This is a genomic window from Pseudomonadales bacterium (assembly GCA_024234615.1).
GTDB lineage: Bacteria > Pseudomonadota > Gammaproteobacteria > Pseudomonadales > IMCC2047 > JAJFKB01.
The window spans coordinates 576,715-746,748 of sequence record JACKNY010000002.1 but is presented as its reverse complement, the minus strand read 5'-3'; the positions used below and the strand labels follow the sequence as shown (position 1 = coordinate 746,748).

At 48.0% G+C, this 170,034-nt stretch carries 148 protein-coding genes, 1 tRNA gene and 2 pseudogenes (1 of these 151 only partly in view); 112 read left to right on the top strand and 39 right to left on the bottom strand.

Annotation, left to right across the window (positions count from 1 at the left end; all coding sequences use genetic code 11):
- Nucleotides 1-290 precede the first annotated feature (290 nt).
- Nucleotides 291-377 (bottom strand) — tRNA-Leu (locus tag H6995_12620).
- Between the two features lie 338 nt (nt 378-715).
- On the opposite strand from H6995_12620, the gene phaR reads away from it, so the two are divergent.
- The 8 genes from phaR to trmJ all read left to right on the top strand — a co-directional run bounded on the left by phaR (nt 716) and on the right by trmJ (nt 8,193).
- A complete protein-coding gene (gene phaR / locus H6995_12615) occupies nt 716-1,159 on the top strand; it encodes a polyhydroxyalkanoate synthesis repressor PhaR (protein ID MCP5215841.1) in 444 nt (147 codons plus the stop codon).
- A 141-nt stretch (nt 1,160-1,300) separates the two neighbouring features.
- Nucleotides 1,301-1,867, top strand: a complete 567-nt coding sequence (locus H6995_12610; protein ID MCP5215840.1) for a phasin family protein — start codon at nt 1,301-1,303, stop codon at nt 1,865-1,867.
- Nucleotides 1,868-2,020: 153 nt separating this feature from the next.
- Entirely contained in the window at nt 2,021-3,061 is a 1,041-nt protein-coding gene (gene queA / locus H6995_12605; GenBank protein ID MCP5215839.1) for a tRNA preQ1(34) S-adenosylmethionine ribosyltransferase-isomerase QueA, read from the top strand.
- A gap of 35 nt (nt 3,062-3,096) precedes the next feature.
- Nucleotides 3,097-4,206: a tRNA guanosine(34) transglycosylase Tgt gene (tgt, locus tag H6995_12600; GenBank protein MCP5215838.1), complete on the top strand. Its 1,110-nt coding sequence runs from the start codon at nt 3,097-3,099 to the stop codon at nt 4,204-4,206.
- Nucleotides 4,207-4,224: 18 nt separating this feature from the next.
- On the top strand, nt 4,225-4,554 hold the full coding sequence (gene yajC / locus H6995_12595) for a preprotein translocase subunit YajC (protein MCP5215837.1): 330 nt from the start codon (nt 4,225-4,227) through the stop codon (nt 4,552-4,554).
- Between the two features lie 31 nt (nt 4,555-4,585).
- Nucleotides 4,586-6,442, top strand: a complete 1,857-nt coding sequence (gene secD / locus H6995_12590; protein ID MCP5215836.1) for a protein translocase subunit SecD — start codon at nt 4,586-4,588, stop codon at nt 6,440-6,442.
- Nucleotides 6,443-6,459: 17 nt separating this feature from the next.
- A complete protein-coding gene (secF, locus tag H6995_12585) occupies nt 6,460-7,377 on the top strand; it encodes a protein translocase subunit SecF (protein MCP5215835.1) in 918 nt (305 codons plus the stop codon).
- A gap of 75 nt (nt 7,378-7,452) precedes the next feature.
- Nucleotides 7,453-8,193 carry a tRNA (cytosine(32)/uridine(32)-2'-O)-methyltransferase TrmJ gene (trmJ, locus tag H6995_12580; GenBank protein ID MCP5215834.1) on the top strand — a complete coding sequence of 247 codons (741 nt, stop codon included), beginning with the start codon at nt 7,453-7,455 and terminating at the stop codon, nt 8,191-8,193.
- Between the two features lie 94 nt (nt 8,194-8,287).
- Here trmJ and H6995_12575 read toward each other — a convergent pair whose 3' ends face one another.
- Entirely contained in the window at nt 8,288-8,503 is a 216-nt protein-coding gene (locus H6995_12575; protein MCP5215833.1) for a hypothetical protein, read from the bottom strand.
- A 256-nt stretch (nt 8,504-8,759) separates the two neighbouring features.
- Between H6995_12575 and cysE the strand changes: the two genes are divergently transcribed.
- The 10 genes and pseudogenes from cysE to H6995_12525 all read left to right on the top strand — a co-directional run bounded on the left by cysE (nt 8,760) and on the right by H6995_12525 (nt 20,141).
- The gene (cysE, locus tag H6995_12570; protein MCP5215832.1) at nt 8,760-9,536 is read left to right on the top strand and encodes a serine O-acetyltransferase; all 777 of its coding nucleotides are present in this window, start codon (nt 8,760-8,762) and stop codon (nt 9,534-9,536) included.
- Nucleotides 9,537-9,831: 295 nt separating this feature from the next.
- Nucleotides 9,832-10,758 carry an MBL fold metallo-hydrolase gene (locus H6995_12565; GenBank protein ID MCP5215831.1) on the top strand — a complete coding sequence of 309 codons (927 nt, stop codon included), beginning with the start codon at nt 9,832-9,834 and terminating at the stop codon, nt 10,756-10,758.
- Nucleotides 10,759-10,772: 14 nt separating this feature from the next.
- Entirely contained in the window at nt 10,773-11,690 is a 918-nt protein-coding gene (locus H6995_12560) for an MBL fold metallo-hydrolase (protein MCP5215830.1), read from the top strand.
- Between the two features lie 60 nt (nt 11,691-11,750).
- Nucleotides 11,751-11,885, top strand: a pseudogene (locus H6995_12555) (IS91 family transposase).
- Between the two features lie 292 nt (nt 11,886-12,177).
- Nucleotides 12,178-12,300: pseudogene (locus H6995_12550) on the top strand (zinc-binding dehydrogenase).
- A 227-nt stretch (nt 12,301-12,527) separates the two neighbouring features.
- Entirely contained in the window at nt 12,528-13,169 is a 642-nt protein-coding gene (locus H6995_12545; GenBank protein ID MCP5215829.1) for a class I SAM-dependent methyltransferase, read from the top strand.
- Nucleotides 13,170-13,653: 484 nt separating this feature from the next.
- Nucleotides 13,654-14,661 carry a glycosyl hydrolase gene (locus H6995_12540; protein ID MCP5215828.1) on the top strand — a complete coding sequence of 336 codons (1,008 nt, stop codon included), beginning with the start codon at nt 13,654-13,656 and terminating at the stop codon, nt 14,659-14,661.
- Complete coding sequence (locus H6995_12535) at nt 14,658-16,985, top strand: MMPL family transporter (GenBank protein ID MCP5215827.1); 2,328 nt, start codon at nt 14,658-14,660, stop codon at nt 16,983-16,985. Before H6995_12540 ends, H6995_12535 begins: the two co-directional genes overlap by 4 nt.
- Nucleotides 16,986-17,201: 216 nt before the next feature.
- Nucleotides 17,202-18,749 carry a LysR family transcriptional regulator gene (locus H6995_12530; GenBank protein MCP5215826.1) on the top strand — a complete coding sequence of 516 codons (1,548 nt, stop codon included), beginning with the start codon at nt 17,202-17,204 and terminating at the stop codon, nt 18,747-18,749.
- A gap of 18 nt (nt 18,750-18,767) precedes the next feature.
- Complete coding sequence (locus H6995_12525) at nt 18,768-20,141, top strand: DUF1329 domain-containing protein (GenBank protein ID MCP5215825.1); 1,374 nt, start codon at nt 18,768-18,770, stop codon at nt 20,139-20,141.
- A 301-nt stretch (nt 20,142-20,442) separates the two neighbouring features.
- Here the strand turns inward: H6995_12525 and H6995_12520 are convergent, their stop codons facing one another.
- The gene (locus H6995_12520; GenBank protein ID MCP5215824.1) at nt 20,443-20,940 is read right to left on the bottom strand and encodes a transposase; all 498 of its coding nucleotides are present in this window, start codon (nt 20,938-20,940) and stop codon (nt 20,443-20,445) included.
- A gap of 52 nt (nt 20,941-20,992) precedes the next feature.
- On the opposite strand from H6995_12520, the gene H6995_12515 reads away from it, so the two are divergent.
- The gene (locus H6995_12515; GenBank protein MCP5215823.1) at nt 20,993-22,099 is read left to right on the top strand and encodes a TonB-dependent receptor; all 1,107 of its coding nucleotides are present in this window, start codon (nt 20,993-20,995) and stop codon (nt 22,097-22,099) included.
- 211 nt (nt 22,100-22,310) lie between these two features.
- Nucleotides 22,311-22,883: a hypothetical protein gene (locus H6995_12510; protein ID MCP5215822.1), complete on the top strand. Its 573-nt coding sequence runs from the start codon at nt 22,311-22,313 to the stop codon at nt 22,881-22,883.
- Between the two features lie 72 nt (nt 22,884-22,955).
- On the opposite strand, the gene H6995_12505 is transcribed toward H6995_12510, so the two are convergent.
- From H6995_12505 to H6995_12490, 4 genes are all read right to left on the bottom strand, one after another.
- Nucleotides 22,956-23,975, bottom strand: a complete 1,020-nt coding sequence (locus tag H6995_12505) for a phosphotransferase (protein MCP5215821.1) — start codon at nt 23,973-23,975, stop codon at nt 22,956-22,958.
- Nucleotides 23,976-23,991: 16 nt separating this feature from the next.
- On the bottom strand, nt 23,992-25,272 hold the full coding sequence (locus H6995_12500; GenBank protein MCP5215820.1) for an aminotransferase class III-fold pyridoxal phosphate-dependent enzyme: 1,281 nt from the start codon (nt 25,270-25,272) through the stop codon (nt 23,992-23,994).
- On the bottom strand, nt 25,269-26,072 hold the full coding sequence (locus tag H6995_12495; GenBank protein ID MCP5215819.1) for an SDR family oxidoreductase: 804 nt from the start codon (nt 26,070-26,072) through the stop codon (nt 25,269-25,271). The genes H6995_12500 and H6995_12495 overlap by 4 nt, the downstream gene beginning before the upstream one ends.
- A gap of 113 nt (nt 26,073-26,185) precedes the next feature.
- On the bottom strand, nt 26,186-26,899 hold the full coding sequence (locus H6995_12490; protein ID MCP5215818.1) for a response regulator transcription factor: 714 nt from the start codon (nt 26,897-26,899) through the stop codon (nt 26,186-26,188).
- A 302-nt stretch (nt 26,900-27,201) separates the two neighbouring features.
- On the opposite strand from H6995_12490, the gene H6995_12485 reads away from it, so the two are divergent.
- On the top strand, nt 27,202-28,380 hold the full coding sequence (locus H6995_12485; GenBank protein MCP5215817.1) for an MFS transporter: 1,179 nt from the start codon (nt 27,202-27,204) through the stop codon (nt 28,378-28,380).
- 42 nt (nt 28,381-28,422) lie between these two features.
- Here the strand turns inward: H6995_12485 and H6995_12480 are convergent, their stop codons facing one another.
- From H6995_12480 to H6995_12455, 6 genes are all read right to left on the bottom strand, one after another.
- Entirely contained in the window at nt 28,423-28,908 is a 486-nt protein-coding gene (locus tag H6995_12480; GenBank protein ID MCP5215816.1) for a TlpA family protein disulfide reductase, read from the bottom strand.
- Nucleotides 28,909-28,913: 5 nt separating this feature from the next.
- Nucleotides 28,914-30,188 carry an exo-alpha-sialidase gene (locus tag H6995_12475; GenBank protein MCP5215815.1) on the bottom strand — a complete coding sequence of 425 codons (1,275 nt, stop codon included), beginning with the start codon at nt 30,186-30,188 and terminating at the stop codon, nt 28,914-28,916.
- A 43-nt stretch (nt 30,189-30,231) separates the two neighbouring features.
- A complete protein-coding gene (locus H6995_12470) occupies nt 30,232-32,508 on the bottom strand; it encodes a TonB-dependent receptor (protein MCP5215814.1) in 2,277 nt (758 codons plus the stop codon).
- Nucleotides 32,509-32,819: 311 nt separating this feature from the next.
- Nucleotides 32,820-33,983: an aminopeptidase P family protein gene (locus H6995_12465; protein MCP5215813.1), complete on the bottom strand. Its 1,164-nt coding sequence runs from the start codon at nt 33,981-33,983 to the stop codon at nt 32,820-32,822.
- Between the two features lie 79 nt (nt 33,984-34,062).
- Nucleotides 34,063-34,977 carry a 2-dehydropantoate 2-reductase gene (locus tag H6995_12460; GenBank protein MCP5215812.1) on the bottom strand — a complete coding sequence of 305 codons (915 nt, stop codon included), beginning with the start codon at nt 34,975-34,977 and terminating at the stop codon, nt 34,063-34,065.
- A 44-nt stretch (nt 34,978-35,021) separates the two neighbouring features.
- Nucleotides 35,022-35,990: a 2-dehydropantoate 2-reductase gene (locus H6995_12455; protein MCP5215811.1), complete on the bottom strand. Its 969-nt coding sequence runs from the start codon at nt 35,988-35,990 to the stop codon at nt 35,022-35,024.
- A 697-nt stretch (nt 35,991-36,687) separates the two neighbouring features.
- Here H6995_12455 and H6995_12450 point away from each other — a divergent pair.
- The 24 genes from H6995_12450 to H6995_12335 all read left to right on the top strand — a co-directional run bounded on the left by H6995_12450 (nt 36,688) and on the right by H6995_12335 (nt 66,184).
- A complete protein-coding gene (locus H6995_12450) occupies nt 36,688-37,764 on the top strand; it encodes an LLM class flavin-dependent oxidoreductase (GenBank protein ID MCP5215810.1) in 1,077 nt (358 codons plus the stop codon).
- A 73-nt stretch (nt 37,765-37,837) separates the two neighbouring features.
- Nucleotides 37,838-38,764: a fumarylacetoacetate hydrolase family protein gene (locus tag H6995_12445; protein MCP5215809.1), complete on the top strand. Its 927-nt coding sequence runs from the start codon at nt 37,838-37,840 to the stop codon at nt 38,762-38,764.
- 76 nt (nt 38,765-38,840) lie between these two features.
- Entirely contained in the window at nt 38,841-40,112 is a 1,272-nt protein-coding gene (locus tag H6995_12440) for a M20/M25/M40 family metallo-hydrolase (GenBank protein MCP5215808.1), read from the top strand.
- A 132-nt stretch (nt 40,113-40,244) separates the two neighbouring features.
- A complete protein-coding gene (gene cofH, locus H6995_12435) occupies nt 40,245-42,665 on the top strand; it encodes a 5-amino-6-(D-ribitylamino)uracil--L-tyrosine 4-hydroxyphenyl transferase CofH (GenBank protein MCP5215807.1) in 2,421 nt (806 codons plus the stop codon).
- 60 nt (nt 42,666-42,725) lie between these two features.
- Nucleotides 42,726-43,604, top strand: coding sequence for a polysaccharide deacetylase family protein (locus H6995_12430; GenBank protein ID MCP5215806.1), 879 nt, complete (start codon nt 42,726-42,728; stop codon nt 43,602-43,604).
- Between the two features lie 208 nt (nt 43,605-43,812).
- The gene (locus tag H6995_12425; GenBank protein ID MCP5215805.1) at nt 43,813-45,006 is read left to right on the top strand and encodes a homoaconitate hydratase; all 1,194 of its coding nucleotides are present in this window, start codon (nt 43,813-43,815) and stop codon (nt 45,004-45,006) included.
- 63 nt (nt 45,007-45,069) lie between these two features.
- A complete protein-coding gene (locus H6995_12420; protein ID MCP5215804.1) occupies nt 45,070-46,146 on the top strand; it encodes an LLM class flavin-dependent oxidoreductase in 1,077 nt (358 codons plus the stop codon).
- A 157-nt stretch (nt 46,147-46,303) separates the two neighbouring features.
- Complete coding sequence (gene npdG, locus H6995_12415; protein MCP5215803.1) at nt 46,304-46,978, top strand: NADPH-dependent F420 reductase; 675 nt, start codon at nt 46,304-46,306, stop codon at nt 46,976-46,978.
- A 115-nt stretch (nt 46,979-47,093) separates the two neighbouring features.
- A complete protein-coding gene (locus H6995_12410; protein MCP5215802.1) occupies nt 47,094-47,480 on the top strand; it encodes a DUF971 domain-containing protein in 387 nt (128 codons plus the stop codon).
- A gap of 44 nt (nt 47,481-47,524) precedes the next feature.
- Entirely contained in the window at nt 47,525-48,472 is a 948-nt protein-coding gene (locus H6995_12405; GenBank protein ID MCP5215801.1) for a DMT family transporter, read from the top strand.
- A gap of 139 nt (nt 48,473-48,611) precedes the next feature.
- Nucleotides 48,612-49,715, top strand: coding sequence for a hypothetical protein (locus tag H6995_12400; protein MCP5215800.1), 1,104 nt, complete (start codon nt 48,612-48,614; stop codon nt 49,713-49,715).
- Nucleotides 49,712-50,212, top strand: a complete 501-nt coding sequence (locus tag H6995_12395; protein MCP5215799.1) for a hypothetical protein — start codon at nt 49,712-49,714, stop codon at nt 50,210-50,212. The genes H6995_12400 and H6995_12395 overlap by 4 nt, the downstream gene beginning before the upstream one ends.
- Nucleotides 50,213-50,583: 371 nt before the next feature.
- The gene (locus H6995_12390) at nt 50,584-51,621 is read left to right on the top strand and encodes a glycosyl hydrolase (protein MCP5215798.1); all 1,038 of its coding nucleotides are present in this window, start codon (nt 50,584-50,586) and stop codon (nt 51,619-51,621) included.
- Nucleotides 51,618-53,969, top strand: coding sequence for an MMPL family transporter (locus tag H6995_12385; GenBank protein ID MCP5215797.1), 2,352 nt, complete (start codon nt 51,618-51,620; stop codon nt 53,967-53,969). Before H6995_12390 ends, H6995_12385 begins: the two co-directional genes overlap by 4 nt.
- Nucleotides 53,970-54,151: 182 nt before the next feature.
- Nucleotides 54,152-56,155, top strand: coding sequence for a DUF1302 domain-containing protein (locus H6995_12380; protein MCP5215796.1), 2,004 nt, complete (start codon nt 54,152-54,154; stop codon nt 56,153-56,155).
- Nucleotides 56,156-56,216: 61 nt separating this feature from the next.
- The gene (locus H6995_12375; protein MCP5215795.1) at nt 56,217-57,494 is read left to right on the top strand and encodes a DUF1329 domain-containing protein; all 1,278 of its coding nucleotides are present in this window, start codon (nt 56,217-56,219) and stop codon (nt 57,492-57,494) included.
- A 437-nt stretch (nt 57,495-57,931) separates the two neighbouring features.
- Nucleotides 57,932-58,801 (top strand): FAD binding domain-containing protein, encoded by an 870-nt coding sequence (locus H6995_12370; GenBank protein MCP5215794.1) that lies wholly within the window; start codon nt 57,932-57,934, stop codon nt 58,799-58,801.
- A 20-nt stretch (nt 58,802-58,821) separates the two neighbouring features.
- The gene (locus H6995_12365) at nt 58,822-59,316 is read left to right on the top strand and encodes a (2Fe-2S)-binding protein (GenBank protein ID MCP5215793.1); all 495 of its coding nucleotides are present in this window, start codon (nt 58,822-58,824) and stop codon (nt 59,314-59,316) included.
- A 13-nt stretch (nt 59,317-59,329) separates the two neighbouring features.
- The gene (locus tag H6995_12360; GenBank protein MCP5215792.1) at nt 59,330-61,690 is read left to right on the top strand and encodes a molybdopterin-dependent oxidoreductase; all 2,361 of its coding nucleotides are present in this window, start codon (nt 59,330-59,332) and stop codon (nt 61,688-61,690) included.
- 180 nt (nt 61,691-61,870) lie between these two features.
- Nucleotides 61,871-62,221, top strand: coding sequence for an XdhC family protein (locus tag H6995_12355; protein MCP5215791.1), 351 nt, complete (start codon nt 61,871-61,873; stop codon nt 62,219-62,221).
- Nucleotides 62,218-62,916, top strand: a complete 699-nt coding sequence (locus tag H6995_12350; GenBank protein MCP5215790.1) for an XdhC family protein — start codon at nt 62,218-62,220, stop codon at nt 62,914-62,916. Before H6995_12355 ends, H6995_12350 begins: the two co-directional genes overlap by 4 nt.
- Entirely contained in the window at nt 62,916-64,538 is a 1,623-nt protein-coding gene (locus tag H6995_12345) for an NTP transferase domain-containing protein (GenBank protein ID MCP5215789.1), read from the top strand. The genes H6995_12350 and H6995_12345 overlap by 1 nt, the downstream gene beginning before the upstream one ends.
- Nucleotides 64,539-64,556: 18 nt before the next feature.
- Nucleotides 64,557-65,768 carry a SufS family cysteine desulfurase gene (gene sufS, locus H6995_12340; protein MCP5215788.1) on the top strand — a complete coding sequence of 404 codons (1,212 nt, stop codon included), beginning with the start codon at nt 64,557-64,559 and terminating at the stop codon, nt 65,766-65,768.
- Nucleotides 65,765-66,184 (top strand): iron-sulfur cluster assembly scaffold protein, encoded by a 420-nt coding sequence (locus H6995_12335; protein ID MCP5215787.1) that lies wholly within the window; start codon nt 65,765-65,767, stop codon nt 66,182-66,184. The genes sufS and H6995_12335 overlap by 4 nt, the downstream gene beginning before the upstream one ends.
- On the opposite strand, the gene H6995_12330 is transcribed toward H6995_12335, so the two are convergent.
- Nucleotides 66,181-66,726 carry a winged helix DNA-binding protein gene (locus H6995_12330; protein MCP5215786.1) on the bottom strand — a complete coding sequence of 182 codons (546 nt, stop codon included), beginning with the start codon at nt 66,724-66,726 and terminating at the stop codon, nt 66,181-66,183. The two genes, H6995_12335 and H6995_12330, sit on opposite strands and share 4 nt — an antisense overlap.
- A gap of 610 nt (nt 66,727-67,336) precedes the next feature.
- On the opposite strand from H6995_12330, the gene H6995_12325 reads away from it, so the two are divergent.
- The 5 genes from H6995_12325 to H6995_12305 all read left to right on the top strand — a co-directional run bounded on the left by H6995_12325 (nt 67,337) and on the right by H6995_12305 (nt 73,639).
- Nucleotides 67,337-69,964 carry a molybdopterin-dependent oxidoreductase gene (locus H6995_12325; GenBank protein MCP5215785.1) on the top strand — a complete coding sequence of 876 codons (2,628 nt, stop codon included), beginning with the start codon at nt 67,337-67,339 and terminating at the stop codon, nt 69,962-69,964.
- Between the two features lie 11 nt (nt 69,965-69,975).
- A complete protein-coding gene (locus H6995_12320) occupies nt 69,976-70,575 on the top strand; it encodes a 4Fe-4S dicluster domain-containing protein (protein ID MCP5215784.1) in 600 nt (199 codons plus the stop codon).
- 54 nt (nt 70,576-70,629) lie between these two features.
- The gene (nrfD, locus tag H6995_12315) at nt 70,630-71,553 is read left to right on the top strand and encodes a polysulfide reductase NrfD (GenBank protein ID MCP5215783.1); all 924 of its coding nucleotides are present in this window, start codon (nt 70,630-70,632) and stop codon (nt 71,551-71,553) included.
- Between the two features lie 76 nt (nt 71,554-71,629).
- Entirely contained in the window at nt 71,630-72,559 is a 930-nt protein-coding gene (gene fdhD, locus H6995_12310; GenBank protein ID MCP5215782.1) for a formate dehydrogenase accessory sulfurtransferase FdhD, read from the top strand.
- A 192-nt stretch (nt 72,560-72,751) separates the two neighbouring features.
- Nucleotides 72,752-73,639, top strand: coding sequence for a helix-turn-helix transcriptional regulator (locus H6995_12305; protein MCP5215781.1), 888 nt, complete (start codon nt 72,752-72,754; stop codon nt 73,637-73,639).
- Nucleotides 73,640-73,712: 73 nt separating this feature from the next.
- On the opposite strand, the gene H6995_12300 is transcribed toward H6995_12305, so the two are convergent.
- Entirely contained in the window at nt 73,713-74,201 is a 489-nt protein-coding gene (locus H6995_12300) for a MarR family transcriptional regulator (protein ID MCP5215780.1), read from the bottom strand.
- A gap of 262 nt (nt 74,202-74,463) precedes the next feature.
- Between H6995_12300 and H6995_12295 the strand changes: the two genes are divergently transcribed.
- The 10 genes from H6995_12295 (at nt 74,464) to H6995_12250 (ending at nt 87,008) form a co-directional block, all read left to right on the top strand.
- Nucleotides 74,464-75,459 (top strand): LLM class flavin-dependent oxidoreductase, encoded by a 996-nt coding sequence (locus H6995_12295; protein ID MCP5215779.1) that lies wholly within the window; start codon nt 74,464-74,466, stop codon nt 75,457-75,459.
- Nucleotides 75,460-75,495: 36 nt separating this feature from the next.
- A complete protein-coding gene (locus tag H6995_12290; GenBank protein ID MCP5215778.1) occupies nt 75,496-76,365 on the top strand; it encodes an ABC transporter substrate-binding protein in 870 nt (289 codons plus the stop codon).
- Nucleotides 76,366-76,403: 38 nt separating this feature from the next.
- A complete protein-coding gene (locus H6995_12285; GenBank protein MCP5215777.1) occupies nt 76,404-77,600 on the top strand; it encodes an OsmC family protein in 1,197 nt (398 codons plus the stop codon).
- Between the two features lie 231 nt (nt 77,601-77,831).
- Nucleotides 77,832-78,851 (top strand): AraC family transcriptional regulator, encoded by a 1,020-nt coding sequence (locus tag H6995_12280; protein ID MCP5215776.1) that lies wholly within the window; start codon nt 77,832-77,834, stop codon nt 78,849-78,851.
- A 232-nt stretch (nt 78,852-79,083) separates the two neighbouring features.
- Entirely contained in the window at nt 79,084-79,977 is an 894-nt protein-coding gene (locus tag H6995_12275) for a xanthine dehydrogenase family protein subunit M (GenBank protein ID MCP5215775.1), read from the top strand.
- Nucleotides 79,970-80,458 carry a (2Fe-2S)-binding protein gene (locus H6995_12270; GenBank protein MCP5215774.1) on the top strand — a complete coding sequence of 163 codons (489 nt, stop codon included), beginning with the start codon at nt 79,970-79,972 and terminating at the stop codon, nt 80,456-80,458. The genes H6995_12275 and H6995_12270 overlap by 8 nt, the downstream gene beginning before the upstream one ends.
- A gap of 3 nt (nt 80,459-80,461) precedes the next feature.
- Nucleotides 80,462-83,578 carry a molybdopterin-dependent oxidoreductase gene (locus H6995_12265; protein MCP5215773.1) on the top strand — a complete coding sequence of 1,039 codons (3,117 nt, stop codon included), beginning with the start codon at nt 80,462-80,464 and terminating at the stop codon, nt 83,576-83,578.
- A gap of 277 nt (nt 83,579-83,855) precedes the next feature.
- Complete coding sequence (locus H6995_12260; protein ID MCP5215772.1) at nt 83,856-84,806, top strand: MoxR family ATPase; 951 nt, start codon at nt 83,856-83,858, stop codon at nt 84,804-84,806.
- A gap of 26 nt (nt 84,807-84,832) precedes the next feature.
- Nucleotides 84,833-86,017 carry a VWA domain-containing protein gene (locus tag H6995_12255; protein MCP5215771.1) on the top strand — a complete coding sequence of 395 codons (1,185 nt, stop codon included), beginning with the start codon at nt 84,833-84,835 and terminating at the stop codon, nt 86,015-86,017.
- 28 nt (nt 86,018-86,045) lie between these two features.
- On the top strand, nt 86,046-87,008 hold the full coding sequence (locus H6995_12250) for a helix-turn-helix domain-containing protein (protein MCP5215770.1): 963 nt from the start codon (nt 86,046-86,048) through the stop codon (nt 87,006-87,008).
- A gap of 176 nt (nt 87,009-87,184) precedes the next feature.
- Here H6995_12250 and H6995_12245 read toward each other — a convergent pair whose 3' ends face one another.
- The 7 genes from H6995_12245 to miaB all read right to left on the bottom strand — a co-directional run bounded on the left by H6995_12245 (nt 87,185) and on the right by miaB (nt 94,507).
- The gene (locus H6995_12245; GenBank protein MCP5215769.1) at nt 87,185-88,438 is read right to left on the bottom strand and encodes a DUF3179 domain-containing protein; all 1,254 of its coding nucleotides are present in this window, start codon (nt 88,436-88,438) and stop codon (nt 87,185-87,187) included.
- Nucleotides 88,439-88,705: 267 nt separating this feature from the next.
- The gene (locus H6995_12240; GenBank protein ID MCP5215768.1) at nt 88,706-89,059 is read right to left on the bottom strand and encodes a hypothetical protein; all 354 of its coding nucleotides are present in this window, start codon (nt 89,057-89,059) and stop codon (nt 88,706-88,708) included.
- 83 nt (nt 89,060-89,142) lie between these two features.
- Entirely contained in the window at nt 89,143-90,672 is a 1,530-nt protein-coding gene (lnt, locus tag H6995_12235) for an apolipoprotein N-acyltransferase (GenBank protein ID MCP5215767.1), read from the bottom strand.
- A 1-nt stretch (nt 90,673) separates the two neighbouring features.
- The gene (locus H6995_12230) at nt 90,674-91,537 is read right to left on the bottom strand and encodes a CBS domain-containing protein (protein MCP5215766.1); all 864 of its coding nucleotides are present in this window, start codon (nt 91,535-91,537) and stop codon (nt 90,674-90,676) included.
- Nucleotides 91,538-91,540: 3 nt separating this feature from the next.
- Nucleotides 91,541-92,047, bottom strand: coding sequence for an rRNA maturation RNase YbeY (gene ybeY / locus H6995_12225; GenBank protein MCP5215765.1), 507 nt, complete (start codon nt 92,045-92,047; stop codon nt 91,541-91,543).
- A 2-nt stretch (nt 92,048-92,049) separates the two neighbouring features.
- Nucleotides 92,050-93,039, bottom strand: coding sequence for a PhoH family protein (locus H6995_12220; protein ID MCP5215764.1), 990 nt, complete (start codon nt 93,037-93,039; stop codon nt 92,050-92,052).
- A 124-nt stretch (nt 93,040-93,163) separates the two neighbouring features.
- Entirely contained in the window at nt 93,164-94,507 is a 1,344-nt protein-coding gene (gene miaB / locus H6995_12215) for a tRNA (N6-isopentenyl adenosine(37)-C2)-methylthiotransferase MiaB (GenBank protein MCP5215763.1), read from the bottom strand.
- Nucleotides 94,508-94,725: 218 nt separating this feature from the next.
- On the opposite strand from miaB, the gene H6995_12210 reads away from it, so the two are divergent.
- Nucleotides 94,726-95,736, top strand: coding sequence for a GGDEF domain-containing protein (locus H6995_12210; GenBank protein MCP5215762.1), 1,011 nt, complete (start codon nt 94,726-94,728; stop codon nt 95,734-95,736).
- Nucleotides 95,737-95,938: 202 nt separating this feature from the next.
- Here the strand turns inward: H6995_12210 and H6995_12205 are convergent, their stop codons facing one another.
- Both H6995_12205 and H6995_12200 read right to left on the bottom strand, forming a co-directional pair.
- Nucleotides 95,939-96,805, bottom strand: coding sequence for an ATP phosphoribosyltransferase (locus H6995_12205; GenBank protein ID MCP5215761.1), 867 nt, complete (start codon nt 96,803-96,805; stop codon nt 95,939-95,941).
- A gap of 56 nt (nt 96,806-96,861) precedes the next feature.
- Entirely contained in the window at nt 96,862-97,770 is a 909-nt protein-coding gene (locus H6995_12200) for a LysR family transcriptional regulator (GenBank protein ID MCP5215760.1), read from the bottom strand.
- Between the two features lie 149 nt (nt 97,771-97,919).
- Between H6995_12200 and H6995_12195 the strand changes: the two genes are divergently transcribed.
- From H6995_12195 to H6995_12095, 21 genes are all read left to right on the top strand, one after another.
- Nucleotides 97,920-99,107 carry an acyl-CoA dehydrogenase gene (locus tag H6995_12195; GenBank protein MCP5215759.1) on the top strand — a complete coding sequence of 396 codons (1,188 nt, stop codon included), beginning with the start codon at nt 97,920-97,922 and terminating at the stop codon, nt 99,105-99,107.
- A gap of 96 nt (nt 99,108-99,203) precedes the next feature.
- Nucleotides 99,204-100,427, top strand: coding sequence for a CoA transferase (locus tag H6995_12190; GenBank protein ID MCP5215758.1), 1,224 nt, complete (start codon nt 99,204-99,206; stop codon nt 100,425-100,427).
- Between the two features lie 170 nt (nt 100,428-100,597).
- Nucleotides 100,598-100,924: a DUF1820 family protein gene (locus tag H6995_12185; GenBank protein ID MCP5215757.1), complete on the top strand. Its 327-nt coding sequence runs from the start codon at nt 100,598-100,600 to the stop codon at nt 100,922-100,924.
- A 251-nt stretch (nt 100,925-101,175) separates the two neighbouring features.
- Nucleotides 101,176-101,535: an NADH-quinone oxidoreductase subunit A gene (gene ndhC, locus H6995_12180; GenBank protein MCP5215756.1), complete on the top strand. Its 360-nt coding sequence runs from the start codon at nt 101,176-101,178 to the stop codon at nt 101,533-101,535.
- Nucleotides 101,536-101,560: 25 nt separating this feature from the next.
- Nucleotides 101,561-102,199: an NADH-quinone oxidoreductase subunit B gene (locus H6995_12175; GenBank protein ID MCP5215755.1), complete on the top strand. Its 639-nt coding sequence runs from the start codon at nt 101,561-101,563 to the stop codon at nt 102,197-102,199.
- 32 nt (nt 102,200-102,231) lie between these two features.
- The gene (gene nuoC, locus H6995_12170; GenBank protein MCP5215754.1) at nt 102,232-103,998 is read left to right on the top strand and encodes an NADH-quinone oxidoreductase subunit C/D; all 1,767 of its coding nucleotides are present in this window, start codon (nt 102,232-102,234) and stop codon (nt 103,996-103,998) included.
- Between the two features lie 39 nt (nt 103,999-104,037).
- Entirely contained in the window at nt 104,038-104,517 is a 480-nt protein-coding gene (nuoE, locus tag H6995_12165) for an NADH-quinone oxidoreductase subunit NuoE (GenBank protein MCP5215753.1), read from the top strand.
- Nucleotides 104,517-105,815, top strand: coding sequence for an NADH-quinone oxidoreductase subunit NuoF (nuoF, locus tag H6995_12160; protein MCP5215752.1), 1,299 nt, complete (start codon nt 104,517-104,519; stop codon nt 105,813-105,815). The genes nuoE and nuoF overlap by 1 nt, the downstream gene beginning before the upstream one ends.
- 63 nt (nt 105,816-105,878) lie before the next feature.
- On the top strand, nt 105,879-108,695 hold the full coding sequence (gene nuoG / locus H6995_12155; GenBank protein MCP5215751.1) for an NADH-quinone oxidoreductase subunit NuoG: 2,817 nt from the start codon (nt 105,879-105,881) through the stop codon (nt 108,693-108,695).
- Complete coding sequence (gene nuoH / locus H6995_12150; protein ID MCP5215750.1) at nt 108,692-109,651, top strand: NADH-quinone oxidoreductase subunit NuoH; 960 nt, start codon at nt 108,692-108,694, stop codon at nt 109,649-109,651. Before nuoG ends, nuoH begins: the two co-directional genes overlap by 4 nt.
- Nucleotides 109,652-109,691: 40 nt before the next feature.
- Nucleotides 109,692-110,216 carry an NADH-quinone oxidoreductase subunit NuoI gene (gene nuoI / locus H6995_12145; protein MCP5215749.1) on the top strand — a complete coding sequence of 175 codons (525 nt, stop codon included), beginning with the start codon at nt 109,692-109,694 and terminating at the stop codon, nt 110,214-110,216.
- The gene (gene nuoJ / locus H6995_12140) at nt 110,213-110,737 is read left to right on the top strand and encodes an NADH-quinone oxidoreductase subunit J (protein ID MCP5215748.1); all 525 of its coding nucleotides are present in this window, start codon (nt 110,213-110,215) and stop codon (nt 110,735-110,737) included. The genes nuoI and nuoJ overlap by 4 nt, the downstream gene beginning before the upstream one ends.
- Nucleotides 110,734-111,042: an NADH-quinone oxidoreductase subunit NuoK gene (nuoK, locus tag H6995_12135; GenBank protein ID MCP5215747.1), complete on the top strand. Its 309-nt coding sequence runs from the start codon at nt 110,734-110,736 to the stop codon at nt 111,040-111,042. The genes nuoJ and nuoK overlap by 4 nt, the downstream gene beginning before the upstream one ends.
- A gap of 70 nt (nt 111,043-111,112) precedes the next feature.
- Complete coding sequence (gene nuoL / locus H6995_12130) at nt 111,113-112,963, top strand: NADH-quinone oxidoreductase subunit L (GenBank protein MCP5215746.1); 1,851 nt, start codon at nt 111,113-111,115, stop codon at nt 112,961-112,963.
- Nucleotides 112,954-114,420, top strand: a complete 1,467-nt coding sequence (gene nuoM / locus H6995_12125) for an NADH-quinone oxidoreductase subunit M (protein ID MCP5215745.1) — start codon at nt 112,954-112,956, stop codon at nt 114,418-114,420. The genes nuoL and nuoM overlap by 10 nt, the downstream gene beginning before the upstream one ends.
- A gap of 39 nt (nt 114,421-114,459) precedes the next feature.
- Nucleotides 114,460-115,947 carry an NADH-quinone oxidoreductase subunit N gene (locus H6995_12120; protein ID MCP5215744.1) on the top strand — a complete coding sequence of 496 codons (1,488 nt, stop codon included), beginning with the start codon at nt 114,460-114,462 and terminating at the stop codon, nt 115,945-115,947.
- Nucleotides 115,948-115,970: 23 nt separating this feature from the next.
- Nucleotides 115,971-120,047 (top strand): hypothetical protein, encoded by a 4,077-nt coding sequence (locus H6995_12115; GenBank protein MCP5215743.1) that lies wholly within the window; start codon nt 115,971-115,973, stop codon nt 120,045-120,047.
- 353 nt (nt 120,048-120,400) lie between these two features.
- Nucleotides 120,401-120,814 carry a GFA family protein gene (locus H6995_12110; protein MCP5215742.1) on the top strand — a complete coding sequence of 138 codons (414 nt, stop codon included), beginning with the start codon at nt 120,401-120,403 and terminating at the stop codon, nt 120,812-120,814.
- A 118-nt stretch (nt 120,815-120,932) separates the two neighbouring features.
- Nucleotides 120,933-121,265, top strand: coding sequence for a cytochrome c (locus H6995_12105; GenBank protein ID MCP5215741.1), 333 nt, complete (start codon nt 120,933-120,935; stop codon nt 121,263-121,265).
- The gene (locus tag H6995_12100) at nt 121,262-121,951 is read left to right on the top strand and encodes a hypothetical protein (protein ID MCP5215740.1); all 690 of its coding nucleotides are present in this window, start codon (nt 121,262-121,264) and stop codon (nt 121,949-121,951) included. The genes H6995_12105 and H6995_12100 overlap by 4 nt, the downstream gene beginning before the upstream one ends.
- Before the next feature lie 39 nt (nt 121,952-121,990).
- Nucleotides 121,991-123,541 (top strand): FAD-binding oxidoreductase, encoded by a 1,551-nt coding sequence (locus H6995_12095; protein MCP5215739.1) that lies wholly within the window; start codon nt 121,991-121,993, stop codon nt 123,539-123,541.
- 15 nt (nt 123,542-123,556) lie between these two features.
- On the opposite strand, the gene H6995_12090 is transcribed toward H6995_12095, so the two are convergent.
- From H6995_12090 to H6995_12075, 4 genes are read right to left on the bottom strand one after another with little or no spacing between them, the layout of a single operon-like run.
- On the bottom strand, nt 123,557-124,753 hold the full coding sequence (locus H6995_12090; protein ID MCP5215738.1) for an ABC transporter permease: 1,197 nt from the start codon (nt 124,751-124,753) through the stop codon (nt 123,557-123,559).
- Nucleotides 124,753-125,961, bottom strand: coding sequence for an ABC transporter permease (locus H6995_12085; protein MCP5215737.1), 1,209 nt, complete (start codon nt 125,959-125,961; stop codon nt 124,753-124,755). Before H6995_12085 ends, H6995_12090 begins: the two co-directional genes overlap by 1 nt.
- A gap of 9 nt (nt 125,962-125,970) precedes the next feature.
- Nucleotides 125,971-126,645 (bottom strand): ABC transporter ATP-binding protein, encoded by a 675-nt coding sequence (locus H6995_12080; GenBank protein ID MCP5215736.1) that lies wholly within the window; start codon nt 126,643-126,645, stop codon nt 125,971-125,973.
- Nucleotides 126,638-127,774 carry an efflux RND transporter periplasmic adaptor subunit gene (locus H6995_12075; GenBank protein ID MCP5215735.1) on the bottom strand — a complete coding sequence of 379 codons (1,137 nt, stop codon included), beginning with the start codon at nt 127,772-127,774 and terminating at the stop codon, nt 126,638-126,640. Before H6995_12075 ends, H6995_12080 begins: the two co-directional genes overlap by 8 nt.
- Before the next feature lie 184 nt (nt 127,775-127,958).
- Between H6995_12075 and H6995_12070 the strand changes: the two genes are divergently transcribed.
- A complete protein-coding gene (locus tag H6995_12070; protein MCP5215734.1) occupies nt 127,959-128,408 on the top strand; it encodes a DUF4124 domain-containing protein in 450 nt (149 codons plus the stop codon).
- Between the two features lie 302 nt (nt 128,409-128,710).
- Here H6995_12070 and H6995_12065 read toward each other — a convergent pair whose 3' ends face one another.
- From H6995_12065 to H6995_12030, 8 genes are all read right to left on the bottom strand, one after another.
- On the bottom strand, nt 128,711-129,907 hold the full coding sequence (locus H6995_12065; GenBank protein ID MCP5215733.1) for a fatty acid desaturase: 1,197 nt from the start codon (nt 129,905-129,907) through the stop codon (nt 128,711-128,713).
- A 76-nt stretch (nt 129,908-129,983) separates the two neighbouring features.
- A complete protein-coding gene (locus H6995_12060; protein MCP5215732.1) occupies nt 129,984-131,189 on the bottom strand; it encodes an NnrS family protein in 1,206 nt (401 codons plus the stop codon).
- Nucleotides 131,190-131,372: 183 nt separating this feature from the next.
- Nucleotides 131,373-132,068 (bottom strand): SDR family oxidoreductase, encoded by a 696-nt coding sequence (locus H6995_12055; protein ID MCP5215731.1) that lies wholly within the window; start codon nt 132,066-132,068, stop codon nt 131,373-131,375.
- Between the two features lie 78 nt (nt 132,069-132,146).
- Nucleotides 132,147-133,463, bottom strand: a complete 1,317-nt coding sequence (locus H6995_12050; GenBank protein ID MCP5215730.1) for a DUF1329 domain-containing protein — start codon at nt 133,461-133,463, stop codon at nt 132,147-132,149.
- Nucleotides 133,464-133,512: 49 nt separating this feature from the next.
- Nucleotides 133,513-135,498 carry a DUF1302 domain-containing protein gene (locus H6995_12045; GenBank protein ID MCP5215729.1) on the bottom strand — a complete coding sequence of 662 codons (1,986 nt, stop codon included), beginning with the start codon at nt 135,496-135,498 and terminating at the stop codon, nt 133,513-133,515.
- 38 nt (nt 135,499-135,536) lie between these two features.
- Nucleotides 135,537-138,059, bottom strand: a complete 2,523-nt coding sequence (locus H6995_12040) for an MMPL family transporter (GenBank protein ID MCP5215728.1) — start codon at nt 138,057-138,059, stop codon at nt 135,537-135,539.
- Nucleotides 138,060-138,078: 19 nt separating this feature from the next.
- Nucleotides 138,079-139,050 carry a glycosyl hydrolase gene (locus H6995_12035; GenBank protein MCP5215727.1) on the bottom strand — a complete coding sequence of 324 codons (972 nt, stop codon included), beginning with the start codon at nt 139,048-139,050 and terminating at the stop codon, nt 138,079-138,081.
- Nucleotides 139,051-139,798: 748 nt separating this feature from the next.
- Nucleotides 139,799-141,499, bottom strand: coding sequence for a sigma-54-dependent Fis family transcriptional regulator (locus H6995_12030; GenBank protein ID MCP5215726.1), 1,701 nt, complete (start codon nt 141,497-141,499; stop codon nt 139,799-139,801).
- A gap of 453 nt (nt 141,500-141,952) precedes the next feature.
- Between H6995_12030 and H6995_12025 the strand changes: the two genes are divergently transcribed.
- The 26 genes from H6995_12025 (at nt 141,953) to H6995_11900 (ending at nt 164,265) form a co-directional block, all read left to right on the top strand.
- Nucleotides 141,953-142,207 carry a phenol hydroxylase gene (locus tag H6995_12025; protein ID MCP5215725.1) on the top strand — a complete coding sequence of 85 codons (255 nt, stop codon included), beginning with the start codon at nt 141,953-141,955 and terminating at the stop codon, nt 142,205-142,207.
- A gap of 92 nt (nt 142,208-142,299) precedes the next feature.
- A complete protein-coding gene (locus tag H6995_12020) occupies nt 142,300-143,286 on the top strand; it encodes a phenol hydroxylase (GenBank protein ID MCP5215724.1) in 987 nt (328 codons plus the stop codon).
- A gap of 12 nt (nt 143,287-143,298) precedes the next feature.
- Nucleotides 143,299-143,568, top strand: a complete 270-nt coding sequence (locus H6995_12015; GenBank protein ID MCP5215723.1) for an MmoB/DmpM family protein — start codon at nt 143,299-143,301, stop codon at nt 143,566-143,568.
- An 11-nt stretch (nt 143,569-143,579) separates the two neighbouring features.
- Nucleotides 143,580-145,079, top strand: a complete 1,500-nt coding sequence (locus H6995_12010) for a YHS domain-containing protein (GenBank protein MCP5215722.1) — start codon at nt 143,580-143,582, stop codon at nt 145,077-145,079.
- 55 nt (nt 145,080-145,134) lie between these two features.
- Nucleotides 145,135-145,497, top strand: coding sequence for a phenol hydroxylase subunit P4 (locus H6995_12005; protein MCP5215721.1), 363 nt, complete (start codon nt 145,135-145,137; stop codon nt 145,495-145,497).
- Nucleotides 145,498-145,533: 36 nt separating this feature from the next.
- On the top strand, nt 145,534-146,595 hold the full coding sequence (locus H6995_12000) for a 2Fe-2S iron-sulfur cluster binding domain-containing protein (GenBank protein MCP5215720.1): 1,062 nt from the start codon (nt 145,534-145,536) through the stop codon (nt 146,593-146,595).
- 26 nt (nt 146,596-146,621) lie between these two features.
- Complete coding sequence (locus tag H6995_11995) at nt 146,622-146,927, top strand: 2Fe-2S iron-sulfur cluster binding domain-containing protein (GenBank protein ID MCP5215719.1); 306 nt, start codon at nt 146,622-146,624, stop codon at nt 146,925-146,927.
- Between the two features lie 93 nt (nt 146,928-147,020).
- On the top strand, nt 147,021-147,941 hold the full coding sequence (locus H6995_11990) for a catechol 2,3-dioxygenase (protein MCP5215718.1): 921 nt from the start codon (nt 147,021-147,023) through the stop codon (nt 147,939-147,941).
- Nucleotides 147,942-147,949: 8 nt separating this feature from the next.
- Nucleotides 147,950-148,387, top strand: coding sequence for a heme-binding protein (locus H6995_11985; protein MCP5215717.1), 438 nt, complete (start codon nt 147,950-147,952; stop codon nt 148,385-148,387).
- Nucleotides 148,388-149,854, top strand: a complete 1,467-nt coding sequence (locus tag H6995_11980; protein MCP5215716.1) for a 2-hydroxymuconic semialdehyde dehydrogenase — start codon at nt 148,388-148,390, stop codon at nt 149,852-149,854.
- Nucleotides 149,855-149,869: 15 nt separating this feature from the next.
- Nucleotides 149,870-150,691: an alpha/beta fold hydrolase gene (locus tag H6995_11975; protein ID MCP5215715.1), complete on the top strand. Its 822-nt coding sequence runs from the start codon at nt 149,870-149,872 to the stop codon at nt 150,689-150,691.
- Between the two features lie 15 nt (nt 150,692-150,706).
- Complete coding sequence (gene dmpE / locus H6995_11970) at nt 150,707-151,489, top strand: 2-oxopent-4-enoate hydratase (protein ID MCP5215714.1); 783 nt, start codon at nt 150,707-150,709, stop codon at nt 151,487-151,489.
- A gap of 36 nt (nt 151,490-151,525) precedes the next feature.
- Nucleotides 151,526-152,317, top strand: coding sequence for a 2-oxo-3-hexenedioate decarboxylase (dmpH, locus tag H6995_11965; protein MCP5215713.1), 792 nt, complete (start codon nt 151,526-151,528; stop codon nt 152,315-152,317).
- A 73-nt stretch (nt 152,318-152,390) separates the two neighbouring features.
- Entirely contained in the window at nt 152,391-153,299 is a 909-nt protein-coding gene (locus tag H6995_11960; protein ID MCP5215712.1) for an acetaldehyde dehydrogenase (acetylating), read from the top strand.
- 13 nt (nt 153,300-153,312) lie between these two features.
- Nucleotides 153,313-154,338 (top strand): 4-hydroxy-2-oxovalerate aldolase, encoded by a 1,026-nt coding sequence (gene dmpG / locus H6995_11955; protein MCP5215711.1) that lies wholly within the window; start codon nt 153,313-153,315, stop codon nt 154,336-154,338.
- 210 nt (nt 154,339-154,548) lie between these two features.
- Complete coding sequence (locus H6995_11950; protein ID MCP5215710.1) at nt 154,549-155,142, top strand: DsbA family protein; 594 nt, start codon at nt 154,549-154,551, stop codon at nt 155,140-155,142.
- A gap of 13 nt (nt 155,143-155,155) precedes the next feature.
- On the top strand, nt 155,156-155,779 hold the full coding sequence (locus H6995_11945; protein MCP5215709.1) for a glutathione S-transferase family protein: 624 nt from the start codon (nt 155,156-155,158) through the stop codon (nt 155,777-155,779).
- 193 nt (nt 155,780-155,972) lie between these two features.
- Nucleotides 155,973-156,479, top strand: coding sequence for a DUF3859 domain-containing protein (locus tag H6995_11940; protein ID MCP5215708.1), 507 nt, complete (start codon nt 155,973-155,975; stop codon nt 156,477-156,479).
- 22 nt (nt 156,480-156,501) lie between these two features.
- Entirely contained in the window at nt 156,502-157,503 is a 1,002-nt protein-coding gene (trpD, locus tag H6995_11935; protein ID MCP5215707.1) for an anthranilate phosphoribosyltransferase, read from the top strand.
- A gap of 6 nt (nt 157,504-157,509) precedes the next feature.
- Complete coding sequence (gene trpC, locus H6995_11930) at nt 157,510-158,289, top strand: indole-3-glycerol phosphate synthase TrpC (protein MCP5215706.1); 780 nt, start codon at nt 157,510-157,512, stop codon at nt 158,287-158,289.
- A complete protein-coding gene (locus H6995_11925; protein MCP5215705.1) occupies nt 158,282-158,899 on the top strand; it encodes a phosphoribosylanthranilate isomerase in 618 nt (205 codons plus the stop codon). Before trpC ends, H6995_11925 begins: the two co-directional genes overlap by 8 nt.
- 15 nt (nt 158,900-158,914) lie before the next feature.
- The gene (locus H6995_11920) at nt 158,915-159,448 is read left to right on the top strand and encodes a phosphatidylserine/phosphatidylglycerophosphate/cardiolipin synthase family protein (protein ID MCP5215704.1); all 534 of its coding nucleotides are present in this window, start codon (nt 158,915-158,917) and stop codon (nt 159,446-159,448) included.
- A gap of 98 nt (nt 159,449-159,546) precedes the next feature.
- Nucleotides 159,547-160,383, top strand: coding sequence for a methyltransferase domain-containing protein (locus tag H6995_11915; protein ID MCP5215703.1), 837 nt, complete (start codon nt 159,547-159,549; stop codon nt 160,381-160,383).
- A 499-nt stretch (nt 160,384-160,882) separates the two neighbouring features.
- Nucleotides 160,883-163,168, top strand: coding sequence for a TonB-dependent receptor (locus tag H6995_11910; protein ID MCP5215702.1), 2,286 nt, complete (start codon nt 160,883-160,885; stop codon nt 163,166-163,168).
- 252 nt (nt 163,169-163,420) lie between these two features.
- On the top strand, nt 163,421-163,801 hold the full coding sequence (locus tag H6995_11905; GenBank protein MCP5215701.1) for a VOC family protein: 381 nt from the start codon (nt 163,421-163,423) through the stop codon (nt 163,799-163,801).
- A 113-nt stretch (nt 163,802-163,914) separates the two neighbouring features.
- Nucleotides 163,915-164,265, top strand: a complete 351-nt coding sequence (locus H6995_11900; GenBank protein MCP5215700.1) for a hypothetical protein — start codon at nt 163,915-163,917, stop codon at nt 164,263-164,265.
- A gap of 161 nt (nt 164,266-164,426) precedes the next feature.
- Here the strand turns inward: H6995_11900 and H6995_11895 are convergent, their stop codons facing one another.
- The 3 genes from H6995_11895 to H6995_11885 all read right to left on the bottom strand — a co-directional run bounded on the left by H6995_11895 (nt 164,427) and on the right by H6995_11885 (nt 167,917).
- Nucleotides 164,427-166,763: an RNA-binding transcriptional accessory protein gene (locus tag H6995_11895; GenBank protein ID MCP5215699.1), complete on the bottom strand. Its 2,337-nt coding sequence runs from the start codon at nt 166,761-166,763 to the stop codon at nt 164,427-164,429.
- 181 nt (nt 166,764-166,944) lie between these two features.
- Nucleotides 166,945-167,241, bottom strand: coding sequence for a hypothetical protein (locus tag H6995_11890; GenBank protein ID MCP5215698.1), 297 nt, complete (start codon nt 167,239-167,241; stop codon nt 166,945-166,947).
- A gap of 316 nt (nt 167,242-167,557) precedes the next feature.
- Entirely contained in the window at nt 167,558-167,917 is a 360-nt protein-coding gene (locus H6995_11885; protein ID MCP5215697.1) for a translation initiation factor Sui1, read from the bottom strand.
- A 129-nt stretch (nt 167,918-168,046) separates the two neighbouring features.
- On the opposite strand from H6995_11885, the gene H6995_11880 reads away from it, so the two are divergent.
- The 3 genes from H6995_11880 to H6995_11870 form a co-directional block, all read left to right on the top strand.
- Complete coding sequence (locus H6995_11880) at nt 168,047-168,424, top strand: SirB2 family protein (GenBank protein MCP5215696.1); 378 nt, start codon at nt 168,047-168,049, stop codon at nt 168,422-168,424.
- Nucleotides 168,425-168,429: 5 nt separating this feature from the next.
- Nucleotides 168,430-169,452, top strand: coding sequence for a peptidase C45 (locus tag H6995_11875; protein ID MCP5215695.1), 1,023 nt, complete (start codon nt 168,430-168,432; stop codon nt 169,450-169,452).
- A 466-nt stretch (nt 169,453-169,918) separates the two neighbouring features.
- Nucleotides 169,919-170,034: the beginning of a carboxylesterase gene (locus H6995_11870; protein MCP5215694.1), read on the top strand. Its footprint extends 565 nt past the window's final position; the window shows 116 of its 681 coding nt (coding positions 1-116); the start codon lies at nt 169,919-169,921; its stop codon lies off the right edge, out of view.

Genomic DNA, 170,034 nt, shown 5'->3' with positions numbered 1-170,034 from the left:
ATTTTTCATAATGGTGCCCAGGAGAGGACTTGAACTTTCACTGCAGTAAGGCTACTAGAACCTAAAGAACCCGGTCAGTTGTTTGTCAGCTCATACGGAGATATTTCAAGAGTTTGTAAAATCGTGGGCTTTAGCTCTGATAAGAGAGTGGTTTAGCTCGGAATGTGTTTTTTAAGGCGTACTATATGTTTCTTCAGATTACTCCCATTTGTATCCCAGGTGCATCCCAAGGCTTCTATCTAGGGTGTGAAGTGGAAAATAATCCGTTGGGTTTAAAAAGGGAAGGAGGATGGTACCAGAGGCCGGACTCGAACCGGCACACCATTGCTGGCGGGAGATTTTGAATCTCCTGTGTCTACCAATTTCACCACTCTGGCACTGCTTAGATTTTACTATTTTCCCTTGGGATACAAAATCGCTTGAGAATTTTGAATCCACTGTGTCTACCAATTTCACCACTCTGGCATTGTTGCGTTGCAGGTAAAACGAAAGCAAAAGAACCTGATCCGCGAAGGCTGCTCATTATAACTAATCGCTTTAACAGGTCAATTAAATTGGCTGGATAAATACAAACAGTATTAATTGCTGGTTTATTGCCATATGCTCCTAATATTGAGGTATAAAAATATACAGTAATCGTTAGACTATTCGTTATAATGAGACGGCGAATGCGGTAGGTTTGCCATTGTTCCAGTAGGTTTAGGAGTTAGTATTCTTGCGTCTATTAAAAAAATATCCAAACCGTCGGCTTTATGACACAACTGATAGTCAGTTTGTGACGCTAGAAGATGTAAAGCAGTTGGTGTTGAAGCATGATGAGTTCCGCGTGGAGGACTCTAAAACAGGGAAAGATTTAACCAGTGCGGTTTTGCTGCAGATAATCAGCGAAATGGAAGATAGCGGTAAAGAAGCGCTATTGACCAATAAGCTGCTGCAACAATTGATACGCTTTTATGGTAGCGGTATGCAGGGGCTGCTGAGTCAATATTTGGAGCACAGCTTGGCGGCTTTTCTTGACCAGCAGGATGGCTTACAACGCCAGATGCGGCAGCTGCTTGATGCCAGTCCTATGAATATGCTAAAGAAGATTTCCGAACAGAACATCAATTTCATGACGGCTTTCACTGCGGCTGGAAATCAGAAAAAAGAATCAGATTGAAGCCTTTCAAATAATCTTCACATAACGCTGAAACAATTATTTTGCAGTGCAAAAAATAATTGTTGACAGAATCTAAAGCTCCGTATATATTTGCTATTAACAGATTTTGCAGTGCATAATATTATTTATGGAGATTAAAAAATGATGAACTTTCAAGATAGTTTTAAAAATTTATTTGATGCTGAAGCTTTCCAAGCAAACTTCAACAAGGCTTATGACTTTAACGCCATTCAAGAATCAGTTAAAAAATTCTATGATGTTGAAGCCATCCAAGAGAACTTCAAAAGCTTTTATAACTTTGATCAGTTCCAAGGCAATTTAGATAAACTGGTTGATGCTGATACACTGAAGGCTGCTAAAGAGTACATGGAGTCTTTTGCAAATCCTGAATTGGCTCAGAAGAACGCTAAATTGGCAGCTAACTTGGTTGCAACTAATGTAAACGCTTTGACTGACGCAGTTATTCTGCAATCAGTGCAAGTGCGTGAAACAGTTGAAGATGCGTTGGCCCAGGCAGATACATTGTTAAACAGCAAAGATTTGGAAGCAGCTTTTGAAGCGCAGAAGAAATTTGCTGAAGAGCAGCAAGAAATTGTTGCTGAAAACTTCTGGAACAAAGCAGGCTTGTTTGCCGGTTTGGTTGAAAGCAACATGAACTTTGTTAAAGATGCTTTTGTAAAGGCACAGCCTGTTAAGAAAGCGGCATAAGTCTAAAAAAATTTTTAGACATTAGCTACGAATGGGCGGAAGGCGTTTAAGCCTCCGCCCATTTTTTTAACTGGAATTTCCAAAGCTTACGCCTGAGACTGTTCATAGCCCGAAATTTTCGCTAACCTTAGCGCCCTCAAAATCGGGTGTAAAATGCAGCTCAGCGAATTTCATTACCAACTCCCACAAGAACTGATAGCGCTTTATCCGCAAGCGCAGCGTAGTGCAAGTCGACTTCTGTCCCTAGATGGCGCCACCGGTCAGCTTGAGCATTTTACCTTCTCGGATATTTCTTCGTTACTAAGTTCGAACGACCTACTGGTTTTTAATAATACCAAGGTGTTGCCCGCTCGGTTGTTTGGGCAGAAAGAAACCGGTGGTAAAGTAGAGCTACTGATTGAAAGAATGATCAGTCCGCAGGAGGCCATCACTCAAATTCGGGCCAGTAAGCCTCCAAAAACGGGTGCCAAAATTACTATTGGCAATGACGCTTGGATTGAGGTGATTGGCCGCGATGATGAATTTTACCGAATTGGTTCAGCCACTAACCTATATGACATGCTGTCTGCTCACGGACATATGCCGTTACCACCCTATATGCAAAGGGATGATGAGTTATTTGATCGTGAACGTTACCAGACCGTCTATGCGAAAGAACCTGGAGCGGTCGCAGCACCAACAGCGGGACTACATTTTGATGAGCCATTGCTAAAAAAAATTCAAGCACTTGGTGTTGAAACCGCATACGTAACTTTGCATGTGGGTGCGGGCACTTTTCAGCCAGTGCGGGTGGCGAGAATCGAAGAGCATCGCATGCATTCGGAGTGGTTAGAAGTTAGTGCGACGGTGTGTGAAAAGATTGAGGCAACGAGAGCTGAAGGTGGGCGCATTATTGCGGTTGGCACCACCAGTGTTCGTTGTCTGGAAACTGCGGCCCTAAAGGCTGAAGAGTTAGGTCAAAGGATTGCACCCTATGCGGGAGACACTAATATTTTTATTTATCCGGGTTACCAGTTTCGCTGTGTCGATGCCATGGTGACAAATTTCCATTTACCGGAATCGACGCTATTAATGCTGGTATCCGCTTTTGCCGGGCGAGAGCACGTACTACATGCCTATCGTGAAGCTATTAAAAACCGCTATCGTTTCTTTAGTTATGGCGACGCTATGTTTGTCACGCCAGCAAGATCATGATGCTAATCTAAAGGAGAAATCACTGAGTGGCCTATATGACATTTGATCTACTAAAGTCGGAGGGTGCTGCACGCAGAGGACGATTAAGCTTTGCGCGGGGAAGTATTGAAACACCTGCTTTTATGCCGGTGGGTACCTATGGTAGCGTCAAGGCAATGTTACCGCGCGATATCGAGGCGATTGGCGCTGAGATAATATTGGGTAACACCTTTCATCTCATGCTGCGCCCTGGTGCCAACGTGGTGAAAACGCTGGGTGGATTGCACGGCTTTATTGGCTGGCAGCGCCCAATATTGACGGATTCCGGTGGTTTTCAGGTATTTAGTTTGGGAGAGCTACGCAAAATCAGTGAGCAAGGCGTGACCTTTAAGTCACCGATAGACGGGAGTTCTGTTGCTTTGTCGCCGGAAAGTGCGATGCAGGTGCAGGCCGACCTGGGGTCGGATATTGTGATGATTTTTGATGAGTGCACTCCCTATCCGGCTAGCTATGAGCAGGCTGAGGAATCGATGCGGCTGTCGTTACGCTGGGCTCAACGCAGCAAAGACGCGCATACCCGTGCTCAGGGAGATAACCCAGCCTCATTGTTTGGTATTATTCAAGGCGGCATGTTTGACGCTTTACGGACAGAATCGCTCGCCGGTTTAATGCAGATAGGTTTTGATGGCTATGCCATCGGCGGGCTTTCAGTCGGTGAGCCTAAAGCTGAAATGATGGCCACGCTGGAAGGAATTACACCACATATGCCCACGGATAAGCCGCGGTATTTAATGGGTGTTGGTAAGCCGGAAGATATTGTTGAAGCGGTTTGGCGAGGCGTTGATATGTTTGACTGCGTGATACCAACACGAAATGCGCGTAACGGCCATCTTTTCGTTAGCAGTGGTGTTATTAAAATCAGAAATTCACAGTATAAAACTGATGCGCAGCCGCTGGACGAGGAATGTGATTGCTACACCTGTAGCACAGTGAGTCGTGCTTACTTGCATCACCTGGATAAGTGCAGGGAAATGCTCTTTTCCCAGCTCGCGACAATCCATAATCTACGCTATTACCAAAATCTAATGAAGGGTTTGCGTAGCGCCATCGAACAGGGTACATTGAGCGCTTTTGTCGCGGCGTTCTACCAGAAACGTATAGTGTAAATAGAGGGGAGAAACAGAATGAGCTTTTTTATTGCTGAGGCCTTGGCCGCAGATGCAGCGCCAGCAACAGGTAGCGGTTTTGAGCCGTTAATCATGCTCGCGATTTTTGGTTTGATATTTTATTTTATGATCTGGCGTCCGCAGAGTAAGCGCGCCAAAGAACATAAGAATTTATTGGCTGATTTGGCCAAGGGCGATGAGGTGATTAACAGTGGTGGTATTGCGGGTAAAGTCACTAAGGTCACAGATAACTTCGTGGTGATGGAAATTGCCGATGGTGTCGAGGTGAAGGTGCAAAAAGCGGCCATCGCGAGCGTCTTGCCTAAAGGAACCTTGAAGGCAGTATAAAATCATCAGGATGCAGAAAAAAGGTAATTGAATGCTTAATCGATTTTCCCCATGGAAGTACTTGTTCATACTGTTTCTGATAGCGATGGGAGGCATTTACGCATTACCCAATCTCTATCCCGATGATCCGGCGATTCAAATCTCAGGCACCAGCAGCGCTACTATCACCGATCAGGTTTTATTGAGTAGAGTCACTCAGGCGCTGGATGAGGCAGACATTACCTATATAAAAACTGAGCTTACTGATAAAAATGCGTTAATACGTTTCGCTGATGGTGACGCGCAGTTAAGAGCAAAAACGTTAATACAGCATGCGGTGGGTGATGATTATCTGGTGGCGCTTAATCTCGCACCCACTACGCCCGAATGGCTGGTTAGCTTAGGCGCTTCACCGATGAAGCTGGGGCTTGATTTACGTGGCGGTGTTCATTTCTTAATGGAAGTGGATATGGCGAAAGCACTCGAACAACGCTTGGAAATTTATGTTAGCGAAGTAAAAAATCTATTGCGTGAAAAGAAGCTGCGTTATCGATTAGTAGAGCTGCAGGATGGTGGCGTTGTTATAAAATTCGAATTGGAGTCGGTGCGTGATCAGGCAGTTAGAGCGTTAAAAGCGGAATATAATGAGTTTCAATTTACCGAGGACGCAAGTAAAGAAGGCTTCTTTGTAAAGCTATCTTTACTGGAGTCTAAATTACGTGAAATTGAAGACTATGCCATTAAACAAAATTTAACCACTTTACGTAATCGGGTAAACGAACTGGGTGTGGCGGAGCCTTTAGTACAGCGCCAAGGTAGCAATCGTATTGTGGTAGAGCTGCCGGGCATTCAGGACACCGCGTTAGCCAAACGAATTATTGGCGCAACGGCAAACCTGGAGTTTCGGCTTGAAGCCAAACCCGATGAGCTGAGCAGCAAAACTGAAGAGTTTGAGTTCCGCGATAAAAGTCGAGGTGTCAGAACGGCCACGGTCGAAAAGGGAATTATTATTACCGGAAGTAGTGTCGCCAATGCAGGTGCCAGCTTTGATGAGAACGGCCAGCCGCAGGTTAACATTACCTTGGATGCGAAGGGTGGCAAACTGATGAACCGTGTCACCAGTAATGCGGTTAAACGCAGTATGGCGGTGCTCTTTATCGAACATAAAACCCGGAGCCGGTTTAAAAAAGTCGATGGTGAACTGGTGCAAGAGCGAGAAAAATATGTTGAAAAAAGCATCATCAGCTTAGCGACGATTCAAACTGCTTTAGGTAATCGGTTTCGCATTACCGGGCTGGATAATCCTCAGGAATCCTCAGAATTAGCTCTGTTATTACGAGCTGGTTCGCTGGCGGCGCCGATATACTTTGTTGAAGAACGAACCGTCGGGCCTAGCTTAGGGCAGGAAAATATCGATCTCGGTGTGAAGTCGGTTCTAATAGGTTTGGCGACGGTTATTGTCTTTATGCTGCTCTATTACCGGGTTTTTGGACTCTTTGCAAATATTGCGTTAGGGGTCAACCTGGTGTTATTGATATCCGTCATATCAATTCTATCGGCAACGCTTACGCTGCCTGGTATTGCCGGGATTGTTTTAACTGTGGGCATGGCGGTGGATGCAAACGTACTGATTTTTGAGCGAATCAAGGAAGAGATGAAGAATGGTCTGCCAATACAATCGGCCATTCATGCTGGATATGAACGTGCGTTTGAGACAATTTTTGATGCCAACATTACCACGCTATTGGTGGCGGTTATTCTTTTTGCAGTTGGTACCGGGCCAGTCAAGGGGTTTGCGGTTACGCTTTCGATCGGAATTCTCACTTCCATGTATACGGCGATTGTTTTAACGCGCGCGATGGTCAACTTGACCTTTGGTCGACGTAGTGTCAAAAAACTTTGGATATAGGGGCGAGTGCTGTGTCGATGAATGAATTAAAGATTGATTTTATGGGTAAGCGCAAGCTAGTTGGCGCACTCTCAATTATTCTCGTACTAGCTTCTATTGCTTCTTTGGCAGTTAAACAGCTTTCTTTCGGTTTGGATTTTACCGGCGGTACTTTAATCGAACTCAGTTATCCAGAGACTGCTGACCTGAACTTGGTCCGCAAACTTCTTGAAGATGCGGGCTACAGCAACCCGGTAGCTCAGTATTTTGGTGCAGAAACAGAGGTACTAGTGCGTTTGTCACAAGGCTATAGTCCGGAGGTGGGTGAGCAGGTCATTCATGCCCTGAGTGATTCCGGTAAATATGCGGTAGAGTTACAGCGTTCCGAGTTCGTCGGTTCACAGGTGGGTGAGGAACTGCGCGAGCAGGGTGGTTTGGGGATGGTGCTGGCTCTGGCAGGGGTGTTGTTGTACATCGCCTTTCGGTTTCAATTTAAGTTTGCTGTGGGCGCGGTAGTCGGCCTCATTCATGACGTCATCATCGTGCTGGGGATTTTTTCCTGGTTTCAGTGGAATTTCGACTTAACGGTGTTGGCGGCAATATTGGCAGTGATTGGGTATTCGCTCAACGACACTATTGTAGTTTACGACCGCATTCGAGAAAATTTCCGGAAAGTACGTAAAGGTACTTCATTGGAAATCATTAATAGCTCGTTGAACCAAACGCTTTCGCGAACTCTGTTTACTTCTTTAACGACTTTAATGGTGCTTTTGGCACTTTATGTGTTTGGCGGTGAGCTGATTCGCGGGTTTTCCATTGCACTTATTATCGGAATTGTCGTGGGTACTTCCTCCTCTATTTATGTGGCGGCTAATATCCTGTTGGCGATGAATATCAGCAGAGAAGATCTGTTGCTGCCAGTGAAAGAGGGTGTTGAGCAGGACGGCATGCCTTAATAAGGCTAGATAAATTAGCAAGGTTGAGTCAGTTTGATTCGGCCTTCTCCATTCTGGTAGATCAAAAATCACCACATGTTAAATCGTATTAGAGTTGTCCTTGTTAATACTTCTCACCCTGGTAATATTGGCGCCGCCGCGCGGGCGATAAAAAATATGGGGTTATCTCGACTCTATTTAGTCGCTCCAAAACAGTTCCCTGATGAAAAAGCAACATGGCGCGCCGCATCAGCATTGGATATCTTAGATCAGGCTGTGATCTGTGAAACGTTGGATGAGGCAATTTCCGGATGCCATTTGGTGGTCGGTGCGAGCGCGCGTGATCGCAGCATTCCCTGGCCTGTGATGGAAGCGCGGCAGGCGGCAGAAACCATTATTAACGAGCCAGAAAGTCATGAGGTTGCCGTACTCTTTGGTCGAGAAGACCGGGGTTTAACCAATGATGAATTACAACGCTGTCATTTTCACCTACAGATTCCCAGCAATCCCGATTACAGCTCGTTGAACCTGGGAGCGGCGGTACAGGTGGTAAGCTACGAGCTGCGGGTAGCGGCGATTGCTGAGTCGGGATTAAAGCAGGCCTGGGATTGGGGTATTGAATGGGACATTGAGGCCGCCAGCACAGAAGAAATTCAACGGTTTTTTGAACATCTCGAAGAGACGTTAATAGGCTTAAAGGTGATCAACCCTAAGAATCCGCGTCAATTAATGACTCGCCTCAAGCGCCTTTATATACGTAGCCGGCCGGATCAGGTTGAAGTGAATTTGTTACGAGGAATCTTAACGGCAACGCAAAAATTGTTACCAAAGCTTTGATGAGTTTAATTTTCCGGTTCCCAATGAAGCTGCCCACAGGAAGGTTTAAAGCCAAGCGTGGTGTTGTCTAACAACATGTTTTTAAAAACATTGTCTAAAAAGGGGCCTTATTCACTTGTTGGAATACTTGGTTTAAGTTTTCCTGCGTGGCCATATAACTTTTCAGTGCATTTTCCGCTTCTTCTCGTCGCGCAAAAGGACCTTTCGCAATCCCGCCCCGAATAAGAAAGTACCAGCCGTTGTTGGCGCGATAAAATCTTTCTGTACGGAAAGGGTAGTGTTTTGATTCCCCAGATCGAAGTAGTTTCAATGTATCCTCCTGAATATGTACAAAAGTCCGTTATCGACTATTAAAACGTTTAAAATGGAATACGCCGACCTGCCATTTTAATTGATATCTAAAGGATTTGAAAAATATTTTTCAGGAAAACGCAATGTATCTAGCTATACAGCCCATGAAAATCAAAATAGAATGCCTTTTGCCTACCTGAGATATACGCTTGGACTTTTATTGATCAACTGGGAATATGTTAGCTAGAGCCTGCTAACAGTAACCATGGATATTTATGTTTGAAAGGGTTAAAGAAGATATAAACTGTGTTTTTGAACGCGACCCGGCAGCCAGAACAGCTTTCGAAGTTTTAACGAACTATCCTGGGCTGCATGCAATTTTATTGCACCGAGCTAGCCATTGTCTGTGGATAAAGGGGTGGAAGTGGTTAGCGCGTACACTTTCGACCTTTAACCGATGGTTGACGGGTATTGAAATTCATCCGGGTGCGACGATTGGTCGTCGGTTTTTTATTGATCATGGCATGGGTGTTGTAGTAGGAGAGACCGCCGAAGTAGGGGATGATGTGACCATCTACCACGGCGTAACACTGGGTGGAACGAGCTGGGACAAGGGTAAACGGCATCCGACTTTAGGCAATGGCGTCGTGGTTGGGGCTGGCGCAAAGGTATTGGGTCCTATTGTTATAGCGCAAGGAGCCCGCATTGGCTCTAATGCGGTAGTGACGAAGGACGTGCCCGCAGGTGCTACCGTTGTTGGCATACCTGGTAGAATCATTGCCAAGGGTGATAAAGACACGGCCCGACGTAAAGCGATGGCGGATAAAATTGGTTTCGATGCTTACGGGGTCACTCAAGATATGCCGGATCCGATTAGTAAATCAATTTTTGCAATATTAGATCATATGCATGCCGTTGATACCAAAATAGAAGGCATGTGTGGTGCGTTGAAAAAAATGGGTAGTGACTATTGCGATCAAGAATTGCCAGAGCTCAAGTGTGAGGACTTGGAGTTGGATGAGCAGGCGGATGCAAGGCCCAAAGAAAGATAACAACCAATTGCGCAGTATTTATGCTCAGCAACTTATCTACTTGATTATCTGAAGGGTTGTAAAAAAGAGTTTGGTGTCAAAAATGGGCAAAATGCTGCGCTCGCAGTCAAGTATTTGGGCGTTTATATACAAGACAGTCGCGATAGCGAAGATTATGATCCTTCGTCAGTCTTGGCGATATCGATATTGTATGAAATTTGATCCTAACAATCATGCGTAAGCCATGCCGCGAGTTTGGACAGGTTTCCTCGATGCGTTTATCTTTTTAGCGGATACAGGTGATAGGAGACGTTTCTTGACGACAGCATCCCCAGCACAAGATCGACCTTGCGAACACTGTGGTATTTTCACGATTGGTAATCTAGCGGCGCAGGGCGCATGGCGGGATATTACCTATTCCCCTGTCAGGGACAATATTTGGACCGCTAGCGAAGGCATTTACCGTACGATTTTTCTTGAGGGCGAAAAGGGCTGTATCGCCTTTGATACCTTAACAACTCCGGGTACTGCGAGAGCCTATGGCGCCGCAGTTGGTCGAGTCTTTCCGAAAAAGCCTATTCATACCATTGTTTATTCCCATGAGCATTTGGATCATTGCGGCTATGCCGCTGATTTAGCACCCACAGCCGATATTATTGCGCACAGTTATGCTAACCGAGTGATTGTGGCGCGCGAGTCTGACGGCCAGTTGCCCGCGACCGAAGTGTGGGAGGGGGAGCGCAAGTCCTATCATATGGATGGCTGTTATTTTGAGCTGATTTACCCTGGCCCAACTCACGGTGATGGCAATGTTGCCGCTTATTTCCCACAGAGTAAGGTGCTGTTTATGGTGGATACGGTGGCAGCAGGAGTGGGTTATACCTATTTGATGGACTGGCATTTAACTCACTATATACCGGTGATGAAGCGCTTCCTCAGCTTAGATTGGGATATTTTCGTACCCGGTCATTTTTGGGTGCTTAACCGACTGCAATTTATTGAGATACTGGACTTTTGGGAGCATCTTTTCGAATTTGGGCAGCAGGCAATTATTGACGGCCTTGACCCTCACGATTGGAAGGGGCTGAATCGTTATACTGATGAAAAGTTAGGTCCCCATTATCGTAATCAGTTTCGCTACTACGAATACGCGGCAATGAACTTATCGCGGTATATGCAAGAGTACCTAAGTGGCGGTTGGGGCATTGAAGGAAATCTCAAACCCGTCACGACAGCGTTATAGATGGGTGACATAAAATGAGCAATGAAAATCGAGGTTTGTTTACACTTGACGCAGCGCAAAGCTACTTAGCCGCTGAGCCGACCCTGGACGTCACGCAATTGTCGAATCGGCTGTGGAGCGTCAGTGATGGTCAATGTCGTACGATTTTTGTTGAGGGCGAAACCAGCGTGATCGCTTTTGACACCCTCGGTACACCGGGTAAGGCACGAGCCTACAAAAGAGCGATAGAAAATACCCTGCCGGGCAAATCGATTAGCACCATTATCTATAGTCACGATCATCTCGACCACGCAGGTTTCGCCGCCGATCTTGCGCCGGACGCAAAAATTATCGCTGACGAAATTTGTGCCAAAGTCATCAAGGTAAGAGGAGCGGAAGGCCAGTTGACTCCGAATACAGTGCTTACTGGGCATGAAAACCAGCTCAGTATTGATGGCGTGGATTTGACCTTATTGAATCCAGGGCCGACGCATGGTTCGGGTAATCTGACGGCGTATTTTCCCGAGGAGAAGCTGCTGTTCTCCTCAGACACGATTCTGGGTAACGCCAAATACGGGTTTATGCCGGATTACCACATTGCGAACTTTGTGCAATATATGCGTGGATTTTTAGTCCTGGACTGGCAGGTTTTCGTTCCAGGACGTTATCAAATAACTGATCGCGCTGGCTTTGAACAAGGTTGTGATTTTATCGAAGCGGTGCAAATAGAATGTCAAAACGCTTTCCAAGAATTTGTACCGATTTGGGCGTTTCAACCGATGGAAGGCTACGTTGGCGGAAAGCTTCGTCAACGATTTGGAAATATGGAGGGTTTTGAAGACCATATTGGTATGATTGCCCTGCGTATAGTCCACCACTACCTGATGGGTGGTTATGGGCTTGAAGATACGCCAAACCCTGGCGTATTGCTTGCCGATGAAGTAACGCTTTAAGGCCAAACTGGCTGAGTGGCGGAAGCTTTGGAGAAGCCCCCTGAAGAGCGGCATCGGGTAATGACGTGGATGCAGAGACTGAAACGAGTTTTCAATATCGACATCGAAACCTGTGAGCGTTGCGGTGGAAAGGTCAAGGTAATTGCCAGTATTGAAGATCCGGATGTGATTGCACATATTTTAAAACATTTGAAATAGAAGGAAGCCTTGAAAACCGGTATTCAGCCATACGAACTACCGCTAGAACGCACGTCATTAGTGATGAGGCTGTTCGATTATATACTGCGAGCTTGGTGGAACCCCGTTTGTGAGTCCGCCGTCTATGCTGTCTTGTTCAAGTCAAAGTCGGTGAAAATTAGCTCGAACTTTACCCGGAGTAACTACAAAAAGACAAGAAAGGGACCGAAAGCCAGATTAGTGTTTGTTTGTGAATGGCCAACAGAGCGTTTATTCTCTTTGTACTCACTGCGGATAAACAGTTAAACGGTTAAATGCAGATCGTTTCAAACCGCTTGTTGGTACCAGCATCCCATTTGAAGAGCTGGCCGAAGCACATCGCTTGATGGAAGCCAGAGAAATCATGGGCAAGGTGGTAGTCACGGCAAATTAGTAACAAGGCGCTCCACGTAGTGTTAGTAATCGAAAATAATCAGCGTTAATAAATAATACCCCTGTTTGGATAATTATTAAGCAAACACAAATTGCAATAACCTTGATTAGCGCTCAACTTGCAAGGCATAAGTGTTAGTAATACGTTGCCAGGTAGTTTCATTGAACACAAATAGATAATGTGCACATTATTGCAACTACTTACCGAGAAAAATAATCGGAGAAAAAATGACAAGCTCAATTCCGAAACCTAATCCGCTACGTGGCCGCTTTAATGCCTGGATGATGGCAAAGTTTGAGGACGATTTCCATAGGGAAGTTGGTGCTAGAAAGGAAGCTGAACTCAGTGAGTTTTGCGGCACAGTGGTGGAAATCGGCGCGGGCAACGGCAATAATTTTCGCTATTACCCTCCGGGTATCAAACTGGTGGTGTATGAACCTAATCCCTATATGCACCCGCGCCTGCTGGAAGCAGTACAGGCTCACGCTCTCGATTATGAGTTACGTGCGCGTAGTGCCGAGGATCTGGAGTTTGAAGATAATTCGGTCGATGCTGTGGTTTGTACGTTAGTGCTCTGTACGGTACCGGATCCCGCGCGGGTGATCTCAGAAGTGCACCGGGTGCTTAAACCAGGTGGCCGTTTCTTTTTTATTGAACATGTTGGGGCAGCGCGCGGTACTACGCTGCGCAAGTGGCAGGATCTGTTAGATCGGCCCTGGCGGTGGTTATTTGAAGGCTGTCATACTAATCGTGAAACTGGCTCATTCCTTAAAGCAGCGGGGTTTAGCCAGATTGAGGTCGAGAGCTTTACATCGAAAAAAATGCCGCCGCTGATTGTACCGCAGATTGCCGGGATGGCAATTAAATAGTCGTTATATTATATGTGAAAGATGATCTTAAAATTGCCCAGTTGCTGCGGTTTCATCCCAGTACAGGGGTGTAGAAAAATTATGTATGCTGTGGATGATGATTGCACGATTTCTTTGTCTCTAGGTTTGATGCACACAAATTAATCCGCCAGAGCAGGGTGGCTGGTAAAATTCTGATTGATGTTGATAGATAGATTTTGTTATCAATTTCTGTTAAAAAATCAGTCAGTTTTTAAGTGTGTAAACGGGTCAAGTTAGTGTCTGATCGAGTCTGAAAGGATTGCTTTATGAACGGTTATGGAATAACATATCGTGAATTGATTTAAGGTGACGATTCGATGAAAGTAATTGAACTTGTTGGCCTTATCTCCTGTAGTCAGGTTTAAGCAGTACGAGCAAATCGTAGCTGAGGCTAGCAAAACATTTCCGGTTGAATTTTAATGTTAATGATGATTTTCAGGGTCACTTATATGATGGTAATTCGATGAAGCGGCGCATTATTTACAGTCTTGAGATACTGGTATCTGTACTCGTTGTAGGCGGCCTGCTTTGGGTAGCATTTTACGTTAAACCGCAAACAGATGTAGCGAGTGTTGAGCCAGCTTTATTCGGTTATCGCAATAATTTCTACAGCGTCGTGGTTCCCAAAGATGACCGACAAGTCGTCTGGGCCGTTGGTACGGGAGGACGTATCATCCGTTCCGAAGATGCCGGTAAAGTCTGGGTTATTCAGAAGTCGCCGAGCCAAAAGAACCTGCAGGATATTGCCGCCCTTAATAAGACTACAGCACTGGTTGTTGGCGATCAGGGTACAGTACTGGTTACCGACGATGCGGGGCAGACATGGACTGAAGTAGGTGTGCCGACCCGCGAGTTCGGTGACCAGTTGTTACAGGCATATGTGGAATCGGATACCAATCGCTGGTGGATTACAGGCACTTTCGGGACCGTACTGCGGAGCCTGGATAATGGACAAACATGGACGATGGTGCACCCTCAGGTCGATGTAGCCTGGAATGATCTAACCGTGGCGCCGGATGGCACGGTATGGATTGTCGGTGAGTTCGGCCAGATTCGGCGCTCGCAAGATGGTGGTGAAACCTGGGAAGATGTGCAGATTGACACGGAAATTAGCCTGATGTCTATGGCGTTTGCCGACAAGTACCGTGCCGTTGTGGTGGGTTTATCTGGAACTGTCGCGCATAGCAATGATGCGGGTGTATCCTGGCAGATGGTATCAACCGGGCACGAGGAGCACCTGTTCGATGTAGACTGGACGGGTCAGGATTACGCCGTCGTAGGAAACGCAGGTATGGTTGGACGGGCTGGTTACGATGGTACTGACTGGGACTTTTTCCAGCTAGCTAAAAACAACTTCAGCTGGTACACGAAGTTAGCCGTTTCGGAACCGGAAACACTTTATATTAGCGGGGCTAATCTGGGAGTGCTGAAAAAGCGCGACTGGCATCTATTTCAGCAGGATCAACCATGAATTTACCTAACTTTGCCCAGTTTCTTTTAAACTGGCGTACACCTGTATTAGCTATAATTGTTTTATTGACACTGGTATTTGGCTGGTTTGCGGCCCAAATTAATGTCAAGACAATATTTACTGACCTGCAACCGGCCAATCACCCGTATATACAGATAAATGAAGAGTATAAGGAGAATTTTGGCGGCGCTAACCTCGTTACTATTATGGTCAAGGTTGATGAGGGCACCATATTTAGCAAACCTGTGCTAAAGGTTGTTGGCAACTTGCAAAAAGGTCTCCAGTACATTGATGGCGTCAATCAATTTCAAATTATCTCGCTGGCATCGAAAAAACTTAAATATGTTGACGCTTCTACCGAGGGCTTTGTTGCCGAGCCGCTGATGTGGCCGGACCTGCCGGAAACACAACAAGAGATCGATCAGCTGCGTCAACACGTAATTGCCAACCCGGTGGTTTATGGCAATTATGTTTCACGGGACCTAAGTGCCGCGCTGGTGACAGTGGACTTTATTGATCGCTTGGTGGACTACAATAAAGTTGCTCCGCAAATACAGAACCTTTTGAATGAAGTGAATATCCCGGGTGTGGAGTTGAAGGTCGTTGGTCAGCCGATACTGGTCGGAGAGGTTATTAACAAGCTCCCTGAAACCTTGCAAATTGTGTATATCATAACAGCGGTGATTGCCCTGATCTTGTTGGCCGCCAAGGGGACGGTACGCGGCACGTTATTGCCTTTGGCTTCGGCGGCCATCTCTGGTGTTTGGGCTCTGGGTATCGTTCATTTGTTCGGCATCAACCTTGACCCGTTGGGTATAGTTATTACTTTTTTGATCTCGGCTCGAGCGATTTCACACTCGGTGCAACTCAACCTCGCTTTTGATAAAGAGCGGGAAACAGGAACACATAATTCGCGGCAGGCGGCAAGCTCGACCTTGGCCAAGCTGTTTCGACCAGGCTTGCTGGGACTTGCTACGGATGCCGGTGCCATGGCCGTAGTTGCGCTAACACCAATACCGCTGTTACAGAAGGCTGCGATGATTGGTACTTTATGGCTGGGTGGTATGGTCATCTGCACCATTATTATGATTCCCGTCATTCTGTCATGGTCTAAATCACACCATGAACACCGGTTGGTTAATATCGGTGCGGACACTGGTATGAACTGGCTGTTGGCCCGGTGTACCGCAGTGGCTACTCACCGGTATCAGGCTGTCGGAGTTTTGTTGCTGGCTGTCGTGGTACTGGTTATTTCCGGTTTTTTTGCTACCGGAATTCATATTGGTGATTCGAAGCCGGGATCGCCTATCCTGTGGCCAGAGTCTGATTATAATCGTGACAATGCGTCTATCAACGAGCATTTCCCCGGTACCGACCGGATGTTTCTGGTGGTGGAGGGACAGGAGAATGATATCCTCAAACAGCCCCGCGTGCTGGAGAATATCTCACGGTTTCAGCAGTATATCGAAGCGCAGCCGGAAGTTGGGGGTACGGAGTCGGTTGCGGATGTCATTCGACCGGTAAATATGTTGCTTCACGAGGGCAATCCCCGTTATTTTCGAACGGGCTATGACCAGACTGCTAATGCAGAATTTCTGTATATCGCCATGGCGGGTTCGGACCCAGGTGATATCGACCGGTTTGTAGATCGCAAATATCGCAACGGTGCGGTACAGATGGTATTCCGCGACCACAAGGGCGATACCATACGCACGGCATTTCAGGCGATTCGCGACTATCAGAAAGAAAACCCCATTGAAGGCACCGAGTTTCGATTGGCGGGTGGACTAATTGGTTTGCTAGCAGCCGTGAATGAGGTGATTTTCTCCAGCCAGTTACAGTCCATCGCATTGGCGCTGTTAATACTCTTTGTGATGTGTGCGTTCGCCTATCGCTCCACACAGGCGGGTCTGTTTTTTTTGCCAACGGTTGTGTTGTCAAATACTATCACATTCAGTTATATGAGCCTCAATGACATCGGCCTGAATGTAAATACCTTACCCGTAGCGGCACTGGGTATTGGTCTTGGTGTCGATTACGGTTTCTATATAGTCGACCGTATCAAGGAGCAGTTTGCGCGTACCTCTGATCTGGCCGACAGTATCAGGTTTGCGATGGCAAGTGCCGGACGGGGGGTGATCGTGACTGCACTGACTATGATTGCCGCTGTAGTACTTTGGTATTTTTTCTCCTCACTCAGGTTCCAGGCGGAGATGGGGCTGCTAATCGCGCTCTGGATGACAGTTTCGGCAATATCGGCATTATTTGTTATACCTTCTATGATTTATGTGTTTCGACCACGGTTCATAATGGGTAAAGAGTAAGATCAGAATTGATCTGAGCAATTCACTATCTAAATTACTGTGTTGTCGGGATACTAGTGAAGGGTCATCCCTTAAAATGGGTTGGCATCGTGCTAGGGGCGCTATATTATGCTTGTGTTAGGGGCAAGGTAATGAGCACCAGAATAAAAAAGTAGCAATAATCATAACAAGGGTATGGGCATTTTGCAGTTCTGGAATAAAACAGAGGGAGTAATTATGAAAATCAAGAGTATGAGACCCACAATTTGCACACTGACCGCCTCATTGGTGATCGGTCTGGCGGCACAGCCGGCACTTGCTGCTATTGAACTGGGCAATGGTTGGCGGCTGCAAGGTTGGGCGCGCCAGTATCTGAGTTTTAACCTTGAGGATATCAGCGAGACACAAGAGGATGACAAGTACGATCTATCGATGAATCGCCAGTCACTTTTTTTCGATATCACTGGACCCACCGGTCCGCTGCGCTGGACGGGTCGTTTTCGCTTTAGCCACGAATTTATTACGGACTATGAGGATCGACTTGAAGATTTGACCGCCACAATTCCTGGCAATCATGCAGATTTCAAAGACGAATATAACGAGACTGACATTCGTGAACTGTTTTTCGATTGGCAGGTTAGTAATCGCCTCGCATTGAGAATTGGCCGTCAGCAAGTGGTATGGGGCGAGACTGATTTCTTTCACGCCACCGATGTAATCCATGGTTTTGATCTACGTTGGCGCAAATTCTTGGTGCCGGAGAATGAGGATGTGCGCAAACCGTTGATCCTGCTGAATGGTACCTTTAATGTTCCCGAGTGGGATGGTCAGCTTCAGGTCGTAGTGCGTCCAGGTCTGGACAAAGAAGAGTGGATTGGTAACTCCATTCCGGCATTCGGCGGCCGTTGGTCTAACTCGTCGAGCAAGGGTTTTAACTTTGTCAGTGAAGAACAGGGTGGCGTTGCCACTTATAACTACGGTCATTCCGAGGGGGACACTGATGACGCTCACTATGGCTTTCGCTGGTCCGGCATCGCTGTGATCGGTAATGAGGAAATTAACTACGCCTTTAATTACTATCATGGTCAGGGCGGTTTCTATACAGACCCGACGGTAACACTCGACTTTACGGAAACAGCTAACGGTAATCCGCTGCAATTTATTTTCCCGGAAACGGACACCGTTGGCGGTAGCTTATCTGGCTATATACCCGCCATTGATGCTGTTTATCGTTTAGAGGTAGCCTATACACCGGATCGGCCTATGTCTACAACTAACCTGATGCCGGTTGCTGCACTGGGTGGCGCGCTCCAGCCTTTCCAACTCGTGGAGAAGGACACTTGGAATCTAGTAGTGGGTCTTGATACGAATTTGCGTATTCAGAATCTAATTGGCACATCAAATGCCAGTTTGCTGTCGTTGCAGCTGTTCGACTGGTATATCCCCGGCGTGGACGAAAGCGATGGTCTGGTCCGCTTTGATGGCAGCGGTGTGTTCGATAAGCACAATACGATTGCCACTATGATCCTAAGCAACCCATTCATGAGTGACAAGCTAAACTTCACCGTTGTGTTTCTTGCCGATTTGACTGAGGGTGGCGGTATGTTTATTCCGTCGTTGCAATATGATTACGGTGCGCATTGGCGTTTCAAGGTCGAAGCTGATCTGGCCTTCGGCGGGGACAAAACTGATATCAACGTAGGTTTTCCACCAGACACAGGAAGCGTATTCGGTGCCTTGCGTGATGACGACCAGTTTCTATTTCGAATCACTTACCAGTTTTAACGAACAAGGGAGCTAACCATGCTATTTAAATCCATGAGAAAATCTGCATTTTATGTGGGGTTCGGTGTTTGTCTAGCATCGCTGACGTTTGGCGCTCAGGCAAAGGAATTGCCGGAGGGCACGGTAATCAGCAAAGCGAATTTGGACAATATTTACGAGGATACCTTTGAAGGACACAAGATCAAGGATCTGCTGACGGAACGGACCGAGATGTGGGTGCGAGACTATGGCCTGACCCTAGAACTTGAGCACAGTAACGAATTGGAGTTTGACCCAAAACTGGCTGAAGCTACCCAGGCGAATGTTGGCAAGACAAGCTTGAGTGCCGACAATAAACTGGAGGGCTATGTTGCAGGCGTACCATTCCCGAATCAGGATGTCAGTGTTGAAGATCAGAGCTGTGGATGGAAGCTCGCCTATAACAACTATATGGCTAACCCTGTTCGCGGCGATGACTGGATTGCTACAGGCGAAGTATTCATTCAGGACAAGGAACGCGGGAATATCGACAGATTCCTGGCGCATAATGGTGTAATGCGTTGGGAAGGCCGTGTTCGCGGTGAGCAGAGATTGCCGGGACGCGATAATGAGCATTTGCGCTTTCTGTTGGTGCTGACCGAGCCCTACGATATCGCCGGTATCGGGGTATTTACACGTCAATACAATGATGCCTCGGCGGATGATGGCTATGTCTATGTTCGCTCGTTGCGTCGCGTACGGCGTACGGCGGGAGGCAAGTCCTGGGTTGATCCGCAGCCCAAGATGGACCTGCTCAACGATGACAGCGGTGGTGTAACAGGTTACCCTGGTTTCTACAAGGCGTGGAAGTGTGTAGAGAAGCGCCATATTCTAGCGGTGGTCAATGCGCCAGATGGAAATTATCTGAAAAAGGGTAAGATTGACAACATTGTTAATGTCGATGAGGCACCACACTGGAATCCGATCGCTACCAAGTGGCAACCACGCGAAGTGTTTGTGATTGAGGGAACGCCTCCGGATTATCACCCCTATAGCAAGAAGGTGTTGTACATGGATGCCGATTACCCCTTTTACTACCAGGGTGAATTCTATGATAAAAAGGGTGATTTTTGGAAAATATGGCAAACGCGTTTCTATCCCTATTGGCGAGGCGACTGCAACAGCGCACCGGGTCTCGGTGAGATGAATAGTCTGGCGATTGACTTTCAGGTGGAGCGTGCGACATATATTCATCAGTACTTCAATGGGCACAACTGTCTGTCCCCGCAGTTTATGGAGCCGTCAATTCTACAGAAGGCCGCCAGTGGTGCGATGCAGGCAGAGCTGGACGATATGACGGCAGCTTATAAGAAACGATCACTCCTGCCTCAACATAAGGCGCGGGCAGAAGCCTGGTTGAACGCTAACCGTTAGTTACTTTTACGGGTGAGTCAGTATGACGCAATTGCTTTGAGATAAATTACAATGATTATTTCTCGTAGCCAGGTTGGATGTTATTACTGGTGGCGATAGTTTTGACCAACTATCGCCACTCATTAAAAAATTCATAGGCGTTCTTTTACTGGCTCCGTTTAATTCGTAAACTGAGACCTTTGCGATAAACGAAAAATACCCGCTTTTTCCATGAAAGCATCAAATTTCGAGCCATTTTGTACAGGAACACTCTCAGTGCCGTTGAATATCCGAATTCCGGACGGATTTCACCTGCAAAACCTCAGCCATAACACACCTTATTACTGGCCTTGAGTAAGTTCAGGCACATCGCTTTCAGATAACTTTGCCCCAACACTTTTTCCCGCCCAAAATAGTTGGCTTTGCAGAACCGGAAGCGCCGCTTTAAGGTGCCAAAGCTTTGTTCAATCACCCAGCGTTTTGCTTTAATCGCTCGATTCGCTTGTTGTTGCGCCGTCGTGAGCGGCTTGCCTCTCACCGCCTTATGCATAATCCCATCACCTAATCCTCGATCAGCCAACTCATCCCGCTTCGCCGCACTGGCATACCCCTTGTCAGCCAATACCTGTGTGCCTGGTGTTGCCTCATCCAGTAACGGTGCCAGGTGCCGACTCTCATGCGCATTGGCTGCCGTCACATGCACCGTCTCTATATACCCTTCCTCATCACTGCTGGCGTGGAGTTTATAGCCTAGATAAAAACGACCCGCCTTCTTAACCCACCGAGCATCGCCATCTTTGCTCAAGGGGACCGGTTGCACCGCATCATCTTGATCAACTTCCAGAGCTAGGTGCGTAGTTGGTTTTTTCTACCTGAATATCGATAACGAATCGGACAACGGCTTAAAAGGGCCAGCAAATAGCCTACCCGCATTGTTTGGAGGTTTTCCTATAAGTGGTGTTGATATCGGTACAATCGCCGAAATGGAAACCGACTCCTATTCAATTTTTGGTCAGATTGAATATGACCTGAATGAAGAACTGACGTTGATTACCGGTTTGCGTCTAATGCGTGAAGATAAAGATTATGAAATGAATCAGTTGTTTTTCGCGTCTCTGGGAACAGATCAGGTAAATAACGGACCGGTCTTATTTCCGGCGCGACCCGCACCCTTCAAGGATGATTCCAGCGATGATTTATGGGCGGGAAAGATTCAATTAGACTGGCGGCCGACCGATGATTTACTGATTTATGCCGGCATCAACCGTGGAGTGAAAGCAGGCAGTTTTAATGCTCCGATAGCAGGTGGTTTACCTTTTCCGGATAGCACTCTACCGTACGAAGAAGAGATTTTGACCTCCTTTGAAGTTGGCTTTAAAGCAACTATTTTTGATGGACTTGCACGCTTTAACGGCACGGCATTCTACTATGATTACAAAGACTACCAAGCCTTTTTGTTTACAGGCGTGAGTGGCGTGGTGGTAAATGCTGATGCTGAGAATAAAGGGGTTGAACTGGAACTTCAGATGTCACCGGGTGAAGGCTGGGATATTCTTCTCAGTGCTGCATGGTTAGATGCAACGGTAGAAGATGTTCCCTTGCGTATCGGAACGCCGATACCACCCAAAGATCGTAATCCCACCTATGCACCTGAAGTTCAGGCTACGGCGTTGGTTCGTTATCAGTGGAGTGCTTTGGGTGGCACAATGGCTATTCAGGGTGATGTAACATACTCTGATGAGTTCTTCTACAACCTACGTAATTTCGACGCTGATAAATTTGACAGCTATACTATTTCGAATGCGCGTCTTAGCTGGATGGATGGCGAAGAAAACTGGGAAGTGGCACTTATAGCTAGAAACTTAACGGATGAACGCGCCGGTAATATCGGCTTCGATCTAGCAACTTTGTGTGGTTGCAATGAAGTCACTTATCGCGACCCTCGCTATTATGGCCTGAATGTGAAGTACAGCTTCTAATAGAAACGTAGCTAAGAAATGAAAGGCCAGCCTTGTGCTGGCCTTTTTTTGCCAGAATTTTACTTCTGAAGCTAAATCATCGGTGGTTTTGGGTTTCGTGAGCCATTTGTTGAGGGGAGGCGTAGGCTTGTTCGTTTAATAGATAACCTTAGGGCGAAAGCTTTTAGTCATCTACTTTTACAATAAATAGAAATCTTGGCGGGGAGAAACAATGCATCAATTCAACGTTGTTATGCTGGCATTAACCAGTATCTATCTGGTTTGTGGTATTTTTATCGGTTTATCTATCAAAATGCTGCCGCCGAAAATTGGGGGGTTACTGTTATTGCTTGTCGGCGCATTACCGCATGCCATCTGTCTGGTTCTGGCGATTCAGGCAGGACATTCCACCGCCGCCTGTGTATTGGCGATCTTCACGTTTTTCTGGCTCTACCTTGGTATTGCCTACACATTTATAACGCCTGACCCGAACGATACCGGTTTGCTGTCAGGAATTGATAAAGGGCTGTTATTTTTAGAGCCGCCCATGGCGGTCATGATTTTTGTTTATCAGCAGGATTATTGGGCAAAAGATGTGGTGCTGGCGTGGCTATTGAATGGCCTTGGTGCGACGGTAGTTTATCTCTGGTTAACGAAGTTTGTGGCGGCCCTGCATACCTCTAGTGCTTATACCAAGGCTAACCCCCCGGCGATTGTTGCGACATTAAACAAATTTGTTCCGATCGTGGTATTTCTCTTAAGTTTAAACGTTATTTATGCGATCAATGATCAGCTAATGAAGTAACTCGGTGTGTGGCTAAACAAATTCACACCGTTTGAAAATGCCAATGTTTTAAAGGGTCACAAAAAGACCCTTTTATTTTGCCAGATACTCGCGCGCCAAACGGCAGGCTGAGTCGATGAACCGAGGCCCCATTTGCTGTGCGGTTTCAGTTTCATTGCGGGTATGCGCCCAGCCTAGATAGGTAAACCCTCGGGCCAATAGAAACAGTGGTAAATGGTTAAGCTGCTCGTCTGATATCGGGTGGAACTTTCTATAACCTTCAATCAGTGCAATTTTCGCCGTTTCATAAAAGTCTTCATCGAGAATAAAATAAAGCGCAGTCGCCAGCTCGAATAAATGCCAGCCAAATCCGGCATCATCAAAATCAATCAGCTTTATCCGATCGCCCTGTACCATTAGGTTTTCCACCACAAAATCGGCATGAATCAGGCTGTAGTTTTGTTTTGATTTTCCGTAGTTTGTTAAATCATGATAGACCCGATCACGCGCTCGTAACAGCAATTGGCGTTGTTCGTCGTTCAACATCTCAAATTCCCAGAATGGCCCCCAGAAGGGGCTGGCTCCCGCTAAGCCATCAGCATCCCAGGAGTGCCGGGTAAAGCTATCGGGTAACGACCAGCTTGTCGCCTGATTATGAAGACGCGCTGCGATTTGACCGATGGTGTGGTAGATATGTCGGATTCTTGCGGGGTCGTTATCCTGTCCGTTTTCGACCGAGCCCATCGGTTCGCCATCAATCCACTCAAACAGATCTATTTGTCTCGGTTCCGGTATCGTATCCGTTTTGACGAGAACAAAAGATTTACCGTCCAGGGTGGGCACAATGGCGGGAACTTCAATACCGTATTCATTGAGCGTCTGCATCCATTCTAGCTCAGAATATAATTCGGCATCGGTATGATAGCCTGCCCGATGAATTCTCAGGGCATAGCGTTCGCCTGTTGCGGTAACCAATTTAAAAACCGCATTTTCACGGTATTTAATAAATGACAGCTCGCTGTGTTCCAAGCCCCAGTGCGCCAGCGCCTGGGATGCTAGTCCGTGCAGTCGGACTTTTTGTTCGGTGTTATCGAGAGTATAAAAATCGGTCATCGAAAGTTTCCCGGGATTAAAGTGACGCAAGAGCATCGTCAAGTGTGGCGAGCAGAAAATCGCCATGTTCACGGTTAAATACCAGCGGTGGGCGGATTTTCAAAATATTGTCGAAACGGCCAATTTTGCTGATTAGGACACCGCGGTCGCGCATAGCGTTGACCAGCCGTTTGGCTTCAGTACCTGCCGGTTCCTTAGTCTGGCGATCTGTAACGAGTTCCAAACCAAAAAACAAGCCGCGATCCCGTACTTCCCCGATCAACTCATATTTCTCCTGGAGTTTGCGGAGGCCGCTGGCGACGTAAGAGCCCACTTGCGTTACCTGTTCCAACAGATTGTTGTGCTCAATTTCATTCAGAACCGCCAAGCCCACAGCGCAGGAAACCGGGTTGCCGCCGAAGGTGTTGAAATACATGGCGGTGCGACCAAACTCATTGATCAACTCGGCTCGTGCAATGACGCCTGAGATGGGGTGGCCATTCCCCATGGGTTTACCCAGGGTAACGATATCTGGTGTCACCTGATCCCACTGATGGCTCCACATATGAGTGCCGGTGCGTGCAAAACCACCCTGCACTTCGTCTGCGATATACAGGCCCCCAGCACGACGTACCCGCTCAACCGCCATTTCCATAAAGCCGGGTGGAACATTCAATAAACCTTCGTTGGCAAACTCGGGGCAGACCAGTATTCCGGCTAACTGAATACCTGCAGCAGCAAAAGAATCGATGGCCTGCTGTACTTCATCGGCATAGGCTTGGGCAAGTGCAGTGCCTTGAAGGCCGTGTAGACCTCGATAAGAGTCAGGAATGGGAATGGCGCGAACATTTTTGGCGTTGCTGGCTTCGGGCATAAACCCAGTACCCAGCTCGGCTATCGCAGTGGTATTGCCATGATAGGCAAAGTCGGTAACGATAATGCCCATACCGCCGGTACAGTGTCGGGCCATACGCAATGCTATCTCGTTGGCTTCGCTGCCGGTGCAGGCAAACATAGCCATGCTGAGGGTGTCGTCAAAAGTGGCGGTGAGGCGCTCGGCGTAATTCACAATATTGTCGTGCAGGTAACGCGTGTGGATATTAAGTGTGGACGCTTGTCGGGTTAGTGCTTCCAGCACCTGCGGGTTACAGTGGCCCACCACGGGAACGTTATTGTAGGCATCCAGGTAGCGTTTGCCGTTGGCGTCGAATAACCATACGCCTTTCCCTCGCACCAAATGTAATGGTTTGTCATAAAACAGGGGGGAGTGTTTTCCCAATAGCCGGTAACGGCGCGCCAATAAATCTTCATGGTTCATTGCCTTTCTCCTTGATGATAGAACTGACGCATCATCACCGGGCTTTCGGGCAGGGTGGAGCCGCCGTCTACCACGATGGTTTGGCCAGTAATATAAGCCGATTCGTCGGAGGCGAGGAAGAGCATGGTGTTGGCAATATCCTCTGGTTTACCCAATTCGCCCTTGGGTATCATTGATGCCATTTCCTGCAGTTCATCGGCACCTGCCAGCAACGACATGGCCTGGGTCAGGATATAACCGGGCTCAACACCGTTTACCGTAATATTCTCACGTGCCAGTTCAATGGCGGCGGTTTTGATAAACCCGTTCATACCTGCCTTGGAGGCGGCATAATGGGCCGTGAGTGGCATTGCTACAGTTGGGCCAGTTACCGATGAAGTAAAGAGCAAACGGCCGCCGCCCTGTCGCCGTAAATGGGGAATGGCTGCCTGCGTCAGCCAGAAAGCAGCTTTGAGGTTGATGGCCAGCGTATCGTCCAGGACTTGCGCCGGTAAATCTGCCACGCTGTGCATAGGGAAAATAGCCGCATTATGAATGGCGATATCCAGGCGGCCATAGTGCTCGACGGTTTGCTTCACCATAAGATTAATTTGTGTCTGCTGACCCACATCGGTTTGAATCAGTAGGGCATCGCCACCCGCCTCAATGATGTCGTCAACCGTTTGTTGCCCGTTTCCTTGCGAGCGCGTAGCCACAACTATTTTGGCCCCGGCGCCAGCAAATATTTTAGCAATGCTTTCTCCAATACCCTGCCCGGCACCAGTAACTATGGCTACTTTATTTGTTAATTTACCCAGCATAGTGCTCCCCTACCCGGAAGATAGCTATTTGAGATGAATCTGTTGCTAAGGATTTTAGCCGGACTGGGTTGCACAACGCTATCCGCCAAAGGGTTTAGACGTGGTAACGAAGTTTAGCTAGTCAGTGACTTAAAGACTTTGGCCAACAGTTCGGTGCGTGATGCGGATTCTGTCTTTTGGAAGATGTGCGAAAGATGAGTTTTTACTGTTGCCAGTCCTAAGGAAAGTTCGTTGGCGATGGCTTTATTGCTGGCGCCTGCAATGACTAGCTCCAGAATATCCAGTTCCCGGTCAGTAAGCGAGTAATGTGCTTGAATAGACTGTCGTTCGGCAACCCGCTTCGGTAGGTAAACCGCGTTCAGGGTATATTCGAGAAAAGGTTGAAGGTGGCTTAGTAAAGTCAGCTCTGCTTTCGTAAAGGGTCCCATCGATTCGTGGCGCAGCATGCTGAGTACGGCAATAATTTCACCCGCATAACGAAAAAACATATCCGCTACATAACGATGATCATGGGGCTTCATAAACTCCTGATAGTAGGTGGACTGCTTCAGCATTGCCGGGGAAATCTGAGAATCGATAGTAACGACGGTTTCCGTGGTACTAGAAAATTTACGCGGATTGAGCGGGTCAAGATGGCTGAACTTTTGTTGGTATTCCTTTTCGACATCCGGCTCAAGATTATACAAGGCAACGCCGCGGTGGCGCATGTCGGGGTCGATCAAATAAAAGGCGGATGAGGTGAGAGGAACAATGTGACGAACTAATTGCAAACTCTGTTTTTGAAACTGATTTGGGAAGTTAGAGTTAAGACCGGTTGGCAGGGACATAGCTCGGCTGCATTTAGTAAAGTTTCATACCATTGTTGCTGGGTTGAAGTTGCTGGGTTGAAGCTTGCGTGAAGGGCTTAGGAATGTCAATCTGAGCTTGAGACATTGCTAAAATCTATCTTTTTTCGCGATGGCTGCGTTAGCTCCATGCAGTCGTCCGTGTTGGATTTTCTTGCCCTCACAAAAAATCCAGGTTTTTAGAGATGCTCTTAAGTCTAAACCATATGGCTGATAGCCTTGTGCTAGAGCGATGCATAAAATAATCGTTCATATAGAGACCCTGAGCGATAGAGGAAAAATTAATGATAAAAGCCCTCGCTGGGAACCTGCAGCGCCCCATTGACCTCAATAGCACCAAAACGCTGATCGCCGCCATATACATCAGTATTATTGGACCGGCGGTGTTTATCGTACAGCCTGGATTTGTGCAAGGACTGGTGGAGTATTATTACTTTACTGAGCAGCAAGCGGGTTATATTGCCTCAGCGGAGATGTGGGGTATTGCCATTACCACCTTGATAATGATTCTTCTGACAGGTCGGGTAAACTGGCGTTATATCATGATTTGGTCGGTATTGCTGGTGGTCGTTGGTAATCTACTTTCCACCACGACCAAGTCATTTGTCCCCTTTGCGGCATTGCGCTGTATTACCGGCATTGGTTCCGGTGTTTTGATTTCGCTGACCTTTACCATTATCGGCCTATCGGCCAATCCGGACCGCAATTTTGGTTACATGATCATGTGGATTCTACTCTATGGCGCATTAGGGTTTTTGGTGATGCCGACGGCCTATGCTTTGGTGGGAATGGATGGGGTATTAATATTTTTTGCGCTTTTTACCCTGAGTGCCCTGCCATTTATTCGCTATTTGCCGAACTCTGGTGAAGGTCATGGGGTGGTGGATGCGGATGCGGTTAAGTTAGCGCGTGGATATCGGGTGATGGCGGTAGTCACAATGCTGGTCTACTTTCTGGCTCAGGGAGCCGTTTGGGCTTATTTGTTTTTAATTGGCGTCAGTGGCGGTGGTTCAGAGCAGGAAGTTTCCAATGGATTAACGCTGTCTCAGTTTGGGGGCGTGGCGGGTGCCTTCACTGCGGCTACTTTGGGTATTCGATGGGGTCGAATAATTCCGTTGATAGCTGGGGTCACGGGTAGCATTGTTTCATTGGCTCTTTTATTCGCAGAGATGAATGTGCTCCTATACGCTATTGCGGTGTGCGTTTTTAATTATGCCTGGAATCTGGCGCACCCTTTCCTGTTAGCCGCGATGGCCAGTTTTGATGGTAGCGGCAAACTTGTCGTGTACGGTGTTGCTGGCCAGATGTTGGGGCTGGCTATTGGTCCGGCATTGGCCGCCTCAGTCATTATGAAGGACAACTATAGTAGTGTAATCTGGCTGGGTATGGTGTTATTTGCGCTGAGCCTGTTGTTGATTTTGCCGCCCTTGGTACAGCAAAAAAAGAAGATGAGAGCAGGCTAAAGTAAAGGGGGTTGATATTTTTTACCAAAATAACCCCTTTTTTCAGGTGCCTTTGTCGGTTAACCATGCTTTGATATTTTGGTGCGTTAATTTACCGCTCACCGCGATACGGTGATGGAATCGGTCATAAAAATAACTGCGTGGCATTTCGCCGAACCATTCAGGGTCAAGATGGTAGCGAAGTTTTTCGACATTGTCGCTGGCAAAGATCCAACTATCCACAGCCTCCAACCCAAATTCTGTAAGTGTCGCATTAAGGGTATCTTGTTGGCTAAGATTGTCCGTTGAGATTAAGACCAGGTTGAATTTTTCGCCAGTACGTTTTAATTGACTGAATAATGCCAACTCCTCTCTGCAGGGAGGACACTCTATCGACCACATGACTAATAGGAAAGGTTCATTTGCATAGTGGTTTTCGATCACAGCGATACTGTCTTCAGAAAACGCTTGTTGCTCAGCCGCAGCGGGAACCGCCAACATTAGTGAGAGTGTTAATAGTCCAGTGTATAAGAAAGGTTTTTTAATCATCCGTTCTATCCTTCCTGCTGAATGGAAAGGGGTATTAACCGGAATCCTTCATTTTTGGTATGCCAGCTAAGATAGGCCTGACTCCCTTTCTGGACTAACAAAGGATGGTCTGAGGCCTCCTCAGTTTTGGCAACAACCTGAGGGGGGTGCCAGTTAATACCGTTATCTTCAGAGGCCGCCAACAGGATAAGGGTTTTTTGTCCATCAAAAACTTTCCAGGCGGCTAATAACAATCCTTGGTGTGGCCGTAATAGTTGAGGGTGGCTTGCGCCAGGTGAATGGCTGAGAGATGTCTGATGCGTCATTATGCCGGTCTCGGCATCGTAGCTGCCAAAATAGATACCTTTACGCTGAGGGCTATTGGTAAACCAAGCCATAGCATAATGACCATTGTCAGCATCGGTCATTGCTGGCCCGTGGTGCGGGCAGGCATCAATTTGCCAGTTATCCACTGTCGCTCTTTGGGGCGCTTGAGTGACGGCCTTTGGCCCAAGGATAACAAAAGCATGATCACGGGTATTGGTTGCAAAGATATGCCGCCAAAGGATAGCTGCGCCAGAGCCCTCCGGTCGGCTGATCGCAATACGGCAGCATTCACAGGAATGATCTGCCACTTTTTGATTTGGTGAGAAACTGACGCCTTTATCTGTGGAGACAGCATAGTAGAGCGCCGCACCCGTATAGGTGCTATTTTGGGCTAGTGCTGCCTGCCGGTCGCGCTTATCCAGCCAGGCTAAATAGACATCGCCGCGATGATCAGTGAGCAGGGCGTCAAAGCGGTGGCTGGTGACTAGTCCGTCATCATTAATGGTTTGTGCCGGACTGAAGCTTTTTCCTTGGTCAATGGAGCGGCTGAACCGGATATCGCCACTAAACCTTTCCGGCGAGCGTTTAGTCCAGGACACATAGATTTCATGGTCAGTCCCGATAGCCAACTTGGGGCGGTTTTCGCCGTCGGTATAGATAGGCTCAGGCGTGGAATTGACTTTGATAGGGGTGGAAAATTTAACGCCTTGATTATCGGAATAGCTCAGGTACAGATATTCTTGCTGGACAAAGACAACCCAGTAGCGGCCATCCTCATCAAAGGCGCCGCTGGGAGCAGCGCCGCAATGCACTGAAACGAGAGAGGAACATTCCTCAGCCTGTGTTTGTTTTATTTCGGCGGAAACAGCGCCGGCAGAAAGCGTTGCCTCCGCGTCCGAATAGAGGGCAAGGCTCCAGCCAAGAACCCCAAAGAGCACAGTGCGTCCAAAGTTAAATCGATTTGATCGTGTCATAACCCATCGTCTTTACAAGTGCCAGGCAGTGCATTTTTGAAAACTAAAAATCAACCGTTCCTTCAAGGAAAAAAGTTCTTCCCGGCCAAGGGTGGGCAACAAAGGCAATCTCATCGGTGAGGTTGTCTACGCCAAGACTCAGACGGTAGTTATCATTGAAACGATAGCTGGTCTTCAGGTTGATAAAGGTATAACTGTCTTGAGCGCCAAAGACATTATCCGCTTTATCCCTGTTTTCCAGGTCGTCATAACTATCACTGGCATAGCGCACTCCACCGCCAATATCCCAGCGGTCATTGACATGATAGGTCAATAACAGGTTGCCTCTCCACGCTGGTATTCTGGGAAAAGTTTTTCCCTCCAGACTCAGATTGGCGCTGTTTTTGGTAATCTCTGATTCCGTAAAAGTAATATTAAACCGGACGTCGAGGTGGCCGTTCATCAAATTGAACTGGTTATATGCTAACTCGACTCCTTGTGTTTTCACGGTGTCAATGGGAATGAAAGTATTGAGAGAGTGGTTATCCACGATGATGGATTGCGCAAAAATAACGTCATCAATGTTTTCATGGAACAAATTCAAACGGACATAGCCACTCTCAATGCGGCGTTCAATGGATAGGTTTTGATGTAACCCATCTTCTGGTTCGAGGTTGGCATTCGCTAATGATGTACCATTGGTGGTGTGTTCATTCTGAAATAATTCTTCTACGATGGGAAAGCGATAAGCCTTGGCTAGAGAGTAGCGAAATTTCCAAAGTTCGTTTGGGTTAAAACCTAACGAAAACTTGGGGGAGGTGCGGCTTTCCGAGCGGTCAATATGATCAACACTGCCGTAAAAGCCATTGTCGCTTTCCCAGTGTTCATAACGTACACCGAATGCGGTATCCCAATAATCTGTTATTTGCCAGCCCAGTTGTGTAAAGAGGGCCGAAATCATCGTTTCTCCGCCGCTGCTATTGGTCAGGCTGGTTTTCGCACCAGACTGGAAATCGTCGGAAAGGTAATTATTGATTTCAAGGCTGTAATGTTCGTGACGTAGTCCTGCCAGCAGGCTCAATGAGTCATTGCTAAAGAAGCGATCATTTTGAAACCTGAGCTCAGCAGTCTCCCAGCCAGTATCCTCATAATCAGTGACCTGTCCGGCAGCTGTATAGGAAGGGTCCTCAGGGTGAGCGTTGGAGCTACGGGTTTCATCCTCGAGTATTTCAAAATAACTCAGACTTAGCTCCATCCACCAATCTTCGGTCAGGCTCCCCTGTACGCGGCCACCTAATAAAAGGCTTTGCCGGTCATCATCGCTGATGGTGAAATTGCGACTGCTGACATCAAAAACATTACCATCCTGTACTACGTTGCCGTTCCATACCGGGGCGCCAACATTATTTTTTAAATAATTACCCGGCGAATCAGTGGCTGATTTGCGTTTTTCATAAGCAATATTGATTAAGGTGAACCAGTCTTCCAGTTCATAACCGAGTTTGAGTTTAAGGTGGTCTGTGGTGGTATTAACAGAACCGCTATCAGCAAAATAGAGTGCGGAGTTACCATAACGGTCCTCATCCAGAATTGCACCAGATACTTGGGTTTCTCCACCCTGTACTGATTCGCTAATTTGGCTATACCGGAAAGTCTGAGGTTGGCTGTCGTTTTCCAGATGGTTATAGGAGGCATAGAGACTGAAATCACCAAATTTATCGCCGTAGGACATGAAACCTTTAAACCCGTTTAAATCTTTGTCAAAACCAAGTTCATCATAGCGTTGACTAAATAGAGAGCCCTCAGCATGGAAGCGACGTTTGGCAGGGATGGATGTCTCAATATTCACCACGCCACCCATTGCATTGCCGCTGTGCTCTGCTGAATAGGGACCGTAGACTACTTGGATCTGAGCAATTTCGTCGGCGGAAACCAGTGACCATCGAGGAGCACCGGACCAGCGTGTTTGTAGAAAATAATGGAGAGGGACGCCATCGGCGAATACCATAGATCGGCTTGTTTGAAACATATTTGAGCCGCGAATTCCCATCGTGCCATTGGCGTCACCGATAAAACGCCTGCGAATGACCAAACTGGGTTCATAGTTAACCAGGTCTTCAGTCGTTGCGGCATTAATACTAACGAAATCCTCTTGGGTTAATAGACTGGATGGACTGTTAAAATTAGTTTGTCTAACCGGTGTGCCTTGGCCCCACACCTGGACTTCTTCGATCTTGGTTGGTCTGGTTTGTTCTGCCAAAATGGGCAGTGATAGTGTATTGAGTAATGTGCACGCACACAGAAATGTTATTTTTGGAAAGTGAAAACCCAACCTTCTCATAGCCTCTCTCGTTAGTCATTTTTATGGCTGGATTATCAATCAGAAAAATTCATTCGGGAATGCGGCAAATTGTCGCAGGGAACTGGAAAGTAATTTGAAACTTTAAGTCCAATCGTATTGGGCTGTGCCTGAATTTGCTACTTTTGCAAGGAAAACCTTTTTTGATATCAGGATATTGGCGGGGGAGAGAGTGCGAGTGAGAAATTATCAGGAAAAAATTTGCTGCCGGACAAACGGACCGTTAAAAGCAAAGGGTCGGAGCCGCTACAGCGACTCCGACCCTTGATATAGCTGAGTATTTCACTTCAATATTAAAGGGCTTCCAGCTCAGTTTCCGTACCATCATAGGCTTTAATTTTGGTGCCTGATAAAGGCTCGCCGCCTGTTGCTGTAACCCGGTAGGTTTCCTGGAAATAAAGCGAATGGGTTTTCTCTTTGTTCATAATGTGCGGATGCATCGAGCAAACCATATTTTCCGGCAGAACAAAGTCGAAACCTTCGCCGATACGCGGCATTTCAATCATGGTCATACCGATAGAATGACCACAGACGTGACCGGAGACATAGCCGCGATCTTCTATTGGCTTCATGCAAATTTTATGGACTTCTTCAGCCGTGCGGCCTGCTTTCATGTTTTCACGTACCAGTTCATGGAACTCGATGTGTGCATCCATCATGTCCTTGGTGATGGCGTCCATACCATTAGGGAACAGTGGGCGTGAATATTCAACCCAGTGACCACCTTCGCCGGATATTTCAAGGCCATACATGAGTCCGTCAGAGGCTTGAACCGGACGGCGTGAGGGGAACACCATTTGTGGTTCTAACGAACCGTTAACGCCGATTTGTACCATGTCCATGGTGTTACGGCGACAACCGGCGGCGCTAAATACATTCTCGGCAACGCCCATCAATTCCGCTTCAGTTTTGCCAGGCTCGTACGCTTTCATTACCGCCAAAACACCAGCTTTGTTTATGGCCATCGAGTCACGCACCGATAAAATTTCCTCTTCGGATTTCTGTGCACGGGCGTAATCAAAGGGTATTTCAAAATCAACGATATCAAAACCGGCTTTTGCCAGCGCGCTGTAATCACGTACGTTAATAATATATTCCAGACCGTAGATACCTACTTTTTTAGCGCCCTGATCTTTCAGAAAATCAGCCATCCACTCACCGCAATGTGGTGGATAAGCTCTTTCCTGCAAAAAGGATTCATTGTGGTCACCAACCCAAAAGGCTTCGCGAGGACACACCATGACTGGATCCGCATTAGGTGTTATCACCACATAGGCATAGCGGTGAAGGATATGAAAGCCCGCCATATAACGGACTGCGCCTTCAAAGCCGCTGTACTCACTGCTGCTGACAACCAGTGCGTCCAGGCCGTGTTCTTCCATTGCTTTTCGCACGTTAGTGTAGCGGCGATCTATTTCAGCCTGGCTCGGGCGAAAACGATTTACGTAATCAGTCATGTGATAAACCTCTTTTGTCTCAATAGTCAGAATTGCTTAATATGCGTTTAGTGCTATAACGCCAGTTTGTTGCGCGGTATTAATCTTCCAGTGTCCAGGAAAACTCCACGCCTTTTACCATATCTGCCACCGCTTTATTTAAGGGGCAGTGAACGCCGACTTTTTCACCCATTGCGGCAACGCCGCCGTTCAGCGAATCAATTTCGGTAGGTCGCTTGGCTTCAATATCTTGCAGCATACTAGGTTTGTGGCGATAGGCGACTTCACGGCCATAGTCGATCATTTCTTCGGGATCCTTTTCCAGCGTGATACCCAGCGCTTTAGCAACTGCGATACCTTCTTGGGCTACAGCACTCATGACTTCACGTACCTGCTCGCAAGCGATACCGTGCGGTAGACGGGTTAATGCGCCGATACCGTTCGAAGCACAGTTAAAAATAACTTTGGTCCACATTGGGCCGCGTGGGTCTTCAACTGCTACTGTGTGCTGGCCACCTCGGGTCAACGCTTCGGCCAATTTTTGGCATTCTTCGAAGGAAGCGGGTTTGTCCAGGAATGGGCCAATCGTGGTAAGGCCTTTGGTGTCATGGTTGCAGATCCCTGGGCCGGTAATATGCCCAGCGGGGAAAGTGGTACCCATGATTACGCGGGGCACATATTCAGCAATGATCTCTTCGCTACCGACACCATTTTGTACCGAACAGACTGCGCCATCTTTAAAGATGTGGGCTGTGGCTTCCATGGCGGAACGGGTGTGCAGAGTTTTCGCAGCAATGATGCCAAAATCGCAGGGCGGAATTTCCTGAGCATTAGAGCGGGCATTAATTTTTGCCACGAAATCACTTTGCCCGGTTAGGCGTAAGCCATTTTGGTTGATGGCGTCGACATGCGCCTGAAAGGGGTCGTAGGCCCAGACTTCAACATCGTCGAGCTTGCCGAGATGCGCTGCAAACAGGCTGCCGATGGCGCCGCAGCCGATAATACATACTTTCATGTTAGTTTCCTCTATCGTTTAAATGATGATCAATATGGTTGTTTTTAATGGCTGGATTCTTTTTGTGACCAGCTCAATTCTACACCTTTAACTAGACGGTATAGTGTTTCATGGTAAGGCGCTGGAACACCGACTTTTTTGGCCGCCCTCACTATTGATCCGGTAATCCAGTCTACCTCGGTTAAGCTCTTGCTGCGAACATCGTTAAGCATGGAAGTGATATGGGCGTACTCTTCGCCGCCACTGGTGCCTTGGCTAACCGCTTTGCAGTTCATTTCCCAGGGGTTGCCGCTTAGTTTGATGCCCTGTGCTTCTGCGATACGGATACCTTCCATCATCATATCATGTACCAGATTGCCCAGGTCTTCGATATTATCGCGTTTTGCGTAAGCGGGTACGTGTGGCAGGTTGGTCACCGCAGAAATCGCATTGACGGCGGAGTTAAATATTAGCTTGGACCATAGGTGTGGGCGCAGGTCTTCATAGGCTTCTGCGATCAGACCGGATTTGTTAATCAATGCTTCCGCCTGCTGTACGAAATCAAAATCGGGGCCGCCGCCTTCCCAGGGACCCATCCAAGTAGCGGTATCCAGTTCATATTCCACATGGGTATCTGAATGACGTACACCGCTCATGAAGGTGACCCCGGAAATAATTGGCCAGTCGCCGTAGCGACGCACGACTTCTTCACAGCCCAGACCGTTTTGTACCATCAGAATCGAAGCATTCGGGAAGTGGCCTTGTAGGCTTTTGGCGCTGGCTTCTACAGCATTGGTTTTGGTTGCGATAATGACCAAATCAACATCACCAAGATCCGCCGCGTTAGTTGAGGCAGTAACTTTGGCATGCAGGTTTGATTTGCCGCTGACTTTTAAGCCGTTTTTATTCAAATCCTGGGCGTGATTTTCACGACGGGTCAGTACGCAGGTCTCGATGATGCTGCCTAAATGCCCAACAAACAGGCTGCCAATCGCACCCGCGCCAACGATACAAACTTTTTTAATTTCTCTCATGTCGACATACCAACTTGGTTTTTAAGGTTAAAAGACTAATAGTTAAAAGGTTAAATCATGTAAATCAGTAAGTTGCGCTCGACACACTTACTTGGCAAACAGCCATCCTACGCAACCCTTGCAAGACAGCGGTAGAGAGACAGGGTGCTGGTGAGAAAAGCGATATCACCAATCTATGAGGCGGCAATGCCGAGCCGAAGCAGTTTTTTAGAAGCGTAGCTGAGCATTATAATTTGTCGGCCTATGGTTCGGAGCAAATTTATGCTCGCGCGACACTCATTATCCATCTCGGCATAATAGTAATAGGTCGGCTCGCTGTCTTGCCTGGGAATGCATAACTGGTTGACTGTTAGCGCAGGACGCTTGAAAGGTGGAGCAATCAGGAGTTTAATGCGTTTAACAGATGAGCATAGGTTGATGGAAGAGAGGGGTGCCGACAGGGTTGTCAAGCAAACTAGGTGAAGTTTAAAGCCCCTCAATAAAAATGAAAAGATTTAAAAATCGGTGGTTTAATTCTGCCAATGTTAGCGGTGATCAGTAAGGTGCGCTGAAAGTCAACTAGTTGCACGTTGCTAGGCAAGACAAGTATCGGCCTGCCAATTAACATTCTCAGCCTCGATTATTTTATAATTTGTCGTCAGAGTTAAGTCTACAATGGCCGCTGATGACCCTAAAAATTCATATACAGGAGATCAACATGAGTGATGTAAAAGTAGGTGTAATTTTTAAATCCTATGAGCCGATGTCGGCGATTAAGAAGTATGCGGCATTGACTGAAGAGATGGGTTATCAAGGTGGTTTCTGGATAGCGGAAGCCTATCACTGGTTCCGTCAGTATGGTTTGGAAGCGCGAGGTTGTTTCGGTACGTTGGCGGCCGCGATTAGCGCCACCAAGAACATTCCGATCGGCTTAGGTATTACCTCGCCGTATATTCGTCACCCCACCGTATTAGCCGCTGAAGCGGTCGGTATGGACGAGCTTTCTGATGGTCGTTTCATCATGGGTATCGGTGTGGGTAAAGTGGGTATCGAATACCTGGAATACGATATTGCAGAAATGCCCCCGGTTCGAATTCACCAGGAATCCATGGACATCATGCGTAAAGTATTCAGTGGTGAAAAGTACGCCTACAAAGGTGACTTCTTTGAATCCACCATGCCTGCCTATGACCGAGTTGCGGATGGTCTGCGAACCGATATTCCTATCTACGTTGGTGCCACGGGACCTTTCATGCAAAAACTGGCGGGACGCTCCAGTGACGGTATGCTGTTAGCAGGACTGACCTCACCGGCTTTTGTTAAGTACGCGATCGACAACATGAAAGCGGGTGCTGAGAAGAAAGGACGTAGCCTGGACGCAGACTTCCCGGTTGGTGGTGTGATACTGGCGGCCTGTAGTAAAGACGGCAAGCGAGCAAAAGACGCGACACGTCGTTCTACGGGTACCTATGTGGTGAACAAGCTACGCAACATTAAGAATGACGTAATTCTAGCGGGTTCTGGTTTGCCCGACGAAGCTTGGGATCCGTTCCGCAAAGCGATTAAAGAAGGTACAGACGATAACGTCACACACTTGGTCACCGATGAAATGCAGCGTAAGTTTACCGTGATTTCAGGTACGCCGGATGAGTGTGCGGAAATCACCCAGGAGCTGATTGATGCGGGCCTCAACCTGCCGTTGTTGGAAGTGGTTGGTGCGAGCGAAGCGGACAATCTGGAAAGCGTGCGTTTGTTTGGCGAAGCGGTCATGCCACAGCTGAAACCAGCTTCTTAAGGCCTTCGAGTCAACCAAGTTTAAAACCCCGGTTAGTACCGGGGTTGTTGAATAGTGAAAGGAACATAAAGTAATGAAATTAGTAACCTTTAAAATTAAAGCAACAGGTGCGCAAACTATCGGTGCTTATACCGAGAATGGTTATGTGGATCTGGTGGCGATTACTGGCGGTGAATTGCCTAACAATATGATTGATTTCCTCAATGGTGGCGAAGCGACAATGGCTCGTGCGCGTCAAGCATTGGCGGAAAAAGATGTCGTCAGTTGCAAGGGTAATTGTCTATATTCTGAAGATGAAGTGGTACAAATGGCGCCCGTGCCGCGTCCTGGCAAAATTATTCACACTTCCTGTAACTTCGATGCGCACCTGAAAGAATTAACGGGCTGGCAAGCGCCTGAATGGCAGGATCATGGTTGGGGTGACTTCCACTTTGAGCACCCGACAGGCTTCCTTGAAGCACCTTCCTGTGTGGTGGCAAATGGTCAGGGAATTCAAATTCCACGTTTTACCAAGCAGCTCGATTTTGAAATTGAAGTGGGCATCGTGATCGGTAAAAGAGCTAAATGTGTGACGCCAGAAGAAGCATTGGATTACGTCGCTGGTTTAACCATTTTTAATGACGTATCGGCTCGTGATATTCAAGCTCGTGAACACGCCAATAAAGTGATTTTGATGGGTAAGAGCTTTGACGGTTCATGCCCCTTCGGCCCTTGGCTGGTGACCAAAGATGAAATCGGTGACGTCAACAATTTAGAAATGAAGCTACGTTTAAATGGTGAGGTGCGTCAGGATTCCAATATGGCGCAGACCCATTACAACGTCCAGCAGCTGGTTTCCTGGTGGTCTGAAATGACCTTGGAGCCGGGCGATATCATTACTACAGGCTCACCTCCGGGGGTCATTTCAGGTATGGAAAACCCGGTTTGGTTGAAGCCGGGCGACCTGGTGGAATGTACCGTTGAAAAGCTGGGTACACTGGCAACGCCAATCATCGATTAAACCCTTTCGTAAGCGGTACCGTCTGCAATCTGTGGGCGGTACCTACGCAATTTCAAATTTCACAGAGGACAGAGTTATGGCTACAGTGGACAAAAATCTTGTCGCCAAGGCTGTTGAGCAGATTGACCGTGACCGTTTGATAAAAATGGTGATGGATCTGGTCGATATTCCAAGCCCTACCGGATACGAGGGCGATTGCGCCCGCGCCGTTCATCAGATGCTGGGCGAAGCCAATTATGATGCAGTATTACAACCAATCGGTGACGAGCGTTACAACGCCGTTGGTCGCTGGCAGGGTCAGGGCGGCGGTAAATCCTTGATGTTTAACGGCCACCTGGATACGTCTTTCGGCCCTGAGCAGGCGCACCGTGGTCTCGGTTACCAGTGTAAAGGTACTCTGGTTGATAATGAGTGGATTTACGGTATGGGCTCTTTCAACATGAAGAGCGCGATGGCTACTTACATCATGGCCTCCGAATGTATCCAAAAGGCCGGTATCAAGCTGGGTGGTGATGTCGTGATTGCTGGTGTTGCCGGCGAAATCGAAAAAGCGCCGGTGAATGATCATGAAGGCCCAATGTATCAAGGTTATGGTGTGGGTACTAAATTTGCCATCACCCATGGTGCGATTGCCGATTTTTGTATTTTGGGCGAACCCACTAACCTGATGTTGATCGCGCAGCATTGCGGTAGCTGTTGGGTTAAGATTACTGTGCCGGGACACCTGATTCACACGGCATGGTCGGATGTGGATAAAAACGCTATTAACAAATCGCGTAAAGTATTGGACGCTATTCACGAATGGATCCCCGATTATCTTGATCGTAATACCTTGGCTGACGGCTTTCAGCCCAAGGTAAACGTTTCCGCTATTGAGGGCGGTTGGTCATGGCGTGGTGCGCGAACTCCGGATAACTGTGTTATCTATATGGATGTACGTACTCTGCCGGATAAATTCCCGCTGGAAGCCTACAATGAAGTGCGCCGTCTGGTTGAAGGGCTGGTAGCAAAAAACCCCGAGTTGCAGGGCACCAAAGTGGAAACATTTATGACCACTCCCGGCACTTCAATTCCTGAAGGGCATGAATTGATACAGAACATTGTGCAAGCGCATACGGATCAATTGGGTGAGGCGCCTAAGCGTGCAACCGAAGTCTGGATGTCTGATGCTGCGCATATGAACCGTTACGGTATTCCAACCGTGAACTATGGTTCTGCTGGGCGTATTCGTACCGGAGGTGGCGGTTTCTCTACGCACCAGGGTGAAGCAGTGCATATCGACGATATGCTGGATATTATTAAGGTTTACATCCAGTGTATGATGCAAATCTGTGGTGTTGTTGAATAAACAAATCCAGCAACGAAATAAGCTGCCAGACAGTCTTGTCTGGTAGCTTAGTCTTTTCATTTCATGTGGTTGTCTAGGCGGTGGGAGCGTGCGTATCCGTTGACAGGCACATACAAAAAGTAGGTGGTCGTGATGTTGAACCCCGAGCAGGTCATTGATAAGGCAACGCAAGGACTGCCTATTAATCAAGAAGAAGCCCTTTCATTAGCCAATTTTGATCAATTGGATGAGCTGCTGGCAGCGGCAACACAGATTAGAGATAGCGGCCATGGCGCTGTTATTACCTACTCTCCGAAAGTTTTTATTCCCCTAACCCATCTTTGTCGTGATGTCTGTCACTATTGTACTTTTGCCAATCCGCCGCGACTTGGTGAGAGCGCGTACCTGAGTGCCGAAGAGATTTTGACGATTGCCCGTGCCGGGGTTGAAGCGGGTTGTCATGAAGCGCTGTTTACGCTGGGTGACAAGCCAGAGCTGCGTTACAAAACAGCGCGACAAGCTTTGCGGGAGCTGAGGCATGAAACGACCATTTCTTATCTGGCGGAAATGGCGCAACTAGTGCTCGATGAAACCGGGTTATTACCGCATTTGAACCCCGGTGTTTTAAATCGTAATGAGTTAGCACAACTACGCACAGTTTCTATCTCTCAGGGCATGATGCTGGAAAGTGGTTCTGAACGGCTTGCTGAAAAGGGTATGCCGCATTACGGTTCGCCAGATAAACATCCCTACGTTCGATTGGGATCGTTAGCCGCCGCTGGTGCTGTCAATGTGCCGATGACCTCTGGGATTTTGATCGGTATCGGCGAAACTCGGCAAGAACGTATTGAATCACTGCTTTCACTGCGTGAATTGAATGATAGCTATGGGCATTTGCAGGAATTGATCATTCAAAATTTCAAGCGTAAAGCGGATACCAAAATGCGCAATGCGCCAGAGCCTTCACGTGAAGATTTGCTCTGGACAATTGCGGTAGCGCGCATCATTTTTGGTGGCAACGTAAACATTCAAGCACCACCGAACTTATCCCCGGAGGCGCTACCCGAAATTATCCGAGCCGGAATTAATGACTGGGGTGGCATTTCGCCGGTAACCCCGGATCATGTCAATCCGGAAGCGCCTTGGCCGCATTTGGGTATTCTTTCCAGAGCGTGCGAGACGGAAGGTAAAACCTTAATTCCGCGGTTACCGCTGTATCCAGAATATACGCAAAACCTCGATAAATGGGTTGATCCTAAGTTGCATAAATACGTTCTGGATCAAATGGATGCCGAAGGCTTTGCCCGTACCGGAAATTGGTCACCGGGCGTTAGCTCTGACATTGTAGCGGCGAAACCGATACGGTTGATCGGTGCCGAAGTTATTGCTGGTGCGCCAGCTGTTAAAACCAAGGTCAGTCGGTTGGTGGATAAAGCGACGAGCGGGGCACGTCTCGACGAACAGGAGATCAGCACTCTGTTCAGTGCGCGTGGCCGCGACTATGAAAATCTCTGTGTCGCTGCCGATGAGCTGCGCAAGGCGGTGAATGGCGATACTGTGACTTACATCGTCAACCGTAATATCAATTACACCAATGTTTGTTATTTTCGCTGCCAGTTTTGTGCCTTTTCTAAGGGACGGTCGAACGATAGTCTGCGCGGCAAAGGCTATGATTTACCGCTGGAAGAAATACAGCAACGAGTTACCGATGGCTGGGATCGAGGTGCTATCGAGGTTTGTCTGCAAGGTGGTATTCACCCCAGCTATACCGGGCAGACTTATATTGATATTGTCAAGGCGGTTAAACAGGCACAACCAAATATGCATGTCCATGCGTTTTCAGCGCTGGAAATTACCCAGGGTGCCCAAACTTTGGGGATTCCCGTGCTGGATTTTTTGAAACAACTGAAAGCGGTTGGTTTGGGTACTTTGCCAGGCACGGCGGCGGAGATTCTGGACGATGAAATTCGCAACATTATTTGCCATGACAAATTGAATACCCAGGAATGGCTGGATGTTATTAGGGCGGCCCATTCGATTGGCTTGCCGACCACTTCCACTATTATGTACGGCCATGTAGAGCGGCCGGTGCATTGGGCGCGACATTTGTTGCACCTGCGTGATTTGCAGGAAGAGACTGGTGGTTTTACTGAGTTTGTGCCGTTACCGTACGTGCATATGGAGGCGCCGCTGTATCGCAAAGGCAAATCGCGCCGCGGGCCCACTTTCAGAGAAGCGGTACTAATGCACGCTGTGGCTCGGTTGACACTCTACCCACATATAAATAACATCCAGGCCTCCTGGGTGAAAATGGGTCAGGAAGGTGTCAAAGCCTGCTTGCGGGCGGGCGTTAATGATCTCGGTGGTACCCTGATGGATGAAAGTATTAGTCGTGCTGCCGGTGCGGCCCATGGCCAGGAGATGAACCCGGCACAAATGACAGCGCTTATCGAATCCGTTGGTAGGCGAGCACAACAGCGCGATACCAGATATCATCTTCTTGGCGGCCCGGGCGTCGGAACACTGGCTCGCCCAGCGGGTGTTGAGAACATCGCGGCAAGATTATCAGTCTGATAGGAGTTGGCCTTTGCCGACTTGGTCCAAAATTAAAAGCGAATAGCATGAGGTTTTAACATGAAGCGCCCTGAACAACGTTTTGATTATTCTGCGTTACCCCAACGTGATCGCTGGGAACTTCCTAATGGGGCCAAAGTGGCCGTCTATACGGTCGTCAATATCGAAGAATGGAATATTGAAAAACCTATCGCGCGTGAATACGTCACTTCTCCTGCGGGAGTGGTGACTGTGCCTAATGTGCCAAACTGGGCATGGCATGAGTATGGTATGCGAGTTGGTATTTGGCGCATCATGGAGGCGATGGCGAAACGTAACTTGAAAGCCACTGCCGCTATTAATGCCTGTGTTTGCAAAGGCGCGGGTGAGCCGGTTGCCAAGGCAATGTTAGAGGCAGGTTGGGAGTTTATGGGCCATGGCTATCACCAAGCGGCGTTGCATACGGTGGAAGATCAGCGCGACAATATCCGTAAATCTTTCGCGTTACTGGCAGCCTACACCGGCAAAGACCCTAAAGGCTGGTTAGGGCCAGGCCTGCATGAAACGCTGGAAACCTTGGACTACCTCGCTGAAGCCGGCTTCAAATACACCTGCGATTGGCCAATGGATGAGCAGCCATTGGAAATGCGCACCAGCTCGAAGCCGATAGTATCAATGCCGTACAGCTTCGAGTTAAGTGATTTGCCGATGATGGTTGTGCATCATCATCAATCTCAGGTTTGGTTGGATCGCGTGACAGGACAGTTTGACCGGCTCTATGCAGAAGGTGCAAACCAACCGCGGGTCATGTCTATGAGCGTACACCCTTACATTATGGGGGTGCCACACCGCATAGGTTACTTTGAAGCGGCGCTGGATCATATTATCAAGCATGAGGATGTGTGGTTCGCTACGGCCGAAGAAATCTATGACTGGTACGCACAGGGCAGTCGAGCTTAAGCTACTTGGCCCTCGGTTTCATTCCCAGTCAATTCATTAGGCGCTCGCAGACAAGACAGAAAAGCGTGGCTGGCATAGTATGTTAGCCTAATGCTGAGGATGTTAGAGCGTACTTACTGCGGCGCTATTTAACCCTAATAGGCAATGGCTGCCAATGCGAAGCGGCGCCATTGTTTCTCACGATCAATAGCTACTGGAAATTATTGTTATGACCACTATTTCAAAAGATAAAATTTGGACCAGCGAACTGAATAACCGCGAAGAAGTCCAGTCCGGATTCGATCGCACCAAAACGATCAGGTTTTACGATACCACTTTACGTGACGGCGAGCAGTCCGTAGGTGTTTGTTTTACGCCGGAAGAGAAAGTTGCTATCGGCAATAAAATTAACGAACTGGGCGTTGGCCGAATCGAATCAGGTTTTCCACGGGTGTCGCCGGAAGACACTAAAGCGGTTGAAGGATTGCTGGCGTCTAGTTATCGTTCCAAAATCTGGGGTTTCGCACGCTGTGTGCAGGCCGATATCGATGCGCATATTGAGCTGGGCACTGAAGCGATTCTGATCGAAATCTCTACCAGTGAAAGTAAGATGAAGGCCTACGGCTTTACTCGCGAAAAAGTATTAGAGAAGGTGGCCGGTTCGGTTAAGCATGCTAAAGCCAATGGCATTAAGCAGGTCAATTTCTTTGCGGTCGACAGTACCCGCAGTGATTTGGATTTCCTGAAAAAAGTCTATCTCACCGCCATTGAAGCGGGCGCTGATGAAATTTCGGTGGTAGATACTATTGGTGCTTGCGCGCCAGAAGCGGTTGAATACCTGATTCGCGAAGTGAAAAGCTGGGTCGGTGATGTGCCGGTGCACTGGCATGGACACAACGATTTCGGTATGGCGACAGCAGCAGCGGTCGCAGCGGTGCGCGGTGGTGCCGACTGGATTCAAGGTACGATTAACGGTATGGGTGAACGCGCTGGAAATGCCGATATTTGTGAAGTTGCTTTGGCGTTGCAGTTGCTTTACAACGTGCCGGTGGAAATGGATTTATCGAAAGCGCGCGAAGTGTCAAAACTGGTTCAGCAGGCTGGTGGTTATACAGTTGATGGCTGGAAGCCTGTGGTCGGCGAATATCTCTATACCCGTGAAAGCGGCGCAGTAGCCAGTCAGTTCCATACACCAGAAGCGATTGAGCCATATTCTGCTGAAATCGTTGCGGCTGAACGTCGTATTGTTCTAGGTAAGAAAAGCGGTTTGGACAGTATTCGGATCAAGTCAGATGATTTGGGCCTGAACGTACCAGCAGAAAAGTATGCAGAGATTCTAAGCGTCGTGAAAACAACCGCGACAGCGGCACAGCGTTTGCTGACGGATGATGAATTCAAGACGATTGTTGCGGCTGCGCTGTAATGTCGGATGGTGGTATTAAGTAAATTTTTGAGCAATAACATAAATTAATTGGGAGCGTAAAACATGAGTGATGTAAAAGTAGGTGTAATTTTTAAATCCTATGAGCCGATGTCGGCGATTAAGAAGTATGCGGCATTGACTGAAGAGATGGGTTATCAAGGTGGTTTCTGGATAGCGGAAGCCTATCACTGGTTCCGTCAGTATGGTTTGGAAGCGCGAGGTTGTTTCGGTACGTTGGCGGCCGCGATTAGCGCCACCAAGAACATTCCGATCGGCTTAGGTATTACCTCGCCGTATATTCGTCACCCCACCGTATTAGCCGCTGAAGCGGTCGGTATGGACGAGCTTTCTGATGGTCGTTTCATCATGGGTATCGGTGTGGGTAAAGTGGGTATCGAATACCTGGAATACGATATTGCAGAAATGCCCCCGGTTCGAATTCACCAGGAATCCATGGACATCATGCGTAAAGTATTCAGTGGTGAAAAGTACGCCTACAAAGGTGACTTCTTTGAATCCACCATGCCTGCCTATGACCGAGTTGCGGATGGTCTGCGAACCGATATTCCTATCTACGTTGGTGCCACGGGACCTTTCATGCAAAAACTGGCGGGACGCTCCAGTGACGGTATGCTGTTAGCAGGACTGACCTCACCGGCTTTTGTTAAGTACGCGATCGACAACATGAAAGCGGGTGCTGAGAAGAAAGGACGTAGCCTGGACGCAGACTTCCCGGTTGGTGGTGTGATACTGGCGGCCTGTAGTAAAGACGGCAAGCGAGCAAAAGACGCGACACGTCGTTCTACGGGTACCTATGTGGTGAACAAGCTACGCAACATTAAGAATGACGTAATTCTAGCGGGTTCTGGTTTGCCCGACGAAGCTTGGGATCCGTTCCGCAAAGCGATTAAAGAAGGTACAGACGATAACGTCACACACTTGGTCACCGATGAAATGCAGCGTAAGTTTACCGTGATTTCAGGTACGCCGGATGAGTGTGCGGAAATCACCCAGGAGCTGATTGATGCGGGCCTCAACCTGCCGTTGTTGGAAGTGGTTGGTGCGAGCGAAGCGGACAATCTGGAAAGCGTGCGTTTGTTTGGCGAAGCGGTCATGCCACAGCTGAAACCAGCTTCTTAAGTCTGTTTTTAGTTAGATGCAGCGGCCAGTATTCAGAGTGAAAGATGCTGCCGCTGTAGCAGCAGGTGGAAGAAAACATTAAAAATATAAATTCGGCCGTCGTAACCAGATTAATGGGCAGACGGCCGAATAATAAAACGAATTTAGAAGGTTAAATATGACTGATTCAAAACCAACGATTGCCGTTCTCGGCGGCACTGGCGACCTTGGTGGCGGCCTTGCTTGGCAGCTCGTAAAAGCGGGTTACTCCGTCATTGTCGGCTCACGTACCACGGAAAAAGGTGAAACGGCGGCAAAGGCTTTGAGCGAGCGAGCAGGTGGCGTTGCCGTGCAAGGTGCGGATAATCCAGCTGCTGCTGCATTGGCGGATATTGTGGTGATGACGGTGCCATTTGCCAACCAAATGCCAACCCTGGAAACCATACGTGAAGCGGTGCAGGGTAAAGTTTTTGTCGATGCGACAGTGCCCTTGGTGCCACCTAAGGTGATGCGAGTCCAACTGCCGGCTGGTGGCAGTGCAGGCATGATTGCGCAAGAGTATCTGGGTGAAAATGTGCGTGTGGTCTCGGCGTTTCAAAATGTTGCCGCTGCACATTTACAGGCGGATGAAGGTCATTTTGATGATTGCGATGTGCTGGTGACTGGCAATGATGCGGATGCGCGCGAACAGGTGGTGCAGTTTGCCCAGGCAATCGGTATGAAAGCTTGGCACGCCGGATCCATTAATAATTCGGTCGTTGCTGAAGCGCTGACATCGGTGCTGATATTTATGAATAAGAAATACAAGATTGCCGGTGCTGGTATAAAAATTACCGGTGAACCGCAGGTATAATCGCGCAGTTTTGGTGTAATATAGATGGCTCCTATTCGGGGCCATTGCTTAGTGTGTAAACTTAGCGTGTAGACATAATGTGATGGCTCTATTTCAGTCAGTTAAGGTTTGAAAGATGAGTAATGATTCACCCATACCCGTAGATATTAAACTGCACCAAAATTCTAAAAAGTTGGAATTAGTTTATTCGGACGATGAAAGCTATCAATTAAGCTGTGAATTTCTACGGGTAATGTCGCCATCGGCGGAAGTAAGGGGGCATGGTGCTGGTCAGGAAAAACTGCAAAGTGGCAAGATTAACGTCAGTATTAAGAATATCGTTTCTGTCGGCAACTACGCTATTCAGTTAGTTTTTAGTGATGGCCATGATTCCGGTATTTATTCCTGGGAATATCTCTACGATCTTTGTCAGCATCAGCAAGTCTATTGGGAAGATTATTTAGTGCAGCTGCGTAAAGCGGGCGCACATCGAGACCCAGATATACAGGTTGTTAGCCTCTAGCCCTAGCCAGGACTATAACACCAAGCGCTTGATCAGGGAATTTGATGCAACCACGCATAGCTCAGCGCAAAGCGACATTTAAACTTTCGGCCGATACAGTTCTCGGCGCTTATCTTATGTTGGCGTTGACGGCATTTTTTTTGGCCAGCAATCATGTTATTGGTCGCAGTGTACATGGTGTTATCCCGCCCATAGGCTTATCTTTTTGGCGCTGGGCTGCAGGTGCACTTATGTTGGCCCCTTTCATCTTGCCGAGGATTAAAACCACAGCACCAATTTTTTTCGCTTACCTTAAGGTCTACGCATTATTGGGATTTCTGATGGTGGGAAGCACCACCTTAATCCTGGTGTCCTTAAACTTCACTACCGCAATTAATGTCTCTTTGGTAAACGCGGTGCAGCCAACGCTAACGCTGTTATTAGCGATTTTGTTTCTAAAGGATCGGGTCAGCAAGATAGGTCTGCTAGGAATCTGCTCGGCTCTACTCGGTGTGGTCATCATGGTGTCAAAAGCCAGCTGGTCGGTCATTACGGGGCTGGAATTTAGTTTTGGTGACCTTGTCGCCTTGGTTGCTATGATTGGTTTTTCCAGTTACGCGCTTAATCTTAAAAAACTACCCGGTGAATTGTCCGTCACAGAATCACTGTTTGGTATCACCATCGCGGGGAGTCTGATGTTGCTGCCCTTTTATGTGTTGGAATCGGTGTATTACGCGCCCGTTCCGGTGTCAGCGTCAACGTTATGGGTGGTGATTGAGTTGGCCCTATTAGTGACGGTATTTGGAAACCTCATGTGGAACCAAGGCAATCGTATCGTTGGCCCTAACCGAGCGGCTATTTTTATTAACTTGATTCCTGTTTTTGGCGCTTTGCTGGCGGTTACTTTTCTTGGCGAGAAGGTGTACGGTTATCATTTTGTTGGCGCTGTTCTGGTGTGCCTGGGAATTTGGCTGGTGGTGGGCAACCTGATCGGTCGTCGTAAGGCGGATTAGATTGTCGTGGTTTTGTCTTGAATATTAGAGTGCAGTGATTGCTGTGAAGAATAAATTTTGGCTTTGAAGGGATAGTTGCAACCTTAGATTTATAGGTCTAAATTCTCAAGCCTCGGTAAAATAATTATAAGGAGTTGGCATGACTCAGATGACCGAATCAGCAAATTGTTTGCATGCGCCTTTTAAGGTCGGGCCACAGCGGGTGCTTGTTATCGGCGGGCTGTTACTGATTGTGGCAGGTATGATATTTGGTGATATTTTTGCCGTCTTTATTTTACACCCCAATAATACGCATATCGGCCAGGAGCTATTTGCTGCAACTCAGGCTGTTGCGACACAGGATGCCGCGACTATAATAACTCATTTTCAAAATATAGGTGGCTTCCTGGAGAATCGTGGCACCAAGGTTGATGCCCATAGTCATATTATCAACTTCGGATATCTCGCACTTTTGCTTGCGTTAGCGCAACCTTACGTAGCGCTCGGACGCCGCGTTAAGCTTCGCATGGCACAGCTATTTTTATTCGGAGCTGTTATGTTGCCGCCTTCAGTGTTTACGATCCACTATATTGGATTGGCTTTTAGTCCGTTGAAATCAATTGGCTGGGCAAGTGTTTTTGCTGATCTAGGGGGACTGTTTATTATCATAGCCTGCGTCGTACAGTTAGTGGGGTTATACCGCTATACGCGAGGGTGTTATCCGGCTGATACGCAGGATGTGCAGTTGAACTGTAGTGGTACCATAAGCCGCCTGCTATTAGCTGGAGGCGCAATTTTGTTGCTATCTGGTTTTCTGTTTGGCGTTTATTATGCCGCCACTAGTTTTGAGCAGTTGGCGGTCAGAGAGTTGGAAATATTAAAAGCCTTGGTGGGTGAGGCGGCACTCAATAACATGACGGAAGTGGCTGTGCAGTTAGGAAGCTATGGCGCTGTGATGGCGGAGCGGGGAATAAAGATTGCCGCACATGCGCATGTTAATGAGCTGGGGATACTGCTGCTTCTACTTGCCTTTGTGCAACCGTTTATCTTCCTCTCGCAAAGTTGGAAACGACGATGGGCTATTGTGATGTTGGTCGGTGCGATTGGATTGCCAGTGGCAGTGTTTTCGGAGCTAAAATTTGGGTTGCTAGCTGGAGGTGTCGCTGATACCTGTGGGCTATTAATGATTATTGCCGTTATTGCGATGATGTTCGGGGTGTTGCGCAATAGTGGCCGTACCGATGCGGCTGGAGGTGAGAAATGAGTCAGTCACGCAAACTTCTGGTGATTGCGGGATTATTGCTGGCCGTTATTGGTATGATTTATGGGTTGTGGTATGCGGTGTTTGATGAGCATCAAACGCTGGAAAGTATGGGAAGCGCGTTGGCTGATGGGTTCGTCCAGGCAGCGGATAGGAATTTGCCGAGTGCTTATGCGGCGCTGGAACAATTCAGCGCCATCAATGCTGAGTATGTACGTGAGGTGCATGCTCATTCCCATTGGATTACTCTGGGGTTGGTTCTCTTGGCGCTCGGAATGGCATTTGAGCGCGTGAGTTATACTGAGTCCATTCGCTTGGTGTTGGCCTTGGTGTTAGTCATCGGGTCGGCAGTTTTTCCTTTAGGGGTTTTGCTGCAGGCTATGTCCTTTGGCTTGCTTGCCAAGTTGATGTCCGTATTAGGCTCTATGGCAATCATTGTCAGTTTTGCGGCAATAACATTGGGGTTGCTGTTGCCTGACAAACAGGTCATAAAAGATTAACCATACAGATCCTAAGGTATTTATTTGTTATAGTAATAAAGAAATGTTGGTTTTAAGCATATTGTAATAACAGATTACCAACTTAGTAATTGTTTTAGCTGGCACTCTCTATTTACTATGTGGCTATATTTTTACCATTAAAATAAATTACAGAGATTGATGGATCTATAGGGGTTGCGGACTGAGTAGTACTCATTCTGTACAAAATAACAAGGATTCTACATCATTTGTAAATTGGGATAATAAAAGGTCGGTACTGACGTCCATTGATTTAACCGGGATTAGTTTCTTGGTCAGAGTAAGTGCGTGCAGGCAGGATCTAACTTTACCAATAAGCCGGGTACTGAAAAAGTGCTTGGAGGGAGAAAAACTTGAATCAGTTAATCAGCTCTTCGTTGAGGAAGAGGCTGTCTGCACTAGCTGTGTTGGCGGCGCTAATCCTAACCGGCTGCGAAGCCCCTTTGGTTTTAGATGGCGTAGAACAGGCTAAGCGCAACGCTGTACGTCGTTCAGATAACCTTCAATCAATGGCTTATAATGGCTCCACACTTATTGTTGTTGGTAGCAGAGGTACCGTTGCTGCGTCTTCTGATGCCGGTCTGAGTTGGACTCGCACCGAATTACCCGGCGCTCCATTCTTGATGGCAGCGGATACCTGTCCTGATAAATCCTTTGTCGCAATCGACTATCAGCATAACCTTTGGATGGCGAATGCTGAAGGTGCTGATTGGCGTGCGAAACCTATTGATACGACGGAAACACCTCAGACGGTGAGCTGTGATGCGCAAGGTCGGATTTGGGTTGTCGGCGGTTTTAGCAGCATTCTGCGGAGCGACGATCAAGGCGACAGTTGGACGGAAAATTCCTTAGGTGATGACCTTCATTTTACCTTTGTGCAGTTTGTCGATGCGGATAACGGCCTTGTGGCTGGTGAATTTGGGGTCGTTGCACGAACCAATGATGGTGGTGAAAACTGGGAAATGCTTGAGCCGATCCCCGAAGAGTTTTATCCACAAGACGCTTGGTTTCAAACCATCGATAGAGGCTGGGTTGTTGGTTTAAACGGTACCGTATATTACACGGAGGATGGCGGTAATAATTGGCAAGATCAGGATACTGGAACCAGCGAGCCCATCTATAGTATTGTCGCCATTGGCGATTCGCTTTATGCGGTAGGAGGAAATGGCCTGGTACTTACCTGTAACGCTTGTATTAGTGACCAGTCAGGTGCTTCAGGTTGGAAGCGTTTTAACCACGGATTGCCTATCCGCTTTTATTTGAGAGGTATCGCTGCGGCAGGCGATAAACTTTGGATAGCGGGTGATGCTGGCGCATTACATAGCATTACGCTGGTAGATTTAAAAAATAACAATAGCGGTCATGCGTTGGCTTTCCAGGAGGCAGAGTGAATAAGTTTACCGAAGGATTACATCGGCTTGACAAGTTTATCTTTGCTGCGCCGAAGACTACTTTATGTTTAGTGCTTGCGGCGACGATCTTTTTTGCATTTCAAATTCCTGCTGTACGTATGGTGTCGGATTTTGCGGACCTGCTGCCGCAGGAGCACCCTTATATCAAGTTGCACAATGGTATTCGCGATACCTTTGGTGGCGCCAACAATATTATTCTTTCAGTGGAAGTGGATGAAGGGACGATATTTACCAACGATACACTGGATAGGCTTCATCGCCTTACCCAGGCAGTGGACTCCATATCAAATATTAACCACAATCTGGTGTCCAGTTTAACGCACCGTAATACGCGTAAAGTTTGGTTAAACGAAGAGGGCACGGTAAAGTCGACCCCTCATTATAATCCCGGCAAAGGTGGCTATTCGGATGTCGAGTTAGACGAGATGAAGGCCGATGTCATAGCCAATCCGCGTGTTTTTGGCTTGATGGTTTCTCCGGATTTACGTTCTGCGTTGATCCGCGGAACGCTTAATGAGGGCGAGCTGGATTACGAAAAAGTATTTGATGAGTTGCAGGCGATTCGTCAAGCCGAAGCGGCACCTGGTGTCACTATCCATGCGACGGGCAACCCGGTATTGGTTGGTTGGGTTTCCAGTTATGTTGATCAGATCGTCATCATTTTCTTGTACACCATTCTTATCATGCTGGTATTGCTGATAGCTTATTTCCGTAAGGCATACGGAATTCTGTTGCCGATTATGGGCATTGTGTTGACCAGTATTTGGGGCTTAGGGATGTTGTCCTTGTTGGGCTACAATCTTGATCCTTTGATGATGGTGGTGCCCTTCCTGATCTCAGCACGGGCTATGTCGCACGGTATTCAGCTGGTAGAACGTTTTTATTATGAACTGGCCGAGTTAAAAGATAGCAGCCTGGCAGCGCGCAAGGCGTTTGAAAGTATATTCCGTCCGGGTTCGTTAGGTGTGATTTCCGATGCCATCGGGTTATTGTTGATTTCTTTGGGATCAGTCCCGATTAACGATAAATTAGCGGTTTATGCGTCGCTGTGGGCATTATCAGTCATTATCACTGTATTAATCACGGTACCGGTTTTGCTGGAGCTACTGCCACCGCCGCGTAACACTGAAATACGTCATGGTCTGTTGCGTAAAATTTTGCCACGCTTAGCGGCCAAAGTAACCAGCGGTAGAGGTGTCAGTACTATTCTGGCAGCAACTGTTGTGCTTTATATCGGTGGTGGATATTTGTCTTCTTGGGTGCAGATTGGTGAGGCGGAACCCGGCTCTCCCTTATTGTATCTGGACCATGATTACAACGTTTCGTCGAAAGCTATTAACGATGCCTTCCCTGGTTCAGAAGAGCTGTATGTTATCGGCTATACAGAAGAGAAGGCCGGGTTAAAACGACCGGATGTGCTTAAAGCGTTAGCGGATTTTCAAGCCTATATGTTAACCGACCCCGAGTTGGGCGGTGCTAAAGGTGTGCCAAATTTGGTCACGGCAGTGAACCGCATGACGCACTATGATGATCCCCGCTGGATGACTATTCCTGATGATCCCAGAGTTGCCGGTGGGTTGATGTTTATGTACATGATGTCGAGCCCGATTCCAGGTGCATTATTAGAATACCTCGACCCAGACGAGCAGAATGCAAACATGGTGTTCTATTATAAGGATCATAAGGGTGAAACCATTCGCCGTGCTATTCACATGGTTAAAGAATGGAAAAAAACCGCCGCCGCGCAGGTGGAAGGTTTTACGCTTAAGCTAGCGGGTGGGCCTATCGGTGTCACCGCAGCGATCGATGAGGCTGCTTACGAAACCAATATTGTGGTTATTCCTCTGGTGTTGGCGTTGATTTTCGGGTCTGTTACTTTTTTCTATTGGTCGCTGCACGCGGGCTGGATCATGATGTTGGCGATGTCGTTTGCGACAACGCTTTCTTATGCCTACATGGGAATTACCGGCATTGGCATTAATGTGAATACCGTGCCTATTATTGCCGTGGGTATTGGTGTGGGTATCGATTACTCCATTTACATTATGGATCGTATTCGCTCCGAAATGGAGGAGAGTGGCAATTTGGTGGATGCGGTAACTCAGGCTATTAGCACGACAGGCGTGGCGATTGGGTTTACTGCGATGACCTTGATTGGCGGCGTGATTATGTGGGTATTTTTATCTGATTTACGTTTCCAGGCGGATGCGGCGTTATTATTGATTGTAATGCTGCTGCTCAATGCTGTAGCGGCGATGATGCTGGTGCCAGCGTGGGTGTTGAAGTTCAAACCTAACTTTATTACTTCAGCTTATGTTAAGGCGTAGCTGGAAAATTCCACTGAGGAATTGCAAAGGAATATAGGAAGTTGTGGGGCTGTGTCAGTTCACGTTTTTCTATTAGGTAGTAAGTTAAAAAAAGTAGTAAGGGGCTCGATAATCACCAGTTGTAAATGCTGCTGGGAATTGTCTTAAGAGTTAAATTACAAGTACAACAGGAGGGTAACCCTATGAGAAATAGGAGAGTTTTACGCCGAAGCCTATTGGCTGGCGCCGTCGCAATGCTAGGCTTTAGCGGCGCTCAAGTATCGGCCGCTGAATCCGTCGAAACGCGGGGATTTGTGGAACATTCATCTCATGTCCGTGATGGCATCGGGTTGACACGCTTTCGTAATCGGGTGCAGTTTGAGTTTAATATGGATGCTGGAGATCGTGGTATTTTCTCTAATGTCAGCATCAACGGCACCATTCGCGCCACCTATGATGGCGTTTACGATTTAAATGATGATGAGTTTGGGGATGATTCGGGTGACTCTTTAATGTTTCCCGCGCCAGGTAATCCAGCTTTTTTTGATTATTTGAACGGAGGTGTTTCACCATTTGCGCCGCCGACCAATATCTCCTATTCGGGTACCTTTGGCCCAGGCGCCCTTGGTCTTGATGGTGCGATTCCTTTGCCAGGTCTGCCTGGTGGTACGCTAATGAATAACCCCAATGAGGGATTAAAGTTTTTAGGCGCTGATGTGCATAACAACCCCTATGGTGGCGGTGTGCTGGCTTATCCTTCCCGGCCTTGTGATGACGATTCTCGTGGCTGCCTAAACGATTATATGGATGCAGATCTAGATGAGCTACGGATGCCGGATTTTAACGATAATCTCGACTTTTTGCGTGAGCTGTATATCGACGCGACGATTCCCTTTAGCAATGGACATGAGTTAGGCGTTAGTATCGGTCGCAAGCAGGTAGTTTGGGGGCGCACGGATTTGTTCCGCGTACTGGATATCGTCAACCCGGTAGATTTTTCAGCTAATAATATTTTTGAAGAGTTGGAAGATGCTCGTATCCCAATGCTGATGCTCACCACTGAATACCGTATGGGCAGCGTTGGTGCATTTGATGACTTAAACTTCCAATTGGTATGGAAACTGGAAAAACCGCGCCCGCATAATCTTGGTCAAGGTGGTCAGCCCTACGCTATTTTGGGTGCTGGCAATCTGTTCCGTGCATTATCAAATTGCTGGGATAATGGCTGTACTTTTTGGAACTTCCCAGGCACAGGGTTAGCCGTAGATTTTCCAACCAATGTGATTGGTATCCGGGATGTTAATCGTCCTAGCGATGCCTTCAAAGAAGTTGGTTTCCGTGTTGAAGGTGTGTTAAAAGGTGTTGGCTTCTCCTTGAACGCAATGACCTATTTTTCTCAGCTACCTTCATTACGTGGTGGTGTGTTAGCGGATAATCCCTTTACGCCGTCTCCAGAAGCACAGTTCTACCCCTACAATTTCGGTTTCGATATTGAGTTCCCGCGTATTGATCTAGTTGGTGGTTCGGCTGATTTCTACGTTGAGTCCATCAAATCAGCGTTCCGAATTGAGTTGGCTTACACTTCCGGTGAAGAGTTTGCTAATACGATGGAAGAACGTCTGTTCTCAGAATCCGATGTGGTACGATGGGTCGTAGGTATAGACCGACCGACTTTTATTCCTTTCCTGAATAAAAATCGCTCAATTTTGGTTTCTGCACAGTTATTCGGTCAGCATTTGCTGGATCATGAAGAGGCCTCAGTCAACTCGGCTGGGATTCCGACCGGGCGTAAAATCGGCATGCCCGACTGGGAAAACAACTACATCTTTACGCTGTTGCTGCAAGCTAACTACATGAATGACCGTGTCACGCCGCAGATTATTACCGCTTGGGACTTCGGTGCGCGTAGCGGTGCGGTTGCGCCTACAGTCACCTGGAAACCGGATAACAATTGGGTGGTGACTGCTGGCTTCAATATTAAGTGGGGTGAAGGTGGTCGTGAATATGACGACAACTTGTCGGCCAATATTTTTGCGCCATTTACCTGTCCGCCTCCCATGTTGTTGGGTGGGGCGCCAGAATGCTTTTCGTCATTTAGTAGCTTAGGTAAAAAAGCGATTGAGCCTTTAGGCCGTTTCCGCGCTGGTCCTATCGGCAACGCTATCAACGAAGACGAATTCCAATTAACCGTTCGTTATCAGTTTTAAGTAATTAGGAGGACGTAAAGTGAAAAATTTAACGCAAGTAGTCGCGCTAAGCGGCACGCTGATGTTGGCGGGAGGGTTAAGCGCAGAGTCGTTTACCGACGCCGATATTGAAGGGTCATTTTATCCTTATAAAAATGGCACTCCCACTTATCAGGGTTATACGCCCGGTATTGAGGTAAATCAGGATAATGCTGATCAATATAAAGCGATCATGGATGAAGCCTTATACCGGTTTGTGAAAGATGGCTGGGTGACGGTAAAAACAGCGCCAACCACGGATTTTCCCTTAACAGATGACTATGTTAATGCCACACGTCAATACGCTGGTAATGTGACGGTGAATGAGAAAGGCACGTTGGATAACTATGTGGCAGGTCGTGCGTTCCCGAAAGAGCCTGACGCTAATGATCCGAAAGCGGGTTTAAAGCTGGTGTGGAACTACCAGTACGGCTTTAACTCGGGTGACTCTGAAACCATCTATCCATTTTGGTGGACCTTCAGAAACATGAACACCGGTAAAGTTGAGCGAGTGTTGAAGTTTGATTGGCATTTTATGAACTTCTCACACCGGGTGACTTTTGATCCGAAGCCAAAGTTCGACAATAACCCATCTGAAATCTATCGCGGCATCTATTCCTTCGTGAAAGAACCTTACGATTTGGCTAACACGCAATTATTGATTCACCGCTATGAAGATGACACTAAGCGCGATAACGCTTGGTTGTACCTCGGCTTTCAGCGCCGTGTGCGTCGCTTGGCTACCGGTCAAATCACTGACGCCTTCCTGGGTACTGATCTTATGATCGAGGACTTCGAGGGCTATAATGGCCGAGTCTCTGATTATAACTGGGAATATGGCGGTACTCGTGACTTGTTATTGCCGTTTTACTACCACAACCAGTTAGAGCAGGTTTCCGATGAACCGGCTGATGACCCTGATGGCTTCCGTTTCGTGGCTGCGCATGGCAAAGGTGATTGTTTCCCTAACGTGACTTATCAGTTGCGCAAGACGTTCACGTTGATCGGCACGCCTAAGGACCCTAATCACCCGCTAAGCAAGCGAGTGATTAACCTGGATGCGCAAACCATGACCATGGCTACTTTGGTGGTTTATGACCGTAAAGGCGATATGTGGCGCTGGTTCCCCATTGGTAAGTCACATTCCGATTATCACCTAGCCGCTAACAAAGGCAAAGGTGTGGCGTTGGATGACTTTGCGGTACTGCTGGATGTGCAGGCAAAACACTGTACTACTCTGCAATTCAAGAGTTTGATTACGGATGAGCAAAACCAACCAAGTTTGTTTTCAGTACAGAACTTGAGAAAAGCCGGACGCTAATAGCTTAAGATGTTATACAAGGGCAGCCCGCCTCCTCCTGGTGCTTCATCACCTATCAGGGCTGCCCTTTTTTATCCCCGTCATGCAACCAAAGATAGTAACCAAATTTGTAACAGAAGCGCTGAAGGCATCCCGATAAAGAAAGAGTAGGTAGATAGTTTTGTGACGAAGTCTAGGCTGCTTATGGTGTTTTCTAATAAAGAGTGCAATTTTACAAAAGTATTGTAATAACAGATTACTAACTTGGTAATTGTTAACCTGTCAATTCGTATTTAGGATAGAATCCTAATGGGCAAACGAATTCCCGGGTTATCCCATTCCCTGAAAAAATTGGGCGATTCTTATTTCGATTAAGCGCATACTGATTGTCATATTGGCTGGTATGAATCGATTCTTGCCTGACAACCGCAAAACGATAATGTGATCGGAGGATATAAATGAGCACCCGTATATTAAGCGATTTCAATTTGCTTATCCCGTCGACGGTAGATGAAGCGTTGGATATTCTTGACCGTTTGCGCGATAAAGTCACTGTTATCTCTGGTGGCACCGACGTGCTAGTGGCAATGAAGTTTAATTTTGAAAATGAAAATGCAATGAGTTTAGCCAAACTCTCAGGTTTGGATGGGTTGTCATTTGATGCGCAGAAAGGGTTGCGTGTCGGTTCTAAAACAACTATCGCTCAATTATTGGATTCCCCCGATGTTAAAAAATATTATCCAGCGATTTGGGAGGCAGCGGTAACATTTGCTACACCTCAAATTCGTAATACGGCTACCTTGGTGGGAAATTTATTGAGAGGTTCACCCGCTGGAGATGGCAGTTGTGCCGTTTATGCTTTAGGCGGCTCTCTGGTATTTACTAGCAAAGAAGGTGAACGCGAAGTTGATATCGATGATCTATGGGTTGGCTACGCTACCACTGCACGTAAACCAAATGAGTTGGCGCTTGAGCTTAGAATTCCGGCACCGAGTGCCGGTAACATCAATGCTTTTAAACGCTTGACGCGAGTGAATGAGGATTTGGCGAAGTTGAATGTGGCCGTCAGCATGACCATGAAGGGTAATGTTTGCGAAGATGCGCGAGTGGCTATGGGCTGCGTTGCGGCGACGCTAGTTCGTTTAAAGCAGGCAGAAGCCCTGCTCAAAGGTGCTGAAATTAATGATGAGTCGTTGGCGAAAGTGATGAGCGCGGTAGAGGCAGAAATTACCCCGATCGACGATCAGCGCTCAACTGCCGAATATCGAAAAATGGTGTCAGGTGTTATTGTTAAGCGCACCATTGAACAAGCACGTCAACGCGCGTAACTAGAGTTGAGGATTAAGCGATGAATAAATTAGCAGTTAACTTAAAGGTTAATGGTCGAGATTACGACCTGAGCGTGGCGTCAAATAAAACGCTATTAGAAGTTTTACGGGATCAGCTAGATTTGCCAGATACCAAGTACGGGTGTGGTACTGGCGAGTGTGGTGCCTGCACGGTTTTGATTGATGGCAAAGTTATTAATTCCTGTTTAACTTTGGCAGCGGCAGCGGATGGCAAAGCGATCACCACCGCAATAGGTCTAGAAAAAGATGGCCAGTTGCATCCAGTACAAAAAGCTTTTGTTGAGGAAACAGCGGTTCAGTGTGGCTACTGTATTCCTGGCATGGTGATTAAGACAGTTGGGTTGCTTGAACAATCCCCGGACCCAAGTGAGGCGGAAATACGTCACTGGTTAGAGGGTAATATCTGTCGTTGTACTGGCTATGAAAAAATCGTTGCTGCTGTGAAATCAGCGAGCAAAAAAATGACCAATGCCGGTGTTAAGGCAGTCGGTTAACGGAGGATTAGAGATGGGTGAATTTAAATCAGTTGGTAAGAATGTAACGCGAGTTGATATTCGCGCGAAGGTAACCGGTCGTGCAAAATATGCCGGAGATATCGATATGCCTGGCATGGTTTACGGCAAAATCATTCGCTGTCTGGAGTATGCTCATGCGAAAGTGAAGAGCATTGATTTTTCCGAAGCTAAGAAGATGCCTGGCGTCATTAAAACGCTGGGCCCAGAGGATGTCACAGCTAAAACCTATAACCAATCGGTTATCGATCTGATGGCTTCCGAGCAGGAAGCTAAGTGGATGGGTGATATCGAAGAGCAAAATATCTTCACCAAGCACGTAAAATTCTATGGTGATGGCATTGGCGCGATTATTGCCGAAACTGAAGAACAGGCGGAACGTGCAGCGGCGAAAGTTAAGGTTGAGTATGAAGCACTACCGGTTTATTTGACCCCAGAGCAGTCATCAGCACCCGATGCAATCCAGTTTGTAGAGGGCAAGCCGGGTAATCGAGCTTTTCAGTTGCCAGCAGAAATGTTTCCAAACAACTGTTTAGGCTGGGGTGATGTCGATGAAGCTTTTAAAGAGGCGGATGTGGTTGTCGAAGATCGATTCTACACGCCGAAGCAAAAGCAGTGTCAAATGGAGCCCAATAACTATATTGCGCTTTATGATGACGAAGGCCGACTCAATTGCTGGTCCTCCTGTCAAATGCCGAAACTGGCGCACGTCAAGTTAGCACGTTTATTTGAAATGCCCATGTCACGAGTTAAGTTCAATCAAACCGTTGTCGGTGGTGGTTTTGGCGCGCGCTTGGGTTTGGTCATGGAGCCCGAAGTGTGTGCGTTAGCAATTGCAGTACCCGGGCGCCCGGTAAAACTGTTGCAGCCTCGTGAAGAAGATTGGCTGAGCTCACCAAGTCGTCATCCATCAGATTATTGGATGAAAATGGGTTTTAAGAAAGATGGTACACCCGTAGCGATAGACGCCATCAGCAAGAACTTTAAAGGTGGATACTATCTCGACGGTTCTGCGCTGGCGAGTACGACGGGCTTCTGGTTGCAGGGCATGTACAAGGTCGAAAACCTACGTTATCGTGGTGAATCCTATTTTACCAACCAGCCGGTGTGCGGTGCCTATCGTGGTTACGGTAACCCGCAAACTAACTTTGTGCTAGAGCAGCTGGTTGATCGCGCCTGTAATGAATTGAATGTTGATCCGCTCGAGTGGCGTAAAAAGTGGCACAAAACAGTTGGTGATAACAGCTGGATTGGCTTTACCCAATATAGTAGCTGTGCGTTGGATGAATGTTTGGATAAAGGTGCAGAAGCGATCGGCTGGAAAGAAAAGCGCGCCAAGTATGCGAATCAAACTGGCGTCAAGCGTCGTGGTATTGGTCTGTCGGTAGGACAGCATACCAGTGGCGCGGCACCGATGATATTGGAGCATACGACCTGTACCGTACGTTTAAATGAAGATGCGTCGGCAGAATTACTGCTGGCCTGTTCTGATTTGGGGCAAGGGTCGCACACTACTTTACGTCAAATCGCCGCTGAATCTTTGGGTTTCCCGATTGATGACGTACACCTTGATGTTGGTGATTCTGACGCCAATGGTTTTGATATTGGTGCGCACGCGAGTCGAACGCTCTATGTTGGTGGTAACGCCGTCAAGCAGGCATGTGAAGACGCACGACGTCAGTTGTTTGAGCGTGCCGCGAAAAAGCTGGAAGCGAATGTCGATGATTTAGATATTAACGATGAGAAGGAAATTTTCGTTAAAGGTTCGCCGAGCAAATCTATTTCTGCCAAAGAAATATGCGAAACCGGCGTTTATAATTTCGTCGACCATTTAACTGGCGAACGTAATGGGGAAATCGGCCAAATTCAAAGTTATGTCAGCTATATGCCGGATCATAACTCGCCGCCATTCTTCTGTACCTTTGTTGAGGTTGAGGTAGATATGGAAACCGGCGAAGTGAAGGTGTTGGAGCTGGTCAGTGCTCATGATATCGGTCGTGCCATTCACCCGGCGATCTGTGAGGGTCAAATGGAGGGCGGTGCACAGCAAGGTTTGGGCATGGCGTTGACGGAGGAAATTTATTTCGACGTCGATGGTAAGGTAAAAAATAACAGCTTTACGGATTACAAGATGTTAGGTTCTTCGGATATGCCGAAAATGACCAATATTCTGGTTGAAAATCCCGATCCTTATGGGCCTTTTGGGGCTAAGAGTGTGGGGGAGGCTGGCTTGGTTACTCCAGTTGGTGCGGTCGCTAATGCGATTTACCAAGCGACTGGCATCCAGTTTACCCAAGGACCTATTACACCAGAGAAAATCCTTAAGGCTATCAGAGAAAAGGCAGCTACTGCCTAGCTTAAATAGGGCTTAGCGGCTCGAACCGGAAAAACTCCCCGTACGGTTGCGGGGAGTTTTCCATCCTTTCCCCAGTTCTGTTGTCCAATCTGATACCCGTTCCTTTGTTTTAAACATAGCTGGCATTTCGCCGTAACGCTGGTAATAATAACCTCAGATTTTTTCATTGAGTGAATGACGATGGATGATACCCTTACTAAATATGATAGTGGCGCAGGCTTACCAGATGAGTTGGTCACGCTTAAGCAATGGCTTGAAGAAGGTCGTCAGGTAGCATTGGCTACAGTGGTGCAAACCTGGGGATCTTCGCCTCGCTCTACTGGTAGTCATTTGGTGATTGATACACAGTCAAATTTTGTCGGATCAGTTTCAGGTGGTTGTATAGAGGGCGCCGTTGTTGCTGAAGCGCTTGAGGTTATTGCCGAAGGCAAGCCTAAACTGCTTGAATTCGGCGTGAGTAACGAAGAAGCTTGGGAGGTAGGTCTAACCTGCGGCGGGGCAATCCAGATTTATGTGGAGCCATTGCAATGAATACAGCAATTTTCGCACGGCTTTTTCAAGATCGAGAAAATAAACATCCGGTTGCTTTGGTGACGAGACTGCGAGATGGCTTGCAGACGCTTCTTTATCAAAACCGTGAACCCTTTGGACATTTAGTTTTAACTGCCGAACAAAGTCAGCAGGCAAAAGACATGCTGCACAGCGGGCGTAGTGGAAAAATAGCTGGTCCTGAGGACGAACTCTTTGTGCGGAGCTACGTACCTGATTACCGACTACTCATTGTGGGCGCAGTTCATATAGCACAAAAACTTGCGATATTAGCCATGGAGGTCGGTTATCAAGTTAGTGTGATCGATCCTCGCCGCGCCTTTGCCACTACTGAAAGATTCCCTGGTGTCGATTTACTTTGCGAATGGCCGGATGAAGCCTTTGAGCGGTTGCAGCCGGATAGTCAAACGGCGGTAGTGACACTCACGCATGATCCAAAAATTGATGACCCGGCCATTATCGAGGCGCTGAACAGCGATGCCTTTTATATTGGTTGCTTGGGCAGCACGCGAACCCATGCCAAGCGTGTTGAACGATTAACTGAACTCGGTTTGGCAGAGCAATTGGATCGTATTTGTGCTCCGGTAGGCATTAACTTAGGAGGACGTTCCCCCGCAGAAGTCGCGGTTGCTACTTTGGCACAGATTATCCAGGCGCGCTACGCGAGGAAGGGCTAGTGATTTTTGCACAGTATAAACGTGTAGAGGCGCTGGGTGTTATTCTTGCACATACCTTGCGTTTAGACGCTGTCACACTTAAAAAAGGTACTGAACTAAACGCTGAACATCTGTTGCTGCTTGAGCAGGCCAAGGTTGAATTTGTGACCGGAGTGCGTTTGGAGCCCGGTGATGTGGACGAAGATACTGCGGCTGAGCAGATTGCAAAACAATTAGCGGGGCTCCATTTAAATATAGGTAAGCCGATTGCCGGGCGCTGTAATCTGTACGCGAAACAGCATGGCTTAACGCAAATAGATAGTGCAAAAATCAACGCGATTAACCTGTCTGATGGTGCGATTGCAATCGCAACTTTGCCCAATAGTGCCGAGGCGCATGCCGATCAGGCGGTGGCTTCAATCAAAATTATTCCCTTTGCGGTTTCAGAGCGTCTGCTTGAACATTGCCTAAATATTTTGGCAGATGAGAAACCGGCAATCGAAGTGATGCCATTTCAGCCTCACCATGGCGCTCTTATTTTAACTAAATCGGCTGCCCTGAAAGAGTCTGTGCTTGATTCGACCTTTGAGGTCACGCAAGGGCGTATGCGCGCTTATGACAGTCAGGTGGTTTTTCATCAGCGTTGCGAGCATAAAATTGATGAAATTAGTGCAGCGCTTAAGCAGGCACTCACTCAAGGTTGTAACCCGATTATGGTTTGCGGTGCTGGAATTACGGTTGATATTGGCGATGTGATCCCAACCGCTATCAAAGAGTGTGGCGGCGAGATTGTCCAGTTTGGAATGCCAGTTGAGCCGGGTAATATGCTGCTTCTCGCGAAACTCGGCAAGACGAATATTATTAATCTCCCGGGCTGTAGTCGTTCACCTAAGCTCAATGGCTTGGACTGGGTATTACAGCGTATTCTTGCGGGTATTGAGGTTAAACCAGAGCATATTATGGCGATGGGTGTCGGTGGTCTCATTAAAGATGTTGCCCACTCGGAGCGACGGCATCGTCGGGCAGTTCAGCCTAAACATCAGAGCAAGCCCCGAATTGCGGCGATTATACTTGCCGCTGGTAGTTCCCGGCGCATGGGCGAACAAAATAAATTGCTGTCTCAGGTCAAAGGTGTGCCGATGGTAGTCAGTGTTGCTAATGCGGCACTAGCGTCCAATGTTGAATCCATCACCTTAGTGACGGGGCATGAATCCGAAGCGCTGGAAACTTTGTTGGCTGGGCGTAATTTGAAATTCGTGCATAATCCTGATTATAACTCAGGTATTGCTAGCTCAGTAAAAATAGGTATTGCAAGTCTGTCTGATGAGGTTGATGGCGCGATAGTGCTACTTGGTGATATGCCTTTCGTCACCAAATCACAAATTAATGAACTTATTGCAGAATTTGATCCGGTATTGGAGCGTGATATCGTGATGCCGGTTAAGGATGGTCGTCGCGGCAATCCAGTGCTCTGGTCGCGACGTTATTTTCCTGCGATGCAGAAATTGACTGGTGACACTGGCGCCAAAACGATTTTAAAAGAATACGCTGCCAACGTCTGGGAAGTGCCCATCAGTGATGAGTCCATCTTCGCCGATATTGATACACAGGAAGAGCTGGATCTTGTTAATGCAGCAGGATAAGAAAGAATGAAGTTTAATATTTTCGATATCCGCCGCCAGTTCCCTATTCTCGGTCGAGAAGTAAATGGCTACCCCCTGTGTTACCTTGACAATGCGGCGACTACTTTTTCGCCCACTGTGGTGCTGGATAAGGTGCGTGAATTTGAAACCGGTTACCGTGCAAACGTGGCGCGCGGGGTACATCGTTTGGCATCTGAAGCCACTGATGCTTACGAGTCGGCTCGGGCTAGTGTGGCCAAATATATTAACGCAAAAGATGTCAATGAAGTTGTTTTTACCTCGGGCACGACAGGCTCGATTAATCAACTTGCCTTTGGCCTGGAGGGCAGCATCAATCCGGGTGATGAAATCTTAGTCTCTACGCTGGAGCATCACAGTAATTTTGTGCCCTGGCAAATGCTCTGTCAAAGAACTGGTGCAACACTCAGGCTTATCCCGGTCAGCTCAGAGGGTATATTGGATTTATCTGCAATAGGTGAGTTGGTTGGAGAGCGATGTCGTATTATTGCGGTCACACAAGTATCCAATGTCACAGGAGATATTTCGGAGCTACGAACAATTTCGGCGGCTGCCAAACGCGTTGGTGCCAAATTGGTGGTGGATGGTGCGCAGGCGGTGCCGCATGGGCCGGTAGATGTACAGGCGCTGGATATCGACTTTTACGCTTTTTCCGGACATAAATGCTATGGACCTACCGGAGTAGGGGTATTATGGGGGAAATCTGAATGGCTGGAGCAGCTACCGGAGTTTATGGTGGGTGGTGGAATGGTGGAACGGGTAACGGTTTCTGGTACCACCTTTTTGACGTCAAATCAGCGTTTAGAGGCGGGCACGCCACCTATTGCTCAAGCCATCGGGTTAGGTGCTGCTGTGGAGTGGCTAGAACAATTGCCCTGGGGCGAAATCCGAGAGCATGAAGCTAGGCTGATGAACCAATTATTTCGGGATCTAAATACCATTTCTGGGTTACGTACGATAGGCTCTGATTTGAATCAGCCAAGAATGCCTATAATTTCCTTTGATATTGAAGGTTGCCACCCTCATGATATTTGCCATATTGCTGATCAATATGGAGTTGCGTTGCGTGGTGGACACCATTGCGCGCAGCCATTGATGGATGCAGTCGGTGTGATGGCGACCACTCGTGCCAGCATGGCGGTTTTTACCAGTCAAGAGGATATTGAGACCTTAGTTGTGGCGCTACATAAGGTAGTTGAGGTGCTGAGATGAGTGGCAATATTTACCATGAAGACATCAAGGCGCTTGCTAATATTCCGGTAGCTGAACAAAAGCTAGAGCAGCCGGATTGTAAAGTTACCTTAGATAATCCGCTATGCGGTGATCGCGTCACTGTTGCTTTGAACCTGAAGGATGGGTGTGTTATTGCGCTAACGCACCAGGTAAAAGGCTGTTTGCTTTGTCGGGCATCTGCGAACGCGATTGCCCAAGCGGTTGTTGGAGCCTCCGCCACCGACCTAGAGATGGTTGTCGATGGTTTACAACATATGCTCAAAGGCGAGCAGGTTGAAAACTGGCCAGTTCCCGGTTGGGAATCGTTGGCTTTATTTCAGCCAGTGGCGGCTTACAAAAGCCGCCATGACTGCGTTTTATTGCCCTTTAAAGCGATAATGCAAGCTCTTTCCTAAGCCCGTGGGTGCGCAGATGCGATGCTTGAGGCGTGGTCATACAAGCCGGCGATGATATTTAGTATTTTTGAGGCGACGACTACATCTGTATCGAAATCCTTAATTGAATCTGTCAGGTTCAGCAGTAAATCCCGACGGAATTCCGCGAATTGATCACTGATCTGCTTGCCTTTTCCGGTAATAGTGTAGGTCGCTGAGCGCTTACTGTCACGCTTGTCGGAGCGTTTAATCAGTTGCGCGGTATTGAGTTTACGCAATGAATATTGCAAATTTGAGATATCATCACGATTCATCAAGCGTGCGATATCGGAAATACTTTTAGGGCGATTATGCATACGAATGATATGTAGTACCGCGTTTTCCATAGCGGACAGCCCCCCTTCGAGGCAGCAGGCTAAGCAATCTTTTTGCCAGCGATCAAATGCGGCAGCGGCGCGAATAATGGCAAACTCGAAGTCGGTGAATTTGATTTCGCGGTCATTAGTAGCTAGGTGCCATTCTTTCTGCAAATGCGCCCCGGTTGTTTTTGTTTTGGTTGTCAAAGTAGTTTTCTCCGATTGATGGGACGTTTTTGTCCAGACTTTGCGTAGTGTTTGAGCACTTTCAAGTAGACCTATTTTAGATATAAAAACTAGCGAATTATTTTTGTTCTGAGTTAGGCGTATCCGTAGGTTATTTTTACCGGTACTTGGCAGCGATTATAAAATGGTGAGTGAGAAAGTGTAACAGTTAGGGCCTGCTTTTCCATAAAAACAGCGTATTCTGAGCTAGATTCATTGACTGGTAAAACCAAATTTTGGTTTGTTTCTTTTTGGTAGCAGCAGTAGTACACTTACTTGCCATATCCCTAGAAGGTGGTGAATATATTCAAATGTTCATTGCCGTTATGATTTTTGAGTTGTCTATTTTTATCAAAGTGGAGAGTTCAATAGTGTCTTTATCCGCGATTCTCAACCTAAAATTAATCCTATTCTTATTTAATGTATTTTATATGGGATAAAATTGGCAATTGATCCAGTTTATTCAGAGTGTTAGGGTTTACATTTATTAAATTAATTGTTAAATTTACAGTTAATTTAGCTATAACTATAAAAAATTACAGTTCTGTCTCAAAATTTCTTAATTAATTCCTAAAATTCGCGAGGAACAGTGATGACAAATCCATCCCCGACCGCAAATTCGCTCAAGTCAGGACGCTGGGTGCGTTCTACTTGTAAGATGTGTCTGCATTCTTGCTCTAACATAATTCACGTTACTGATGACGGAATTATTAACAAAATCGAAGGTGACCCGACCAATCCTTCCAATAACGGCAAGCTTTGCCCTAAGGGTAATTCTGCCATTATGCGCCATTATGACCCAAAGCGTTTCAAAGAGCCGTTGAAGCGCACCAATCCTGAGAAAGGGCCAGGGGTCGACCCGAAATGGGTGCCTATTAGCTGGGATGAGGCATTTGAAATTACGGCCAGGGAAATTAAGAAATCACTGGATGAGGATCCACGAAAAATTTTGCCGTCTCTGGAAGACTTCCAAAAGATGCATATCTGGTTTTGGCCGTTGGCGATTGGCTGCCATAACTTTTATCAGTCTGGCGGCACCATGTGCGGTGGCGCCTATCACCCGATGAACGGTTATATCCATTCATCTTTTGGTTGCGCGAATGATGCCAAGTACTGTAACTATTGGATCAATAATGGTACGGGCGACGGTTTTTCTTCTCACCTGCACGCAGCGGCACAGTCCAACTGGGTCGCAAAAGCTCGTATTGATCGTGGCATGCGCGTAGTTTCTGTTGAGCCACGTTTGTCTATTGGTTCTGCGAAAGCAGATGAGTGGGTACCGATTCGTCCTGCGACGGATAGACACTTTGCAATGGGCATGTCGCATGTCTTGGTGAACGAAGGCCTATGTGATTTTGTTTTCCTGAGGAAAGATACTAATGCACCCTATCTGGTCGGCCCGGATGGGTACTTCGTCAGGGATGATAATAAGCAGATTTATGTTTGGGATAGTAAAGACGATTGCGCTAAGTTGTGGAACGACCCCACACTGGCGAGTGAAAATCTTGCCCTGGAAGGTAATTACACTGTTAATGGTGTCGCCTGTCGTCCGGCATTCCAGGTTTATAAAGATATTTTGGCAGACTGTTCACCTGAAGAAATGGAAAAAGTGACTACTGTGCCGGCGGATACGATTCGTCGTATAGCCAGAGAGTTCGCAAAGGCGGCACAGATTGGTACTAACATTACCATTGAAGACGGACGCACCATTCCCCTCCGGCCAGCTGCATACAATTATTATCGCGGTGCCCAGGGCCGTAAGTTGGGTGCGCAGACAAATCAGGCCTTCAAACTGGTCAACATATTGATTGGAAATATTGACACCCCGGGAGGTCATATGGGGGTCACTATTGATGATGGCCAAGTTGATAATAACCATGTAGCCATGGGTGAATGCGGTCAGTTATTGGGTACGCCTCACCAGCTCGGTCATATGCCGGAGTTTGCCTATCCAACTAACGAATATCATTTGGCGTCGCACTTCCCGAATGGGGTTAACGCACCTCACTTAAATTTGTTGGTGCATCAGAACCGGGAGTATTTTGGTGTTGAATTTACCCCGGATGTCATAGTGAACTGTCACTCTAACCCGGTTTGGTCAATTCAAGGGCCGAGAGAAAAGTGGATACAATTCTTGAAGGAGATGCGTTTTATCGTTTGTGTTGATGTTGTGCCAAATGAAATGACGGATTTCGCCGATGTTATCCTACCTTCCAGCGATGTGCTTGAAACCTGGAACTGTACCATGATCGAGCCGCCGCATACGGAAGGCCAATGTTTCCGCCAGCCAGTCACAGAACCGATCTACAACACCAAGAGCGAAGAGGAAATTTTCTATGAACTCTCCGAACGTCTGGGTGTGTTAGAAGCTTACAACAGCGTTATTAATATGATTCTTGGTTTTGAGCAGAAGCCGGAGCTTAAGTTAGACCTGGATAAAAAATACACTGATCGTGAAATTGCGCGCCGCAAAGGCTTACTGTGGAATGGTAAAGATATCGACTGGTATATGGAGCATGGTCACTCAGTAACAGAGCGTCGCCTCGACAAATGGTATCGTCCTTGGGAAGGTATGCGTTTGAACTTCTATATCGAAGATATGCTGAAAGAGCGTGACGGACTGAAGGCCAAAATGGAAGCGATGAAGACGCCTTATATTAAGGATTGGCCGTTTGAAGATTTCCAACCGTTACCGACCGCCCGATTGGATACGCTGCACACCTTGCCAGAGGAATACAATCTTTACGCGATAACTTTTAAGGATATTCAGCTGAACTTTGGGGAAAGTTTAAGTAATCCCTGGATTCGAGATATCGTCTTCCGCGACCCAGTTCACACTGGTTTGCTGATTAACACGGCAACTGCAGCGAAAATGGGATTGGCTGCCGGGGATGTTGTGAAAGTAGAGTCGCCATACGGACATCTCTATGGTCGCCTAGCAACGACGGAGGGCATGCACCCTGAAACCATTGGTGTATCGAATGCGTTGTCTCGAACTAAGAGCGAAAATACCTATGTCGCCATGTCTGGTGGGCATTTTAACGATATGCTGCCTTATGATATGGCAAACACTGACGCTGCAAGTGGGCAACCGGAAACCACGACAAAGGTTAAATTGACGAAACTGGATGACTGGCCGGATTTCCTCAAGCAAGGTGGGTCCATCTACGATTTCGTGCAAGAACTAGAAACTGCAAAAGGCAAAGGGGAGCATCACTAATGAAACGAGGTATGGTCTTTGATTTGCGTCGTTGCATTGGCTGTAATGCCTGTGTAGTGGCCTGTAAACAGGAAAATTCGTTACCCGATGGGGTATTTTTCACTAAAACGTTGAGTGAAGAATACGGTGTTTATCCTGCGGCTAATCGAGTTTATATCCCAACACTCTGTAACCATTGTGAGGATGCTCCTTGTGAGAAAGTCTGTCCCAGTGGCGCAACCTATACACGCGATGATGGTATCGTCATGGTGGACGATGCCTTATGTATTGGTTGTGGTACCTGTGCGGTAGCCTGCCCTTACGATCAGCGCACGCAGATGGATGCGGATAACCTAAAAAATGGTATGTATGGCGGTGGTAATCTGACCGATTTTGAAAAGCAAGGCTATGGTCGTTGGACGCCGGGCACCGTTACTAAGTGTGACTTCTGTAGTCAGCGTGTCGATGCTGGCCTGGAGCCAGCCTGTGTGGTGACTTGCCCCACAGATGCGCGAATATTTGGTGATCTGGATGACCCGAATTCTGCTCCGAACAAACTCATCAGGGAGCGCGGAGGCATGCCAGCCCTCTCTGATAAAAACACTAAACCTAAAGTCTATTACGTGGATTAATTCGTAGTACCTGTATAGACACAAGACCATTAATTTATCGACTTGGTAACTATCATGGCAAATGAAAATATTATCGTAGGTGATACCTTTAAAGTAGGGTATCGATTCCAACGTTACTGGGACACCTCCATGGCTGCTGCTTTTTTCTGCTGCGAACTGGGGGCGGGGCTGTTTATGTTGTCTCAGTATTTTGGGTTTAAGCTGGGGATGCTGGTTGGATTAGTGTTCGCCGGTGTCGGCAAACCTTATTTCCATCTAGCACACATGGGAGTCCCTTCCAGAGCATGGCGTGCGATGCTGAGGCCGGATCGGTCCTGGATTAGCCGCGGCCTGATTGCAATTATGTTATTTGTGGGGGCTGGAGTAGCCTACCTGTTACAGCTGGAATATGGATTGTTAACCGCCATTTTTGGCGAGACGCTTGGTAGTTTCTTTACCGAATTAGCACGGATATTAGCTTTTGTTGCTGGCGTGGTGGTGATGGCATATCAAGGTTTTGCGATGGCGCACTCCAGCGCTTTCGCATTATGGAATACGGGTTTAATGCCAATTAGTAGTGTGTCTTATGCGATAACTACTGGGTTGGCGGCCTTGCTTGTGCTAGGTTGGGACGGATTTCTTGCACAACAGCCAGGGGTAAGACAACTGCTAGTGAACTTTACCCTGCTCATGTTGCTAGTTGATTTGGCAATAATTATGAGTTTGTTGCACGGCGCATATCACGGCACAACTGGTGGCCGCCAATCTGTAGGTTTATTGGTGAAAGGGGTTTACTCCCAAGCCTTTATTGGCCTGGTGATGGGAGTGGGTATCGCAGTTCCTGCGTTGCTGTTGTGGCTGGGTGGAACGAGTTATCTGCTGGTTGTTTTGGCCGCATTAGCCATTTTAGCTGGCTTCTTTACCTATCGTGTTTTAGTATTTAAAGCAGCTTTATACGAACCGATTCTTAGTTTTAAACCAAGAACGGCTAGCCTTTAAACTTTTTGTCCACAGCCCCGTCACGGAGCTGTGGACACTCCCCGATAGCGGTCGATCCCGTTTCGGGTATCCGCTTATGAAAAATCATCCTTCTACCGAGAAAAACCTCTCATGCCCAGTGCCTCGGCGGGGCGTACATCTTGTATCCGCATTCCATATTCCAAAACCGGGCGAGCCAGCGATTAAAGAACTTTGTCAGGTGGTTGAGGAAGATGCATTAACTATTGATATTGAAGGTATTGGTAAATATACCCTGATGTGGACACCAACAGAGAAGGTTGATGGTGCTATCGGTTTTACAGATGTTGATGGAATTTTAGGTGAATCAGAAAACCCTGAAGCTTTGGCGTTGGCGGCGGGTTTTGCCTTTACAGAAGGCATTATAAGCGGTCTTGACGATATCAAAACCATGGCGGTGTGTCCGGATGAACCGGAAGTAGTTCAAATGCAGTTAACCAATCCAGAAGCTGCCGTTGTACGCCGCCGTGATGTCATCATTACGAGCTCCTGCGGTATTTGTGGAAAACGCGATATTGTTGAAAATAATGCTTACGGATTGTCGAACGTTACCGATGAAATGCGCATGGGCTCGGAAGGCTTTGCCAAGTTGATGGAACAAATGAAACAAGGACAAGAGATATTCCAACATACCGGTGGCAGTCATGCGGCGGCAATTTTTTCGGCGGAAGGGCAAATCTATTCGGTGGCGGAAGACTTGGGTCGTCACAATGCTTTAGATAAGGTCATTGGCCGGCATTTGCTCGAAAACAAAAGCTTCAAACGCTGTGGTGTCCTGTTATCGAGTCGATTGAGTTTGGAAATGGCGGTTAAGGCGGTGCGCTCAGGTTTGGAAGTGATTGCCGCTGTGAGTGCCCCTACTTCCCTGGCGATAGATGTTGCTGAGCGGTTCGGAGTGACGCTCTGTGGTTTTGTCCGTGGTGAGCGTGCAACTGTGTTCACACACCCGCATCGTATTATCAATAACTTAGATTGTATCGACGCGTAGCCTGGCGCGCAAACTTCCCAGCATCCTAAAACTATTCTTTGCCGTCATTCGCGACGTCATGCAGAGTCCTGTTAAAAGAAGATTAGTAATGATAAATATTACTATTTTAGTTAAAGACTGTGCTAGATTACACCCTGTTTTAAGGTTACATATCTCTCAAGCTCAATCTAGGAACTAGGAGGTAATTAAATAATGGCGGCGCAAGAACCGACAAATTTGGGCGAACTATTGAAAAAATGGCGCTCGATGCGCAATTTAAGTCAATTAGATTTGGCGGTGCGCGCGGAAACTTCGGCACGACACCTGAGCTTTATTGAAACAGGCCGCGGTCGACCTAGCAAAGGCTTGTTGCTACGGTTAGCAGATGTCTTAGAGATTCCCTTGCGAGCCCGTAATGCGTTGTTAGAATCGGCAGGCTTCGCTTCCTGTTATAGCGAAACAGGGCTCTCCGAGCCTGAAATGGAGCAGGTGCGTAAAACCTTAGAGTTTATCTGCCGAGCGACAGAGCCTTATCCCGTGATGATTATCGACCGCTATTGGAATATTCTGATGGCTAATGAAGCGATGCAGCGAATTACAGAAATTTTTATTGATGATAAGAGCATGCTCGACCAGGCGGGAATTAATCTCATGCGCTTGGTACTACATCCAAGGGGGTGGAGAAAACACATTGAAAATATTGTTGAATTTGAGCTTTATATGGCCAGTCGTGTTTCGCGCGCGCTTAATTCTGATCCGCAGGATAAAAAGATGCGAGCACTTTGGGATGAAATTTGTACTTATCCGGATGAAAATGAAACGGCTTCAGCGCAGTCTTGGAATGGCCTGCCGCAGTTGCTCAAACCTATCCATTTAAAAAATGATGAATTGGAATTAAAGCTATTTACAACGATTGCCACTCTAGGAGCACCACAGGATATCACCTTGCAGGAGCTTAGAATTGAGTGTGGTTTTCCTGTGGATGAGCATTCTGAACGCTGCTTGCAGAAATTACGCTCCTCACATAAAAAGAATAAAGCTGGTGGGGGTGTGGAAGCAAAACCGTTAGGTATTTCGTCGATATCAGGGACACGGCTTTAGTGCTTGCTTGGGTCAATGTAGTCTTCTGCGCCGTAGCTAGCCCTTCAGATAAAGTGCTGTTTGCACGATATGTTTAGCTGTCTTGGGGGTTGAGGTTGGTGGTAATCTTATGCAGTGTTTTGATGGTGGTTTCCAGGTCTTTAATTTTGGTGCCGTCAAGGGCCTGATGGAGCACCTTTTGAGCTATTGGAACAATAAGGTCCCGAATGTCCTTGCCCTTTTTTGTCAGTCTAACTAAATAAGCACGGCGGTCATTACCGCATGTCTGTTTTTCTACTAATCCTTTAGTCATCAGATGGGTTAACATCCTCGTAACCGCCGGTCGGTCCTTATAGGTTAGTTCCGCGAGCATACGCTGATTGAGCGTCGGATGGGTTGCTAGTCGATTGAGTATCGCGAACTCTTGAGGGGTAATATCAAAACCAGCATTTTTGATATTTTTGGCGATTGACTTGCGGATAGCGTAAGCGGTTTGGCTGATCACAAAGCCAGGAACTCTATCGTAATCTTCGAAGCAGGTAAAGCTCCTTAAATCATTCGTTTCTGAGGCGCTCTTATCCAATATTTTGATCCCTTAGGTCTGATCGCTTTATGCTTTTTCTTGTTCGGATAAGCTAAGCATAAGCTTCTTAATTCCCTGTTTCAACTCTACCGTATCGAGCCTATGTTACTTTGTCTTTGCGTTCATATTGTGACTTTTATCATGAACAAGGCAGTTAAGAATATATTGTAAGAATAAAACAATAGTTGTAAAATACAACTATTGTTTTATTCTTAGTTAGCGCGGGTAGGATCATCGCCGAAAATGTGCTGAGGTATTAAATATGAGTATTTCATTTGATCTGGGCATATTACCGAATCGCCCCATTCAGGACTGCATACGTATGGGTATTGCAGCTGAGCAATTCGGCTATGGCGGGGTCTGGATTGCGGACTCGCATTCGGTCATGCGAGATGCCTATGCCATATTAGCGGTACTAGCGGTGCAGACTCATCGAATTAAGCTTGCAGCGGGCGTCACTCATACCGTAACCCGTCACCCGGCAGTACTTGCCAATAGTTGGGCAAGTTTACATGAGTTGTCTGGAGGTCGCGGTATTTTGGGGATCGGAGTGGGTGAAAGTGCGGTTGTTAACCTGGGGCTGAAGCCGGAGAAATTAGCGACATTTGATAATAAGGTGAGGGTGATTCGTGCGCTAATACAGGGTAAGGCGATTGAGTACGAGGGTAAAGAAATACAAATGGCTTGGTCGCAATTTGATGTGCCAATTGTGATGGCTTGTTCCGGTCCTCGTTCGCTCCAGCTGGGTGGTGGTTTGGCCGATGGTATCTTATTTCAAGTGGGGTCAAATCCATCTTTTGTACAATATGCAATTGATAATATTCGTATCGGCGCTGAGGCATCGGGTAGAAAACTTGAAGATATTAAGCTCTATATGAGGGTTGCCTGCGCTGTCTCGCAGGACCGTCAGCAGGCGCGTGAGGAAGTGAAAGGCTATGCTGCCGTTGCTGCTGGCACTACCTTTAAAACTGTGCCCAAGGAGTATTTCGACGAAACGCTCTGGCAGGAGCTTGATCGTTTTAAATCGCAGTATGATTATGCCGAGCATGGCAGTAATCGAGCGAAACATAAAGAATTATTGTCCGATCGAATTATTGATTCGATCGCTATTGCTGGCACGCCTGAAGAAGCTATTCCCCGCTTTCAGAAAATTATCGACATGGGTGTTAATGGGTTTGTTATGCCAGCCGGAATGGCAGACCCTTATCCCTACATGCAAACATTTGCAGAGCAAGTTATGCCGCACTTTATCGATTAACGTTGTTTGTCTATTAATTTAAGTTTAGAGCTCAATATGACTGAGATATGCCTGGGATTTAAGGCCTTTGATGCGCATGAATTATTATGTCATTTTGTGGCGCAACAAGCTGGGCTCTATGAGAAGTTTGGTGTCCAAGTTAAATTGCTGGATACCAATTTTGTGCCATCTGAAAGTTTACCGGATACTTGCTTCCAAGTAGCCTGTGGTGCGGCGCTATCCGGCTGGCTGCAGGGAGCTGCGCTGAAAGTTGTTTTAGTGGCGACGGATAAGCCATTATTTTGGCTCTACAGTAGAAGCGAGATAACGGAAATAACCGGCTTGGCTGACAGGCGGATTGCAAGCTACCCGATTAATGCTCCGCCCGCAAATTTGCTTCAGGCCATTCTGACTCAAGATGGGTTGCAGGGTGAGCAGTTAAGAATTGAAGCAGCTAGAGATGATGTTGCGCGATTAGGTTTGCTAATGTCAGGAGATGTGGCCGCTGCGGTGATAAGTTCAGCAATGCCTGTTGAACTCGTGGCAAGCAAGGGTTTTCAGCAGTTAATCTTTTTTGCAGACCGTCTGCGCGTACCCACTACAGGATTGGCGGTAACAGATTCATTGTTGCGAACAGCGCCTGAAAAGGTTGCGTTGATAGTGAACATTTTCCAGCAGAGCCTTAGTTTGATTCAGTCCGATGCTGAACTACTGCAACAGGTGCTGATGAAGTACTTTAACTTTCAAGGCCGGTTTGTTACTGCCAGCGCCGATCTGTTTAAAAGTTGTTTCAGTAAAACAGGAATAAGTAGCGATCAGATCATTGCTGACGCGGTTTCGACAATGGCGTGCCAGTTGAAAATTAACGAGAAAGAGTGGCCGCAGACGAATCTATACGACTTTCGTTTTATAAAAACATGTCTGTAGTTTTATCTTCACCTCAAAAGGCATAGTAGAAGTTGACAATGGATAGTATTGAAGCAAGTGAGTTTCCGCTAGTATTCAAAGCGGATCAGCAAAGTTTGTTACAAGCACCAGAGGTAGATGGCCGTATTTCTGTTCGTACCGCTACGCGCGCGCTGGCGGGCATGCAAAAGGAAGCTATTGTCTGTTATGGTCATGAAGGCTCGGTTTGGCGGACAGTTTGTGATGAAGGGCCCTGGCTGAATGGCACAGACCTGGCCCCCTTTCCCTTAGGATTTTTTAGCGCTGGACTGGTCGCTTCCTACCTGTCTGAATATCTAAGTCATGCTAAACATCAGGGGCTGGTGATTCGCCAATTGCAAGTAATGGTGGACAATCATTACAGCATGGAGGGGTCGCTCTTAAAAGGAACCATGACCGGCAGTGCTTTACCCGTTCACGTTACCTTCAGCGTTAATGCTGATGCTGATATAAATCAGCTCAATCAATTGTCTTATCTCGCTGTCGCGACTTCCCCCGCAGATGCCTATTTACGTGAAGCACAACGAAGTACATTTAGTTTGAATCGCAACTCAGAGCAGGTAAAGGTTGCAGAAGTATTGGCATCAGCGGGAGCGGCGGTAGAAGATCCGGAAACCCTGTTTAACAAAACGATACCTAGTAAGAGCGAGCTGATAGCGGAAGATATATTAGAAAAACTGGAGGCTGTTGAGTCTTTGGGTGGAGACAAATTAGGCGCAATTAAGAGCGCCGGTAATGTGGGCTTGTCGGAGAATCAAAAACGCCAGTTGCATGTGCGGGGCGTGGGTAAGCTGCGGTCCGATGGCATGAAAGAGGTGAGAGTGGCCTGCTTTACCCCAGTGGGTAGCGTGTTTCAATTGTTGAGTGACGATTCTATCCTTTGCGGTGGACAGGAGCGCGCTCCCTCTGGGCTCGTCTATCTGGCGGCGGGGTTATCCTATTGTTTTATGACACAGCTCGGTCGCTATGCGCAGGTGGCAAAACAAGAACTGCAAAGTTATCGAATAGTGCAGGATGCTCATTTTAGCTTGCCGTACGCAATCTCGGCAAAACAAGAGCCAGCAACCAGCAGCGCTGTTGATACACAGGTGTTTTTACAGACTCGGGAGTCGCTGGAAAATACCCAACGGTTGCTCCGAATGGGTGAGCAAACCTGTTACTTGCATGCCGCCTGTCGTACGGCGATTAAGACACGTATCCAGACGGCAAAAATATAATATCAACGACGGCGCTTGCAGACTTTATTTGTTTGATTTGAGTCAACTTTTGTCAGGTATTCTCGCATTTGCAGCGTCAAAACTATCCATAAACAGTTAACTTGCTAGAATGCTCGTTTAGCGGTAGTCTTGGTGAAACTAACTTGTCAGACAGACGAATAAAAACTGGCTCCATTAGGAATAATGCGACGTACTAGGTAGACTCTAGGTTTTCGCACATAGATAGTTCTTATGCAGCAATTCCCATCACAACATCCACAGCAGTTTCTGCCGGATCAGTATCTCTGGTTCCGCAGCCGTAATCTTGATGAAGCGCGAGACACTATTTCTAATGCTTATGACTCTCACCAATTGGACACCATTGGCGCGCGTCGTAAAGTAGATATTAGCCTGCATGTGGCTGCGCTAAATTCCGTGAGTTTCAGTCTGGTGCAGTACAGTTCTGATGTGGTGGCAACAGTCGAGGAAGGTTCAGGCGTTTATGTGCTAATGCCGCTTACCGGACAATTAGAGGTCAATAGCGGTGGTCAACGAATATTTTGTGAGCCTGGATATGCCGTTATTCAAAATTCTGGAGTAGGTTTTCAAAAGGTGATGCGCAACAACTACCGGCAGCTGGTGGTGAAGTTTAACCCCAATGTGCTGATGCAGCACTTGGAAGAATATAGAGGGATTAAAGCGACCGCACCAATCCATTTTGATACCACTTTGGATATTCATAGCAGCAAAGGAGCTTCCTGGTGGCGCACTGTTAATTATGTGATGGAAGAGTTGCGCAACGCGGATATGGATGGCCCACAACAGCTGATTAATGAGCCATTAGAAAGACTGTTAATTCAGAATATTTTACGCTGCCAAACTCATAATTATTCAGATGCGCTGGAAGCCCCTCGCAGCTATCAACTCGCGCCCTGGTACGTGAAAAGAGTGGAAGAATATTTGCAGGCAAGTTTAAGCGAGTCGGTCACACTAAACGAACTGGCGAAGCTAACTGGCGTGAGTCCTCGTAGCCTTCAGTATGGTTTTAAAAGGGCTCATGGGATTACCCCCATGCAGTACCTTAAAGATCTGAGGCTGGAGCAGGTTCGAACTAAATTAGTTCGAGGCGATATCCATACTTCAGTGACGACTGCCGCTATGGCCTGCGGCTTTAAACAGCTAGGCTGGTTTGCGAATCAGTATAAAGAAAAGTATGGGGAGACGCCTTCGGAAACGTTACGTAGGGGAACGTCCGAAAGAGTCTTTCTTTAAATGCGCAGCAAATATAAAAATAACTAGCTCGTTTTTAGCGGGCACAAAGAATGGTAACCTCCTTTATCCACAAAATTATTGCGTGATTCTGCCAGCGAGTTCGCTATATCCATAGCGCTTGCGGCCTATAAGAATAGAATGGTAAGTTGCGCCTGTTTGTTTGAACGCAACATTTTCGTAACAGCGGTAACTTTTCGTAATAGCGGTAACTAAGCGTAAACGAGGAAAAAGCATGTATCCTGCACCCTTTCAATACTACCGACCGGAGTCTCTACAGGAGGCTATTGGGCTTTTGACTAAACTTGGTGACGAAGCCAAAGTCATCGCCGGGGGGCAAACATTGCTTCCCATGTTAAAAATGCGTTTGGGCGATATGTCTTATTTAATAGATATAGGACGTTTGCCTGATCTTTCCTACATAGAGCAGAGGGGAGATACGATTCATATCGGCGCGTTGGCGACTCATGCGGACATCGCCAATTCAGACGCCGCCAAAGTCATTCCCCTGTTAAAGGATTGTGGTGGCGGCATTGCCGACAAACAGGTCCGAAACCGTGGCACTATCGGTGGTGGACTCAGTGTTGCCGACCCGAGTGGTGATTGGCCGACCGGATTGCGCGTGTTAGATACGCTGATCGTCTGCACAGGGCCAAACGGAACCCGCAACGTTGATCTTAAGGATTTTATAATCGACTCATACACGGCTGATTTGCGTGACGGCGAGTTGGTGACCGAGGTGCAGATAAAAGTACCGCCTGCCAATAGTGGCGGTGCCTATGTGGCCTTTAAACGCGCCGCGCCGGCATATCCCACCAGCACCGTTGCCGTGCAACTGACTATGAACGGTGATAACTGTGACAATATTCGAATGGCGTTAGGCGCATCGGGTTCTAAATCCATTGTTTCAGAAGAGGCTGAAAATTTATTAAAAGGCCAACCGTTGACGCGCGAAAATCTTACCAAAGCGGCTGAGGTTATTGTTGCCGCCTCGAAACCGCCGGCCGATGCACGCGGCTCGGAAGAGTTCAAACGTGCCATGCTGCGTTCATTGGTGGTTGAATCTGCCGAACGTGCAGTAGCGCGTGCACGCGGTGAAGAAATTAAAGGAGGACATCGTTATGCCTAATTCTGCTCAGTTGGTGACGATTGAAGTCACTGTGAACGGCAATAAATATAGCCGAAATATTGAACCGCGGATGCTGTTGGTTGAGTTTATTCGCGAGGAGCTGAGCCTGACAGGTACCCATATCGGTTGCGACACCAGTTACTGCGGTGCCTGTAGCGTGTTGCTGAATGGCAAGTTGGTTAAGTCCTGTACCGCACTGGCGGTTCAAGCCGACGGCGGCGAAGTGATGACGGTTGAGGGCTTGGAGAAAAATGGTGAGTTACACCCGTTGCAAACGGCGTTTTCTGAACATCATGGATTGCAATGCGGTTATTGTACGCCGGGGATGCTGATGGCCAGTTATAGTTTGCTGGAAGAAAACCCCGCACCAAACCGGGATGATATCTGTAAAGGCATTGCAGGTAATGTGTGCCGCTGCACTGGTTATGTCAACATTATTAAAGCCGTTGATGCTGCGGCTAAACAAATTAAGGAGGGCTAACCGATGGAAATGTCATTTGATGGCGAATTTGAAGTAGCCATTCCACGCGAAGAGACCTTTGCATTGCTTAGTGATGTGCGCAAATTCGCACCGATTTTTCCAACCTTCCATAGTATGAAAATGAAGGAAGGTGAAGACGACATTCATATCGTTAAGGTAAAAGTTGGTATTGGTAAAGTACATGGCATCGCCACGACGGAAATGTTTCTGGATGAGTGCATAGCACCTAAGCGAGCCAGTTTTACCTGTACCGGTAAAGTCATGGGCGGTGCCTACAGCACTATTGCTTCCTTTGATTTAGAGGACTCGCCCAGCGGCGGTACTTTGATTAAATGGCGTGGCACATCTCAAATCTATGGCAAGATTCTTTCCCTCGCTGGCGGCGGTATGCGTGGTTATGCCGAGAGTGAAATCAATAAACTTATCGGTAGTTTACAGGATGCGTTAAGTAGTAAGGAACACTTTGAAGAAGTCGTGGCGCAAGCGCATGCCAAGCCACCAGAAAATATCTTTACCGGCCTGATCAACTTCTTCAAGGGACTGTTTGGTGCGGGACCGAAGGATGAAAGTGAGACGGAAACTGAAGCGGAAGCCGTTGCTGCACCGAAAACTGCTGCAACTAAACCACTGCATAAAGACACTCTGTTACCGTTCAAACCGATGTCACATAGTATTGATGTGGATGGTGATATTACTCAGAATTGGGTCGGACAACGCTTGCGCCGCAAAGAGGATGCCCGTTTGATTCGAGGCCGCGGACATTTTGTCGATGATGAGCAATCCGCAGACATGCTGCACGTGGGCTTTGTGCGTTCGCCTTATGCTCACGCCAAAGTTGGCGCGATTGATGTCTCCGAAGCTGAAGCTTTGCCGGGCGTTGTTTTGATTATGACCGGCAAGCAGGTTGCCGAGCAGACGCAGCCCTTTATGCAGGTAGGCGCTGCGCCGGGTAATCAGCTGGTCGATTATGGTATCGCCGTTGATCGTGTTCGTTATCAAGGCGAACCGGTAGTCATGATTGTCGCGACCTCGGCACGCGAAATTGAAGACGCCGCCGAAATGATTGATGTGACCTATGAAGGTCTGCCGGCCGTGGTGGAATCGGAAGATGCGCTCAAAGACGAAATTATTTTGCATGAAGAAGTAGGTACCAATGTTATCTTCAGCGGTGTCTGGGATCATGGTGATGTGGATAAAGCTTTTGAAGAAGCGGCTCATGTCGTCAAAATCGGACGTCTACATTTCCACCGTTTCTCCAGTACGCCAATAGAAACAGCGGGTGCGGTAGTGAGCTGGTCGCGTCAGGGTGAAGTAGATATTCTGTCGAACACTGGTCTACCGGCTATCGCATCGCAAATGATCGGACCTTATCTGGGTGTCAGCACCGAGCAAATTCGTTCCCGCAGCATTGATGTTGGTGGTAACTTTGGTACTAAAACAGTAACCTTCCCCTTTGTTGGTTTGACCGCGCTGGCCTCTAAAAATGTTGGCGGCCGACCGGTCAAGTGGATTGAAACGCGCAGCGAAAATTTACAGTCTTTCCATGGTGGAGAGCGCACTTTTTTGGATACCGAAGTGGCGCTGGACAAGAACGGCGTTATCATCGGTCTGCGTTCGCGTCATCTGGACGATTGCGGTGGCTACACGCGTTATGAACCGCTCGGAGCTTCCATTTGGGCTCAGGTATACAATGCCATGTATACCATACGTAATATTAAAATTGACTTTACTCAGGTAGTTGCTAACAAGCCGCCCTGTACACCAAACCGCGGTTACTCGCGGTTACAGCATCTTTGGTTTATGGAGCGGGTATTGGATATCTGTGGGCATGAGTTGAATATCCCTGCGGATGAGATGCGTCTGCGAAACTATATTCAGCCTGACCAGTTCCCTTATACGACACCGAACGGCAATATTTACGACTCTGGCGATTATCCGCAGATGTTGCAGAAAGCGAAGACGCTTATCGGCTATGATGATTGGATAAAAAAACAGGCTGAATGGCGCGCTCAAGGCCGGCTGGTAGGTATTGGTATCGGCTCGACAGTTGACTCAGGAACCAATAACTTTGGTCAATCAGTCTATGTTAATCCAGATTCCGTTTTTTCCGGAAATGCGGAAGCGGCGCGTATAAAAATTGGCTTGGACGGCTCTGTTATCGTTATGATGGGTTCGGTGCCCCAAGGTCAGGGTCACGAAACCGTTGTGGCGCAAGTTGTTGCGGATGATTTAAATATCAGCCCTGATATGGTCACAGTACGGCCAGGATTTGATTCAAATTGGAACACCTATGCCGGACTTTCCGGCACTATTGCCAGCCAGTTTGTCGTAACAGGATTATCCGCAGCACATGGCGCGGCGGAGCAGATCAAGAAGGAACTCAAACAGTTGGCAGGTTTTGCGCTGGAGGCGAATGAAGACGATCTTGAATTAGGCATCGGAGGTATGGGGCCTGAGGTCAGGGTAAAAGGTTCGCCGGATAAGGCCATTAATTATTGGATGTTGTCCAATCTGGTGAATTCTAATAACGCCCGTTTACCGGAAGCGTTACGAAATATCGATCTGAATGTGCAATACGTCTATCGACCGCCTTTTGAAATGCCAGATCCGGTTAAAAGATATGGTAATCAAACCTTAACCTACTCTGCGCAGATCCATATTGCGGTGATCGAAGTCGACCGCATTAGTGCCCAGCCTAAAATCCTGGATTATGTGGTGGTGGATGACTGTGGTGTGGCGATTAACCCGAAAATTGTTGGGGGACAAGTACATGGTGCTGTTTGTCATGGTATTGGCGCTGCGATGCAGGAGCAATTCCAGTTTGACGCCAGCGGCAACATGATCACTGGCACCTTTACGGATTATGCTCCGATGACATCCATGAATATGCCGGCGTTCAAAACTGCTGCAATTGAAACGCCATCACCCTTCAGCTATAACGGCGCCAAGGGTTGTGGCGAGGGCGGCGGTGCGCCGCTGCATACGGTATCCGCTGCGGTTCAGGATGCTTTGTTTGCTGAGGGCGTGATTGTGAATCAGTCACACAACTCGCCGTCGATTCTTTTAGAGGCGATGAGAAAGCCAAATCGGGTAGAGTTTGTTGAGGTGTCGTCGCGATAATACGCAGAAACTAAATGTTTAAATGATGGGGAGCAGCCGTGGCCGCTCCCTTTTTTTTGCAAGGTCTTGGCATTGCCGTACAATGCTGCCTTGTCTTGTAAAGAGGCTATAAATGTCCTGTAAGCACTGAGGTGTCAAGCCATTAACCGAAAACCCTCTAAATTACAGCAACTACAGGTAACATGAGAGCATTTAAATACGTATAATTATCATTAAAGAATTAAGTAGAGATTCCTTAATATTTTGTATGTCGATCTGAATCCAGAGGTAATTGTCCATGCGTGGTGGTAACCCATTATTTGACTCCATTGAAGATATCGAAAAAAAATTTGCCGATCAGGGTTATATCACCGATAGAATGCTGGCCACGACCGTTTATTTATCAACCGTACTGGGCAAACCCATATTTTTGGAAGGCGAACCCGGTGTTGGTAAAACTGAAATTGCCAAAGTCATGTCGACGGTGTTGGGATCGGAGCTGATTCGCTTACAATGCTATGAGGGGCTCGACACGCACACAGCCATGTACGAGTGGAATTATCCCAGACAGATGTTGGAGGTGCGGTTACAGGAAGCCAGAGGTATTGAGAAGGAGCAGATCGGACGCAATATCTTTAGCGAAGAATTTTTGTTAAAGCGGCCATTACTCAGCGCCATTCAGGCGGAGGGTGAAGTACCTCCGGTGCTGTTGATCGATGAGATTGACCGTTCTGATGAGGAATTTGAGGCGTTTTTGCTGGAGATACTGTCTGATTTTCAAATCACTATTCCTGAAATCGGCACCATCAAATCGAAGTTGCGTCCGGTGGTCGTGTTGACCTCGAACCGTACTCGTGAATTACATGATGCACTTAAACGTCGTTGTCTGTATCACTGGATCGATTACCCCTCTTTTCAAAAGGAAATGCGGATTGTGGCGGCGCGTGTGCCCGGCATCAAAGAACGTCTGTCGCGGCAGGTATGCCGTTTTATGGAATTGATCCGCCAGGAAGATCTCTATAAACGCCCGGGTATTGCGGAGACCATCGACTGGGCGCGGGCGTTGTTATCACTGAGTGCTGATGAACTTGATCCTGATGTGGTTTATGCCACCTTGGGCTGTATACTGAAGTTTAAAGGCGACATGGAAAAAGTGCAGGAAGCCAATTTGCGCCAATTGGTTGACCGTGCGCTCCTCACGGGCGAGACAAGTGGTTCAAGCTATTCATCCGGACCGCAGTCAAATTAAGGGTTAGTGTTCCCTTTCGGGTATTAATGGTGGCCAATCTAACGACACAAGCCCAGATCAGGTATGAAAAAATATTACTTGATCAGGTTGTTCTGTTTTTCCGTGTTCTGCATGAAGCCGGGTTAGCCGTCAATTCAGCAAATCTAATTGATCTTTGCCGTTGTTTTGAATTCATAGATATTAGCAATCGCGAAGATTTTTACGCGACCGCCCGCGCTACCCTCGTCTCTAACCAGGCCGATATCGAACGGTTTGATGAGCTTTTTATACAATTCTGGCAACAGCCCGATAAAGTACTTCTGAGCGCCGAAAAGAAAGATGCATCCGATAACCTGGACGGTGAGGAAGAGGAAGACAATCAGGAAAAAATGCAAAAACAGCTACAGGCGGATGACGACGAGGGCGGAGATCAGGCGGCTCATGAGACGCTATCCGAACTCGCGTATAGTGCTGATGAAGTGCTTATGCAAAAGGACTTGAGTGAAATGTCGGCGATTGAGGTTGAGCGTGCGCGCCAAATGATCAAGGAGTTTGTCGCCATTATCGCCAACTATAAAAGCCGCCGTTATGTGGCGGATAAAAAACGTGCCCGGCTGGATTTTCGTCGAATGATGCGCCGTAATGCTCTGTTTGAACAGGTGGGTTTAAACATGGCCTATAAAGCGCGAAGAATAAAAAAAACCAAACTGGTTTTGCTCTGTGACGTTAGTGGTTCGATGGAAAGGTATAGCACTTTTTTTATCGAATTTATCTATGCCTTGAAAGCGGAATTACCCGACTTGGAGGTGGCGGTTTTTTCCACACGTATGACGATGATCACTGAGTTGCTTAAAGCCAAAACGGTAGAGGAGTCGCTGGCGCAAGTGTCGGCACAGGTACATGACTGGGCGGGGGGCACCAATATCGGAGGCTGTTTACGTGAATTTAATGACAGATTTGCACGTGAAATGTTGCACTCTCGCTCGGTGGTGATTATCCTGAGTGACGGCTGGGACAGGGGCGATGCCTATCTGATGCGCGAAGAAATGGAGCATCTGCATAGTCGCGTGCATAAACTGATGTGGCTTAATCCGCTGCTAGGTGGTTCGGATTATCAACCTATCTGTAGAGGTATGCAGACCGCCCTGCCTTATCTGGATTATTTTCTCCCGGTGCATAATTTGGAAAGTCTGGCTGAACTGGCTAGAACTCTGCGCACTGTTTGGCGTTAACAATAGAATATCGGCAGTAAACGAATCAGTGACAGTAAATAAAACCATGGATACCGCAAAAAACCAACAGGGTACGCTCTATCATGCCTCCTTTGTTGCCGATGATACGCGTGCGCACATATCCAATGCCGACAGTGGCAGCTATAAGCAGTTGCCCTTAGGAAAATTAAGCGTCTGTGATATTGTGACAGAACCCATAACGGTGCACCGGCTGCCTGAAGATATTATTCAGGATGCGGTGGATGACTATTTTTTAACCACGCAACTTGAAGGAACCGCATTGGTCAGCCAGGGCGATACGGAGTTTAGTCAGGGGCCTGGAGATTTAGCACTGATGGCGGGGGGCTTGCCCTATTCAATAGAGTACCCTAAACATGCCCGGCGCTTGATATTACGTATCCCTCATACGGTTTTTCATGAACGTATTCTGAGTAAGGATGAATGTGATTTTCATGCTCAACTCTTACGCGGTGGCGGCCTCGTCGCTATTGTTACCGACATGCTTAAAGCCTTGGTTTTAGGGGCAGAAAAGCTTAGTGAAACTGAGCAACATACGCTCGCTGAAAGTTTTTTAGAGCTGGTGGCGGCGGTGATACGTTCGAATTTAGAAGGTATTAACCCTCAGATTTCGCAACGATCAGCATTGTTTCGCCGCATCTTGGCTTACATGGAAAAACATTATTGTGATTGTGCCGTTACCCCGGAAAAAATTGCTGAGGCTAATGGTATTTCAACGCGCTACCTGCACAGCCTGTTTCAAAACTCAGGCACGACCGTAGGCAAGTGGATTCGGGAGAGACGCCTTAAAGCCACACGCGAAGACTTGCTCGACCCTTCTAAAATCAATCTGCGCGTGAGTGAAATTTCCTTTGGTCGGGGTTTTAACGACTCAGCACATTTTAGCAGAGCATTTCGCGAGCGTTTTGGCATTTCTCCCAGCGAGTTACGTGGCAAGGTAAGTGAACAGGAGTTACCCAAAAATGAAGATTAAAGCGTCAATTTGTGTCACTCTGAATTAAACCTGCTCAGTCGCCCAGGGCCGTTTGCTCGGTACGAGAGATAACTAAAATCGCCAATACTTTGGCTGGATCCATAGCCGAAAAATAGCGTTCTTTTGGTGATGCTCAATGCTGAAAGTGCGCAGTATATTCTCCGTCAGGCGTAGCATTAAACTCGATTGACGTCGGTACTCTTGTTGAAGTCATACCAAATAAACCAAAACACCGCATTCTTCAGAGTTTCCAGACGTGCTAATTTGCCCTGATCGCTGTTCCCAAAAAGATCCACAGAGCTGACGGCATTGCCGCTATCATTGTAATACGCAGCCACGGAATCATAGTCGGCGTCGTAAAAAATAACCACGGGCCGATTACCTATTTCAACATTTAACAGGTTGCCCTGCTCTTGGATAAAGGCTTTGGTGTAGGCAACAAAATCGTTGCCGACGTTGATGCCGTAGACGAGCTGTTTGCGCGGCAGTCGGTCGTCAAATTCTTTGATGGTTGGGAACGCGGGCTCATTGGACTGCCATTGCAGTGTGCGGACGGCATGGACCATGATGCCGTCCCGAATGGCCGTATCGAAAGCCCTCACCAGGGCGTTATCGCTCTGTTGGCGGATGCCGTTGATGAATACTTTGCCGTCGGGGTAGAGTGTGCGGAATGAGCCAAAGGGCATTCGAATGGTTGCCCATTCTTTCATCGCGGGACCATGTTCGCCATCACGTTCAAGAGTTCCCCAGAATTGCTGAATAGGCTCGCCGGTATTGCTGTCAACCATGACTAGGTTATTACGCAATTGTGTCATAGCGCGCAGCTTGAGGGGCTGATCGCCAATCACAGGGGAGTAGGCAATTCCCATATTGGTTAAGCCGCAATAAGTCATTACTACCTCTTCGCCATTGATGGTGCCAGCATTGGCCACATGGGGTTGCAGCATGTAATAATCGGTATAAGCGCGGGCTCCCTGATCGGTTTCCAACACCATAACATTGATTTCGTCGACGTTATTAAAGTGGTCTTTCTCGTAGCTGGCATGCAGCATCTCCTGCATATATTTAGGAGCATCGTCAACGCTTACAAACATGGCGTCGTCACCGAGTTTCGGGCGAAACATGAGTTTGGTATTAAGAAAGCCGGAGTACCAGTTGAATAAACACACAAAAATAAGTAATGCCATGAGTGGCGTTTTTATGAGCAGTTTGTTATTTCGCCATAGCCAAATACTCCCCGCCAATGCCGCCAGAGTAATAATTGCCAAGGGCCAGCGCAGGTACCAAACCGCCATAGTGAATTTGCGAGAGGATTGTACCCACCACTGGCTGATATCCGCCAAATCCTTAAACAATATAAAGGCGCATACCTGAGCGACCAACATTAAACCCCAGAAAAGAATTTTGTGTTGTTTTCTGATCATGTTCATGTGGTTTCTCCTAAGGTCTTTGAATAGACTCTTTTGAATAGCATGGGGTTGACTGTAACTATTTAATTAGATGGAAATAATACCTGTCAAATAGGGCATGACAGTTAAGCATAACCCGAGTGATTAAGACAGGGAAGGGCATTGAATGGCAAAATCCGTTCCATTTTTTGGAACGATCAAAAGGTAATATTAGTGCTTTTGGCACAGACCATAGACACACAGCATATCAACTGGAAGTTGGCTAGGTGGGCTAGCGCAGATTCAAGGCTATTTCTGAGTTTCAAAGGCTTGCGGTGGTGTGTCCGAAACTCGTCGCCAACCGGCAGCTAGACCTTCCGCCACTTCCATGCCAATGCCGCGATCCATGATTTCGCCATTATCAATCCAGGCTAATTCGTAATAGTCGCCGACTTTCTTTATTTCCAATTCGAAACCGCCTACTTCTGCTCCACCCTTATCAAAATAACGGATTTGATAGGTTCCGGTATATCCCTGTGCCGGGCCTCCAGTGGCTTTGCCTGTGCCATAAACACCCTTGCTAAAAAAGGGATGGCACCATTTTGCATTGAGGCTGCCAGGTTCATCTCCTGGTGTATAGAGAACAAAACCAATATTGAACATGGGATTCTCCGGATAGTTAAGAGGGAAAAATTAGGCTACGCTGCAATTAAAAATTGTACAATTACCTATTTAGTAATCAGGTGTTATTGCCGGGAGCGGCGGCTACAGGAAACAATAAGAAAAATCAGGCATAACAATAAAATAGGCGTTGAACCCCAGCGGGTGAAAGGGGTTAATCCAGACATGAGCCTCACTTGTCCAGTCAAGCTGGTTTGCTGAAACTGCTCAGCTTGATCAAGAGTCCGCCCAGACTGATCCACAATTGCGGTGATGCCGGTGTTGGTGCCGCGAATTAAATAACGCTGATTTTCCAGCGCACGCATACGTGCCATTTCCAAGTGCTGGTGTGGGCCGATAGAACTGCCAAACCAACTATCATCACTAATGGTTAATAAAAAATCACTCGATTTTGCCAAGTGGCGGACGAAGTCTGGGTAAACAATCTCATAGCAGATATAGGGGGCGATGAGGATGGAGTAACCGTCTTTTTTGATACGCAAGGGTTGTTGGTTTTTGGGGCCGGGCCCAAAATCAGACATAGGAAGATCAAAAAATTGAATCAAGCCGCGTAAAAGGTGTTGGAACGGTACGTACTCTCCAAAAGGTACTAATTTTTGTTTGTGGTAGATGCTGTCGGTACCGTCGCCAAAGGTAATCACGCTATTATGCAGTTTGCGTGGGTTGTTCGTGGTTTCGGGTTGCCAATAGGGGATACCGGAGATAAAGGTGGTATGACTTTCTTCGCCAAGAATATTTAAGCGGTTCAGATAACGAGTGGCTTGATGAGCAAAAAGCGGAATCGCATTCTCCGGCCAAACGATGATGTCGCTATCTTGGTGCTGTGCGGATGTGCTTTCTAGCAACCTAAGGGTGATGGGTTGTTGCTCAGGGCGCCACTTAATATGCTGACTTATATTGGGTTGTACTAAGGTGACTTGAAGTGGTTCGCCATAGGCGTGCGACCAGTGTATAGATTGTAAGGTTAAGCCAACGCTCCAGGTAGACAGTATGAGCAGAATGGCTACGTAATGCTCCCATCGCCATTGGCTAAAGGGCTTTTTCAAACATTGGAACATGAGTGCAGCCGTCGCTGCGACAATGAAACTGAGCCCATAAACACCCATAATCGGGGCCCATCCCGACAGCCAAGTATCGATATGCGCATTGCCGAGATACAGCCAGGGAAAACCAGTTAATAGCCAGCTGCGGAGCCATTCGAATAGCACCCAAAGGGCGGGAAATGAGACTAATACGCAGTATTCGCGCTGGCTGAAAATCTTAACATAGAGATAAGCAAAGGTTGCGCTTAGCAGCAATGCTAAACCAGCGACAAATAGTCCAGTAAGTAAGAGCGCAAATAGAACCGATGTGAAGCCATACTCATGGATACTAAAGTATATCCAAGAAGCGCCAACGCCGAAGAAGCCAAGACCATATAACCAGCCTCGGAAAAAGGCTTGCTTTGGGGTGGAGGAAGCCAGTGCCATTAGGAAAAAAAATAGAGAAATAACCCCCATTGGCCAAATCTTAAAGGGGGCGAATGACAAAGGTGCTAGCCCGCCAGCAACAGTTGCGAGAATGCTGCTTGGTGGTTGGCTTAGTCGAAATACCATGCTAGGCGGGAGAGGTTTGCCTGTTACAGGGAGTTACCTTAAGAGAGCGAATTCGTCGGTTATCAGCAGCCAACACCTTAAAGGTAAGCCCTGCAATTTCAACAGCTTCATGGCGCTCGGGTAACCGGCCAAAATGCTGCATAACGATACCGCCAATAGTATCAAACTCCTCATCGCTAAACTCGAGATTGAAGTGTTCATTAAACTCATCGATGGGCGTCAGTGCGTTCACAATGCAGCGTCCGTCTTCTGTCTCCCGGATCCAGGCATCTTCCGCATCAATATCAAATTCGTCTTCAATTTCGCCTACTATTTCTTCCAATACGTCTTCAATGGTTACCAAGCCGGATACTCCGCCGTATTCGTCGATGACCACAGCCATATGGTTGCGGTTGGAACGAAACTCGTTCAGTAAGGTACTCAGACGCTTGCTTTCAGGAATGACCGTCACTGGACGTAAAATATCTTTGAGCCGGAATTTTTCTAAATTGGTATTTAACAGTAGAGGCAATAAATCTTTGGCTAGTAGGATGCCGAGGATTTCGTCGAAGCTTTCTCCGATCACAGGGAAGCGTGAGTGCCCGGAAGCCGTAATCGTGGGTAAAAATTCTTCAGGTGTCTGGTGGGCCTTTACAACGACCATTTGGGGACGCGGAATCATTATGTCTCGAACTTTCATGTCCGTGACTTCAAGCGCGCCTTGGATAATATTAAAAACAACACCATCCAGAAGCTGTTTATCCTGAGCTTCTCTCAGAAAGGCGAGGATATCCTCCTTGCCTTTTGGTTCGTTACTAAAAACTTGGGTAATTTTTTGCAACCAGGATTTCGGTTCCTGGCTGTCGAGCAGTTTGTCGTCGTTCATGGTTTAGTCGGTTTCATTCGGGTGAGTAATGGTAAGCTCTTGATAGGGATCAGCAATGTTGAAATGAGAGAGGATGTGGATTTCCTGGCGCTCCATGGCTTTAGCGTCGTTTGTATCTTGATGGTCGTAGCCTAGTAAGTGCAATATGCCATGAACAACCAAATGTGCCCAGTGTGCGTTTACGCTTTTGTTCTGATCGCTCGCTTCCTGCGCCACCAAAGGCACACAAATGATGATGTCGCCTAATAGACGATGGTTTGTCGTTTGTGGAAAGCCCGGAGGAGCTTCAAATGGGAAAGATAAAACATTGGTGGCGCCAGCCTTGTTGCGATAGGTTTGGTTAAGTGTTGCGCTTTCGTCATTGTCCACCAAGCGAATACAGAGTTCTATTTCCCGGATATCACTGAGTTGATCTTGCAACGCCTGATGAATCCACGACTCAATCTCCTCGTCGCTCGGGGTACCGGGCGCATCAGATGAACGCTGGATATCAACGAAAATTTCGGTCATGGCTAGTCACGGTTATTGTTTTGCTGATCGAACTCGTCATAGGCTTCGACGATTTTTTGTACGAGTGAATGGCGCACGACATCTTGAGCTTTGAAATGAGTGAAACCTATTCCCTTGATATTGTTGAGTACTTTAATGGCATGCATCAAGCCGGATTTTTTCCCCTGTGGCAAATCGACCTGAGTAATATCGCCGGTGATAACCGCCTTCGCGCCAAAGCCAATGCGGGTTAGAAACATTTTCATTTGTTCTTGAGTGGTATTTTGGCTTTCGTCCAGAATAATAAAGGCGTCATTAAGTGTGCGTCCGCGCATGTATGCTAGGGGCGCAACTTCTATGATATTACGATCTATCAGGCGTGCCACCTGCTCAAATCCAAGCATTTCATAGAGCGCGTCATAGAGTGGGCGTAAATAAGGGTCGACTTTTTGTGCCAAATCGCCAGGGAGAAAGCCAAGTTTTTCTCCTGCTTCTACCGCCGGACGCACTAATACGATTCGGCGCACTTCATCCTTCTCTAAAGCATGCACTGCACAGGCGACAGCGAGATAAGTTTTACCGGTGCCAGCCGGACCAATACCAAAATTAATATCAAGCTCATGAATATTCTTGACATAATTGCGCTGATTCACGCCACGCGGTTTGATCGTAGATCGCTTAGTCTGGATCACCCAGGATTTTTCAGAATTCGCGGGCATAGACGCTGCTTCGTTATCCTGTAAAGCCAAGTGGATTTCATGGGGAGTGATCTGACTATTCTTGGTTGATAGGTAAAGGTTTTCCAGCAGTGTATTGGCTGTCTGAACTTTGTCGGCGCTGCCAAATAACTGAAAGTTGTTGCCCCGATTGGATATCTCAATACCAAGGCGACGTTCTATAAGCCTCAGGTTTTCATCTAGTTGCCCACACAGGCTGGCAAGGCGTTTGCTATCATCCGGTTGCAGCGACAAATTGTGGGTCACTGACTGTAACTCAGTATCCAAAGTGGTTATTTACTCTCCATTAATTTAGGGTGTTACCTGTCAGTATATTGATTTGGGCTTTGATGAAAAGATAATCTTACTGATCAGTTATAGCAAAACACATTAAATGAAACATTTAATATTCAATAAAGTATTAATAGGCTGTGAAATTCGCTGTTATTTCAGCACGCAGGGAATGAGGTAGTGCCTCCGTAATTTGTACATCGACAAACTTCCCAATGAGATCTTTATTGTCAGATTGAAAAATGACAACTCTATTATTCTCAGTCCTACCCTGCCATTTGCCAGGATCTTTCTTTGAAGGCCCACTAACGAGAATCCGTTGAGTACTACCTACCATGGCTGCGCTGATCGCCATAGTCTGCTGAATAATGCGGCTTTGCAGAATCTGCAGCCTTTGCTTCTTCTCTGCTTCCTCTGTGTCGCATTTTAATTCGGCGGCGGGGGTTCCTGGACGCGCGCTGTAAACAAAACTAAAGGAATTATCGTAGCCAATTTCTTGGATGAGTTGCATGGTATCGGCAAAATCTTCAGCGGTTTCACCGGGGAAACCGACAATAAAATCTGAAGACATGCAAATATCCGGACGAATATTACGTAGTCGGCGAATTTTGTCGCTGTATTCTTCCACCGTATGGCCACGTTTCATGGCGGCGAGAATTCGGTTGGAACCACTCTGTACTGGCAAATGTAAGTGGCTGACGAGTTCTGGCACTTGCCCGTAAACATCAATTAAACGATCTGTAAACTCCACCGGATGAGAAGTGGTGTAACGGATGCGATCTATGCCGTCAATGGCGGCGATATAGGTTATCAGTTCAGCCAGATCGACCTGATTGCCATCGTGGGATAAACCCCGGTAAGCATTGACGTTTTGTCCGAGCAGGTTGACTTCACGTACGCCTTGCGCTGCTAAGTGAGCTATTTCTGCAATGACATCGTCGAAGGGGCGGCTAACCTCTTCGCCTCTGGTGTAGGGAACTACGCAAAAAGTGCAATATTTGCTACAGCCTTCCATAATTGAAACGAAGGCGCTTGGGCCGTCCACCTTGGGCTCTGGTAAACGGTCAAATTTTTCGATTTCCGGAAAAGAGATATCGACTACGGGGATGTGGTTTTTGCGCGTAGCATCAATCATTTCGGGTACACGGTGCAGGGTTTGCGGGCCGAAAACCATATCCACATAGGGAGCACGATCGCGTATTGCCTTGCCTTCCTGGCTGGCGACGCAGCCGCCGACACCGATTAATAAATCTGGATTTTTTTCTTTGAGTTTTTTCCAGCGGCCTAATTGATGGAACACTTTTTCCTGCGCTTTTTCGCGAATAGAGCAGGTGTTGAGTAAAATTACATCAGCTTCGGCTTCATTATCAGTGACTTCCAGGGCATGGCTGACACCCAGTAAATCCGCCATACGTGACGAATCATATTCATTCATCTGACAGCCATGGGTTTTAATAAAGAGTTTTTTCGCCATAAATCTGGGTGTGTTGCGCCATTTCAAAAAGGAGCGGCATTATACTCCTTCTATTTGTAGAAGCCTATATTCTGTGACGATTCGGGTGCAGACCTCTGTATTGCATCAAGAAATGATGAATTATTTAATTTTTAAATAGTTATAAGAAGATCATTAAAACTAAGCTTAACCATTAAGACACTGTTTATATCTTTGATATTTAAAACGCTGGACTCGATATGACTATGGTTAATGAGAATGGTCAGAAGCGATCAACGGAAGAGTTGATTATATCTTCCAGCTGTCTCGCCATCTCACTCATTGTCCTGCCTTTTGCTCTATTTAGGCTTATTGAAGGGGATTATCGGCTTGCGCTAATTGACCTCATGATCTTTGTGGGGTTATCAGCAATTGGCGCGGTGACATGGTGTACCGGTAATGTAAGAACAACCCGTTGGTTGGTGAGCATTTGTTCCATGTTGGCGGTGATTGCCGTGGTTTATTCGAAGGGAGCGGTATTGGTGCTTTGGTTATTTCCGGTAATGCTGCTGTCTTTTTTTGTAACAAAGTTAAATCATGCCTGTTGGATCAATGGCATGGGCTTAATGGCCCTTTTACCGGTTATTCTGCGAGACAACGATCCTGGTGAAGTGTCAACTTTCTTTGGCGCTGTCTTCATGACAAATGTTGTTGCTTATATTTTTGCCTCCCGAACCTACCATCAGCGCGACCTGTTAGCGAAAATCGCAACAGTGGATCACCTGACTGGGGTTAAGAATCGGCGTGCGCTATCGCAAAAATTAAAGGAATCCATAGAAATTAAAAAACGGAGTCAAGAGCCTATTGCTGCGATTTTGCTAGACCTTGATCATTTTAAAAAGGCTAACGACATACATGGGCACTCAATTGGTGATAATCTCTTGGTGCGAATATGTCATGTGATTAGCGGTAATATCCGCTTAACCGATAGACTTTATCGCTATGGAGGTGAGGAGTTTATTGTCATATTGCGAGGTTCAGCATTAGCTGATGCGTTGATGATCGCCGAGAAACTGCGTATTGCAGTACTACAGGATCAGCCTTTAGAGTCGTATGGGGTCACCATTTCTTTAGGTGTTGCAGAGTTGGAGGAGGGGGAAACTGCAGAGGCATGGTTGAAACGAGTTGATAATGCACTATACGAGTCAAAAAAATCTGGACGGAATAAAACGACGGTGGCAAACAATTCAAAAATGTTGACCGCTTCTTGAGTACTGAATTGAGTGAGTAATATTCGGCAACACATAAGTTTTTGCGTTGTGTATCCAAAAGATACTTCCCTGGAATTGCGGAAATCAGTAGGTTAATTTTTAAGGAGTTAATATGATTGGAGCGGTGTCTCGATTGAGGAAGAAAGTTAATAATATTTAGGGGTCGGGCAGCGACCCCTAATGGCAGGGGGAATACGATTGTCTAATCGATAATTTTGCTAATGGGCAGCTCAATAATCGATCTGGCTCCCTGAGCTTTAAGCAGAGGCAATACATCGCGTAGGGTGTTTTTGTCTATCACTGCGGTAATATCCACCCAGTCTCCCTTGCTCAGGTGCGACACTGTCGGCATTTCGCAGGGCAGTACCTCTAATATCTCTGTTAGTCTTGCCTCTGGCGCATTTAGCATGATGCAGACTTTAGGTACCGCATTAATCACAGACTGCAGCATCATTACGATACTTTCAATTTTTGCTCTTTTTTGCGGGTCTTGGTACGCCGCTTTATTGGCAATAAAGCGGGTAGTGGTTTCCAGCACCGTGTCGATAATGGTTAGGTTGTTGGCGCGTAGCGAAGAACCGGTTTCGGTAATTTCAACAATGGCATCTGCTAGGTCAGGGACTTTAACTTCAGTCGCCCCCCAGCTATATTCCACGTTTGCACTAACGCCATGTAAGGCCAAATAGTCTGTAGTGAGATTAACAACCTCCGTAGCGATAGTTTTACCCTGGAGGTCTTTTGCAGATTTATATGAAGAACCCTCTTTTACCGCTAGCACCCATTTGATGGGTCGAAAACTCGCTTTGGCGTACACCAGTTCACAGACTTCGACCACATCGGCACGATTCTCTTTAATCCAGTCCAACCCGGTCAAACCGCAATCGAGCTGGCCATGTTCGACATAGCGTGCCATTTCCTGGGCACGGATTAGCATGCATTCGATTTCGTCGTCGTTAATGGATGGGTAATAGTTGCGGCTGGTAACGCCGATATCGTAGCCAGCCTGTTTAAATATTTTTAGGGTCGATTCCTGCAAGCTACCTTTGGGGATGCCGAGCTTAAGTTTCATTGGTGGAAAGTGGCCTCTGATTGCGTTGATTGTCTGTAAAGCGGCGCATTATCGCACTATTCAGGAGGTTGCGTCAGCACCGACTCCTTATTAAGACGGGATGGATTGAGCAAAAAATTAACGATAGCGCGGTTCGCAGCTGACAGATAATGATCCTTTTTCCAAGCTAACCCCATGGGTAAAAAAATCGGTGGGTCAAAAGATATTCCTTTTAATTCGGTTTCTTCCTTTAACACGAACTGTAAACAGGTGCTGATCCCTTTGCCGCTGAGGACCAGTCGCTTAATCAACAACATCAAATTGGTTTCGAATATTATTTTTGGGGTCTTTTGTAACTGCAGGCTTAACCGGTCTATCGTTTCTCTCAGGAAGTAGCCTTGTTTAATAAGAATCAGGTTTTCTTCGAAAAATTCTTCAGCACTAATTTTACCGCGCTTGGCAAAACGATGAGAGGGGGAGGTGCAAACCACCATTTCTTCATTGATGAGGGGGTGTACTTCTAAGGTTTCAGGAGCTTGCTCCATGATCACGACGCCCAAATCGATGGAGCCATCTAAAAGATGCTGCTCGATTTGTCTGGTACCTTCCTCCTCGACATAAATTTGCAAACTCGGATGTTGGCGCATAAAGTGGTCAAACAGCGCGGGGAAATGGTAGGCTCCCAGCATGGCGGGCATGGCGATTCGCACTTCTCCGCGCTCGAGGCCGCGCAGTGAATGCATTTCTGTTTTCGCGTCGGCGACCTGTTTGAGGATGGTGTTGGCATGGTTTAGCAGTGCTTTACCTTCCGGCGTAAGGCTCACTTTTTTGCTGGCGCGATTAAACAAAGGGGTGTCTAATTCAGTTTCCAGTTTTTTAATCGCAATACTAATTGCTGGTTGGGCAATAAATAATTCTTCGGCGGCTTTGCTGAAATTGAGCTGTTGAGCAACGCTGCGGAAAATTTGGAGTTGTCGAATATCCATAAATTAAATATATAGAAAATATAAATATAATATATTTCACATATATAACATGACTTGCTAAAGTGGCGCCACTTTTTAAGTCTGAAATTTAGCAGTTTTTCAGGCAACCTGTAACCTAACAACCATCAACTGATGGGAGGATAAATTTTATGGTATCACCAACTTCCTGGGGCTCCTTCAAATGGGAAGACCCTTTTTTACTTGAAGACCAATTAACTGAAGAAGAGCGTATGGTGCGCGATACAGCCTTCCAGTATGCGCAGGATAAGCTGGCACCGCGCGTACGTGAAGCCTATCAGAACGAAGCCACTGACCCGTCGATTTTCCGTGAAATGGGCGAGCTGGGTTTGCTCGGCCCAACTATTGAAGGTTATGGTTGTTCCGGTGTGAGCTATACCGCTTACGGTTTGATTGCGCGTGAAGTCGAGCGCATTGATTCGGGCTACCGGTCAATGATGAGCGTACAGTCCAGCCTGGTGATGTACCCCATCTATGCCTACGGCACGGAAGAGCAAAAGGAGAAATATCTGCCGAAATTGGCTACCGGTGAGTGGATTGGTTGTTTTGGCCTGACAGAGCCCAATGCAGGATCTGATCCGGCTAGCATGTTAACCCGAGCGAAGAAAGTGGATGGCGGCTACAAACTGAGCGGCACCAAAATGTGGATTTCCAATTCGCCGATCGCGGATGTTTTCGTGGTATGGGGAAAAACTGAAGATAACGTGATTCGTGGTTTTATTCTGGAAAAAGGTTGGAAAGGGCTGAGCGCACCAAAAATAGAAGGTAAGCTTTCACTGCGAGCTTCTATCACGGGTGAAGTGGTCATGGACGAAGTATTCGTTCCCGAAGAGAATCTGATGCCAAACGTCCAGGGTTTGAAAGGCCCTTTCGGTTGTTTGAATAACGCTCGCTTAGGTATCGCCTGGGGTTCTTTGGGTGCAGCGGAAGCCTGCTGGCACGCAGCGCGTGAGTACACAATGGATCGTAAGCAGTTTGGCCGTCCGCTGGCGCAAAACCAGCTGATTCAATTGAAACTGGCTAATATGCAAACTGAAATCGGATTGGCATTGCAAGGCTGTCTGCGGGCAACTCGTTTGCGTGAAGAAGGTCGTTTAGCGCCTGAACTGATTTCATTACTTAAACGTAACTCTTGTGGCAAGGCGTTGGAAGTGGCTCGGATGGCGCGTGATATGCACGGCGGTAACGGTATTTCCGATGAGTTCCCCGTAATGCGGCACATGGTTAACCTGGAAACTGTGAATACCTATGAAGGTACTCACGATATTCATGCCTTGATCCTAGGTCGAGCGCAAACCGGATTGCAGGCTTTCTACTAGGCAAGAGTTTAACGTCAATATGTACGCCAAGTGCAACGATGATTGCACTTGGCGCTGCATCTCTCCATTCCAGATATTTCGTCACCAGAGGTGCCCATGAATGCTCCGCTGTCGCATATCCGTGTACTTGAATTAAGTCGTATTTTGGCAGGCCCCTGGGCTGGCCAGTTATTAGCGGATTTGGGTGCTGAGGTGATCAAAGTCGAACGACCGAGAACCGGAGATGATACGCGCCATTGGGGGCCTCCTTATTTGAAAGATGGTAGTGGTCAGGATACTTCTGAAGCCGCTTATTACCTTTCTGCTAATCGTGGTAAAAAATCTATAACCCTTAATATTTCGACCCCTGAGGGGCAGCAGGTAGTAAGAGATTTGGTGCAGCAATGCGACGTCTTGATCGAAAATTATAAGGTCGGTGGGTTGGCGAAATATCAATTAGATTATGCTGCCCTAAGCAAACTCAACCCTCAACTGGTGTACTGTTCAATCACGGGCTTTGGCCAGACGGGTCCATATGCTCACCGGGCAGGTTACGACTTTCTAATTCAAGGAATGGGAGGGTTGATGAGTGTTACTGGCGAACAGGATCATTTGCCCGGTGGCGGCCCGCAAAAGGTGGGTGTTGCTTTGACCGATATTTTGACCGGCATGTATGCAACCACCGCAATTCAGGGCGCTCTGATTGAACGTGAAAAAAGTGGAACCGGCCAGCATATCGACTTGTCACTGCTGGATGTGCAGGTCGCCTGTTTAGCCAATCAAGCGATGAATTATCTGATTGGTGGTCAGGCACCCCGGCGACTGGGCAATGCCCACCCTAATATTGTGCCTTATCAAGCCTTTGCTACCGCGGACGGACATATTATTCTGGCCATCGGCAATGACGAACAATTCCGTAAATTTTGCCAAGTGGCTGGTCAAAATGAATGGGCTGAGGATACCAACTATGCCACTAATGCAGCCAGAGTGAACAACCGCACAGAGCTATGTGAGAAAATTACTGACCTGCTAAAAACACGCGATAGCCAGCAATGGTTGGATGAACTTGAAGCTGTTTCTGTGCCTTGTGGGCCGATTAATACCATTGATCAGGTTTTTGACAATGCACAGGTGAAGGCGCGAGAAATGCAGGTTGAAGTGGATCACCCTTTTGCCGAGCGGACACCATTGGTGGCTAACCCCATAAAATATTCAAAAACACCTATTCAAAAGCCGCAAGCGCCACCCTTATTGGGTGCTAATTTGCAGGAAGTGTTGACAGAGGTATTAGATTATTCGGCAGAGAAAATCGCCGGGCTGCAAGCGAATGGTGTGGTTTAGCCTGCGCTAAAGGGTATAAATTATCAGTATCTTTCAATTGGCTCGCGGCATAGAATAGCGTTAAGGCATTAATCAGAACTTCCTTAAGAATTCATTGCAAGAAAGGGTCGAAATATTTGGCGGTTGTGGTATTCTTGCGCCCCCTTTTTTAATCGGTTTTAACTGGCTCCATGGCTAAACGGCAAATTTATAAAGTTGTTTTTTACAACAAAGACAAAGTCTACGAAGTGTTTGCGCGGCAAATCTACCAAAGTGATCTTTATGGATTCATTGAAATTGAAGAAATTATTTTTGGTGAACGCAGTCAGTTGGTAGTGGATCCCAACGAAGAAAAACTAAAAACGGAGTTTGACTCTGTTACACGCAGCTACGTACCTTTACATTCTATTATTCGTATCGATGAAGTGGAAAAAGAAGGCGTTGCTAAAATTAGCGAAGTCGGTAACTCAAAAGTAACGACAATGCCACTGGCGCCATTTCGTCCGCAAGAAAAATAGCCCACTGAATTTTCCGATCATTCGATCACAAAAATACTTTTTCTGGCATTCCCCCAACTTCTTATGATAAGTTGATGCCTATCTTTTCGCTTTGCACTTTTATCATGATGCGGTAGCAGCTTCTAAGTGGTTGCTTCATCCTAGAAAAAAACTAATGGTGCAAGCTGGTTGTGGTGGGAGCTTATGTCGTGAATGCAACATCTGCAGAAACCGCTGTTCTTGGGCCACTCCTCATTTATTTTTTTGCAGTAATGGGGTTGGTGGTTGCCATGCTTTTATTGTCCCACTTGCTGGGACCGCGTAGGCACGATCGTGCTACCGACCAACCCTTTGAATCGGGTATCGTTTCGGTAGGCGGCGCTCGTTATCACGTCGCTATTCCTTTTTATCTGGTCGCCATTTTATTTGTTATTTTCGATCTGGAAGCTGTATTTCTGTTTGCCTGGGCCATTGCTTTTCGCGAAGTTGGCTGGTTAGGCTTTATTGAAGTGATTGTCTTTATCACTATTTTGATTGCCGCGCTTATCTATCTCTGGCGATTGGGCGCGTTGGACTGGAAAAAAGAACCAGCAATAAGAACAAAAACGAGCGACAAAATAAAAACGAGTTAACGCCACTTAACCAATAGGTGTAAGTATGCGATGGAGCCTCAGTAACGCTGATTCCGGCCCCGGAGAAGGATTGCGTCATGAATCCTTTGATGAGGAGATTAAACGCAATCTTTTTATGGCCAAATTGGATGATTTGGTCAATTGGGGGCGTAAAAACTCGATCTGGCCCTTCAACTTTGGGTTGTCTTGCTGTTACGTCGAAATGGCGACTGCTTTTACCAGTCGACATGATATCGCTCGTTTCGGTGCTGAAGTCATTCGCGCCACCCCCCGCCAAGCCGATCTGATTGTTATTTCTGGAACTGTCTTTAGAAAAATGGCTCCGGTCATTCAGCGCCTATACGATCAGTTGTTAGAGCCTCGTTGGGTGATTTCGATGGGCTCCTGTGCTAATTCCGGTGGTATGTTTGATGTTTACAGCGTGGTGCAGGGGGTCGATAAATTTCTGCCGGTGGATGTCTACGTGCCGGGTTGTCCGCCCCGACCTGAAGCCTTACTGCAAGGTTTGATGCTGTTGCAGGACGCCATCGGCCAGGAAAAGCGTCCGCTCAGTTGGGTGGTGGGTGATCAGGGAGTGCAAAAGGCGCCAAAGACCAGCCAGCGGGATAGGCTGATGGCGCAGCGGCAAACGACAACGATATTGCGTTCACCGGATGAGATTTAGGTGATGTGGATTATAGGTGTCAGTAAAAGGGGATGCGGGTGCTGACCGAAGTACAGCAAAAACCTGACTTAGCTCATGAGCTGCGCTTTCAGTTTGGCGATGCTATTCTGGCGGAACAGCCTACTCTCGATGGTATTACCACGATTTGGGTAGTGCGTGATAAAGTAAGCCGAGTGTTATCCCACCTCAAGCATGACATTTCACAACCCTTCGCCATGCTCTATGACCTAACCGGTATTGATGAGCGGGTGCGCAGTCGTCGCAACTATCAACCTCCCAGCGATTTCACGGTGATGTATCACCTCATCTCGTTTCAGCGTAACCAGGATATTCGAATAAAAGTACCGCTGGTGGAAGCGGACCCAAAATTACCTTCGATAACCGCTTTGTGGCCCAATGCCAATTGGTATGAACGAGAGGCTTGGGACATGTTTGGCATTGAATTCGAAGGCCACCCCAATCTGCGTCGAATTCTGTGTCCGCCAACTTGGCAGGGGCATGCGCTGCAGAAAAACCATCCGGCGCGAGCGACCGAAATGGAACCCTTTAGTTTGGATGAGGATAAAACTGATTTTGAGCAGGAGGCATTGCGGTTTCGCCCGGAAGACTGGGGGATGCAACGTGAATCGGAAAATAGTCAGTATATGTTCCTTAATCTGGGTCCGAACCATCCTAGCGTCCATGGCGTGTTCCGTATTGCGCTGCAATTGGATGGTGAAGAGATAGTCGACGCCGTACCGGATATCGGCTATCACCACCGTGCAGCAGAAAAAATGGGTGAACGACAATCCTGGCATACCTTTGTCCCCTACACCGACCGAGTCGACTATCTCGGCGGCGTGATGAATAATTTCCCCTACGTTATGGCGGTTGAAAAACTTGCTGGAATTGAGGTGCCGGAGCGAGTCAAAGTCATTCGTGTGATGATGGCTGAGCTTTACCGTATTGCTAGCCACCTAGTGTTTTACGGTACGTTTTCCCAGGATGTGGGACAGCTTTCCCCGATCTTTTATATGTTCATTGATCGCGAAAAGCTATTTGAAATCATTGAAGCGATCACCGGAGCAAGGATGCATGGGAGTTGGTTCCGCATCGGTGGTGTCGCGCAGGATTTGCCAAAAGGTTGGGAAAAAATGATTCGCGCTTTTCTCGATTACATGCCGGCACGCCTCAAAGAATATGACCAAATGGTGATGGACAACAGCATTCTCAAAAGCCGTACTCAGGGTATCGGATGTTATAGCACAGAGGAAGCAATTGACTGGGGTATCACCGGAGCAGGCTTGCGCGCTACTGGTTTTGAATGGGACTACCGCAAAAAGCGCCCCTATTCCGGCTATGAGAATTTTGAATTTGACGTACCCACCGGAAATCGCGGCGATTGTTATGACCGCTGTGCAGTGCGGGTGGAGGAAATACGGCAAAGCCTGCGTATCGTCGAGCAATGCCTGAATAGCATGCCAGAAGGGCCTTATAAGGCTGATCACGCCTTAACCACACCGCCGCCTAAAGATCGCACCTTCCACGATATCGAAACCCTGATTCAACATTTTGTGAATGTCAGCTGGGGCCCGGTTATTCCCGCTGGAGAAGCCTGCGTCACCATCGAAGCAACTAAAGGGTTAAACAGTTATTACCTGATTAGCGACGGCGGTACGATGTCTTATCGAACCCGTATCCGTACACCCTCGTTTCCTCATTTGCAGATGATACCCTTAATGAGCCGAGGGTTGTATGTGGCAGATTTGATAGCAATTATCGCCAGTATCGATTTCGTCATGGCCGATGTTGATAGGTAATGGTAAGGCCGTCATCAATAGAGAGTTGATTGGAAAAACATGGAACCAATAACAGCACTAAGCGCCGCGGAAATTGCCGAAATAAAAACGGAGGCTTCCCATTATGAGCAGCCCCAGGCAGCTTCCATTGAAGCCTTAAAAATAGTGCAAAAATACCGTGGCTGGGTTTCGGATGAAAGTGTTAAAGCGATTGCGCAATTATTGCAAATGTCACCGGCGGAACTTGATGGCGTCGCTACCTTTTACAACCTGATCTTTCGGCGACCGGTGGGCAAGCATGTGCTGATGCTGTGCGATAGCGTCAGTTGTTGGATTATGGGTTGTGATGGTGTTGGCGCGCAATTAAAAAAACAATTGGGTATTGAGTTTGGCGAAACCACTGCCGATGGGCAGTTCACCTTGTTACCCGTAACCTGCCAAGGTGCTTGCGATCGAGCGCCCGTGATGTTGGTGGATGGGGCGTTGGAAACCCATCTGGATGTAGACAAAATTAACGCAATCTTAGCGAACCAAAAATAATGGAAACGCCCTTAACGCAAAATATAGGCCCCGGCAAATCGCCGCCCAACCTGCAACAATATCGGGCCAATGGTGGCTATCGAGCCGCGCATAAAGCGCTGTTGGAAATGGAGTCGAAGGATATTTTACAGCTGTTGCAGGATGCTAATTTGCGTGGCCGTGGCGGTGCCGGATTTCCTACCGGTATGAAATGGAGCTTCGTACCGATGTATAAAGATCGTGAAGAAAAACGCACCAAATACTTGGTGGTTAACGCCGACGAAATGGAGCCGGGTACCTTTAAGGATCGACTGCTGATGGAGGGTGACCCGCATCAGCTAATCGAGGGCATAATTATCAGCGCCTATACACTGCAAGCGGAGGTTGCTTACATCTTTATCCGTGGTGAGTATCAGCGTTGTGCGGATTTGTTAAACCAAGCGATCGCCGAATGTAAAGAGCAGGGATTGCTTGGTACCAATATCATGCACAGCCGTTTCAACCTGGAAATTTTCGTACATACCAGCGCGGGGCGTTATATCTGTGGTGAAGAAACAGCGCTACTCAATTCGTTGGAAGGCAAGCGTGCGACGCCGCGGGCAAAACCGCCATTCCCCCAGGTGAGCGGATTATGGGGGCGGCCGACGGTGGTCAACAATGTTGAAACCATCTGTAACGTACCTCATATCGTCGACAAGGGTGCTGCCTGGTACAAGAGTTTGAGTCTGACGGAAGATGCTGGAACTAAAATATTTGGCGTCAGCGGTAGGGTGAAGAACCCGGGCGCATGGGAATTGCCGTTAGGAACGCCAGTACGGGAAATTATCGAAAATTATGCCGGCGGCATGCAAGATGGTTATCAGCTAAGGGGGTTTTTGCCAGGTGGCGGTTCAACCAATTTCCTCACCCAGGAGCATCTCGACCTACACATGGATTACACCTCCATCGGTAAAGCCGGCAGTCGTCTCGGCACCGGCACCATGATTATTCTGGATGATCAAACCTGTCCGGTAGGCATGGTGCGCAACCTCGAACATTTCTTTGCACAGGAATCCTGTGGCTGGTGCACACCTTGCCGTGACGGCTTGCCCTGGGTAGAACACATTTTGACTGAGTTTGAACATGGGAGGGGGGAAATCGAGGATATGGATGTCCTCACCCGCCATACCCACATGTTAGGTCCTGGTAACACTTTTTGTGCCCATGCGCCCGGAGCCATGGGGCCGCTGGAGAGCGCACTGAGGTATTTTCGCGAGGATTTTGAAGCACATATACATGGTAAATCCTGTCCTTGGATCGTCGTGACGGGGAAAAGTTAAGCATAGCAACCCCTTTGGCCGAAGCTGGCAGGGTAACAAATACTAAAAACGGCGGACTTAAAGATGGTCAGCATTGAAATAGACAATCATATCTACCAAGTGCCGGAGGGCAGCAACCTGTTGCAGGCCTGCCTATCGCTCGGTTTGGATTTGCCCTATTTCTGCTGGCATCCGTCCTTAGGTTCGGTGGGGGCTTGTCGGCAATGCGCGGTGATCCAATACCATGACCGGCATGATGAAGTGGAGGGCGATCAGCGCGATGAGCAGGGCCGTCTGGTCATGTCCTGTATGACTTTGGTTAGCGAAGGGATGCGCATCTCAATCGACGCCAAAAACGCCAGGGATTTCCGCTCAGATATTATTGAGCTATTGATGACCAACCACCCCCATGACTGCCCAGTCTGTGAAGAGGGAGGGGAGTGTCATTTGCAGGATATGACGCAAATGAGTGGGCACACCTATCGTCGATACCGAGGCAAAAAACGCACTCACCGCAACCAGTATCTCGGGCCATTCATCAACCATGAAATGAATCGCTGCATCGCCTGTTACCGCTGCGTTCGCTATTACCAGGACTACGCTGGCGGCCATGATCTGCAAGCGATGGCCTCACATAATCACGTTTATTTCGGACGCCACGAGGACGGCGTTCTTGAAAATGAGTTCAGTGGCAATTTGGTTGAAGTCTGTCCTACTGGGGTGTTCACTGATCGAACATTAAGTCAGCATTACACCCGCAAGTGGGATTTGCAGGCAGCGCCATCAATCTGTGTGCATTGTGCGCAGGGATGTAACACCAGCCCAGGTGAACGTTATGGAGAGTTGCGTCGGGTCGTGAATCGCTACAACGGTGCGGTGAATGGATATTTTCTCTGTGACCGTGGCCGCTTTGGTTATGGCTTTGTTAATAGCGATGATCGCGTGACTCAAGCCGAGCGATTGAGGATAACGGAGCATGAGCCGCAACGCGAAATTCTTTCGCGTCCCGAAACGCGTGATGCTTTGCTCGATGCGGTTGGTTCAGGAAAAAGATTGCTAGGCATTGGTTCACCGCGAGCCTCAGTCGAAGCCAACTTTGCACTACGAGAGCTGGTGGGAGCAGAACATTTTTATTCTGGGCTGAATGGGCAACAGTTAAAATTACAGCAAAGCATTATCAAAATTCTTAGCACCCGCTTGGTGCGTGTACCTGAATTGAGTGAAGTTGAGCAAGCCGATGTGGTTTTAATCTTAGGTGAGGACGTTATCAATACCTCGCCCAGACTGGCGCTCAGCTTACGTCAGACAGCGGCCAATATCGGCGACCAATTAGCTGACGATCTACGCATTCCCCGTTGGCAGGACGCTGCCGTGCGTGAAGCGATGCAGAGCGATAAAACCCCTATATTCATTGCTGCCATGACCGCAACCCGTATTGACGATATAGCACAAAAACTCTATCGCGATAAGCCTGCAGGTATTGCTCAGCTGGGTTTTGCGATCGCCAGCGCCATCGACTCTACAGCGCCATTTCCTGAACAGCTCAGCGAGGTGCAGCAAAGTCTCGCGCAGGAAATCGCTGCCGTACTCAAAGCCGCAAAAAACCCTCTTATCGTTTCCGGGGTAGGTTGCCAAAGTCAGGCCGTTATCGCCGCCGCAGCCAATGTGGCAACGGCGCTTGCGAATCGGAATGGTGCTGCGCAACCGACCAACTTATTTTACTGCTTACCCGAATGTAACAGCATGGGTATAGGATTAATGGGTTCGGCTGAAGATGAGGGCTTGGAACAGGCGGTCGAAAGGCTTGAACTGAACCAGGTTGATACTTTGATCGTATTGGAGAACGACCTGTATCGGCGTTTACCACCCGAGCAGGTGAAACGAATATTTGCGAGCGAAGCCAGAGTCATCGTGCTTGATTACATCAAAAATGAAACGGCGCTCAAGGCAAATTTACTATTACCAGCGGCTACCTTTGCGGAAACTGAAGGCACTTTGGTCAGTGGCTCAGGCCGGGCCCAGCGCACCTTTGCGGTATATGTGCCAGCTGCGGATATTCGCGGCAGTTGGGAATGGTTGTCGGATATGCAGGCGTTGCGCAACGCCGAAACCGAGCCGCGCTGGCAACATCTAGATGAGGTCACAAAGGATTGCGCCGATGCGATTGAGGCGCTGAGAGGCATTGTCGATGCAGCTCCGGATGCAGCGTTTCGTATGGCTGGCATGAAGATAGCCCGACAACCGCATCGCTATAGTGGCCGCACCGCCATGTGGGCTGCGGTGAATGTTTCGGAGCCGAAACAAGCGGCTGATCACGATTCTGCCTTAGCTTTTAGCATGGAGGGATACCCTGGTGAAAAACCTTCGGCGCTTACACCTTACTATTGGTCACCCGGCTGGAATTCCAATCAATCCATCGGTAAGTTTCAGGAAGAAATCAATGGGCCATTGAAAGGCGGCGACCCTGGTGTACGGCTGCTGGAGGCGCCGAATGAGTCAAGCAAGCGCTGGTTTGATACTAGTCCTGACAGCGTCAGCGGACAGGGTGATTGGCTGATGCTGCCCAGCTACCACATTTTCGGTAGCGAGGAATTAAGTGCTTTGAGCGAAGCTATTGCCGAACGTTCTCCCCTGCCTACGGTAATGCTAACACCGGAAGATGCAAAAACACTTGGGGTGGAACAGGGTGACGGTTTAGTTTTAAGTGTCTCCTCAGAGCAGTTAAACCTCGAGGTGGTTATCAGCGAAGGCTGCCCTAGCGGCTCTTTAGTGGTGACTGCTGGGCTGGCAAAAACCGCCGGGCTGCCTTTTCCGCACCGGGTGAAAGCAATCAGAGATGAAAACTGGATGCGACGCTCTCAGACCAATATTTTTGTTTCCGATAGAGGATCACCGACATGAGCCTCTACGGTCAAGTAGGGTCAATTGCGAGTATCGTTGGCGTCCTGTTGGGCGCGGTGCTGGTGGCTTCACTACTGACTTGGTTGGAGCGTCGTTTATTGGGTGTCTGGCAGGATCGTTATGGGCCAAATCGCGTCGGTCCGTTTGGCCTGCTGCAAGTGGTGGCGGACATGATCAAGATTTTCACCAAACAGGACTGGATTCCGCCCTTTGCCGATAAGCCGGTATTTGTCATCGCGCCTGCTATTGTGATGGTCTGCATGCTGATGGCCTTCGCTATCATTCCGATGGCGCCAGGTGTGGGTGTTGCTGATCCAAATGTGGGCCTGCTGTTCTTCTTGGCGATGACCGCGCTGGCTGCCTACAGTGTGATGCTGGGCGGCTATTCGTCCAACAGTAAATACGCGTTAATTGGTGCGCTACGTTCTGCTGCTCAAATGGTCAGTTATGAAGTCTTTATGGGCATTTCCCTGATGGGGGTGGTGTTATTGGCGGGGTCGTTCAATTTACGGGTGATTGTCAATGCCCAGGCAGATATGTGGTTTATTATTCCGCAGTTTGTCGGCTTTTTTATCTTTATGATCGCCGGGATTGCGGAAGCACATAGGCTGCCTTTTGATCTGCCGGAAGCCGAGCACGAAATTGTTGCAGGATTTCATACCGAGTATTCGAGTATGAAGTTTGGCATGTTTTTTATTGGCGAATACCTTGGTGTGGCGCTGATTTCCGCAATGATAGTCACCCTCTATTTCGGCGGTTGGTTGGGGCCGGTATTGCCGCCTATTGTTTGGTTCTGTTTGAAAACCTTTGTGTTTATCTGCTTTTTTATTTTGTTACGTGCGGCAATACCTCGTCCGCGCTACGACCAACTCATGAATTTTGGCTGGAAGCTGATGCTGCCCTTGGCGTTGATTAATATGCTGGTTACTGGAGGAGTAGTGCTGTGGATGCAGTAATCCTATGCTTGCGTCGCTCGAGTGATTGCGAGGTGACGGCATGAAGGCATTATTGAGCCAGCTGAATACTCTATGGTTAGTGCTGAAGCATACCTTTACACGATTGGATACGGTGCAGTATCCGGAGCAAATGCCGAACCTCTATCCGCGCTATCGCGGCAGAATTGTGCTCACCCGCGACCCTGATGGCGAGGAACGTTGCGTCGCCTGTAACCTCTGTGCGGTGGCCTGCCCGGTGGACTGTATTGCGCTACAAAAAGCGGAGGATGATAACGGGCGTTGGTATCCAGAATTTTTCCGCATCAATTTTTCACGCTGCATCATGTGCGGTCTGTGCGAAGAAGCTTGTCCGACAACGGCGATCCAACTGACACCAGATTTTGAAATGTGTGAGTACGATCGACAAAATATGGTGTATGAGAAGGAGCATCTGTTGATTAATGGCCCCGGTAAATACCATGACTACAATTTCTATCGTGTTGCTGGAAAAGCCATCGGTGGAAAAGACAAGGGTGAAGCGGAAAATGAAGCGCCGCCCATCGACATAAAGAGTTTGATTCCATGAGTTTTGAGCTGGTTTTATTTTATACCGCATCTGCCGCAGCGCTGTTCGCGACGGTGATGACTATCACCCGGCTGAACGCTGCGCATGCGTTACTTTATCTTATCGCTTCTTTGTTGGCGGTGGCGGTGTTGTTCTACCTCATGGGTGCGCCGTTTGCAGCCGGATTAGAAGTTATTATTTATGCGGGCGCGATCATGGTGCTCTTTGTGTTTGTCATCATGATGCTGAATATGGGGCAACAAACGGTTGAGCAGGAAAGGCAGTGGTTAAGCTTTGGTATTTGGATCGGGCCGAGCATTATCTGTTTGATTCTGCTGGCTGAGGTGGTCACCTTACTGGTCAATGATGAGCGTATTGCCGGAGCCAGAATTGTGTCGCCGAAGGTAGTGGGCGCGCTTTTATATGGGCCCTATTTGTTAGCGGTAGAGCTGGCCTCGATGTTGCTGTTGGCCGGTCTGGTGGGAGCCTACCATTTAGCGCGACCGCTTAATGAACAAGATGAAAAGGCGGATGAACAATGATTAGCATACCGGTCGAGCACGGGTTGTTACTAGCAACCATATTGTTTTGCTTGGGGCTGCTCGGTGTATTGGTGCGGCGCAACCTTATCTTTGTACTGATGTCGATGGAAATCATGTTCAACGCGGTCGGCCTTGCCTTTATCAGCGGTGGCTCGCGTTGGCATCAGGCCGATGGCCAAATCATGTTTATGCTGGTGTTAACCCTGGCAGCGGCGGAAGTAGCGGTTGGATTGGCGCTGGTATTGCAGCTTTATAAACGCTTTAAAACTGTTGATATAGATATTGTTAGTGAAATGAAGGGTTAATAATGCCACGAAGCACTGGATCGTACCCTCTCCTTGGAGAGGGTTAGGGTGAGGGGAGGCAATAATTAAAATGTTAGACCTACTCTGGTTAGTGCCCACATTTCCGCTAGTAGGGTTTCTGCTATTAGCATTCTGCGGTCTGCCCAAACGGATGGCGGCGTGGGTAGGTGTGGGCTCGGTAGGTATGTCAGCGCTGTTCACCCTTCTTATCGCACTCGAATTTTTTGCTCTGCCGACCACTGAACAGGTTTTTCGGCAAACCCTTTGGCAGTGGTTCAGTAGCGGTGAGCTGAGCATTGCCTTCGCCCTTTACCTTGATCCATTGGCCTTGGTGATGATGTCGATTATCACTGGTGTTGGCTTTTTGATTCATCTGTATTCGGTTGGCTACATGGCTGACGATCCAGCCTTCTCGCGCTTTTTTGCCTATATGAACCTGTTTGTAGCCGCCATGTTACTGTTGGTGCTGGGTGACAATCTAGTACTGCTTTATCTGGGCTGGGAAGGGGTTGGACTCTGTAGTTACCTGCTAATTGGTTTCTGGTATGACAAACCGGAAAATGGTTATGCCGCGCGCAAAGCGTTCATTGTGACGCGGATCGGCGATACCTCGATGGCGCTGGGATTGTTTCTGTTGTTTATGCATCTCGGGACATTGGATATTCAGCAGTTGATGCAAGGAGCGGGGCAAACCTGGGCACTGGGTACAACCATGCCGACCCTCGCAGCGGCGCTGCTCTTAGGTGGTGCTTTAGGCAAGTCGGCGCAATTACCTCTGCAAACTTGGTTGCCTGATGCCATGGCGGGACCGACGCCGATCAGCGCGTTGATTCACGCGGCGACTATGGTAACGGCGGGCGTTTATCTTATTGCCCGTACTCATGCGCTCTTTTTACTAGCGCCGGACGTACTTTTTGTAGTCGCCATAATCGGTGTACTGACCCTTTTAATTTCAGGTTTTACGGCGCTGGTGCAAACTGACATCAAGCGAATCCTCGCCTTTTCTACCATGAGTCAGCTGGGCTATATGTTTCTGGCGCTCGGTGTTGGCGCTTGGTCGTCCGCCATTTTCCACCTGATGACGCACGCCTTCTTTAAGGCGTTATTATTCCTTGCTGCCGGTGCGGTGATTATCTGTATGCACCATGAGCAGGATATTTTCAAAATGGGTGGTTTGCGCAAACGTCTACCGGTCGCGTTCTGGAGTTTTATCATCGGCGGCCTGGCGTTGGCGGCGCTGCCGTTAACCTCTGGCTACTACAGCAAACATGAAATTCTAGCGGCCACCCATGCCTTTGCTGGGGCAGGAGAGATGCTCTGGGCGGCGGCAGTCTTTGGCGCGTTGATTACCGGCATTTATACCTTTAGGCTGATTTTTATCGTGTTCTTCGGGGAAGACAAAACCCATGCCGAGGAGTCGATTGGTCTGAATATCAAATTACCCCTGGTGATTCTTTGTGCGCTGTCATTGCTGGGCGGCATGATTCATGTACCGTTGGCAACTGTTTTTCCGGCGCAAGTGTTGCCGCACATGGAGGGCCTGGTTAACGCGATCACCGCTGCCGCGCCATTGGTAGGCATCTTTATCGCCTACCTGTTGTTCTATCTCAAACCCGACGTACCTGGGGTTTTGATCAGCAACCCTCTGGGTCGTTCGCTGCAACGCTTCTGGTTCAGCGGTTGGGGTTTTGATTGGCTTTACCAACAGTTACTGATCAGCCCCTTTATGTGGTTTGTACGGGTTAACAAAAAGGATGTAGTGGATAGCCTGTATAAACTCATCGCTTGGATGATGCGGCTGCTGCACCTTCTGCTCAGTCTCACTCAAACGGGGCGGGTGCAGTGGTACGCCGCCGGTATCGCCTTAGGTGTGGTGGTAATTGTTGGCTTAGGCGTATGGAGAAACCACCTATGGTTCTAGTCTGGCTAATACTCATCCTGTTTCTTGGCGGTGTTATTGCCTGGATGGTGGATCGCATCAAATTAGGTGATCCGCGCTGGGTAGCAATTGCGACTCTCTCGGTGGCTGTGCTGATGCTGCTGAGCTATACCTTTTCTCTCGGAGCCACCATCTCGATTGGCGGCCAGGATTGGTTTGCTAGCATCGAAGTGCCTTGGATATCGCGCTTCGGGATACAGTTTATTCTGGCGATGGATGGCCTTGCGCTATTGATGGTGCTGTTGACGTTATTTCTGGGTGTCATTGCGGTACTTTCATCCTGGTCGGAAATTACGGAACGCAGTGGCTTCTTCCACTTTAATCTGCTCTGGACATTGGCGGGAGTGGTCGGGGTATTTACGGCATTGGATCTGTTCCTGTTCTTTTTCTTCTGGGAAGTCATGCTGATTCCCATGTATTTTATTATTGCGATTTGGGGACATGAAAATCGTATCTATGCTGCCATCAAGTTTTTTATCTTCACCCAGGCCAGTGGTTTGCTCATGCTACTCTCGATGGTAGCGTTGGTGTATTTCCATCATCAGAATACGGGTCAGCTCAGCTTCAGTTATTTTGATTTATTAGGTTCGTCGCGCGCGGGCGCTCCGGCCTTTTGGTTGATGCTTGGGTTCTTCATCGCGTTTGTGGTGAAGTTGCCGGGTGTGCCCTTCCATACTTGGCTGCCGGATGCCCATACCCAGGCACCCACCGCGGGTAGTGTGATTTTAGCCGGTATTCTGTTAAAGACTGGCGCTTATGGCTTGATCCGCTTTTGTCTCCCGCTGTTTCCTGATGAGTCGATTGCATTTGCTCCCACCGCCATGATCTTGGGTGTCGTGAGTATTATTTATGGCGCCGCCGTTGCCTTTGCACAAACTGACGTCAAGCGCCTTATTGCTTACACCAGTATTAGTCATATGGGTTTTGTGCTGTTGGGTCTCTACGCTTTTAACGCACAGGGCTACCAGGGAGCGGTAATGACCATGTTGGCGCACGGCATGACTTCCGCAGCGCTATTTGCTTTTGCCGGAGCCGTGCAGCAGCGCATTCATACCCGGGACATGCGCGAAATGGGCGGCTTTTGGTCCAGCGCGCCACGAATGGGGGCGATTGTCTTGTTCTTCTCCATTGCCGCTTTGGGTATGCCAGGATTGGCGAATTTTATTGGTGAATTCCTGGTGCTGATTGGCGCATTTAAAGCCAATAGCTGGATTACGGTGTTTGCCGCCATCGGATTAGTGTTAGCGCCGGTTTATTCATTGCTAGTGATACAGCGTATTTTTCATGGAAAGCCATTAATTGCTAAAGAGGTTGGCGATTTTTCTTCGCGAGAAATATTGATGATGGGTCTTATGATGCTGGTGACCATTGGGCTTGGGTTATACCCGCAGCCGGTGATGGAGATCGTCAGCACTGGGTTACAGCTTTCGGGGTTGTAGTTGTGCTTGACACAAAGGTAATTAAATTTTGAGAATGCTATGACTGCAGAACAACAAATAGCGCTGTTACCGATGATGGTAGTCACGGCCACCTCTGTCGTGGTCATGATGTTTGCCGCCTTCGTATCGAATCATCGACTACTGAACTGCCTTTCTTTGCTCGGTTTGTTCGTAGCACTGTTGTCATTGTTGCTGGCGGTAAAAGTAGCACCAATTCAGGTGACACCGCTTATTTTGATTGACCGGTTTGCGCTATTTTATTCAGGACTGGTACTGACTGCTGGTGCCGTGGTGATCTTGCTTTCCTACGATTACTTTCAGTCCAGCGAAGAACGAACCATCAGGGTTGCTGAATATTATATTTTATTGATGGTGGCGATACTGGGTGGCATGGTGCTGGTTTCATCCAGCCATTTTGCCGCCTTCTTCATCGGCCTGGAATTATTGGGCGTATCACTCTACGTCCTGGTTGCCTATCTCGCCCCAATCCGGCTTGGCCGCCTGACATCGTTGGAAGCGGGTGTTAAGTATTTGATTCTGTCCGGTGTTGCCTCGGCGCTATTATTATTTGGCATTGCACTACTGTACGCAGAGTTTGGCACACTCTCTTTCATTGAATTGGGTCGCCATTGGCAAAACGCTGAGGTGTTGAATGGGTTATTCGCTGCGGCTGGCATTGGGCTTTTGCTGGCGGGAGTCGCCTTTAAATTATCTTTGGTGCCTTTCCATATGTGGACGCCCGATGTCTACGAGGGCGCACCAGCACCGAGCACTGCATTCGTCGCGACGGTTTCCAAAGGCGCTATATTTGCTTTCCTGCTGCGTTTTTTTGCTACTACCGGGGCTTTCGAAAACCAGATGATTTGCTACGCTTTGGCGTTAGTGGCTATCGCGTCGATGCTGGGCGGAAATTTATTGGCGTTGCTGCAAACCAATGTAAAACGCATCCTGGCTTATTCGTCCATTGCCCATATTGGCTATTTACTGGTTGCATTTCTCGCTGCTAGCACTGGAAAAGTGGAGATCGATTTGGTTAGCGAAGCCATTAGTTTTTATCTGGTCGCTTATTTTGTTACCACATTGGGAGCCTTTGCAGTGATCTGCGTTTTGTCGAACAACGATGGTCAGCGCGATGTTGATCAGTTGACCGATTATCAAGGACTTTTCTGGCGTGCTCCCTGGTTGGCCAGCATATTAACAGCGATGCTGCTATCGCTAGCGGGAATTCCTTTAACCGTGGGCTTTATTGGTAAGTTTTACGTGTTCACGATGGGGGTGGAGGGCTTGCTCTGGTGGCTGCTGGCAGCACTAATAGCGGGTAGTGCGATAGGGCTGTATTATTATCTGCGTTGGATTGTACAGATGTTTATGCAACCGGAGCTTCAACGGGATAGCTCCACGGAGGGTTCGGTCGCAATCTCATTGCCGGGCTATTTTGCTTTGCTTGTACTGGCCGTTAGTCTGTTTTGGTTAGGCGTCTATCCCCCGCCGTTGATCGGTTTGATTCAAACCATTACCAGCCTCTAAATTTCCTCAGGATTAAAATGCACATGATAAGGACATTGTCCAACACCCTGTTTGTCTTAGTCTGTTTGGGCATGACTGCCGTATCGCAAGCAAGCACTACGCCAGTGCCACCGACGTTAGAACCCTGGCGAGAGTGGGTGCTGCACAAGCATCCCGATTACAGCTGTCCTTATCTATATCAGCAACCCCAACAAAAACGCTGCGCCTGGCCGAGCCTGTTACAGGTTAAAGAGGTAGGTAATGGCGTTGAGTTCGAGCAATCCTGGGATGTTTACGCGCAGAGCTGGTTAACCCTGCCAGGTGACCAGCGGCATTGGCCAAAGGAGGTAAAGGTCAATCAGCAGTCTGCTGTCGTGCTGGAACGCAACGGGCATCCGGTGGTGCAAGTGGATGCTGGGCGGTATAAGGTTACCGGTAAAATAAGCTGGAAAAAGAAACCGCAGTATCTAGCGTTACCGGAAGACGTGGGCATAGTTATTTTTAGTATTGCTGGCAAATTGGTAGAAAATCCAAATATTGATCGTGCCCGCTTATGGTTTAGTAAAACCCAGCTGCAACCAAAGGTAAGCAAGCAGGCCGAGGTGGTAAAAGTAGATGTGTTTCGCAAACTGATCGATGATATTCCGCTCCAGTTAGAGACCAAGGTGCGGTTCGCGGTGTCCGGGCGCGATCGAGAGTTAGTATTAGGTAGATTATTACCGTTGCAGAGCGAGCCGGTACGCCTTGATTCGCCGTTGCCCGCACGAGTAGAGGAAGATGGTCGGCTGCGTATTCAGGTTCGAGCAGGGCAATGGGAAATTAGCTTGCTGTCACGTTATCTTGCGCCAGTTGAGAAATTTTCCGTAGAAGCTATGGATGAACTTTGGCCCACACAGGAAGTTTGGGTATTTCAAGCTAACCGGCAGCTTAGGTCTGTTAAGCTCGATGGCGCGGCTTCCGTTGATCCCTCGCAACTGAATCTACCACAAGGTTGGTCAGGGCTATCTACCTATCTGATGTCGGCTGATTCTGAATTAGCGCTGACAGAAACTTATCGCGGTAATGCTACGCCCGCAGAAAATGAATTGCAGGTCAATCGCGAACTTTGGTTGGATTTTGATGGTAGTGGCTATACCGCTAAGGATTATCTGAGCGGGAAAATGAATCAGGGTTGGCGACTTAATATGCAACCGGGATATGAACTAGGTCGAGCTGCTGTCGGCGGAGAGCCACGCTTGATCACTCGATTAGAAGAGGGTGAGCCCGGTTTAGAGATACGAGAAGGCCATCTGGATTTGGTCGCTGTCAGTCGCTACTTAAGAGGTGCGACCGAGATGGGCGCAATAGGCTGGTCGCATGATGTTGCGCAACTTTCCGCGCAGTTACATCTGCCCCCAGGTTGGATGCTATTGCATGCCAGCGGTGTCGACCTAGTACAAAACTCCTGGCTCTCAAAATGGGATTTGTGGGACTTGTTTTTATGTCTGATCATTGCCGTCTCGATTGGCCAGCTGTTGGGGCTGCGCTGGGGGCTGATCGCCGCCGCAGTATTAGCGATCACCTATCATGAACAGAACGCGCCGCTCTTTATTTGGTTGAATATTGTTGGGGCTTTGGCACTACTCAGAGTGCTACCAGCTGGCAGGTTACAACAACTATTGCGCAATTATCATTTCCTCAGTTTACTACTGCTGGTACTGATGGTTTTAGTCTTTGCTGTCGAACAAATTCGTGAAGGTTTGTATCCCCAACTGGAGCGTGATGTGGCCATCAATACAGCGCGTTATTCCTACAGTAGCGTACCGCAGGCCGCTGTCGAAATGGACATGGTGATGCCGGAAAAAATGCGTAGTAGAAAAAGCGCAACGCTGAATGCCGTGGTTGCGCCCCACCAAGCAGAGGAAAAAGTATTCGAACAATTTGATCGTAATGCCAGAATTCAAACCGGCCCGGGCGAACCAACCTGGAATTGGCACAACGTCAGCCTGCATTGGAGTGGTCCGGTGGCGCAAGGGCAGGATGTTCAGTTCTACTACCTCTCGCCCATGCTCACTCGCTTGCTGAAATTCTTACAGGTGATATTAATTGCAGTTCTCACCATCGGGTTAATGCAATTTACCCTAAGGTTGGGTGTTCAATTACCGAGCCTGAGTACTGCTAAAACATCATCCTGGTTGTTGCCCTTGGTGTTTTTATTCAATCTCCTGCCATCAAATGTACCTTTGGCGCAAGCAGATTATCCACCTGAAACATTACTGATTGAGCTGGAGAGACGCCTGCTGGAACCGCCGTTGTGCACACCCGATTGCGTCAATATCAACCAGGTGAAAATACAGTTAGCGCAGGATCGTTTAATACTGAGATTGCAGGTGGACAGTCTGGCGCACAGCGCGCTGCCACTACCAGCGCAACGACAGCAGTGGTTGCCAAGACTAGTGGTATTGGATGGTAAGCAGGTTCCCTCTTTGTTTCAAGATAGCGCTGGGCAGTTGTTTACGGCGCTTGAGCAGGGCAGACATGAGCTCATTTTGGAAGGCCCCGTCTACGCAGACACACTACTGCTACCCTTTAAAGCGCCGGCACATAATGTTGACGTCGAGGTGACTGGCTGGCAAGTGCGGGGTTTGATCGATGGCGCGATTCAGGGTGGCAGTCTACAGTTGGATCGGATCGTCAAGACGCCAAAGGATAATCAAGCTGAAGATCAATTATTGCCACGCCCGATCGATCCCTTTGTCCTGGTAGAGCGCACACTTCATCTGGGTGTGGATTGGGAGGTGCGTACCAAAGTTACGCGTATCGCGCCGAGCCGCAGTAGTATTAACCTGCAAATTCCACTTTGGCCAAATGAAGCGGTGGTAAGCGGTGGCATCAAAACCGTTGGCGGGAAGGCCATTATTGCGATGGCTCCGAATCAAAGAGAGGTGAGTTGGCAATCGAGCTTGCAGCAAACCTCACCCATCAAGGTGAAGGCATCAGAAAATCAAAGTTGGGTGGAACATTGGCGGATTGCCGCATCACCTATCTGGCATGTCAACACAACAGGTTTGGTCGGTATTCAACAATCCATGGATTCGGGCAATCAAATGCCAGAGTGGCGGCCCTGGCCGGGCGAGGAGCTGAGTATTGAGATATCCCGACCTCTTGCGTTAGAAGGACCGGTGCAAACAGTGGAAAGCGCCAAACTAAGTTATGTGCCTGGTAAGCGAGCCAGTATCAGTACCTTGGAAATAGCGGTGCGCGCTAGCCTGGGTGGCGAGTATCCGATGAGCTTACCGACCAATGCTCAGATTCAGGAATTGGTGGTTGATGGGCAAACCATGGTGGTGACGCAGGATCCGGAAAAACTGACTATCCCTATGCGTCCAGGATTACAATCATTACAGATAAAGTGGAAAACAGAGGAAGAGTTGTCGATTGTTGAGGCAACACCCAATGTCATACTGTCGACACCAGCGGCTAATGTGGAACTCTCGATCAATCTGCCACGTAATCGCTGGCCGTTATTAGTAGGTGGTCCCAGTATTGGTCCTGCCATGCTGTTTTGGGGCGTACTCATTGTCATTCTACTGCTTGCCGTTGGGCTCAGTTGGATGACTAAGCGACAGCAGTTGAATATTCCGGTCAAAACCTATCAATGGGTTTTGCTCGGTTTGGGGATGAGCACCGTCACTGCTGTCGGTGGAGTTTTCGTAGTGCTCTGGTTCTTTGCTATGGAACGCCGCGCACGCTTGCAAACGGAGTTAGCATCGAGGAGCTTCGATCTTATGCAGCTTGGGTTGATTTTACTATCCATTGTGGCGCTGATGAGTTTGATCAGCACTATTCCACTAAGTTTGCTTTCTCTGCCCAATATGCAGGTAACCGGCAATGGCTCGAGTAACTTTTATTATCAATGGTACCAAGACAGAACAGTGCAGGATTTACCAACGGCTTGGGTCATTTCCGTGCCAATTTGGTTTTATCGTATCGTTATGTTGGCCTGGTCTTTATGGGTGGTCTTTGCACTGTTAGGTTGGCTGAAATGGGGCTGGCAGTGTTTTAGTGCCAATGGCTTATGGAAACGCAAAACAAAGGTTGCAACTGAGCCAGGTGATATCACACATAACTCGAAAGGTTAGCTCTTGATGAAGTGAATCCCTTCTTCAAATTCGGAGGAGGGTAGCACTATTGATGTTAGTTGATTCCTAAATAATAAATTTGTAATCCGTAACAAATTACCGCTATTACTGCGGTCACGCCAAGTATAACGCCCAGTAATAGAAAGGGGTGGAATTGTGCATCATCAGTAGAACTATCTTTTATTTTGGGCATATACATTAAATCTTTTAAGATTAAAATTAAATCAAATTTTATCCTGATCAATCGTAGATGGCTAGCGACCATCGGAAAAGAATGCTGATTAAAAAAATCAGCCAAGCGGGGATAGGGGCGAGTATTTTGTCATATATAAAGTCAAGCGGGAGAACACAATATGAACGGTCAAATCAGTGGTGGATGTCTTTGCGGCAAGGTGAGATTTAGCGTAGATAATAGTTTCGAACGGCTTTATCTGTGCCATTGTGCTCAGTGTCGAAAAATAACGGGTTCTGCCTTTGCTGCAAATCTCTATACCCCACCCGAGCAGTTGCAGTGGACAGCGGGAGAAAAGTACATCAAACGTTTTGAATTTCCTGGGCGTGATTTTACCAAGGCATTTTGTACGGAGTGCGGCTCTGGTCTCCCTTATCTCAATCAGAAGGGTGCGGCAATAATTATCCCGGCGGGGTCTTTAGACGCAGAGCCAAATATTGATGAGCAGGCGAACATTTTCTGGGCGGAGCGTCCGCGCTGGAGCACTAGTGCGGTTGACGCCAAATATTATTTACAGTTTCCTGATGGAGAGTGATAGGTCGTTCAATCGTTGAATGTTAGGCATGATTAATTGTTGCCAGTAACAGTAATGAAGGCGTATAGTATGGCTGCCTTGCTATTAAATCAAAAAGACTTTCTCCGAGCGCATGCCAATGAAAAAGCTGTCGTTTGTCTCAAGATTGTTGCTTTCCGTTCCCACCGTATACATTCTCTACACTCCTGTTGATAGTGCTTTTGGGCACTCCTATGGTGAATGGCGCGATGTCCAGCAAATCTATGCAAGCACCTGCCATTACTGCCATGATACTGGTGTTGCACCTGTTCTATTTGGGCGAGCATTGCCGCCGCAATATATCGCCCATCGGGTGCGTAACGGATTTAATGCGATGCCAGCTTTTAAACCGAGTGAAATCGGTGTGGCAGATTTGGAAGCGTTAGCACGGTGGATTGAGCAAAGTGCAGTGCCAGGAGAGGGAGAACAATGAGTCTAAAAGTTTCCCGTCGGGCGTTCCTCTTGGTGTCGGCGGCATCGACGGCATCCGCCATGGCGTCGGCCCCTCCGCTTTCAGCGTTTAATTTATCCAGAACCGAATCGAACAATATTTGTGCGCTATTTGCTGATGACACACTTTCTGTAAGGCTGCAAAAACAGCTAGTCGGTTTTCGTGAAATTGAACGCCATGAGTTGATTCAACGAGAACGTATTAACCAAATAGCAATTTTGCGAAATTGGCTTAGAAATAATCAGGGCAAAAGGGTAGTAGGCGCAGTGGGTTGTGATTTCTATCCAGTCTTGGAGTCGTTGGTGCGCGAGGTGGGCGGATCATTATTGCTGCACGGGCGACATGTAGTGTCGAGTAATGATCGCAGTAGCCACAGCTTTTATACGGTGCCCACGAGTCAAGGTGCGGCGCATCATTTTATGTCAAGAGTTGCCGCATCTAATAGCCAATTTCAGGTTAGCGAATACTGCATTGGTGCCGTTAATAAAATGACCGCGACGCCTCAGCCGCCTCTCATGAATGATTGGTTAGAGGCTGTTGCCAATATGCTGGTTGACCTTGCCAGTGGACGTTGGCAGGTAGGGTCAGTGGTGCAGTATCCTGCAACTCATTTGTTTGAAAGTGCTAGCCCAGTGAGTAGTGTGGAAACATTTGCATTTAGTCTCTGAGGCGTTATCTCAATTACTCAAATCCAAAAGGAATCTGCAATGACAGAGAATCGGTTCGTGGCACTTCCAGAGGGTGTAAGCCAAGATCAGTTTGCGTTGGCAATTGCCGAGTTTAAAACCGCTATCGGAGCAGACAATGTTGTTGTCGCGCCTGAGTTAATAGCACCCTATACGAAAATTATGATTCCGGTAGATGAGGACAAGCACCTTCCCGCAGGTGCACTGATGCCGAAAACAGTTGCAGAAGTCCAGCAAATTATGGATATCTGCAATAAATATAAAACGCCAGTTTGGCCCATCTCTACTGGGCGTAATTTTGGCTATGGGTCAGCAGCACCCGCGCGTCGTGGCACTTTGGTATTGGATTTAAGGCGCATGAACCAAATTATTGAGGTGGATGTTGAGTTGGGTTATGCGCTGGTGGAGGCAGGGGTTACTTATCAGCAACTAGCAGATTACATCAAAGCGCATGATTTACCGCTGTGGCTGGATACACCAATGCCAGCGCCCGTGGCCAGCCCAACCGGGAATACCTTGGATCGTGGTGTCGGCTACACACCCTATGGTGAGCACTTTATGTTTCAGTGTGGAATGGAAGTGGTACTGGCTAATGGCAAGGTGCTGAAAACGGGTATGGGCGCTTTGGAAAAGTCGAATACCTGGCAAGTTTTTAAGTGGGGGTATGGTCCGTATCTGGATGGTATTTTTACTCAATCAAACTATGGCGTGGTGACCAAAATGGGTTTTTGGTTAATGCCAAAGCCGCCAGTTTATAAGCCTTTTCTGGTTAAATATCCAAAAGATGAAGATATTGTAAAAGCGATTGATACCATTCGACCCTTGCGTATGAATCAGATCATCGCCAATGCGGGAACCGTTTCTAATGCGCTGTGGGAAATTGCTGTTACCCATAAACGCGCAGATGTATGGGACGGCGAAGGGCAAATTCCAGATGAAATTGTCAATCGGCTGGCAAAGGAGAAAGGCTATGGTGCTTGGAATGTCTATGCAGCGCTTTATGGCACCCAGGAACAGGTAGAGGTTAACTGGAAAATGGTAAAGGCGGCTTTTGAGGCGTCAGGTGGTGAGGTTTTAACCGAAGAGAATATGCAACCTGACGACCCTCTATGGCAATATCGCAAGGATATGATGTCGGGTACGCTGAGTATGTTTGAGTTTGGCCTGTACAATTGGCGAGGCGGTGGCGGTTCTACTTGGTTTGCGCCGGTATCTCAGGCGCGTGGTGGGGAAACCATGAAGCAAATGAAAATGGCCAAACAAATTACGCGAGATTTTGGCATTGATTATGTGGCGCTCTTCATAATCGGTTGGCGCGAAATGCACCATATTGTCGATCTACTTTATGACCGCACCAACCCTAAGGAAATGCAAGCCGCGCATGGTTGTTATAAAACGCTATTAACAGATTTTGCCAAACAGGGGTATGGGGTATATCGAGCCAACACTGCTTTTATGGACGACGTAGCGGAACTCTATGGTGAAGTGAAGCGCGAGGTTAACCAAACACTGAAACGGGCGCTTGACCCCAATGGCATTATTGCACCGGGCAAATCGGGAATCGATATCTAGTTTCAGTTGATTTCTTTACTCGGCGCGCAGTGCATCAATAGGGTTCAGCCGAGCAGCCGTACGCGCAGGGGCAATGCCCGCAGCTAAGCCAACCGCACAGGATAGGAGCAGCGAAAGCACGAGATACATCGGGTAGAAAGTCAGAGGTAAATCGGGCGCGGCAAACTGGAGGATGATAAATACGAATAACACAATAATCAGTCCCAGAATGCCACCGAGCAGTGCTAGAAAAATGGCTTCTCCCAGGAACAGGAATAAAATTTCCCGCTGGGTTGTTCCCAGCGCGCAGAGCAAACCAATTTCCGAGGTTCGTTCGCGCATGCTGGTTGTCATGATGGTAAGTACGCCGACGCCACCGACTACCAGCGAAATACCGCCGAGTGCGGCAATCGCAAACTTAACAACCGTCAGGATGTTATCGAGAGTCTCGAGCATGTCTTCTTGCGTGAAAAGTGTAAAATCTTCGCGCCCATGCAACTGTGTCAGTAGCTTTGTAATTTGCTCACTCATTTGTTGGGAGGTAACAGCAGGACTGAAGACGACATCAATTTCCATCAGGCCTTCTTTATTGAAAAGTTCTAGCGCACGGCTGGTTGGAATATAAACCACGTCGTCCAGGTCGAAGCCGAGCAGCTGGCCTTTGCTTTCCATCACGCCGATGACTCGGTGGCGCATACCGCCAACGCGGATAAATTGTCCCAGTGGGTTTTGTGTGCCGAACAATTCGTTTTTTAGCTTGTGTCCAAGCACAGCATAGGCACGAGCCCTACTTGGATCATCGGCAGGTAGGAAGCGGCCAATGGCGACATTAAAACGCCATGCTTCAGCTGCTTGGTGACCGACGCCGAATACCTCGGTATCCCGTGCAAACTGTCCAGCTTCAATGCGACCTGTGCCCTGGACTATCGGCACCACCTGAGTGACATAGCGTAAGCGTGATAATTCCGCACTGTCTGTTAATGAAAGTGGACGGACTGTTTTTAATAGAGAACCGATACCTTGGGTGCTGACTTTGCTGGGTGTTACGGCGATGAGATGTGTACCGAATTGAGAAAAACTATCCAGCATATAAATGCGTATACCTTCTCCTATTGAGGTTAAAAGGACGACAGCAGCAATACCAATGGCAATCCCGAGCGAGGTAAGCGCGGTGCGTAAGCGACTGGTGGTAACCGCTAACATGACCCATTTTAACCAATCCCGAATGTGCATTATTTCACCGTGAGGGCAATGACGGGTTCAAGTTTGGCCGCTCGATTGGCAGGCAGGTAAGCGAACAGGGTTGAGGTGAGGAAAGCAACACCTAGCGCGCTCAGAATTGCCCAAAAGGGCGTATGGAAAGGTATGTCGGGGAAAAATTTAGTGCCAGCAAAGAGCAGGGTTTCACCGATTATAATGCCAGTAATTGCGCCTATCAGTGCGAGTAATAGTGCCTCTGTTAAAAACAGCATGCGAATTTGCGCAGCGGGCGCACCAATGGCTTTGAGCAGACCGATTTCGCTAGTGCGCTGATTGACGGAGATCAGGGTGATATTCATGATCAGTATGCCTGCCACCAACAAACTGATTGATGCGATACCGACAATGGCAAAAGTTAGCATTAGTAGCAAATCGTTAAAGGTACTAATCATTGCGTCGGGTCGAACGAGAGTGACATCCAGTTCCCCTTGATGTCTATCCCGCATGATGTTGAGTAATTGCTTTTCAACCGCTGCTAAGGAGACGTTATCTTTGGCCTTAAAAAATACACGGAATAAGGCATCGGTATTAAACAGCGCCTGCGCGGATGCGACGGGAATGAAAACGGCATCGCTGAGATTCATGCCAAAAGCGTCACTACGACCTTCGGTTAAGCCAATGATACGGCAGCGGCGATCGCTAATACGCAGCCACTGCCCGATTGCCGGTGAGCTACCGAAGAGTTCTTCCCTAATGGTTTCTCCGATGACGCAAACATTTTTCCCCTGTTCCATGGGAATATTCGGCAGCGGAGTTCCCTGGCGCATTTTAATGGCGCGAATTTTAAAAAAAGCGACTGTCGTCCCAACTGTCATGGCCTCGCGTGAACGCGATAAATAGGAGATGGGTGCCGAGCCAACCACTAAGGGTGCTAGCTGGTCTAAACCTCTAGTCAGACGTTGCATGGTGCGGGCGTCATCGAGGGTAATATTACGCGCAGCGGATCCAGTCACCGGAGGCATACCGCCCGTGGTTTCTTTTCTTCCAGGAAACATAATCAATGTATCGGTGCCGAGAAAGGAAAACTGGCCCAACACATAACCGCGGGCGCCTTCGCCAAGCCCGGTGAGGGTTACTACGGCGGCGACACCAATCGCCATGGAAACCAGCGTCATGGCGCTGCGAAAGCGATGTCGGCTCAGGGTCTGGCCAGTGAATAAAATAATATCTAATAGCCTCATAGCTGAGCTCTACTGGCGGATGTCCTCGGCAATTTTACCATCCATCATTTTAATGCGACGGTGAGCGCGTTTGCCTAGGTTGGGGTCGTGTGTGACGACTAACAGAGTGATCCCCTGCTGATTTAATTGTTCCAAGACTTCAACCACATCAGCTCCGGATTTTGAGTCTAGGTTGCCCGTGGGCTCGTCAGCGAGCAATATACTGGGGTTCATTAAAATTGCACGACCAATAGCAACGCGTTGCCGTTGGCCGCCGGATAATTGGTTAGGCAGGTGATGCGCTCTATCAGTAAGGCTAAGCTTCTCTAAGGTTTGTTCAACGGCGGGGTTGCGTTGTTTTGGTGGAACTCCGGCAAGCACCATCGGTAAGGCAATATTTTCACGCGCAGTAAGCCTGCCAATTAAATGGTAGGATTGAAAAACGAAACCAATCTTGTCGCGTCGGATATGCGCACGCGCTTCTTCGTTAAGTGAAGAGGTGCTGATATCATCAATGATATATTCGCCGCTATCAGGTCGATCCAATAAACCGATGGCGTTGAGGAGGGTCGATTTGCCCGATCCAGAGGGCCCCATCACGGAAATATATTCGCCCTGTTCAATGCACAGGTTAACCTGATTAAGTGCTCGAACAGCTTGATCGCCAAGGTAGAAGGTACGACAGATTTCGCGTAGTTCAATCATCTTTGGGTGTGACTTTGGCACCTGCTTTTACGCCGGGTGCATCAAGAGAAAGGACAATTTGGTCACCTTCTTTGAGGCCGTCTAGCACCTCGGCATAGGACCAATTGCTAATACCCGCCTTAAAGCTACGCTGTTCCAGCACGCCAGTATCTACTTGGTAGAGAAGAACTTGATTATTTTCTAAGACCGCCTCTGTTGGTACTCGAAGTACTTGCTCATGGGATTCTAGAATCACGCTAATATCTGCGCTGTAACCGACGAGTAGAGCAACATCTTCCGGCGCTGCTGTGAATCGAATGTCCACGTCGACGGTTCGTGCTTGTTTTTCTAAATCCACAACATAGGGTGCAATCCTGGTAAGTTTACCCTGAAAGGTACGATTGCCAAAGGCATCCAATTTGATTTCGGCGGGCTGGTTGATACGTAATGGCATTGCGTCGACTTCATCGATGGGAGCGGTGACGTAGAGGCATTGTGTGTTGATAAGGTCTACTGCCGGTGGGGTTGCAACACCAGGGGGCGAAGGCGTTACATACTCGCCAACTTCGCCATTAATTTCGGCAATCACGCCATCAAAGGGGGCCTTTAACTGAGTCAGCTCAAGTAGCGCCTGTTGTAATTCCAGTGATGCTTGAGCGATCTCTTTCTCAGCTTTTGAGGCTGTACAGGCTAAGTCGCTTACATCGGCTTTGGTAAGGGCGCTATCGGCCTTGTCAATGGATGTTAAATTACGAGTGAGCAGAGATTGCAGGCGATCTGATTCGCGACGGTCAAATTTTGCGGTGAGACAGGCTTGTCGTAGCTTAAGTTCGACCGATTTTAATGTTGCTTTTGCCTGATTGGTACGGGCAATTTGATCTTTATTCCAGAGTTCAAGCAGAATCTGTCCGGCGCTGACCACATCGCCTTCGTCTACAAAAAGTTTAGCAACGCGACCTCCGATCGGCATAGATAGCTTTGATCTTTGGCAAGCCTTGACGGTACCCGCACGCGTGTTGGAAATAGTTGACTGCACCTGCCCCTTTTTAATCGTAGCCAAAGTGACTTGGGGGGTATCTTCTCTTGTGGAAATCCATACCAACAGCCCGATAGCCGCTAAGAGAATGACGAGTGCAAATATTTTTTTCATAGGCAATATCCTTAAGGCGCTCAATATACCATGACAATGATTGATTGAAAGGTGATTTATGGCAACGTTGTGGAATCGATTTTAGATTGCATGCCGTCAACTAGAAGGCGGTCAAGAGGTGTGATAGTTTCGCAATAGTGCGATAAAATACCTGCTTCAGACAAGCTAATCGGCAGGGAACGCTATGATTATTTTACTGTTATTTTTCTTTTTAATATTTACCTCTGTATTACCGGCAGCCGAAATTTACCAATGGCATGATGCTAATGGGAAAATACATTTCAGCGATATACCTCAGGCAGGTTCAGATCAGGTCGTGCTTGAGCTGCAGCCACCAGACGCAATGGAACTGAAGCGATCTAAGAGAATACAGAAAGATATTGCTCTGACAGTTAAGCAGCAAAGTAGTGAGCGTAAGCAGCGTGAAAAAGCTATCGCTATTCAACAAAAGAAGTTTGCTCGGAAAAAATTAGTGAAACTGGAGCGTTGCGAGAAGGCGAAGCAACGATTAGTACAGGAGCAAATAAGGTGGAAAAACCAACGACGGAAAGGATACAAAGCATTACAAAAAGCACGTCACAATGAAAAGCGGGAGCAATTAGAAATTCAGGTTGGATGGGCTTGTGAGAAATAAAAAAAGCTGGGGGGTAACTTGCGTCGCCCCCCAGACAGAACAGGGATTGATGGATATCAATCTATGCTTTGTTAGCCAAAGATCACAAATTGATAGGCGTACCTTAACTTATCGGTGGGTGATCGGCATTGATTTGAATCAATATTTTTGTTGCACCTAAAGTCGTCTTGCTAGTGCAGCTTACTTGTGGGGCCTAGGGAAATAGAGGCATGGAATTTTTTTATATGTGGGTAGCTCTTTACAGGCAGCCTCCGTAGCGAATACGCGGAATTTTTAAGGACCAACATACTACATATGAGGCTTTAATGAAGCGCATTAGCCCTTGGCATGGAATAGCTACGCAAATAATCCGCAAAATCCTTTAATGCCTGAATTTGACTGGCTTCTGCCTCTAGGCACCAAGCTTGCAGCTCCTGCGACATTTCGTTGATATTCTGAGCGCCTTTTTGCCAGATGGATTGCAAGGCTTTGCGCATATCATAAATGCGCTCTAAATTAGGGTGTTGCGCCAGCAGGTTTCGAATATCAGCCTGTGGCTTTTTCCCTTTGGTTACGATGCTGGCTGTCTGATCGCGACAAATCAGGAATTTTACTCGATTCAATATTTTCTTGCCGACCCTGTCGGTTTTTGATTTCTCTAGATTAACCAAAGGAAATACCACCTGTTTCGAATACTGCGCCAAGATATTAAAGCGATCATTCAGGGTTGCCCAAGTGGTGTCTATATCGATTAAACGCTTGCCCGGAACGCGAATGGCAAGGGGACCCATACTCCTGACCTTGGCTAGCCCCAGTAATTTCAAGGTCCTAATCCAAAACCAGCCAATATCAAACTCCCACCATTTCACCGATAGTTTGGGGGAGTTGGGATAAGTATGGTGATTGTTGTGCAGTTCCTCGCCGCCGATGATAATGCCCCAGGGAAGAATATTACGCGCCGCATCTGGGCTCTCGAAATTCCGGTAGCCCCAGGCATGGCCTATGCCATTAATGACTCCGGCTGCAGTAAGGGGTATCCAAATCATTTGAATGGCCCAAACCGTGATGCCAATGGCGCCAAATAGTAGAATATCGATAATTAACATTAAGGAAATACCGAGTGCGCTTTTAGCGTACAGGTGATGTTCGACCCAATCGTCGGGTGTACCCTTGCCGTATTTTTCGAGTGTTTCCGGGGTGTTGGCCTGTTTGTAGAGTTCAGTGCCTTGCCAGAAAACTTTGCCTAACCCAACGACAACTGGGCTGTGAGGGTCTTGTGGAGTCTCGCACTGGGCATGATGTTTACGATGTATAGCTGTCCATTCTTTTGTCGACATGCCTGTGGTTAACCATAACCAAAAGCGGAAGAGGTGCTTGATGGCTGTGTTGAGCTGTAAAGAGCGGTGCGCGCTATACCGATGTAGATAAAGGGTTACCGATACGATGGTTAAATGTAGGAAAACGGCTAGAACCGCTAATATTTGCAGAGCAGATAGCCCCGCTAGGCCTTGATACCACATAACACACCTCCATCGGCGGACTCAGCTTGTTGATAGTTTGATTGTCAAGTCACCGTTAGTTCAATAAGTTTAGCCGTTAGCCCTGCTTAGGAATCTGCCGCTTGGGTAAACTGGGCTGCCATAGCATATGACCGTAAAGCACGAAATAGACGGCAAAAGGAATGGTCCATAGCACTGCTGAAGAGATCATGAGTGGGTTGTTAAAGCCGAACAAATAGGCGCAAAGGCGCATCACTGCGGCAATAAAAATGGAGGTATAACAGACGACAATGATTGGGTTTGCCCTCAATTGTCGGCCGGTATGACGTAACACTACGCGCGTCATAAAACTGATACCCATCAAACCCATAGCACCAGCGGTAAAGGCATGTAACCAAATCTGTGTCGAGATTGTGCCACTGAAATCATGTATAGCGCGTAGGGCAAAGGAGAGAATCAGCCATAAATAGGCCAGATGCATGATCAGGATAATCGGGTAAGCTTTAACCCGCCAAGTATGCCAACGAGCAAATCGAATGCTATGAACCACACAAGCAAGTACTGCCGCAACAAAGCACCAAGTTGAATTCATCGATAGCAGGTCAGACAGGATATAGAAGGCGAGACTAAGTACGGCAAATCCCTCTATCCAAGGGTTAAAGGTAATTTCTTGAACACCCTGATCTGGCAGAATATTGTTCGTAAAGACAACGGTTAAGAAGGCACCAGCAACCACAAATTTAATCATGATGGCGTAAATACCCGTGCGTAACCCCAGTGCTGCTAATTCGAGGTTTCCCTGCATGATGCCCAGATGAAATAGCAGGTTGCCGAAACCGATACCGCAAAAAATAATGAGGGCTATTAAGTAAATACGATTTGGGGCCGCCCAGAGTCTCGGCGTTACCATCAGCGCAATGACAAAATAGAGGCTGGAGTCAAGCAGCATCACTAGCATTTCAGGTAGTAACGTTGAAAAATAAAAGGCCAGGCGGCCCAGTAGCCAAAGTGCTGAAATTAATGCCAATCGGCCACCGGAAATTTCCTCTGTCTGTGCCCAGCTACCAAGAAAGGTAAGGGTAAATCCAGCGACAATTGCACCGAAAAAGCCGAATACCATTTCGTGGCCATGCCAAAGGGAGAGGCTATAGTTTGGGCTCACCGCCCCGATGATGCCAGCATGGCTGGCCAACCACAGCAAGACCAGAAGTGGGCAGTAGATTGCTCCCATCAGATAGAAGGGACGAAACGGGCTTTGCCAGATGGGAGATGTGAAGTGTTTGGTCGTCAGGGGTTGATTCATTGTATTTTGGTATAACTGGCCATTGCAGGTTTACAGAATATGTCACAGCCCTGTTGATCGCAACCAAATTAGATGTTTGATCTTGTATGATCGATATTCCTTGTATGAGTACACTATTAGACGGGTAGGGTTCGAAATGGGAGTTCGTAAAGACTTAAAACAGGAAATTCTCTGACTCGGCTATTAGCTTGTCCAGCCACCGGTAAAGGGTATGGCTTGCCCTACCAAGAAATTGCATTGGCTGCTGGCAAGAAAAAGTGCGAGTGCAGCATCTTCCTGTCCCGTACCAAGACGTCCTGCTGGAACCTCTGCCAAACGTTGCTTAAATTCGTCTGTTTGTTGATATTCATCCGGGAAATATTCTTGATTTTCTACGAATATTTGGGCGATGGCATTAACTTGTACATTGTGAGGAGCCACCTCAACACCGACTGCTTTTACCCAGGCTAATTGAGCTCCTCGCGCAGCAGAGTAAGCCGATGCGTTCGGAAAAGTCCGTAGCGGCGTTGCGCTGCCTATTACAATAATTTTACCTGAACGACGAGCGATCATTTGTGGGAGTACTGAGCGACCAAGCCGAAATAATGGATAAACCATTTCTTCGAATGGCTGTTGAAACTGAAAATCGGTTATTTCTATGGCATTCGCCCGAAACCTGTCCGTGGCGAGATTAATGACGAGGACATCGATATTTTTTACTTCACCGAGCAGGTTGTCCGCAGCCTTGTCGTGGGTAAGATCGCGCTGATCAGGAATTACATCCGCACCCTCTTTGGTGAAGGCGTCCACCAAATAGGGACCCATAAAACTGTTAGCTTGAGTTATCACAACACGTTTACCACCCAAACCGTAACCTTTTGTGTTGGGTTGAACTGCCATGATGTTACTCCGGTAGTTTAAGTTAAGGGTGCTTAGAGACACCGTCTCTAAGCACCTACTATTTTTTAACTTGCCAACCTATCGACCAGTAGCCCGCAGGTTTTGCACCGTGAACTTACTGACGGGGTTCAGCTCAGGATCGACCTGACCTTTGAACTGACCGGTAGTGCAGTGGTTCGCCTGCACGTCGATCATGGCGAAGGAATCATCAATCGACACCCCGGTGCCCTTGTTCTTGGCTAAATGATGATCCGGGTGCGCCTGCCCAAGAAACCAAGTCTTCCACAGCTTACCGGCACGGTCATAAATGTTGGCGCGCGGAATCGTGTAGGTCTGGGCATCCATAAAGAATACCCGCTTGCTGATCGGGTGATTGGAATCCACCGGGGCAGCTTCGACCTCATACACCTTACGCAGCTGCCAGGTGATGTTGGGATAACAACCCCCTTTGCCGGCAAAGGCCACCACTTGATACCCCTCATCGTCCTGGTGTGTGTCGGGGTCGAGGGTGAGGTCATTGTGGTTGTAGAAGGGCATCATGATGTTACGGGTGCCTTTGTAGGTCCAGGCCATGTCGGAGACACGGTTGTTATAGCCCTCAAAGTCTTCAATCATCAGGTCAGAGCCCAGGAAGGAGTCCGTCACCTGACCAGTGGCCAGACGGCGTACGCGGCGCTGGAAGCCCAGATACAACCAGGAATTATCGCGCTTCTGATCATCTTCGGCGCGCTGAATCAACAGCTGGGTGTTCTTCACGTCAAAGGGTTCAAGTACCTGCACATAGATAGCACGGAATAACTCTGACGGGTTCGGGGTTATGTCCGGGATCGGGGGTTGGTTAACCCGGTGTTTGAAGTTGAGGAAGTGGAAGTTGAACTTGATGGTACGTTCAACGTTGCCGCTGTCCATGTTGCGGTACTTCCAGTAGAACGGGTAGATGGCGGCGTTATCACCCCAGTTATAACCGTACTTGTAGTTCCAGGCCAGCTTTTCACCAGCGCGCGGGTCGTTCATATCCGGCTCTTCCGGAAAGGGACGGCCAGCCACGAAGTTGTTGATCTGGCCCACTTCAGCACCCAGGGACACTTTGTTGAGGTTATCACGGGTGGCCTGTACATAGTTGGGGTGCAGGTCAAAGGAGGTGGTGGCGCCGACTTGCATGTCCATCCAGCCGTTCTGAATCTGTTTAAACAGTTCCGGATCAATAATGGATTCGAACTGGCCCACATTACCACTATTAATGGTCATGCCAGTACTCAGCCCGTTAAAGCTGGGCACACCGCTCTTATAGGGGTAAAAGGAGTTTTCAACATCTTCGGCGGTCGCCGCGTGCGTCATTCCAGCGGCCAAGCTACCACTGAGCGCCAGGCCGATCATCAGTTTTTTTATCGTCATAACAGTTCTACCTTTTTATCAGTTAAGGTCGTAAATCGATGCCCTCGCCTTAGAAGCGATAACGCACCGTCAGCTGTATTTCGTCTTCTTTCTCGGCCATACCGATCGGACCGGAGCGGAAACGTCCCAACGGCTCAAAGCCAGAAAGACCCGCCGAACCGGAAGTAAACCCAACACCATGCTCAGGTACTGGGCCTGAAGTAAAGGGTGGGAAGGGGTTACACAGACGGCAGTCATCGAACTGCTCATCTTCACCGCCGGTTTTGTAGTTGGCGCCCAGAATCAACTGCCAGTTATCACTGATCAGCCAGTCGATGGAAGGGGCTACCACGGTAGCGCCCGCTCTAAAATCATGCGCCATGATGATTTGCGGACTGAGGCGGTCATTCATCCACCAGCCTTTGACTAAGAAAGTCGCGATATGATTGACTTCCCAGTCTGGCATGCCCACGGTACCTAGAGTAGCGCTAGCCGTTTCATGATCGAGAATGTGCTGACCAAAGATTTGCGCGGAGAACAGGAAGGCGCGGGTCTTGTTGAGCGGACGGATAAAGATGTTCTTATCCGCACCAATCACAAAACGCACCACGTCTGATTCGGAGAACAGACGACGCTCTAAGGTGTTGGCAAACTCTTCACCTTCGGTGTAAGCCACTTCAACCCGGAACACCGTATCGATCGCTTGTGAGTAGTAGTCAATCGAACCACCGAGCAGGTTCACGCGTGGGAATACCATATCAAAGGCAATCAGGTAATCGCGTACCGCTGCTGCTCCGCCCGCAAAAGGGTCAACCACTGGAATGTGGCCCGCCCGTAGCGAAGGTAACTGAGAGCGGTAGGTCAAGGCATTCAAGGACCAACCGAAGTCACCAATCACCCCTTCCACCTTAAAGCCAACCTGGGTATTGCTTAGGCTCCAGGAGGGCAGGTCGACATCACGAATACCAATGGTGTGTGGGCCAAAGTTGGTGGCCAAGCTACCATTAGCAAAATTAGCTACGGTGCCGCCATTTTCCCATAGATTATTCATGCCGCGAAAGAAACAACCGGCATCGAGAATCACGTAGGCTGAGCCACACTGACCCAGGTTGTTAGGACGGAACTTATCGAAGTTCCAGATCAGCTGGATATTGAAGTCATCAAAGGGACCGGTAGCGCCGAAGCGAAAGTCCGACTTCATCATCCACATCGGGATACGAATATCTTCCAGTTCGTCGTAGATATTATGACGAGAATAGTCCACCGGGTTGAGTACGTCCAAGACGCGGAATAAATCCGTACGGCCCCAGATCACCTGCTGCTTACCGACCCGGAAGTTAACCTCATTACCACCACTCATGGGTAGGCTGAAGTCAATATAGAGCTCTCGCAGCCAGTCACCACGATCACTAAAGATCTCCGGCGCTGCCAGTTCTTCCTTATCAAAGTCCAGGTAGTCGTCAAGACAACCCCGGCTGTCTTTATCGCAGGGGCGTACCGGTACGCCGAAGGAAACACCATCGCCATGATCGCGCAAATGATCACCCAAGGAGATCATACCTTCATTGGGGTTGTTGGTATAAACATCAACGAAGGTGTTATTAGGAAGCATGCCGCCACCAAGGACATTGTTGACTGCCCAGTACCCCACATTGGCTCCTCCAGCGGGCCCGATACCCAAGCCGTTAACCGGCACTACCGGCGCAGGACCGGCTACGGAGTTCACCGTTGCCGCCCCACCCGCACGATTACCGAAGTCATCTTCATTCAGATCGTATACCGCATCATAGCTCAGGCGTAACACCCCATTGATGCTGACATTACGGAACGGTCCGACATCCCCAATAAACTTCAGCCCCTCCAGTTGTGCCCCAAAACGCGATTTAGATATCCCCACGTCCTTACGGTGGTAAGTGGCATTCTCGGCAAAACCGCTCCACTCCACATCCTCCGCCAGTACACCGCCACTTTGGATCCCCGCAGCGAACGTGACCGCCGCCGTGATTAGGCCCAGTTTCCCGGACAGTTGCTTACCTTTCATAGTCTTCTCCTTCATTAAGGATCATTATTATCAGGAGCCTAAGGCTCCTTTCATTAGTCGTTACCTGTGGGCACTACCCCGCTCAAGGTAATCTCCTCTCCTACTTGCTTACTGTGCTCCTGCGTGACTGCTCCTTGCTTCCCCTGCTTTTGATGTGTCGCACCCGCCTGTGGGCGAACGGCCTTGGTGGCGGACGCTGGTGGCGCACCCGCCTGTATAATCCCGTCCTCATCTTCATACACCTGACCAATGAAGGCGGGTTTAAACACCAGTACCCAGGCGGGCACCAACAATAGCGCCGCCAGCGCATTGAGCACCACCATCACACTGAGCAGTAGTGCCGCATCGGCCTGAAAACGCAAATCCGATAAAATGACCCACATCACAATCCCCGCAATCAGGGTGATGGCGGTAAAACTAATCGCCAGTCCGGTGGTGCTGATCGCTCGCTCTACCGCCTGGCGCAGGTTGTTGAGCTTGACCATCTCTTCACGGATGCGATCCATCATGTAGATCGAGTAGTCAATCCCAACCCCCACCCCCACCGCAATGATGGGCACGGTATTGATGTTAATCCCCACCTCCTGCAAGCCCATGTAGGCATAGGTCATGGTGGTGGCAAACAGCATTGCCAGGAACATTAAAAAACCTGCCTGCAACGAGGAGTAAAAAAGGGTCACAAACAGGAAAATCAGTAAGAACACCAAGGGCAACACCAGCTTGTTGGTATCAAAGGCCGCTTCATTCATCGCCGCCGTGACGCCAATGGTGCCACCGGCCAAGCGGATGGTCAGACCGTCCACCTTGCCCTCGTTCTCGGTAATCCATTGCTTGGCCATATAAATGGCTCGACGGATGGTCTCACCCTGGTGATCCTTGTAGAAGAACACCAGGTTGGCAACCCGCTCATCGGTGTCGGTGAATTCCTTTAAGGCACCGGGGATCGGACTGGAGGCCATGTAGGTAAACATCAGCCCACCGGTGTAGGCCGGATCGGCCGGAATCTGATAGTAGCGCGGGTCATCGTTGTGTAACAGGCGGTTGACCTGCTTGATCAAATCCGGCAGACCTTTAGCGCCCCCTACTTCCGGATCCTTCATCATGTGCCGCTCCAGGTCCGCCAACGCCGCCAGCACTTCCGGACGCTTTAAACCACCGTTCTCGGCGTGTTCGGCAACAATATACAGCTCTTCGGAGCCGGGAAAGCGGTCATTGATCAGCTTGGAGGAGATGTTGTAATCATGGTTCTGATACAGAATCGGTGAACCGGGCTCGGCTTCCCCGATGGTTACCTGGGATGAGAGGTAGAAACCACCGATTAACAACAGCGCCGCCACACTGAGAATAGCGGGCGGTGCGGATTTATTGGCCATCAGATGAGCACAGCCATCACCGATGGCGCGCAGCACATTGGTTTTGAGTTCGATATCCTTGGGCTTGGGTAGAATCGACAGTAGCAGCGGCACCGCAATTAAGACGGTGATGACAATCGACAGCGCCCACAGGGACGCGTAGTGTGCCAGTTTGGTGTTGAGCGGAATCGAACCAATGGCAATCAGCAATAAACCAATGGCATCGGACACCACACCCAGGGTGCCGGGACGGAACAGACTCTCAAAGGTGAGCTGGGCCGCGCGGGGGCCATCATCACACTCGGCCAGCTCGCTGTAATAGCGCTCCACCAGCTGAATCCCGTGCGACATGGCCCGCGCCGAAATCAGAAAGGGAATCACCAGGCCTAAGGGATCGAGGTTATAGCCGAACAGGCTAATAATACCGACGCCCCAAATCGAGGAGATAATCACGCCGCCGAGGGGAATCAACACACCATAGGGTTTGCGGAAGTGGAAGACCAGCAGCGCAATCATGATCAGGGCGGTAAACAGGAAGATCTCGATGATCTGTTCCTTGTAGGTATAGACCCAACCCACCAGCACCGGTTGGCCGGTAGCATAAATGTTCACCCCGGCGCGGGCTTCGGCTTCGCGCACGGCCTGGAGTTGGGCAAAGGTCTGCTCGTAGTCCAACTGGCCTTCGTTCAGTTGTGCCTTGATCAAGGCCACCTTCATGTCCGGCGAAACCAGTGGACCATAAATCCGTGGATTGGCCACCACGTCCTGACGTAACAGGTTCAACTGTTCCTCTGATATCGCTCCACCCAAGGGGTTATAGTAAGGCTCGGAGTTGATGTTGCCGAGCTCGGTCAACCAGATCTTACGCGAGTTACGGTGGGTCAAACTCGACACCAGGTTGTGGTTTACCCCCGGCAGGTTATCCACCGCCAGGGTGAGACGATGAATCATGGCCAGCGATTCATTACTGAAAATATCGCCGTCTTCTATCTCTATCCCAACCACGATGACGTTAGCGCCACCAAAAGTGTCCTTAATCTCATTGTGCAGTTCTATATAGGGGTGACTTTGCGGCAACAGGTCGGCAAAGTCCGAATACATCTTTAAACCGGGAATTTGAAACGCAAAAAATACCGTGATCAGGGCAATGATCGACAGCAGGCTGCGCGGATGCCGGAACACCAGGTTATCTATATTATGCAGCCAGTGGGTCACTTGATTCATAGCGGGCTCTCTCCTGCGCCTAAAGCGCTGCGTCGGTAACGGACAGGGTCATTAACGTCCCCCAGCCACCGGCGACTAACAGCTGTTGATGGGAGAGCACTTGGCCAGCACTCAGGTAAATGGGAATGTTGGGCGTCTCCAACTGAACCCAGACACCATCGCGGTAGCTTAATACCACCGCATGATCCCCGGCGGCGTAAAGACGATCGCCCTGACCGAAGAAACGATAGATCGGCGACTCCACCCCGGAGGCTTGCTCCGCCCAGGTCTCACCGCCGTCCTCGGTGTGCATGATGACACCGTTTAAACCACCAACCCAGCCATTTTGTGGGTCACTGAAATGCACCGTCAGCGGGTACAGCTCCTGACCGATCGTGCCGATCATGTCCCAGCTCTGACCACCATCGCTGGTTTTAAAGAACAAACCAAACTCCGCCGCCGCAATACCAACCTGATCATCGAAAAATTGAATATGGGTCACCAGCGCATCTTCATCAAAACTGCTTTCAGCCCAGCTTTGGCCCTGATCGCTGCTGTGTAATAACGTGCTGTAACTACCGCTAACCCACCAGCTGCCATCGGTGCCGCAGGTTAGGCCGATCATGTCCTCTTGGGTCGGCAAGGCATGGGCAACCCAGGAACGGCCCTGATCACTACTCGACCACACCTGACGGTCAAAACTCAGCGCCAACAGACGCTGATCCGGACACAGCGACAGCCCAATAAAGTTCGGCGACCCCGCCACCTCCTGACGCGTCCAACTAACCCCTTCATCACGACTGCTCAGCACTACCCCAGCAGAACCCACCAGCGTTAGCACCCCTTCGCTCATCACCATCTGCTGGTATTGATCCGTGCGCAGCCGCGACTTCGACAGCTCATCCTCAACTCCCCTTAAATCCAACGAGGCTTCACAGCCGGTCAGTGCAAGTAGGCTGAAAGCTAAAGGAATGTTGAGCCCGAAGATGTGAGTCATTTTTTTGTTATGCATTGTTCTACCTAATATTTCAAATCGCTGTTTTTATTAAGCTGAGCACGATCTTTGATGCAGTGAAACAACATAGGAGTGCTCACAGATATCGCTGCTAAATCATCTTTTCTATAGCTAAAATAGAAAATAAGCATGAATTTAGTCGTTAGTATTTTGAGAGTGATTGTGTTGTTATGCGGCCCCCTTTTTTCGCCGGCATTTCAGCCAGTTGGAAAATTTTTACTTACTTTATTAAATTGAACACGAGAAAACTTTATAGAAAATAAATTTCAGTCGTACAGTTCTTTTAATTTTTAAATCGAATTCCTACTTAGGGATTTCGGTATTAGTTTCAGTCTATGGTGACTTTATTTTTCTATGCATTCTAAACTTGCTGTGTACTGTTACTTGCGTCAGAGCGAATAAAGCCGTGTCTGTAAGAGAACCTTATAATTGTTATTTCTACATAATCCGAATTTGTTAAATCTGGAAAGATAGCAGCAATGCTTATGCCAAATTGGATAATGAGAATAAAAATAAATTTAAGGTTATGAAATATAAGGATAAATAAAGGTTTGTTGATGGGGCGGAGGATTAGAAGGTGCGAAAGGTTATTGGCAATTTCATGAAATGATTAAATTATTTTTCTGGGTTTCATCTTTTGATGAACTGATAACGAGAATGGGGTGAGGTGTTTTAGTTGTGCGTTCAAAAACCGAAAAGCCAATTGAAACTGGATGAAGTAACGCTTGAATTAAATAAGGGCTCCTTAATTTTTTGATAAGCGATAGGCTAGTGCCGGGCGCGTCATATTGAGTAAACGGGCGGCCTTGGAAACGTTGCCCTTGGCTTGTGTCATGGCTTTATCGATCAGAATGCGTTCCGCTTCCTCTAGTCCAATACCACGCCGAAATATTTCATCGGGCCAGTCGGTTGAGGCGTCGATATTTGCCTGATTGGCAATAGCGTCACTTTCGGCGATCAGAGAGCCGGTGCTGGACAGCGCATTCACGTTTTGCGAGCTTTCATCAATACCGATGATGAGCGCATCGACGCCAATCGTATCATTGGTATCGGTCAAAATGACGCCGCGTTCAATAATGTTACCAAGCTCGCGAATATTACCCGGCCAATCATAAGCCATCACCGCCTCCATTGCTTTGTTGGATAAACCCAGCGTTTTCTTGTGATAGCGCGCATGATATTTATCCAGAAAATGTTCGACTAACAGCGGAATATCTTCGCGCCGTTCGCGTAACGCGGGAATGGTAACGGGGAATACATTGAGTCGATAAAATAAATCGGCTCGAAAACGACCTTCTTTGACCGCCAGCTCCAAATCTTCGTTGGTAGCGGCGAGGACGCGCACATCCACCTTTCGAGTGCGGTTATCGCCGACGCGCTCTAATTCACCTTCTTGTAACACCCTGAGCAAGGACGCCTGGGCGCGCGGTGTTAGCTCGACAACTTCATCTAAAAAAACAGTGCCCTTGTGGGCACGTTCGAAGCGCCCCATGCGGGATTGGGTGGCGCCGGTAAAAGCACCTTTTTCAACACCGAATAACTCCGCTTCAATGAGATCAGGAGGAATTGCGGCACAGTTAACGGCGATGAATGGTTCATTCGCTCGCTCGCTATGTTTGTGTAGACCCTGCGCCATGACTTCTTTGCCCACGCCAGTTTCACCATAGAGCAACACAGAAACATTGGAGTGGGAAGCTTTATTGGCCATGTCACAGACTTGCTGAAATGCTTTTGAATGCCCCACCGCATTACTTAACATATCGGTGCCGCTGATATTCCTGCGCAATGCGGATATTTGTGACTGTAATTCGTAGAGTTCTTCGATCAATGGATCGGCAACGAAATAGCGTTTAAAGGTTTCGTGGTCTTCCCATTCGTGCGCTGGTTTACCGATGGCGCGGCAGTGTTCATCGCCACAACCCCTGCATTCCACCTCTTTAAAAATTATTTCCTGTTCGAGTGCCGATGAGGAGTAACCGCAAGCGTAGCCAATGAGAATCCAGCACACAGGATCTTCTAGAATGCCGAATTCAGAAAGGCAGATCTCCACTTCAAAAGAGTTCAGCCAGAGATGTTCCATAAAAAAATGACCTGTTTCAGGATCAATCTCTATTTGTAACGGCTTAACCTGCACCATACCGCGCAACATATGGAGTTGCGGCCCTGCTAAAAACATGTCGACGACGCTGGCATCAGGGCGCAGGTGTCGCGCCATCTCGCCATCCTTGAGACCATTTTGGTAGCCTAGGCGCATAAAGAACCCTTTAGTTCTTTCCAGCCCTAAGGATTGTAATACTTCCCGTCGAAATCCAGCCAGCGCGGGCAATGTCATTAAAATACTGCGTTGTTCGCCTAACCAGATTTTGCCCTGATCCGTCTGAAACCGGATTAGGCGCGATAAATCATTGATATCTGGGAAAGAAATTTCTGATTTCGTGGCAGTCATGGGGGACAAGCTACTCCTGTTACCGCGTTAAAGCTAGTCAGAATTTGATCAAATCATTAAAAATGGCTGGGCGCAATTATTTTTTAGCCAGAACCTATCGGTTCGATAGCTGAGATTGCCTGATTACTTATATTTTGGCTAACACAGCACAGGTTTTCAGCTCTGAAATTCTGTGCTGAGCTAGATAGTCCTTAGGTTAACCAAATAATAAAAGCCTCAAATTAAATTTTTCACCATTTGCTTAAATTCGTTTGTGTTAGTCAGAGCTGCTGGGCAAAGATAACAGTCTAACCACATGAAAAATATAAATAAAGTAAGTTTGGCATATTAATTGCTGCTATCTCCTAATATCGATACAGCGGTAGCGTTTACAGTGATTCAAGGTTGGTGCTGCCGCTGGACTAGGCGGATAGCCAATAAATTTTAGACAGATTTTAAATGCAGACTCTGAATATGACATTGAAAGTGGTGCCTCCACCAAAAGCTGAGCAATTAACCCGCTATGTTCGAGTTCGCAAGCTGACCAAGGGGTTTGTCGAATTTGATTTTGCGATTGGCGATCCGAGTATTTACATAGAGCTTATTTTGCCGCCAGCTGCATTTGAAGAGTTCTGTAAAAAAAATCAAGCTGTGAACATGACAGCTGAGCAGGCTGAAATGGTAGATAAGGATATGCGTAAGTGGCGTTATGGAGAGGAAAGCGAATAGAACTTGCCAGCACTAATGCCTGATAGGCAGTGATGTAGCGTATTTGGAAACAGGTTTAGAAAATAAGATTTAGCAAAACATGGGATGAAATTATGACAATAGAAATTAAAACCGCCACCTTAGAGCCGGTGCGTAACACCTTCGCCCACATCGAGCGGCGTTTTGGTGATAAGCCAGCGACACGCTATCAAGAAGGCACCTACGATCTGCAAGCGGTCGCCAATTTCCACTACAAACCAATGTGGCAACCAGAGTATGAGCTGAACGATACACGCCGCACCGCCATTCAGATGGAAGATTGGTACGCGTTCCGCGATCCTCGGCAGTTTTACTACGGTACCTATGTGCAGCAACGCGCCAAGATGCAGGAAGTTGCTGAAAGTAATTACAGTTTCTTCGAGAAGCGCAATCTGGCTGATCTACTCAGCGATGAGGTTAAAGCAAAGTTGATCCGGTTTTTGGTGCCCCTGCGTCATGTTGAGCATACCGCTAACTTAAATAACGTGTATGGCACTGCTTATGGTTACGGTACGGCGATTACACAGGCACTGCTCTATGACGGCATGGATCGTTTCGGTATTGCTCAGTATTTGTCCCGTATCGGACTGATTTTCGATGGTAACACCGGCGATAAACTGGCCGAAGCGAAAACTTATTGGCTGCAAGAAGAGGTTTGGCAGGGTATGCGCGCGCTCTGTGAAGAAACCTTGATAACGAAGGATTGGTTTGAGCTGTTTGTGGTGCAGGATTTACTGATGGATACCCTCAACTATGACATTTTCTTTAATCAATTCGAACAGTGGCTAAGGGATAATGGTGCTCAGGATGTAGCAATGCTGATGGAATTTATGCAGGACTGGCATAAGGATACCAGTCGTTGGGTGGACTCAGTATTGAAAACAGCGGTAGCTGAGTCAGCAGCAAATAAGGCGACTCTTGAAGCTTGGATTAGCGCTTGGCGCCCGAAGGTTGAAGCGGCTTTAAAACCACTGGCGGTTGAACTGCTGGGAGCGCAAGCTCTACCGCTAGCGCAGGCAGAATTGGATAAGCGTCTAAATAAGGCGGGATTGTTTAAATAGAGGGTTTTAACTATGTCAAAAGTATACATCGCCTTGCAGGACAACGAAGAGTCTCGCTACATCATTGAGGCTATAGAAGAAGACAACCCGGAAGCGACGGTGATCCGCCAGCCGGCCATGATCCGGGTAGAGAACGAAAACAAACTGATTATTTGCCGTGAAACCGTAGAAGAAAAAATTGGCCGTGATTGGAATGTCCAGGAATTGCATATGAACTTAATTACCTTGGCGGGTAACGTCGATGAAGATGACGATCAGTTAACCATCGAGTGGAAACAGTAGGGGATTGAAGAATGGCTGCTAAATTGAATATTAAAGACAAGTACCGTCTGTTAACTCGGGATCTGGACTGGGATTTTGATTACCAGAATCGTAAGGATGCTTTTCCGCAAGAGGATTTCGAAGGCATTAAGATTACCGATTGGAGCAAATGGGAAGACCCTTTCCGTTTGACCATGGATGCGTATTGGAAATATCAGGCAGAAAAAGAGAAAAAATTGTACGCAATTTTTGATGCTTTTTCGCAAAACAATGGCCACGTCAACGTTACTGATGCACGTTATGTGAATGCCATAAAGCTATTTCTAACAGGTGTATCGCCTTTGGAATATCAGGCTCACCAAGGTTTTGCTGCAGTAGGCCGCCAGTTTAGTGGTGTTGGTGCTCGAGTTGCCTGCCAAATGCAGTCGCTGGATGAACTGCGTCACGTGCAGACTCAGGTTCATGCGATGAGTCATTACAATAAATTCTTCGATGGCTTTCATGAATTCCCGCATATGCATGACCGGGTTTGGTATCTTTCGGTGCCTAAGTCGTTCTTTGATGACGCGCGTACCGCTGGCCCGTTCGAATTTATGATCGCGATTGGTTTTTCATTTGAATATGTATTAACCAATCTGTTGTTTGTACCCTTTATGTCCGGTGCCGCCTATAACGGTGACATGGCGACGGTGACTTTCGGTTTTTCCGCGCAGTCGGATGAGGCGCGCCACATGACCTTGGGTCTGGAAGTGATCAAATTTCTACTGGAGCAACACGAAGATAATCTGCCCATCGTACAAAAATGGATCAATAAGTGGTTATGGCGTGGCTACCGGGTATTGGCGCTGGTGGCGATGATGATGGATTACATGTTGCCCAATAAAGTGATGTCCTGGAAAGAGGCCTGGGAAGTGTATTTCGAAGAAGCTGGCGGCGCTCTGTTTAAGGATTTAGCACGTTACGGAATAGTTATGCCGGATTATGTTGAAACCATCGCTAAGGAAAAAGAGCATCTGAGTCACCAGGCCTGGTGGATTTTCTACAACTTCACCCATGCGGCGGCCTTCCATACCTGGATTCCTTCGGCCAAAGAACTGGATTGGTTGAGCGAGAAATACCCTGATACGTTTGACCAGTATTATCGCCCGCGTTTCGAATTGGCAGCGCAAATGGAGAAGGAAGGTGAGCGGTTCTACTGTTCTGGGTTACCGCAACTTTGCCAGACCTGTCAGATCCCTATGGGGTTCACCGAAATGGATAATCCAACGTTGATAGCTTATCGGGATTCTGTCTACAAGGGTGATCGCTATCACTTCTGTTCCGATGGCTGTAAAAACATATTTGACGACGAGCCAGAAAAATATGTGCATGCCTGGTTGCCCGTACAGCAAATCTTCCAAGGCAATTGCGGTGGAGCTGACGTGGAAACAGTGTTGAAAGACTATTACCGCTTGAATATGGGCGCTGACAATATGGAATTCACCGGTTCGCCGGATGACCAGCGCTGGAAAGCCTGGAAAGGTGTGGCTTAACCGGCACAGTCATAACGGCTGATGGATTTATTTAGAATTAGAGAGAGAAACAACAATGCCAGTACATGCGATGACACCGGATTATCACGGTGATGTGAAAGACGCACGGGAAAACTACCACGGTAATATCATGGTCTTTATTGGGTGGGATCACCACCTGTTGTTTTGCGCCTCGAAAGCGGTGCCTTTACCGCCGGACATGACCTTCAGACAGCTCATTGAACAGGTGATGCCTGATGCTTTTGGCCAGCATCCTGAGTTTAAGAAAATCAATTGGGAAACAGCCAATTGGCTATTGGATGGTGCCGCCTTTAAGCCCGATTTCAACAAGGGGTTAGAAGAGCAGGGCGTAGGACATAAATCACTTATCCGTTTTGCAACCCCTGAACTAAAAGGTTATGCCAACGCTGGTGTTTAGCGTGTTCACCACAGATTACAGAAGGAATAGCAATCGATGAGTTATCAAATCACCATTGAACCCACTGGCGATACCATTGAAGTGGAAGAGGGCCAAACCATTCTCGATGCGGCATTACGCCAAGGTGTTTGGTTACCCTTCGCCTGTGGCCATGGTACCTGCGCAACCTGCAAGTGCCAGGTGGTTGAGGGTGAGTATGAAGTGGGTAATGCGTCACCCTTTGCACTGATGGATATGGAGCGTGACGAAGGCAAGATATTGGTGTGCTGCGCCACCGCAGAATCTGACATGGTGATTGAGGCGGATATCGACGTTGATCCAGATTTTGAGGGCTATCCCATTCAGGACTACCAAGGCACCGTTAGGGAAATTGTGCAGCTATCGCCAACTATCAAGGGTATTCATCTGGATCTGGATGGAGAGATGGCGTTTCAGGCAGGACAGTATATTAACTTGAGTATTCCTGGCGTAGAAGGGGTTAGAGCCTTTTCCATCGCTAACCAACCATCGCTCAACAAGCAGATTGAATTGCATGTGCGGCATGTCCCAGAAGGAGCTGGCACCACCTATTTGCATCAGCAGCTTAAGGTTGGTGACACGCTCGAACTTTCCGGGCCTTATGGGCAGTTTTTTGTGCGTAAGTCCGCGCCAGAGGATTTGATTTTTATTGCTGGTGGTTCTGGGCTGTCGTCGCCGCAATCGATGATTTTAGATCTGCTGGAAGTGGGTGATCAACGCAGGATTGTGTTATTCCAAGGTGCGCGTAATGTGTCTGAACTGTACAACCGGGAGATGTTCGAGGCGCTCGCCAAGGAGCATGATAACTTTGAGTATGTACCCGCGCTTAACGAACCTAATCCTGATGATCACTGGGAAGGGTTTACTGGTTTTGTACATGAAGCTGCAGTGGCTCATTTTGATGGAAAATTTAGCGGGAATAAGGCTTATCTTTGCGGCCCACCGCCAATGATCGATGCCGCCATTAGTGCTCTAATGCAGGGGCGTTTGTTTGAGCGCGATATCCATATGGAGCGTTTCCTGACGGCTGCCGATGGCGCTGGAGAAGCGACTCGAAGCGCGCTGTTCAAACGAATCTAACAGAGTAGATTTAGGTGGAACAGGCAATCAAATATAAAGTACAGGACAAAGCAACTGGAGCCTTTTTTAACTGTTCGCCCAACCAAAGCTTGTTGGTGGCGATGGAAAGAACCAATCCCGGCTTAATTAAGGTAGGTTGTCGGGGTGGTGGTTGTGGTGTGTGTAAAATCAAGGTGGTGAAGGGCGAGTATATTGCCAAAGCGATGAGTCGCAAGCAGGTGTCTTTGGAAGAACAAGCGCAGGGTTATGTGTTGGCTTGTCGATCTTATCCACGTACGAATTTGGTATTTGAAGTGGCGGTTAGTGAAGAGCATGAGGCCAAAGTGTACTAAGTGGTAAAACCAATCGCAGAGGTGGTATTCAGCCGGAAGAATGGGGATAGAAGATAAAAACTGCTGGTATTTAGATAACCGAGGAGAGGCAAAATGAGTAAAGGTGTGATGAGACCGGGGCATATTCAAATTCGTGTCATGGATATGGATGAAGCAGTGTGTCACTACCGTGATCGTATGGGGTTGATCGAGATGGATCGCGATTCGAGTGGTCGTGTCTACCTTAAGGGTTGGACAGAAGTCGACGCCTATTCAGTTGTACTGCGTCCGGCCGATGAGCCCGGTATGGATTTTATGGGTTTTAAAGTAGTGTCCACCGAAGTAATGAATCAATTAAAGCAGGAGCTAATTGATTTTGGTTGTCAGGTGGAAGTTATTCCTGCCGGTGAGCTAAATGACTGTGGAGAACGGGTACGTTTTGACTCGCCCACCGGACATATGTTTGAGCTCTATGCAGAAAAAAAACAGACCGGCAAGTGGGGTATTCATCCGAAAAATCCCGATGCTTGGCCGGAAGAATTGAAAGGCATGCGTGCACAACGCTTCGACCATTGCTTACTTTATGGCGATGATCTCGATGGCGCTCTCGACCTCTTTTGTAATGTGCTCGGGTTTCAATTGAGCGAAGAAGTTGTAGATGGAGAATTGCGTGTGGCGCAGTTTATCAGCTGTTCTATGAAAGCGCATGATCTGGCATGGGTGCGTCATCCAGAAAAAGGTAAGTTGCACCACGCTTCTTTCTATCTGGAGACCTGGGGAGATGTGTTGCGTGCTGCAGATATCATCTCAATGCATGATATGTCGCTTGATATTGGTCCGACCCGACATGGTTTAACTCATGGCCAGACCATTTATTTCTTCGATCCTTCTGGTAACCGCTCAGAAGTATTCTGCGGTGGGGATTACACCTACCCAGATCACCCTGTGGTCACCTGGGATGCAGATCAGCTCGGCAAAGCAATTTTCTATCATGATCGTGTCTTAAATGAACGATTTTTGAGTGTTTTAACCTAGGGCTGCTGATGGATATTATTCAACAGGCATCGATTGATTGGGCGTCGGCGCATTTGGCTTGCGAGGCGGCGATGTTGCAAGCTCAGGCTTTGTCGGTTCATGTGAGTATTGCGGTGGTAGATCGTAATGGCCGCACAATTGCGTTCTTATGCGATCCTCTGGCGCCCTTCCATTGCAGTGACATTGCTACGGACAAGGCCTATACCGCAGCCAGTTTTGGCTTGCCGACGCACCGCTGGACGGAAATCTCGCAAAGTATGTCGGTTGCCGTAAAAGAAGGTCTTTTGCAACGGGACAGGATGGTGATGTTTGGCGGTGGCTTCCCAATCGTTGTCGACGGCGAGCGAGTCGGCGGCATTGGCGTATCCGGTGCGAGTGAAACGCAGGATATGGAGTGTGCGGTTGCCGCACTGAATAAAATTGGTGCTGATAAAGAGAGCGTATAAATGAGTACAAAAGACATATTGAATTTTATAAACGGCGAATACACGAAAGGCACTTCAGGCAAAACTTTTGAAAATCGCACACCGGTAGACGGTTCCCTGATCGGTATCGTCCATGAAGCAGGTCGTGCCGAAGTCAATGCGGCGGTAGAAGCGGCGCGCAAAGCACTGAAAGGGCCCTGGGGTAGTATGACCCCAGACCAACGCAGTGAGATTTTGCATCGTGTGGCAGATGGAGTGACAGCCCGTTTTGATGAGTTCCTCAAAGCGGAATGTGCCGATACCGGCAAGCCGGTATCCATTGCCAATCACATCGATATTCCGCGTGGCGCAGCTAACTTTAAGGTCTTCGCCGACCTGGTTAAGAATGTAGCGAACGAATCGTTTGAAACGCCAACGCCGGACGGTACTGGGGCGCTTAATTTTTCCGTGCGCCGCCCCAAGGGCGTGATAGGTGTGATCAGCCCGTGGAATTTACCATTGTTATTGATGACCTGGAAAGTCGGACCAGCTTTGGCCTGTGGTAACACCGTCGTAGTTAAGCCTTCGGAAGAAACCCCGACTACGACCGCGCTGTTAGGTGAAGTGATGAACGAAGCGGGTGTTCCTCCCGGTGTGTTTAACGTGATTCAAGGCTTCGGCCCTGATTCCGCTGGCGCATTTTTGACTGAGCATCCGGGCGTCGATGCTGTTACCTTTACCGGTGAAACGCGTACAGGCGAAGCTATTATGAAAGCGGCGGCGGTTGGCGTGCGTGATGTATCCTTCGAGCTGGGTGGTAAAAATCCAGGTATCGTATTTGCTGATTGTGACATGGAGAAAGCTATCGAGGGTACCATGCGCTCAGTCTTTGCCAACTGTGGCCAGGTTTGTTTAGGCACGGAACGCGTCTACGTGGAACGGTCGATTTTTGATGAATTTGTCACCCGCTTTGCGGAGCGAGCCAAACAGTTAAAACTAGGCGTTCCAGAAGATCCGACAGTCGATATGGGGCCGCTGGTCAGCCACGAGCATCAACGTAAGGTGCTTAGCTATTACCAAAAGGCAAAAGATGCTGGAGCAACTATTGTGTTGGGTGGCGGAGTCCCGAATATGCCCGCTGAATTGGTAGGTGGCGCTTGGGTGGAGCCTACTATTTGGACGGGGTTGCCGGATGATGCAGCGGTGGTTACCGAAGAAATTTTTGGACCTTGTTGTCATATTCGTCCGTTTGATACGGAAGATGAAGTCATTGAGTTGGCCAACTCGCTACCCTATGGTTTGGCAGCTGCGGTTTGGACAGAAAACACCTCGCGCGCAATCAGAGTTTCCGGCCGGATTGAGTGTGGAATTTGCTGGGTGAACAGCTGGTTTCTGCGTGATTTACGCACCGCTTTTGGTGGATCGAAACAGTCCGGCATCGGACGCGAAGGTGGTGAACATTCACTGGAATTCTATACCGAGCTGAAAAATATCTGCATCAAGCTTTGATTAGCGGGCGGAATAATGAGTCCAGAAAACCCAGAAATAGCGAATGCCATCGACACTGGTGGTTTTAGCACTAACTATCATGATCAGGGTGAAGGTTTTCCCCTGCTGTTGGTGCATGGCTCTGGCCCCGGGGTATCGTCCTGGGCTAACTGGCGTGGAATTATACCAGCATTGGCGCAATCACATCGGGTGATAGCGCCGGATATGGTTGGCTTTGGTTTTACCGAACGACCAGAGAATTTCAACTACAGCCTTGATCATTGGGTCGCACAGCTGATTGATTTAATGGATAGACTCGACATTGCTCAGGCCGACATTATCGGTAATTCCTTTGGTGGTGCAGTTGCTCTGGCGACCGCTATCAAATATCCGCAGCGAGTGCGTAAATTGGTGTTAATGGGTAGCGTCGGTGTACCCTTTGAAATCTCACCGGGTCTGGATGCGGTTTGGGGCTATACCCCTTCCGTGGAGAACATGCGCAAGCTGATGGACCTGTTTGCCTGGGATCGCAGCTTGGTCACCGACGAGTTAGCCGAACTGCGGTATCAGGCGAGTATCCGCCCCGGCGTGCAGGAAAGCTATGCCAGCATGTTTCCCGCACCCCGGCAGCGTTGGGTTGACGCCATGGCTTCTGAGGAACAGGCTATCAGAGCCATTGAAAAAGCGACCTTAATCATTCACGGTCGCGACGATCAGGTAATTCCGTTGGAGACCTCACTGAAGCTTGCAGAATGGATTGAAGGCTCTGAGCTGCATGTGTTTGGGCATTGCGGACATTGGACTCAAATTGAAAAAAACCAGCGCTTTATCGAGCTGATGAAAGCATTTTTAAATTAGCAGGATTAAATCATGATGGATAAAGAACTAATCAAATCGTTGGGCGATGAGCTATACGGTGCCCTGGTTGATCGCTCCACCTTAACGCCGCTGACTGAACGTTATCCCAATATCAGCATTGAAGATGCTTATCATATTTCGTTGCAAATACTTGAACGCCGTTTAGCCGCAGGCGAGAAGATGATCGGTAAAAAGATCGGCGTCACCAGCAAAGCAGTGCAGAACATGCTCAATGTGCATCAGCCTGATTTTGGTTTTCTCACCGATAAAATGATCTACAGCGGTGAGATGCCGATCAGCAAAGAGCTTATCCAGCCTAAAGCAGAAGGCGAAATCGCTTTTGTGCTCAAACGTGATTTAATAGGCCCCGGTGTTACCATCGCACAGGTGCTGGCTGCCACGGAAACCGTCATGCCTTGTTTTGAGGTAGTTGATTCGCGTATTGAAAACTGGCGTATCAAAATTCAGGATACTGTCGCGGATAACGCTTCTTGCGGTTTATTTGTGGTTAATGAAAACGCCGCGACTCGGCCACAGGATGTTGATCTGGTTACCTGTGGTATGGTCGTTACCAAGAACGGTAAAACTATCAGTACTGGCGCGGGTGCGGCTGCGCTAGGTAGTCCGGTTAACTGTGTGGCTTGGCTCGCCAATACCTTGGGTCAATTCGGTATTCCATTGAAAGCGGGCGAGATTATTCTGTCCGGTTCGCTTGTGCCGTTAGAGCCTGTGCAGGCAGGTGACCACATGAGTGTACGAATTGGTGGTATCGGTGATTGCTCGGTGCAGTTCACCTAGCAGGCTGACCAACTCAACGAATATTGGAAAAAAATGATGCGAACTTTAGATCAAAAGACTATCGAACAACTGGCAGAACATTTGGAAAATGCGGAATTGGAAGCCTACGAGGTCACCAAAATTACCGACGATTACCCGAACATGACCTTCGATGATGCGACCGATATCCAGTGGGAAATTCGTCGCCGCAAAGAAGCTCGCGGCACCAAAATGGTCGGCATGAAAATGGGCCTGACCTCCTGGGCGAAAATGAAACAAATGGGTGTTGAGCAGCCCTGTTACGGATTCCTGGCGGATTATTTTAGCCTCCCAGATGGTGCCCAGGTGGAGACCAAAGAACTGATTCACCCCAAGGTGGAAGCGGAGTTAGCGCTGGTCACCAAGAAAGTTTTGAAAGGGCCAAATGTCACTATCGAAGAAGTGCTGGACGCAACTGATGTGGTGGTACCCGCAGTAGAAATTATCGATTCGCGCTACAAGGATTTCAAATTTGATATCACCAGTGTGCAGGCAGATAACTCTTCCTCCACCCGCTTTGTGGTCGGCAGTCGTTCCGCCGCCGCAGACGCCTTTGATTGGAGCACACTGGGCGTGGTGATGCTAAAAAATGGAGAGATCGTAGAAATGGGTGCGGGCGCAGCCGTGCTGGACCACCCCGCTAACGCCGTCGCGATGCTGGCGAAAATGTTAGATGAGCGTGGCGAGGAAATCCCTGCGGGTAGTTACATTATGACGGGTGGCATTACCGCCGCGGTTTTGGTAGAACCAGGTGATTCAATCGTGGTTCGCTATCAGCACTTAGGCGACGTTACTATGAAGTTTATTTGATTCTTAGTAGGTGCGACTACCGTTGCATTTATGATGGGTAATAACAGGTAGAATTAATCTGTGGGATTGAATGATGAGTAAAAAATTAAAAGCGGCCATTATCGGCCCCGGCAACATTGGCACCGACTTGCTGATGAAGGCAATGCGCAGTGACTGGATAGAACCGGTCTGGATGGTGGGGATTGAGGAATCCGAAGGGATTAAACGCGCCCGTGATTTTGGTATGAAAACCTCTGTCTCCGGCGTTGATGGTATGTTGTCGCATGTTATCGAAGATGATATCCGTATTGCCTTTGATGCCACTTCTGCCTACGTACACGCCGAAAACAGTCGCAAGCTCAATGAGTTGGGTGTGATTATGATCGACCTGACTCCCGCAGCGATTGGCCCCTTTTGTATACCGCCGGTGAACCTCAAAGCGCATGCGGAAAAACTGGAAATGAACGTCAATATGGTGACCTGCGGTGGGCAGGCGACGATTCCCATCGTCGCCGCCGTTTCCCGCGTGCAACCAGTGAGCTACGGTGAAATAGTCGCGACCGTCGGATCGAAATCCGTCGGCCCCGGCACCCGTATGAATATCGACGAATTTACCCGTACCACCGCCGCTGGCGTGGAACAGGTGGGTGGCGCGAAAAAAGGCAAAGCCATCATTATTATTAACCCGGCAGAGCCACCGCTGATTATGCGCGATACCATTCATTGTCTTACCGAAACGGCACCGGATCAGCAAGCGATCACTCAGTCGGTATTGGACATGGTGGAAGCAGTGCAGCAGTATGTGCCTGGTTATAAACTGGTCAACGGCCCGGTATTCGACGGCAACCGAGTTTCAGTGTTCATGGAGGTGGAAGGTCTGGGGGACTTCTTACCCAAGTATGCGGGTAACCTCGACATAATGACGGCTGCAGGCTTGCGCACCGCGGAGATGTTTGCTGAAGAAGCGGCCAACCAAACCATTACTTTGCCAGCGCGCGGATAGGAGGGATAAGAGAATGAATTTAAAAGGTAAGAAAGTCACCCTCCACGATATGAGTCTGCGTGACGGTATGCACGCGAAACAGCATCAAATCAGCCTGCAACAAATGATTGATGTTGCGACCGGATTGGATGAAGCCGGTATGCCGCTAATTGAAGTCACCCACGGTGATGGTTTAGGTGGGGCTTCAGTCAACTATGGTTTTCCTGCGCATAGCGATGAAGAATATCTCAAGGCTGTTATTCCCAAAATGAAACAGGCGAAGGTATCAGCTTTGTTGTTGCCGGGCATTGGTACCGTTGATCATCTCAGAATGGCCCATGACTGTGGTGTTAGTACCATCCGAGTTGCGACCCACTGCACCGAAGCGGATGTCTCGCAGCAGCATATTGGTCTGGCCGCAGAAATGAAAATGGATACGGTTGGTTTTCTGATGATGGCACACATGGCATCGCCGGAGAAAATTCTGGAGCAGGCTAAACTCATGGAATCCTATGGTGCTAACTGTGTTTACTGTACTGATTCGGCGGGCTATATGTTGCCGGATCAAGTAACCGAAAAAATTGGATTGTTGCGCGCGGAATTAAAGCCAGGAACCGAGGTTGGTTTTCATGGGCATCATAACCTGGGTATGGGCATTGCCAATTCACTGGCAGCCATCGAAGCTGGTGCCGCTAGAATTGACGGTTCAGTCGCTGGTCTGGGTGCCGGTGCGGGTAACACCCCGCTGGAAGTCTTTGTCGCCGTGCTCTATCGCATGGGCGTCGAAACCGGCGTCGACCTGTTTAAGGTGATGGACGTAGCGGAAGATTTGATCGTGCCATTGATGGACCATCCGATTCGTCTCGACCGTGATGCGCTGACACTGGGTTACGCCGGTGTTTATAGCTCATTCTTGTTGTTTGCCAAACGCGCAGCTGAGAAATACGGTATTTCCGCGCGCGATATTTTGGTTGAGTTAGGGCGTCGCGGTACGGTTGGCGGTCAGGAAGATATGATCGAAGATCTGGCGTTGACGATGGCGAAGGAGCGTGGTGAGTAGTTTTGTCCCTCACCCTAGCCCTCTCCCAGTGGGAGAGGGAATAGATCGCGTGTTCTTCCAGAGAGAGGCGCGATCTAGGTAGACGCAAAGAGAAGCGGATGAAGGCGAGATAATTTCGCCAGCCGCACAGAATAACCCCCTCTCCCTCTGGGAGAGCCGCACAGAATAATCCCCTCTCCCTCTGGGAGAGGGCTAGGGTGAGGGCCATTTATGACAACCCCAATTGACGTAAAACTCTATTTCAATTTCCGTAGTCCCTATTGCTACATCGCATCAAAAACCCTGTTTCAGGTGTTTGATGAATTCCATACCAATCTGGTCTGGCGTCCATTGGGTGGCTGGACCGGCAGGTCATCGCCTGATCGCGCCAAGGTCAAAGTGCCGTTAACTCGGCAGGATGTCGCCCGTATTACCAAAAAAATGGGCATCCCCATGAATCCGCCGCCGATGACTACTGAGCCTACCAAAGCTGGGGCAGGGTCTTTGTTAGCGGAACAAAAAGGCGTATTGCGCCCCTATCTCGTCGAGATGATGCGCGCCGAATGGGCGTATGGTTTGGATATCGGTGATACTGACGTGATTCTCAGCGTTGGCGATAAAGTAGGTTTGGATCGCGCCGAATTAACTCAGGCCATTGGCTCTCCGGCTAATCTGGCTCAGTTGGAGAAAAACTGGGAGGAGGCGCAAACTCTCGGTGTTATTGGTGTGCCCACCTTTGTTATCGGTGAAAATATCTTCTGGGGCAGCGACCGAATTGAATATGTGCTAGATCATTTACGCGAACTTAGACTTTCGCGTCTTTAATACCGGATTACCTATGATAACGCTCTATCACCGCAGTGACTGTCCCTTCTGCTGGAAAGTACGTATTGCTTTGGTTGAGCTGGGGATTAATTATCAATTAATTGATACTGTGCTGGGTGAAAAGCACCCAGAAGTGATCAAGTACAACCCGAAAGGGTCAGTACCTGTCTTTGTCGATGGGCCAACAGTTATTTGGGAATCCAATACCATCCTCGAATATTTGGAAGATGTCTACGGGCCAGAGAAACTCTACCCGGGATCACCCGCACGGCGCGCCCAACAACGATTGCTCGTGAGTTATTCAGATACAGTCGTCGGCCCCGCGTTAAGGGATCAGGTATTTGAGAAGCGTTCCAAGCCTAAGGCAGAGTGGGATTGGGATGTCATTCATAAGAGTGAGGAGGCATGGCGCAACTGTCTTGCTCAGCTAGAACAATGGCTTGGTGATAAACCATACTTTAGCGACAAATTTTCTGTTGCAGAATGCGCGCTGTTACCGCGTTTTGGAATTGCTGAGGCCTATGGTGCGACGGCGTATCAGGATTTTCCGCAGATCATGCGCTGGTTTAAAGAATTGAAACAGCGGCAATGTTATCGTAAGACCTTTCCGCGCCAGTTTATTCAATGCGACTCTTAGCAACAAGCTAGCGTTATGCGCTCTTTGTATTTCCCGATAGGCATTTAACCTGTAGTTCAGTGTGATAAATTTTCCAGGCAGCAGATAGCTGCTCGTTTGGCGAATAATCTGTTTTAATCCCCAAACAAGCTTCAAAAAAGCCTGTGACCATTATAAAGTTGCCTGACGATATAAAATGTCAGGCGGTTGTTAGATGCAAAGGTATCATTTTTTCTTAGTTCTTCTGCTTTTAAGTTTTTCTTCAGTTGCTTCGGCGGAACTTAATATTATTGCGCTGGAGTCGGGGATATTCGAACGACCGGGTGTCACCAATGAACCCGGTACACTCGTCATCAGCGGTGGCGCGGAACAAGTAATACCGACTAAGAAAGTTGTTGCGAAACTCGGCACCAAATTTGGTATTCGCTACAGCTTGAGTGGTAAACAGGAAACGAATAACCTCGTCACTTTACTGTATTTGACTCCTGGCATTATCCATCCCGATGGTGAACGGCATGATAAATATGTTGAAGTCAAAGATCTTAAGTTCAGCTCAGGCAGCCATACCATTGCCTTTCAAATCACCGAACCCTATGAATTGATGCCTGGTACCTGGCAGATGATGGTGTTTGAAAAGGATCGTTTGCTGGTGAAGGAGACTTTTGAGGTGGTGCTCAAAGGCACTGAGACACTATCGGATTTTATACAAACGGAGCAATAAGCCGTTTCGAGGAAGCAGTCGAATGGAACAACTCATTGATGACTTAATCACGGGCCGCGAGGTCGCTACCGAGCGGCTGAAAAACTGTCTGACAGAATTTTGCGAGGGGAACTCTCCGCCGGAACAGTTGGCGGCGCTGTTGGCGGTGATGCGCTGTCGTGGTGAAACGGCGGAGCAACTGGCCGCTTTTGCGCAGGCGCTGATGGCAAAGGCAAACTGTATTGCTGTTGGTGATGACGTGGTCGACCACAGTGGTACGGGCGGCGATCATTCGGGTAGCTTCAATATCAGTACTACTGCAGCGTTACTCACCGCAGCCTGTGGTGTACCAGTTGCTAAACATGGTAATCGATCGGTCACCAGTAAAAGTGGTAGTGCCGATGTGCTGGAGGCGCTTGGTGTTGATGTCAATATGCCGCCAGAGCGAGCACAAACCTGTCTGGAAGAAAGCGGCTTTGTATTTCTCTATGCACCGGTTTATCACCCGGCCTTTAAATACATCGCGCCCATTCGTAAAGCACTTAAAATAAAAACCATTTTCAATATTCTGGGGCCGCTGCTAAACCCTGCCAAGGTCAAACGCCAAGTCATAGGTGTTTATGATCGCCATCTAATGACGGTCATTGCAGAAGCAGCCTTGCAACTGAATAATCTGCGCGTGATGGTGGTGTCCTCTACTGATGGGCTTGATGAAATTTCCATGGCAGCGCCCACCAATGCAAAAATGGTTGAGGATGGCGGTGTTAGAGACATGCTCATCGATCCGCTAGATTATGGTTTTGCGTACTGTGATTTGCAGCAACTCAAAGGTGGTGATGCACAAGATAACGCGGCTATTTTAAAAGCGGTGCTCGCTGGCGAGATTGGGCCACGAGCGGATTGCGTGGTGCTCAATAGCGCCGCTAGCCTTTATGTGGGCGGTAAGGTGGACAACTTAGCAGACGGCGTGGAGCTGGCTAGATCGGTGCAGCAAAGCGGTAAAGCGATAGATTTATTGAATAGGGTAATCGCCTTTGGCGGATAGGATTGAATGATGCTGGAAAAGATTTTTGAAGAAACAGGGTTGCGTGTCGAGAGGGATAAAAAGAAATATCCGCTTGAGAGGGTTGCATCGGAGCGCTTGTTCGCGCCGCCGGATCAGTTTGAAAACGTTTTTCCGGCAGGGGAGATTAATATCATCTCCGAGATTAAATACGGTAGTCCGTCCCAGGGTCGGATCTTTGATCCCGACATTATTTCTCCGGTTGAAGTGGCCAATCAATATGTACAAAACGGCGCTAAAGCCTTATCCATCTTGACTGAACCCAAATATTTCCATGGCTCTTATCAGTACCTGATGGACGCACGGCGCGCCAATCCGCGGGTGCCGATTCTGATGAAGGATTTTTATTTCGACCCGTATCAGTTTTATTTGGCGCGCTATATCGGCGCCAATGTGGTGTTGTTGTTAGTACGCTATTTGGATAAGGTGCAATTAAAAGAATTCTACGACCTGGCCAGCGAGCTAGGCTTGAGCGCGCTGGTCGAAGTGCACGATGCTGACGAACTGGAAACGGCGATTAATATCGGCGCTAAGGTGATTGGGGTCAATAACCGTAATCTGGACACCCTAAAGGTTGACCTGAAAACAGCGGAAGAACTCTATACGATGATTCCGCAGGACGTCATCAAAATATGCGAAAGCGGTATTTATGACCGTACTGAAATTGATGCGTTTCGAGACATCGGTTATGACGGCTTTTTGGTAGGAACCTCTTTGATGAAGGATGGCCAGCCTGGGACGGCCTTGCGTAAACTGATCAATGGTTAACGTCAAAATTTGCGGCCTAACGCGCTTTGAAGATGCTAAGTTGGCGGCTGATTTAGGTGCCTGGGGTCTGGGTTTTATCTTCGTGGAATCCAGTCCGCGGGTCTGCTCCGTTGAGCAAGCACAACGTATCTGTGAACAACTGCCCAAGGATATCGAAAAGGTGGGCGTGTTTCTCAATGAAGATGCGGACAAGGTTAACCGCATTGTCGATCAAGTGGGGCTGAGCATCGCCCAGCTGCACGGTTTGGAAACGCCCGAATACTGTCAACAGATTGATGCGCCGGTGCTGAAGGCGATTCAAAATTTTGACCTGAATGATTTTGAATTACTCGACCGCTACGGCTGTCGATTGTTAATGGATGCTCCGCGTGTGGGTGATGAGTGGGGCGGTACGGGCCATGAATCTGATTGGCAGCGTGCCCGCACCATCGCCGCGAGATACCCGTTATTTTTAGCGGGCAATTTAGGTGTGCATAATGTCAGCCAGGCAATTCATGCGGTGCATCCGCTGGGCGTGGATTTATCCTCCAGCGTCGAGGTCAGCCCTGGTATTAAAAATCCAGAGAAATTAAGGGCATTATTTCGCCTCATTGAAGAGCTTAATGGTTAAGCCAAAGGTGGGCTAATGGGAGAGTCAAAAAAAGAGGATTTGCGCTTAGAAGATCAGATTCTTGGTGAATCCAGCCAGTTATTCAAACTATCCACGGCGCTGGAGTTTAGCGAGGCGGCGCTACTGCTGGCACAGCAAGCAAAACGTAGTATTCAGATTTTTTCGAATGATCTGGAAGGTCCGGTGTATAACCATGAAGCCTTTATCAATGCCTTAGTCAAAGTGGCGCACTATCACCGTAGATCAATGGTACAGATATTGGTGCGTGACACCAGCCCAGCCGTGAAGGAAGGGCATCGCTTGATTGCCATGTGCCAGCAGTTTTCCAGCAACGTACAGGTGCGGTGTATTGCGGAAGATTTTAAAAATAATAGAGAGGCTTTTTTAGTTGCCGATCAGGTGGGTTTTTTATTCCGTAACGAATATGATCGCTACTTGGGTAAAGTGAATTTCAATGATGCCCGCGAAGCGGGCAAGCTGCTACGTTTGTTTGACGAAGCCTGGGAGCGGGGATCCTCAACGAGCGGAATTCGGCGATTGTTTATTTAGCCGTTTGCTTAGGTATAACCTAAAGCAGGCGCTAATATCTTACCGGTAATTGTCGGTCCTGACTGTTCTAATATTACTCTCACAATGGTTTATTATTCATGAGTATCACTTCGTTTCAGGCATTGGCTTGCCCATTGGACGGCAACAACTTGCTTTGCGATGGGGCCTCGTGGCGCTGTGCCGCCGGGCATAGTTTCGATATCGCTCGCCAGGGATACACCCACCTGTTGCCAGTACAGAATAAACGTTCCCGCGACCCAGGTGATAGCAAGGGAATGGTTGCGGCACGGCAGCGTTTTCTCAATGCCGGTTTTTACCAACCGATTGCCGCTGCGGTGAATCAAGCAGCACTTGAAAATCTGCCCTCTAATGCGAGCTGTCTTGATGCTGGCTGTGGCGAAGGTTATTACCTGCGTCAGTTGGCAGCAGCATCCAGTGATGGGTCAAGTTTGGCATTGTTGGGTTTGGATATTTCTAAATGGGCGATCCTTTCCGCGGCCAAACAATATCAGCAATCAAATTGGGTGGTGGCGAGTAATGCTAATCTTCCTGTGCAAACAAACAGTCTAGATCGAGTGCTCTGTATTTTCGGCTTTCCCGTCTACAGCGAATTTGCTCGCGTGCTTAAACCGGGCGGAGAGGTAGTACAGGTCGACGCCGGGCCAGATCATCTAAGGGAACTGCGCGAAATAATCTACTCAAGTCTAAAGGCGGAAACGGTGACAGGTGCGCCTATACCCGAAGGCTTTACTCAGCTGACTAATCAAACTATCCGTTATCCGATAAAACTAACCAATGCGAAGCAGGTCTCCGACCTGTTGGCCATGACGCCACATTTTTACCGCGCCAGTTCCGAAGGTCGTGCAAGAGCTTCGGCGCTAATGGCATTATCGGTCACAGTAGATGTGCGACTGATACGTTTAGGACGAGGCTAATTGTCTTACTGAACTGAAAATTGTGATGGTGAGTTTGAATTGGCTGAGTGGTTTCTTTGGTTAATACTACTCTACGGAGGTTAAATTCCTCCTTATTTTAAATAACACTAATGGTTTTTTATCTTCCTTTTACGCTATCCCACGATTTTTCTGAACAGTTATCTCCCATTGATTTTCTATTCATATATCCCATTAATTTTTTTATTATTTCTTGTATAACAGAGTTTTTCCAGGCGGCGTCAATCCTAACGGCTTAAAAACACCTAATATCCTAGGTTTAAGCTATTTGTAGCATATAAACACAGAAATTAGTCAGAATTAACACGCCTGTAAGCTGATAAATAAGCTTGCAAATTATTTAATAATGGGATTAAATAATTCCGCGCTAAGAAATTTGTCTTGTGTTCGGTTGAGGATCATGCACTGACAGGCGGAGCTTAAAGCAATAAGAAATAGATGAACTATTCGATAACATTAGAAATTCACGAGGAACAGACAGATGAATTACAAACTAAATCTATTTTCTACTGCAATTATTGCGTCAGCTGTAGCCGGAACTTATGCACCGAATTTAGCGGCTGAAGAATTAGCTTTGGAAGAAATTATTGTAAGTGCGCAGAGGCGGGATGAATCTCTGCAGGAAGTCCCTATCAGTGTCTCAGCTTTTACAGCCGAAACAATAAAACGCTCGAATATTACTGAAGCTGCCGACTATCTGGCGTTAACGCCGAACGTTGGCTTCTCTGAAGATGGAGAAGGCGGTAGCAGAAGTGTCAATATCAGTGTCCGTGGTGTCAGTAATATTACTCTGGACGGCATTGCAGCAGCTAACTCCATCGGATACTACATTGATGAGCTTTCGGTGGGTAGTGTTGCGCAGGGTACAATTAATCCGCAGTTGCAGGATATGGAACGCATCGAAGTCTTACGGGGCCCGCAGGGTACCTATTACGGACGCAATGCTGTAGGTGGCGCACTGAACATCACCACCAAGAAACCGGATGGACAGTTTTATTTTGAAAGTACTGTCAGCGCTGGCAATTTTGATAGTTATGGCATTGAGGGCATTATTAACGTCCCAATTTCTGAAAAATTTATGGCGCGAGCTGTATTTGCCTATGATGAATCGGATACTCCCATTGAAAATGTAAACTCGATGGGAAATGACCCGTATTATGAATACTCGACGGCCAGGGTCTCATTTCGTGCATTACCGACTGATGCGGTTACATTGGATATGTCAATAACCCACACCGAGGAAGATGAGGGGGGTGATATCAGCGTCCCGTCCGGTGTTGTCGACCTCGATACCCAATCCATTTTTGGTATTGGGCCACATGATGCAATCGATTCAGGACAAGGGTTTTATCCGAAAAACGATGACAAAATAGATCGTGATACCATTGAGCTGAATGACAAAGAGTTTACTATCATTAACGCTCGGGTAACCTGGGATTTGGAAAACATGACATTCAAGTCCATCACTGGCTGGTTGGATAGCTCCTTCGACCGGGAGTCAGATCTGGATGGGGTTCCCTTTACCTTTGGCCCACTTCCTCTGAGACGGGTTAATGATTATCAGGGGGAATCCTTCAGCCAGGAATTTCGATTGCAATCCGCAGGCGACTCTAATATGGATTGGACTGTTGGTGTCTTCTACGCCAAAGATGAATTAGAAAAAACCAACCAAATTCAGTTGCTGCCAGATGACAGTCCGAGCGGTACAGCGGTGGGTTTCATTAATAATAACGAACAAGAATTTGAATTTGAAGGTTCCGCACTATTTGGTGAAGCGACCTGGCATCTCAGTAATGTTTTAGACCTTACGCTTGGTGGACGTTATTCTCGAGATAAAGTGTCTGCTTCTGAAATTGATTTCAACCGTGGCCCTGTGCCGGTATCTGATAGTGAGACCTTCACTGACTTCTCGCCAAGAGTGGTTCTTCGCTATATACCGAATGATGATCTGACGTTCTACGGTAGTGTTTCAAAAGGTTATAAGTCTGGTGGTACCGATGTGACAGGTGGTTCAAGGACACAAGGAGCAAAATACGACTCGGAAGAGCTGATCAGTTACGAGCTTGGGTTCAAAAGTAAACTGGCCGATGGACGTGTTAGCCTGTCAGGTGCTGTATTCATGTTAGATTGGGAGGACTTTCAAGTACAAACTGATCGTCTGGAAGACCCCAACGATATCAGTTCTGCGATCTCAACCACCCAAAATGCTAAGGAAGCCAGTGCGCAAGGAGTTGAGCTTGAAATGGTGGCATTGCTGGCGGAAAGATTAACCTGGTCCCTAAATTTAGGTTATATCGATGCGGAGTTTGACGACTATAAAAATGCAGTACTTAAAGGGGAAACCAACGGGCTTCCCAATATCATAGATGTTTCCGGAGAAACCTTGCCAAGAACCCCGGAGTTAAGTTTGAGTACCACTCTTGAATACGGCTTCAATATCGGTGATTTGGATGCGTATTTCCGTGCGCAATGGTCCTATACGGATGAAACGGTGAGTGATATCGAAGCGGTTGGTTCGCTGGTCGGTCAAACTGTTAATGGCGACGCATTCATTTTACCTAAATATCCATACCAGATTGATGATTACCAGGTTGTGAATCTGAGTGCTGGATTGGAAGGCGAACAGTTCCGTGTCTCGGCTTTCGTTAAGAATGCCTTTGAGGAAGATTATTATACTGGAACTTCGGATAATTTTGGTGCAGCTGGTATTCGAATTCGGCCTCATCATCGTGAGTTCGGAGTCAAGTTTACTTATATGATTAAGTAACTTTCTCTAAATTCTTTCCTAATTCCTCTGGTCTGAGGTCAGCGCAATACGGCGAGGGGAGCTGTCAGGTTCCCCTCTTCGCTATGGAGTCAACTCTTCAGCAAGATAATCATCCGGACTCTAAGATATTTTTGTGGGTCTGCATTTTGCCTGTGTGGCTTGCTCTCAAAAAAATAATGGCGGTTTTTCAATATTCTTGAGATAGTACCAACGATCTCGTGAATTTTTTAACTGTTAGTGGGGAGAGCAAAAGTGTTCAGTCATATTATGGTTGGTGCAAACGACGTTCAAGAATCAAAGGTTTTTTACGATGCGGTTTTGGGTGCCTTGGGCTACGCGCCAGGTGTAATCGATGAAAAAGGTCGTTGTTTTTACTTCACCGACAGTGGCCTCTTTGCGATCACTAAACCAATAAATGGCGAGCCAGCCTGTCATGGTAATGGCAGCACTATTGGTTTTTCGGCAACAAGTTCAGCTGCGGCGGATGCGTGGCACGCGGCAGGTCTCGCCAATGGCGGTGTAGCATGTGAAGACCCTCCTGGGGTACGTGAGAGCCCAATCGGTGACCTATATCTCGGCTATTTACGCGACCCCTCCGGCAACAAGCTTTGCGTGATGCATAGGATGGGTTGATTTAAGGGGAATTCAGTTTAATTCACTGACCTGCCAGGATCTAAATAATAGGAGGTGGCAGGCTTCTAAGCATACTGTCAGATAACGTGTTAGGAACATAGCGCGGGGCGTCAATGCAACCGGAATCCAAGCTGCACCTAATTAGGCTGATTCATACGGTGGTTTGGTTTGTATTTGCGACCTGTATCTTTGCGATCCCTATCTATACGTATAAGGGGGATTTAGCGATATCAGCGGTTCTCATAGGTATTGTTATGCTTGAGGTCACAGTGCTAGTTTTCAACAATATGCGCTGCCCGCTCACCAAAGTGGCAGCGCGCTACACGAAAAATCGCAGAGACAACTTTGATATTTATCTACCCCTCTGGCTTGCTCAGCAGAATAAGCTCATTTTTGGGATTTTATTCGTTGTCGGCGCCGTTTATACCTTGATACTTTGTGTGTCGGCACAGGTCGTCACCTAATAATTTGTTTCGCCGCTGCTGTTTAGGTTATGTGTCTTTTAATGCGCATAGTCTGTTGTGCAACATAATAGCCTATCCGTTGCTTTGTCTGGGACGCGCTCAGGTGAATGAATTCACGGTGAAAAACAGGGTTCAGGTAGAACTTCCGGCCTTATACCGAATCAGCTATTCTTCTCCTGCGCCTTAGCAAATGCTGCCGCAAACGCATTATTTACTGGGGGCGTGGGCTGTTTGTGTCGTTGTGGTTTTTGTTGTGATTTTTGATTTGATTTGTCCTGTGTCGGTCTTTTAACGCTAGCGGATACTGGTTTTTTAGTTTCGGGTTGATCCTCCAGACGCATGGTTAATGCAATACGCTTACGCGCCTGGTCAACTTCTACCACTTTAACCTTAACAATATCACCCGCTTTCACTACTTCGCGCGGGTCTTTGACAAAACGGTTAGCCAGGGCGGAAATGTGAACTAGGCCATCTTGATGCACGCCGATGTCAACAAAAGCGCCAAAATTGGTGACGTTGGTGACGGTGCCTTCCAGGATCATTTCTGGTTTTAAGTCGGAAATGGCTTCCACACCCTCTTTGAGGTTGGCAGTTTTGAAGTCCGGTCTAGGGTCACGGCCCGGTTTGTCGAGTTCTTTGATAATGTCGATGACAGTAGGCAGGCCAAAGCGGTCATCGATAAAGTCCTTTGGTTGCAGTTGTTTTAAGACTTCACTGTTACCAATTAGCTTAGTGATTTCCTGTTTTGAACTGGCTGCCATTTTAGTGACCACCGTATAGGATTCAGGGTGGACGGCGGAGGCATCAAGGGGATTGTCGCCGTTACGAATGCGTAAAAATCCTGCCGCCTGTTCAAAGGATTTCTCGCCCAGACGGGGAACTTTTTTGAGTGATTCACGGTTTTTGAAAACGCCATTAATGTTGCGGAATTCCACGATATTATCGGCCAGAGTTTGACTGAGACCGGCCACGCGCCTGAGCAGAGCGGCGGAAGCAGAATTTACTTCGACACCAACGTGGTTCACGCAATCCTCGATGACAGAATCCAGGTTTTTGGCGAGTTGGTATTGGCTGACATCATGCTGGTACTGACCAACACCGATGGATTTAGGCTCTATTTTTACCAGTTCTGCCAGTGGATCCTGTAAGCGTCTGGCGATGGAGATCGCGCCACGTATCGTTACATCCAGATCAGGAAATTCCTTGGAGGCGGTTTCAGAAGCGGAATATACCGACGCGCCAGCCTCGTTGACCATGACTTTTTGTAGAGCGAGTTCGGGATGGCGTTTGATTAAATCCTGACAGAGTTTGTCGGTCTCACGTGAGGCGGTGCCGTTACCGATGGCGATTAGTTTTGCGTCATACTTTTTCGTCAGCGTTGCTAATGTTGCGATGGATTGATCCCATTGATTTTTCGGGGCATGGGGATAAATAGCGGTTGAATCGAGATACATACCGGTGCCGTCCACAACTGCTACTTTAACGCCAGTGCGAATGCCAGGGTCGAGACCGATAGTGGTTCTTTGCCCCGCAGGTGCGGCTAATAATAAATCCTTAAGGTTTTTCGCGAAGACATCAATGGCGGCATCCTCGGCGCGGCTTCTGACATCGGAAAACAAGTCATTTTCCATTGAAAGCTGTAATTTAATACGCCAGGTCCAGCGCACGACTTCTGCCAGCCATGGGTCTGCAGCGCGGTTTTTATTCTCAATACCAGAATGCTCGGCAATCAGCACTTCGCAGGGATGCAGTAATTCTTCATCGTGAGGCAAGTCTAGTTTCAATTGCAAAATCCCTTCCTTGGCGCCGCGAAATAACGCCAGAGCACGGTGCGAGGGGATGTCTTTAATTGTGCTGCTGTGGTCAAAATAATCGCGGAACTTAGCACCTTCGTTTTCTTTGCCTTCGAACACTTTGGCGTAAATACAACCTTCGTCAGCGAGCCGTTGACGTATCGCTTGCAATAAATCCGCCTGCTCGACAAAGCGCTCCATCAAAATATATTTAGCGCCATCGAGCACACCTTTTTCATCTTTGAAAGAGTCTTTAAAGGCTGTGTCGGTGTTGATATAAGCCAACGCTTCAATTTTTGGGTCTAGCTCAGGGTTATTAAAAAGGGCGTCCGCAAGCGGTTCAATACCAGCTTCGATTGCAATTTGGCCTTTGGTACGACGTTTGGGTTTGTAGGGCAGGTATAAATCTTCCAGGCGGGTTTTGGTATCCGCGTCGACAATGGCTTTGCTGAGTTCAGGGGTGAGTTTTCCTTGCTCTTCGATACTTTTCAGGATGGTGTCGCGCCGATTCTCAAGTTCACGCAGATAACCCAAACGTTCTTCCAAAGTCCGCAACTGACTGTCATCCAACCCGCCGGTAACTTCTTTGCGATAGCGGGAAATAAAGGGAACGGTAGAGCCTTCATCCAACAGTGAGATGGCGGCATGGACTTGTTGTTCTTTAACCTGAAGTTCGTTGGCGATACGCTGGGTGATATTTTTCATTTAATACATAATCTATAAGGACTTGGGGCGGGCATTATGGAAAAAAAACAGCCACAGTTAAAGACTTGTATTTTTCTTATTTTAAGGGTCGCGATTAATGCCTGACGCATGTGATTGAAAAGCAATCTTTGGTGTGTGCGGTGCAGGTTTTCAGGGGGAGGCCTGAACGATTGCTGGGAGCTCAGATGCAAGAACTAGAAATATACTCCAACAGCTTGTTCAGCATTCGTTCGCTGGCAGTTTTGGCAAATTCCACATATTCACTTGCAGCGAGGTCAGCGGCATGTTTACTGTGGTAGGGACCTACACAACGGCCTTCTCGGGTTTCAAAATACCAATAATTACTAGCATGGAAAGTTCTTCTGGAGCGGGGTGGCGGTGAAGACTGGTCGCCGGTTCTCGCATTCGCTGTTATTGCCACCGCCACTGTTGGACTACTTTCAGAAGGGAGTGATGCTTGTGTCATTGTATTTGCCATTGGCTACACCTAACTCTCTATTCCAATCTATTTCACTATTGCCTATAGGTTTTAAAGCTAAGGTTTTCTCAGACAATAAATCCTTTGACAATCAAAGTGTTAGTAATTAAAGCAATTAACGCGCCATTTTTTAACCCATTGAAATTAAAGAAATATTATTTGTTTTGTTGTGGGGCTGTATAAATTGCTGACATTTTTAAGGGTGCTGGAGCAATTGCAAACCTACAGGGTGGGTATCTTGTTTTAGTCGTTGTTTTAGTTGATAAACTGGAGTACTTGAGCGCAAGTCTGTATAAAGAATACGGGACGCTAAATACTAACCTCCAGCTATCACGGCTTGATAACCTAACTTGCTGAGTTCTTCCTGTAAGCGCTCTTTGTAATCGCCTTGGATTTCGATGATGTGGTTTTTGACGGTACCACCACTGCCACATTTCTTTTTCAATTGCCTGGTGAGTTCTTTCAGTTGTTCTTCGTTAAGAGGTAGACCGGTAATGCAGGTGACACCTTTGCCCTTGCGACCTTTGGTTTGGCGTTGAATACGGATTTTGCCATCGCCCAAAGGTGCGGATGGTTCTTTACATTTACCCTCATGCTTGGCTGCCCCGCATTGAGGGCAAAGTCGCCCCTGGTCGGTGCTGTAGACTAGTCTGGAATTAGATCGATTCATCTGCATAGTTTGGTGGTGACGAGAAGAGGTATCTTAATTTGGAAATTCAACTTTTGCCACAGTCTATTTCCCTGCGCTATTTACCTGTGTTTTTTTTGCGTTAGTATTAGCCCATTCATTTTTTACGAGTCGGATATGTCTTACCAATTGATTAAAAATATACATCTGATGGCGATCAGCCTTTCCATCTGTGGTTTTGTGTTGCGTGGCGTTTGGATGATGTTGGGTTCAAAGCTGTTAAATCAACGTTGGGTTAGGGTGCTGCCTCATATTATAGATACAGTGTTGTTGAGCAGTGCTGTCGCAATGGCAATCAAAATCCACCAGTATCCCTTTGTGCATTCCTGGCTAACCGCGAAATTTGTCGCGCTATTGCTTTATATTGTGTTCGGTATGGTGGCACTGAGTTATGGCAAAACCAAGTCGATACGAGTGGCAGCCTTTTGCGCCGCGCTACTGTCCTTTGGTTACATTGTACTGGTAGCCTTGTCGAAAACACCGATTCCGTTTTAACGGTTATGAATGCAATCCCTTTAAATACTTTTCCGGAACTAGAAATTTTCGGCAGTGCCGATGATTTGGGCTATCAACATGGACATCAGCTCGCCAGCCAGATAGAGGACACTATCGAATTTTATGCCCGACTGTTTGGTCGTAAACAGCAGGATATTTTTGCGATGGCGAAACACTTTCAGCGTGTGATTGGCGGGTTTAAACCAGAATATACGACGGAGATTGAAGCGCTGGCGGCGGCAGCTCAAATAAATCCTTCTTGGATCTACGCGCTCAATGCCCGTAGTGAAATTCTTAACTCTTTGGCGTTGGAGTGCACGGCAGTATTTTTTCAGCGAACAGGTCTACTCGGACAAAATTGGGATTGGTCGCAGAAAATGGAAAATCTAGTTAGGCTGGTGAAGCTGAAGCCCAAGACCGGGCCAATCATCAGAATGCTAACCGAACCGGGAATCATCGGTAAGATCGGAATGAATTCCGAAGGCTTAGGTGTTTGTTTAAATATACTGTCCTGTGCTAAGCCAACCCGAGGAGTGCCAATTCATATACTGTTGCGCTCGATTTTGGATAGTGGCGATCTACGCGAAGCGCGTACTTGGATTGAGCGGGCTGGGGCCGGGCGTGCCAGTAATATTATACTTGGTTTTGAAAATGGTGAATCATTAGATATTGAGTTTGCGGGTGATGAACAATTTGAACTACCTCGCGTAGCAGTGCAACTGCATACTAACCACTATCTTGGCGGGCAGGTTGCCGCGGGAGGTTTGCAGTTGGAAAGTTCATTGACAAGATATCAGCGAGCAGAAGCAATGGCGGTAGGTTTGATCGAACATGATCTGGAGGAGATGAAAGGGTTATTAACAGACCAATCGGCTGCAGAAGCTTCGATATGTTCCCATTACCATGCGCATGAGCTGCTCGGAAATTGCGGTACCGTCTGTACGCTGATTATGGACTTGAAAAGTCGCCAGATGCACTTAAAACGGGGAAATAATAGCGACGGATCATTTACCCGTTATTCGCTCTGACGGAGGGGGAAATAAAAAAATTAAAAATTTTTCATTTTTTTTGAATATTTCGGAACTATGTGATTTGAGCTGGGTCTATCATTTACGAATTATGTAATACCCAGTTTACCCTCCCTTGTGAAACCTTAAGCCCTGGAATAAACCCGGGGCTTTTTTTTGTTTTTCTTTTCTTCATCTTTGAGCTTAATGTCCAGCTAAGGGAGGGGGAAATAAAAAAATTAAAAATTTTTCATTTTTTTGAATTTTTCGGAACTATGTGATTTGAGCTGGGTCTACCATTTACGAATTATGTAATACCCAGTTTACCCTCCCTTGTGAAACCTTAAGCCCTGGAATAAACCCCCGGGCTTTTTTTTGTTTTTTTATTGGTCATCAGGCTTAAACTCAATTTTAATAGCGACAAAACTTGCCCGATTTGGGTGATTACTGGCAGAATTCATCGGGGCCATTAACCAGGAGAAGCAAATTGTCATTAGCGCTGGAAACGATTGAAGTTGAACATAATCCGTTAGCAAAAACGCCAGATGCAGCGGTGATCTGGTTGCATGGTTTGGGGGCGGATGGGCACGATTTTGAAGGAAT

Coding starts and splice junctions, on each gene's coding strand:
- H6995_12120 (MCP5215744.1), top strand. CDS start 114,460: ATGACTGCAGAACAACAAATAGCGCTGTTACCGATGATGGTAGTCACG.
- H6995_11900 (MCP5215700.1), top strand. CDS start 163,915: ATGCAACCGGAATCCAAGCTGCACCTAATTAGGCTGATTCATACGGTG.
- nuoC (MCP5215754.1), top strand. CDS start 102,232: ATGCGGGTGCTGACCGAAGTACAGCAAAAACCTGACTTAGCTCATGAG.
- H6995_12365 (MCP5215793.1), top strand. CDS start 58,822: ATGAATAAATTAGCAGTTAACTTAAAGGTTAATGGTCGAGATTACGAC.
- H6995_12370 (MCP5215794.1), top strand. CDS start 57,932: ATGAGCACCCGTATATTAAGCGATTTCAATTTGCTTATCCCGTCGACG.
- H6995_11880 (MCP5215696.1), top strand. CDS start 168,047: ATGTCTTACCAATTGATTAAAAATATACATCTGATGGCGATCAGCCTT.
- dmpG (MCP5215711.1), top strand. CDS start 153,313: ATGAATTTAAAAGGTAAGAAAGTCACCCTCCACGATATGAGTCTGCGT.
- nuoF (MCP5215752.1), top strand. CDS start 104,517: ATGGAAACGCCCTTAACGCAAAATATAGGCCCCGGCAAATCGCCGCCC.
- H6995_12110 (MCP5215742.1), top strand. CDS start 120,401: ATGAACGGTCAAATCAGTGGTGGATGTCTTTGCGGCAAGGTGAGATTT.
- H6995_12080 (MCP5215736.1), bottom strand. CDS start 126,645: ATGATTGAACTACGCGAAATCTGTCGTACCTTCTACCTTGGCGATCAA.
- H6995_12420 (MCP5215804.1), top strand. CDS start 45,070: ATGAGTGATGTAAAAGTAGGTGTAATTTTTAAATCCTATGAGCCGATG.
- H6995_12430 (MCP5215806.1), top strand. CDS start 42,726: ATGAAGCGCCCTGAACAACGTTTTGATTATTCTGCGTTACCCCAACGT.
- dmpE (MCP5215714.1), top strand. CDS start 150,707: ATGGATAAAGAACTAATCAAATCGTTGGGCGATGAGCTATACGGTGCC.
- H6995_12210 (MCP5215762.1), top strand. CDS start 94,726: ATGACTATGGTTAATGAGAATGGTCAGAAGCGATCAACGGAAGAGTTG.
- H6995_12200 (MCP5215760.1), bottom strand. CDS start 97,770: ATGGATATTCGACAACTCCAAATTTTCCGCAGCGTTGCTCAACAGCTC.
- H6995_12280 (MCP5215776.1), top strand. CDS start 77,832: ATGCAGCAATTCCCATCACAACATCCACAGCAGTTTCTGCCGGATCAG.
- nuoM (MCP5215745.1), top strand. CDS start 112,954: ATGGTTCTAGTCTGGCTAATACTCATCCTGTTTCTTGGCGGTGTTATT.
- H6995_12000 (MCP5215720.1), top strand. CDS start 145,534: ATGAGTTATCAAATCACCATTGAACCCACTGGCGATACCATTGAAGTG.
- H6995_12045 (MCP5215729.1), bottom strand. CDS start 135,498: ATGAAGGAGAAGACTATGAAAGGTAAGCAACTGTCCGGGAAACTGGGC.
- H6995_12060 (MCP5215732.1), bottom strand. CDS start 131,189: ATGAATCAACCCCTGACGACCAAACACTTCACATCTCCCATCTGGCAA.
- yajC (MCP5215837.1), top strand. CDS start 4,225: ATGAGCTTTTTTATTGCTGAGGCCTTGGCCGCAGATGCAGCGCCAGCA.
- nuoJ (MCP5215748.1), top strand. CDS start 110,213: ATGAGTTTTGAGCTGGTTTTATTTTATACCGCATCTGCCGCAGCGCTG.
- H6995_11890 (MCP5215698.1), bottom strand. CDS start 167,241: ATGGCAAATACAATGACACAAGCATCACTCCCTTCTGAAAGTAGTCCA.
- H6995_12475 (MCP5215815.1), bottom strand. CDS start 30,188: ATGACACGATCAAATCGATTTAACTTTGGACGCACTGTGCTCTTTGGG.
- H6995_12540 (MCP5215828.1), top strand. CDS start 13,654: ATGAAGCGGCGCATTATTTACAGTCTTGAGATACTGGTATCTGTACTC.
- H6995_12495 (MCP5215819.1), bottom strand. CDS start 26,072: ATGCTGGGTAAATTAACAAATAAAGTAGCCATAGTTACTGGTGCCGGG.
- H6995_12245 (MCP5215769.1), bottom strand. CDS start 88,438: ATGAACATGATCAGAAAACAACACAAAATTCTTTTCTGGGGTTTAATG.
- H6995_12285 (MCP5215777.1), top strand. CDS start 76,404: ATGGATAGTATTGAAGCAAGTGAGTTTCCGCTAGTATTCAAAGCGGAT.
- H6995_12270 (MCP5215774.1), top strand. CDS start 79,970: ATGCCTAATTCTGCTCAGTTGGTGACGATTGAAGTCACTGTGAACGGC.
- H6995_12190 (MCP5215758.1), top strand. CDS start 99,204: ATGAATGCTCCGCTGTCGCATATCCGTGTACTTGAATTAAGTCGTATT.
- nrfD (MCP5215783.1), top strand. CDS start 70,630: ATGGCAAATGAAAATATTATCGTAGGTGATACCTTTAAAGTAGGGTAT.
- H6995_12360 (MCP5215792.1), top strand. CDS start 59,330: ATGGGTGAATTTAAATCAGTTGGTAAGAATGTAACGCGAGTTGATATT.
- H6995_12425 (MCP5215805.1), top strand. CDS start 43,813: ATGACCACTATTTCAAAAGATAAAATTTGGACCAGCGAACTGAATAAC.
- H6995_11915 (MCP5215703.1), top strand. CDS start 159,547: ATGAGTATCACTTCGTTTCAGGCATTGGCTTGCCCATTGGACGGCAAC.
- H6995_12175 (MCP5215755.1), top strand. CDS start 101,561: ATGCGATGGAGCCTCAGTAACGCTGATTCCGGCCCCGGAGAAGGATTG.
- H6995_12350 (MCP5215790.1), top strand. CDS start 62,218: ATGAATACAGCAATTTTCGCACGGCTTTTTCAAGATCGAGAAAATAAA.
- H6995_12450 (MCP5215810.1), top strand. CDS start 36,688: ATGAGTGATGTAAAAGTAGGTGTAATTTTTAAATCCTATGAGCCGATG.
- cofH (MCP5215807.1), top strand. CDS start 40,245: ATGTTGAACCCCGAGCAGGTCATTGATAAGGCAACGCAAGGACTGCCT.
- H6995_12485 (MCP5215817.1), top strand. CDS start 27,202: ATGATAAAAGCCCTCGCTGGGAACCTGCAGCGCCCCATTGACCTCAAT.
- H6995_12095 (MCP5215739.1), top strand. CDS start 121,991: ATGACAGAGAATCGGTTCGTGGCACTTCCAGAGGGTGTAAGCCAAGAT.
- H6995_12005 (MCP5215721.1), top strand. CDS start 145,135: ATGCCAGTACATGCGATGACACCGGATTATCACGGTGATGTGAAAGAC.
- H6995_12195 (MCP5215759.1), top strand. CDS start 97,920: ATGGTATCACCAACTTCCTGGGGCTCCTTCAAATGGGAAGACCCTTTT.
- secF (MCP5215835.1), top strand. CDS start 6,460: ATGAATGAATTAAAGATTGATTTTATGGGTAAGCGCAAGCTAGTTGGC.
- H6995_12100 (MCP5215740.1), top strand. CDS start 121,262: ATGAGTCTAAAAGTTTCCCGTCGGGCGTTCCTCTTGGTGTCGGCGGCA.
- H6995_12030 (MCP5215726.1), bottom strand. CDS start 141,499: ATGACTGCCACGAAATCAGAAATTTCTTTCCCAGATATCAATGATTTA.
- H6995_11885 (MCP5215697.1), bottom strand. CDS start 167,917: ATGCAGATGAATCGATCTAATTCCAGACTAGTCTACAGCACCGACCAG.
- H6995_12055 (MCP5215731.1), bottom strand. CDS start 132,068: ATGGCAGTTCAACCCAACACAAAAGGTTACGGTTTGGGTGGTAAACGT.
- dmpH (MCP5215713.1), top strand. CDS start 151,526: ATGCGAACTTTAGATCAAAAGACTATCGAACAACTGGCAGAACATTTG.
- lnt (MCP5215767.1), bottom strand. CDS start 90,672: ATGGTATTTCGACTAAGCCAACCACCAAGCAGCATTCTCGCAACTGTT.
- nuoL (MCP5215746.1), top strand. CDS start 111,113: ATGTTAGACCTACTCTGGTTAGTGCCCACATTTCCGCTAGTAGGGTTT.
- H6995_12470 (MCP5215814.1), bottom strand. CDS start 32,508: ATGAGAAGGTTGGGTTTTCACTTTCCAAAAATAACATTTCTGTGTGCG.
- H6995_12355 (MCP5215791.1), top strand. CDS start 61,871: ATGGATGATACCCTTACTAAATATGATAGTGGCGCAGGCTTACCAGAT.
- H6995_12375 (MCP5215795.1), top strand. CDS start 56,217: ATGTTGGCGGGAGGGTTAAGCGCAGAGTCGTTTACCGACGCCGATATT.
- H6995_12405 (MCP5215801.1), top strand. CDS start 47,525: ATGCAACCACGCATAGCTCAGCGCAAAGCGACATTTAAACTTTCGGCC.
- H6995_12275 (MCP5215775.1), top strand. CDS start 79,084: ATGTATCCTGCACCCTTTCAATACTACCGACCGGAGTCTCTACAGGAG.
- H6995_11910 (MCP5215702.1), top strand. CDS start 160,883: ATGAATTACAAACTAAATCTATTTTCTACTGCAATTATTGCGTCAGCT.
- ndhC (MCP5215756.1), top strand. CDS start 101,176: ATGGGGTTGGTGGTTGCCATGCTTTTATTGTCCCACTTGCTGGGACCG.
- H6995_12265 (MCP5215773.1), top strand. CDS start 80,462: ATGGAAATGTCATTTGATGGCGAATTTGAAGTAGCCATTCCACGCGAA.
- H6995_12115 (MCP5215743.1), top strand. CDS start 115,971: ATGATAAGGACATTGTCCAACACCCTGTTTGTCTTAGTCTGTTTGGGC.
- H6995_12440 (MCP5215808.1), top strand. CDS start 38,841: ATGGCTACAGTGGACAAAAATCTTGTCGCCAAGGCTGTTGAGCAGATT.
- trpD (MCP5215707.1), top strand. CDS start 156,502: ATGGAACAACTCATTGATGACTTAATCACGGGCCGCGAGGTCGCTACC.
- cysE (MCP5215832.1), top strand. CDS start 8,760: ATGTTTGAAAGGGTTAAAGAAGATATAAACTGTGTTTTTGAACGCGAC.
- H6995_12510 (MCP5215822.1), top strand. CDS start 22,311: ATGCATCAATTCAACGTTGTTATGCTGGCATTAACCAGTATCTATCTG.
- H6995_12335 (MCP5215787.1), top strand. CDS start 65,765: ATGAGTGGCAATATTTACCATGAAGACATCAAGGCGCTTGCTAATATT.
- H6995_12445 (MCP5215809.1), top strand. CDS start 37,838: ATGAAATTAGTAACCTTTAAAATTAAAGCAACAGGTGCGCAAACTATC.
- H6995_12380 (MCP5215796.1), top strand. CDS start 54,152: ATGAGAAATAGGAGAGTTTTACGCCGAAGCCTATTGGCTGGCGCCGTC.
- nuoH (MCP5215750.1), top strand. CDS start 108,692: ATGAGCCTCTACGGTCAAGTAGGGTCAATTGCGAGTATCGTTGGCGTC.
- H6995_12535 (MCP5215827.1), top strand. CDS start 14,658: ATGAATTTACCTAACTTTGCCCAGTTTCTTTTAAACTGGCGTACACCT.
- H6995_12025 (MCP5215725.1), top strand. CDS start 141,953: ATGACATTGAAAGTGGTGCCTCCACCAAAAGCTGAGCAATTAACCCGC.
- H6995_12205 (MCP5215761.1), bottom strand. CDS start 96,805: ATGAAACTTAAGCTCGGCATCCCCAAAGGTAGCTTGCAGGAATCGACC.
- H6995_12240 (MCP5215768.1), bottom strand. CDS start 89,059: ATGTTCAATATTGGTTTTGTTCTCTATACACCAGGAGATGAACCTGGC.
- H6995_12400 (MCP5215800.1), top strand. CDS start 48,612: ATGACTCAGATGACCGAATCAGCAAATTGTTTGCATGCGCCTTTTAAG.
- miaB (MCP5215763.1), bottom strand. CDS start 94,507: ATGGCGAAAAAACTCTTTATTAAAACCCATGGCTGTCAGATGAATGAA.
- H6995_12490 (MCP5215818.1), bottom strand. CDS start 26,899: ATGTCCCTGCCAACCGGTCTTAACTCTAACTTCCCAAATCAGTTTCAA.
- trpC (MCP5215706.1), top strand. CDS start 157,510: ATGATGCTGGAAAAGATTTTTGAAGAAACAGGGTTGCGTGTCGAGAGG.
- H6995_12020 (MCP5215724.1), top strand. CDS start 142,300: ATGACAATAGAAATTAAAACCGCCACCTTAGAGCCGGTGCGTAACACC.
- queA (MCP5215839.1), top strand. CDS start 2,021: ATGCAGCTCAGCGAATTTCATTACCAACTCCCACAAGAACTGATAGCG.
- H6995_12050 (MCP5215730.1), bottom strand. CDS start 133,463: ATGACGATAAAAAAACTGATGATCGGCCTGGCGCTCAGTGGTAGCTTG.
- H6995_12295 (MCP5215779.1), top strand. CDS start 74,464: ATGAGTATTTCATTTGATCTGGGCATATTACCGAATCGCCCCATTCAG.
- H6995_12480 (MCP5215816.1), bottom strand. CDS start 28,908: ATGATTAAAAAACCTTTCTTATACACTGGACTATTAACACTCTCACTA.
- nuoG (MCP5215751.1), top strand. CDS start 105,879: ATGGTCAGCATTGAAATAGACAATCATATCTACCAAGTGCCGGAGGGC.
- H6995_12185 (MCP5215757.1), top strand. CDS start 100,598: ATGGCTAAACGGCAAATTTATAAAGTTGTTTTTTACAACAAAGACAAA.
- H6995_12325 (MCP5215785.1), top strand. CDS start 67,337: ATGACAAATCCATCCCCGACCGCAAATTCGCTCAAGTCAGGACGCTGG.
- trmJ (MCP5215834.1), top strand. CDS start 7,453: ATGTTAAATCGTATTAGAGTTGTCCTTGTTAATACTTCTCACCCTGGT.
- H6995_12305 (MCP5215781.1), top strand. CDS start 72,752: ATGGCGGCGCAAGAACCGACAAATTTGGGCGAACTATTGAAAAAATGG.
- H6995_12075 (MCP5215735.1), bottom strand. CDS start 127,774: ATGAAAAAAATATTTGCACTCGTCATTCTCTTAGCGGCTATCGGGCTG.
- H6995_12320 (MCP5215784.1), top strand. CDS start 69,976: ATGGTCTTTGATTTGCGTCGTTGCATTGGCTGTAATGCCTGTGTAGTG.
- H6995_12105 (MCP5215741.1), top strand. CDS start 120,933: ATGAAAAAGCTGTCGTTTGTCTCAAGATTGTTGCTTTCCGTTCCCACC.
- H6995_11980 (MCP5215716.1), top strand. CDS start 148,388: ATGAGTACAAAAGACATATTGAATTTTATAAACGGCGAATACACGAAA.
- H6995_11940 (MCP5215708.1), top strand. CDS start 155,973: ATGCAAAGGTATCATTTTTTCTTAGTTCTTCTGCTTTTAAGTTTTTCT.
- H6995_12065 (MCP5215733.1), bottom strand. CDS start 129,907: ATGTGGTATCAAGGCCTAGCGGGGCTATCTGCTCTGCAAATATTAGCG.
- H6995_12465 (MCP5215813.1), bottom strand. CDS start 33,983: ATGACTGATTACGTAAATCGTTTTCGCCCGAGCCAGGCTGAAATAGAT.
- nuoI (MCP5215749.1), top strand. CDS start 109,692: ATGAAGGCATTATTGAGCCAGCTGAATACTCTATGGTTAGTGCTGAAG.
- H6995_11945 (MCP5215709.1), top strand. CDS start 155,156: ATGATAACGCTCTATCACCGCAGTGACTGTCCCTTCTGCTGGAAAGTA.
- fdhD (MCP5215782.1), top strand. CDS start 71,630: ATGAAAAATCATCCTTCTACCGAGAAAAACCTCTCATGCCCAGTGCCT.
- H6995_12460 (MCP5215812.1), bottom strand. CDS start 34,977: ATGAAAGTATGTATTATCGGCTGCGGCGCCATCGGCAGCCTGTTTGCA.
- H6995_12500 (MCP5215820.1), bottom strand. CDS start 25,272: ATGAACCATGAAGATTTATTGGCGCGCCGTTACCGGCTATTGGGAAAA.
- H6995_12015 (MCP5215723.1), top strand. CDS start 143,299: ATGTCAAAAGTATACATCGCCTTGCAGGACAACGAAGAGTCTCGCTAC.
- ybeY (MCP5215765.1), bottom strand. CDS start 92,047: ATGACCGAAATTTTCGTTGATATCCAGCGTTCATCTGATGCGCCCGGT.
- H6995_11960 (MCP5215712.1), top strand. CDS start 152,391: ATGAGTAAAAAATTAAAAGCGGCCATTATCGGCCCCGGCAACATTGGC.
- H6995_12010 (MCP5215722.1), top strand. CDS start 143,580: ATGGCTGCTAAATTGAATATTAAAGACAAGTACCGTCTGTTAACTCGG.
- H6995_12610 (MCP5215840.1), top strand. CDS start 1,301: ATGATGAACTTTCAAGATAGTTTTAAAAATTTATTTGATGCTGAAGCT.
- H6995_11950 (MCP5215710.1), top strand. CDS start 154,549: ATGACAACCCCAATTGACGTAAAACTCTATTTCAATTTCCGTAGTCCC.
- H6995_11895 (MCP5215699.1), bottom strand. CDS start 166,763: ATGAAAAATATCACCCAGCGTATCGCCAACGAACTTCAGGTTAAAGAA.
- H6995_11975 (MCP5215715.1), top strand. CDS start 149,870: ATGAGTCCAGAAAACCCAGAAATAGCGAATGCCATCGACACTGGTGGT.
- H6995_12035 (MCP5215727.1), bottom strand. CDS start 139,050: ATGCATAACAAAAAAATGACTCACATCTTCGGGCTCAACATTCCTTTA.
- secD (MCP5215836.1), top strand. CDS start 4,586: ATGCTTAATCGATTTTCCCCATGGAAGTACTTGTTCATACTGTTTCTG.
- H6995_12260 (MCP5215772.1), top strand. CDS start 83,856: ATGCGTGGTGGTAACCCATTATTTGACTCCATTGAAGATATCGAAAAA.
- H6995_12040 (MCP5215728.1), bottom strand. CDS start 138,059: ATGAATCAAGTGACCCACTGGCTGCATAATATAGATAACCTGGTGTTC.
- H6995_11990 (MCP5215718.1), top strand. CDS start 147,021: ATGAGTAAAGGTGTGATGAGACCGGGGCATATTCAAATTCGTGTCATG.
- H6995_12505 (MCP5215821.1), bottom strand. CDS start 23,975: ATGACCGATTTTTATACTCTCGATAACACCGAACAAAAAGTCCGACTG.
- H6995_11925 (MCP5215705.1), top strand. CDS start 158,282: ATGGTTAACGTCAAAATTTGCGGCCTAACGCGCTTTGAAGATGCTAAG.
- H6995_12255 (MCP5215771.1), top strand. CDS start 84,833: ATGGTGGCCAATCTAACGACACAAGCCCAGATCAGGTATGAAAAAATA.
- H6995_12395 (MCP5215799.1), top strand. CDS start 49,712: ATGAGTCAGTCACGCAAACTTCTGGTGATTGCGGGATTATTGCTGGCC.
- H6995_12410 (MCP5215802.1), top strand. CDS start 47,094: ATGAGTAATGATTCACCCATACCCGTAGATATTAAACTGCACCAAAAT.
- H6995_12085 (MCP5215737.1), bottom strand. CDS start 125,961: ATGAGGCTATTAGATATTATTTTATTCACTGGCCAGACCCTGAGCCGA.
- H6995_12455 (MCP5215811.1), bottom strand. CDS start 35,990: ATGAGAGAAATTAAAAAAGTTTGTATCGTTGGCGCGGGTGCGATTGGC.
- nuoK (MCP5215747.1), top strand. CDS start 110,734: ATGATTAGCATACCGGTCGAGCACGGGTTGTTACTAGCAACCATATTG.
- npdG (MCP5215803.1), top strand. CDS start 46,304: ATGACTGATTCAAAACCAACGATTGCCGTTCTCGGCGGCACTGGCGAC.
- H6995_11985 (MCP5215717.1), top strand. CDS start 147,950: ATGGATATTATTCAACAGGCATCGATTGATTGGGCGTCGGCGCATTTG.
- H6995_11875 (MCP5215695.1), top strand. CDS start 168,430: ATGAATGCAATCCCTTTAAATACTTTTCCGGAACTAGAAATTTTCGGC.
- H6995_12530 (MCP5215826.1), top strand. CDS start 17,202: ATGAAAATCAAGAGTATGAGACCCACAATTTGCACACTGACCGCCTCA.
- H6995_12290 (MCP5215778.1), top strand. CDS start 75,496: ATGACTGAGATATGCCTGGGATTTAAGGCCTTTGATGCGCATGAATTA.
- tgt (MCP5215838.1), top strand. CDS start 3,097: ATGACATTTGATCTACTAAAGTCGGAGGGTGCTGCACGCAGAGGACGA.
- H6995_12090 (MCP5215738.1), bottom strand. CDS start 124,753: ATGCACATTCGGGATTGGTTAAAATGGGTCATGTTAGCGGTTACCACC.
- H6995_12070 (MCP5215734.1), top strand. CDS start 127,959: ATGATTATTTTACTGTTATTTTTCTTTTTAATATTTACCTCTGTATTA.
- nuoE (MCP5215753.1), top strand. CDS start 104,038: ATGGAACCAATAACAGCACTAAGCGCCGCGGAAATTGCCGAAATAAAA.
- H6995_12545 (MCP5215829.1), top strand. CDS start 12,528: ATGACAAGCTCAATTCCGAAACCTAATCCGCTACGTGGCCGCTTTAAT.
- H6995_12525 (MCP5215825.1), top strand. CDS start 18,768: ATGCTATTTAAATCCATGAGAAAATCTGCATTTTATGTGGGGTTCGGT.
- H6995_11920 (MCP5215704.1), top strand. CDS start 158,915: ATGGGAGAGTCAAAAAAAGAGGATTTGCGCTTAGAAGATCAGATTCTT.
- H6995_12230 (MCP5215766.1), bottom strand. CDS start 91,537: ATGAACGACGACAAACTGCTCGACAGCCAGGAACCGAAATCCTGGTTG.
- H6995_12560 (MCP5215830.1), top strand. CDS start 10,773: ATGAGCAATGAAAATCGAGGTTTGTTTACACTTGACGCAGCGCAAAGC.